General features: G+C 54.0%; 196 protein-coding genes, 2 tRNA genes and 4 pseudogenes (2 of these 202 only partly in view). 129 read left to right on the top strand and 73 right to left on the bottom strand.

What is annotated here, in order from left to right:
- Positions 1-100 carry the end of an NADPH:quinone reductase gene (locus IPM50_04705; GenBank protein ID QQS33883.1) on the top strand. 860 nt of this gene lie to the left of the window's left edge, so 100 of the gene's 960 nt are visible here — the last part of the coding sequence; the start codon falls outside the window, past its left edge; it ends in the stop codon at positions 98-100.
- Positions 101-124: 24 nt separating this feature from the next.
- Here the strand turns inward: IPM50_04705 and IPM50_04700 are convergent, their stop codons facing one another.
- The 8 genes from IPM50_04700 to aroA form a co-directional block, all read right to left on the bottom strand.
- The gene (locus tag IPM50_04700; GenBank protein QQS33882.1) at positions 125-1,018 is read right to left on the bottom strand and encodes a TIGR01777 family protein; all 894 of its coding nucleotides are present in this window, start codon (positions 1,016-1,018) and stop codon (positions 125-127) included.
- The gene (locus tag IPM50_04695; protein QQS33881.1) at positions 1,015-1,374 is read right to left on the bottom strand and encodes a cytochrome c; all 360 of its coding nucleotides are present in this window, start codon (positions 1,372-1,374) and stop codon (positions 1,015-1,017) included. Before IPM50_04695 ends, IPM50_04700 begins: the two co-directional genes overlap by 4 nt.
- A gap of 68 nt (positions 1,375-1,442) precedes the next feature.
- A complete protein-coding gene (locus IPM50_04690) occupies positions 1,443-3,050 on the bottom strand; it encodes a long-chain fatty acid--CoA ligase (protein ID QQS33880.1) in 1,608 nt (535 codons plus the stop codon).
- A 128-nt stretch (positions 3,051-3,178) separates the two neighbouring features.
- A complete protein-coding gene (nadB, locus tag IPM50_04685; protein QQS33879.1) occupies positions 3,179-4,783 on the bottom strand; it encodes an L-aspartate oxidase in 1,605 nt (534 codons plus the stop codon).
- Between the two features lie 54 nt (positions 4,784-4,837).
- Positions 4,838-5,212 (bottom strand): LysM peptidoglycan-binding domain-containing protein, encoded by a 375-nt coding sequence (locus tag IPM50_04680; GenBank protein QQS33878.1) that lies wholly within the window; start codon positions 5,210-5,212, stop codon positions 4,838-4,840.
- A gap of 20 nt (positions 5,213-5,232) precedes the next feature.
- Positions 5,233-5,709 (bottom strand): BON domain-containing protein, encoded by a 477-nt coding sequence (locus tag IPM50_04675; GenBank protein QQS33877.1) that lies wholly within the window; start codon positions 5,707-5,709, stop codon positions 5,233-5,235.
- A 188-nt stretch (positions 5,710-5,897) separates the two neighbouring features.
- Positions 5,898-6,413 carry a hypothetical protein gene (locus tag IPM50_04670; GenBank protein QQS33876.1) on the bottom strand — a complete coding sequence of 172 codons (516 nt, stop codon included), beginning with the start codon at positions 6,411-6,413 and terminating at the stop codon, positions 5,898-5,900.
- A 3-nt stretch (positions 6,414-6,416) separates the two neighbouring features.
- Complete coding sequence (aroA, locus tag IPM50_04665; GenBank protein ID QQS33875.1) at positions 6,417-7,676, bottom strand: 3-phosphoshikimate 1-carboxyvinyltransferase; 1,260 nt, start codon at positions 7,674-7,676, stop codon at positions 6,417-6,419.
- 91 nt (positions 7,677-7,767) lie between these two features.
- Between aroA and IPM50_04660 the strand changes: the two genes are divergently transcribed.
- The 5 genes from IPM50_04660 to prmA all read left to right on the top strand — a co-directional run bounded on the left by IPM50_04660 (position 7,768) and on the right by prmA (position 12,346).
- On the top strand, positions 7,768-8,163 hold the full coding sequence (locus IPM50_04660; GenBank protein ID QQS33874.1) for an ATP-binding protein: 396 nt from the start codon (positions 7,768-7,770) through the stop codon (positions 8,161-8,163).
- 87 nt (positions 8,164-8,250) lie between these two features.
- Positions 8,251-8,598: an STAS domain-containing protein gene (locus IPM50_04655; GenBank protein QQS33873.1), complete on the top strand. Its 348-nt coding sequence runs from the start codon at positions 8,251-8,253 to the stop codon at positions 8,596-8,598.
- Between the two features lie 157 nt (positions 8,599-8,755).
- Positions 8,756-10,546: a hypothetical protein gene (locus IPM50_04650; GenBank protein QQS33872.1), complete on the top strand. Its 1,791-nt coding sequence runs from the start codon at positions 8,756-8,758 to the stop codon at positions 10,544-10,546.
- A 43-nt stretch (positions 10,547-10,589) separates the two neighbouring features.
- Complete coding sequence (gene era, locus IPM50_04645) at positions 10,590-11,489, top strand: GTPase Era (protein QQS33871.1); 900 nt, start codon at positions 10,590-10,592, stop codon at positions 11,487-11,489.
- A complete protein-coding gene (prmA, locus tag IPM50_04640) occupies positions 11,486-12,346 on the top strand; it encodes a 50S ribosomal protein L11 methyltransferase (GenBank protein QQS33870.1) in 861 nt (286 codons plus the stop codon). The genes era and prmA overlap by 4 nt, the downstream gene beginning before the upstream one ends.
- Here prmA and IPM50_04635 read toward each other — a convergent pair.
- Together IPM50_04635 and IPM50_04630 are read right to left on the bottom strand one after the other, a co-directional pair.
- Complete coding sequence (locus IPM50_04635) at positions 12,343-14,295, bottom strand: hypothetical protein (protein ID QQS33869.1); 1,953 nt, start codon at positions 14,293-14,295, stop codon at positions 12,343-12,345. The two genes, prmA and IPM50_04635, sit on opposite strands and share 4 nt — an antisense overlap.
- 67 nt (positions 14,296-14,362) lie before the next feature.
- Positions 14,363-14,821, bottom strand: a complete 459-nt coding sequence (locus tag IPM50_04630) for a ribonuclease HI (GenBank protein ID QQS33868.1) — start codon at positions 14,819-14,821, stop codon at positions 14,363-14,365.
- Between the two features lie 94 nt (positions 14,822-14,915).
- Between IPM50_04630 and rmuC the strand changes: the two genes are divergently transcribed.
- From rmuC to IPM50_04600, 6 genes and pseudogenes are all read left to right on the top strand, one after another.
- The gene (gene rmuC, locus IPM50_04625; protein ID QQS33867.1) at positions 14,916-16,481 is read left to right on the top strand and encodes a DNA recombination protein RmuC; all 1,566 of its coding nucleotides are present in this window, start codon (positions 14,916-14,918) and stop codon (positions 16,479-16,481) included.
- Positions 16,482-16,489: 8 nt separating this feature from the next.
- On the top strand, positions 16,490-17,011 hold the full coding sequence (locus IPM50_04620; protein ID QQS33866.1) for a hypothetical protein: 522 nt from the start codon (positions 16,490-16,492) through the stop codon (positions 17,009-17,011).
- A gap of 1 nt (position 17,012) precedes the next feature.
- Positions 17,013-17,768, top strand: a complete 756-nt coding sequence (locus IPM50_04615; protein ID QQS33865.1) for a tryptophan-rich sensory protein — start codon at positions 17,013-17,015, stop codon at positions 17,766-17,768.
- Positions 17,765-19,243 carry a shikimate dehydrogenase gene (gene aroE, locus IPM50_04610; protein ID QQS33864.1) on the top strand — a complete coding sequence of 493 codons (1,479 nt, stop codon included), beginning with the start codon at positions 17,765-17,767 and terminating at the stop codon, positions 19,241-19,243. Before IPM50_04615 ends, aroE begins: the two co-directional genes overlap by 4 nt.
- On the top strand, positions 19,225-19,944 hold the full coding sequence (locus IPM50_04605) for a zf-TFIIB domain-containing protein (protein QQS33863.1): 720 nt from the start codon (positions 19,225-19,227) through the stop codon (positions 19,942-19,944). Before aroE ends, IPM50_04605 begins: the two co-directional genes overlap by 19 nt.
- 10 nt (positions 19,945-19,954) lie before the next feature.
- Positions 19,955-21,080: pseudogene (locus IPM50_04600) on the top strand (ThiF family adenylyltransferase).
- Positions 21,081-21,726: 646 nt separating this feature from the next.
- Here the strand turns inward: IPM50_04600 and IPM50_04595 are convergent.
- The gene (locus tag IPM50_04595) at positions 21,727-22,110 is read right to left on the bottom strand and encodes a hypothetical protein (protein QQS33862.1); all 384 of its coding nucleotides are present in this window, start codon (positions 22,108-22,110) and stop codon (positions 21,727-21,729) included.
- A gap of 219 nt (positions 22,111-22,329) precedes the next feature.
- On the opposite strand from IPM50_04595, the gene IPM50_04590 reads away from it, so the two are divergent.
- Genes IPM50_04590 through IPM50_04570 form a run of 5 tightly spaced genes read left to right on the top strand, consistent with a single transcriptional unit; the run spans position 22,330 to position 30,554 of the window.
- Complete coding sequence (locus IPM50_04590; GenBank protein ID QQS33861.1) at positions 22,330-25,626, top strand: DEAD/DEAH box helicase family protein; 3,297 nt, start codon at positions 22,330-22,332, stop codon at positions 25,624-25,626.
- Complete coding sequence (locus tag IPM50_04585) at positions 25,626-29,390, top strand: putative DNA binding domain-containing protein (protein ID QQS33860.1); 3,765 nt, start codon at positions 25,626-25,628, stop codon at positions 29,388-29,390. The genes IPM50_04590 and IPM50_04585 overlap by 1 nt, the downstream gene beginning before the upstream one ends.
- 24 nt (positions 29,391-29,414) lie before the next feature.
- Complete coding sequence (locus IPM50_04580; protein ID QQS33859.1) at positions 29,415-29,555, top strand: hypothetical protein; 141 nt, start codon at positions 29,415-29,417, stop codon at positions 29,553-29,555.
- Between the two features lie 29 nt (positions 29,556-29,584).
- A complete protein-coding gene (locus IPM50_04575) occupies positions 29,585-30,409 on the top strand; it encodes a hypothetical protein (protein ID QQS33858.1) in 825 nt (274 codons plus the stop codon).
- Between the two features lie 7 nt (positions 30,410-30,416).
- Positions 30,417-30,554 (top strand): hypothetical protein, encoded by a 138-nt coding sequence (locus IPM50_04570; protein ID QQS33857.1) that lies wholly within the window; start codon positions 30,417-30,419, stop codon positions 30,552-30,554.
- Positions 30,555-30,621: 67 nt separating this feature from the next.
- On the opposite strand, the gene IPM50_04565 is transcribed toward IPM50_04570, so the two are convergent.
- Positions 30,622-30,834: a hypothetical protein gene (locus tag IPM50_04565; GenBank protein QQS33856.1), complete on the bottom strand. Its 213-nt coding sequence runs from the start codon at positions 30,832-30,834 to the stop codon at positions 30,622-30,624.
- Positions 30,835-30,852: 18 nt separating this feature from the next.
- Positions 30,853-31,734, bottom strand: a complete 882-nt coding sequence (locus IPM50_04560) for an ATP-dependent Clp protease proteolytic subunit (protein QQS33855.1) — start codon at positions 31,732-31,734, stop codon at positions 30,853-30,855.
- Positions 31,735-31,845: 111 nt separating this feature from the next.
- Here IPM50_04560 and IPM50_04555 point away from each other — a divergent pair, with 111 nt between their 5' ends.
- The 4 genes from IPM50_04555 (at position 31,846) to IPM50_04540 (ending at position 36,658) form a co-directional block, all read left to right on the top strand.
- On the top strand, positions 31,846-32,136 hold the full coding sequence (locus IPM50_04555; GenBank protein ID QQS33854.1) for a hypothetical protein: 291 nt from the start codon (positions 31,846-31,848) through the stop codon (positions 32,134-32,136).
- A gap of 289 nt (positions 32,137-32,425) precedes the next feature.
- The gene (locus tag IPM50_04550; GenBank protein ID QQS33853.1) at positions 32,426-33,043 is read left to right on the top strand and encodes a hypothetical protein; all 618 of its coding nucleotides are present in this window, start codon (positions 32,426-32,428) and stop codon (positions 33,041-33,043) included.
- A gap of 132 nt (positions 33,044-33,175) precedes the next feature.
- Positions 33,176-34,441, top strand: coding sequence for an NAD(P)/FAD-dependent oxidoreductase (locus tag IPM50_04545; protein ID QQS33852.1), 1,266 nt, complete (start codon positions 33,176-33,178; stop codon positions 34,439-34,441).
- 63 nt (positions 34,442-34,504) lie between these two features.
- On the top strand, positions 34,505-36,658 hold the full coding sequence (locus IPM50_04540; protein QQS33851.1) for a hypothetical protein: 2,154 nt from the start codon (positions 34,505-34,507) through the stop codon (positions 36,656-36,658).
- Here the strand turns inward: IPM50_04540 and IPM50_04535 are convergent.
- The 3 genes from IPM50_04535 to IPM50_04525 are packed head-to-tail and all read right to left on the bottom strand — an operon-like array spanning position 36,655 to position 38,961.
- Positions 36,655-37,188, bottom strand: a complete 534-nt coding sequence (locus IPM50_04535) for a zinc-ribbon domain-containing protein (protein QQS33850.1) — start codon at positions 37,186-37,188, stop codon at positions 36,655-36,657. The genes IPM50_04540 and IPM50_04535 overlap by 4 nt on opposite strands.
- A gap of 10 nt (positions 37,189-37,198) precedes the next feature.
- Positions 37,199-38,008 carry a 23S rRNA (guanosine(2251)-2'-O)-methyltransferase RlmB gene (rlmB, locus tag IPM50_04530; GenBank protein QQS33849.1) on the bottom strand — a complete coding sequence of 270 codons (810 nt, stop codon included), beginning with the start codon at positions 38,006-38,008 and terminating at the stop codon, positions 37,199-37,201.
- Complete coding sequence (locus IPM50_04525) at positions 38,005-38,961, bottom strand: hypothetical protein (protein QQS33848.1); 957 nt, start codon at positions 38,959-38,961, stop codon at positions 38,005-38,007. Before IPM50_04525 ends, rlmB begins: the two co-directional genes overlap by 4 nt.
- A 283-nt stretch (positions 38,962-39,244) precedes the next feature.
- On the opposite strand from IPM50_04525, the gene IPM50_04520 reads away from it, so the two are divergent.
- The 3 genes from IPM50_04520 to IPM50_04510 all read left to right on the top strand — a co-directional run bounded on the left by IPM50_04520 (position 39,245) and on the right by IPM50_04510 (position 42,483).
- Complete coding sequence (locus IPM50_04520; protein ID QQS33847.1) at positions 39,245-39,928, top strand: NYN domain-containing protein; 684 nt, start codon at positions 39,245-39,247, stop codon at positions 39,926-39,928.
- A 305-nt stretch (positions 39,929-40,233) separates the two neighbouring features.
- Complete coding sequence (locus tag IPM50_04515) at positions 40,234-41,508, top strand: RDD family protein (GenBank protein ID QQS33846.1); 1,275 nt, start codon at positions 40,234-40,236, stop codon at positions 41,506-41,508.
- Between the two features lie 72 nt (positions 41,509-41,580).
- Positions 41,581-42,483 (top strand): DUF814 domain-containing protein, encoded by a 903-nt coding sequence (locus tag IPM50_04510; GenBank protein ID QQS33845.1) that lies wholly within the window; start codon positions 41,581-41,583, stop codon positions 42,481-42,483.
- Here IPM50_04510 and IPM50_04505 read toward each other — a convergent pair whose 3' ends face one another.
- Positions 42,484-43,080: a TlpA family protein disulfide reductase gene (locus IPM50_04505; protein QQS33844.1), complete on the bottom strand. Its 597-nt coding sequence runs from the start codon at positions 43,078-43,080 to the stop codon at positions 42,484-42,486. It lies immediately after the preceding gene.
- A gap of 192 nt (positions 43,081-43,272) precedes the next feature.
- Between IPM50_04505 and IPM50_04500 the strand changes: the two genes are divergently transcribed.
- The 3 genes from IPM50_04500 to IPM50_04490 all read left to right on the top strand — a co-directional run bounded on the left by IPM50_04500 (position 43,273) and on the right by IPM50_04490 (position 48,750).
- The gene (locus IPM50_04500) at positions 43,273-44,841 is read left to right on the top strand and encodes a YifB family Mg chelatase-like AAA ATPase (protein QQS33843.1); all 1,569 of its coding nucleotides are present in this window, start codon (positions 43,273-43,275) and stop codon (positions 44,839-44,841) included.
- A gap of 251 nt (positions 44,842-45,092) precedes the next feature.
- Positions 45,093-46,748 carry a hypothetical protein gene (locus IPM50_04495; GenBank protein QQS33842.1) on the top strand — a complete coding sequence of 552 codons (1,656 nt, stop codon included), beginning with the start codon at positions 45,093-45,095 and terminating at the stop codon, positions 46,746-46,748.
- 127 nt (positions 46,749-46,875) lie between these two features.
- Positions 46,876-48,750 carry a long-chain fatty acid--CoA ligase gene (locus IPM50_04490; protein QQS33841.1) on the top strand — a complete coding sequence of 625 codons (1,875 nt, stop codon included), beginning with the start codon at positions 46,876-46,878 and terminating at the stop codon, positions 48,748-48,750.
- Here the strand turns inward: IPM50_04490 and IPM50_04485 are convergent.
- Positions 48,747-49,064: a hypothetical protein gene (locus IPM50_04485; GenBank protein QQS33840.1), complete on the bottom strand. Its 318-nt coding sequence runs from the start codon at positions 49,062-49,064 to the stop codon at positions 48,747-48,749. The two genes, IPM50_04490 and IPM50_04485, sit on opposite strands and share 4 nt — an antisense overlap.
- A 506-nt stretch (positions 49,065-49,570) precedes the next feature.
- On the opposite strand from IPM50_04485, the gene IPM50_04480 reads away from it, so the two are divergent.
- The 9 genes from IPM50_04480 to IPM50_04440 all read left to right on the top strand — a co-directional run bounded on the left by IPM50_04480 (position 49,571) and on the right by IPM50_04440 (position 61,943).
- Positions 49,571-50,722, top strand: a complete 1,152-nt coding sequence (locus IPM50_04480; protein QQS33839.1) for a hypothetical protein — start codon at positions 49,571-49,573, stop codon at positions 50,720-50,722.
- 32 nt (positions 50,723-50,754) lie between these two features.
- Positions 50,755-52,323, top strand: coding sequence for a hypothetical protein (locus IPM50_04475; protein QQS33838.1), 1,569 nt, complete (start codon positions 50,755-50,757; stop codon positions 52,321-52,323).
- Positions 52,323-53,483: a glycosyltransferase gene (locus IPM50_04470; protein QQS33837.1), complete on the top strand. Its 1,161-nt coding sequence runs from the start codon at positions 52,323-52,325 to the stop codon at positions 53,481-53,483. The genes IPM50_04475 and IPM50_04470 overlap by 1 nt, the downstream gene beginning before the upstream one ends.
- A complete protein-coding gene (locus IPM50_04465; GenBank protein QQS33836.1) occupies positions 53,480-54,514 on the top strand; it encodes a glycosyltransferase family 2 protein in 1,035 nt (344 codons plus the stop codon). The genes IPM50_04470 and IPM50_04465 overlap by 4 nt, the downstream gene beginning before the upstream one ends.
- A gap of 63 nt (positions 54,515-54,577) precedes the next feature.
- Positions 54,578-56,176 (top strand): oligosaccharide flippase family protein, encoded by a 1,599-nt coding sequence (locus IPM50_04460; GenBank protein QQS33835.1) that lies wholly within the window; start codon positions 54,578-54,580, stop codon positions 56,174-56,176.
- A gap of 14 nt (positions 56,177-56,190) precedes the next feature.
- Positions 56,191-57,390 (top strand): hypothetical protein, encoded by a 1,200-nt coding sequence (locus IPM50_04455; GenBank protein QQS33834.1) that lies wholly within the window; start codon positions 56,191-56,193, stop codon positions 57,388-57,390.
- Positions 57,374-59,749, top strand: a complete 2,376-nt coding sequence (locus IPM50_04450; protein QQS33833.1) for an alginate lyase family protein — start codon at positions 57,374-57,376, stop codon at positions 59,747-59,749. Before IPM50_04455 ends, IPM50_04450 begins: the two co-directional genes overlap by 17 nt.
- 11 nt (positions 59,750-59,760) lie before the next feature.
- A complete protein-coding gene (locus tag IPM50_04445; GenBank protein QQS33832.1) occupies positions 59,761-60,891 on the top strand; it encodes a glycosyltransferase in 1,131 nt (376 codons plus the stop codon).
- The gene (locus tag IPM50_04440) at positions 60,888-61,943 is read left to right on the top strand and encodes a glycosyltransferase family 4 protein (protein ID QQS33831.1); all 1,056 of its coding nucleotides are present in this window, start codon (positions 60,888-60,890) and stop codon (positions 61,941-61,943) included. Before IPM50_04445 ends, IPM50_04440 begins: the two co-directional genes overlap by 4 nt.
- Before the next feature lie 33 nt (positions 61,944-61,976).
- Here the strand turns inward: IPM50_04440 and IPM50_04435 are convergent, their stop codons facing one another.
- A complete protein-coding gene (locus IPM50_04435) occupies positions 61,977-63,653 on the bottom strand; it encodes a hypothetical protein (GenBank protein ID QQS33830.1) in 1,677 nt (558 codons plus the stop codon).
- Positions 63,654-63,765: 112 nt separating this feature from the next.
- Between IPM50_04435 and asnB the strand changes: the two genes are divergently transcribed.
- The 5 genes from asnB to IPM50_04410 all read left to right on the top strand — a co-directional run bounded on the left by asnB (position 63,766) and on the right by IPM50_04410 (position 68,802).
- On the top strand, positions 63,766-65,661 hold the full coding sequence (gene asnB, locus IPM50_04430) for an asparagine synthase (glutamine-hydrolyzing) (GenBank protein ID QQS33829.1): 1,896 nt from the start codon (positions 63,766-63,768) through the stop codon (positions 65,659-65,661).
- Positions 65,658-66,671 (top strand): GNAT family N-acetyltransferase, encoded by a 1,014-nt coding sequence (locus IPM50_04425; GenBank protein ID QQS33828.1) that lies wholly within the window; start codon positions 65,658-65,660, stop codon positions 66,669-66,671. The genes asnB and IPM50_04425 overlap by 4 nt, the downstream gene beginning before the upstream one ends.
- A 25-nt stretch (positions 66,672-66,696) precedes the next feature.
- Complete coding sequence (locus IPM50_04420) at positions 66,697-67,872, top strand: glycosyltransferase (GenBank protein ID QQS34459.1); 1,176 nt, start codon at positions 66,697-66,699, stop codon at positions 67,870-67,872.
- Between the two features lie 65 nt (positions 67,873-67,937).
- The gene (locus IPM50_04415) at positions 67,938-68,612 is read left to right on the top strand and encodes a class I SAM-dependent methyltransferase (GenBank protein ID QQS33827.1); all 675 of its coding nucleotides are present in this window, start codon (positions 67,938-67,940) and stop codon (positions 68,610-68,612) included.
- Between the two features lie 13 nt (positions 68,613-68,625).
- Positions 68,626-68,802: a hypothetical protein gene (locus IPM50_04410; GenBank protein ID QQS33826.1), complete on the top strand. Its 177-nt coding sequence runs from the start codon at positions 68,626-68,628 to the stop codon at positions 68,800-68,802.
- Positions 68,803-68,810: 8 nt separating this feature from the next.
- Here IPM50_04410 and IPM50_04405 read toward each other — a convergent pair whose 3' ends face one another.
- The 6 genes from IPM50_04405 to IPM50_04380 form a co-directional block, all read right to left on the bottom strand.
- The gene (locus IPM50_04405; GenBank protein QQS33825.1) at positions 68,811-69,605 is read right to left on the bottom strand and encodes a hypothetical protein; all 795 of its coding nucleotides are present in this window, start codon (positions 69,603-69,605) and stop codon (positions 68,811-68,813) included.
- Positions 69,606-69,784: 179 nt separating this feature from the next.
- The gene (locus tag IPM50_04400; protein ID QQS33824.1) at positions 69,785-70,117 is read right to left on the bottom strand and encodes a hypothetical protein; all 333 of its coding nucleotides are present in this window, start codon (positions 70,115-70,117) and stop codon (positions 69,785-69,787) included.
- 22 nt (positions 70,118-70,139) lie between these two features.
- A complete protein-coding gene (locus IPM50_04395; protein QQS33823.1) occupies positions 70,140-71,117 on the bottom strand; it encodes a hypothetical protein in 978 nt (325 codons plus the stop codon).
- Between the two features lie 44 nt (positions 71,118-71,161).
- Positions 71,162-71,818 carry a hypothetical protein gene (locus IPM50_04390; GenBank protein ID QQS33822.1) on the bottom strand — a complete coding sequence of 219 codons (657 nt, stop codon included), beginning with the start codon at positions 71,816-71,818 and terminating at the stop codon, positions 71,162-71,164.
- A 491-nt stretch (positions 71,819-72,309) separates the two neighbouring features.
- On the bottom strand, positions 72,310-74,745 hold the full coding sequence (locus IPM50_04385) for a protein kinase (protein QQS33821.1): 2,436 nt from the start codon (positions 74,743-74,745) through the stop codon (positions 72,310-72,312).
- A gap of 68 nt (positions 74,746-74,813) precedes the next feature.
- Positions 74,814-75,053 carry a glutaredoxin family protein gene (locus IPM50_04380; protein ID QQS33820.1) on the bottom strand — a complete coding sequence of 80 codons (240 nt, stop codon included), beginning with the start codon at positions 75,051-75,053 and terminating at the stop codon, positions 74,814-74,816.
- A gap of 77 nt (positions 75,054-75,130) precedes the next feature.
- Between IPM50_04380 and IPM50_04375 the strand changes: the two genes are divergently transcribed.
- A complete protein-coding gene (locus tag IPM50_04375) occupies positions 75,131-75,460 on the top strand; it encodes a (2Fe-2S)-binding protein (GenBank protein QQS33819.1) in 330 nt (109 codons plus the stop codon).
- Here IPM50_04375 and IPM50_04370 read toward each other — a convergent pair.
- Positions 75,441-75,761, bottom strand: coding sequence for a hypothetical protein (locus tag IPM50_04370; GenBank protein QQS33818.1), 321 nt, complete (start codon positions 75,759-75,761; stop codon positions 75,441-75,443). The genes IPM50_04375 and IPM50_04370 overlap by 20 nt on opposite strands.
- A 212-nt stretch (positions 75,762-75,973) precedes the next feature.
- Here IPM50_04370 and IPM50_04365 point away from each other — a divergent pair, with 212 nt between their 5' ends.
- Genes IPM50_04365 through IPM50_04355 form a run of 3 tightly spaced genes read left to right on the top strand, consistent with a single transcriptional unit; the run spans position 75,974 to position 82,109 of the window.
- Positions 75,974-77,209, top strand: a complete 1,236-nt coding sequence (locus IPM50_04365; protein QQS33817.1) for an efflux RND transporter periplasmic adaptor subunit — start codon at positions 75,974-75,976, stop codon at positions 77,207-77,209.
- 11 nt (positions 77,210-77,220) lie between these two features.
- On the top strand, positions 77,221-80,412 hold the full coding sequence (locus tag IPM50_04360; GenBank protein QQS33816.1) for an efflux RND transporter permease subunit: 3,192 nt from the start codon (positions 77,221-77,223) through the stop codon (positions 80,410-80,412).
- Positions 80,340-82,109 (top strand): TolC family protein, encoded by a 1,770-nt coding sequence (locus tag IPM50_04355; GenBank protein ID QQS33815.1) that lies wholly within the window; start codon positions 80,340-80,342, stop codon positions 82,107-82,109. Before IPM50_04360 ends, IPM50_04355 begins: the two co-directional genes overlap by 73 nt.
- Before the next feature lie 13 nt (positions 82,110-82,122).
- On the opposite strand, the gene IPM50_04350 is transcribed toward IPM50_04355, so the two are convergent.
- From IPM50_04350 to IPM50_04320, 7 genes and pseudogenes are all read right to left on the bottom strand, one after another.
- Entirely contained in the window at positions 82,123-82,596 is a 474-nt protein-coding gene (locus tag IPM50_04350) for an SH3 domain-containing protein (protein ID QQS33814.1), read from the bottom strand.
- Positions 82,597-83,004: 408 nt separating this feature from the next.
- A complete protein-coding gene (locus IPM50_04345) occupies positions 83,005-84,603 on the bottom strand; it encodes a hypothetical protein (GenBank protein ID QQS33813.1) in 1,599 nt (532 codons plus the stop codon).
- A 436-nt stretch (positions 84,604-85,039) separates the two neighbouring features.
- On the bottom strand, positions 85,040-85,399 hold the full coding sequence (locus IPM50_04340; protein ID QQS33812.1) for a YtxH domain-containing protein: 360 nt from the start codon (positions 85,397-85,399) through the stop codon (positions 85,040-85,042).
- 406 nt (positions 85,400-85,805) lie between these two features.
- A pseudogene (locus IPM50_04335) lies at positions 85,806-85,955 on the bottom strand (lmo0937 family membrane protein).
- A 229-nt stretch (positions 85,956-86,184) separates the two neighbouring features.
- Complete coding sequence (locus tag IPM50_04330; protein QQS34458.1) at positions 86,185-87,252, bottom strand: type IV pilus twitching motility protein PilT; 1,068 nt, start codon at positions 87,250-87,252, stop codon at positions 86,185-86,187.
- Positions 87,253-88,188: 936 nt separating this feature from the next.
- Positions 88,189-88,953 carry a Crp/Fnr family transcriptional regulator gene (locus IPM50_04325; GenBank protein ID QQS34457.1) on the bottom strand — a complete coding sequence of 255 codons (765 nt, stop codon included), beginning with the start codon at positions 88,951-88,953 and terminating at the stop codon, positions 88,189-88,191.
- Between the two features lie 184 nt (positions 88,954-89,137).
- A complete protein-coding gene (locus IPM50_04320) occupies positions 89,138-89,590 on the bottom strand; it encodes a hypothetical protein (GenBank protein QQS33811.1) in 453 nt (150 codons plus the stop codon).
- A 109-nt stretch (positions 89,591-89,699) separates the two neighbouring features.
- Here IPM50_04320 and IPM50_04315 point away from each other — a divergent pair.
- Positions 89,700-90,802 (top strand): IS3 family transposase gene (locus IPM50_04315; protein QQS33810.1). Its coding sequence is split into 2 segments (ribosomal slippage): positions 89,700-89,961 and positions 89,961-90,802, totalling 1,104 coding nucleotides; the frame shifts between segments, so codons are not numbered across the junction.
- Positions 90,803-91,271: 469 nt separating this feature from the next.
- On the opposite strand, the gene IPM50_04310 is transcribed toward IPM50_04315, so the two are convergent.
- A complete protein-coding gene (locus tag IPM50_04310) occupies positions 91,272-92,864 on the bottom strand; it encodes a methylmalonyl-CoA mutase family protein (protein ID QQS33809.1) in 1,593 nt (530 codons plus the stop codon).
- Positions 92,865-92,958: 94 nt separating this feature from the next.
- Between IPM50_04310 and IPM50_04305 the strand changes: the two genes are divergently transcribed.
- From IPM50_04305 to IPM50_04295, 3 genes are read left to right on the top strand one after another with little or no spacing between them, the layout of a single operon-like run.
- On the top strand, positions 92,959-93,633 hold the full coding sequence (locus IPM50_04305; protein ID QQS33808.1) for a hypothetical protein: 675 nt from the start codon (positions 92,959-92,961) through the stop codon (positions 93,631-93,633).
- A complete protein-coding gene (locus tag IPM50_04300) occupies positions 93,626-94,813 on the top strand; it encodes a class I SAM-dependent RNA methyltransferase (protein QQS33807.1) in 1,188 nt (395 codons plus the stop codon). The genes IPM50_04305 and IPM50_04300 overlap by 8 nt, the downstream gene beginning before the upstream one ends.
- 47 nt (positions 94,814-94,860) lie before the next feature.
- Positions 94,861-95,850: a M48 family metallopeptidase gene (locus IPM50_04295; protein QQS33806.1), complete on the top strand. Its 990-nt coding sequence runs from the start codon at positions 94,861-94,863 to the stop codon at positions 95,848-95,850.
- A gap of 3 nt (positions 95,851-95,853) precedes the next feature.
- Here the strand turns inward: IPM50_04295 and IPM50_04290 are convergent, their stop codons facing one another.
- Positions 95,854-96,462 (bottom strand): hypothetical protein, encoded by a 609-nt coding sequence (locus IPM50_04290; protein ID QQS33805.1) that lies wholly within the window; start codon positions 96,460-96,462, stop codon positions 95,854-95,856.
- A gap of 118 nt (positions 96,463-96,580) precedes the next feature.
- On the opposite strand from IPM50_04290, the gene hflX reads away from it, so the two are divergent.
- Positions 96,581-98,284: a GTPase HflX gene (hflX, locus tag IPM50_04285; protein ID QQS34456.1), complete on the top strand. Its 1,704-nt coding sequence runs from the start codon at positions 96,581-96,583 to the stop codon at positions 98,282-98,284.
- Positions 98,281-100,719 carry an HDIG domain-containing protein gene (locus IPM50_04280; protein ID QQS33804.1) on the top strand — a complete coding sequence of 813 codons (2,439 nt, stop codon included), beginning with the start codon at positions 98,281-98,283 and terminating at the stop codon, positions 100,717-100,719. Before hflX ends, IPM50_04280 begins: the two co-directional genes overlap by 4 nt.
- A 3-nt stretch (positions 100,720-100,722) precedes the next feature.
- Here the strand turns inward: IPM50_04280 and IPM50_04275 are convergent, their stop codons facing one another.
- The 4 genes from IPM50_04275 to IPM50_04260 all read right to left on the bottom strand — a co-directional run bounded on the left by IPM50_04275 (position 100,723) and on the right by IPM50_04260 (position 105,215).
- The gene (locus tag IPM50_04275) at positions 100,723-101,208 is read right to left on the bottom strand and encodes an HIT domain-containing protein (protein ID QQS33803.1); all 486 of its coding nucleotides are present in this window, start codon (positions 101,206-101,208) and stop codon (positions 100,723-100,725) included.
- Between the two features lie 13 nt (positions 101,209-101,221).
- Positions 101,222-101,500 (bottom strand): integration host factor subunit beta, encoded by a 279-nt coding sequence (locus IPM50_04270; GenBank protein QQS33802.1) that lies wholly within the window; start codon positions 101,498-101,500, stop codon positions 101,222-101,224.
- 50 nt (positions 101,501-101,550) lie between these two features.
- The gene (gene rpsA / locus IPM50_04265; GenBank protein ID QQS33801.1) at positions 101,551-103,815 is read right to left on the bottom strand and encodes a 30S ribosomal protein S1; all 2,265 of its coding nucleotides are present in this window, start codon (positions 103,813-103,815) and stop codon (positions 101,551-101,553) included.
- 245 nt (positions 103,816-104,060) lie between these two features.
- Complete coding sequence (locus tag IPM50_04260) at positions 104,061-105,215, bottom strand: type IV pilus twitching motility protein PilT (GenBank protein ID QQS33800.1); 1,155 nt, start codon at positions 105,213-105,215, stop codon at positions 104,061-104,063.
- A gap of 169 nt (positions 105,216-105,384) precedes the next feature.
- Between IPM50_04260 and IPM50_04255 the strand changes: the two genes are divergently transcribed.
- Positions 105,385-106,437, top strand: coding sequence for a gluconolaconase (locus IPM50_04255; protein QQS33799.1), 1,053 nt, complete (start codon positions 105,385-105,387; stop codon positions 106,435-106,437).
- Between the two features lie 51 nt (positions 106,438-106,488).
- On the opposite strand, the gene IPM50_04250 is transcribed toward IPM50_04255, so the two are convergent.
- Complete coding sequence (locus IPM50_04250; protein ID QQS34455.1) at positions 106,489-107,409, bottom strand: DUF2911 domain-containing protein; 921 nt, start codon at positions 107,407-107,409, stop codon at positions 106,489-106,491.
- A 53-nt stretch (positions 107,410-107,462) separates the two neighbouring features.
- Positions 107,463-109,565, bottom strand: a complete 2,103-nt coding sequence (locus IPM50_04245) for an elongation factor G (protein QQS33798.1) — start codon at positions 109,563-109,565, stop codon at positions 107,463-107,465.
- A gap of 246 nt (positions 109,566-109,811) precedes the next feature.
- On the opposite strand from IPM50_04245, the gene IPM50_04240 reads away from it, so the two are divergent.
- The 7 genes from IPM50_04240 (at position 109,812) to IPM50_04210 (ending at position 122,130) form a co-directional block, all read left to right on the top strand.
- A complete protein-coding gene (locus IPM50_04240) occupies positions 109,812-111,644 on the top strand; it encodes a tetratricopeptide repeat protein (protein QQS33797.1) in 1,833 nt (610 codons plus the stop codon).
- A gap of 9 nt (positions 111,645-111,653) precedes the next feature.
- A complete protein-coding gene (locus IPM50_04235; GenBank protein ID QQS34454.1) occupies positions 111,654-112,688 on the top strand; it encodes a UDP-N-acetylmuramate dehydrogenase in 1,035 nt (344 codons plus the stop codon).
- Positions 112,689-112,700: 12 nt separating this feature from the next.
- Entirely contained in the window at positions 112,701-114,494 is a 1,794-nt protein-coding gene (locus IPM50_04230; protein ID QQS33796.1) for a tetratricopeptide repeat protein, read from the top strand.
- Positions 114,495-114,569: 75 nt separating this feature from the next.
- Positions 114,570-117,827 (top strand): carbamoyl-phosphate synthase large subunit, encoded by a 3,258-nt coding sequence (gene carB, locus IPM50_04225; GenBank protein ID QQS33795.1) that lies wholly within the window; start codon positions 114,570-114,572, stop codon positions 117,825-117,827.
- A gap of 83 nt (positions 117,828-117,910) precedes the next feature.
- Positions 117,911-118,765, top strand: a complete 855-nt coding sequence (locus IPM50_04220) for a cyanophycinase (GenBank protein ID QQS33794.1) — start codon at positions 117,911-117,913, stop codon at positions 118,763-118,765.
- A gap of 95 nt (positions 118,766-118,860) precedes the next feature.
- A complete protein-coding gene (gene cphA / locus IPM50_04215; protein QQS33793.1) occupies positions 118,861-121,500 on the top strand; it encodes a cyanophycin synthetase in 2,640 nt (879 codons plus the stop codon).
- Positions 121,501-122,130 (top strand): hypothetical protein, encoded by a 630-nt coding sequence (locus tag IPM50_04210; protein QQS33792.1) that lies wholly within the window; start codon positions 121,501-121,503, stop codon positions 122,128-122,130.
- Here the strand turns inward: IPM50_04210 and IPM50_04205 are convergent.
- Together IPM50_04205 and IPM50_04200 are read right to left on the bottom strand one after the other, a co-directional pair.
- Entirely contained in the window at positions 122,118-123,029 is a 912-nt protein-coding gene (locus tag IPM50_04205; protein ID QQS33791.1) for an isoaspartyl peptidase/L-asparaginase, read from the bottom strand. The genes IPM50_04210 and IPM50_04205 overlap by 13 nt on opposite strands.
- 87 nt (positions 123,030-123,116) lie before the next feature.
- Complete coding sequence (locus tag IPM50_04200; GenBank protein ID QQS33790.1) at positions 123,117-125,483, bottom strand: heavy metal translocating P-type ATPase; 2,367 nt, start codon at positions 125,481-125,483, stop codon at positions 123,117-123,119.
- Between the two features lie 185 nt (positions 125,484-125,668).
- Here IPM50_04200 and IPM50_04195 point away from each other — a divergent pair, with 185 nt between their 5' ends.
- Positions 125,669-126,259 (top strand): CAP domain-containing protein, encoded by a 591-nt coding sequence (locus IPM50_04195; protein QQS33789.1) that lies wholly within the window; start codon positions 125,669-125,671, stop codon positions 126,257-126,259.
- A gap of 374 nt (positions 126,260-126,633) precedes the next feature.
- On the opposite strand, the gene IPM50_04190 is transcribed toward IPM50_04195, so the two are convergent.
- Positions 126,634-128,535: a winged helix-turn-helix domain-containing protein gene (locus IPM50_04190; GenBank protein ID QQS33788.1), complete on the bottom strand. Its 1,902-nt coding sequence runs from the start codon at positions 128,533-128,535 to the stop codon at positions 126,634-126,636.
- Positions 128,536-128,797: 262 nt separating this feature from the next.
- Here IPM50_04190 and IPM50_04185 point away from each other — a divergent pair, with 262 nt between their 5' ends.
- Entirely contained in the window at positions 128,798-130,678 is a 1,881-nt protein-coding gene (locus IPM50_04185; GenBank protein QQS33787.1) for a PD40 domain-containing protein, read from the top strand.
- A 493-nt stretch (positions 130,679-131,171) separates the two neighbouring features.
- On the opposite strand, the gene IPM50_04180 is transcribed toward IPM50_04185, so the two are convergent.
- Complete coding sequence (locus IPM50_04180; protein ID QQS33786.1) at positions 131,172-132,671, bottom strand: transcriptional regulator; 1,500 nt, start codon at positions 132,669-132,671, stop codon at positions 131,172-131,174.
- A 105-nt stretch (positions 132,672-132,776) separates the two neighbouring features.
- Between IPM50_04180 and IPM50_04175 the strand changes: the two genes are divergently transcribed.
- The 15 genes from IPM50_04175 to IPM50_04105 all read left to right on the top strand — a co-directional run bounded on the left by IPM50_04175 (position 132,777) and on the right by IPM50_04105 (position 145,833).
- Entirely contained in the window at positions 132,777-132,968 is a 192-nt protein-coding gene (locus tag IPM50_04175) for a hypothetical protein (GenBank protein ID QQS33785.1), read from the top strand.
- 21 nt (positions 132,969-132,989) lie between these two features.
- Complete coding sequence (locus IPM50_04170) at positions 132,990-135,413, top strand: choice-of-anchor J domain-containing protein (GenBank protein ID QQS33784.1); 2,424 nt, start codon at positions 132,990-132,992, stop codon at positions 135,411-135,413.
- Positions 135,358-137,130 carry a choice-of-anchor J domain-containing protein gene (locus IPM50_04165; protein ID QQS33783.1) on the top strand — a complete coding sequence of 591 codons (1,773 nt, stop codon included), beginning with the start codon at positions 135,358-135,360 and terminating at the stop codon, positions 137,128-137,130. The genes IPM50_04170 and IPM50_04165 overlap by 56 nt, the downstream gene beginning before the upstream one ends.
- Before the next feature lie 79 nt (positions 137,131-137,209).
- Entirely contained in the window at positions 137,210-137,551 is a 342-nt protein-coding gene (locus IPM50_04160; GenBank protein QQS33782.1) for a hypothetical protein, read from the top strand.
- 20 nt (positions 137,552-137,571) lie between these two features.
- Positions 137,572-138,453 carry a 4-(cytidine 5'-diphospho)-2-C-methyl-D-erythritol kinase gene (gene ispE / locus IPM50_04155; GenBank protein ID QQS33781.1) on the top strand — a complete coding sequence of 294 codons (882 nt, stop codon included), beginning with the start codon at positions 137,572-137,574 and terminating at the stop codon, positions 138,451-138,453.
- A gap of 38 nt (positions 138,454-138,491) precedes the next feature.
- Positions 138,492-138,566: transfer RNA gene (locus IPM50_04150), tRNA-Gln, on the top strand.
- Between the two features lie 60 nt (positions 138,567-138,626).
- Positions 138,627-139,583 (top strand): ribose-phosphate pyrophosphokinase, encoded by a 957-nt coding sequence (locus IPM50_04145; GenBank protein ID QQS33780.1) that lies wholly within the window; start codon positions 138,627-138,629, stop codon positions 139,581-139,583.
- A gap of 17 nt (positions 139,584-139,600) precedes the next feature.
- Positions 139,601-140,260, top strand: a complete 660-nt coding sequence (locus IPM50_04140) for a 50S ribosomal protein L25 (GenBank protein QQS33779.1) — start codon at positions 139,601-139,603, stop codon at positions 140,258-140,260.
- Between the two features lie 18 nt (positions 140,261-140,278).
- A complete protein-coding gene (locus IPM50_04135) occupies positions 140,279-140,866 on the top strand; it encodes an aminoacyl-tRNA hydrolase (GenBank protein QQS33778.1) in 588 nt (195 codons plus the stop codon).
- A 60-nt stretch (positions 140,867-140,926) separates the two neighbouring features.
- On the top strand, positions 140,927-141,334 hold the full coding sequence (rpsF, locus tag IPM50_04130; GenBank protein QQS33777.1) for a 30S ribosomal protein S6: 408 nt from the start codon (positions 140,927-140,929) through the stop codon (positions 141,332-141,334).
- Positions 141,335-141,361: 27 nt separating this feature from the next.
- A complete protein-coding gene (locus tag IPM50_04125) occupies positions 141,362-141,643 on the top strand; it encodes a 30S ribosomal protein S18 (GenBank protein QQS33776.1) in 282 nt (93 codons plus the stop codon).
- Positions 141,644-141,699: 56 nt separating this feature from the next.
- Positions 141,700-142,323: a 50S ribosomal protein L9 gene (locus tag IPM50_04120; protein ID QQS33775.1), complete on the top strand. Its 624-nt coding sequence runs from the start codon at positions 141,700-141,702 to the stop codon at positions 142,321-142,323.
- A gap of 205 nt (positions 142,324-142,528) precedes the next feature.
- Complete coding sequence (gene dnaB, locus IPM50_04115) at positions 142,529-143,881, top strand: replicative DNA helicase (protein QQS34453.1); 1,353 nt, start codon at positions 142,529-142,531, stop codon at positions 143,879-143,881.
- A gap of 6 nt (positions 143,882-143,887) precedes the next feature.
- Entirely contained in the window at positions 143,888-144,409 is a 522-nt protein-coding gene (gene bstA / locus IPM50_04110; GenBank protein QQS33774.1) for a bacillithiol transferase BstA, read from the top strand.
- Positions 144,410-144,681: 272 nt separating this feature from the next.
- A complete protein-coding gene (locus tag IPM50_04105) occupies positions 144,682-145,833 on the top strand; it encodes a hypothetical protein (GenBank protein QQS33773.1) in 1,152 nt (383 codons plus the stop codon).
- Positions 145,834-146,054: 221 nt separating this feature from the next.
- Here the strand turns inward: IPM50_04105 and sucC are convergent, their stop codons facing one another.
- The 4 genes from sucC to smpB form a co-directional block, all read right to left on the bottom strand.
- The gene (sucC, locus tag IPM50_04100) at positions 146,055-147,215 is read right to left on the bottom strand and encodes an ADP-forming succinate--CoA ligase subunit beta (protein ID QQS33772.1); all 1,161 of its coding nucleotides are present in this window, start codon (positions 147,213-147,215) and stop codon (positions 146,055-146,057) included.
- A 101-nt stretch (positions 147,216-147,316) separates the two neighbouring features.
- Positions 147,317-147,901 (bottom strand): hypothetical protein, encoded by a 585-nt coding sequence (locus IPM50_04095; GenBank protein QQS33771.1) that lies wholly within the window; start codon positions 147,899-147,901, stop codon positions 147,317-147,319.
- Between the two features lie 17 nt (positions 147,902-147,918).
- Complete coding sequence (locus IPM50_04090; GenBank protein QQS33770.1) at positions 147,919-149,418, bottom strand: leucyl aminopeptidase; 1,500 nt, start codon at positions 149,416-149,418, stop codon at positions 147,919-147,921.
- Between the two features lie 57 nt (positions 149,419-149,475).
- Positions 149,476-149,934, bottom strand: a complete 459-nt coding sequence (smpB, locus tag IPM50_04085; protein ID QQS33769.1) for an SsrA-binding protein SmpB — start codon at positions 149,932-149,934, stop codon at positions 149,476-149,478.
- A 124-nt stretch (positions 149,935-150,058) separates the two neighbouring features.
- Here smpB and IPM50_04080 point away from each other — a divergent pair.
- The 6 genes from IPM50_04080 to IPM50_04055 all read left to right on the top strand — a co-directional run bounded on the left by IPM50_04080 (position 150,059) and on the right by IPM50_04055 (position 154,376).
- Positions 150,059-150,132, top strand: a tRNA-Gln gene (locus IPM50_04080).
- Between the two features lie 92 nt (positions 150,133-150,224).
- Entirely contained in the window at positions 150,225-150,668 is a 444-nt protein-coding gene (locus tag IPM50_04075; protein QQS33768.1) for an acyl-CoA thioesterase, read from the top strand.
- Between the two features lie 155 nt (positions 150,669-150,823).
- Positions 150,824-150,988 (top strand): hypothetical protein, encoded by a 165-nt coding sequence (locus IPM50_04070; GenBank protein QQS33767.1) that lies wholly within the window; start codon positions 150,824-150,826, stop codon positions 150,986-150,988.
- Between the two features lies 1 nt (position 150,989).
- Positions 150,990-151,547: a hydrolase gene (locus IPM50_04065; protein ID QQS33766.1), complete on the top strand. Its 558-nt coding sequence runs from the start codon at positions 150,990-150,992 to the stop codon at positions 151,545-151,547.
- Between the two features lie 3 nt (positions 151,548-151,550).
- On the top strand, positions 151,551-153,947 hold the full coding sequence (locus IPM50_04060) for a UvrD-helicase domain-containing protein (protein QQS33765.1): 2,397 nt from the start codon (positions 151,551-151,553) through the stop codon (positions 153,945-153,947).
- Between the two features lie 27 nt (positions 153,948-153,974).
- Positions 153,975-154,376 carry a hypothetical protein gene (locus tag IPM50_04055; protein QQS33764.1) on the top strand — a complete coding sequence of 134 codons (402 nt, stop codon included), beginning with the start codon at positions 153,975-153,977 and terminating at the stop codon, positions 154,374-154,376.
- 8 nt (positions 154,377-154,384) lie between these two features.
- On the opposite strand, the gene IPM50_04050 is transcribed toward IPM50_04055, so the two are convergent.
- The 9 genes and pseudogenes from IPM50_04050 to IPM50_04010 all read right to left on the bottom strand — a co-directional run bounded on the left by IPM50_04050 (position 154,385) and on the right by IPM50_04010 (position 162,238).
- On the bottom strand, positions 154,385-157,024 hold the full coding sequence (locus IPM50_04050) for a hypothetical protein (protein QQS33763.1): 2,640 nt from the start codon (positions 157,022-157,024) through the stop codon (positions 154,385-154,387).
- Between the two features lie 112 nt (positions 157,025-157,136).
- Positions 157,137-157,697 (bottom strand): ribosome recycling factor, encoded by a 561-nt coding sequence (gene frr / locus IPM50_04045; protein QQS33762.1) that lies wholly within the window; start codon positions 157,695-157,697, stop codon positions 157,137-157,139.
- A 1-nt stretch (position 157,698) separates the two neighbouring features.
- Positions 157,699-158,445 (bottom strand): UMP kinase, encoded by a 747-nt coding sequence (locus tag IPM50_04040; GenBank protein QQS33761.1) that lies wholly within the window; start codon positions 158,443-158,445, stop codon positions 157,699-157,701.
- Positions 158,442-158,820 (bottom strand): annotated as a pseudogene (locus IPM50_04035) (four helix bundle protein). Before IPM50_04035 ends, IPM50_04040 begins: the two are co-directional and overlap by 4 nt.
- A gap of 36 nt (positions 158,821-158,856) precedes the next feature.
- On the bottom strand, positions 158,857-159,519 hold the full coding sequence (gene tsf / locus IPM50_04030) for a translation elongation factor Ts (protein ID QQS33760.1): 663 nt from the start codon (positions 159,517-159,519) through the stop codon (positions 158,857-158,859).
- A 91-nt stretch (positions 159,520-159,610) separates the two neighbouring features.
- Entirely contained in the window at positions 159,611-160,591 is a 981-nt protein-coding gene (gene rpsB, locus IPM50_04025) for a 30S ribosomal protein S2 (protein QQS33759.1), read from the bottom strand.
- A 130-nt stretch (positions 160,592-160,721) separates the two neighbouring features.
- Complete coding sequence (gene rpsI / locus IPM50_04020; protein ID QQS33758.1) at positions 160,722-161,114, bottom strand: 30S ribosomal protein S9; 393 nt, start codon at positions 161,112-161,114, stop codon at positions 160,722-160,724.
- Between the two features lie 66 nt (positions 161,115-161,180).
- Positions 161,181-161,615, bottom strand: a complete 435-nt coding sequence (gene rplM, locus IPM50_04015; protein QQS33757.1) for a 50S ribosomal protein L13 — start codon at positions 161,613-161,615, stop codon at positions 161,181-161,183.
- A 95-nt stretch (positions 161,616-161,710) separates the two neighbouring features.
- Positions 161,711-162,238, bottom strand: a complete 528-nt coding sequence (locus IPM50_04010; protein ID QQS33756.1) for an NUDIX hydrolase — start codon at positions 162,236-162,238, stop codon at positions 161,711-161,713.
- Between the two features lie 87 nt (positions 162,239-162,325).
- Between IPM50_04010 and IPM50_04005 the strand changes: the two genes are divergently transcribed.
- The gene (locus tag IPM50_04005; GenBank protein QQS33755.1) at positions 162,326-163,228 is read left to right on the top strand and encodes a phytoene/squalene synthase family protein; all 903 of its coding nucleotides are present in this window, start codon (positions 162,326-162,328) and stop codon (positions 163,226-163,228) included.
- Between the two features lie 93 nt (positions 163,229-163,321).
- Positions 163,322-164,824: a phytoene desaturase gene (gene crtI, locus IPM50_04000; protein ID QQS33754.1), complete on the top strand. Its 1,503-nt coding sequence runs from the start codon at positions 163,322-163,324 to the stop codon at positions 164,822-164,824.
- A gap of 164 nt (positions 164,825-164,988) precedes the next feature.
- Here crtI and IPM50_03995 read toward each other — a convergent pair whose 3' ends face one another.
- On the bottom strand, positions 164,989-165,831 hold the full coding sequence (locus IPM50_03995) for a prenyltransferase (protein ID QQS33753.1): 843 nt from the start codon (positions 165,829-165,831) through the stop codon (positions 164,989-164,991).
- A gap of 148 nt (positions 165,832-165,979) precedes the next feature.
- Between IPM50_03995 and idi the strand changes: the two genes are divergently transcribed.
- The 16 genes from idi (at position 165,980) to IPM50_03915 (ending at position 184,397) form a co-directional block, all read left to right on the top strand.
- Positions 165,980-167,278: an isopentenyl-diphosphate Delta-isomerase gene (gene idi, locus IPM50_03990; protein ID QQS33752.1), complete on the top strand. Its 1,299-nt coding sequence runs from the start codon at positions 165,980-165,982 to the stop codon at positions 167,276-167,278.
- Entirely contained in the window at positions 167,278-168,567 is a 1,290-nt protein-coding gene (gene coaBC / locus IPM50_03985) for a bifunctional phosphopantothenoylcysteine decarboxylase/phosphopantothenate--cysteine ligase CoaBC (protein QQS33751.1), read from the top strand. Before idi ends, coaBC begins: the two co-directional genes overlap by 1 nt.
- 283 nt (positions 168,568-168,850) lie before the next feature.
- Positions 168,851-169,438: a uracil-DNA glycosylase gene (locus IPM50_03980; GenBank protein QQS34452.1), complete on the top strand. Its 588-nt coding sequence runs from the start codon at positions 168,851-168,853 to the stop codon at positions 169,436-169,438.
- A gap of 4 nt (positions 169,439-169,442) precedes the next feature.
- On the top strand, positions 169,443-170,006 hold the full coding sequence (locus IPM50_03975) for a DUF2059 domain-containing protein (protein ID QQS33750.1): 564 nt from the start codon (positions 169,443-169,445) through the stop codon (positions 170,004-170,006).
- Between the two features lie 26 nt (positions 170,007-170,032).
- Positions 170,033-171,109 carry an isoaspartyl peptidase/L-asparaginase gene (locus IPM50_03970; GenBank protein QQS34451.1) on the top strand — a complete coding sequence of 359 codons (1,077 nt, stop codon included), beginning with the start codon at positions 170,033-170,035 and terminating at the stop codon, positions 171,107-171,109.
- Positions 171,110-172,381, top strand: coding sequence for a competence/damage-inducible protein A (locus IPM50_03965; GenBank protein ID QQS33749.1), 1,272 nt, complete (start codon positions 171,110-171,112; stop codon positions 172,379-172,381).
- 146 nt (positions 172,382-172,527) lie between these two features.
- Positions 172,528-174,972, top strand: a complete 2,445-nt coding sequence (locus IPM50_03960; protein ID QQS33748.1) for a hypothetical protein — start codon at positions 172,528-172,530, stop codon at positions 174,970-174,972.
- Positions 174,973-175,626, top strand: coding sequence for a type II secretion system protein (locus IPM50_03955; GenBank protein ID QQS33747.1), 654 nt, complete (start codon positions 174,973-174,975; stop codon positions 175,624-175,626). It abuts the gene before it with no gap.
- Positions 175,616-176,011, top strand: coding sequence for a general secretion pathway protein GspG (locus IPM50_03950; GenBank protein QQS33746.1), 396 nt, complete (start codon positions 175,616-175,618; stop codon positions 176,009-176,011). Before IPM50_03955 ends, IPM50_03950 begins: the two co-directional genes overlap by 11 nt.
- Position 176,012: 1 nt before the next feature.
- A complete protein-coding gene (locus tag IPM50_03945; protein QQS33745.1) occupies positions 176,013-176,945 on the top strand; it encodes a hypothetical protein in 933 nt (310 codons plus the stop codon).
- A gap of 70 nt (positions 176,946-177,015) precedes the next feature.
- On the top strand, positions 177,016-177,612 hold the full coding sequence (locus IPM50_03940) for a sigma-70 family RNA polymerase sigma factor (GenBank protein ID QQS33744.1): 597 nt from the start codon (positions 177,016-177,018) through the stop codon (positions 177,610-177,612).
- Complete coding sequence (locus IPM50_03935) at positions 177,609-178,181, top strand: zf-HC2 domain-containing protein (protein QQS33743.1); 573 nt, start codon at positions 177,609-177,611, stop codon at positions 178,179-178,181. The genes IPM50_03940 and IPM50_03935 overlap by 4 nt, the downstream gene beginning before the upstream one ends.
- A gap of 7 nt (positions 178,182-178,188) precedes the next feature.
- Complete coding sequence (locus IPM50_03930) at positions 178,189-179,163, top strand: hypothetical protein (GenBank protein QQS33742.1); 975 nt, start codon at positions 178,189-178,191, stop codon at positions 179,161-179,163.
- Positions 179,164-179,295: 132 nt separating this feature from the next.
- Positions 179,296-180,495: a hypothetical protein gene (locus tag IPM50_03925; protein QQS33741.1), complete on the top strand. Its 1,200-nt coding sequence runs from the start codon at positions 179,296-179,298 to the stop codon at positions 180,493-180,495.
- Positions 180,496-180,567: 72 nt separating this feature from the next.
- Positions 180,568-183,579: a TonB-dependent receptor gene (locus IPM50_03920; GenBank protein QQS33740.1), complete on the top strand. Its 3,012-nt coding sequence runs from the start codon at positions 180,568-180,570 to the stop codon at positions 183,577-183,579.
- A gap of 83 nt (positions 183,580-183,662) precedes the next feature.
- Positions 183,663-184,397, top strand: coding sequence for a hypothetical protein (locus IPM50_03915; protein ID QQS33739.1), 735 nt, complete (start codon positions 183,663-183,665; stop codon positions 184,395-184,397).
- A 13-nt stretch (positions 184,398-184,410) separates the two neighbouring features.
- Here IPM50_03915 and IPM50_03910 read toward each other — a convergent pair whose 3' ends face one another.
- The 4 genes from IPM50_03910 to IPM50_03895 form a co-directional block, all read right to left on the bottom strand.
- Complete coding sequence (locus tag IPM50_03910) at positions 184,411-185,367, bottom strand: SDR family oxidoreductase (protein QQS33738.1); 957 nt, start codon at positions 185,365-185,367, stop codon at positions 184,411-184,413.
- Positions 185,368-185,382: 15 nt separating this feature from the next.
- The gene (locus tag IPM50_03905; GenBank protein QQS33737.1) at positions 185,383-186,681 is read right to left on the bottom strand and encodes a UDP-glucose/GDP-mannose dehydrogenase family protein; all 1,299 of its coding nucleotides are present in this window, start codon (positions 186,679-186,681) and stop codon (positions 185,383-185,385) included.
- Between the two features lie 114 nt (positions 186,682-186,795).
- Positions 186,796-187,461 carry a hypothetical protein gene (locus IPM50_03900; protein ID QQS33736.1) on the bottom strand — a complete coding sequence of 222 codons (666 nt, stop codon included), beginning with the start codon at positions 187,459-187,461 and terminating at the stop codon, positions 186,796-186,798.
- Between the two features lie 125 nt (positions 187,462-187,586).
- Complete coding sequence (locus IPM50_03895) at positions 187,587-188,210, bottom strand: hypothetical protein (GenBank protein QQS33735.1); 624 nt, start codon at positions 188,208-188,210, stop codon at positions 187,587-187,589.
- 302 nt (positions 188,211-188,512) lie between these two features.
- Between IPM50_03895 and IPM50_03890 the strand changes: the two genes are divergently transcribed.
- The 8 genes from IPM50_03890 (at position 188,513) to IPM50_03855 (ending at position 197,156) form a co-directional block, all read left to right on the top strand.
- Positions 188,513-189,427 (top strand): ROK family protein, encoded by a 915-nt coding sequence (locus tag IPM50_03890; protein QQS33734.1) that lies wholly within the window; start codon positions 188,513-188,515, stop codon positions 189,425-189,427.
- Positions 189,428-189,572: 145 nt separating this feature from the next.
- Positions 189,573-190,058 (top strand): ribosome maturation factor RimP, encoded by a 486-nt coding sequence (locus IPM50_03885; protein QQS33733.1) that lies wholly within the window; start codon positions 189,573-189,575, stop codon positions 190,056-190,058.
- 24 nt (positions 190,059-190,082) lie between these two features.
- Positions 190,083-191,576, top strand: coding sequence for a transcription termination factor NusA (nusA, locus tag IPM50_03880; protein QQS33732.1), 1,494 nt, complete (start codon positions 190,083-190,085; stop codon positions 191,574-191,576).
- 80 nt (positions 191,577-191,656) lie between these two features.
- Positions 191,657-194,383 carry a translation initiation factor IF-2 gene (gene infB, locus IPM50_03875; GenBank protein QQS33731.1) on the top strand — a complete coding sequence of 909 codons (2,727 nt, stop codon included), beginning with the start codon at positions 191,657-191,659 and terminating at the stop codon, positions 194,381-194,383.
- Between the two features lie 141 nt (positions 194,384-194,524).
- Positions 194,525-194,896 carry a 30S ribosome-binding factor RbfA gene (gene rbfA, locus IPM50_03870; GenBank protein ID QQS33730.1) on the top strand — a complete coding sequence of 124 codons (372 nt, stop codon included), beginning with the start codon at positions 194,525-194,527 and terminating at the stop codon, positions 194,894-194,896.
- 63 nt (positions 194,897-194,959) lie between these two features.
- Entirely contained in the window at positions 194,960-195,913 is a 954-nt protein-coding gene (locus tag IPM50_03865) for a bifunctional oligoribonuclease/PAP phosphatase NrnA (GenBank protein ID QQS33729.1), read from the top strand.
- Positions 195,914-196,017: 104 nt separating this feature from the next.
- Positions 196,018-196,599, top strand: a complete 582-nt coding sequence (gene cobO, locus IPM50_03860; protein ID QQS33728.1) for a cob(I)yrinic acid a,c-diamide adenosyltransferase — start codon at positions 196,018-196,020, stop codon at positions 196,597-196,599.
- Positions 196,599-197,156, top strand: a complete 558-nt coding sequence (locus tag IPM50_03855) for a phosphatidylglycerophosphatase A (GenBank protein QQS33727.1) — start codon at positions 196,599-196,601, stop codon at positions 197,154-197,156. The genes cobO and IPM50_03855 overlap by 1 nt, the downstream gene beginning before the upstream one ends.
- 1 nt (position 197,157) lies before the next feature.
- On the opposite strand, the gene corA is transcribed toward IPM50_03855, so the two are convergent.
- The gene (gene corA / locus IPM50_03850; protein ID QQS33726.1) at positions 197,158-198,213 is read right to left on the bottom strand and encodes a magnesium/cobalt transporter CorA; all 1,056 of its coding nucleotides are present in this window, start codon (positions 198,211-198,213) and stop codon (positions 197,158-197,160) included.
- 76 nt (positions 198,214-198,289) lie between these two features.
- Here corA and IPM50_03845 point away from each other — a divergent pair, with 76 nt between their 5' ends.
- On the top strand, positions 198,290-199,897 hold the full coding sequence (locus tag IPM50_03845) for a phosphoglycerate dehydrogenase (protein ID QQS34450.1): 1,608 nt from the start codon (positions 198,290-198,292) through the stop codon (positions 199,895-199,897).
- Positions 199,898-199,959: 62 nt separating this feature from the next.
- Entirely contained in the window at positions 199,960-201,045 is a 1,086-nt protein-coding gene (locus IPM50_03840) for a hypothetical protein (protein QQS33725.1), read from the top strand.
- Positions 201,046-201,047: 2 nt separating this feature from the next.
- Here IPM50_03840 and IPM50_03835 read toward each other — a convergent pair whose 3' ends face one another.
- A complete protein-coding gene (locus tag IPM50_03835) occupies positions 201,048-203,510 on the bottom strand; it encodes a tetratricopeptide repeat protein (protein ID QQS33724.1) in 2,463 nt (820 codons plus the stop codon).
- A gap of 213 nt (positions 203,511-203,723) precedes the next feature.
- Between IPM50_03835 and IPM50_03830 the strand changes: the two genes are divergently transcribed.
- The 4 genes from IPM50_03830 to IPM50_03815 all read left to right on the top strand — a co-directional run bounded on the left by IPM50_03830 (position 203,724) and on the right by IPM50_03815 (position 207,215).
- Positions 203,724-204,647: an ATP-binding cassette domain-containing protein gene (locus IPM50_03830; GenBank protein ID QQS33723.1), complete on the top strand. Its 924-nt coding sequence runs from the start codon at positions 203,724-203,726 to the stop codon at positions 204,645-204,647.
- Entirely contained in the window at positions 204,640-205,992 is a 1,353-nt protein-coding gene (locus IPM50_03825; GenBank protein QQS33722.1) for an ABC transporter permease, read from the top strand. The genes IPM50_03830 and IPM50_03825 overlap by 8 nt, the downstream gene beginning before the upstream one ends.
- Before the next feature lie 140 nt (positions 205,993-206,132).
- Positions 206,133-206,894, top strand: coding sequence for a DUF1349 domain-containing protein (locus IPM50_03820; GenBank protein ID QQS33721.1), 762 nt, complete (start codon positions 206,133-206,135; stop codon positions 206,892-206,894).
- A gap of 45 nt (positions 206,895-206,939) precedes the next feature.
- Entirely contained in the window at positions 206,940-207,215 is a 276-nt protein-coding gene (locus tag IPM50_03815; GenBank protein ID QQS33720.1) for a GlsB/YeaQ/YmgE family stress response membrane protein, read from the top strand.
- Here IPM50_03815 and IPM50_03810 read toward each other — a convergent pair.
- Positions 207,207-207,623 carry a hypothetical protein gene (locus tag IPM50_03810; protein QQS33719.1) on the bottom strand — a complete coding sequence of 139 codons (417 nt, stop codon included), beginning with the start codon at positions 207,621-207,623 and terminating at the stop codon, positions 207,207-207,209. The genes IPM50_03815 and IPM50_03810 overlap by 9 nt on opposite strands.
- Before the next feature lie 328 nt (positions 207,624-207,951).
- On the opposite strand from IPM50_03810, the gene IPM50_03805 reads away from it, so the two are divergent.
- From IPM50_03805 to IPM50_03790, 4 genes and pseudogenes are all read left to right on the top strand, one after another.
- The gene (locus IPM50_03805) at positions 207,952-208,287 is read left to right on the top strand and encodes an RNA-binding protein (protein ID QQS33718.1); all 336 of its coding nucleotides are present in this window, start codon (positions 207,952-207,954) and stop codon (positions 208,285-208,287) included.
- A gap of 101 nt (positions 208,288-208,388) precedes the next feature.
- Positions 208,389-208,607: a translation initiation factor IF-1 gene (gene infA / locus IPM50_03800; GenBank protein QQS33717.1), complete on the top strand. Its 219-nt coding sequence runs from the start codon at positions 208,389-208,391 to the stop codon at positions 208,605-208,607.
- Positions 208,608-208,872: 265 nt separating this feature from the next.
- Positions 208,873-208,962: pseudogene (locus tag IPM50_03795) on the top strand (prepilin-type N-terminal cleavage/methylation domain-containing protein).
- 552 nt (positions 208,963-209,514) lie between these two features.
- Positions 209,515-209,889: a hypothetical protein gene (locus IPM50_03790; GenBank protein ID QQS33716.1), complete on the top strand. Its 375-nt coding sequence runs from the start codon at positions 209,515-209,517 to the stop codon at positions 209,887-209,889.
- On the opposite strand, the gene IPM50_03785 is transcribed toward IPM50_03790, so the two are convergent.
- A complete protein-coding gene (locus IPM50_03785; GenBank protein QQS33715.1) occupies positions 209,890-210,381 on the bottom strand; it encodes a nuclear transport factor 2 family protein in 492 nt (163 codons plus the stop codon).
- Between the two features lie 142 nt (positions 210,382-210,523).
- On the opposite strand from IPM50_03785, the gene IPM50_03780 reads away from it, so the two are divergent.
- A complete protein-coding gene (locus IPM50_03780; protein ID QQS34449.1) occupies positions 210,524-211,411 on the top strand; it encodes a dienelactone hydrolase family protein in 888 nt (295 codons plus the stop codon).
- Positions 211,412-211,758: 347 nt separating this feature from the next.
- Positions 211,759-212,271 (top strand): prepilin-type N-terminal cleavage/methylation domain-containing protein, encoded by a 513-nt coding sequence (locus IPM50_03775; GenBank protein QQS33714.1) that lies wholly within the window; start codon positions 211,759-211,761, stop codon positions 212,269-212,271.
- A 150-nt stretch (positions 212,272-212,421) separates the two neighbouring features.
- Here IPM50_03775 and groL read toward each other — a convergent pair whose 3' ends face one another.
- Together groL and IPM50_03765 are read right to left on the bottom strand one after the other, a co-directional pair.
- Positions 212,422-214,065: a chaperonin GroEL gene (groL, locus tag IPM50_03770; GenBank protein ID QQS33713.1), complete on the bottom strand. Its 1,644-nt coding sequence runs from the start codon at positions 214,063-214,065 to the stop codon at positions 212,422-212,424.
- Positions 214,066-214,184: 119 nt separating this feature from the next.
- On the bottom strand, positions 214,185-214,499 hold the full coding sequence (locus IPM50_03765) for a co-chaperone GroES (GenBank protein ID QQS33712.1): 315 nt from the start codon (positions 214,497-214,499) through the stop codon (positions 214,185-214,187).
- Between the two features lie 184 nt (positions 214,500-214,683).
- Between IPM50_03765 and IPM50_03760 the strand changes: the two genes are divergently transcribed.
- Together IPM50_03760 and IPM50_03755 are read left to right on the top strand one after the other, a co-directional pair.
- Positions 214,684-215,214 (top strand): GrpB family protein, encoded by a 531-nt coding sequence (locus IPM50_03760; GenBank protein QQS33711.1) that lies wholly within the window; start codon positions 214,684-214,686, stop codon positions 215,212-215,214.
- A gap of 36 nt (positions 215,215-215,250) precedes the next feature.
- Positions 215,251-216,129, top strand: coding sequence for an MOSC domain-containing protein (locus tag IPM50_03755; protein QQS33710.1), 879 nt, complete (start codon positions 215,251-215,253; stop codon positions 216,127-216,129).
- On the opposite strand, the gene IPM50_03750 is transcribed toward IPM50_03755, so the two are convergent.
- A complete protein-coding gene (locus IPM50_03750; protein ID QQS33709.1) occupies positions 216,126-217,025 on the bottom strand; it encodes a phosphoribosylaminoimidazolesuccinocarboxamide synthase in 900 nt (299 codons plus the stop codon). The genes IPM50_03755 and IPM50_03750 overlap by 4 nt on opposite strands.
- Before the next feature lie 184 nt (positions 217,026-217,209).
- On the opposite strand from IPM50_03750, the gene IPM50_03745 reads away from it, so the two are divergent.
- The 6 genes from IPM50_03745 to IPM50_03720 all read left to right on the top strand — a co-directional run bounded on the left by IPM50_03745 (position 217,210) and on the right by IPM50_03720 (position 225,007).
- On the top strand, positions 217,210-218,403 hold the full coding sequence (locus IPM50_03745; protein ID QQS33708.1) for a hypothetical protein: 1,194 nt from the start codon (positions 217,210-217,212) through the stop codon (positions 218,401-218,403).
- A gap of 75 nt (positions 218,404-218,478) precedes the next feature.
- A complete protein-coding gene (locus IPM50_03740) occupies positions 218,479-219,021 on the top strand; it encodes a redoxin domain-containing protein (GenBank protein QQS33707.1) in 543 nt (180 codons plus the stop codon).
- 57 nt (positions 219,022-219,078) lie between these two features.
- Positions 219,079-221,067 (top strand): excinuclease ABC subunit UvrB, encoded by a 1,989-nt coding sequence (gene uvrB, locus IPM50_03735; protein QQS33706.1) that lies wholly within the window; start codon positions 219,079-219,081, stop codon positions 221,065-221,067.
- A 91-nt stretch (positions 221,068-221,158) separates the two neighbouring features.
- Positions 221,159-222,661, top strand: coding sequence for an FAD-binding oxidoreductase (locus IPM50_03730; protein QQS33705.1), 1,503 nt, complete (start codon positions 221,159-221,161; stop codon positions 222,659-222,661).
- The gene (locus IPM50_03725) at positions 222,658-223,347 is read left to right on the top strand and encodes an HAD family phosphatase (GenBank protein QQS33704.1); all 690 of its coding nucleotides are present in this window, start codon (positions 222,658-222,660) and stop codon (positions 223,345-223,347) included. Before IPM50_03730 ends, IPM50_03725 begins: the two co-directional genes overlap by 4 nt.
- 160 nt (positions 223,348-223,507) lie before the next feature.
- Positions 223,508-225,007, top strand: a complete 1,500-nt coding sequence (locus IPM50_03720) for a hypothetical protein (protein QQS33703.1) — start codon at positions 223,508-223,510, stop codon at positions 225,005-225,007.
- On the opposite strand, the gene lysA is transcribed toward IPM50_03720, so the two are convergent.
- The 3 genes from lysA to IPM50_03705 form a co-directional block, all read right to left on the bottom strand.
- Positions 225,004-226,410: a diaminopimelate decarboxylase gene (gene lysA, locus IPM50_03715; protein QQS33702.1), complete on the bottom strand. Its 1,407-nt coding sequence runs from the start codon at positions 226,408-226,410 to the stop codon at positions 225,004-225,006. The genes IPM50_03720 and lysA overlap by 4 nt on opposite strands.
- Complete coding sequence (locus IPM50_03710) at positions 226,407-228,224, bottom strand: glycoside hydrolase family 3 C-terminal domain-containing protein (GenBank protein ID QQS33701.1); 1,818 nt, start codon at positions 228,222-228,224, stop codon at positions 226,407-226,409. The genes lysA and IPM50_03710 overlap by 4 nt, the downstream gene beginning before the upstream one ends.
- Positions 228,225-228,327: 103 nt before the next feature.
- A complete protein-coding gene (locus IPM50_03705; GenBank protein ID QQS33700.1) occupies positions 228,328-229,863 on the bottom strand; it encodes a sodium:solute symporter in 1,536 nt (511 codons plus the stop codon).
- Between the two features lie 35 nt (positions 229,864-229,898).
- On the opposite strand from IPM50_03705, the gene IPM50_03700 reads away from it, so the two are divergent.
- Positions 229,899-230,686: the 5' portion of a LysR family transcriptional regulator gene (locus IPM50_03700; GenBank protein QQS33699.1), read on the top strand. 130 nt of this gene lie beyond the right edge of the window; only the first 788 of its 918 coding nucleotides appear in the window; the start codon lies at positions 229,899-229,901; the stop codon falls past the right edge of the window.

Raw genomic sequence — 230,686 nt, 5'->3', positions numbered from 1 at the left:
ACCGGTCATCACACGTACATTCCCTCTCGCCGACGCGGCCCAAGCCCATCACGACGTCATCGAACAAAAAGGCAACGGCAAGATCGTGTTGGTGCCGTGAAGCGGTGAGTTATCAGATGGGACCCTATTTCACAGCACTCTCTATTGCCGGTTTCAGGTCGGGGTATTTGAATTCGAAACCCGCGTCCAGCAGGCGCTTCGGCAGGACCTTTGTACTGGCGAGTAGCAGCGCATCGCCCATCTCGCCGAACATCATCGACACGGCAAATTCCGGCAGAGGCAAGATCGTCGGGCGATAGAGGACATCTCCCAGCGTTTTCGTGAACTCTTCATTCGTCGCGGGATTCGGACTGACGGCGTTCACGGCACCGCGAATGTTCTCGTTCTCGATGACGAAATTGATGATCGCTACCTGATCGTCAAGAGATATCCAACTCATCCACTGTTTTCCGCTGCCGACCACGCCGCCGACGCCAAATTTGAATGGCGTCAGCATCGTCCCGAGCGCGCCGCCATCCTTTGAGAGCACGATCCCTGTTCTTAGCAGAACGGTGCGGATGCCGGCATCTTCGGCACGGCGGGATTCGGATTCCCACTCTTTGGAAACATCCGGTAGAAATCCTGTTCCGGCGGAACTGGGTTCGGTCATCTCCTCATCACCGCGTTCGCCATAAAAACCGATAGCCGACGATGCGACAAAAACCTTAGGTTTCTCGTTTAGTTTTGAAATGGCATCGACCAGGTTACGTGTGCCTACTACTCGGCTGTCGCGAATTGCCTTTTTCTTTTCGTCGGTCCATCGAAGGCCATTCACGCTTTCGCCTGCCAAATGGACAACTGCATCGATGCCTTCAAGCCGTTCGGGGTCGGAAAAACCTTCCTCGACCGTCCACTTAATGTGCTTGTCATCCTTCGGTTCGCTGCGCGACGCAAGCAGCATTTCCCAGCCTTTTTCTTCAAACGACCTTTGCAGTGCCTTGCCGATCAGGCCCGACGCACCTGTAATGAGAACTTTCATTTCCGCAATTTCTCCTGGACGAACTTGACGAGCATCTTTATCTCACGGTCGCTCAATTGCCCGCGAAACGGCACCATTCCGTTGCCGCCTTCAGAGATGTGCTGATATATCTGTTCGTCGGTCGCGTATTTGTGAGGGCCGACGCGCAGATTCGGGATGACGCGGCCATCGGCGAGGGTTCTGCCTTCGGCTTCAGGGCCGTGACAGATCGCACAATTCTGCCGGAACATTGACGCTTCGTAGTCGCGGCTCTCTTTGATCGAATAGTTGGCCGCACCGCCGGCATTACATGCTGCGAGCACCGCTACAGATAAAAGAAACACCGCCGAAACCTTTGCTAATACCGACAAACGCATAATTCGCTAATTCGATGATATCAGAGGCAGGCGGTGTAATTCATCGGCGGCCGCAAATTCAATTGGTATCAATTGTGCGAATGCGACGCCATCTCTTCGCGTAGAGCGAGTTTCGAGATCTTGCCCGTATTGCCGATAGGCAGGCTGTCGCGAAATTCGACATATCGCGGATATTTATTTGCGGCGAACTGCTCGCGGCACCAGTCGATGAAATCGAAATGATTCAGCGATGCGCCTTCTTTCAGTACAAGGAATGCTTTCACCTCTTCGCCCATCTTTTCATCTGGCACACCGAGCACGGCAACCATAGAAACGGCCGGATGGGTCATGATCACTTCCTCAAGCTCGCGCGGATAAACGTTGTAGCCGCCGCGAAGGATCATATCTTTCTTGCGGTCAACGATCGCGAGATAACCTTCTTCGTCCATGATGCCGATATCGCCTGTATGGAACCAGCCGTTGCGAAATGCTTCGGCAGTCGCGTCGGGGCGTTTGTAGTAGCCCTTCATCACGTTGGTACCGCGAATTACGACCTCGCCTCGTTCGCCTCTCGGAACTTCGTTACCATTTTCGTCAACGCACCTTACATCGACACCGAAGATCGGCTGACCGACCGTTCCCGGTTTTGAAGGCTTCTCAAAATGATTGAACGTGGCAAGCGGTGATGTTTCGCTCAGGCCGTAGCCTTCGAGCACGCGGACGCCGAATTTTTCAGTGAATTCCCGCATAACCTCGACCGGCATCGGAGCTCCGCCGGAGGTGCAGACCTTCATGTTCTCTTTCACGCCGGAAATGTCGTATCCGGTCTCTTCGGCATAACGCAGCAATGCCCAATACATCGTCGGTACGCCGACCCAGAAATTCACCTTTTCAGCGACCATGGTGTCGAGCGTGGTTTTTGCATCGAACCTCGGCAGCAGGACGACGCGGTTGCCGCCGTAGATGTTGGTATTCATCTGAACCGTCTGCCCGGTCGTATGGAAAAGCGGCAGCGTGATCAGAACTGTTTTTTGCTCACCGTCGGTGAAATCCAGCATCGGCAAGTGAATGCTGTATGTCGTCACGACGTTTGACCAGAGATTGAGGTGCGTCAACTCAGCTCCTTTCGGCATTCCGGTCGTGCCCGACGTGTAAAGGATCGCGCACGTGTCGTCAGGCGCGGTCGGGAAGATATCGTATTTGTCTGATTCCGCACCGATGACCTGCGCCAGCGTCCGATGGCCTTCGATCGGCGAGGGCGACGTAAGCTCTTTCGTCATCACGACGAGATGTTCGCAGGAATCGACCTTATCGAATGCCTCTTTCGTCTCGGCACCCATCGGCAGTTCGTCGGTCCCTTCGAATACAAAAACGGCCTTCGCATCCGAATCGCGGAGCTGATATTCGATCTCGCGGGCTTTGAACAACACGCAAAGCGGAACCACCGCGGCACCGGTTTTCATGATGCCGTAATACACGATCGGGAAATACGGCAGGTTGGGGCAGTTCAAGGCGACCTTGTCACCGTGGCCAATGCCCATTTTAGTCAACGCATTGGCGACCTTATTCGTCATCGCCTCAATCTGACCGTAGGTGAAACGCGTATCGCCGAACACTACCGCTTCTTTTTGCGGCGCAAGGCGGGCATGATGCGAGACGATGGAAGCGAGATTAAGCGTAGTTACATTGCTGTTCATAAACGATTCTTCTGCGTTCAGGACACCTCGAAAAGAGAGTTAAACTGGAAACATCAGTATAAACGAAAACGGACGGCGCTGTAAGGGTTATTCGACGGATTGTTATGAAATACGGACGCCGCAAAATGTCAGCGATCTCGACTGAGATCTATACGACGGGCGGATCCGATGTCCGAACCGATCGATTGTATGGAATGAACACGAAATCGATCGTCTGTTTCCGGAAAATCCGTTCTGTAATGACCACCTCGCGATTCTTCACGCCAAAGTGCTCCTCGGGAAACAAGCGCGGCAAGCGTGACGAAATTACGCGATGCACGGTCGATACGTCCGGCTGCGATCTGATCCAATTCGGTGAGGGCCCGCTGTATGGATGCTTTGTCCCGCAATATGCCGACGCGTTCCCACATTATTCGCTTGACGCGCTTTTTTACAGCTATAGATATAGCGGAGCGAGACGGGATCATCGTGCGTTTGGCGGTCGGACGATCAGGGATGCCGACCGCAAGGCCTTTGGAATCTTCCAATGCTGCTGCTCCCGCACGAGCTCCGAAAACGAGCCCTTCGAGCAGCGAATTTGACGCTAGCCGATTGGCTCCGTGAACACCGGTGCACGAGACCTCGCCTGCAGCGTAAAGGCCGGGAAGGGTACTGCGTCCCCAAAGGTCGGTCCGGATACCGCCCATGCAGTAATGCGATGCGGGCGAGACGGGCAGCATGGCCTCTGCCATGTTCAGGCCAAATCTCAGGCAGACCTCGTTAATTTTCGGAAAGCGTTCACGGAGGAATTCTCCGTCGAATGCTGTCATATCCAGATATACGTGACGCGAGCCGGTTCGCCGCATTTCGGCAACGATCGAACGCGAAACGATGTCACGCGGGGCGAGTTCGAGCCTTTCGTCGTATCGCTGCATGAAACGGTCGCCATTTATGTTTCGCAGGACGCCGCCTTCGCCTCGCATAGCCTCCGACAATAAAAAACGCGGCGCATTCGGCAGACTCAGCGCAGTCGGGTGGAATTGAACGAACTCCATATCGGCCATTTCGGCGCCGGCCAGATATGCCATTGCCATACCGTCGCCGGTTGCCACGTCAGGATTGGTGGTGTGCTGATAAAGCTGGCCGGCTCCGCCTGTACACATGATGACGGCCTTGGCGTAAACTTCTTTAGGTGCACGCAGTATCGGATCGAGATAGCGTACACCTACGCAGCGGCCGTCACTGACCAAGAGCCCGTCCGTATTTGCGAAAGCAAGCAGATTGATGCTTTTTTCACGGCCCGCACGCGCGATCAAAGAGCGGACGAATTCGGCTCCGGTAGCGTCGCCGTGAGCGTGAAGGATGCGGTTCCTTGAGTGAGCTGCTTCGCGTGTAAAGATCAGCGAACCGCCGTCACGATCAAATTCCGTTCCCCAATCGATCAGCTCCCGTATATAACGTGTCCCCTCCGATACCAAGATCTCGACGGCTTGTTCATCGCAGAGCCCTGCGCCGGCGACAAGTGTGTCGCCCTCATGCAGATTCGCCGAATCGTCCTCGGACAGGACAACTGCAACGCCGCCCTGGGCATATTCGGTATTCGATTCGCTGGCTTTGTCCTTTGTCAGGACGGTGACATTTGCACCTGTTTGGGCGAGTTCGATAGCTGCACGTAATCCGGCGACGCCGCTGCCAACAACAATGAAATCCGTAACAAGAGACACTAACGAGAATCTACCAAATCGCGCAGACACAAAAAAGCCCGACCGAAAGTTCGGACGGGCTTTCGTATTGACTTAGGTCAAACCTTAGGACGGGATCTTCAGTTCCTGGCCCGGATGAATAAGGTCAGGGTTGCTGAGAATGTCGCGATTTGCGTCGAAGATCTCTTTCCATGTGATGCCATATTTGGCCGCGATCTTGCTCAGATTGTCGCCGGAAACGACAGTATAAGTGTTCGCACCGCCGCCGGCAGCGTCTGCAGCCGAGATGCTCAAAACGAGATCGTTCGACTGAAAGTCCGGGTCGAGCCTTTCATATTCTGCCCATAGCTCAGCCTTTGCCTCAGAACTGGGAGCAGAACCGGTGATGTGAAGCACGCCGTCGACCTCGCTCAATTCATAGGTGGTGCCGTTCGCGTTGGCCAACTCGAGCAGAGAAACGTATTTTTCCTGTAATGACATAATTTTCTACCTCCGTGTCCTTATTTGTTGAGGTTGTTTACCATCTTCTTCGGTTTGGCATCGGCGATGACCTCTTGGACCTTCATCACCTTATCTTTGTCGACCTTCCCTGAGAAAGTGACCTCGCCGTCCTTGACCTCGATCTTCACGCCCTCAATACCGGCCTTCTTTAGGCCTTCATTAATGGTGCCTTCGAGCATCTTGTCGTCTGCGACAGGCGGCGGAGTCGGAAGCGGCTTGAGTGTGACGCTGTTCGTAACGCTCTTAACGCCCTCAACACCCTTGACCGCAGCTTCTGCTTTGCTCTTGACGGTCGCATCCGCGACTTCGCCGGTCAGCGTGGCAACTCCGTCCTTGACCGTAACCGTTACGCCCGTTACTTTTTCAGCGGCAAGCTTATCAGTAGCGGCCTTTGTAACATCTGCATCGCTCTTGCCGCAAGCACTCAAAAAGAGGGCCGCTGCAAGCATCGTGATTGTCAAAACTTTAAGTTTCATAAATTCCTCCGTATCCAGAAAAGACTAATTAAATCTCGGCCGCGAGTTCCGAGATCCGGAAGCCGGGCCTTTTGAATCAGCTCTTGGTTGATCAGAACCTATCTGATCCGGCCGCAAAGGCCGCAGTTAATTCAATACCGATATTTTCTTGTAGTTCGGATGATTTAGCAATCCTGCCTTGATGAAAATTAACCAAAAATTTCGTCCGCTATATTCTTTGCCACATCGAACGAAGTATGTCCCGGCCTAATTACAAAATGCCAATCGGCCAGGCAGTAAACTGACTGTCGTTCGTCAAAGAGCTTTCTTGCATTTTCTTTGTCCCGAGCCAGCGGACGCTCCTTGTGCGAATAGGTTATGTTCAGCCAGCAGTGTTCGAACGTAGCCTCGAGCCAAACCGATGTATAGCCGTGATCTTTGAGCATTTTGCGATTCAATTGTGTCGTCCAGGCGCCGCCGCCGAGTGAAATAATGCGAGGGTTATTTGAGGCAAGAAGCTTGGATAGGCATTCGGTCTCAAGTTTTCGGTAATAGTCGACACCCATGGTGTCGATCAGAGCGACGATCTTTTGCTGCTCCTCCTGCTCAATAAAATGATCGAGGTCAATATGTTTTGTTTTGATGAGACGCGACAAATGACGTGCGACGCTGGATTTTCCAACACCCATAAAGCCCGTAAGAGCTATTTTTGTCCCTTTTCTCATCTCTTATCTTTTGGTTACCGACTCCAGTATATCGAAAAAACCGGGGTACGAGATATCGACACATTCTGCGTTCTGGACTAGGACGCTGTTTTCAGCGAGCAAAGCGGCTACCGCGAAGGCCATCGCAATACGATGGTCACCGAAAGATCTGGCGTATTGACCCCGCAGACGGGTTCGTTCGACGCTGAAGCCGTCCGAATATTCCACCGGTATCGCTTTCAGCCAAGTGAGATTCTCGACGATCGCAGAGATACGGTCACATTCTTTTTTGCGAAGCTCGCCTGCATCGCGCACCTCTATACCGCCCTCGACCTGCGTGCCGGCGACCGCCAATATCGGTATCTCGTCTATTAGTGCTCCGACCTTTGATCCTGAGATGTGGATCTTCCCGCTCAATTTTTCCGGAGCAGTAACGGTGATATTACCTAACGGCTCAGGTCCTTTGGTTGTTAATTTCTCGATGTCTATTTTTACGCCGATCTCTCGCAGAACATTCAGAAATTCAGTTCTTGTCGGATTTATGCCTACGTTCTTTATCCCGAGACGCGATCCAGGCAGACAGCCGGCGGCCGCGATAAAGAATGCTGCCGATGATATGTCGCCGGGAATGTCCACGTTCCTTGCGGTCAGCTTCGATCCGCCCAAGCTATTCAGATCAGCTCCGAACCATTCGAGCATCCGTTCGGTATGGTCACGTGTCGGGATCGGTTCGATGACGCGGGTCGAGCCTTCGGCATTGAGGCCGGCCAGCATGATGCACGATTTCACCTGTGCCGACGCGACGTCGGGTGTATATTCTATGGCTCTCAGCGGGAGTCGGCTGCGCATTTTGAGCGGAGCAGTATTGAATGGCGACAACAGCATTGCCTTCATCCGGGCGAGAGGCGCGATTATCCTGTTCATCGGCCGCTTCTTAAGCGACTCGTCGCCGGTCAATACTGACTCGAAACTCTGGCCCGCAAGTATTCCTGCCAGCAGACGCAGTGTCGTTCCGCTGTTGCCGCAGTCGAGCGGGCCGATCGGCTTTTGAAACCCTTGCTTGCCGACGCCGGTGATAGTTACGGTAGTGCCCGAAACCTCGATCGGAACACCAAGCTCCCAAAGGCATTTCAATGTCGAGGCACAGTCACGGCCCGATGCGTAATTCCGTATCACTGTAGTTCCCTCGGCCATCGCGGCGATCATCGCCGCCCGATGAGATATAGACTTATCGCCGGGAACCGTTATGCTGCCTTCGAGGCGTTTTGCAGGAAGCACTCGCATTGTTTAAATCATAGAATGATTCCGTACCGGTTGTCTTGACAGTCGGCAGATTAAATCGCTAACTTGTTTGCAACGTATTGTGCGACAGCAAATGACCTCATTACCGAGCCGGATCGAGTCGGTGGATACCGCCGCCGAGATCGCCGCTGTTTTTGTCAAGGAATGCGGTCACGGAGATGAGTTTGCGTATGCCATCGATCTGGCGGTCCGCGAATCGATAGCGAACGCCGTCAAGCACGGCAACAAATTTGACGAGAACAAGAACGTCGACCTTACACTCTCGGCATCGGACGGCAATGTTGAAATTCTGGTGAGGGATCACGGGTCCGGTTTTTCACCGGAGGAAATTCCTGACCCGACCGACCCGGAAAATTTGCTCAAGGCCAGCGGCAGGGGCATTCTTTTCATGCGTTCGTTCATGGATATGGTCGAGTGGGAAGATGCCGAAGACGGCGGCGTCATAGTCAGAATGAGAAAAGGAAGTTAAATTTGCGGTCTCAAATGGACTTTGCTGTGAACTATCGTCTAAAATCACGTTTTAGCATTAAATTCGATAAACCTTTAGGAGATAAAAATGTCTGATATCACGATCTCGGAACGCCAGGCGGGCGATGTAACGATCCTCGACCTGTCAGGAAAAGTAACCATTGGCGAGGGCAGTGTGGCACTTCGCAATGCTATTCGAAAACTCTTGGGTGACGGAAAGAACAAGATCGTCCTGAACCTCGGAAATGTCGGCTACATTGATTCGAGCGGCATTGGAGAACTCGTTTCCAGCTTTACGGCGGTCAAGAAGGAGGGCGGCACGCTCAAACTTCTCCACCTGACGCAGAAGATCCAAGATCTGCTTGCGATCACCAAATTGCTCACCGTTTTTGATACGTTCGATGATGAGGCCTCGGCACTCAGCAGCTTTGACTAAAGCTCGAGGTATTTGATTCTCTCTGTTTGGGCGGGTGCTTAGCGATAGGCACCCGCCCTTTCTATCTTTTCAAGAGCTTATCTGCGGGCCGGCAGTTCGGCGTGCATCTTGCAACGAATAGAATTCATCCACTATTCTTGAGATTCTTGTGTGATCTATGCGTAAAGCTTTCTTGCCGGTCCTGTTTTTATTGTCGTCAGTTGCTGCCGTCGCCCAGGCGCCGGGCTCGGGTTTTGACCTTTCAAATTACGGTGTCCGCATACAGCCAGACAAACGCCTAATAGTCGTCCTCGCAACGTTGGAAATGGCATCGGCTCGAACTGCGGACGGCCGGGATCAAAAGCTGATCAATACGCCGCTCACCGAAAAAGGCGAGCGATTTCGTGAGCAGCTCCTAGCCGACAACGCAGGATTGAACGAGGATCTTCGGAGACGTATATCGTTGTTCGTTCAGAATTACAAGAGGCGAAATCCGCAGATGTCTGACGCCGAGATAGTGTCGCCGTTCGTCTCTATGGCGTACGCACTTACTCCGGTGCCGGAACTTGCTGATCCGGTGATAACGAACGACCTGCCGGGCCGGCTGCTCGACGTGCTTGATTTCGCCCCGCTTGTCCGCGAATTCTACCGTCGATCATCGATCAGCTCAAAGCTCGAAGACTACGCCAAAACTTATCTGACCGATACCGATCCGCTTCTTCGTCCTTCATCGCGGGCGATGGTCAGCGAGTTGCTGGAGTATTTGAACACCAGGCCGCAGCTTTCCGTCGTTGAGCGCGTCAATGTTGAAACACAGAAAGCAAAAGGCCGCCCTAACACGACCATCAGAAAGACCGAGTTGAAGTCCTCGGATCGGCGATTCTACATCGTTCCCGAGAAACTTGCCTCAAAAGGGAACATCGTCTTTTTGAATATTCGAGACGATTATTATGTGGTCGTGCCGCCGGACACCGACATGCGTTTTTCGGAGGCACGCCGTGCATTTCTGCAGTTCGTCCTCGACCCGATAGTTTTTACAAATGCAAAGGAAGTGGGGCCGATCCGCGAATGGGCTCGGCCGCTGCTGGAGGACCTTAGGAAAACCGATACCAATATCTCACCGGACATCTTCCTCACTATGACGAGGTCGCTCGTTGCCGCTGTTGACGTCAGAAATGGCGAGTTCGAACATGTCGCGCTTGCAACTGCCCGTTCGAGGGAGAGCATCGCAGAACTCAAGACAGACGAGGAAAAGAGAGCTGTGGTCGCTGAACTCGACCGATTCAAGTCGTCTCTCGCCGATGAATCGGCACTTCGGCTTTGGGAAGACTATCAGCGTGGCGCTGTGCTTTCATTCTTTTTCGCAGAGCAGCTGAAAGGCGTTGAAGAATCGGGTTTTGATATTGCGAATTCGCTCCGCGAGATGATCGCGGCGTTCGATCCTATCAAGGAAACTGGCCGAGTTTTGGCTTCGTCCGAAGCTCGCCAAAGGGCAATTGCCGCCCGTGAATTGCGGCGTGCGACCAATGAACGCGGCACAGTATCGGAAAACCCCGTCACGTCGAAATTGCTTGACATACAGAAGCTCATTGATTCCCGAGACCTTGCAAAAGCGGCGAGCGAGTTGAAGAAACTTTCGACTGATAACCCCAACGATCCGCGTGTCTTTTACAACATCGGCCGTGTCGCGGCATTGGCGGCCGCAACCATCGAGGACCCCGAACAGCAGGAGGCGAAGCTGCTCGAAGCACAAGTTGCATACAGCAATGTAATTCGGACAGCCACAGCGGCGACCGACCGTGCGCTGCTTTCTCTGACATACGTAGCCTTGGGAAGGATCTACGAACATTTCAATGACAACGGCTATGCCATGCGGCTATATGATGAGGCCATAAAATTAGACGACGTGGCAGGCGGTGCGTTCCGCGACGCAATTGCCGCAAAGCAGCGTTTGCTGCGCCAGCAGTAAGGCCGCTTAGTTTTGATCACGATAGTTTGTTACTGTTTAGACGATGTCGAATGATGACTTTCGCAGCGGCTATGTTGCGCTTATCGGGCGGCCGAATGCGGGCAAATCCACACTCCTGAACCGATTGGTCGGCGAAAAGATCGCCGCTGTCTCAAATAAGCCGCAGACAACGAGATATCGAATAAAGGGTGTTGTGAACCGGCCCGGAGGACAGATGGTCTTCATCGATACGCCCGGCATTCACAAGCCGGGGTTTCTTCTGAACAGGCGGATGATGGCCGCCGTTCATGATGCGATACAGACCGTGGACCTCATTGTCCTGATGCGGGATGCCACTGTTTCAACAGGTAACGGCGACCGGTTCGTTTTAGATCTCGTCAAACGATCCGAGCGGCCCGCGATACTGGTATTGAACAAGGTCGATAAACTTCGCGAGAGAGGCCTGCTGCTGCCTCTCATTGATCTTTACCGCAAGGAATACGATTTTAAGGAAGTGATCCCGATCTCGGCCCTTAAAGATCAGGAACTCGACGTTCTTACGGGATCGATCCTCCAAAACCTTCCGGCGGGAGAGCCCATTTTCACAGATGACGAACTCACGGATCAGCCGCTCCGCAATATCGTCGCTGAAATGGTGAGGGAAAAGATATTGCTCACTACAGGTGACGAAATACCTTATGTAACCGCGGTAGCCACAGAGGTTTTCGATGAGACGGAGCCGGGACTCACGCGGATCTATTGCGTTATCTACGTCGAGAGGCCGTCTCAGAAGAAGATAATTATCGGAAAGCAGGGAGCGAGGCTGCGGGACGTCGGCACAAAGGCACGCGAAGATATTGAGAGGCTTTTAGGGACAAAGGTTTATCTGAAGCTTTTCGTTAAGGTCGTCGGCGACTGGCGAAATCAGCCGAGGTCATTGAATGAGGTCGGAGTGGTCGAATGAAAAGCTGGTTTGCCGCAGACGTTCGTGTTTCTGCCGAAAGTGCCGAAGCGGCCGAGTCCGCTCTATCTGAATGCGGGGCATCCGGAACAGAGATCGACCTGCTCGGGCGCGGATCGGCGGATTCCGTGATCGTAACAGGGTATTTTGATGAAGAGCCCGATGCAGATGCGATCCGGGAAGCGGTCGAAAACGAACTCCTGATATACGGAATCTCACGCAATGAGGCTGCAGGTGTCGCGATCCGAGCCGTCGCGGAGCAGGATTGGCTTGCCGAGTGGAAACGGCATTGGCAGCCTGTGGCCGCGGGGCGCTTCATAATTGCTCCAACGTGGTTTGACCAACACGAGGCTGATGCGATCGTCATCCGCATCGATCCGGGCATGGCGTTCGGTACTGGTACGCATGATACGACGAAACTCTGCTTGGAGGCGATCGGTGAACATGTTTCAAATAACACGTCATTTCTCGATGTAGGGACGGGGACGGGAATTCTGTCGATCGCTGCCGCAAAGCTCGGCGCGACGCCGATCCGAGCATGCGACACTGATACGGATTCCGTGGCGATAGCCGTCGAGAACTGTGAGCTGAATGGTGTCGCAGATCAGATAGATATCTCCGAAGGCTCAGTCACACACGATACTCCGGCTGCAGATGTTGTCGCGGCAAACCTTACACTCGATGTGATCCTGCCCATATTGCCCTTGCTGTTGAGTGCTTCAAAAAAGGTGCTGATCTTGTCGGGCATTCTGGCGGAACAGCGATCATCTATTGAAGCGGAGCTGAAAAGGTTTGGCGCAGACGAATTTAGTGTTTACGAGTCGGGAGAATGGATCTCTGTTGTTGTTTCCCGAGCCTAAGGCCTGGTGGGCGTTGCCGGTGGAATATCTCCGTCATCCGTGATCGTGATCAGCGGTACCCGCCGCTGCGGCCGCGTTCTCGTTGAAGGCCGCAAGATCGGAATGTTGCGAGGCAGACTGATGGTTTTCGGCGAAAGAGCGTCGGTTCGCCTTAATATCGTCCCTCCGCGGCCCGCTACCCAGACGTTCTTTCCGCCTCTGTAAACCACCGCCTGAAGGAGTTTGCCGGTTATGTTGGGCTGGATCTGCCACGTTGTTCCGGCATCTTCCGTTATCATGACGGCTCCCTGTTCGCCTACTGCGACGGCGGAACCGCGGCCGAATGCTTGTACGGCGAACAGATTCACCGCGATCGAAGATTCTCTGTCCTGCCAGGTTTCGCCGCCGTCCGAAGTGTAGAGCACTACGCCCGCAGAGCCGACCGCGAAACCATGGCGCTCGTCATAAAAACTGAGAGAGTAGAGATTTTCGCGGATGTTTGTTTTCACGGTTGACCATTTTAAACCTCCGTCGTCAGTTCGAATTATCGTTCCGCCGCCGCCGACGGCCATACCGCGTTTTTCATCAATAAACTGAACCGCTTCAAGCCATTGCCGTGTGCCCGATTCGAATTGCTCCCAATACGCGCCCGCAGATTCAGATCGAATGACCATCCCGCCTTCGCCAACCGCCCAGCCGAGTTTCTCGTTAACAAAAAACACTGCCGAAAGGTCCTCGGTGATGTTTGAAACTCCCTTGCCCCAACTTGCTCCGCCGTTGTTCGTTCGGAGCACGGTGCCGCGGTCACCCACGATCCAACCGCGCTCGCCATTCGCGAAATAGACCGAGTTCAGTCCGCGGTCGGTGTCGGAAAAAACCGGCAGCCAGGCGTTGCCGCCGTCGTTCGTGATCCAAATTCGCCCTCGAGAACCGACCGCGGTTCCGGTCTCATTGTCGGTGAAGAAAAGCTCGTTCACATCTTCGCGGCCTCCTTCACTCAAACGCTGCCAGCCGAAGCCGCCGTCACTGGTGCGAATGATGAGGCCGTTCTCGCCAACTGCCCATCCGGAAATTCTGTCCGCCAAATGGACGGAAATGAGCCGCGGATTCGTGCGAACGCTTATGGGCAACCAACTGCGTCCGGCGTCGCCTGAGATCCAAATGAGGCCGTTCGCGTCGGCGATGACACCGTAGCTTTCATCGGCGAATGAAACCGAGAGCAGATCTGCTTGGCTGAAAATATTGACTCCTGACCATGCGGCGCCCCCGTCCGCACTTCGCCCGACACAGCCCGAGTAGCCGACAACGACAATTTCGCTGTCGCTTAATATGGCCGCGTCCGTGATCAACGAATTACCGCACGGAAATGCGGTTGACCAGGTTTCGCCGCGGTCATGTGTTACGGCGACAAATCCGTTGGTGCCAACAGCGACAGCCGAATCGCCGCGGGCGGCGATGTTGAGGAGATTTTCGCCGGTTTTTGGGCCCGCATCGTTCCAGGTCAAACCGCCGTCGGTCGAGAGAAGCACGCGTCCATAAGTGCCGGCGGCCCAGCCGATCCTCTTGTCAACGCCTGTGAATTCGATACTCGAGAAATGGTCGCGTGCCGGCGTTGGGACACGTTTCCATGCCTTGCCGCCATTCGTCGTATTTAGTATCGTGCCGCGGACGCCGACAGCAAATGCGTTCTTTGCATCTCGAACAAAGACATCTGAAAGTGTCGTGTCAACGGGGGCCGCCCGTCTGGTCCATGTAAAACCGCCGTCCTGTGTGCCTAAAATGGTATTGTCTGAGCCGACCGCAAATCCGTGCAGTTTATCATCCGCAAAATGTATCGAATAAAGCGGATTGCCTTGGGGCAGTGGGTTTTGCCAAGCCCAGCCTGAGCCGCCGCGAGTCTGCCCGGCAGCTGTGACCGTAATGCCGGCGAAAGCGGCTATCAGCAAGAATGTGCGAAATCCAAAGTTCAAGGTCGGTCAGTGGCCGCGATCGACAGCCGGGCGAAATGATAATTAGATGCGGAAATGGCTTTCGCGTTCACAATTCAGTTACGCCGATGTCCGCAGCGGTTTCATCGAAAAGCACTTCGTCTATATGTCCAAGTTTAGCCGTTTTGCGTGCCAACAGGTCGGCTTTCTCCTGCAGTTCGTGGCCGTCATGGCCTTTTGTCCATTCCCAGGTGATCTTGTGCGGAGCCGCTGCCGCGTCAAGACGCCGCCACCAGTCGTGGTTGGTCTTTTTCCTAAAATTACCCGTCATCGTTTCCACGACATACCTTGAATCAGACAGTAGGCGGACCTTTGCCGGGCCTTTCAGCTTTTCAAGCCCGATAGCGGCGGCGGCGATCTCAGCCTGCTGGTTCGTAGCATCGCCGAGATACTCGCCGAACGCTTTCCAATATCCCTTGTAGCCGAGTATTGCCACCGCTGCGGCGCGCGCTTTCCCGCTGCCGTTGCCTAGGCTCGATCCGTCGCATACGATGGTCACGGATTTCATATACTCTCGAAATAGGATAGACACGGCGGCGGGATTAATAAAGCCACGCTGATGATGTAAGCTATGATTTGATCAAAGAAAAGGCGATCTGCTCATGGAGAATCCACTTTACATTGCAATTGCTGCGTTGATCGGCGGCCTCATCGTCGGCGGAGCCGTCGGGTATTTGATCGCTGCACGTCGTGCCGCCGCGGCGATGAGCGATGCAGCGAGATTCGAGGCTGAGGCCGCTGCCGCACGCAGCCGAATTGCGGATACAGAATCGCAGATCAAGCAACTCGCGGAAAGGGACGCACGTCAGCAGGAGAGGCTGATCGAGACCGAGCGGGCCAAAACGAAAGCTGAGACGGAGCTCGCGGAAATGCAGGAGGCGGTCGAAAAGACCGGTTTGCGAACGGCCGAACTGGAAACCGAGATACGCCGTCTGAGCGAACAGGCCGTTCAATTAAAGACCTCTAACGCGGATCTGAACGCAAAATATAATGAGGCGGTAAAAGCCATCGAAGAGCAGAAGAAATTCATCGTCGAGGCGAACGAAAAGCTGCGTGAAGCGTTTGAATCACTGTCTTCCGAGGCACTTCGCAGAAATAATTCGTCGTTTCTCGAAATGGCTAAACAAACGCTCGAAAGCCAGACGAAAGAATCTGCCGCTGAACTTGAAAAGCGAAAACAGGCGATCGAGCACCTCGTCAAACCGCTCGGCGATTCGCTGTCGCAGTTCGACAAAAAGCTCGGCGAGATCGAGCTAAAACGCGAAGGTGCTTACGTTGAGATGCGCACCTTGCTCGATGCCATCAAGAGCACGACGAACGAACTAGGCGAGGGCACAAAACAGCTAGTCGGCGCACTGAAAACATCGCATGTCCGCGGGAAATACGGCGAGATCAGCCTGCGGCGCGTTGTTGAGGTCGCCGGTTTGTCGCCGTACTGCGATTTTCAGGAGCAGACAAGCCTGGCGACCGACGAAGGAAAGCTCCGCCCCGACATGATCATCTCGCTGCCCGGGGGCAGGCGGCTGATATTGGATTCAAAGGTCCCGCTGGCAGCGTATATGCGTGCTTTTGAGACGGAGCATGATGACGAAAGGGTCCGCGAGCTTGGCGAACACGCAAAAGCCGTGCGCAAACACCTCGGCGATCTGAGCAAAAAATCCTATTGGGAGCAACTGCCTGACACGGTCGATTTCGTTGTGATGTATATGCAGATCGAATCGTCATTCGGTGCGGCTCTGATGGCCGATCCAAAACTGATCGAGGACGGCATCAATAACCAAATTGTCCTCGCAACGCCATCGACGCTGATAACAATGCTGCGAACGGTCGGATTCCTGTGGCAGCAGGAGCGCATGGCAGAAAGCATCTATGAAATGCGTGATGCGGGCATCGAACTTTACAAACGCACAACGACGCTTCTTGACCATTTCGCGAGCGTCGGGACGAACCTGGGCCGTGCAGTTAACAGTTACAATCAAGCCGTGGGTTCGCTGGAATCGCGGTTCATCACGCAGCTTGAGACCATCAAGAAGATTAGCGGGACGCTGGCAAAAGAGAACATCCCGACGCTTAAGCCTATCGAAACGGCTATCCGTCCGGTCACGAAATCACTCGGCCCGGGCGACGATGATAGTGTAATAGAACTTCCGATGGCGGAGGCTAACTGAGTTTCGTTATGAAGATCTATTTTTCACTTTTCTTGCTATTTTCAGCTGTGGTTTCTGCTTCGGCTCAATCGAAACAGACGGCAAACACTCTGAAACTCGATGAAGGGTCCGCCGGAGCCGCCGCGACTATCACAGATCTTAAGTGGCTCGCCGGCACCTGGTCCGGCACGGGCTTGGGCGGATCCATCGAAGAGATCTGGAGCGAGCCGCAGAACGGAGTGATGATGGGAATGTTTCGGCTTTTTAGCGAAGGGAAACTCTCATTCTATGAATTCATGGTCCTCGAAGAGCGAAACGGCAGCCTTGTAATGCGGCTGAAACATTTCGCCCCCGATCTCGTCGGCTGGGAAGAAAAAGACAAGACCGTAGATTTTCCTTTCATTAAGAAGGACAGCAAGAGATATTACTTCAACGGGCTTACTTTTGAACCGCGGGGCGATGTGATGGACCTATTTCTTGCAATGAGGTCCGGCGACGGAAGTTTTAGAGAAGCAAAATTTGTGTACAAGCGCATGAGATCGGGAAAATAGTATGCTCGCAGTCAAGATCCAGTCTTACATCGTGGTCATCGCGACGACCGTTGTTCTTTGGGTCAATTATCTCGCGACGACCGGCCGGTTGAATAATATCGATACCGCTGTCATCTCGGATAAATATCCAACGGTTTTGACACCGGCGGGGTATGCCTTTGCGATATGGAGCCTGATCTACGCGGGTTTGATCGCGTTTTCGATATATCAGCTTTTCAAGCTCGACTGTGTTCGCTATCGCCGCGTCAGGCCGCTTTATCTTTTGAGCTGTTTTCTCAATGCCTTGTGGCTGTGGCTCTGGCATCAGGAAATGCTGGTCGCCTGTTTGATCGTGATAGCGGCGCTGTTCCTGACGGCGCTTTCGATCGCGGTGATGTTTCGAAATACCGATTCGCCCGCGGACACGCTGATCGCGCGCGGAACCTTCGGGCTTTACGCAGGCTGGCTCACGGCGGCTACGCTGGTAAATCTATCGATCGTGATCAAAGCGAGCGGTGCCGAGCTGTCATCGCTGACGTGGAACCTTATCGCGGTCGCATGCCTGTTGGCAGCCACCACGATGGCAGTTTTTGTGCGGTTCGCGTTCCGCAATTTTCTGTATCCGCTCGCCATCGCGTGGGCGGCGACGGCCATCGCCGTGAAACAAAGCGGTAACACTGCAGTTGTTGTCGCTGCTGCGCTGTGCGTCATTGTGTCGCTGATCATGTCCATAAGTTTCGTGATGGACAAGAAGGGAATGGCTGTGAGGGGCGCGTGAAGATATGCGTTTCGATCGGCGAAGCGACCGCCGCTGCGGTTCTGCTAAGGCTTGAAGCGTCTTCTGAGGCTGACCTTTTCGAGGTCAGGTTCGATTATCTTCCGCAGAGCGAACGCAACGAATTGGTCCGGCTGTTATCCGAAAACTCAATTCGATCAAAGGTCATCGCAACCCTTCGTCCGAGAGCAGAGGGCGGCCGTGCCGAATTATCTCGCGAAGATCGCATCACGTTTTTTAACAAACTACAAGGTTATTTCGCCTGTGACCTAGAAGAAGATATCGCCCACATATCGCTCGAGGCCAAGAAAAAGATCGTCTCGTTTCACGATCATTCCGGCGTTCCTATTGATATTTCGGCAACATTCGACCGTCTCGCCTCTTTCAGCCCAAATATTATAAAGATCGCCTGCACCGTCGATGACGCCGCGTACACATTGGCGCTGTGGAAATTGTTCGGTCACGCAATAGATAAAGGCATCGGTGTGGTGGCGATCGCAATGGGCGAAGCCGGGAAGTGGACACGCATTCTCGGCCCCGCGTTCGGTGCACCGATTGCCTACGCCGCTTACGATAATGGCACTGCCACTGCTCCAGGACAATTTTCATTTTCTGAGTTAACCGTTAGATATCGAATAAAGGAAATTACGCCAAATACTGCCGTATTCGGCGTCATCGGCGATCCTGTTTCGTCGTCGCTGTCGCCTGCGATGCACAATGCGGCATTTGCGGCGAATGGCGACGACGCCGTCTTTGTGCAGTTTCAGGTTAAGGATATCGAGGCATTCTTTCGTCGGATGGTTCTAACTGATACGCGTGAGGTCGGTCTCAATTTTCGAGGATTTGCCGTCACAATGCCGCATAAACTTGCTGTAATGCCGCTGCTCGACGGCATTGACGCCGCCGCGCGAGCAATCGGTGCTGTGAATACTGTTGAGTTCGCCGATGGTAAACTCATTGGCCGAAACACTGATGCCGCGGGCTTTGTCGCTCCGCTTTTGTCGCGGTACGGCGATATCGCGGGCATGCGTTTTGCCGTGATCGGTGCGGGCGGGGCGGCACGGGCATGCGTTTACGCTCTTCAGCGGTCAGGGGCAGAGACGGTAGTCTTTGCTCGCGATGTCGCTGGGGCAACCGCCGCATTTGAGAGTTTTTCCAACACCATCATGCCGATCGACCGGAACGTCTCCTTAGAGGGATTTGACGTCGTAGTAAATGCAACGCCTGTCGGCATGAACGGTGAGATATTGCTTTCCGCTGATCAGATCTCGGGTGTAAGATGCGTGTATGACCTGATCACAAAAGATACTCCGTTGATCGCTGAGGCACGCGATACGGAAATTGACATCATTGGCGGAAGAGAGATGTTATTGGAGCAGGGAATTCTGCAGTACGAAATGTGGTTGAAAAGGGAAGCACCGCGTGAGGTAATGCGGCTTGCGATAGAAACGGAGGAAAGATGGGAGTCGAAGCCTTAAATTGCCCAAACTGTGGTGCGGGAGTCGATAGCGACGCCTCGCAATGCACATTTTGCAAAACGCGGCTGAAAACGGTCGCATGCCCGAAATGCTTTGGGCTGATGTTTGTCGGAAGTCGATTCTGCGGCCATTGCGGCGCCATCGCGGCTCCGGTCGGCATCTCGCCCGACGGCGACAAGACCGAATGTCCGCGATGCAAGGTGCGCCTCGAAACGCTCTCGATCGGCGATACCAGCTTTCGCGGCTGTACGAAGTGCGATGGCATGTGGATGATGACCGCCGATTTTGAGAACGTCTGCGCCGAACGCGAACGCCAAGCAGCGATCTTTTCATTTCTCGACGCACGCGGCGTCCGCCCGCAGATCATGACAAAGGTAAATTATGTCCCGTGTCCGGACTGCGGCGAGTTGATGAACCGCAAGAATTTTGCGCGTTCGTCGGGCGTTATAGTGGACGTCTGCCGCGATCACGGCGTGTGGTTCGATGCGGACGAGCTGCCCGCGATCATCGAATTCATACGTGCAGGCGGTATGGACCGCGCCCGTGAAAAAGAGAAAATGGCTATCGAGCAGCAGCGTGCAAAACTCCGCGACGAAATGAGCCGGCAGGCCTTGACCGATCGTCGTTTTGGGGCTTCGTCAGGTGTCGATCCTGACGAAGGCCTTAACATCAGGGCTTTTGTACGGTCGCTTTTCGGCTAGAAGCACGATGATGATGGAACGCTACAGCCGACAAATTCTGTTCCCTGAGATCGGCCGCGAAGGCCAGGCGAAGCTCCTCGCGTCGCGAGTGCTGATCGTCGGCTGCGGTGCTCTGGGGGCGTCGCATGCCGAGATGCTGTCGCGTGCGGGCGTTGGGCGGTTGCGTATCGTTGACCGCGATTTTGTAGAATTCACCAACCTCCAACGCCAGACGCTTTTCAGCGAATCCGACGCCGCCGAGCGTTTGCCAAAAGCCGTCGCCGCTCGCAACCGCATCGCCGCGATCAATAGCGAAGTTGAGGTCGAAGCGATCGTAGCGGACGTTAATAATTCGAACGTCGAGACGCTCATCGAGGGCTGCGATGTCGTTATCGACGGCACCGATAATTTTCAGGTGCGTTATCTGGTCAATGATGCTTGCGTCAAACACGGTACACCTTGGATCTACGGAGCGGCCGTCTCGAGCTACGGCACGACGATGACCATTCGCCCGGGCGTCAGCCCTTGTCTGCGATGCATTTTCGAAGAAATGCCCGACGCCGGCTCGTCGCCGACGTGCGACACCGCGGGCGTGATAATGCCGATCATCGCCGGCATATCCGCTGTCCAGGTCGCGGAATGCCTCAAACTCCTCGTCGGCGACACAGCATCTCTCCACGGCTCGCTCGTTCAGATCGACCTCTGGGCAAACGACTGGCGAAAGATAAAACTCCCTTGCAGAAGCCCGCGCGTAAGCAAGGGCGAAACACCCACCGCGATCTACGAAACTGCGTCCGCTAGCAAGGGCGAAACACCCACCAACGAAGCGTTCGGCCCCGATTGTCCGTGTTGCGGCGAACGCCGGTTCGAATTCCTCGACGCCGACGTCCGGGAATTCACCGCCGTGCTCTGCGGACGCGACGCCGTCCAGTTAGCCCCGCCTCGGCCAACAGAGATCGACCTGGCTGCACTCGCCGAACGCCTGTTCGCGATCCCCGATATCGCCGGGCGGCGACATTAAACAAAACGACTACCTGGTTCGTTTCACCGCCGAGGGCCGCGAGGTCACCGTTTTTGCCGACGCCCGCGCCATCATCAAAAACATCGACGACCCCACCGCCGCCAAAACCCTCTACGCCCGCTACATCGGCACGTAAAAAGTCATAAACCCGCCGGAACGCGGGCATCCCTGCCCGCATCTTCGAGCTCCCCGCCTTACCAAGGAGGGGTGGCAGTCCCGACGGTCTTTTTGTCGGGACTGTCGGGGTGGTTCTCTCCCTCGCCCGACCGTGGAACAGCAGCAATAATGATCCACAGGCTTTAGCCCAAAGGTCCCGAGCTCTTGTCACCAACGGTGACGAACATATATAGCCTAGGGTAAGGCCGCAGGCCGCAACCCTAGGGAACACGATCCCACAACAAACCGCTCCCTGAAGGGGAGCCACATCACCCCCGATGTCCTTGCGCTTCAGTCACGTGTTGCCACGCTGCGACGTTTCGATGCCACCGGAGAAACAGATTCAGGCGGCTCCGCCGCTCTATTTGCGGAAAAGTTCTACTTTTCCGGAAAGCAGCCCCGAAGAACGCGGCTCTGCCGACGGCGGCGAAGCCGCAATTGAATTGACAGACGCCACGGTGAAGCAGAGCTTCACCGCAAATAGACAGGCCGAGCCTGAATGTTCTATAGAGTCATCGGCCAGTTTGCGGTCGAGGCTCAAGCCGCCAGCCTCCTGTCAGAACCGCCTGCGTCAGCGGGCCGGGTTCTTTGCAGCACCGCAGTCTGTAGGCATCTTTGAATTGCCACTATCGCGGGACTGCAGGAGGAGCGCCGCGGAAAATCTTGTCCACTATCCGCGATCCGCATTCTCTCCTCAATTCCTCCACTCTTCCAGCTTTCACCAACCACTGACCACCGACAACTGACAACCGACCACTGGCTACATTCAGCAATCGATCCCCTTTATCACGCGAAAACATAGCAAAGTCATGTGAAAACAGAGCAAAGTTTCGTGACAAAAGGCCAAAGTCACGAGAAAACGGAGCATTTTCACTTGAAAACCGGCTAGAACCACGCGAAAACAGAGCAAAGTTAACAGAATCTAAGCCAAAAACAGTTGTTTTTGATACAAAAAAATGGAGATTATTTCCCTCGCTGCCGCACGTGATCACCCTAACCGTTGTATTCATAACGGTTACGCCATCTACGGTTTGATTGCTCACATCCAAACCGGCACTTATGCTATATTTAGGCGAATCCGTTTCGACCAGATTGCCTGACCTATGCCGCGAAACCAATTTTTAACAGACACTTCAGGACAAGGAAAGAGGAAGGCATCACAGATTGTAGGGTCGCTGTCAGATATAGGTTTGGATGTTGGCTGATTGGTTTCTAACCTCCGAGAATTGATGTCTTCCAAATTTTTCACGAATAGCAACGAACGAAGTTTGTTCGATAAATTTACTGGGATCATCCATGGCATGAAAGATCTATACGCCTTTCATGCGGTAGTCGGTTATTTCAGATCTTCAGGGTACTTCGCGCTTCAGCCATATCTGAAAGATCTGAAAAAGATCAAGATTTTGGTCGGCATCAATGTCGATCAGATGTTCGCAGAAACCCAACGCAAGGGTCTTCTGTTCTTTGGCGATGAAGCAAGGGCAAAGCAAGAGTTCTTAAACTGGTTCATTCAGGACATTCGTGAGGCCAAGTATTCAGCGGAAGTCGAAGAAGGTATTTTGCAGTTCGTAACCGACCTTATTGAGGGGCGAATTGAGGTGCGTGCTCACAATTCGAGAGCGATTCACGCAAAATTCTACCTATTCCTACCTGAGCATCACACTGCCAATTCCGACGGTTGGGTGATAATGGGCTCTTCGAACCTCACCGAAGCAGGGTTGGGAATCAAGCAAAGTCCAAATTATGAGCTCAACATTGCCCTAAAGGATTTCGACGACGTCCAGTTTGCAAAAGGTGAGTTTACCAATCTCTGGGCGGAATCGACGCCGATCTTACCCGCAGATATTCAGTCATTCAAAGATAAAACGCACATCGGGCAGGTATTTACGCCCCACGAGATTTATCTCAAATTCCTAACAGAATATTTCGGACGCAACATCGATTACGATCCGGACACGGTTGGCGACCTCCCATCAACTTTCCGCAAACTGAGCTATCAGATCGACGCAGTTAACGAAGGTTTTCAAATGTTGATGCGCGATAACGGCTTCTTCCTTGCGGACGTTGTGGGTCTTGGCAAAACGGTCGTTGCTGCGATGATCGCGAAACGATTCCGTATCGCCAATGGCTCACAGAATACAAAGATCCTTGTCGTTTATCCCCCGGCCCTCGAACGGAATTGGAAAGACACGTTTAGGCAGTTTCGCCTTGATAAGGACACTAAATTTATTACCAACGGAAGTCTCGAAAAAATTCTTGATGGAAATGACCATAACTACTGGCCCAAAGAAGAGTACGACCTGATCCTTGTTGACGAAGCGCATCGCTATCGCAATCACACGTCTCAGATGTTTCAGAATCTTCAGCGGATCTGCAAATCTCCGCGAACCGGCGATGGTTTGATCGCTGATGATAAGAAGAAGGTTATTCTGATCTCGGCAACGCCACTCAACAACCGGCCGCAGGATATTTATTATCAGCTGCAGTTGTTTCAGGACTCACGTCGAAGCACACTGACCGAGACAAATCTCCAGGCATTTTTTGGCCCGATAATCCGCGAGTATAAAGAGATCATCCGAGACCCCCAGCCGGACCTTGGGCGGATTCGCGAGTTATATCAACAGATGCGAGAGAGGATAATTTCGCCGATAACTGTTCGTCGAACCAGGACCGACCTCAGGAACTATCCAAAGTACCTTCAAGACCTTAAAGAGCAAGGCATTGATTTTCCGGAAATATCGCCTCCGCGAGAGATCGAGTACGAACTGAGAGGAAAGATCGGCGAACTCTTTACTCATTCGATGGATGTCTTGACGAATGAAGTGAAGTACTTCCGTTATCAGGCGGTCCTGGCTCTCAAAGAAGAGATCCGTGACGAGCAATATCCACAGGCGCGTATAGTTTCGCTTTCGCTTGCAGGGATACTTCGGAATCTAATGGTCAAGCGTCTTGAAAGCAGTTTTTATGCTTTCAAACGAACATTGAGAAATGTTGCAAAAGCAACCGAGCGAATGATCGCGATGTTTGCGAATGACAAAGTTTTCATCGCTCCCGACTTCGACGTAAACGCCCTGATGGAAAAGGGCTATACGATGGAAGAGGTCGAAAACTACATCCTCGAGCGCACAGTTGATGACCCGGATTCTCGCAACCGTATCTTCCCGGCTTCTGATTTCGAGCCAGAATTCGTGGTTGGATTAAGGAACGATCTCGACCTATTAAATGGCCTCATTAAACAATGGAAAGAGATCGATGAGGATCCAAAACTTGAGACATTTTTCGACGCTCTGGATAGGCAATTCCTAAATACCTCAACTAATGCCTCAGGCAAGCTTGTGATCTTCACCGAAAGCAAGGACACGGCGAATCATCTGCACGAGAGCATTAAGGAACGTTTGGGTATTGATGCATTAAATGTGTCGGCGGAAAATCGGAAGAAGTTGTTTGAAACTATTCGCGATAATTTCGATGCGAATTACACGGGCGAGCAAAAGGACGATCACCAATTACTCATTACTACCGATGTGCTCGCCGAGGGCGTTAATCTGCATCGGGCAAATGTGATAGTAAATTACGACACGCCATGGAACGCAACGCGTTTGATGCAGCGAATTGGCCGGGTCAATCGTATCGGCAGTGTTGGCAAGGTTGTATATAGCTATAACTTTTATCCGTCGCCGCAAGGCGACGAGTACATAAACCTCTATAACAAGGCTTTGGTTAAGTTGCAGAGCTTTCATTCGGCATTTGGCGAAGACGCAAAGATCTATACACACGAGGAATTCGTTGAGCAATTCAAACTCTTTCAGGAGGGGCTCGAAGATGAGGAGGACAAGCGCCTTTTCTATCTGAGATATATTCGCGAATTCAAAGATGCCAATCCAAATAAGTTCAAACGCATTAAGGCCTTTCCGCTCAAGGCGAGGACCGGACGTAGTATTTCGAGATCGAAGAAGCAAGACGTTGAAGATTCGACAGTGATCTTCCTAAAATCGCAGTACAAGACCGAATTTTATACCTCAAGAGGAGATGGAAATGTCGAGGCTCTGACATTCCTCCAGGCCGCAGCTATCTTTGAGGCAAGATCATCGGAACCGGCCTTTCCCCTGCCGCCAAACCACTACGATCATGTGCAGGCGGCATTGAACACATTTGAAAAGGATTTCTTTGGCTCATCAACGGAAGCGGTGACCACAACCGACAAGGCCGATGCCAGATCGAATCAGGCAAAGAAATTTCTACGCGACATCTCGGGCATTACAAAACATGATGAGATCAAGACTGTTTGCGGGAACCTGGGCGAATTGATAGATCGTGGAACATATGCCGCCTTGCCCGGCGAGGTGCGAAAGCTCCGGCAAAAGGTTGAAAAGCGGCAGATCACCTGGCAACAGGCAGAATCGATACTCGTCGAACTTGCGCGAAAGTTTGACGCTCTGGATGAAAGCGACGGCTCGACGAGCATTACCGAGCTTTCCGCTAACATTGAACCTGAGATCGTGCTCTCGGAGACGTTTATCCCATAATGACCAAATACGAACTGAAACAAATTCTTGAGAATCCATTCGAAAATGAAGGATGGACGCGAGTGCTGAGGGACATTTTCGGTGTTCGCAACCTGCTTCAAACTCCTAAGCCGATCACGCTTCCTGCAAATGACCTTGCGAAAAAGGCTGTCGAACTTGGCTCGTTCAACACCGCCGACGGCCGCGTCGTCGGACTCTATCAGATCGACCTCAAAAATAATGTCCGTATTGGGCAGAATCGTGTCGGCGTCAGATCACTTTTGCGGAGCGTCTACAAATACGACGTTGACGCTGCCCTTGTCGTTTTTGTCCAGAATGACAAATGGCGGCTCTCGCTTATATCTGAAATTCGTGTCCGGAATCCTGAAACAGATGAGGTAATCGAACAAAAGACCGAACCAAAACGGTTCACGTATCTGCTCGGTAACGGCGAGACGGTCCGAACTGCTGTTGATAGTCTTGATTTCTATTCCCAATCTGATCTCAAGCTTGATGCGCTCCTTAAAGCATTTTCGGTCGAAAAACTCAATAAGGATTTCTTCACGGATTACGAAGCGGTTTTCCGGCTTATCGAGGAAGAAGTTAAGCAAAGCATTCCTGATACCAAAGCAAACGATAAAGTAGCAGCCGAGAAACGACGGCTCTTCACCCAGCGTCTATTTAATCGCCTCATGTTCATATACTTTCTTCAAAAGAAAGCGTGGCTTGAGTTCGATGGCGATACCGACTATTTGCGCAGACTTTTCAACGAGGCCGAGGCAAATGGCGAAAACTTCTTCGCTGACCGATTATTCTGGGTATTCTTTTCCGGTTTAGGTGAAGCGGAAAGTGCCGATGTTCATGACTCGAATCTATTGAAGGGGCGGCGGGGCAAGGTTCCATATCTCAACGGTGGCCTATTCGAGAAAGACGAGGATGGTTTCGATGAACGCGGCAGCGTTTCACTCGGTAATGAGAATCTTGGCCGCATTCTAACCCTTTTCGAACGCTACAACTTCACGGTTGACGAATCTTCACCAATCGATGTTCAGGTTGCCGTTGACCCCGAAATGCTCGGCAAGGTTTTCGAAGAACTCGTCACCGGTCGAGGCGATAGCGGCAGCTACTATACTCCGCGAGAAATCGTCCAATTTATGTGCCGCGAAGCACTAATCCGATATTTGGAAATCGCTGATATTGGAATGGCAAAACTTCGGGCGTTGGTATACCACTATTCGGACGAGAATCTAACGGTCGCCGAGGCTCGGGCACTGCTTCAAAGGTTGACTGAGATCCGGGTGGTTGACCCAGCTTGTGGTTCAGGAGCGTATCTTCTTGGGATACTTCAGGAATTAACAATTCTAACCGGCATACTCGATACGCGTGCTCAAAATGCAGATAAGGAAATCTTTGATCGAAAGCTCGCCATCATTCAGGCCAATCTTTATGGCGTTGATAAAGACAAGTTTGCTGTTCAAATCGCGAGGCTTAGGCTATGGCTTAGTTTGGCTATTGATTTCACTGGGGACGAACCTCAGCCGCTTCCAAATCTCGACTTCAAGATTGAATGTGGTGACAGCCTAACGGCACCCGACCCGAGCCGAGCAAATCTAGATGGCGTGGCAGAGCAAATCGAGCAATATAGAAGGGCGAAGGCAAAATTCTTTGATGCGTCAATCCGTGCTCCGCATGACAAGGAATATCGCGAAGGTTTGCTGGAAGAGGTTAACCGTCTTCACGATGAGATTTCATTCTGGGTTCACGCTAATCAAAATGCTGGTGTTCCCGAGGATGCATTTGACTGGGCGATTGAATTTGCCGAGGTGTTTAAGCGAAATGAAACCGGGCAAAGGGGCTTCGATGTTGTCCTTGCGAACCCACCATACGGAGCAAAGGTTGCCGATAATGTGCGCGATCTTTACTTTGATCGGGCAAGAGAAGGCTCTCAGTCAAAAGACACATACGGGCTCTTCATGGCCCGAGGGCTTCAACTCCTTAGAAGTGGAGGGATTCTCAGCTACATTGTTTCCGACACATGGCGGACGATTAAATCTCATTTGCCTCTGCGGCGACGGATCCTCGAACAGTCAACCGTTCACCATTTCCTCGATCTGCCGCCGTGGGTCTTTGATGCAACTGTGAATACGTGCATTCTTACTCTCACGAAGCAACCGCCAACCGAAGATAACAACGTACTTGCCGGAGATCTTCGAAATCTTCCTGTTCGAAACTGGCGCATGCTGGAAGATAATCTTCGTGTTGTGTCGGCTCATGGTTTCGATGCTCAGACCCTCGACTATGCTCGCTACACATATCCTCAAAGAGCGATAACGACATACAGTAATCTCTCCTTTTTTATAGCGTCCCCCGAACTTCATCAGTTATTTTGTAACGAGGATTTCACGCAGCTTGCGCGGATGGCGCAGGTCAAGCAAGGATTGATTACCGCCGACAATCAACATTATCTGCGCAAAAGAGAGGGCGTGCGAGGGAGTTACGAAATTCTTGACGAACGGAAACTTCTCCGCGAAACAGAAATTGCAAATCTATCCCAAGACGAGAAACGCAACGGGGTCGATCCAAACGAATATGAGGGCAGACACTTTTTGCCCTATGACAAAGGAGGCGAAAGCAACGCCGGGGATGGTTGGCTTCCAAACTATTATGTCCCGACGGGCTACTTCATTGACTGGTCAAGGTCGTCTGTTCACCGTTTGGAGACCCACACAAGTGACAATCAGGATGGACGGATTGCGGCCCGTTTTCAGAATCGCGACTATTATTTTCGTCAAGGAATAACATTCTCACCAACGGGAGTCTACAGTCCCACGTTTAGATTGGGTTGCAATGCGATCTTTGGAAACAAAGGATCTACGATTTTCAGCAACGAGAAACCTGCGACGTTGCTTCTGGCTATTTTGGCTTCCGTTTTATCGCGGTATCAATTAAAGAACTACTTGTCCCACACAGTCGAAACCGGCGAAGAAGTACTTCTCAACTTAATGCTGCCTGAAATGTCACCGGAAGATGAGAATCAGCTTGAAACACTGGTTCAGTCAATAATTGATAGTCAGAAACTTGACCCGCTGTATTCATATTATCTTCATGAACAAAGGGAAATCGATTCGCTGATATTCGGGCTTTATGAGCTAACTCCAGATCAGGTACGGGAAGTCGAAATGTGGTTTTGTAGACGGTATCCACGACCAGCGGAAGCTCAGGGCCTTACCGCGGAGATCAAGGAAAAGTATGCGGACCATTTGGCTCGTTGCGAACGCATTCTTTCAAAGCCACCCGAATATTGGCTTTCCAATCCGATTCTCACATTAATCGCCGAGGGTGAGAGTTCACAATTAGAGTTCAAGGAAACCTTAGAAGCAAACAATGTCACAGGTGAGAAACATCCGGGCGTCTTGCTCGGCAATCTGAAAACCATAGCGGCATTTCTAAATACCGATGGCGGAACGCTTCTGATCGGCGTCTCCGATTCCGGCGAGATTAAAGGATTAGGACTCGATTTTAGGCTATGCGGCAAGGCTAATGTTGACGGTTTCGAGCTAAAACTACAAGACCTAATAAAAGACCGCCTAAAAGCTCCAGTTGGAAAGATTAAGGTCAGATTCGAAACCCTGCCCGAAGGCGATGTTTGCCGAATAGACGTCGAACCCAATCCCGCGGTTACATTCCTGGACGGAAAAGATGTATATGTGCGAACAGGCAACAGAACGGAGAAACTCGAAGGCCCTCGACTGGCCGAGTGGATACAAACACGAAATGCAAATTGATCTATTTTGCCAGCGAAGACTTCTATGATGATGGACCGCCGCGACCTAGACAACGTAATTTTCGATGCCCTGGGCCTAACTGCGAGCGAACGCGACGCCGTTTACGAAGCCGTCATCGACCTGGTGTCAAAACGCCTCCAACGCGCCCAGACGATCACGGCTTAGAAACAATAGTTCAAAGGGAATCTGGCATCATGTTTTGGGATACAACACACGAAGACCTCGACAAAAAGATCCGGCAACTCGATAGTTGGATAAATTCGACTCGTGGTATTACCGGAACGACAAGGGACGATTGGGAACCGGTCTTCGATTTAATGAAAGAGATACAGGCGGACTTCAACAACAAGGTTAAGTACCCGACAAGGGATGAGCGTGAGACTGCCTGGCAAACATTTTGTGCACTTCGAAGCGAAGCCCACGAAAAGAGCCGAAAACGAAACGCAGAGCGATCTGACTATCGAATGATCGAGATCAACTACGAATTGGGAGAGGCGTACTGGAACGCGTTTGATGACGAGATCGGCGATATGATCACCTTCTACACTGCTCAGACTACGAAAGAGATAATGAAAGGAAAAGGCCGCCATCTTTATCAAGCCGGTCAGTTGTTGTCGAAGTACAAGCATGAGATGACGCGAGAACACAAGGACGAAGTGTTCGAGCGAATAAAAGAAATTCGTGAGCAGCACGACATCTTCTGGGGTCGTTACAGGGAATATCAGGAGGATAGACAGAGAGAGTTTGAACAGAAAAGGGACAATGCTCGCGAACGTATCGAGGCAAACTTAGAAAAGAACCGTGAACAACTTCGAAAGGCAGAAGAAGCCTTAGAACGTCAGAAAGATCACCGTCGAGATCTGGAGGAGCAGATAGCGTCCGCGTGGAGCGACGACTTTCGAGATCGTGCCGAAGGATGGCTTGACGAAGCAAACGAAAAGATCGCGGATATCGAGGAGTCTATCGAAAGGATCGAAGGCTGGATTGAAGAGGGGCGCGACAAGTTGAGAACCTTTTGATATTGGAGTGTACGACCGCCGTGAACTCGACAACATTATTTTCGACGCTCTCGGCCTAACCACCGGCGAACGCGACGCCGTTTACGAAGCCGTCATCGACCTGGTGTCAAAACGCCTCCAACGCGTCCAGACAATAACGAACTAAAAGAAAACGGCAAAAAGAGACCGTCAAGCGGTCTCAATGGTTGCGAGAGGTACTTTGTAAAACGGAACTACACGAAGCTCTTCTTGCTAGAAGCGTGCTGAATATCGTAAAAACGTTTTCCAAGAGTGTCTGCGGGCGGAAGATCATACTTAGCGGTTTTCGCTACACCGAGCCGTTTCATCTCTTCATAGAAACTCTCAAGCTCACGAAATTCCTTTTTCTCACCAAGTTCCTTCCTAAACTTTTCCGATTCTTGATTGAGTTCTTCTACTACTGACATTTGGTTCCTCCGAGGACGTTAAAAAAACAATCTATTATGAAAAAATGCCTGTTGATTTGTCCGCGCGATGTAATCGGTGAGAAGGTCATTGTACTCTCTGATCATATCACGAAGCTCCACGTCATTGGAATAATCCTCAATCTTTAGACGTACCAGAGTCTGCAAAGTTGCCAAACTTATCATCCGGCCATGCGAGTGCCAGGTTTTATTATCACCAAGCAACGAGGCGATCTCTTCAGCTCGCGTCTCTTTCTCTTCCGGAGTTACCGGCTGTCCTTTCTTGTTTTCATTGGTTTCATGTATGTCCCAATCCTTGAACTTGTATTCGACAAGCCATTTTTTGAGCAATGTGATTGTCAAATTTCTGGCTTGCTCGAATTGATTGAGCATTGCGAGGTCTATATTTTGTAGAATCAAAAATTCGGCTTGTGTTAATTCGCCGCTTTTTGCCTTCTCTAGCAACTTCTCAACCTGATCAAGGTAACCCAGGGCAGGCACGAAATGCGTTCCGTTAAAAATCTGAGGATCGATGGGCCCTAGTGACGACGAATAGTCCATGAAGATTTTGTCACCAGACATGCAAAAGATCGTTCCGGCAGACATCGCAACATCGGGAACCACAAAATAGATTTCCGAATAGTGGAACCTAATGATCTCTACCAACTTTTCAACCGTCTCGGCGCTACCACCGGGCGTATTTAAGAAAACGACCAATCGACCGGTTTTACCACCGTTATCGTTGTCCTGTCGCAGCTCTTCAATGAAATTGCGAAAAAACCTCTCCATTCCAGGCTGGATTTGCGCGTAAAAGAAAATCACATCAGCGCTAAAATGTGTCTCCAGAGCGGCAAGGCGCGCGAGTAGCAGTTCTTTGATTGTCGCGTCAAATTTCGGGATCATCTGATATAGTATCGGTAGTTTTTTCCTAGGTTGTTATACAGGATTTCTGGCTATCAGACAAGTTACTGTTAGGCAGCATGTGTCGGTGAGTTTCGGCGGATATTTGGCAAGGTGATGGTCGAGCACGAGCAGGCCGTTGGCCGGGAAGAGAGCGATAAAGGAAAGCCGTGGACCGATGCCGAACTACGCGTGGTCTTGAGCGATGCCCCGACAAAAGAGAACTGCGTAAAACACGCCAAAGCCTTCGGCCGAGGCTACGGAGCCCTCGAACAAATATACCGCTGGGCCGCCACCAGCGATCCAGAAATAAAACGCCTCCGCCCAAATGATAAATTCATCGCCCAAATAAAACGCATCGCTAAAGAACTAGGCTGGCGAGCGTGGTCAGGCCAAGGATCATAGTATTGCGGGAAATCCCGAATCTTTGTTGTATAAACAACAATAGCTGCCAAGCCTCTCAACGATGCTCAAACGGGCGGCCTTTCTTTTTTCTACGCCACAATGAGATACGGCAAGCCGGTTCTCACATTTAACCGGGTCGTCGATACTCAATATAAACTGTTGCACGGATGCAACGGCACTTGACAAATGAAATATTTGTATGCTATGGTCGTTTTCTCGGACACAACAGATGTTGTGACACATGAAATACACACAATAGAGAAAATACACTACACAGGAGACAATACTTATGAACTACAGAAGACTTTCGGATAATGACCTGGCGGATTTTGCGGCAAATGTGCTGGACCTGCTCGGCGGGACAAAGCTTGACGCGATAGACCCGGCCGTGCGGACCAGCCTGGAAACTGCCATCGGGACGCTGCCGGCCGATCTGGATGCGCAGGCACAGGCGGCAATGGCTACAGAGGGCGAACGCAAGGCGGCCGTGAGCATCAAGAACAGCTTTCGGGAACAGATCATCAGCCTGATGTCGCAGGTGCGCAATTCGCTGGTCGCGGGCCTCGCACCCAAGGAGCAGTTCGATTTTTGCGGTTTCGATTTTCGCGAGCCGGCAACAGGAACATACCTGGCTCAGGACCCGACAGATCTGTCCGGTTTTGGCTATTCCAACGGCGTCAATGTGATCAAATTCAAGGGTAACAACAGGACAGGCTCGGTCGTTTACGAGATATGGCGTCGGCATGGCGAAACGGTCGATTGGGGTATCTATGCGAACACCCGAAGGCAGTCGTACACCGACACGAACGTTTCACCGGGTATGTATTGCGAATACCGCGTCCGTGCCGTCGCATCCAATTCGGTTTCGAACTTTTCGAATTCGGCAGTGGTCTATGGAGCGAGCTAAATGATGAGTGAAGAGTGAAGAGTGATGAACTCTGAAACTTGGCCGCGGAGTTGTCTTATGACAAAAGGGCTCCGCGGCCGTTTTTTGTTTGGGTGGTAAACTTTTGGTGGTGGCGGTCGTACGGAGATTTGTATGGGGCAGGAGCCAAGGGTTGTGATCATTGGCGGTGGGTTTGGCGGGCTGTGGGCTGCTAAGGCTTTGGCGAACAAGCCCGTCCGCGTGACGTTGATCGACCGGAAGAATCATCATGTTTTTCAGCCGCTGTTGTATCAGGTGGCGACCGCGGTTCTCAGCCCGGGCGAGATCGCACAGCCGATCCGCCGCATATTGGCAAAGGCGAAAAATATCGAGGTCATATTGGGCGAGGCGGTCGAGATCGACGAGGAACAATGCCACGTCGTTTTGAGCGACGGTTCGCAGATCGCGTACGACAAGCTGATAGTCGCCGCGGGGGCGAGGCATTCGTATTTCGGCAATGATTCTTGGGAACAGCACGCTCCGGGACTCAAAACCATCGAGGACGCGGTCGAGATCCGCCGGCGCGTGCTGCTTGCGTTCGAACTTGCCGAACGAGAGGCCTACATTACAGGTGATCGCAAGCAACTGAATTTCGTCGTCATCGGCGGCGGTGCAACAGGCGTCGAACTGGCGGGGGCGATAGCCGATATCGCTCGAAAGGCTCTGGCGAAGGATTTTAAGCTGATCGACACACGCGAAGCGTCCGTGATGCTGTTCGAAGGTTCGGACCGCATCCTGAGCAGTTTTCACGCCGAACTTTCCGCGAGTGCCAAAAGCCAACTCGAGGACCTCGGCGTGGAGGTTCATCTGAACAGTTTTGTGACGGATGTCGGCGACGGCCGAATCCGTGTCGGGGACCGCGAGATCGAGTACGACGTCGTTCTCTGGGCGACGGGCGTTGCGGCATCGCCGCTCGGCGGAAAACTTGGGGCTGAGACGGATCGTGCCGGCCGCGTTCGGGTCTCACCGGATCTATCAATTCCGAGCCGCGAGAACATCTTCGTTGTCGGCGACATGGCGTATCTCGAACAGGAGAACGGCGAGCCTGTGCCGGGTGTCTCGCCGGCCGCGATGCAGATGGGTACGCTAGCCGCGCAAAACATACTTGCCGATATAGATGGCAAGCCGCGCAGCGATTTCGTTTACGTAAATAAGGGCACGATGGCGACGATCGGCCGCAAAAAAGCGATAGCAGAGATCGGCGGGCTTCGGTTTCGCGGCTTCGTCGCTTGGCTGATGTGGCTTTTTCTGCATGTGGTCTTTCTGATCGGTTTTCGCAATCGACTGGCGGTGTTGGCAGACTGGTTTTGGGCATATCTGACCCGCGAGCGATCGGCGCGGCTGATCACGGGCGACGCAGACGAACTTGCGAACAAGTAATTGCCTGCGTGGTTTCCTCGCGTCATTTGCTATCATCTATCCAACAATTTCTCTACCCATACGATGCTAAGAAGCTTGATCATTTTCACACTGTCATTTTTTGCTGCGACTGCCGCCGCCGTAGCTCAGCCGCAGATCTGGTCGGTCAATTCGCGTGCTGATGTGCTTCGCGGCGATGCACGCGGCGTTTCGATCGACGCCAACGGCACTCTGTCGCCGGCGCCGCGCGTTGCCGAGATATTCAACACCGGACAGGCTTATATTTGGGCAACGGCTGTTGACGCCCAAGGGAACGTTTACCTCGGGACCGGCGGCGAAGGCAAGATATTTCGCGTAGATACGGCGGGGAGCGGCAGCGTTTTTGCCGACCTCGAGGAAATGAATGTATCTGCTCTTGCGATCGGTGCGAAAGGTGATATTTTTGCCGCGACGATGCCCGACGGCAAAGTCTATCGAATTGACCGTAACGGCAAAGCAGATGTCTACTTTGCCCCGAAAGAGAAATATATTTGGGCACTTGCGGCAATGCCGGACGGCGCGCTGGCCGTCGCGACGGGAGACGGCGGCCGTATATATCGCGTGCGTTCGGCCAACGCAGAGCCTGCTGCGTCAATTCTGTTCGATTCGAGCGAGACAAACATCATTTCGCTGGCTGTAGGCCGAGGCGGCGAACTCTATGCGGGGACCGATCCCGGTGCGTTGGTGCTGCGATTTACTGCCGACGGAAAGCCGTTCGGTGTGCTTGATTCGCCGTTGCGGGAGATCAATAAGCTATCCGTCGCGGTGGATGGTGCGGTTTACGTATTGGCATTGGGCGATTCGGCTTCGGCCTCGAGGGCGGCCGATCCCGCTGCCGCCGGAACGCTCGCTGAATCCAAACCCGTAACCGTCGAAAGACCCAATCCTGCGAATCCGGAAACTCCCGCTAAAAGCAGGTACGATCTAAGTGCCGCGAAATCGGCCGTCTATAGGATCAGTGCCGACGGTGTTAGCGACATTCTCTGGTCTTCGGGCACGGTAACCGGTTTCTCACTGCTTGCAGATTCGGCGGGTGTATTCCTCGGCAGCTCAGACAAAGGCAGAATTTACCGTATCGGCAACAATGCGAGCGAAACCCTGCTGCTTCAAACAGACGCAGCCCAGATCTCAAATATCGCAAAAGCGGGAAATGGGTTCATTGCGACATCTAGCAATCAAGGTTCGCTGTTTCGTTTTGGCCCGGAAACCACCGCCGAGGGAACTTACGAATCTGCGGTCCTAGACGCTAAGAACGCCGCGGCGTGGGGTCGCATTTGGTGGCGTTCGCAAGGCAATGTCGCCATCCAAACGCGTTCGGGAAACACGGAGCGTCCCGATGCGACATGGAGCGTTTGGTCCGCCGCTATGAATGACGCCCGCGGCGGTCCGATAACGAGCCCGGCCGCCAGATATTTTCAATGGCGAGCAGTTCTGCGCGGAGCACCTGATTCGACAAAGTTGTTCGAGGTTACGGCCGCGTTTCTTGCCAGGAACATAGCACCGGAGATATTGTCGCTGAACATTCTGTCGGTCAGCGTTGGCCTGGCACCGAATCCGCCGATACAGATCGATCCAAATATCGAGATCGCAGGACTCGATCCAGCACAGTTTGGGGTCCCTGTCACCGCCGTCCCGCCGCGCCGTGTATATCAGCGAGGTGCGATCTCGCTGCAATGGACTGCCGAGGACCGGAATGGCGACAAATTGGTGTATGACGTTCATTTTAGGGAAGTGTCAGAAACCGCATTCAAGCCGCTGCGAGCGGGAATCGAGGAAAATTTCGTAACCGTTGACGGACAGTCGCTTTCCGATGGGAAATATCTTTTCAAGATCGTTGCCCGCGACACGCCTTCAAATCCGGGCCCATATGCCTTGGCGGGCGAACGTTTGACCGAACCGGTCGAGATAGACAATACGCCGCCGGCCGTTACGGCCATCGGAACGCCACAGATCACGGGCGACCGTGTTAGAGCAGTTTTTGACGCGGTCGATGCGTCAGGGTATATAGTGCGTGCCGAATACAGCGTTAACGGCGGCAATTGGCTGCCGGTCTATCCTGAAGACGGGATATCAGACAGTAGCCGTGAGCGATATGCGGTGGAAACAACACTAACGTCGGCAGGGGAATATACGATCAGTTTGCGCGTTTGGGATGCCGCCGGCAACGCGGGGTCGGCGAGGACCTTAGTTCGTCGTTAATCGCGGTCTTTTTTCTTCAGGGGCATTGTCTGCCCTTCCTGTTCTATTTCCAGGTTTCGCGTGGTGCCGTCGGTTACGCTCGGCGGTACCAGATCGCCGGTGCGATAGCGGGGCTCAGCGGCCGTAAAATTTGCCGGCGGGGAATTCAATACATTCACAGAGGCATTCAATAACGGAGCATTTTCCCGTTCTGCCATTCGGCGCTTTTCTTCGGCTTCTTTTGCTTTGAGCCGCACCAACTGCGCAAATCCTGAGCCGAATACTGCAAAAGCCGGTATCAGCAGCCAAAACCACCAATTTCGGCCGGCTCCCGTAACGCCCAAGATCATCGACACCACAAAGAAGGCCATTCCTGTGAACATCGCACTGATGGCGCTGCCGATATTTATAGGCCTGCCGCGGCGATCAGTTTCAGGCGGCGAAGGAAGACTGCCCGTCAGAGCTGCAGAGACCACTCCCAGGTCGCTGCCGCAACTGCGGCAGAATTTTCCGTCGTCAGGATTTCGTGTCCCGCATTTTGGGCAAAACATATTTGTTAGCTCAGAAAGATCTCTGACGCCGCGCCTCAAAAAGAATAACGCCCGCCGCGACAGAAACGTTCAGAGAATCTATTTTTCCATACATCGGTATCTTCACCAAGGCATCGCAGTTTTCTGCGACCAAGCGGTGCAGGCCGGAACCCTCGGCTCCGAGAACAAGTGCGGTCGGCTGCGTCCAATCCCATTCCGTGTAGTTCATCTCCGCCTCGCCGGCGGCTCCGACGACCCAGATGTTCCGGGATTTGAGTTCTTCGATAAATCGGTTCAGGTTCCCAACCTTTGCTACCGGCAGGTGTTCGAGCGCCCCGGCGGAAGATTTCGCGACAGTTCCGGTCAGGCCAACCGCACGGCGTTCGGGAATGAATACGCCGGCCACTCCGGAGCATTCGGCCGTCCGTATGATCGCACCGAGATTTCTCGGGTCCTCAATGCCGTCAAGCAGCAAAAGCAGCTGCGGAAGCTGTGAATTCTCAAGTATGTCACCAGCATCCGAATAGCCCGCTGCGGAAACGAACGCGACGACGCCCTGATGTCGAGATCCGTGCGGAACGGCTGCCGCTAATTCTCGGGCAGGGACCATAGAGAAAGGTATCCTTAGGGACTTGCACGCTTCGATGACTTCCGCGATCCTCGATTCGCGAGAGCCTTCGGCGATCAGCACCCGTTCAATACGCCGTTTTTCTGATCTTAATGCTTCGATGACCGGCGAGACGCCGAAAATGCTGTTGGCAGATACCTCAGGATCCGGCTGTTCGCCAATTCTTGACCGGATCTCGGGTTTCCGATGTTTTCCATGATCTCGGTGTTTCATAGGTCTAATGACTGCAGACGTGAGAATCTCAGGAACTGTGCCGCGTTGCTGGTCGTCAGCGAACTCGAAAATCTGCGTCCGCTGATCATTCCTCCCGATGTGCCTTTTGAGTCTTTGGAACTCGTGACAGGCCAGGTGTGTCCCAACAGCCCGCGTATTTCGCGATATGAGACGTTTGTGCGGGCATTTGTCGACCGGTCGGAGAGAAGATCCAATGTTCGACGCATATTGTCAGCAGCGAGCAGCGACATTTCACCTGCAAGGAACGAAAAATCCATGCCAGCGGGCAGTATGCGAAAACCTTCGCTATGCCCTGATATGTAAATATCCAGAACATCCTCGTCGTTCGTCATAGCCGTTCCGTCTATTGCCTTCCGTTTTCCTCCTTTGACCCGCTTTTCCAGCGAGTCAAGCTGACTAGTGAAGATGGTCCCGGAGACGATGTGCTTTATTCCGCTCCAAGCAACGTCGATCTTCTTGTTCGTGTTGAACGTGACGAACTGAGGGCCGTCAGCCCCGATTTCTATCCTTCGAAGGCGAATGGGTTCAGTTTCGGGCAGCAGCCGGGCCTCATCCAGGGTGATACAGTGTATCCCGGCCGCCGCCAGCCTCTCGGCAACTGCCTCGGCTTCCGTTGCGGTCCTCAATCTTACGATCGGTACCGGAAAGCCGCAACGGCACAGCCGGTGAAGTTCGTCTGCAGAAAGCGGAACGGCCGCGGCCGCCTGCGCGATGCCTGCTTCATTGGTGCAACCTATCACGACTGTCACAAACCCCTTTTCCCAAGCCTCAAATTCCTGAAAATTGATCTTTAACGGTGTCGTTGAACCGGAAGGCCGGTCAAGTTCTTTTCCGCAGTAGATACACGATGCACGGTCGGCCGGCGTTTGCCGGCCGCAAGAGCATTTCATCATCTGCGGCAGATGCTCGATCTCGGGGCTTTGGTCCTGCACAACGCCAATAATATCAAAATTCATGAGGCGCGGGCTTGAAATTCCTTGACCAATCAGAGATTTAGGGGCAAACTCTAAATGGGCTCGTTTCCGATGAAGCGGGACGTTAGGCGGGAATGCGGCGCATGCAAATGCACTGAAAATTTTATAAAAAGTTATTCTCACTCAGCTATTTGGCAGGAATTGCCGGAACTCTCTCGATAACAAGCTTTCGCCGCGTACCTTTAATTACCGACCCGCCGTGAACATGCCTAGTTTACGGGACAGAGAGGTGCGCATTTTGATGCAGTTTGATTCAACCATACCTTCATGGCAATTGGGACACCGCGGTCTGGTAGCCGTCTTCATTGACGGAAACAACCTGTTTCACGCGGCCAGATTTCATAATATCGACATCGACTATAACAAGCTGCTGCGTGTGCTGCTCGGTGACGGGCGTCTGCTGCGGGCATTCTTTTATACCGGTGTTGACGTTGGGGCCGAGCGCCAACAAGGGTTTTTGCTGTGGATGAGGCGAAACGGTTTTAGGGTCATACAAAAGGAGTTGAAGACCTTTTATGACGGAACCCGAAAGGCAAACCTTGATGTTGAGATCGCTGTGGATATGCTAAGCCTCGCCGGAAAGTACGATACCGCTGTGCTCGTTTCTGGTGACGAAGATTTTGTATATGCGCTTAACGCAGTGGCATACAAAGGCTGCCGTGTAGAGGTTGCCGGATTTCGTTCAAATTCAGCTCCAAGACTAATCGACGTAGCGGATTTCTTTATTGATCTCGGCGAAATAGCTCACCTTATTCGAAAGGACGGCGACCATCCGGCCGACTACGAGATGCCTTCGTTCTTGCCTCCGGGCCACGTTGGACAAGAGCAGAGGCCGTCTTCAGGACACGGACACTTTGCAAAGCCGTACAGAGACCCGGACTCTGAAGGCGTACAGGAATTTACGCCGATCCGTGATGATAACTGATCAAAATAGCCGGTCACTGGCATAGGTATCTGCAAAGATCGAATAGATACACGGCGCTTAAGATTCAATTGGCCCTTCAAATAAGCGCTTTTCGACGTAATATTTTGTTAAAACGTCGAAAAGTGCTGTTTTTTCTGCGCTTTACTGTTGACTGCTTAAAGTAAATGTTGATACCATCCCTGTGTTTAAGAATTTTGCGCTTCGTTCGAAACCCTTACTGAAAATCTGAGATCGATATGAATTGTCAGGGATGTCAAAGGCCACTTGCCCCGGCACTTTCCATCTGCCCATCTTGCGGTACGATGATGAACGACACTATTCGTGAGGAACTGCAGTCCAAGATCACGGTCCGCCCAAGAACGGACTCTATCCCAGCAAACACGTTCGAAGAGATACCATTGCCACAGCCGATGCCCGCAACGCCAATGCCGGCAACGCCAATGCCGGCAACGGTAGTAACGGCAACGGGGAACCGAGCGGCAGCCGTTGCTGTTTCTCCTGCGGTTGATCCGCAGACATTGCCGAAACGGCAGATCACCTCGCACCTTGAGCCGGCAAAGACCAGCCCGACGCTGGTTCGTTTTCAAGATCCAAACAAAACCAACATACCGGAATGGCGCGATAAGCTGAGGGAATCTGTGAAGCAGCGGAAGAATGGCGGCGTTCAAGCTGCCGAGGCCGACAACGTCAGGCCGATGCCTGCTTCCGTGACGCAGCAAAAGACTGCTGAACAGAGCCCGCAGCCGAAGATCGATGTGTCTGATGAGCGGCTGGCAAAAGCTCTGGCAAGGATCGAGAACTCGCGCCGTTCTTTCTTAAAGAATGACGGCCGCCAGCCACTCGCTCAGCCGATCTCGAGGCCGACGCCAGTGCCGGTTCGTCCTGAAGTGAAACAGCCGGTCTTCGTCCCTCCGTCGCCCGTTGCGTTGCCGAGAACGGTCTCCGAGGTTGCCCCGATCCGCGAACTGAAACACGATACTAACAAGCTGCCTGAACTTAAGTCCGTCGAAATGGAAGTTAAAATGCCGGAGGTGACGATCACGACCTCACGGATCGAGGTTGACGTTGACCGCAGTGGGCCGTTGGAACAGAACCTCATACATATCCCGGCAGCCCGATCTGAGGCTGAGGAAGCGGACGCGGTGGAATTTGAGGCCCCTGACGAGATAGAAGACCTTGCGCCGTTTTCTATGCGTTTTGCAGCCGGCTTATTCGACATTGTGTTTTCAGCGATAGCAGCTGCATTACTGCTTTCTCCGATAGCGTTCTATGGCTTCGACTGGGTGTCGCCGTTGGGGATAGGCCTCTTCTTTTCTGCCATGGCCTTGGTCCTTTTCACCTACAGTACTTTGACGCTCGGATTTGTAGGAAAGACATTGGGGCTGCGGCTTTTCGCCCTCGAATTGGTTGATGCTGTCGAGAACGAATACCCGACGATGAAGCAGGCGGCGATCAACTCGGCGGTGTATATCGCCTCGATGTTGTGTTTGGGGGCTGGATTCGTGACCATATTTTTCAACGATGAGAATAGAGCTGCACATGATCTGGTATCCGGCACTATCTTAGTAAAAGAGTTCTAAAAACGCCTCTTTCTTGCGTGCCCGGTTCCGCCGAGAGGTGAACCGGGCTTTTTTGTGCGTAAAATAAGCTTGATGACAGAAATCAAAGAAACGCATCATCAAGACGAAAAGGCAGCCGCCTGCCGCGAATTCGCCGCAAAAGCCCGAAAGCGTTTCTTAAGGTTCATTCAGAAAAAGCAGCGTCTTCTAGCAAATCTGGAAAGTGATCTGGAAAGGCACGGCGACCCCGAGACATGGCGGCGATACGGCGACCTGTTGCTTGCAAATCTGCACACGGCGCGCAGTCAGACTGATAGCATTTTGGTCACTGACTACTACGACGCAGCGGCTCCGACGATCGAGATCCCTTCAGAACGGGGCATGGACGCAAAGCAGCTCGCTGAACACTATTACAAGCGGTTTACGCGAGCACGCAATGCCCGTGAGGAGATCGTAAAGCGGCAGGAAATAGTAGCAGGCACTATCAGGGAAGCTGAGGCTCAACTTGTCGCGATAGATACCGCGGAGAACGAGGAAGACGCAGATCTGCTTCGAACTCTGTCTGAGCCGCCGGCAACACATGTGCGGTCAAAGCCGATAAAAGGGAAGGTGGACCCAAAACGATATCGAAAATTTCTGTCGTCTGACGGGTATGAGATATTGGTCGGAAAGACGGCCGCCGACAATGATTATCTTACATTTCGAGTATCGAACTCGCTCGATGTCTGGCTGCATGCAGCGGATCATCCTGGATCACACGTGATCGTAAGGATACCGAAGGGGATCGAGATCCCCGGCAAGACGTTGACTGAAGCAGCTCAGCTTGCGGGTTTCTACAGTTCAGGGAGGAAGCAGCCCAAACTTGAGATACGTTATACGCAGCGGAAATTTGTGAATAAACCAAAGAAAGCGGCTCCGGGGCTGGTCAGCCTATCAAAATTCAAGAGTATTTTGGTGGAGCCGAAAGTGCCATTCGAGCGCCAGGACGGGCCGTGATCATTCTGCCATGACTTTGCCCACGGTCTCATACATCGAATCGTAAACACGCTGTCCGCTGCCGACAAGAACACCGCGAAGCTTGCCGTTTCGATCGACGATGATCGTCTGTGGAACGACCTCTTGCCGTGTCAGACGGTAAAACTCTCGTGTATTCTCGTTTGAGCTGATCGCAAGGGTGTAGTTCAGCCCCATTTTTTCTGCGAATGACTTGATAAGGTCGACCGGCTCCGGCGATCCGGAGCCGTCGCCGATATTAAGGCCGATCACTTCAAAGCCCTGCGGCCCGTATTTGTTCTGCAAAGCGATCAAATGCGGCATTTCCGCTCTACATGGTCCGCACCAAGTGCCCCAGATATTTACCAAAAGAACCTTTCCCTTCTTATCCGACAATTTGAACGGAGTGCCGTCCAGCAACTGATACTGCGTATTTGCAAGGGTTGGCGGCAGTGGCGGGAATGCCGAATCGTCGCCTTTCGCTCCGTTCGTGCCCGCTGTGCCGTTGCCGCTGTCACCGCCCGAGCAGCCAATGAGCAGCGAGATGGAAAAAAATGCGGTGAGGACAAAAAATGATCTGATGCTGGTTCGTCTGGTCATGTTTGGTTGCGGTCATCGATCGCCGGTCTATCCGGTACACCCTCGAAGCCGGGTTCATTAACTAAAACATTAACATCGTAAAATGCAGTTTCAAAGTTATATCGGTGAGCGTAACGCTATGCTGATTTTACCGGACCGTTCATCCTGTATTAAACTTCTGGGGACTTACATTTATCCTAAACCACTTTTTGTATGCTGTTCTCGACACGATCTGCGGCGGTTTTCGGCATTGATGCGTTGATCGTCGATATAGAGGCAAACTTGCGGCCTTCGGCCAGCGAGCAGGATCAATCGCCTAATTTTACTATTGTCGGCCTGCCTGATACTGCGGTTCGCGAGTCCCGTGAACGCATTCGTGCTGCGATATCGAATAGCGGATTCTTTTTTCCCATACAAAAGATAACCGTCAATTTGGCGCCGGCAGATCTACGCAAAGAGGGAGCAAGCTTTGATCTGCCCGTCGCCCTTGGGATTCTGGGTGCGAACGGCGACCTTACCGACGGTGATAATGCCGGTTCAATGCTGAGTGTAGGAGAACTTTCCCTTGACGGCAGGGTTCGGCCGATACGCGGTGCGTTGTCGATAGCTTTGGCCGCACGGGAGAACGGCGTTCGTTTCCTGCTTGTCCCGGAAGATAATGCTCCCGAAGCTTCGGTCGTTCGAGGTATTGCTGTATATCCGATCCGAGATCTTCGTCAGGCGGCCGAACTGATCTGCGACCTTTCTGCTGATCGGCCTACGAATGTAATGCCAATGCTCCCGGACGCCGATCTCCTGACTCGACAACGCGAGGGTTATGTAGCGGACTTCAGCGAGGTCCGCGGACAGCAGACCGCAAAACGCGCGTTGGAAGTGGCAAGCGCCGGCGGGCACAATATTTTGTTCATCGGCCCGCCCGGCTCCGGCAAGACAATGCTTGCAAAACGTCTGCCGTCCATTCTTCCGCCGCTGGAGTTTGAGGAGGCTCTTGAGATCACGAAGATCCATTCCGTTGCAGGCCTGACAGGAAAGGCAGGACTGATAACTGAGCGGCCGTTCAAGGCTCCGCATCATACTGTGTCGCAAGCCGGCCTGATCGGGGGAGGTTCGGTGCCGAAGCCGGGAGAGGTCAGTCTTGCCCATCTCGGCGTCTTGTTCCTTGATGAACTTCCGGAATTTGACCGCTCGGTGCTCGAGGTTCTGCGGCAGCCGATGGAAGACAAAAATGTCACCATATCGCGTGCGGCAACATCATTGACATTTCCTGCCGATTTTACACTCGTCGCCTCAATGAACCCGTGTCCCTGCGGATATTTCGGATCGACGCGGGAATGCAAATGCAGCATGCTGCAGATACAGCGGTATGTCGGAAAGATCTCAGGACCGCTGATGGACCGAATCGACATTCACATCGATGTTCCCGCGGTCAAATTTGCAGAACTGCGCGACAAGGGAACTGAGCCGGGCGAGCCGAGTGCTGAGATACGGAAACGGGTTAGCTCGGCCAGGCAAAGACAGCTCGAACGATTCCGAGGCACCGGTATTTTTTCAAATTCGGCGATGTCGCCGAAACAGATACGCGAGTTCTGTGCCCTCGATAATGACAGCGAGATGCTGCTCGAACGAGCAATGCAGCGTCAGGGACTTTCGGCTCGGGCACATGACCGAATATTGAAAGTGTCCCGTACGATCGCCGACCTTGCAGATTCTGAACGTATCGATGCTTCACACATAAGCGAGGCGATAAACTACCGCTCGCTGGATCGAAACTATTGGATATAGGCGTCGGAAAATTTTCTTGCCGCGGCATTCAAACCCATTTATACTATAAGAACTCATAGTAGCTTCACTTGACAAGAATTCATGCATAGACAGCCGCGATCAAGACAATGAGGCGGCTTTCCCGCGGATCAGTTCAGGTATGGAAATCAGCGCGGCACCGTGCCAAGGAGACGAATATAATGTTGCATGTGTTCAATTGTATTAATCCCTCAAGGCTTATTCGGATCTGCGCAGCTCTATTGCTGTCGGTTTTGTTCGCAAGCTATGCCTCGGAGACCAACGGTCAGTCAACGTGGCGATTGAAGCTCGCAGATGTCGAGGTCGTTCAGCAGCGAGAGCGTTCGGGCGATCGTCCATATTTCGCGGTTATACAATTTCGCTCCCGATTCAATTCTCGCAATTCCACCCGCGTCAACGTTCTCAGCTATGAACCGCACGACTGGGTATCAAAACCAGAACACCGCAGCGGTCTATCAAGTAGCGGGAACCATCTGTTTGAACGTCAAAGGGCAAGTCTGCCGTTCTGGATGGGTGATATCGAATGGCGCGATATGCGGCCTTTGCCGTCACCATTTGTCGGTGCCGAGGTCGACCTTCGACGTGTGACACCGGATGTGCTCCGTATGGAAGTGGTTGGAGCTGTGATCATTGGACTTGATAATAACAATACCCCGCCCCATGTGATCCGTGGGCTATTAGATTCGATCGGACAAGTGCTTGATCAAGCGTTGCGTGAAAAAATCGAACGAAATACCGCGGTAGTGGCGACCGCGGCAAGTTTTCAACGCGATTTCGAAGATCGACTTGAGGAGATAGCAACAGGGCTGATCACCGTACCTCGTGTCATTGATCTTTTGGGCCAAATGACCGTTGGCTCTACCTTTAACCCCGATCAGATAATTGGGGTGCATATTTTCATGATGCCTGTTTTGGACGGTTTCCCGGGAACAGAATCGTCTCGAAACTTGAACCTTCCTACTTTGGTAACAGCAGGGCCAGTTGAGATGCGGACCAAAACTCTTGCGGTTCAGCCCTGGTCGGAAACTCTTTCATTCAAAGGCTCTGGCGGGGAGTACCGGGTGCGTGCTCGATTCGAAGGTGAAGCTTGTCGCACGACCGTACGCGATCTGAACGTCTCGTTCCTTTCTGGTGACGACGGCCTAAGGGACGACTCGCGCATTGAATTAGAACTCAACGTTGCCGGTCGAGGTCCAATGATAGTGCCTTTAGGCCGGGGCGACGGCGACCGCGTCAATCGTATGTTCACTCGCACCGCAAGGCTGCCTGCACCCGTGAATAGAAGCGATATCCGGCAGATAGGCATTAGATTCGCCACGTCCAGTGGGCTAGGCCTATCTCCTGATAATTGGACGTTGAATGCATTGCAGATTGGAGCGGGCGGAGGGACGATAGTGAGTTCGACCGGTCGGCCGTTGATGCGATTTACCGGTCAGCAGGGACGCCTTATGCTCGAGTCCGGCTGCGTTTCGGACTCGACCGGAGGAGCTACTCCCGTAGCCGATCCGTTGGTTCAGAGGCTTGATGTTACGATCCGCACCGGAGATGATGATCTGCGCGGTGGAAATGACAACGCATTCATTTTTGCCATAATGTCTGGCGGCCGGCGTGTCGAGGCCCCGTTCAATCGAGGAGCCCGCCTGGCGGATAGGACGTCGCGAACGGCATCGATCAGCTTACCCGCAGGAACAAGGCTTTCGCAGATCGAGAGGATCGGAGTCAGGGCAACTGTCAGCGGCGGCGTCGGTGGTGACAATTGGAATATCGACTCGGTGAACGTTATCGCGGTAGCCGGCGCGACCCGTCAAACTCTTCTGACAAGATCCGGAAGACCGCTTGTGAGAATAACAGGCGAGAAACGGGAAGAGATTTGGCGCATCGACCGATAAGATAGCATTAGTTTAATTCATCATTTAAATTGAAGGTAGTCCTGCGCCCATTCGCTGTTTTTGTTCGACCCATTGGCTACATGATCTCGTTCGAAGTTCGCAGCTAGAAGGTTTGTCTTTGTTGTAGATGTTGGACACCGGTGTCCTCGTCTGCCAGAATGTATTCAAACAAACGATGATCGCTCAAAACCTTATTGGGTTCGAAAATATACCGCAGACCATACCTCATTACTGCTTTGAATCGTTCCTTCGTAACGACAAGTCGGACGCGCTTGCCTACAAGGTCGGCGATGCGTGGGAACGCCTCAGCGGAAGGGATATCGTCGAGCGCGTCAAACGCATCGCGATGGGGCTTGCGTCGCTAGGCGTAAAGGCCGGCGACCGTGTGGCAATAATATCGGAAAACCGGCCCGAATGGTCTTTCGTTGATCTGGCAATTCTTTCGCTGCGTGCGGTAAATGTGCCTATCTATACCACGCAGGCGGTCGAGCAGATTCGCTACATTCTCGAGAATTCCGGTGCAAAGATGCTCTTTGTATCCGGCCGAAAGATATATAAACACGCCGAGAATGCGATCCATAGTGTCGAACGGCTGGAAAAGGTCGTGTTTTTTGACGCTGATTCAAATGGTCCGGCAGGCCGGTCGCTTCTGCTTTCAGATCTTGAATCAAAGGGTGACGAATACGCAAAGATCGACTCTGACGCGGTGGAGAGATCGTTAGGAGAACTCGAGTCCGGCGATCTCGCCACAATTATTTATACGTCGGGGACAACGGGCGAACCGAAAGGCGTGATGCTAACTCACGGGAATTTCGTCACCAATGTAGTATCCATTTCGAAGAGCCTTCCCATCAGTTCAAAAGACCGCAGCCTAGCGGTCCTGCCTCTTTCACATATATTTGAGCGGGCAGTATTTTACGTTCTTTGTGCAAACGGCGTTTCAATACACTATTGCGCGGCATTCGACCAATTGGCGGGCTACCTGAACGAGGTGAAGCCGACCATCATGACAGCGGTGCCGCGGCTTTTTGAACAGGTCTATCACAAGATCGTGAAGAAAGGCCGTGCTGCGGGCGGATGGAAGACCGGGCTTTTCAACTGGGCGCTCGACGTCGGCCAGCAATACTGGACAGCTAAAGACACGGGACAGCCGGTGTCGCCGGTGCTTGCGGCAAAACAGGCGGTAGCGAACAGGCTTGTTTTCTCGAAATGGCGTGCTGGCGTCGGAGGCGATCTGCGTTTCTTTGTATCAGGCGGAGCTCCGCTTTCCAAAAAGCTCTCGTATGCCTTTTGGGCTGCAGGAATTCCGATCTTGCAGGGTTACGGAATGACCGAGGCCTGCATTGTATGTGCTAATCGTCCCGACGACAACAAGGTCGGCTCGATCGGCACGCCGTTCGAGGGCATCGAGTTGAAGATCGCCGAAAAGGACGGTGAGCTGTTGGTCCGCGGCCCGAACGTAATGCAGGGCTACTACAATAACCCTGAAGCTACAACTGCCGCGATCGATGCCGACGGCTACTATCACACAGGTGATGTCGGTTATGTCGACGAGGACGGACATTTTTATATCACCGATCGGCTCAAAGACCTTTTCAAACTTTCCAATGGAAAGTACGTCGCCCCGCAGCAAGTGGAGAGCTTGCTCAAGCAGAGTCCGCTCGTTTCGCAGGCGATCGTCGTAGGCTCGGGCCGAAAGCAGGTCGGAGCCTTGGTCGTACCGGATTGGGACTCTCTTAAAGAGGAACTAAAGGAAAGCGGCGTAGACGTCTCACGGTCCCGTGAGGAGTTGTGTGCCGATCCGATAGTTGTAAAACGGGTTCAGCAGGATGCCGTCGATCTGACCAGGGAATTGAGTGACTACGAGAGAGTGAAGCGAGTTTATTTATTGGCACGTGAATTTTCCATCGACAAAGGCGAGATGACGCCGACCCTAAAGATCAAACGGAACGTTATAGACGAAAAATACAGCGAAGCGATAGATGATATATGCGGAGCTTAGGCTCCATCATACGCCAAACCGTATTCGTTCATCAGATCGTTAAGTGAAGATGTGCCGCGATCCTTGTTGTTGAGGAGAGCGGCGGCCAGCTCGAAAAGCGGAGCAGGAATTTCGGAAAATTCGCTCGGGGCCTCGATCGGCGGGAAGTGTTCGTAAAATTCGATCTCTGCCGCACAGAAATCACACCAATTGACGTGTCCGATTATCTCGCCTGCACGCGGCATATCCAGGTCGCCAGCCTGAAAGGCGAGCAATTCGTCGGACGACGGACAGTCTTCGTTCTTGCAGAACGAGCTAATGTTGCGAGTAACCATACGGCTTTACCGGCAGATAGACCCGACTTAGGTCGAGGCCTTGGCCTTGTTTGCAATACACCAAAAGTAAATCCGCAATGCCCGTTACCTTCCAAAAGTTGGGAAAATAAAAGTGCCATTATCCGGAACTCTTTTTAAAGATCCTCAGGGCCGAGATCCACAAGTCTCATTAATGCAATAGTTTAGCGGATCTTCGTATGCACAAAACTGAGTGCAAAAACTTGTTGCTCAACAAACAAGAAGTTTGTTACTATTGATATTGCGATGGTTCGATGCATTTCGAACTAATGCGATAACCGGATCGACGACGCTGCTCGGCAGTTGATCGCACCAAAAGACCCTAGAAGAAAAGGAAAATTCATTCCCTCCTTAACAAGGCAGCCCCCATGGATGTCTCGGGGCAAAGTTTGCCCTTCACGCTAACTCAGGTCTTTTCAACACTGCGACATGAACCGTCACGCGGCATCGAACGGCAAGGACAATCTGACCCCCCGGAAAAGCCGATTATGAGTGAACTTAAGACCAAGGAGCGGTTGCCCCGTTCTATCCAAAACAAACAGGTCAAGGTCGGGAAATGGAATGACAGTCTGAAAACGTCTGACGTTAATCAGATCTGGACGGAACTGCATCGGATAGTATCTTCGCATCCTCTTGTCAGAGCTTCTAAGCGCGCCGGATTCCTCGTCGAGGAAGGAAAACATAACGCTTATACAGATCTTACGCAGGAGCTTTTCGTAGCTCTTCTCTCTAAAGATCGATTTCAGCATTATCTGGATACCGGAATGACTGATTCCGAGATCGAGGCCGAGATCAGTCAGATCGAGCTCACGAACATGGTGACTGCGGAGCTGCGTAAACGCTACCCCGAATCGTACCGTTTGGCACGGCGGATATCGACGCTCATACAGTCCAGTTCTGCCTTTCGCCGCTTTGACAATATCGGCAACCCTGAAGCTCACAGGCGGCTAGCGGACCGTCTTTACGGCCTTGCTGAGTGGAAGGACAACAAGACCCGCCGCGACGTTCAGGAAATGGACGAGCGCGTCAAGGTCGTCGCATTCTATGGCCGCGATACTCGGATGGTCGGCTGCACAGGTGATGCGCAGATCGTCATCAGCAACCCGGAGCTTGAGAAGCTGATAATACGTGTTTTCAAGGCGGTAGATTCGCCGGTTGACGTCCGTTCCCTGCGTTCCTTTGTGATGTCACGCTTACCGATAATGGACATTCATCTTGTTCCGGTCGGCAGCGGAACCGACAGCGATGAGGACGACAGGGCTCCATTTGAATTCACCGATCACCGAGATACTCCGGAGGAAGACCTTCTCCGGAATGAGGCCGAGATGGCCGCAGCTGATTCTGTTGACAGCTTTCTTGAAACCCTGAGCCAGTCCGTTCGAGGAAAAACAAAGCAGTACGACCGCATTATAAATGTGCTTTGGCATTGCTACCTGATCACTAACAGCGGCACCCAATTGGAGGTCGCAGAATTGTTGGGCGTATCTGATTCGCTGGTCTCTGACTACAGAAAGCGCATCGAGATCAATCTGCAACAGTTATCATTTTCAGGCGTCAATGAGGCCCGGCATTTTGAAAAGGCCTTGAAGCTAAGGGTCAAAGAATTGATCACGGTCGAACGCGAACAGATAGCCGCATAGTCGTTGCGAGTGTTGGAACGAAATGAGATTTGATGTCGAGGCACGAGCACAAAGGTATCGAAAATCGCGGAAAGGCGTCGCCGCCGCGGCAATACGGCATCGAGCCGGAGGCTCCCGATCGTATAGGTCTTAAGAATTCCGTAACCGCCGACGCGGCAGGGAGTACGGAAACTCATTATTCGGAAACTTTTGCAGAAGCGGAAACATCAACTCTAAGATCACCGCGTCAAAACGAACGAACCTCGGCTAAGAACCCTGCCACGAAAAGAACAAAAAGGACGAATAGAGATAGTAGTGCGAAGCTTGCCGACCGGGACGCCGAACTGCTGACCGGGGACAGATGGCTTGTGCGGCACGGACATACGGCTACATTCATCGGGCTTTATCTGTTCTCGATCATGGTGCTCTTTCGTCCATACGAAATAGTTCCGGGCCTCGGCTTTTTGTCCGCAACGGCGTTCTACTTCGCGATCGCGACGCTTGCGATCTACATTCCCAGCCAACTGGCGATAGAAGGAAATGTGACGATGCTTTCGACCGAGGTCAAAGCCGTATTGGCGATGACGCTGTTGGCTCTCTTCACCATTCCGATCGCTAAGGATCCGGGCCTTGCCTGGGAATCGTTCAACGACACATTCATAAAAGCGGTCGTCATCTTCATTGTTCTGGTAAATGTCGTACGTACGCGTGCCAGATTGATGGCAATGTTGTGGCTGTCTTTCGGCATCGGCATCTACCTCGGATACTCGGCACTTGACCTCTATTCGCGCGGCGTCTTTACGGTCGAAGAATATCGGGTTGCGGTCGACGTCGGCGGGATGTTCGGCAATCCTAACGAGATGGCGATGCATTTTGTAATGATGACGCCGCTCGCGATCGCCTTGGGCATCGCTGCAGGCCGGAGCTTTCGCCGCTGGGTCTTTTTCTCGATGGCTGCTCTTTTTATCGGAGCAAACATGGTTACGTTCTCGCGCGGAGGTTTTCTGGGATTGATCGCCTGCTGCGCGGTCCTGGCGTGGAAGATCGGCCGACGGCATAGGCTGAACGTGACGATCGCATCCGTTATTGTTGGCGGGATAGCGATCATTGCAGCTCCCGGAAATTACGGACTGCGAATGCTTTCGATCTTCATTCCCGGGCTTGACGCCGTAGGTTCCAGTGACCAGCGGCAGGAACTTCTGATCCGTTCGCTCATCGTGACGGCGAGAAATCCATGGGGCATCGGCATCGGGAATTTCCCGATCGTCGGGGTTAGAAATCTGGGTTCGCACAATGCTTTTACCCAAGTTTCTGCCGAACTCGGGATACTTGGGCTGATTGCGTATCTTGTCTTTATGTTGAGCCCGTTTCGCAAGCTGCGGGCTATTGAAAGAACGATGTTCGATGCAGAAACGCAGGGCTGGTACTACTATTTGGCGATCGGGCTTCAGGCCAGTATCGTCGGGTATCTGGTCTCCAGCTTTTTCGCCCACGTGGCCTACAACTGGTTTATTTATTATTTGATCGCCTATGCTGTAGCGTTTCGACGTATTTATGCGATCGAGACGGGCCTTGCTGAACCAGGCCGAGAGCTGACGTCCAAGCCGGAGGTGGCCGCCTGATGATCGATCTCATCGCGCTTTTCGCCTTTTGGGCCTCGGCCGGCATTCTGGTATATGTTTATGCGGGATACCCCTTGCTCGTTTATCTGATGGCACGAACGCGTACTGAACCAGTGCGGCGTTCGGCTGCGGAGCCCACAGTCACAGTACTAATAACTGCGTACAACGAAGAAGCAGCGATAAGTGAAAAGATCGAAAATACCTTCCGGCTAGAGCATCCGCAGGACAAACTAGAAATTCTGGTCGCGTCGGACGGTTCGACCGACAGGACAGACGAAATTGTAGAGTCATTTTCCGACAGACGTGTTCGTCTCCTCAGAGTTGAAGGCAGGAAGGGAAAAACGTTCGTTCAGAATGCAGCGGTCGAGGCTGCATCGAGCGAGATCATACTGTTTTCCGACGCGACAACTAATTACGACCCGTCTGTCCTGAACAAGATCCTGCCGCTTTTTGCCGATGCTTCGGTCGGCTGCGTTGCAGGGCGGCTTATTTACAGGAACGATGACGAGACCGTTGTCGGAGATGGTGCTACAAGCTACTGGGGTTACGAAACTTTCGTTAAAGCGTGCGAGAGCAAAGCCTGCTCGCTTATCGGGGCTTCGGGATGTCTTTATGCGGTCCGCCGATCAGCCTATGTGCCGATGTATCCGGAGGCGTGTTCCGATTTTCTGATCTGCACCGTGTTGTACCGAAACGGGCTTCGCACCGTATTCGCCCCTGACGCGGTCTGTTACGAACACGTCAATCGAGATTCGTCTGCGGAATTGCGAATGCGGATACGTGTGATCGCCCAGACATTCACCGACCTCTGGCGGAACCGGGATATGATGAACCCGTTCAAGAGCGGCTTTTACGCTATTCAGTTGATCTCACACAAACTGCTTCGATATGCCGTGCCGATCTTGCTGGCCGCGATGCTTATCGCAAACGCGGTTTTGATGTCGTCGGGCAGTTTCTACAGCACATTATTTGCCTTGCAGGCGATCTTTTATTTTTTGGCGGTCGTCGGCTGGATCAGCGAGACAGCCGGGCTGCGATCCCGCATTCTATCGATACCGCAGTATTTTCTGCTGGCGAACTTAGCGTCAGTAATAGCATTTTATAAATTCATCCGAGGCGAACGATACGAAAGCTGGGAGCCTATCAGACCTGAGAGATGACGGAGAACAGGCCAAAGGACATTCTCATTAGCAAGCGCGTTGGCCGTAACGTGTTCAGCAGTCGGCCGCGTATCTCGGTCATCATTCCTGCGTACAATGTCGCAGAACACATTTCCGTAACATTGGAATCTGTCATCGCCCAAAAATTTCGCGAATACGAGATCATCCTCATTAACGACGGCTCGCCGGATAGTGAGAGGTTCGAACGTGAGATCAACAGCTATTTGGAAGAGATCGTCTATATAAAGCAGCACAACGCGGGTGCCAGTGAGGCTCGAAACACCGGCATATCGCATGCGCGCGGTGAGATCATTGCATTTCTTGACGGGGATGATCAATGGCTGCCGGACTTCCTTGCTTCTCAATACGTCTTTATGGGGAGACACGAACTCGACATGGTCTATTGTGATGCGTATCTTTTCGGTGACAGTTCGCCATACATCCGTACTTTTATGCAGACGGCTCCGTCATCCGGCGAAGTGACGCCGGCTTCTTTGCTGGATCTGAAATGCAACGTCATCACCTCCGGGACAATGGTCCGCCGCGAGGCCTTGGCGGCTGCCGGTTTGTTTGATACCGCAGACGGCCTTGCACACGATTATCTGCTGTGGCTGCGCATCGCAAAGAACGGAGGGAAAATAGGATTTCAAGAAAAGGTACTTGCCAAGTATCGCGTTCACCTGAACAGCCTTTCCGGCGATTCGGTCAATCGAATGGAACGGTCCATCTTTGCGTTCGAGCGTGCAATATCAACCATCGATCTCACGTGCGACGAAAAAATGATAGCCGAAAGACGAATTGATGATTTCAGAACCGACCTGAAGGTCGAGAGCGGAAAATCGCTCCTGTTGAGCGGCCGAAACCGTGAAGCGGCCGAGGCATTCAGGCAGGCAAATAGGCGGCGTCGATCGCTGAAACTTACTGCGGTCGCGATCATGGCACGGTTTGCTCCCGGGCTTCTGTTAAAGGCTTTTAAGTCTCTGCGCAGCAACGAAATAACTTTTGTCAGGAATATTGAAAGGTCAGCGTGATTCCGCCTTTTCTTTCAGCGGCTGCCGCCTATTCGCGGCGGCTATTTGAGAATTTGCCTTCAGATGTTTAAACAAGAGGAAAAGAAGCGATCTTTAAGGGAACAAAGCGTTTGGCTGTTGGCGGCCAAGCTTGTCGGCTTTTCCCTTAGCTTTGCTCTCCCTCTCATAATCGTACGAAATCTTGCTCTTGAATCGGTCGGCCATTACCGCGAGGCATTTCAGGTCATTACTAATGCAGTAGTGATCCTTCCGCTGGGGTTTTCAATGAGCGCCTACTACTTTCTCGCGCGAGAGAAGGAAAGGCGGCCGGCGGCGATCCTCAATATACTCATCTTCAATTTTGTGGTCGGCGGACTGGCGTGTCTACTATTATTTCTCTATCCGCAGATCATAGGAAATATCTTTCACAGCGAGGAGCTCACACGGCTGGCACCGCTGATCGGCGTCGTCATTTGGATCTGGATATTCTCGACGTTCCTGGAAATGGTCGCAATTGCGAATCAAGAGGCTCGCGTTGCGACTGTTTTCATTATTTCGGCACAGTTCTCAAAAACGCTGCTGATGGGAACGGCTATCATTTGTTTTGCTTCGGTCGAGGCCCTTATCTACGCGGCGATGTTCCAGGGGATCTTGCAGACCATCATTTTGATCTGGTACCTGCGAACGCGTTTTCCGGGGTTCCTCTGTTCGTTCGACCCTGCATTTTTCTGGGAGCAGATGCGTTATGCGATACCGTTCGGGCTGACCGGTATTTTGTGGATGGCTCAGTATGATATCCACAACTATTTTGTTGGTTATCAGTTCACATCTGCTGAATTCGCTATCTACGCATACGGCTGCTTCGAGGTTCCCCTAATAGCGATGTTGTCGGAATCGGTGTCTTCAGTACTCATTCCGAAGATGAACGAACTCCAGCAGAAGGGCGACCGCGATGAAATGATCCGGCTCACTGCACGTGCGATGCAGAAACTGGCGCTTGTTTACTTCCCGATATACGTATTCCTGTTCATCACGGCACGCACCTTCATAACGACACTCTTCACGCAGCAGTTTGAAATGAGTGCGTCTATTTTTGCGATCAACATCACGCTGCTGCCTTTCGCGATACTGATCACGGATCCGGTCGTAAGGTCGTTCAAGGAACTGGGCCGCATTTTCCTCGTAACGCGGATCATTATCCTCACCGCGATGATCTCGGTACTCTATTTTTCAATAGGCAACGTGACGCTTACCGGAGTGATAACGATAGCAGTTGCGGCCGTCCTTATTGAAAAGGTTGTTGCAGAAACGCTTGTGATCAGGAAGCTTGAGCTCGGCGTGAGGCATTTGCATCTGCTCAAACCGGTCATAAAGACCGCGTTCGCGGCACTCGCGGCAGGGATCGTCACTTATTTCGTTTACAATGGTGTTCACAAGTATATTCAGTATGCGGGCGAAAATTTCATTGAGGATACTTTCGATATTCACGCACTCAATATCCTGAATTTCTTCGGCGGCAGCCTAGTGCTGCTCATATGCGGACTTATCTTTGCTCCTGTTTACCTCTTGATCGCAAACAGGCTGGATCTTATTGAAGAAAGCGAAAAAAGCGTGATCAGGCGATTTTGGAATTCCGTGTTTTCACGTGATCGGTCCGCAGGAGTGGTAGAAACACAGGCGTAAAGCCGTAAGCGTAAATGATACAAGAGCCTAACAATCTGACGAAGCTGCGCTGGAGCCTACCCTGGCTTTCCAGGTATCCTGCGTCGCGTCTTAGAGCTCTATGGGAGAAAACGCTTTTTGAAAAGAAGCATGTGATCATCACAATTGCTGATCATTTCGAACCGGGCTGGAGCAAGAACGGCATCCTTGGCCACGCGGATCAGGTCCGTCGTCTGAAAGAATATCACCGAATGGCGCGGTCTATCGGCAACGCCGTGGTCGATGAGGACGGCACAAAATTTCGGCATACCAATTTTTATCCGGCAGAACAGTATGATCCTGAGATCTTGGACATCATGGCCGAAATGCAGTCTGAAGGGCTGGGCGAGGTTGAGGTCCATTTGCATCATGGTGATCCGGGAACGGACAGCGAAGAGTACCTGCGACAGGAGCTTTCGGAGTTTCGAGACACGCTTGCTGACCGGCACAAATGCCTGTCGCGGGATGTTGTGACGGGACAGGTCAGGTATGGTTTTGTCCACGGCAATCTGGCACTCGATAATTCTTGCGATGGACTCCATTGCGGCGTTGACAGCGAGATGGCGATACTGGCGGAGACGGGCTGTTATGCGGATTTCACAATGCCCTCGGCGCCTGATCGAACGCAAGTTCCCGTGCTCAACCAGATCTACGAGTGCGCCTTGCCTTTGGACGTGCCGGCGGCCCACAGCAAGGGGATAAGGATCGGCGTTGGGTCAGAGATCACGAAATTCCCGCTGATCTTCAGCGGTCCGCTGGTTTTCAATTGGCGCCGCCGAGTTAATGGCATGCCGCTGCCACGGATAGAGGACGGAGCTCTCGCGTCAAACCAGGACCTGGATATGGAGAGATTCCGCCGATGGGTCTCGGGCAATGTCACGGTCGCGGGCAAGAGCGACTGGATCTTCGTAAAGCTGTATTGCCACGGGTTTTTCGACCACGATCAACAGGCATGCATCGGCGAGGACGCAAAAAGATTTTTCGGCGACCTGATCGAAACAACCGCTAAGGACGGCCAATTTAAGATACATTTCGCCAGTACACGCGAGGCCTTTAACATCGCGATGGCGGCAGTTGACGGTCTTTCGGGTGACCCGAATCATTTTCGTGATCATCGCCTGAAAGCAATAATGAATGAGCGGTCTGAATCGGAAATCAGAAAGTCCGCAGCAAAAGCAAATGTCGAGACCGTTTGAGAAGATCAAAAAGATCCGAAGCCTTGACGAGGTGATCACTCGCGGAGGACAGGTCATTTCTGCCTATGCGGAGAACCGTTTCGGCGAAAGCGGCTCGATGTCCAACGAGGAATTCATCAAACGTATCGACGCCGGCTATTTTGGCAGGTCTCCGATAATTGCAGAGAGCCTTTGGCAGCGGTTCTTTGAGAACGGTGAAAAGGTCTTTTTCCCCTCCATCGCTGTTCGAGGCAATTCAGTTGCGAATATTTCGTCTATTCTTGACCGCGCGGACGTTCACACGAATATCATCGACAAGGCAGATCGGATCCTCAGCGGACGGTTCGACCTTTTGGGTTATCGGAACGTTTACGTCGGTGCTGACATTGACTGGCATCGCGACCCGATATCACAGAAACGCGCGCCGCTGCAGCATTGGAAAGAGATCGACCGAATTCCCGCCTCTGAGGTCGGCGACCGTAAGGTCATATGGGAGCTGAACCGGCATCAACACTTTTTCATTCTTGGTGCGGCCTATCGTCTTACCGGTGACGAAAGGTACGCGAATTGTTTTGTCGAGCACCTGTCATCGTGGGTGTCGCAGAATCCACCGGGAATGGGGATCAATTGGTCGAGCAGTCTGGAGGTCGCATTTCGCTCGATGTCGTGGATATGGGCGTTTCACCTATTCCGCGATTCCGAGAGTTTTACGCCTAATCATTTTATGGACGCGGCCAACTACCTCTATCGGCACGGCCGCCATATTGAAAAGTATCTTTCCAAATACTTCAGCCCGAATACGCACCTGACAGGTGAAGCTCTTGGACTGTATTACCTCGGCACACAGTTCCCGTATTTCCGAAGGGCAGCGTCGTGGAGGAAGCTCGCGAGTGAGATACTTCTCGCCGAGGCGGAAAAGCAGATCCATTCAGACGGTGTTTATTTCGAACAAAGCACGTGGTATCAGAAATACACCGTTGATATTTACACGCATTTCATCATTCTGCGATCGCTGCAGCCATCGTCAGGCGGGTACGTCTCGGACAGCAACTTGGAGGAACGGCTCGGCAAGGCATTTGACTATCTTTCGACGGTGGCGATGCCAGATGGCACAACGCCCCTGATCGGGGACGATGACGGAGGGCGATTACTTCCGCTGTCGTCTGCCGCACCGAACGATTTTCGGGGAAGCATTGCTGTGGGTTCGGTCTTATTCAGCAGCGGTGAGATGTGGGCGTGTGCGGGGACTGAGATCGAAGACCTGTTCTGGCTCTTAGGCGAGGCCGGTATAAACACTTACCGGTCGCTCGGTGCCTCAGTGCCCGGCATGGCGTCAAGGGATTTTGGTGTCGGCGGCCAATATGTGATGCGTGACGGATCAGGTGCATTGGATAACTATCTTCATATCGATTGCGGCGAGGTCGGGGCATTGTCCGGAGGTCACGGACACGCCGACACACTTTCTATTACCGCGGCGCTGAACGGAAAGTGTATCCTTGTTGATCCCGGGACCTACACATATCACGAATCAAAGGAAATGCGTGATCTGTTCCGTTCGACAGCCGCCCACAATACTTTGACTGTTGACGGCAGATCGTCGTCGGAGCCCGGAAGCACCTTCGGATGGCATTCGAGGGCGAACGCAACCGCTGAAAAATGGATCTCGCAGCCGCGTTTCGATCTATTCGAAGGAAGTCATGACGGATATCGACGTTTAGACGACCCTGTCATGCATCGCCGCAGTGTGCTTTTTCTGAAAGGCGATTACTGGGTCATTCGCGACGAGGCAGACGCCCAGCGAGTGCACGAGTACGATCTGCATTTTCATTTTGACGCGGGCGTAGATGTATCAGTATCGGAGGATGGGAGTTTTGTTGAAGGCGACGGATTCAAACTCCACACCTTTGGCGATGATGGGTTTTGGCAGCAGAGAGAAAGTTGGGTCTCGCGTGTTCACGGAAACAAGAAAAATGCCGCGTACTGCCGATATTCAGCCGCGGGCGTCGGTAAACAGGAATTTTTTACATTCTTGTTCCCTGTGATCGGCGAGGCGCCGAACGTCAGCGAGGTGCCGGTCGATTTTGGGCGTGCATTCGTTGTTAGAACCCCCAATTTCACAGACCTTTTCATCTTCGCAGACAACCAGTCTGAATCCACTGACAATGGTATTTTTGCATCAAATTTCCGCTACTCGTGGGCCCGTTTGTCTGACAACGGACAACTCCCTGACGAGATGCTGTTGATCCGCGGCGATTCGCTGAGCATAGGAGGAATGGAGATCTTCGCCGGGCAGCCGCTGGAATTCGCCCATATTCGACGGCTCGGAAAGGAGCTTTACATCTCAACCAACGAAGGCCTTTGGACGGCCGATATCGGATAGATCTTTCCACCGTGAAACCGCGAGTCTTACAATTCTTCGGAAGCTTTAATCAGGGCGGCTCCGAACGCCAGGCCGCGGCATTGACCGAGATGCTGGTGCGTGAAGGGCGGTTTGATGTTCGTGTGGCTGTGCTGGACGGTACGGGAGTTTTGCGTGAGGGTGTTGGATCGCTCGGGGTCCGCGAGATCGCGGAGTTCCCGTTAGCTTCTTTCTACGATGCGAATTGTGTACGGCAGGTACGCGCGTGTACAGCGTTTCTCAAAGAGAACAATATTTCGATCGTCCACACACATGACTTCTATTCAAATGTATTTGGAATGGCCGCGGCATCTTTCGCTCGGACGCCAATAAGAGTGGCATCGAAACGTGAGACCGGCGGAATGCGGTCGGGAACTCAGAAGTTTGTAGAAGGCATCGCGTTTGGCAGGGCCGATGCGATCGTCGCCAATTCGATGGCCGTCCGAGAACATTTGACGAACGAATACGGCATCTCTGAAGAAAAGATCGAGCTTATCTATAACGGCATTGGCGCCGCACGCTTCGTTGATAGCGGCGATGCTCTCGCGGTTCGTGTTTCAATGGACATTCCTCCCAATTCCAAACTTGTCACGCTGGTCGCAAATTTGCGTCATGAGGTCAAGAATGTGCCGATGCTGTTGCGGGCAGCGGCGGCAGTTCCTCGAGATGATGTGCATTTCGCCGTTGCCGGCGAGGGCGATCTGGAAACTGAATTGCAAAGGCTGGCAAATGATCTCGGCGTCGGCTGGCGGGTTCATTTTTTGGGCAGATGCGACGATGTTCCCAGACTCTTGAGAGCATCAGATGTGTGCGTGCTCACGTCAACAAACGAAGGATTTTCAAATTCTATTCTCGAATATATGGCCGCCGGAAAACCGGTGGTGGCGACCGATGTCGGCGGTGCCCGCGAGGCTGTCATCGACGGTGAAACCGGATTCCTCGTAGCATCCGACGACGACAGAGGATTGGCGGAAAAACTTAACGTCCTGCTCGACGACCAACAGATCGCAAATTCGTTCGGAGAAAGAGGACGGCAAAAGATCGCGAGAGAGTTCTCATTACAGATCCAACTAGATCGGACAATTGCGGTGTATGAGCGGCTGCGTGCCGTAAATGGAAAATGAAACTTCGTGTCGTGCAGCTTGGTCCTGTTCCACCGCCGGAAGGCGGCGTGAGCAGAAACGTGTTTGCGATACGTGAACGGCTGTTGATCGGCGGCGATTACTGTACTGTTATCGCGACGACAAAAGGTAATGCAGGGTCAGATGTTGACGGGATCTCTTTTCCCCGTACTCCAATTCAACTGGTCAAAGTGCTCCGATCCGCCGCAACCGACATCACACATCTGCACCTCGGCGGCGAGATAACTCCGCGTGTGCTCGCTCTCGCGGCCGCGGTTACGATGTTCGGGCGCGGAAAGAAAGTGCTGACCATGCACTCCGGCGGTTTCCCGAGTTCGAAGACCGGACGTGCGGCATCGCCGGCAACTTTAGCCGCAGCCGTCTTCAGGCGGTTCGATCACGTCATTGCGGTCAATGACGAGATCGCGACAGTGTTCCGCCGTTACGGTGTCGATGACTATAGGCTGTCAGTGGTCCCGCCCTATGTGCTGACGCGTCCAAGGGAACAGGTTGAGATGCCGGCCGAGATCTCCGGCTTTACGAAAGGCCACACGCCGCTGTTTGTTGCCGTTGGCGGTCTAGAACCTGAATATCAGCCGTTGCTCCTGATCGATGCGATGCGGTATATCGTAGATGAGCATCAGAATGCGGGGCTTGTCATTGTAGGCGGCGGTTCGCTTCGGGAGCACGCCGAAAATGCGATCCTTGAGGCCGGTCTTGCGGACAGCGTTTTGCTGGCGGACTCGATCGAGCACGATGTTGTATTGAAGCTCATAGAACAAGCTGACGTGATGCTTCGAATTACGCAGTTTGACGGCGATGCGATCTCTGTTCGCGAATCGCTTTTCCTCGGCACACCGGTAATTGCATCAAGAACCGGACTTCGTCCCGAAGGCGTTCACCTCATCGACGATCACGAACCGGAGTCCATCGCCGCCGCTGTCAGTGAGGTCATGTCAGTCCCGCCGAGACATCAAGATGCAGCTCCGCAGGCCGATCAAATCGCCGCTATTATTGGGCTTTACAGAAAGTTGGCAACAACACAAGACAGCTAGAGTTCAGTAGATGGTGATAGGTGACAAGCACCTCTATCGTAATCCGGCGAGACTCGATGAGATCAAGTCTGCTCCGGGATTCTTTCCATCGCGGCCTTTTCCGGCAAAACGGCTGTTCGGCGAGAGGCGATAGTCGCCGCTCGCTGCATCAGCAAAACCCAATTCCGAAACTCCTGAAACGAATTCATTCCCGGGCGGAAATGACCTTCCGGACGGGTCGATCCTGTTCAGGTCAATGAAAATGTTATTGAAAAACATCGCCCGTGCAGCATCGGATCGCATGTCGAGGCGTCCATGAATGCCGTAATCTCCGTGACCGACGATGTTATCGTAAAATTCAAAGCCGCGAGGCATCGCACCATGAAACGTTGTAATGTTGCCGTTGTTGAGTACGGTGTTGTTACGAATTACGATTCCCTCGCCGTCATTCACCAGTACAAAATAGCCGCCGCCCTCAATTACGTTCGTGCCAACGTTAAGGAACAGGTTGTTCTCGATGGTCAGGTTTCGCAGCGTCTGGCTCGCGTGCGTGTCGTCGCGCCCGAGTATGTTGATGCCGTCGCCTGTCGTGTCGATGATGTTGTCGCGTACCACGACATTCTCTATGGTTGAAAAGGCAGCTTTTCCATCCTGATTGCGGACCGTGATGCGGAAAGCTGAGCCTTTTAAATTGTCCGTAATCAAATTGGCTTTGAAAACGACATTCTTTGCGTTCTTCAGTTCGAAAGCGGTCTTCATCGTGGAGTCTTTGTTCCACGATCGCGATTTGCTCAGATGGTTGCCGGTGACCTCGATATCCGTCGGGATGAGTTCCGCATTTGCGGGGTCAGCACCGCCGAACATTATATTTTCCGCACCGCCTTCGATGTAATTGTTGTAGATACGTACGTTTCGCGTCCCTGTCCAACCGCAGATGCCCTGTGTTTCTTCGCCCGGATATGCGAAGCCTTCGATGTAGCTGTTCTTGATCGTAATATGCGCACTGTTTAACGCGATACCGCGTCGAACCGTCCCGCGGCCGCCATTGCTGTGAATGTAGGAACGGTCGATCTCGATATCGGTAGGTACATTTTCCGGACGGGTTTCGCCATTTCCGAGGACGACGAGGCCGTAATTATAACGAGAACTTGTTGATGTAAATTCGATGCCGACGATGCGATAACCGCTTGCACCGTTAGAAGCCATTAGTGCGGCGCGGCCAAGCATTCCCGAAACAATGCGTGCCATATGTTGGCGGTCAGCGGGAGTAACGCGTTTGCCTTCGATAAGTTTGTCGGCGGCAGAGGAACGGATCGTGAGCGGCTTTCCTGAATTGCTTTTCGTTAAGTTTATCTGTCCGTTATAGGTCGCTCCTGCTTCAAGTTCGATAATGTCTCCGCCGTTTGCCCGGTCGATCGCTGCTTGAAGATTCCCGCCGGCAGGAACTTTTATAAGCCTGCCTTCCTCGAAACGTTCGGTTATTTCGGGCTGTGCGTAAAACAATCCAAAGCTGTCAGTGTTCCATTCCCAACCGAATCCAATTATAAACATGACCGAGAAAAGCAGCGGCAGAGCGATGCGCAAAATGCCCAGTCGACGGCTTGGCTGCCGTTCCTTTGCCTTCACGCGGATCGCATTTGTTGTCATTACTTCTGTCACAATACAAGCGTCGAGGAAGAAAACGCTGAAAACCTCGTAAAATCCAAATGTCTTGTCGATTTCCGATGCCAATAAGCGATATTTTTCTTCCAATATCAGACGCCGGGCTGTATTCTAATAGAAGCCTCATTGGCTCCCACAAAATTCAGTAAAAGCAGGCCTATTCGTAATTTCTATTCTTGGTATGTGCGGCATAAACGGCATCGCATATTCTCCCGCGTCCCGACGACAGGTTAGCGAGGCAAAGCTGATCGCAATGCGCGAGCGTTTGCATCACCGCGGACCTGACGCGGGAGGTGTATTGACCGCCGGTAATGTCGGTCTCGGCCATCGGCGGCTTTCGATCGTCGATGTAGCCCACGGCCGACAGCCGATGACATACGGCGATCTGACCATCGTTTACAACGGCGAGGTTTACAACCATGCTGACGAACGCGGCGATCTGATCGCCCGCGGCCACGTTTTCTCAAATCGCAGCGACACGGAAACGATCCTGCACCTTTACGCTGAATACGGCCGCGACTGCGTTGAGCATCTTCGCGGAATGTTCGCGTTCGCGATCTGGGACAAACGAAAGCAAGAGCTTTTTCTGGCACGCGACCGATTCGGAGTAAAGCCTCTTTATTACGTCCACGACGATGACGGTTCGCTTTATTTCGCTTCTGAGATCAAATCGCTGCTCGCCGTAGATGCGGTAAAGCCGCAATTGAACTACAACGCACTTCCGGACCAATTTGCGAACCATGGTACATCGGGCGATGAAACGCTTTTTCGCGGCGTAAAGCGCCTACTGCCGGGACACACTTTGCTGTGGAAAGACGGACGGATCGAGATTCGAGAGTATTGGGATCTCAAATTCGAACCCAAGCACGAGCCGATGTCTGACCGTGATGCGGTCGAGATGTGGCGCGAGATGTTTCGGCGTGCGGTCGAGCTTCGTCTGATGGCCGATGTGCCGCTGGGAATGTTCCTTTCCGGCGGGATCGACTCGTCGGCCATCGCTGCGATGATGTCGCAAATGGTTTCGGAGCCAATAAAAACATTCTCCGTCGCGTTCAACGAGCGCGATGCGAACGAACTCGAATATGCGCGGCTTGTCGCGAACAAGTTCAAAACCGATCATCACGAGATCACGATCACGCCGGAGCAATTCTTTACCGAGCTGCCGAAACTCGTTTGGCACGAGGACGAGCCGATCGGTTTTATCGCGAGTGTGCCGCTGTATTTTGTTTCAAAACTCGCACAGGAACATGTAAAGGTCGTTCTAACCGGCGAGGGCAGCGATGAAACGCTTGCCGGGTACGGGCGTTATGCAAAGACGCTGCAATTGCTGAATTACGGACAAAAGTATGAGGCGGTCACGCCATCATTCTTCAGAGATGCGGTTCGCGGCGGCGTGGCGACGCTGCCGGGCGGATTCGGCCGCAAACTCGGCAGAACATTCCTTAGTCGCGAAGCAGATATAGAGAACCTCTTTTTCGACAACTTCGGTGTGTTCCCGCGAAAGATGCAAAGAGATCTGTTCTCCCGCGAGACCCTCCAAAGGATCGGTGACGAAGATCCATACATTCTGCAAAGAAGCTGGATCGAAAAGACCGACGCAGACGATATTCTCGATAAGCTGCTTTATGCCGATACTAAAACCTATCTGCACGAGCTGCTGATGAAACAGGATCAGATGTCGATGGCGGCGTCGATCGAAAGCCGCGTTCCGTTTCTCGACCACAAACTTGTCGAATTTGCCGCGCGTCTGCCGCGAGAGATGAAGCTACGCGGTTCAACGACAAAATGGATACTTCGCGAGGCGATGAAGGGAATTCTGCCGGACGAAATATTGGATCGGCCGAAAATGGGCTTTCCGGTGCCGGTCGGGAATTGGTTCCGCGGTGAATTCAAGAATTTCGTTGATGAATACGTACTCGGTGACCGCGCGATCGCACGCGGCATTTTCAATGGCGAAGCGGTGCGGCGGCTTGTCGCTGAACACAACGCGGGCCAGAATCACGACGAACGCATTTGGGCCCTTGTAAATTTCGAGATCTGGCAGCGGCAGTTCTTTGATGGCGAGGCAACGAAATGAAACACATCATCCTGACAACCTATCCGGAACGCGATGTCGAAACGGGCTGGCTGGCGATGCTTGCTGACGCGGATATGGCAACGCATTATGCCTCGCCGGAGTATTTCAATGACCGATTTGTCGGTGCCGGCGAGCGGTTCGCGGTGCTGGCGGAAGATGAGGGAAAGATCGTCGCGGCGTTGACGGGTGTTGCCCACGGCGGATACGTGTTGTCGGGCTTTGCCGTTCGGCCGCAGGCCGCGTTTCTCAACGGTACTGAATGCGATGCGGCGTTTAAATGCCTCCTCAGCGGTGTTCGCTCGCTAAGGTCGAGCGCCGAGCTTACTGACATACATCTTTGGCAGCCGGTTGGAGGTAACGTGGATTCCTTTGAAGCACAACAGGCGACCGGCGCGGACCGGATCGTAATGCTTGATCTGCGCCGAGGTGCCGATGAGCTTTTCAAGGGCTTTGCGGAACGCCGGCGTTCGCAGATACGAAAGGTAGTAAAACAAGGCCTTGTCACCGTAAAAGACCTTGAAACGGAACAGGAGGTAGAACAACTCTATGCCATCCACTGCGATTGGACGGCGAAAAAAGGCATTGCAGCCGACAACGAAGGAGATTTTCGCACCCTGATCGGAGCGAAATATCGAAAGACGCTGATCGCACTGCATGATGGCGAGGTTATTGCCGGCACATACTTTCGATATTTCCCAAAGGGCGTGGTCGAGTATGCCGCGAACAATTCGCGACAGGAGTTTCAGCGTTTGCACCCAAATGAACTGCTTGCCTGGCGCGGCATCGAATGGGCATGCGAACGCGGTTTTCGATGGTTCAGCATGGGGGCATCGCCTCCATTCCTCTCAAGATTCGGCGGTGAGATTTGGAGCACTTGGAGGTATCGAAAGGACAATACATTTCTGCGGCTGCATGCGAACCGCGAGCGGCTGAGCCGCATAGCCCTGCAGACCTACAATTCGATGCCGGAATCGCTGAAACGCAAGATCCGTTCAGCAAGAACTGCATAAGATGGCACCTGACACCGCAAAAAAGATGGTTAAGACAGGATCGGAAGCTCTTCGCGGCCGCGACATTCTGTGCTTTTCGCACGACTGGACGGGCGATCCGCTTTCAAAAACGCATCTGATGCGCGTGCTTGCAAAGGACAATCGTATCCTTTGGGTTAACGCAATTGCGAACCGAATGCCGACAGCTTCCTCGAAAGACGTTTCACGCATCTTTAAAAAGCTGAAAGGCTTTACCGAGCCGATACGTGAGGTCGAGCCGAACATATTCGTGCTGAATCCTTTTGCGATCCCCGCATACGGTAGCCGTTTGATCGTTGAATGGAATCGGCGGACCTTGATACGTCAGATCAAGAACGCAATGGCAAAGCTGCGAATGAATGACGTCGTCAACATGGTTTTCAATCCCGCTGCCGGGATGATCGCGAGGCATATCGGAGAAAAGGAGCTGATCTATTATTGCGTTGACGAATACACTGCGTTCACGGGCAGCGAAGCACTGAAAGATATCGAGGAAAAACTGTTTCGCGATGCTGATCTGGTCGTGGTTTCGGCGGAGAAGCTTTACAAGGACAAGAAAAAATTCAACCCGAACACGCATATCATTCGGCACGGAACAGATTGGCGGCATTTCAGGGCCGCGGTCGATGCAGCGATTGAAATACCGGCTGACGTTGCTCATCTGGCCCGGCCGATCATCGGTTTTCACGGGCTGCTGGCGGATTGGGTCGATTACGAGCTGATAAAGAGAACCGCGGAGCATTTTTCGGAAGGCTCGGTCGTGCTGGTTGGTAAGATCGCCGTCGATGCTGAGGAAAAGGTGAAAATACTTGACGGCGTGCCGAATGTCGCCTTCCTCGGCCGCAAGCCCTACGCAGAACTGCCGGCGTATTGCCGTTCGTTCGATGTGGCGATAAATCCGTTCGTAATAAACGATCTGACGCTTGCTGCAAATCCTCTAAAGGTGCGCGAATACCTCGCCGCAGGCTTGCCTGTGGTTTCCACCGATATTCCTGAGGTGCGCGTGCTTGCGGATTGTCTCGTCGGTGAATCTCACGAGGATTTCATCGCAAAGCTCGAAACCGCATTGTGTTCGCCCAAACCGCGTGCCGAGGTGAGCGACGCGATCCGCCATGAAAGCTGGGAGGCAAAAGTTGAAGAGCTTCGACGCCTTATTGAGACATCAGTGATAAGTGCCGAGTGATGAGTGCCGAGTGATGAGTGGCCTGTCATTTGTTACCGAACGAGAATGAAGATATGAACGCTGCGATGACAGAGAATTTAGAGATCGCCGAGCAGCACGGCCGCGAAGTGGCGGCCGGTGAACGCTTTGAATTCGGCAAGAACTGGGCTGCATTCCTGAGCGTGCTTGACGATGAGCGAATACAGACCGCAGTTGAATCGCTAAAGGAAATGCTTGAATGCGATAGCCTTGCGGGCAGATCGTTTCTCGACATCGGTTCGGGGAGCGGGCTGTTCTCGCTCGCGGCGAGGAAATTGGGTGCGCGAGTGCATTCGCTGGATTTTGATACGAATTCCGTTGCGTGTACGAAGGAATTGCGGCGGCGATATTTCGACGGGGACGGCGATTGGACGATCGAGCAGGCGTCTGCTCTTGACGCCGAGCATTTGAAACGGTTAGGCAGCTTTGATGTCGTCTATTCCTGGGGCGTTTTGCATCACACGGGTGAGATGTGGCGAGCGCTGGAAAATGCGTCGATCCCGACGCGGCCCGGCGGAAAATTATTTATCGCGATCTATAACGACACAGGTTCGCAAGCCGCTCGTTGGCATTGGATCAAGAAAACATACTGCCGGGCTGCCGAGCGTGCTCAAAACACCTTTTGCCGCGGCGGTGATACTGCCGGACGAACTAAAGCGGCTAACATCCTCGCTGCTGCGGCTCAAACCGCAGGAGTATTTATATTCATGGACGCGATATAAAAACGGCCGGGGAATGAACCGCTGGCACGACATCATAGATTGGGTCGGCGGATATCCGTATGAGGCCGCGACCGTCGATGAGATCTTCGAATTCTACAAAACGCGCGGTTTTACGCTCGTAAAGATAAAAGCCGGCGGCGTTGGTTTAGGCTGCAACGAATTTGTTTTCGAACGCAACGCCGCTCAGTAGCAACGCGATCAATTGGGCCCGCCTGTGACGGTGAATTTCAGATCATCTTTCAATTGGGCGATCTTTATGTCATTAGCATTGAATGCGTCGATCTTCATACGCCATTCGCCGTTGGTGAAAGCCTTATCCGGCTTGAAGGACGTATCTTCCACCTTGTGATTGATGTACGGCGACCGTGCTTTTACTTCTTTGGCAAAAAAGCTGACCTTGTAGTATGCCGCGTCGGGATAGGGTTCCCATTTCGCCTCAAAGGCGGCGGAATCGACCTTGGCGTTGGCCTTTGGGCTCTGTGTTTTTATGTCCGACTTGAAAAGATTTGTCGCGGGAGCGAAGAACGTTTTGTCGGGCTCCATTTTGTATTTCGCGGCCGAAATTATCGAGCCTTTTGTCGCGAAAACATAGGCGGGAGTGTTAAATACTCTTACGACAAGCCCTTCGTAATCGCCCGGTTCGACGTCCTTGATCAGATATTCGCCCGCGTCGTCGGTTTTGGTCGTGTATTGCTTTTCGCGGCAGCCGAGTATCGAGCTGAACTTTTGACACAGCTTCACTTCAACGCCCGCCGCCGGTTTTTCGTTGAAAAGCACCGTGCCCTGCACGTTCGACTTGCCCGCGGACGGTTTCTCCTTTTCTGTGCCCGTTTCCGACGCAACATAACCGTCTTTCTCCACGGTCGTGGGCGGTACGGTGCGGTTGGCGTTCGCCCTATCCAGAGCCTTGTTCGCCATCTCAGTGAAATTGAAACGGCTGCACCCCAATACGAAAAACAAGATCACGGCGATCAACGCCAAATTCGTCCTCATAACTCGAAATGCCTCCTATTTATCTGAACCCCGCGGGAATGTCCTCATAATATATCCAAATGAATGCGACGCAAAATGTTGCGAAACGCCCCGCAGCAGAGATCATCCGCCGCGAGGCATAAACATCGCGGGACACTCTATGGAGTCTCGAATGCGGCCTCGGATGTGCAACTCTTCGGCTAAATGAACTTGCTTGCGACCGAAAGCAGATTCTCGAGATAGGCTGTAACGTCTGCGAGGCGTTGAATAGTATCTGCGTAATTGTTAAGCGTCTGCGTCGTATCGGCTAATCTTCTATTGATACTTTTTAGTTCGGTCAGTGCCGCATTGATATCCGCGTCATATTCATCTCTCCATGATGCCGACACGAGATTCACAAAATGGCCCCTAAGGATCTTTCCTCTGAAAAGAAAATTTTGTCGCTGGGTTGGTGTGAAATCCGCGTTGTTACGAGCATTAAGAAAGCAGAGGTCAATACACCTTGCCAGGTCGCGAGGGTCAAGATAGATCATTTTTATCTCCTTTTACTTATTCTTATTTCTTGTTTCTTATGGTCTGAACCGCATTGCGGAGCCGCTCAACATCTTCGACAAATTCTGACAGTTCACCGCGAAGAGATGCGAGGTCCTGAGGGGTTCTGTTGTACTTTGCGACCTTTACGAGTTCTTCATGAACGCTTTTTATTCGTTTCGGGATAGTAGAGGGTTTGTAATGAGCCGCAGTGTCATAAGCCTCCTTGTATTGTCGGATGGACGCCAGAGCTTTGGACCTTTGATCAGCAGACATATCCTTCTTGCGGAGGTTATAGTAAACGATCGCGGTTGTATATCTGTCATTGGCGGCTAAGTCAGTCAAAGGATCGACGTATGAATCAAGGTCGCGGGCAATTTGGTCAAGTATCACATTAATTGGCCGAGATGCCTCAATTATGGATGAACGCAACGTGTTCCAACGCTTTCTTTCGAGCGACCATTTTCCGACAACACCGATAATTGTTGCGATCGGGGTAACAAAGCGTGAGGCGGTGGGGTCTTTTTTCTCGTCTTTACCCAGATTTTCAAAAGTGTTCTTGAGTGAACGCAAATTGTTGGCAAATGTCTGAGTATTATCATCGAATCGCTTCGGTGCGTCGGATCCGGCTAATTCAGCAAGGTTATTACTATAATTTGAGAGCTCTCTCAGCAATCGTATTCGAGTATCGATAGATCTCTGTGGAAAAGGCGGTTCCTTTAACGGCGAGGCCATCGTCACCTTTTGGGTGACCTTTCCAGCCTCGTCGCGAAGCTCATAGACAATGTAATCTCCCACTTCAAAACTCGGATCGATCTGAAGCAATTCGAAATAAAGGTCATATTCCTGGGCATTAAGTCCATTGTAGTACTCTGCGATCGTCTTCGATCCGTCTTTTACGGCCGCATCGAATGTATTGATATCTTCTTTTAGTTGTGTGCGGTTGCAGCCGGTAAATATCAAACACGCTGCAATTAGGAGCAGTGCTGTTCTGGTTTTCATTTTACGTTTCCTCCCGATAAACATTACTAACTAAAGCCTCCAATCTACGGTCCCGGGGGTGGGGTTGATTTTTTGGGATCTTTTTCTACGGTCTTTGCGCTGATCCACGCGGCGAGTTTACCGACGTTGCCGGCGTAAATATTACGAACCGGGGCGTCGAGGACGCGTATGAGCTGCATTCCTTCGGCGACGCGGGCAGAAACGTCGGCGGTCGCTGCGACGCGCTCGGCGGTGGCGGTGGCGCCTATGTCCATTGAGGCTTCAAAGGCGTCCGCGGCGTTCTTAAGATCGTTGCGGAATGTAGCGGGCAATCCGTAGTCCTCAAAATCGCCCTCGTATGCGGCTGAATCTTCAAAAAAGGCACGTGCACGGGCCAGGAGCTGTGCATCGGGCAAATTTCGCCGGTATTGGAAAAGATCCGAAATGCCGTCGAATTGGTACTCCATCGCGCGTGCGGTGCGGGCGATGGCGGCCATGTCTTCGCGGAGATTTTCGCGTGCCGTTGCCTTTTGCTCGAAAGCCTGGCTGAATTCGCCGAATTCGGACTCCTTTGTACCTGCAATTGTCTCGATTTCCGTGGATTTCGCCGCAATTTCGGCAAATTTACCTGCGATGAACCCGCCGAAATCCGCCGCGTTGTCCACGCCGAACTGCGCGACGCGCGCAACAGCCTCATAACGCCGTCTGTCTCTGTCGTTCATGAAATAACCTCCGTTGGGATAGGGAAAAGGCCATTTCCAAGCGAGCTTGGATACTACTGAAAAAAGATGCGTTTATCATACACCGTTTTCGGCCGTTTGCAAGCGTTTTTCTCGATCGCGGGTCATTTTTGCGAAAGGTTGCCGCAAATTGCGGCCGATATTATCGATCACGCGGCGGTTTGAACACGAGATGCGGTGAATTTTGTGTGAAAAACGCGAAAAATACTCGATACGCGGCCTCGCGGACGGCGTTGCGGCGAGAAAAATGCGTCGCGGGGCGTTGTGAACGCGGCGTGCAGAGGTTTTTTCGCGACGTGCAGCCGGAAAAACGACGCTGCAGTGCTGTGAGTCGACCTTACAGTGAAAATTTTCGCGCTTGCAGCGGTGTGAACGCGACGTGCAGTGTTGTGAACGGAATTTCCGCGAGTTTTTCGCGTCAGGCAGCGTTGTGAATGAAATTTCCGCGAATTTTGCGGCATTTGCGGCGGTTTTTAGTCGGCTAGGCCTTCGTCGATCTTCGCAAGCAGAGCGCTCCAGCGTTCGTCGGTTCGCAGGGACGCCAAGTTTTGGTCGTTTTCGAAGTGCGGTTTGTTGTGATTGCCAAGTTTTACGGCTTTATTCAGCCATTTGAAGGCATTATCGGGCTCGCCGAGCAGCGCATACGTCGCGCCGACCCAATAAGCCATGTCGTGGTCGGCTCGGGAGATCGCGAGGGCGTCCTCGGTCAGTTGCTCCATAGCTTCGTCGGCGTGGCCGCTGCCGGCGAGATATATCGCAAAAAGCGGACGAATGCCGTCCATGCGGGGGTTTTCGCGGAGAACTTTACGCATCAGTTCGAGCGCTTTTTCGTTCTCGCCGCGGTAATAATAAAGCCCGGACTGGAAAATTTGCAGCATCGGATGCTCTTTTTCGGCCTTGAATCCTTTGTCCAGCTCCTCCTGTGCGCGGTCGAAATCGCGCCGGTAAATAAAGATCCGGGCACGGTTATAAGCCGCCACGGCACGCGCCGCGGGATCAAGGCGGGCGAGTTTTTCAAACGCTTTGAGCGATTCTTCGTATTTACCGTCGAGCCGATTGATCACGCCGGTGACGAAATACAACGCGGCGTCGTTGGGGAACTGTTTCTGCAGCAATTCGATCTCTGCCCGGGCCTTTTTCTTTTCGCCGCGTGCCATATAGATCATGACCATCAAAACACGCGCCTCGACGACGTTTGGATCATAAAAGAAGGCCTTTGAGAACGCCGCCTCAGCGTAGGTGTAGTCTTCGGGCTCGCCGAGGCCTTTGAAGACGCGATTTGCGTAACACGCACCGAGACCGCTGTATGCGAGAGCGAAATGCGGGTCGAGTTCGATGGCTTTTTTGAAATTTGCGATGGCAAGATCGCAATCTTCGGGGTCGATACTGCGAAAAATGAAGCGTCCGAAATGATCGCGGGCACGCAGATACTCTTCCCACGCCGCGGCGTTGTCCGTTGCACGTTTGCCAAGCTTCTCCGCGTCTATGTCGGAGAGCTCCAGGCGTAAGCCTTCGAGAATATGCTGCGCGATCTCGTCCTGGATCGCGAGGATGTCGTTGCCGGCGGCGTCGATGCGTTCGCTCCATAAAATATCGCCGGTCGCCACGTCGAGAAGCTGCGCCGTAACGCGGAGGCGTTCGCCCGAACGTATGAAACCCGCGGACAATACGGCGTGAACGCGAAGCTCGCGGCCCGCCTGACGCGGGTCGATGTCTGAACCCTGATACTTTGCAATGACCGAGGAAGGCCGCACGATGATCGAACGGATCTGCGCCAGTTCCGTGATCACCGAGTCCGCGAGCGAGAATTCATAAAACGCTGACGCAGGATCCTTTCCGACGTTCTTGAACGGAAGTATTGCCACGCTCTTCTTCTCAGTGCCGGTCGCGGTCATCGACAGATCCGGCGAGAACGACGGCGAACTGGTGAAGGCCGGCGAAGCCCCTAGCGATGACGCCTCAGGTACGGATTTGCCGGTGAACCAGTTGAGGACGCGTTTCATTTTGCTGCCGTCGGCATGTGACGGACTATATGTGGTCGGCTGCATAGCTCCTCCGGCTACCTGCTGCAGAACGCCGCGCAATTCGTCGCGCATCTGCGCGATCTTCTGGTAACGGTCTTTGGGGTTCTTTGCCAGAGCCTTGTCTATAATTTGCTGAAGCTGCGGCGGCAGAGGCCCCTTACGCATCTCTGCCAACGGTTTCGGAGTGCCGTAAAGCACCTGATGCCTCACGTCAACCACATTTTTGCCCTGAAAAGCCCAAATGCCGGTTAGCATTTCGTAAAGCAATATGCCGGTCGAGAAAATATCGCTGCGCTCGTCGGCTCGTTCGCCGCGGGCTTGTTCCGGAGCGGCGTAGGTCGCAGTTCCATAGGGAATGCCGAGTTCGGTTATCTCTGATCGATCAACGCCTTCGGGGATATCGGAATGTTCGTCTTCAAGTAATTTCGCGAGCCCAAAATCAAGGATCTTCGCCTGGCCGGAATCCGTAACCATCACATTCCCGGCCTTGATGTCGCGATGAATGATGTTCTTGGAGTGAGCGTAAGCGAGGGCGTCGGCAACCTGTATCGTGATGGATAACGCACTTTTCAGCTCAAGCGGGCGGCCTGACACAAGCTGGCGGACGTTCTTTCCATCGATATACTGCATCGCGATGTAATATACGCCGTTGTCCTCATTGAAATCGTAAATGGTGCAAATATTGGGATGATCAAGCTGAGAGCAGAGTTGGGCCTCACGTTCGAATCGTTTGAAGTTCGCCGTCTTTTGCGTGAGTTCAGGCGGGAGCACCTTTATCACTGCCGTGCGGTTGAGTTTTGTATCGAGTGCCTTATAGACGGTTCCCTGTCCGCCGGAACCGATCTTCTCGAGCAACTTATATTGATTGATCAGAGAACCGATCATATTGAACGCGGAGGGGCTGTTCTCCCATTAGAGATGCTCCTACGCAAAAAAGTTCCTTACAAAATCATTCACGAGGGAATTATCACGCATCCCCGCGGCGGACTTCCCCAGCCCGACTGAATAACAGAGCCGTCCTCAACGATAACCGGAACAACGGTATCACCGTTCGTAAGCTCAAGCATCCTGCGTTGATGTTCGGGATCGTTCTGGGCGTCGTATTCAGTGAATTCGATGTTGCTGGCATTATAATGATCTCGGGCCTGATCGCAGTAAGGACAGCCCGGCTTGCTGTATATCACTAACGCCATTGTTCAAAATTACACCTTTTCGTTAAGATAATCTAGCTTGCTCCGCACAACACGGACGTTACTTATCTCTTAACTTTATGTCGCTGCCGGAAATGTTCCAACCTTATGAGAGGCTCGTTGAGATCGAACTGCTCGGCCGTAAAGTTCAGGTGCCTGAAAATAATTCGCTGCTGCGGTGTTTTCAGTTTCTGGATACCGAGAGCATCTCGTACGGAGATTTCTGTTGGAACGGCGACTGTCTTAACTGTCAGGTCTGGCTCGTTAATGGAGATAAGGAAAAAGGCGTGATCGCCTGCAGGACGACGGTGCAGGAAGGGATGCAGATAGTCCGCCTTGCGCCCGATATCGACCTCGATATCAGCATCTCTGACGAGGGCTCGAACTCTATCAGTACTTCGGAACGTTAGGATCGACGTCGTTCGACCAGGCAGTAATGCCGCCGGCCATGTTTACCAGTTTCCCGGTAAAACCTGCCTGCTGCAGGGCCTCGATAGCTCTTGCACTGCGACCGCCCATCTTGCAGTGAACGACGGTCTCGCGGTTCGGGTCGATCTCTGACATTCGCTGCAGGACCTCTCCGAGCGGTATGAGTCTGGCGCCCGGGATCTTTGCGAATTCGTATTCGTCAGGCTGCCGTACATCAATTAACTGTATGTCATCGCCTGCATCGAGGCGTTGCTTCAATTCGATAGCTGTGATCTGCTCCATAAAAGACCATTCAATTTTGAAGATTTCTTAACTAGAAACTGTCATGCACGTAAAAGTGCGTAAATAAAGATTGACAATTCTTTACATATCTTAGGTTAAATAGTGCGAATACGTAAGTTAGAATTGGTTTTATCTTGATCATGATCAAACAAAGATCAAAGCTACTCTCCTTTGCTGTTTGCGTGTCCATCGCGAGCTCGGCCTGTGGTTTTATGGGCACCAGCAATTCGTCAGCACCGCCCGCAAATCGAGCCGAAGAGGAAACCGCCGGCGATACCGTAACCATCACCGTTGGAAAGAGCGAATCTCGTGATGTCGCATCTGTCATCCAGTCAAACGGAAGTCTGACGGCCGATGAATCCTCGAATGTCGCACCAAAGACCGCGGGTAAGCTCGCCAATGTAACTGTAAATGTTGGGCAGTTCATTTCTGGCGGCACCGTAATGGCCCGTATCGACGATCGCGATGCGAAGCTGCAGCTTGCGTCGGCAAACGCCTCAGTTAAGCGAGCTCAGGCAGCCGTCCGGCAGGCAGAAGCCCGCCTGGGTTTGTCTCCCGGCGGTTCGTTCAATGCGTCAACGATACCTGAGGTGAGGGTAGCGAACGCTAATTACGAGCAAACGGTTGCCGAATTGCGCCAGGCCGAGGCCAATGAAAAGCGCTATCGAGATCTGGTCGAAACGGGTGACGTTTCGATGGTGGTCTATGAGCAGTGGAGACTACAGCGGGACACAGCGAGGGCACGCGAGCGGGCCGCGAAACAACAGCTTGACGCGGCGGTCAACCTAGCACGGCAGAACAATCAAGCAATTGCTTCCGCCCTTGCCGACGTTGAGGCAGCTCGTACTCAGGTTGCCAACGCCGAGCAGGCAATTGCAGACACAGTCATAAGGGCCCCATTCTCAGGCTTTATCAGCAGTCGTCCCGTAGCTATAGGCGAGTTCGTTTCGACCGCGACGGTTATCGCCACTATATTAAGAACCAATCCGATAAAGGCCCAGCTTCAGATCGCCGAGGCAGACGTACCGTATGTCGTTCCGGGCCGCAGTGTCTCTTTGCAGGTCGATGCGTATAAGGACCGGCGTTTTGCCGGCACCGTGATCGCGGTCAATCCCGCGGTCGATCCTGTATCACGCTCAGCAATCGTCGAAGCGACGATCGAAAATGGCGACAATGCTCTACGGCAGGGAATGTTCGCGACCGCTCGCATCACGCGCGAGGGCGGCAGCAAGGGGATTTTCATTCCGAGGTCGGCGGTTTATAACCATCAGAGCACGCAATCGTATCGTGTTTTTGTCATTCAGGAAGGCTTGGCAAAGCTGCGAGTCGTTCAGCTCGGGCCTGAAGAAGGCGAATGGATCCAAATTCTCTCAGGCGTCGAAGCTGATGAGGTAGTAGCAACAAGCAATCTCGACAATCTTTACGAGGGAGCCAAGGTAAATTTTTAACAGAGCTATAAATGCAATGGTTAGCTGAAATATGTGTTCATCGGCCCGTCTTTGCAACGGTGATCGTGCTGTTTTTGACGGTCGTGGGAGGATTTAGCTTCTTCACTCTCGGGGTTGACCGCTTCCCCAAGATCGATCTGCCGACGATATCGGTCCGAACGTCAAATCCGGGCGCGGCTCCCGCAGAAATTGAGACCGAGATAACCGACATTATCGAGGGTGCATTGAATACGGTACCCGGCGTTGAGGAAATGCGTTCTTCATCGTCTCGCGGGAGTTCGAATGTAACGCTCACCTTCAACCTAGAAAAGAATCCTGACGTTGCATTTCAAGAGGTCCAGCAAAAGCTCAGCAGTGTTTCTAACTGGCTGCCTGACACCGCAGACCCGCCCGTTGCGCAAAAAGCAGATCCGGATTCACAGCCGATCCTTTTGTACACGGTCAGCGCTCCCAGAGATGTTATCGAACTGACCGAGCAGGTCGAGGAGCTCATACAGAAGCGTATCGAGAACGCTGACGGGGTCGGTGAGGTCTTCATGTGGGGAGCCCGAACCCCACAGATCCGCGTAAATGTTAATCCGGACCGTCTGCGTGCCTATAACCTTGCGGTAACTGAGGTCTCCGCCGCTATCCGCTCGCAGAATCAAGAAATGCCCGGCGGTAATATCATCGAAGGCAGGCGGACACTCGGCGTCCGCACGATGAGCAAACTGACCGAGGTTGAGCAGTTCAATGAGATCGTCATAGCTACCCGAAACGGGTTTCCGATCAAGATCAAGGACATCGGCAGCGTAGAAAAGACCGGCGGCGAGCCGTCCTCCGCGGCATCGCTCGACGGAACACCGTCAGTTTCGGTCGGGGTCCGCAAACAGGCCGGAGCCAACACCATCGCGGTGATCAATAATGTTAAGTCCCGCATGGCGACCATCATTCCGAACCTTCCATCGGACTTTAAGGTAGCTGTAATTCGCGATCAGTCGGAATTCATCCAGAATTCACTGACAGCGATCGAAGAGCACCTTGTGCTCGGCGGGCTATTTGCAGCTATCATCGTTTTCTTTTTCCTCTGGAATTTCCGCTCTACCATCATCGCCGCACTTGCCATTCCGATCTCTATCATCGCGTCATTTGCTGCGATCGCCGCGATGGGTTATTCGCTCAACCAGATGACGATGTTGGCTCTTACGCTGATGGTCGGCATTGTGATCGACGACGCAATCGTCGTCCTCGAGAACATTTATCGATTTGTAGAAGAAAAGGGAATGGACCCGTTCCAAGCCGCTATAGAAGGTACGCGTGAGATCGGCCTGGCGGTGCTGGCGACGACGCTTTCGCTTTTGGCGGTTTTCATCCCGGTCGGATTCATGACAGGGATTGTTGGGCGGTTCATGTCCTCGTTCGGACTGACATCGGCCGCTGCTATCGCAGTTTCTCTTATCGTTTCATTTACTCTTACTCCGATGCTTGCCGCACGCTGGATCAAGCGCAAGCAAGCGGCTAAGCCTGCCGCACGCTCGGCAGACGGTGAGCCTGAGGTGCAAACAACTGAGGCGGCTCATGGCGATTCAAAGAGCGGTTGGTTCTGGCAGAAGATCGACGGCGGCTACACTTGGCTGCTCGTCAAAGCGATGCGTTTCCGGTGGGCGGTCGTGCTTATATGTATCTCGACGGTTGCCTCGACGGTTCCTCTGTATCGTTTTGTCGGTATGGCGTTTCTTCCCGATGAGGACGAATCGCTGTTTCAGGTAAATCTTCGCGGGCCGCAGGGCACATCGTTGTCGGCAACACAGTCTATGCTGGACCGGATCGCCCGAGATATTCGGGCTGAGGTTCCGGGAGTGAAAAATACGTTGGTTCTTGCCGGATTCGGGCGCGGGTCTGGATCGAACAACGGATTCATCAATGTGGCACTACTGCCGGTCAAAGAAAGGGAATTCTCGCAGGCAGATCTAATTAACAAGACGCGACAGATCGCCCGAAAATACTCGTCAAAGGATTATCAGGTCAGCGTTTCGGCATCCTCCTCGATAGCGGGCAGTATAGGCTTGGGACGCGGCGGATCCAGCGTCGGCATGTACATTGCCGGGCCTGACATGGTCAAGCTGACCGAATACGCGAATGCGATCGTTGAGAAGATGAAGCAGGTGCCGATCTATCGTGATCCGGACACATCTATCGAAGTTGGCAGCCCTGAGGTGCGCGTCGTGATCGACCGTGAAAGGGCAGCCGACCTCGGGGTTCGTGCCGGTGATGTCGCACAGGCCTTGAACATATTGTCGGCCGGCCAGATCGTTTCCGCTTACAGTGAAAACTCGAAACAGTATGACGTCATTGTTCGAGCAGAGGAGGCTTATCGCCGCGACCGAAGCAATTTCCGGTTCTTTACGGTCGGTTCTTCAAACGGCGGCACTGTCGACCTCGAAAGAGTGATCAAGATAGACGAGGGGCTTGCACCGTCGACCATCAATCGGTTGAATCGGCAGCGGCAGGTGACGGTATCCGCAGGACTCCCGCCAAACGCTTCTGAGTCGGACGCGATCGCAATGATGACCCGATTTGCCAAGGAACTTAATATGCCGGCGGAGTACGTGACCGGCGTTACGGGGCAATCGAAAGAGCTGCAAAAAGCCTATGAAGCGTTCTTGTACGCGTTCCTGCTCTCGTTCGTTTTCATGTATCTTGTGCTTGCAGCACAATTCGAGTCGTTCATCCATCCTGTGACAATTTTGCTGACGCTGCCGCTTTCGGTACCGTTCGCTTTGCTCTCAACTGCGATCGCCGGCCAAACGCTGAATATTTTCTCGGCTCTGGGCATCCTGCTCTTGTTTGGAATTGTGAAAAAGAATGCCATCTTGCAGATCGATCATACTAATACTCTGCGAGCGCGCGGATTGAACCGCTATGACGCCATTATTCAGGCGAATCGCGACCGATTGCGCCCAATTTTGATGACCACATTGGCACTTGTTGCGGGTATGATCCCACTAACACTTGGCACCGGGGCGGGAGCGGCGACGAACCGCTCTATCGGCATTCTTGTAGTGGGTGGCCAGTCGATGTGTCTGCTTCTGACCCTGCTTGCCGTTCCCGTTTTCTATTCATTATTCGACGATGCGGCAGAATCGACCGTATGGAAGAAGTTGACCGGGCCGTTCCGGAAACTCACTTCGTTATTCCGTCGCCAACAAGCTACCGCAGAATGAGTCTCCTCAAAAAATTGTCGGCCTTCTGTAGTCGATCCTGCAACGCGGCAATATTGGCGGCGGGTTTTTTCTGGCTGTTCGCTGCGGGTGCTGCTGCTCAAAGCGTGACGCCTGAGCCGACCCCGACGCCCGACCCGATGCCGATCGCTCCGGTTCCCAATATTCAGCTCCGCCCGATGCCGTCGCAGGACCGCATCGGCATAGAGAATGGTAGCGGCATTACGCTTACGCTCGAACGTGCCATCGAAATGGCCCTCGAGAACAACAATGATATCGAGATAGCCAGAAAAACCGGCCGCATCGGGAATTTTCAGATCGAGGTTGCGAAGGGCGCTTATGATCCCGTCGCTGCTGCAGAGTCTTATTATGAGCGGCTCAATATCCCGACAGCGTCATTGATCGGCGGCGCCGTGAACGGGTCGGTCACTCAAACACGGCTTTTCGGATCGGCCGGCATTATTGGTCTTTCCCCTTGGCAGGGTGGAGATTATTCATTGCTTTATAATTCGTCCCGTACGACAACTAGCAATACAAATGCATTTCTCAACCCGCAATTTCCAGCCTCACTGACATTCAGCTACAACCAACCTCTGTTTCGCGGTCGTCGAATCGACGGAACCCGCCGACAGATCGAGGTCGCACGCAAGAATCTTGAGATCTCGGAAATACAGCTGCGTCTTCAGACGACCGCCGTCGTGACAGCGGTCGAAGCGGCATATTGGGACCTTACCTTTGCTTTGAGAAATCTGCAGGTGCAGACAGATACGCTGCGTCAGGCTAGGGAACAATTCGAGAGCAATCGACGTCAGGTGGAACGCGGCGTGCTGGCACCGGTCGAACTTGTCGCTTCAAATGCGCAGGTTGCGGGATTTGAGCAGGCAGTTTTTTCGGCTCAGGAAAATATCACAAGGGCAGAGAATGTGCTTAAAACGCTGTTGTTGCCTGACCGTACGTCACCCGAATGGCGGCAGACGCTCACACCGGTGACCCCGGTCGATCGCAGCGTTCCTTCGGTCGCGTTGGAGATCGCCTTGAGCGATGCATTTCGCAACCGTCCGGAACTCGAACAGTTCGAAAAGGCGTCCGATCTAAACAAGATCGATGAACGCTTTTTTCGCGATCAGGCAAAACCACAGATCGACCTAAACGGCTCTTACACGGCCCAAGGGCTTTCGGGCACAGAAACACCTGCTGCCATAAACCCTGCGACGGGCCTTAGCCGTGTTCCGCCAAATCTCGTTGGCGGATATTTTACGTCGCTGGGCAATCTGCTTGCACAGGACTATCCGTCATACCGCGTCGGCGTTACTATTTCGATCCCGTTCAGGAACCGTACGGCAAAGGCAAACCTTGGCCGTACGCTTGTCGAGGGCGAACGCCTCGCTGAACAGCGTGCCGCCGCAGAACAGCAGATCGAGGCCGAGGTGCGAAACGCTCTGCAGGCACTGCGATCGGCATCTGCACGACTCGATTCGGCGATCATTGCGCGCCAGGCAGCAGAGGAACTTTACGCCAGCGAAGAGCGTCAATTCCGAGCCGGAACAACCACCTTTTACCTTGTTCTGCAACGTCAATCGGACCTAGCCTCCGCCCGCGGCCGGGAACTCCAGTCCCGCACTGACCTCAATAAGGCCATCGCCGAATTCAACCGAGCCACCGGCCGAACGCTATCCGTCAATAATATTTCGCTCAGATAGCCGCGCCTTTTGATCAATACACAAGCCAGCCATCGAATGCCCATCCAGTTGTGCCGTCATATCGTACTCGGCACCAACGGCCTGACCTTCCGCCGATCCTGATAGAGCGATCCTGACAGCTAATAACTCGAACCTCAGCGCCGTGCGGGATCTGTAGTATCCGGTAGCCGACATCTGCGCTCGGATCGCTGCGGAGCGCCAAGAAGCCATCGCCAGGAGAATTGACCCATGCCGTCGTAGCGGTTCGGATCACGGGCGGGGGCGTAGCTTTTGCCTGTTTTTGCTGGTCGTCGATCTTCTTCTCAAGTTCGGCCAACTTCTCCAGCAATTTTTCATTTGCTTCGTCAGGCGTCTGCGCGGGTGTTGCGGCGGGCGGCGGCGACTGTTGTGTTTGCTGTGTAGTGGTTATAGGAAGTTGGCTGCAGCCTAAGCCGACCACGAGCAGTATTGCTATCACAATTGTCAGATTTAAGAGATCCTTCGTCATAAGAGCCTCCCAAAGCGGCCCCCAAAATAGATCCGATATCTGTCGCGGTTCGGACGAACGGGCAGCAGCTTTACTCTGTTTGGTTCGCAAGCCCTGTGCCAACTCAGCTAACTGAAGCAGGTTCTTCGCGTTAGATCGGAACTAGTAGCCGCAGACCGCATCCACTGGCGATATAGGCATGCGTTTTGGGAATTCGAGGCGTTTGACACGACCTTTGATCGCCGCCGCCGTTCGCGAAATTTCCCGCGATGACTGTGAGATTCTCCGCCTTCGATCTCGACACAACGCGTTTTCCTACTCGCTAAATGGCCAGTTTGGCTTGGGCTATAAGGTAATGGGATGAAAACAACAAAGGCCGGACGCATCCGAGGTGGATACGTCCGGCCAAATGTGGTGGCGATAATGAAGCTAGCGAGAACTGACGTTCGCAGGAGCACCCGCAGTTATGAAGAACTGCGTGCCCTGTCTGAGCTCCAGATTGTCGCGGCCCTGCAAGATGACCGTTCCCGCACCGGCACCGGCACCGACGCCTGCACCGACCGCGGCACCACTACCACCACCGGCAATGGCTCCGATGATGGCCCCGATAACGGCTCCTACACCGGCTCGTGCCACTGTTTGGGTGGTCTGGCTTCGATCACGGACCGAACCTTCATTATCAACGTTAATGGAGTTACCATTGACGTCACGAACCTGATCGACAATGCCCGCAAATGCGAAGCTTCGCCCGTCAGTCAATCTGATGGTCTCGAATACCAGAGCCATGGTCGCTCTGCCTGAAACCCCACCTGAACGCTGTCCGTTAACAACGCCCTCGATAACGGCGCCGCTGTATTGTAAGGGAGAGGTAATAGTCATTGAAAAACGGTCGCCATCGCGTGCCGAGCGTGTGGATATTTCGTTGTTCAATGTTGCCGTGATGGCCGTGTTATTGGCTACAACGTACTGATCCGACGCGGAACCGCTGTAATTGGGCGGATATGCTGATCCCCATTGCGGACTTTGGCTTGTTTTGTCGTAAACACTAGCTACGGTAACCGACTGATTGTTATTTTCGAGATAGATCCGACGCGTGACGCGGAGCTGTGTATTGTTGACCGGCGTGAATGTCAGATGAAAATCGTTCATTCGGTCGCCTTCATAATCGATCGCAAGTTGTCCGTTCCTTTCCGTCACGGTCGTCGTTACGGAACGTCCGTTGGGCGACGTCTCAGTTCGTCTTACACCATCCGCGGTCAACTCAACAGACTGCATATTGGCGGTCGCCATTCTTACCTGCTGACCGCGTTTTTCAAACGTTAGGGTCTCAGGTGATGCAAGGCGGCGTTCCAGATTGGCACGCATACGGTCGGCCTGGTTCGCGGGGTATCGTGCGCTGATGATCGCACGATCGACGACCGTTCTCACATTCTCGCTCTGTCCGATATTCAGACGATATGTTCCCGATAACTGCGAATCAAAATTGCCGTAATTCACGTTCGGGTAGGTACTGCCCGGATATGGGTTATACGTATTGTTCCAGTCGATTGCAGTCCGGTAATAGTTGGACAGCATGTCCAGGTCATTGCGAACGAGAGTCCACCGGCTGATAACGGTATTATTGGGTCGGTTCGTAGTTACGAACCTGTTGATACCCACTGCCGGTCGAAGTACTTCGCCGATGCCGACCGAATTGCGATCATTGAAATTGATCCTGAGGTCGGCCAATGCTCTGGAATAGTCATTGATGTCCTGTTCAACATTGCTTGATGCGGACATCTGACGATTGCGAATATTACGGTTCCAGTTGTTGTAGCTCTGGATGAACGAGTTGGTCCGCGATTGCAGGCGGTTCAACAGGGTGCGCATCTGTGCGTCTGTAACCGTATAACCGACCTGACCGACCCGCATATTTACGTTGTCGTCCCAAGTCGATGTCACGCTATAGTATTGAGCCAGCGTGTACAGATCCTGCCGGATCTGGGTCCAATGATTCTGGGCCGGCTGTGACACTCGGTTGTTGCGCATAAAGCTATTGATCCGCACAGCACGGTTCAATACGTCTTTTACATCACCTGCTGACGATCGATTCGACGAGAAATTGCCCTCAGCCGATTCGTCGAAGCTTCAAAATCGCTGACCATTTGATTGATCGAATCTTCGCACCTAGTGCCATCGAAGATGCTTCGATCCAATGACCGGTCGATCTCACGCTTGAACGTGTTCGTTTTGCTTTCTATCTGATTCAGTAGATTGCGAACCTGACGATCTGTCACGTTATAGGCACGCTGCTGGCCCTAGGCCTGCATCGCGGTGCCGAGAGTGATCATTGCTGTGATCACCATAAAATATACTATTTTGCTTATATGATTACTCATGATAGTTCCTTCCTCTTTAGGCTTGCTCGAATATAATGTGGGAGCCGGTTCACCTCCCGGTCTAGCGGCTCCGCAGTTGCAGTTGCTTAGACGATATTCGAGCCTTTTCTTCCACTTGCCGCCTGTGCCGCCTGATTCAGAGTCGCGGCAGATTCTTTCTGCACTCGTTCGATACCGTCGGTCACCGATCCTTTCGCTTCGGAGACGACATCTTCGGAGACTTCGGCGGCGTGTCCGAGCTTGTTCGATGCCAGATCGTAGACGTTTTCGACTTTTTCTTTAGCCGTGTGAAGAAAATCGGCTGATCGCTGCTTCAGATCCTGTGTCATCTCAAGTGTTGAGTTATAGGCCTTTCGGGTCACATTGGCGATATCGCGACGCAGCTCGATGCCCCTTTTCGGTGCAAATAGTAATGCAAGAGCAGCTCCGATGCCGCCGCCGATCATAAGGTATGCAATGCCCGTTTGCCACGGTATGTTTGCAATTTTTGTTTACGTTCATTTTATTGATCCTCCAAAGATTCAAGGTTTATAAATTCCGTTCCTAGTAATTCCATTGGACCGTCGATATAAAGGACCACGTCAAACAGTTGACGGTCTTGGAATCTACTATTGATTATGAGATAGATCGGTTATCGGGTCTGTGCGGCAGCATACACACTACGTTCTGCGTGTTGAGGACATGCTAAATCGACGACAAGGCAAATCGGCGAACGAGGCCACGGGTTTTGTGCGGCTGCAGATGGTGATGAAAGAGTCGGGGAACCGCGACCATCATCCCACCCTGAACACAAAAAAAGGGAACGTCACCCAAGAGTGACGATCCGTGATGGTAGAGCAATATATCGAGCTTTCAGACCCGACGTCCCCTCACCAACTGAAGAACCACTACGACGAGAGCAACGACCAAAAGAATATGGATGAGGTTGCCGACAGCCGCTCCTCCAAAGCCGAATCCTAAAGCCCATAAAACTTAAAGTATGATGATTATTGTCCAAAGCATAAAATTTCTCCTTCTGTGTCTAAATTTGTAAAAACTGACCGCGAATTGTTTGGTTCCCGATATATTCGAATCGCAGACGTTTCATGCGCTAGTTCAATTGAAGCAAGTCGCCGGATCTCTGTCTGTTTGATAGCGCACGGAATACCCCGAACCCTCGCGGCAATATCACCAAAAAAAATGACGGCGGAACTTTAAAGATTCGCCGTCAGCCATTTGAATGGATCGAGTCTTATATCTTGAATCCGCCGCGAGTTAGCATTGTCTCAAAGCCGGCTTTATCGACGGCTTTGATGTAAGCGTCTCGGGGTTCTACCGTGCCCGCCTGGACGTGTTCGAAAAGAGCATCGTTGAGCATGACCATTCCGTGATTCTTGCCTGTCTGCATCGCAGATGGTATTTGGAACGTCTTCCCCTCACGTATCAAATTGCTGATAGCGGGCGTCACGATGAGAACTTCGAGTGCCGCAACGCGTCCACCGCCTTTTTTGGGCAGCAGCGTCTGTGCGATCACGCCTTTCAGTGATTCAGACAACATTACGCGTATCTGCTGCTGACGGTCGGTGGGGAACTGATCGATGATGCGGTCAACCGTCGATGCCGCGGTCGTCGTATGCAGCGTACCGAAAACGAGGTGACCTGTCTCGGCAGTTTCTATCGCAATTGAGATCGTCTCAAGGTCTCGCATCTCACCAACCAGCAGAATGTCCGGGTCTTCGCGGAGTGCAGCCCGCAACGCGTCTTTGAACGAATCAGTGTGGTTGTGGACCTCGCGCTGATTGACGAGACATTTTTGATTATCGTGGACGAACTCGATCGGATCTTCGATCGTGATGATATGGTCCTCTCGATTCATATTGATCGAATCGATCATTGCGCAAAGCGTGGTCGATTTGCCCGAACCTGTCGGTCCGGTAACGACCACTAGGCCTTTCGAGAGCGAGCAAAGGTCCATGATCGCTTTAGAAAGACCGAGTTGCTCGGCGGTCAGGATCTTTGTCGGGATAATGCGGAAAACTCCGCCCATGCCCTTGCGGTCGCGAAATACATTGCAGCGAAAACGTGCGAGGCCGGGAATTTCGTAGGCGAAATCCGTATCGTTGCGGACGGCAAATTCTTCCTGATTTTTCGCCGGCATGATCGACGTCAGCAGGCTCTTCATTGCGTCATCGGTCAATGCTGGCTGTCCATCTTCAAGCGGTTTCATCTTTCCATCCTTCCGAACCATCGGAGGCATTGAAACAGAAAGATGCAGGTCGGAAGCTCCTAGGGCTTCCATCTTTGTGAAGAGCTCATCCATCTGGGACGCTTTTCGCCCGGCTGCAACCGTCGCCGGTTCAGAGGATTCCTGCCGGGTCAGTCGCTCTGCGAAGACCGGCGGCGCATATTCTTCCGCGTAAATGTCGCTACGTTTCCCCGGCGGTTCGTAATCGGAGGTGTCAGAAAATACGGTTTGAAACTCGGGGTCATTTGCAGAGACGATGTCAACCTTGTCGTCAGCTGCCGGGAATGTGTATTCACTCGCGGTCAGGGCTTCCTCGGCAAGAAGGTCGTCCAACGTTTGGATCGCGGGCTGGTCTACATTGCCGTCCTCATGATCAGCAGAAATGCTCTCCAGTTCATAAGATATCTGTTCGAAGGATGGAGGAGGCTCAGGCAATGGCACATATTCCTCGGCCTTCTCACGGATATCATAAATGTCGGCGATGAACTCCTCACCCGCGGAAAATGTCTCAACGGCGGGCGCAGTCTCAGGCTGCGACGTGTACGCGGGCGGCTCGGCGGGCAGGCCCTCAAACGATCCCGAAGCCGGCTCGATGCCTTCGGCGTCGCCCATCAGCGGCCTGATCGTAACAACAAACCCGGCAGGCGATTTTTGGATCGAAAAATTGAAATTCCCCAGATTATGCGGCAGCACAAACTCTACTTCGTCCGTACTGGGCAATGTAGTGACGATCTCCGTTGGGATCAGCGGAAAGACCATGGTGCTGATCTGTGTTCCGAGCAACGGCGACGTAGAAACGTCTGTCGATTGATCATTCGCTACAAGGCACGGTGCCTTGTTTGGTTCCAAGCGGAGTTCGTCGCTGCACGACGACAAGAGCCGCTGGAGATAATCATTTAGCTTTTCCATACTATTTTTACGGGAGAAAATGGAGGGCGACGGAATGATGCCCTTCGATCGGTAGGTTGTGCTGATCGGATCGGAGTGATCCAACGAAAATAATAACACAGTTCAACTGCGTTTGTCAGCAAGCTTTTTTGAACTAATAGCGCGAAGATTCTTGCGGACATATTGCCCTAGCAGGCGGTCGTATTCATCCGAAACGACCTTGTAACATTCACAGCAAACTTTCTCAAGGCCTTCGCGGTCGAGGATGTGGACCGCGCCGCGTGCGTATTCGATCAGGCCGAGTTTTTGAAGATTTCCCGCAGCGATACTAACGCCCTCGTGACGAACACCGAGCATATTCGCTATCAGCTCGTGCGTCATCACAAGCGTGTCGGCCGGTAATTGATCGTGATTGATCAGAAGCCATCTGCAGAGCTGTTGTTCGACGGTATGAAGCCGATTACAAACCGCGGTCTGTGATATCTGAGTGAGCAAGGCCTGGGTGTACCGAAGCAATACGTCCTGAAAAACACCGCCGAGTTTGAATTCAGTCCTCAAGGCGTCCGCCGTCATCCGTACGGCCTTGCCTGCACTCTGAACGACCGCACGGTTAGACGTCGTGTCGCCACCCATGAACAGGGCAACGCCAACCAGGCCGTTGTTGCCGGTGATGCCGATTTCTGCCGTGCCGCCGTTTTCCATTATGTAGAGAAGCGATATGATCGCTGTCGTCGGAAAGTAGATGTGCGTCATCCGGTCGCCGGATTCGTAAAGAGCCTCGCCAAGCTCGAGCGAAACTGTTTCCAAATTGGAATTTATCCGATCGAAATCTTCATCGGGAAGGGCTGAGAGTAGATGATTTTGGAGCGAATCCTTGGGATCCGCAATAGCGTATTGAGCCACACACGACCTCCTGTGAAGCAGACCCCCCTATTATTGAAGGCAACGTCAATAAAATAATATGAACGTCTGTTTGACGCAAATGGCAATAAATGGGTTTTTGAGTTCGATCCTGGGGAAAAAAGGGACTAGCTGTTTAGCCCGTCCCAAGTCTTGCGGTCTTGTTGCTAGTTTAGCGACTGCTACGCATACTCGCGGGAGCCGTCGAAGTGATCGAGAAAACAGTTCCCGAGTCGAGATCCAAATTGTCACGGCCTGTGATGAGTAACGTTCCGGCACCCGTACCTGCTCCAACGCCAGCCCCGATCGCGGCACCCTGCCCGCCACCGGCGATAGCGCCAATTATCGCTCCAAGAACCGCGCCTATCCCGGCACGAGTGGCTGTTTGTGCCGGCTGACTGCTGTCACGAACGGCTCCCTCGTTATTCACCGAAATACTGTCGCCGTTCCTTGCCGTCACCGAATCAATGATCCCGGCAAAACGATATGTATTGCCGTTAATTCTGATCGTGTCAAAATTAAGCGATATGTTCGCCCGTCCTGAGACCCGGCCCGAACTATCCGCACCGGTCACAGTTCCCTCAAGTATTGCACCTCTATACTGTTCGGGTGACCTCACTTCCATGGTAAACCGGTCGCCCGGCTTACAACTTCTGGTGTAAACCTCCCATAAAATAGTATCAGACAGAAATATAGTTTCCGGTCAGAATAGGAAGTAGGAGGAGGACTGGGAAATGACGAGATCGAAGTTCAGTGAGACGCAGGTAATAGGGATCCTGAAGCAGGTAGAAGGTGGACGGACGGTGGCGGAGGTATGCCGGGAAGCGGGGATATCGACGGCGACGTATTTCAAGTGGAAGTCGAAGTTCGGAGGGATGGAGGCATCTGACATCCGGCGGATGCGGGAGCTTGAGGAAGAGAACCGGCAATTAAAGCGGATGTATGCGGAGCTTGCACTTGATTGCCGAGTGTTAAAGGACGTGATCGAAAAAAAGCCCTGGGAGCGGTAGAGAAACGGATCGTGGTGACGCACATCAGGGCGAAGCACCTGATAAGCGAGAGGCGGGCATGTTCGTTGATGAAACTGTCGAGGACCGTGTTTCACTATCGCAAGGTACGGGCAAATAAGGATACGGAGATCGAAGAGGCTCTGGCGAGACTTGCGGGATTGCATCCTGAGATGGGATTCGGGAAGTTCTTCGCGATGCTGCGGCGAGAGGGGAAAGGTTGGAATCACAAGCGTGTATACCGTGTTTATTGCGAAATGAAGCTGAATAAGCGTCGAAAGCACAAACGGAGATTGCCGGCCCGGAATCCCGACCCGCTAAGCGTACCGCAGGCCGCGAACCATTGCTGGTCGGCCGATTTCATGAGCGACGCACTGTGGGACGGACGACGGTTCCGGACCTTTAACGTAGTGGACGACTTTAACCGTGAGGCTCTGGCGATCGAGGTGGACACGAGCCTGCCTTCGCAGAGGGTGACAAGAGTGCTGGATCAGATATCTGAGTGGCGAGGGCTTCCCGTCAGACTGAGATTCGACAACGGGCCGGAGTTCACGGCCGTGGCAGTGGCCGATTGGGCCGAAAAGAACGGAGTCGAGCTTGAGTTCACGCAGCCCGGCAAGCCGATGCAGAACGGCTTTATCGAACGCTTTAACCGCACGTACCGCGAGGCCGTGCTTGATATGTACATCTTTGAGAGTTTATCGGACGTGAGATCGCAAACGGAAAAATGGTTGGAAATCTACAACCACCACCGCCCGCACGATTCGCTGGGAGGCATGCCTCCCAGCGAATATCTCACAAAACATAACACCGGAAATGTTTATTCCTAACTGGTACTAATTACGGGAGGTTTACAGTCTGAATAAAGTTCTCCTATGTGCGAAAGCGCACAGAACTAACTATTTGTTGTGCGTTAATTTGGTTTCAGGTCACAAGCGACGTTCGAAATTGGGAAGCGAACATTGAGTATCCGCCAGGGACTTGATCAGCAGGAATATCCAAATACATCCTGATCCCGGATGACCAATTCGATCGGAGTTACTGTTAATGAAAAAGGTGAGTTGCAGAAGTATGGTTCGGACAAGGGGGCAGCTTTACCGGTCAATTGACCGATTAACAATTACTTTGATCTTCGAGGGTGGCGTTAACAACAGGGGCGCCACCCTCTATTTTAATTTCAAGTCTTCGAATCCGGTAGATGCCGGGAGGTGAAGCTCAATGTATCTGCCCACCACACGACAGCGAGCGTTATTCTGGGTTCTTAGACTCCTGCGAGTCGGGTGATCATGACCGTCTTGATCAGATGGTCACCGACTCGCGGTACTCTCCCCAAACCTCTCTTAATTTGTCACTTATTTCACCGACAGTTACATCATTCTCAACAGCCTCAAGTATGAGCGGGACGAGATTGCCGTCCTCGCCTGCCGCGGCTTTGATAGCGGCTAGACATCGATTGGCGGATGCGGCATCGCGCTTTGCACGGACAGCACGCACACGTTCGATCTGATCGCGTTCGATGCGCTCGTCTATGCGAAGGATAGGAATAGGTTCTTCAGCTGAGCGAAACGCGTTCACGCCAACTACAACAGCCTCGCCTTTTTCGACCGCACGCTGGTATTCGTAGGCGGCGTCCTGGATCTCGCTTTGAACATAGCCGGCCTCGATCGCGCGCAGCATTCCGCCCATGGCGTCGATCTTTTCAATGTATTCGGCGGCGAGCTTTTCCAGTTGTGTCGTCAGTTCCTCGATCGCATAACTCCCTGCGAGCGGATCGACGGTATCAGCAACACCTGATTCATTGGCGATTACTTGCTGTGTGCGAAGAGCGATCGTGGCGGCGTGTTCTGTGGGAAGGCCGAGTGCTTCGTCCAGCGAATTCGTATGAAGCGACTGTGTCCCGCCGAGGACAGCCGCGAGTGCCTGTATCGTTGTGCGGACGACGTTGACCTCGGGCTGTTGGGCTGTGAGCGTGGAGCCGGCCGTCTGCGTGTGAAAACGCAGCATCATGGACCGCGGATCCTTGGCACCGAAACGCTCCTTCATTATCCGTGCCCAAAGGCGCCGGGCGGCGCGGAATTTTGCTATCTCTTCAAGCAGCTCGTTGTGAGCATTGAAAAAGAATGAAAGCCTCGGGGCGAATTTATCGACATCGAGTCCGACGTCAATTGCCGACTGTACATAGCAGATAGCGTCCGCGAGCGTAAACGCGATCTCCTGGGCGGCGGTCGAGCCGGCCTCGCGAATGTGATAGCCGGAAATGGAAATGGTGTTCCAATTCGGGACTTCAGCAGAACAGAACTTGAAGGTGTCGGTGATCAGGCGCAGGCTTGGTTGCGGCGGATAAATGTAGGTCCCGCGAGCAATATATTCTTTGAGAATGTCGTTCTGGATCGTGCCGCCCAGTTTTTCAAACGACACGCCTTGCTTTTTCGCGACGGCAAGATAAAGACATAACAGCGTTGACGCGGTGGCGTTGATCGTCATCGACGTCGTAACCTGATCGAGCGGGATGCCGTCGAAAAGCGTGAGCATATCGTCCAGACTGTCGATAGCGACGCCGACCTTGCCGACCTCGCCGGCGGCAAGCGGGTCGTCGCTGTCCAGTCCGATCTGTGTGGGCAGATCAAAAGCTACGCTCAGTCCTGTCGTACCTTGAGACAGCAGATACCGGTAACGGGCGTTCGATTCTTCGGCCGTGGCGAAGCCCGCATACTGCCGCATCGTCCAAAAACGGCCGCGGTACATATTTGGCCTGACGCCGCGTGTAAATGGATACTGGCCCGGCGCCCCAAGGTCGTTTGCGTAGTCAATCGGAGCCGTATTCGAAGGGTTAAGGTCTGTGGGCAATTCTATACCCGATGATGTGGTAAATCGATCTTTTCGCTCCGCCATAGACGGCTTTAGATTATCATAAAGCGTTTCCTCATATCGTCTGCTGATACGGTGCTGATTACGGCTTCGCGGTCTGCTAAACTATCGTTTTCGCGTGAATTATTACAACTACTTCACAGAGATAGAGGATACGTTCATACGGCGGCGCGGTAAGCATCTGTTTTTGAGCCCGCTGGACTGGACGCTTATCGAGGCTTGGAAAGATCGCGGAATACCCCTGCACATCGTAATTCGGTCGATCGAATCGGTGTTCGACGTTTTTGACCGACAGCCTCCCGGTACCAGGACAATAAAAAGTCTCTTCTATTGCCGCGAAGAGGTAGAGGCTCAGTATGCGGAATGGCTTCGTGCACACGCCGGTCAGGACGCCGGTGACGCAGAGGTTGCGGCCAATGGGCTGACTCCCGAAGCGATCCGCGAGCATATTTGCCGATCGGTAAAAACGCTGAGTTCGCTGACGTCGCCAAACCTGGGCGACGGCACCGAGCGGGCAGTCGCCAGGTTGGGGGCATTGCTCGCGGAAATGACAGATGATCAAGCTGCTACCGACGCTACGCTGGCCGATATCGAGCGAATGCTGGAGCGGTCGATACTCGATAATTGGGATAAGAACGAACTCAAGATCATCGAAAAAGAGACCGCATCGCAACTGCGGGAATACAAGGCATCAATGACGCCGGAAGATTATAAGAAAACGTACGACCTGATGCTTATTAAACGGCTTCGAGACGATGCCGGTATTCCCCGTATGGGGCTTTTTTATGTCTGATGCTTTAAAAAAAAATCCCGAAATCGGCGGCTTGGTCGACCGGGTCACGCTAAGTATCGACCGCATCGTCCCTGGCGGGCTTGGCATCGGATTCGCGGATGGAATGACGTTCTTTGTTCCTTTGACCGCTCCGGGTGATGTCATCGTAGCGGAAGTGACCCGGCGAAAAGGCAAGATCGCGTGGTGCGAGATCGAAGAACTGATCGAGAGCGGCCCCCAACGCATTGAACCGCCGTGTCCGCATTACGGTCTCTGCGGCGGGTGTAATTTTCAGCACCTAACTTATTCTGAGCAGATAGCTGCCAAAAGGGAGATCGTCCGAGACTGTCTGCGGCGGATCGGTGGCATTGAGATGCCGGACCTTGCCATAGTTTTCGAGAGCCCAAAGCAGTTCGGTTATCGTACCCGTGTCCGCTGGCACACCGATGGTGACCGAGATGCCGTAGGCTTCAAGCGCCGCCGATCTGACGATGTGATCATTGTCGACAATTGCCCGATACTGTCGGACGGACTGAATTTAGTATTGGCTAAGAGTGATGTTCTTGGAAATGACCTGCCTGATGAATTGGAAGCCTCTGCTGATGACCAAGGCAAAGTTGTGTTTTCGCCCAATATTCAGGGTTCGGATTCGGAACTGAGCCGAATCGTCGCGGGATTGGAGTATCGTTATTCAGCGGAGTGTTTTTTTCAAGCAAATTCCGCGATGCTTGAGCCGCTCGTAACAGCGGCTGTCGAGGGGCTTGCCGGTGAACGGGCGCTCGATCTTTATTGCGGCGTGGGACTATTTTCATTGCCGCTTGCTCAAAAGTTCGATAGCGTCGATGCGGTCGAGGGCAGCTCTCCCTCAGCAGAATATGCGATCGCGAATTCTAAGCGTGCGGGTTTGACCAATGTGAATGTGCAGACGTCGGATGTTGAACTTTTCTGTACTGATGGCGTTCTAGGTAAGTACGATGCCGTCGTTCTCGATCCGCCCCGCAGCGGGCCGCCGCAGGCCTTGATCGCGAATCTGGCAACATCGGGTGTACGAACTGTCTCGTATGTATCTTGTGAGCCGTCTATCCTTGCTCGAGACCTAAAAACTCTTCTGGCGGCAGGCTACAAGATAACCGGATTCACAATGCTGGATCTGTTTCCGCAGACACACCATGTCGAAACAGTGGTCAGGCTTGTTCAATGAACATCAAAGAAATTGTTTTAACGCTTTCGATTAACTAAACTCAAAATATGCCAAAGAAGAAGGACGACGAAACTGACAATTCTGCAGAGATCGCCAAAGGACATTTTGTGAAATGCCGCTACTGCGGACAAAAAAATGCAGTGAAGGCTGACTATGAGCCCCGCGATGCGAACTGCGGCAAGTGCAAACTGCCCCTATCGAACGAGCCGCATAAGAAGTTCGGAGCCCTCAACAAGCACGACTATGTTCATCCCGAAGACAGTCAAGCACTTAAAACGCTCAAGGCGATACCGGGCGTAGATTCCGCGCTTAAGAAGTTACTCGCCTGGACAGGAGAATCTGCGATCCGCGTTTCGTTCATGGCAAGTGCTGTAAAAGTAACTCCAAAACAATGCCCGGACCTTCACGCCAAACTCGTAGTGGCATGCAACACGCTTGGCGTCGAAGTGCCGGACCTTTACGTGCAGCAGAATCCGTTGGTGAACGCCTTCACCGGCGGTGTCGAAAAACCAATAATCGTGATCCATTCCGCACTGGTCGAGAGGCTGAATGACGAGGAAACACTCGCTGTCATAGCTCACGAGGTGGGACACATACACGCCGAGCACGTGTTGTATCTCACAGCCGCAAGGCTGATCGAGGCATTGGCCAATATCTCGGTCGCCAGGCTCGTTCCCGGCTCCGAGATCATCAAATTCATTGTGTCTGCCGGAATATCAGGAGCCCTGCTTGCTTGGGCACGCCGTGCTGAATTGAGCTGCGACCGGGCGGCATTGCTCGTTACGCAGGATGCCGACGTTATCGCCCGCACGATGATGAAGCTCGCTGGCGGCACGTTCGCATCAAAGATCGATTATGGCCTGTTCCTTGAGCAGGCGCGCGACTTTGAAGAGAACTACGATAAGAACAAGCTCGACAAGTTCTGGGCGGACATGATCAACGCAGGCATGACACACCCGTTCCCGATCTGGCGGGTTTCTGAGATCTTGAAATGGGTCGAGAGCGGGCAATATGCCGGTCTGATGGAACGAAAATAGACTCTACGAGAAAGGTTTCAGCAATCCTCGATAAATGCCCCGGATCTCGATAAGGTTGGATGGGAAGCGGCGTGTGTTGTCGGGATCGCCATCCGAAGCACGCAATTCTACCTCGCCGCCTACGCGAAAATATCTGCGCAGAACCGGCGATTGGCCGATTGGGGCCGCGACAATGATGTCGCCGTCCTTCGCAGAGCGCCTGAGTTCTATCAGGACCACATCATCTTCAGAAATTCCGTCCGTCTCCATTGCGCTGTCAGGCATGCGGAATGCACGTATCCTCTCCGGCGCTTGATATCCGATCATGAACGAAGGGATCAAGAGATCGTCTCTGTCATGATCAAGCCCAACATCAAGCCAGAGTATCGAAACCAGATCTCGTGAGGCCAATGCAGCGGCGTCAGTAAGGTGCAGCGAGAAATTTCCGTCAGCACCATTCCGCTCCAGTAGCCCTTGTTGCTCCAACTCGGCGACGATCCGTGCGATCCCAGATCTCGCCCTCAGTCCGAGTTCATCCGCGATCTCCTGATAAGAGGGGCGATACCCGTTCTCTTCAACACCGCGAACAATGACACGAAGCACCTCACTTTGACGTTTTGTGCGGGCCGGCATAAGTGAATTCTAATACCAAGCCGATCGTCCCGCGAAATCGGCTGACCGGCTGCGAAGGGATAGCTCTTATCCCGACTTGCACCGATTTGCTATAATATGGACTTGGAGGCTGATAAATATCGGCGTAATCACAGGTTTCACCAAAGGGCTGAAACACAGTCAACTTAAACGGATCGAAAAGCTCGCAACCCGACGGGTGGCGGCCGATTCGATCATCACACCGGAGCTTGCTCGGCAAATGAGCGAGATCTCGCACGAGATCGGCCGCCAAGTCGGCGTTCTGATAGACCGAAAGGGCAAGGTAGAGCATGTGATGGTCGGGACGGCCAAGCAGATCGAGATCCCGGATATTGGGCGAGCTCGTGCATCTGAGGACAGGTTTCGCGGCATACGGTGCGTCCATACCCATTTGATGGGCGAAAGCCTCACGCAAGATGACTTTACAGATCTTGCTTTGCTGAGGCTCGATCTTATCTCCGCGATCGAAGTTGACCGCAGGACAGGGCAGCCGGGCCTGGTTCATTCCGCACATCTTGTTCCGTCAAATTCAGAGAGTTTAGGAAAGAACGGTCATTCGTTGCCGTATCAAAACCTTGAGCCGCAATTGCCGTCGCATTTGAGCGTTAATTTCACTGAGCTGATCAATTCGCTCGAGGACGAGATGGCTCGGGTACGGTTGACTGCCCGAGACAGGCATACAGGCAGGGATCGTGCGATCTTGGTAGGTGTAACTACCACTGATATTGAAGAAGCCGAGGAGTCAATGGCCGAGCTGAAAGAGCTCGCATTGTCGGCAGACGTTGTTGTATTAGATACGGTCATTCAACGCCGCTCTCAGATCGATCCGCGAACCGTACTCGGAAAGGGTAAGCTGGATGAGCTTTTGGTTCGATCGATGAGGCTCGGTGCGGATATGCTTGTCTTCGATTCCGAACTGTCACCCGCTCAGGTGCGCTCGCTTTCTGAGGCCACGGAACTGAAGGTCATCGACCGTCCGCAGCTGATCCTCGACATCTTTGCCCAGCGTGCACAGAGCCGGGAAGGCAAGCTGCAGGTCGAGCTTGCCCAATTGAAATATCTGCTCCCGCGGCTGGTTGTAGGGCAAAACTCCGCTTTTTCTCGTCTTGCAGGCGGCATCGGCGGTCGAGGTCCCGGCGAGACGAAGCTGGAAACGGACCGCAGACGCGTACGCACTCGAATATCTCAGCTCGAACGTCAGGTTGACGATCTTGGCCGTCAGCGGCAGGAACGCAGACGCACTCGTCTTGAGACAAATTTGCCGATCGTTTCGCTGGTTGGTTACACGAACGCGGGTAAATCGACGCTTCTTAATGCGCTCACCCAATCTGAGGTTTTTGCCGAAAAGAAGATGTTCGCGACACTCGACCCGACAACACGTCGATTGCGGCTGCCGTATGAGCAAGAGGTCGTCATCAACGACACCGTTGGTTTCATACGGGATCTTCCGGAAGCGCTGGTATCAGCATTTCGTGCTACGCTTGAGGAGATCGCCGATAGCTCTCTGCTTGTTCATGTGGTGGACGTTTCAAACCCGCGGATGATGCAGCAGATCGGTTCTGTCAATAATATCCTTGCTGATCTCAAATTCAATGAGATCAAACAGTTGATAGTGTTGAATAAAGCCGACCTGATCGCATCTGACAACGTGGAAATGATCCGCGACAAACTCGCCAGAGAATTTGGCAATGTGATAGCTGTTTCTTCGCTTGATCGTAAGACCCTTCGGCCGCTCGTTGCGAAAATGTCCGAAATCATCGGTATAGAGCAGGACGAGACCCGCGGGGCCGCCGCATATGTATGACGAAGCAGATACGAGAATTAACATCGCCGCTAACGCGGTGGCGAAAATGGCTTGTCGGCCAGCTGACCAAGCCGATCGCATCTCTTTCGCCTGATCAACGGTTTTGGGCGGGCTTCGCATTTCTCTGCACAGCTACAACGCTTCTAATACAGAATCCGCTTTGGAGTGCGGCCGGTTCTTTTGCTTATCAGGAGGGCGACATTGCCCGCGAAACGGTCATTGCGCCTGCAGACATAACGTTCCAGGATCCCGACGGCCTTGAACGGGCCAGAGCTGCCGCTAAAGCAACTGTCAAACCGATATTCAGGTTTGAATCCAACAGGCAAGAGCAGGCCGTTCAGGGTTTTCAATCAGCATGGGAACGCCTGAGGCGGACAACTCCGGAAGATCCGGCGAGAATGGCGAACTCGAACGTGAAAGCTGATCTCGATTGGACAGGCGGCGGCGGAACGGACGTTGCGAAGGTGCTTTCGGGGCGGCAATTCAGCCGTAACGAGCTCGACGCGGTGCGGTCGGCACTCCGCGAGGCGGCTGAAGGCTATATTTACGATGACGTCGAGCGCCAGTACTTTCAGAACGAGGTTTTCGTTTTCGATCGCTCGCGTCCGAATGTCCAGACCACGGCATCAATGCCTGCAAGCAGTTGGCTGGCACTTTCTGCTGCCCGCGAGAAATACAAAGAACGCATCAATGCGATCAAAAGCCTATCGCAGAAAGAAGCAAACGCTTTTTACTCAGCCGGTGAGATCTTTGTCGAGCCAAGCGTTTCTTTTGACAGCGTGGCGACAGAGGCCGCCCGCGAAACAGCGGCTGCCTCAGCGGAACAGCAGTCAGTCGTACTTCGCCGCGGGCAGAAGGTCGTAGACGCGGGCGAAATGGTGACCGCGGAAACACTATCCCGTATCGCGGCTGTCCGCAATTACACATCGGGAACCCGTCAGGCGAATCGATTTATCGGCCTGCTGCTGCTGATAACCGCTTTGTTTTGGGTCGCATGGAAGTTCGTGCAGCATCGAGGCGTCGTCCCGCGATTGGCTTTGTCGGCGGAGAGAACATTCGCTCTGATCGGCTTTGTCGTCGTGGTGCAGACGGCCGTAATGGCGGTTCTTTTTCGCCTAGCGGAATTTACTGCACTGCAAAATGTCCGGCCGCCGATGAACGATGCTTCCATTTGGGCGTTCGCGATCCCTTTTGCGACCGGTAGTCTGTTGATGACGCTGCTTGCCGACCGCCCTACCGCTTTATTTACCGGTATTCTAAACGCATTGATCGCCGGATTCTTGGCTCCCCGAGGTCTTGAATTTGCAGTTTTCGCCGCGCTTGTTTCGTCCGTAGCCGTATACGGCATCGGCCGTTATCGCAGCCGACAGACCGTAACCGTTGCCGGCGGGATGATCGGCGGAGCAGGTGCCCTTATCGCCATTGCGATGATCGCGTTCACGCAGCAGCCGTTCATCTTGAATACGGTTTTGCTTGCGATCGCCTGCGGACTTGCTGGCGGGGTCATGACGGCTGCGGTCACTGCCGTTCTGCTGCCGTTCTGCGAGACGATCTTCGGCATACTGACGGACGTAAAGCTGCTCGAGCTTTCAAATGCCGATCTCCCGATCTTAGGTCAGCTTGCTCTTCGTTCGCCGGGAACTAATCAGCATTCTCACGCTGTTGGCCAACTGGCCGAAGACGCATGCCGTGTGGTAGGCGGAAACGGCCTGCTCGCAAGAATAGGCGCCCTTTATCACGATATTGGTAAAACGGCAGCTCCTGAACATTTCGTCGAAAATCAGCTTGGCAAGAATCCGCACGACCGCCTAAAGCCGACACAAAGCGCCAAGATCATAATCAGCCACGTCAATTACGGGACGAAACTCGCTAAGGAGATGGGATTGCCGCAGCGGATAATTGACTTCATCCCGCAGCATCACGGGACACGAACTCTTCATTATTTCCTTAAGAAGGCCCAGGCTCAGGCCCTCCCTGACGAAGAGATCTCAGAAAATGATTTTCGTTATCCGGGCCCAAAACCGCAATTCAAAGAAGCGGCGATCATGATGATCGCGGATTCCTGCGAGGCAGGAGCTCGGAGCCTTGCTGAACCGACGCCGGAAAACATAAGGTTCATCGTCACCAAGATCATCGACGCTATCTTGAGCGACGACCAACTGGATGAATGTGACCTCACGCTGCGTGAACTGACGCAGATACGCGAGTCGATGATCAAATCCTTGATCGCAATGCATCATTCGAGGGTGGACTATCCCGGCTACGTTCCGCCGACTACGGGCCAGTTCAAATTCGCGGAATTGATGGATTCTGAGGAGCGAGGATTCAAATACGCTGATCCGAAAGACATACCGGTCTCTCCGGGAGGCGAGATAGAAGATGAGGCCTTCGACCGCACTCAAGAGCCTACAAGGGCTGACGCAAAGACAAACTAGACGTCAGATCTGGTCTTTTAATTTGTTGTAGGAGTCAATTAGGGTTTCCGGAATGGTCCTCGTTTGGCCTATAGCTGTCATGAAATTGACATCACCGACCCACCGAGGCAGCAGGTGCATGTGGTAATGATCCGCTACGCCCGCACCGGCCGCCTTTCCCAGATTCATTCCGATGTTGATGCCGTCCGGAGTATAAACCTGTCTGATCGCTTTCTGGCAGCGGGCGACCATTGTCATCATTTCCGCGGTCGAAGCCTCGCCGGCGTTTTCCGGCAGATCCACATGAGCGAACGGTACGACCATGAGATGCCCCGACGTGTAGGGGTAGATATTCAGGATGACGAAATTGTATTCGCCGCGTGAGAGAATGAAGTTCTCATCGTCGGACAGGCCGTTCGAAAGAACATCACAAAAAACACAGCCCGACGAAGATGTCGGGCTGTCTGATCTGATGTAGTCGTATCGCCAGGGGCTCCAAAGTATGTCCATATGAGGATCGAACTCAGTCGCGGTTAATAAGGTCCTTGAGTTCTTTTCCCGGCTTGAAGTAGGCGACCCGCTTAGCGGGAATATCTACAGCTTCGCCGGTCTTTGGATTGCGGCCCTTTCGCGAATTTCTCTCTCGAACGCGAAAGCTGCCAAATCCTCTGAGTTCTATCTTTTCACCTTTATTCAGCGATTCCGTAATACTGTCGAAAATGATCTCAACGAGCTGTTCAGCATCCTTTTTGGTCATTTCCGCTTCGCGGGCTACTTGTTCAACGAGATCGGCTTTGGTCATAAAATGTACCTAGAACAGAGGGGGAGACGGCCCAATACTGGTGCCGGTCATTACGCGGTTTCTTCTTTCTCCTCCGGCTTCTCAGTTTCTGCCCGCTCCTCCGAAGTTTCAGTCGAAGTTTCCTCCGCTACAACTTCTGATGTCTCCGCCGATCCTTCGGCATTGCCATCAGCGTCGGCCAATACGGCTTCCGTTGCTTCAGCTGTTTCTTCAGAGGCAGCTTCTGCTACCGGCGACTGCTCGGTCGCGGCTTCTTCTGAAGGAACTTTGTCAGCTGTTTCAGAGTCTTCAGTCATAACCGGTTCCTCCGGAGATGCTTCGTCAGCAGCGGGCTCGGCTTCAACGGGGGAATCGTCCGCAGCCACCTCGGCGGCCTTCTCTTTCTTTTTCGATGCCTTTGCGGGCTTTTCCTCAACCGGAGCTTCTTCCTCAGCGTTACCGAATTTCAACTTCGCAAGTTCTCCGAGCGAAGCCATTCCGCCCTTCGCTTCAGACGTATAGATCCGAGTATCGACGATCGGCTCATCTTCCTTGCCGACTGCTCGATGCGAAAGGCCGATCTTTTGGTCGGCGGGCTCGATGCGGAGGATCTTGAATTCCATCTCGTCCCCGATCTTTGCGACCGACTCGGCTTTTTCGATACGTTCGTCAGACAGTTCCGAAATGTGGCAAAGCCCTTCCAGTCCCTCGCCCAATTCGACGAAAACACCGAAATTCGTGAAACGGGAAACCTTGCCTTTCACAACATCGCCCGGGCGATGGGTGGCTATAAAGCCTTCCCACGCAGACGGGGTCAGATCTTTCATCGACAGAGAGAGCCGCTGTCCGCGTTTGTCGATGCTGGTAACGATAGCCTCTACTTCCTGATCTTTCTTGAGCAGGTCTTTCGGATGTTTGATCTTTTTCGACCATGTCAGATCGGAAATGTGCACGAGGCCGTCGATCCCTTCTTCGAGCTCAATAAAAGCGCCGAAGTCGGTAATATTGCGAACCTTCCCGCTGACACGAGCACCGATAGGAAATCGCTCGTCAACACGGTCCCACGGGTTTTCCTGGAACTGCTTCATTCCCAGGCTAATGCGGCGTTCTACGGTATCTACGCCCAAGACCTGAACGTCGACCGGCTGGCCTTTCTGGAACATCTTCTTCGGGCTTTGTGCTCTTCGCGACCACGAAACCTCAGAGACGTGCACCAAGCCTTCGACGCCGGGCTCGAGTTCAACGAATACACCGTATTCGGTCACCGACGAAACGGTACCCTGTACCTTTGAATCGACCGGATAAACCTCGATCACCGTGGACCAAGGATCGGGCTGGAGCTGTTTGTAGCCGAGAGAGATCTTGTCTTTTTCACGATCAAGTTTGAGGATCTTTACCTGAATATGATCGCCGGGCTTGAACATCTCACCGGGATGATTAAGGCGGCCCCAAGACATATCAGTGACGTGTAGCAGGCCGTCGATACCGCCGATATCGACAAATGCGCCGTAATCGGTCAGATTCTTGATCGTTCCCTCAACTACGAATCCTACGTCGATGTTTGAGAGTGTTTCCTCTTTTTGAGCGTTCACGACCTCGTCTGTGAGGATCTTGCGCGAAAGGACAATATTGTTTCGCCGACGGCTGAACTTTATGATCTTCGCTTCGATGTCTTGCCCGATATATGAATCGAGTGAGCTCGCCGGACGCGAATCGATCTGCGAACCGGGCAGAAAAGCTTCGACACCATTCAGATCTACCTTCAGTCCGCCGCGGGTCTTGTCGACGATCTTGCCGACGATCGGGCGCTCTTCACGATACGCGGTCTCGATCTCGTCCCAGACCTTGCGTCCAAGAGCGTCCTGGCGGGAAAGCTGAGGTGCTCCGTCGCCGGAGTGGATGCTCTTGATGACGACATCGACCTTGTCGCCGACCTGTACGTTCACAGTGCCGTCGAAGCCTGTGAACTCTTCCAACGGTACAAATCCTTCGGATTTGTAGCCAAAATCTACCAAAACTCCCCGGTCCGAAACTCCGACCACTGTTCCATTGACCATTTCGCCCGAATAGAAGAGTTTCTGTTCAGATTCGAATTGTTCGAGAATTGCGCCGAAATCCACGTCGCCGGATGATGCCGGGTCTTCAGTAGCACTTATCGCTGGCGAAGCGGCCGCAACAGCTTCCTCGGTCACTGTCGGTGCTGGATCCGTACTAACTTCGCTAGCTTTCGGTTCGGTGTTTAATGCCTGCGGCGTTTCGCCGTTCGTGGGGTTTGTCTCCGCCGGGGTTGCGGCCGTCGCCGTTTCCTCTGCGTCCTTAGTTGCCTCGTTTGTCATTTACGCGTTCAATAACTTCCTTTTTAACTTGTCGTCCTATTTTCTCTACCTTTCCCGCCTTCTGCCGCCATACGAACTTTATCTTCATCAATCGAAAAACTGTCCAGATAAAATGACAGCCTAAAACCGTCAATCATCAGGCTACCTTCGACGAGGATAGGTAAAGCTAAAATCTACACGCGGGCTTGGGCTTGTGTCAAGGCGAAAACCTGAAAATCCTTGAAAAACAAACGTTTGTCGGCTTTTTAGTTTCGCGTAATGACCTCGGTGATCGACGCGACTCCGCTTGATCTTTCCATCTCTTCCTTCGCAGATGCGGTCGTGTTGCTGATCCCGGCAAGCCGCAGACGAAATTCGTCCTGGTTCGTCGTGCCGCGAAGCGCCTCGTCAAGTGTGATAAGGCCGGACTGATAGAGATAAAACAGCGACTGGTCAAAGGTCTGCATTCCGTATTGCGATGTTCCCGCCGCGATCGCATCTCGAATGGATGCGGTCTTGTCTTCGTGGAGAATATAATCGCGTATCAACGGCGTGGATACTAGTACCTCTACCGCAGGAATTCGGCTGTTTCCTTTTGCCGATTTCATCAACCGCTGCGAAACCACAGCACGCAGCAAGCCGGCTAGCTGTATTCGGATAGATTTCTGCTGATAGGGCGGGAATGCTGAAATGATTCGAGTTAGCGTTTCCGGTGCATCAAGGGTGTGAAGCGTTGACAAAACCAAATGTCCGGTCTCTGCGGCGACCAGAGCGGTTTCGATAGTTTCCAGGTCACGCATTTCGCCTACCAGAATGACATCAGGGTCTTGCCGCAGCGACCCACGAAGGGCCTCAGCAAATGACCTGGTATCTACATCAACCTCACGTTGCGTCACAAACGACTGTTTGTCCTTGTGCAGGAATTCGATCGGATCCTCGATCGTGACTATATGGCAATTCCTCGACTGATTTATATGATCGACGAGAGCTGCCAGCGTTGTAGATTTTCCCGAACCGGTGGTACCTGTGACCAGGATCAATCCCCGGCGTTCATCAGCGATCTTTGACAAGATCGGCGGCAGGCCAAGCTCCGAAAATCCTCTGATGGAATCAGAAATGACGCGGGCTACAATGCCTATGGAATTGCGTTGCTGAAAAATGTTGACTCTAAATCGTCCCAAACCCGCGATGCCGTAACCGATATCGACCTCAAAAGCTTCTTTGAAATGCTGCTTCTGACGATTGGACATCATCGAGAATGCCATTTCGAGCGTTTCGTCCTGTGTAAGCGGGCTCACGCCCGACAGCGGCTTCAGTTCGCCGGTTACGCGAATGACAGGGTATGAACCGGCGCGCAGATGCAGATCTGATGCGCCGAAGCTCATCGCCATTCTTAGCAGGTCATCTATCCGTGTTGACATACGTGAGAAAGCCTTACTGGAGCCGGAAACCGCTTGTAGGATCGCGGCGGCTGAAGTATTAATAAGTTTAACGGGGAACAACACTTGCGGTCAATCAATTTTTTCACCCCGATACGGGGGGTCGACCGATATGGACACACCACCCGCATCACCGTAGAATCAAACTTTAATGCAGAGCAATATCTCTGAAATAAAGAACGTCAGTCCAAAACTCGCTGTTCCCGGCGGCGAGTTGGTGATCGAAGTATCTGCTTCTGATTCCGGAGGCAGCCCTCGAATTTTGATTGAGGCGAACGGACACGCTTGCTTTGTTAGGTCAGCGTCTTCGAGCCGAATTGTTGCCGATCTGCCGACCAGCGAAGCATTTATTGACTCGGTTTCCGCTGATGGCATATGTCGGCTCCAGCTTGTTTCGGCAGGGCCCGACAGCCCGTCTTTTGATATCTGGTGCGGCAAACGCATCGCAGGCGGAATGCATATCGTGGCAAATCCTGCTGTAGACCCAGCCGATGATTCTTTGATAGTCACCAACTCGGGACGCCGGGGCGAGCAATTGCCGGCAACGCTTTTCCGTGTCGAGCAGGATGGGAAAATTGAAGAGTTTCCCGAAAGCATTTTAAATCCGACTGGCCTTGCGTTCAGTCCTAAAGGAGAGCTTTTCGTTTCCAACAGGGCGATGGGAGAGGTTCTGGCCGTGGGCCGCGAAGGCCTATCGACGGTGTTTTCTGCGAATCTCGGCATCGCTACCGGCATTGCTTTCGACGACCGCGGCACGCTTTATGTCGGCGACCGTTCGGGGCGGATCTATCGTGTTTGGGAATATGGGGACAATGAGGTCTTTGCCGAGCTCGAGCCGTCGGTCGCCGCGTTTCACCTTGCCTTCGGCACTGACAAGAATCTCTATATAACATCGCCGGGGCTTTCCAGTCATGATTCGGTCTATGTCATTGAGCCGGACGGCGAGGTTTCCAAATTCTTTACAGGTTTCGGCCGCCCGCAGGGACTTGCTTTCGACACGAAGGGCAATCTTTATGTTGCAGCATGCCATCGCGGGCAGCGGGGTATTTATCGGATCGACGCCGCATACCGCAATGCCGAGCTTTTTGTCAGCGGGCCGGAAATTGTGGGGCTTTGCTTTAACCGCAAGGGTGAATTGTTTGTTGCGACAGCGGACTCGGTTTATTCGCTGCCGCTCGGCATCGCAGGGATATTGTTGAAATAAAATTGGCCGCGGTTGAAAGACCGCGGCCGTCAATCAGATATCGGAACCGGACTATTTTCCTGCCTTAAGATCCGCAATTCGCTTCTCAAGCGCTTCGAGATCCGCGGCCCGAACTTTGTCGGCCTTGCCTTTTGCTAGTGCTGCTTCGAAGGCAGAGATGGCCTCGGCACGTTTGTCTAGTCCAAGAAGAATGTTTCCTTTCCGAGAGAGGTTCTGAAATGTTGCCGCTTTCGCGATGGATTCTTCGTTCAACGCGTAAGCCTTATCGAACCACGCCTTCGCTTGATCTGCCTGTTTGTTGTTCCTAGCGTATCCCGCGGCGGTCATCCACGGTCCTGCATCGCTGGCTCCGGCGGTCTCGGCATAGGTTTTAAGACGTTTGATCGTAGAACCAACTACATCTTTGACCTTGACCGAGAAAGGAACCTTGACCTTTTCCCAACGAAGATAAGCATTCGCCGCGTCGTCCGCCGTAACATCAAGTCCGAATGTAAGCCATTCCTTGCTGTCATTCACCATTTGGGGCTTAGCCTTTACGCGAAGGGCATCTTTCGTTTTGTCGTAGCTGAAACTACCCCACTGTCCTTCGTCTTTGTTAAAGATCAGCGTCCACTCTTCTTTGCCGGGAATTGCGTGAAAGCTGTAGCGGCCCGCAGGAAGCAGCTCGCCATTGATCAGCACGTCGTCATCTGAGGTAAAGAGGGTTGCCTCATTGGCTCCGGCACGCCAAATGTGGCCGTAAGGGACCAGCGGTGCTCCCGGCGGACGCACCCGTCCGTCATCGAGCGTCTGCTCGCCCTCAATCTTCTCGGGCCACTCGCCCCAGACAGTGCGTCCCTTAACGCCCGGACGGCCATACGAGATCGTGACCTCGGTCGTCCCGATGACCTGCATAACACTCGCTTTTGAACTCGCACGCGGCAACGGCGGACGCGTTTGCGACACCGCCACCGCCGCCGTCGAGACCAACATCGCCAAAATCGATAAATAAAAGATCGCTGTTTTTCTCATAAGTCTAAATTTCTTTATTCGTCGTCTTCGTGAGCTCGGACGCGCCCTGCGGCGACCGCCTCGTCAATTACCTTTTGTGCCAAGTTCCCAGGCAGCGGGTCATAATGCGAGAACTGCATGTGGTACGAGCCGCGTGCCTGAGTTACAGAATTGAGTTTCGACTGGTAATCGAGCATTTCCGAAAGCGGCACTTTCGCTTTAATAACCTGCTGTTTTCCGCGCATTTCCATTCCCGCAACACGGCCTCGGCGGGAGTTCAGGTCACCCATGATGTCGCCCGACACTTCCTGCGGGGTGAAAACCTCGACATCCATTATGGGCTCCAGCAGCGTCGGTTTTGCCTTTTCCATTGCGGCACGGAAAGCCTTTCGTCCGGCTGCCCTGAATGAATGCTCATCAGAATCGACCGTATGGTAGCTGCCGTCGATCAGCGTCACGCGAAAATCGACCAACGGATAGCCGGCAACAGCCCCGTTCGCTGCCGCCTCGATGATGCCCTTTTCGACTGCCGGCCGGAAATTCTGAGGTATCGCACCTCCAAAGATCTTGTCGACCCATTCAAATCCGGCACCGCGCTCCATCGGTTCAAATATGCACTTGCAGTCGCCGAACTGGCCGCGGCCTCCGGACTGTTTCTTGTGACGGCCCTGAACCTCGGCCGTCGCGGTAATGGTTTCCTTGTAGGGCACCTTCGGCGGATGCAGTGCGACTTCGACGTGATATCGGTCGGCAAGTTTCTTGACGACGGTTTCAATATGAAGCTGGCCCGAACCTGAAAGAATGAACTCTTTGGTCTGGGCGTCGCGGTCGAAATGAAGCGAAGGGTCTTCTTCGAGTATCTTGTGAAGGGCGACAGAGATCTTGTCTTCGTCGGCGCGTGATTTCGGCTCGATCGCAAATGCGATGGCCGCTTCGGGATATTCGACCGGCGGATAGACTATCGGATTCGCCTTGTCACAGAGCGTGTCGCCGGTCTGTGTGTCCTTCAGCTTAACCACCGCAATGATGTCGCCGGTGTTGGCTTCTTGCACTTTGTCGAGTGTCTTTCCGGAGATCAAATGAAGCGCACCGAGACGCTCTGCGGTGTCCCGAGAGCTGTTCAATATCGTCGCGTCCGCGGAGACCTTGCCCGAAATGACCTTCATTACGCTTATGCGGCCTGCGAACGGATCGGCGATGGTCCTGAAGACATAGGCCGAGAACGGCTCGTCGTTACTATATTTCCGGGTGACGCGGTCGCCCGACATATCGTTGTCCTTGAAGCCGTATTCTGCTTCGTGCGTCGCCGGATTGGGCCCAAATTCGACTATGTGATCAAGCAAGATCTGCAGTCCCACCAAATTTGTGGAGGAGACTGCGTATACAGGACAAAGTTTACTGCTGGCGATCGCTCTTGCGAGGTTCGGATATATCTCGTCCTCGTCGAGAGTGCCGTTCTCAAAATACTTTTCCATCAGAGCATCGTCTGATTCGGCAACTATCTCGACCAGCCTTTCACGGGTCCGCTCAAAAATGTCCCGCCCTTCTTCAGGGATCGGTATCTCCTTGGCTTTTCCTTTGTCATCAAACTCATAGGCCTTTTGGTGAACGACATCGACGACGCCCTTGAAATTTGCCTCGGATCCGATCGGGAGTGTGAACGGAACGATCGAACGGGCAAAACTCGATGTCGCGGTCTCAAGAGCGTGGCCAAAATCAGAATGCTCTTTGTCCAGCTTGTTGATGACCATAAAACGCGGCAGAAGAAACTCGTTCGCATACTGCCATGTCTTTTCGGTCTGCACCTCGATCCCGTGTACGCCGTCCACAACGACCAATGCGCAATCGGCAATTCGAAGCGCAGGCCTGGCGTGCGCGACGAACGCGGCATATCCGGGCGTGTCAATGAAATTTATCTTTTTGTCTGCGTATTCGAGGTGGGCAAAATTGTTGTTAAGAGAGACCTTTCTTTCTATCGCATCGTCTTCGTAATCGGTGATCGTTGTTCCTTCATCGACCTTTCCCCAACGACCGCCGCCTGCAACAAAGATCATCGAACTGACGAGCTGGGTTTTACCTGCGTCGCCGTGACCAATGACAGCCAGATTCCTGATATCCTCAGTAGCAAATGCTTTCATTTTCGGCAATTTCTCCTTCTTATCAAAATAAGATCTTCTGCGTCAGGCCTTGGCGCACGAGGGCAACTTCGTACCGTCGTTCTACGTAAAGCACTAGGCGCAGGTTCATAAACTATTGGTAACTTTTAAATCTATATTACGAATGTTGAAAGGGCAAGAATGCGGAAAACGGAAATATATGTTTCCCGCATCACAAAGCTGGACTATACTTAAAACGCGCGATCTCGCTTTTACTGCCTTTGATCGATGAGATATCTCAACTCTTGCTCTAAATTCAGTTTAACGGCCGTTCTGGCGGCTTCTGTACTTCTCCAGCCGGTCGCCTCCAATGGCCAGGACCTTGTACCTACGAGCAGCCTGACCGGCGGATCAAGCGTATTTGTCTTTCGAAGCTCATCACGGGTTGCAAAACGTCCTGCTGCGTCCGTTGCACGGCCGTCGAGAACTAAGAACCAACAGATGGAAACCGCCGCCAAGATCAGACGGCAGTATGAGACCATTGCCCGCGTAAACCCGACCCGAGCCAAATCAGATGTGATCGACCCGAACCGGCTGCCAAAGAATTACCGGACGCTTCCTGCTGTCCAAGCGTCGAAACTGTTTGCGGGGGTTGGCGAGTATTACGTCAATAACGGTGATTACGACAAGGCTCTGGAGTTTTTCCGCGATTCGGTCAGCCTTGACGAATCCAATGACGCCGCAAAAGGCGGCTACAGCGAAGCACTTGCCATCAAGGGAAACGACCTGCTGCTAAAAGATCAGGCTCAGCAGGCGAAAGCGATGTTTCTGGAGGCGTTAAAATTCGATCCGAAGAATTCGGCGGCCTATTTCGGCCTAGGCGAGGTTTACGTTGAACTGGACATGCTCGACGAAGCGATCGCGAATTACGAACGATCGCTCGAGAGTAACAAGGACCTAACGGAGATATTCGTCCCGCTGGGCATTCTGTATTATCAGACCGGCGACATCGCCAAAGCCGATGAACTCTTGACGAAGGCACTCACTTTCTCGCCAAATTCATCTGAAACGCAATTCTTCCTCGGCTTGATCCGACGGTCGCAGAACCGAAATGAGGAAGCACTTGCAGCATTCCGAAAGGCCCGCGAGTTAGACACGACTCGACCCGAGACGCCGTTCTTTACGGGCGAACTCCTCGTGTCGATGAAACGCACCGCTGAGTCCATTTCCGAATATCAGGCGGCCGTCGCTCTCAGGCCGAATTACTATGACGCCTGGGTCGGTTTGGCAGAAGCACACGTTGAACTCGGCAATTTCCGTGAAGCCGTGGAGGCTTATATAGCGGCTGCGAAATTGAAGAATGATAGTTGGGAGGTTTTCGCTGGACTTGCGGATTCGTATCGTCAGACGAATGACTTTATCAATGCTGAGGTCAACTATCGGTTGGCCGCGACGTTCTACATGCAGCAGCCGGAGTTCGTGAAAGACATTGCGGCCGACCTTTACAGCAAGCTGGGCTATGTGATCGGTGCTCAATGTGACGAGGCGATGAGGAAGTTCCAGCCGTGTAAATGGGGAGCGGCCGTACGTGCCATGGAACAGGCGGTCGATCTTGCAAACAACCCGGTCGATGTCGCGAATCTCGGATGGGCATATTACAACGCCGCGCGTATGGACCTGAATCAGCGTAACCCGACCGCTGCGGCTCCAAATCTTGAAAAGGCCAAAGCTGCATTGGAGCGTGCGTTGGCCGGAGCTCCGCAAATATCCGACGCGATACTCCAGAATTTGGGGGCAGTTCAGATCGACATGAACGATTTTCGCGGTGCGATCGACTCTCTAAAGCCGGTCGTACAGCGGAAACCCGATTGGATCTTTTCCAGATACGCACTCGGGACAGCATATTTCAAGGTCAACAATTTTGACGAAGCGGCAAAAATGTTCCGCAGTGTTCTGGACCTCGATCCGAAGAATATTCCGGCACTTTCGAGCCTCGGCTATTCTGAGATCAAACGAAAGAACGGCAAAGAGGTTCGAAAGGTCCTCGAAATTTTGCGGCCGCTTTCTCCGGCCGATGCCATAAGGGTTGAGCAGGAAGCCAAACTTGCGAAGGTCATTTGACCTGACGATCTGACAGTGCAAAAGGACGTACCCCTCGCCCAGTATACGACCATAGGAATTGGCGGACCTGCCCGTTTCTTTGTCGAAGCGCGGAGTGAGGATGAGATCGTTGGAGCATTGCGGTGGGCCGACGACGCGGGCGTGCCCGTCTTCATTCTCGGGGGCGGAAGCAACATTCTCTTCGGCGACGATGGGTTTGACGGTCTTGTCGTCAAAATATCGACTTCCGGTGTCGAGTTTGAAGAGATTCGCAACGGTGCTGTTATGGTTGCGTCGGCGGCCGGCGAAGAATGGGATGGACTCGTTTCAATGTGTTCTGAGCGAGGCCTTGCAGGTATTGAATGCTTGAGCGGCATTCCGGGGACGGTTGGCGGAACTCCGATCCAGAACGTAGGGGCTTATGGGCAAGAGGTTTCGCAGACGATCGTTTCCGTGCGATGCCTTGACCGAGAAACACAGCGGATCGTTGATATAGAGAATGCCGATTGCGGATTTTCGTATCGTCAAAGCATTTTCAACACGACCGCTCGCAGGAGGTACGTGGTGCTTTCTGTGCAGTTTCATCTGAGGTCGGGCGAACCCGACCTGCCCGCATATCCGGAACTGAGGCGTGAGATGGAGGCGGGCGTCAATGAGATGTCGCCGCTCACGATTCGCGAGGCCGTCATGCGGCTCCGACGTCAAAAATCTATGGTGGTCGATCCGGCAGATCCGAATTCGAGGAGTCTTGGTTCCTTTTTTAAGAATCCTGTAGTGACTCTCGAAGCTCACAGGAGGCTTTGTGATCGATTTGGTGACGTACCTTCGTTTGCGGCCGAAGGCGGTGTAAAGGTCCCTGCTGCGTGGCTTATCGAGAAGAGCGGTTTTACAAAGGGTCACGTTGAAGGGAACACGGGCATTTCGACTAAACACTCTCTTGCACTTATCAACCGCGGGGGAGCCACGGCTGCTGAGTTGATAGCTTTCCGTGATAAGGTCGCCGGAGCCGTCGAACATCGATTCGGTATACGGCTCGTCATGGAACCCGAAGCGGTCGGGGCATGATCGAATGAAGTTATGAAAGTTGCAGCATCACGTTTCCTTTCGCTTTTCGTAATCGCGGCAATGATGAACTTCATTTGGCCGGGCATAAGTCAAGATCTGGTACAAACGGAAAGCCTGACGTCCGGATCGAGCGTGTTCGTCTTTCGCCAGTCGAGGCTTCAGCGGTCGGCAGCTCTCGCCGGCGGCCGTGTGGCTCTGCGAAGCGATGAGAACGCCCGCGGGGCCCGCGGAGCGACGACAATTGCCCGTAATAGTCAGAAGAAGCGTGTCACGGCAATAAAAGAACCTGACCGCACAGCGGTCGCGGCGTCAAACAGGAACGCGGTTCGCTCGCAGACACTTACGCGTACGGCGGACGATCTTCTGGCAAAGGACAACATTGACGGGGCGATCGCAAACTACAGGTCAGCACTTGCCGCGAATCCACAGAACAAGCGTGCTCAGACAGGGCTTTCAAGCGCGATGACCGCGAAGGCTATCACCATCGCGGGAGAAGATAATGACCGCGACGCTGTTCCGCTTCTCGAAGAAGCGATCAAGTATGACGGCTCTAATGATGCGGCCTATGCCAAGCTCGGTGCTGTTTTCGAAGCGAACGGTGAGCCGTTGAAGGCCGCCGAAAAATACGAAAAAGCCGCTGCCCTGAATGCCGAACACGCCATACTCTACGGGCGGATCGGGCTTATTAGGTTGAACGCCGGTGAAGTAGCGTTGGCCGAGACTGCTCTTCAAAGGTCCGATGCGGCAAATGTCGACTCTGCCGATTCGCGTTTCCTGCGGGGGCTGATCCATTTCAAGCAGAACCGCGACGCTGAGGCTCTCGCAGCATTTGAACGAGCAGCAGAATTTGAAGAGCGTTTCGCCGAGGCAAATTTTTATCGCGGTCAGGTCCTTGACCGCATGGGCCGGAACGATCAGGCCGTCGCCGCGTATCGGACGACCCTCAAGAATGACCCTGCATTCACGCCTGCAGCGATCGAGATGGGAAATGTCTTTCTGGAGAAAGGTGAAAACGAGAACGCAGTCGCTGCTCTCGATGATGCTGCCAAACGTGAGCCTCAGAACGCAGAGATACAGTTCCAATTAGGTAATGCTCTTCGGCTTTTGGAGCGCTTTGCAGAGGCCGGGAATGCATACCAACGAGCTTCTGTCACCATTAGAACCGTCGATCTTTATTCGAATTGGGGCTATTCGCTTGGACGTGCGGGTGATTGGGCGAATGCCGCGGAAAAATTGAAGGTCGCAGCTGAAATAAACCCCGCAGGCATTGAGTATTCGAACGTTGGCTGGGCTTACTACAATGCCGGCTATGCCATTATCGAAGCTGCCGACAAAGATCCCGCAAATCAGCTTTTGGCACAAGCTCGTACCTATCTCGTCCGAGCCGTCGAACTGGACCGCACTCTCGCTGCGGCATTTCTCAACCTAGGTTCGACTCACAACGCTCTCGGCGAATTTGACGACGCGATACGGATCTTGCAGACAGCTCTTTCGCTGCGTCGAGATTGGCTGATCGCGATGAATCAGCTTGGTCTCGGTTATCGCGGCCTGCGTGATTTCAAGAATGCTATCGCCACGCTTAAGCGCGCTGTAGAGATCGATCCGCGTTATGCACTTGGCCTCTATAACCTCGGCGAATCCTATTTCGCAAGCGGCAACAAGAGTGAGGCTCAAAAGATACAGGCCCAGCTGCGCCGCATAGATCCATCGCTGGCAACTCGTCTCGAGAGTGTGATCGCAGGCAGGATGATTGATGCCGGACGCCAGCAGATCGAGCGTCGAATTCGTATTCCGAGACCTTTTTAATGATCGATCCGGCTTTTTCTTCTCAAGCGGCCTCATGGATGCGGCCGCTTTTTTGTATAATCTGTCGGTTAGAACATGCCCAGAAGAAATGATATCCGTAAGATCCTGATCATCGGTTCCGGCCCTATTGTGATCGGGCAGGCGTGCGAATTTGATTATTCGGGCACCCAAGCCTGCCGCGCTCTGAAACAGGAGGGATTCGATGTCGTTTTGATGAACTCCAATCCCGCGACGATCATGACCGACCCCGAGATCGCCGATCGCACCTATGTCGAGCCTCTCACACTTGAGACCGCCAGGGCGGTGATCGAAAAAGAACGGCCTGATGCCTTGCTGCCGACCGTGGGCGGGCAGACCGGTTTGAATCTTTCCGTTGAGCTGTTCGAAAGCGGTGTTTTGGATGAATTCGGTGTAAAGCTGATCGGTGCAAACATCGACGCCATCAAGGTCGGCGAGGATCGCGAGCTTTTCAAGAAAGCGATGGACGAAGTGGGCATTCCGTCTCCAAAGGGCGGGTTTGCACACACGTGGGAAGAGGCTCAAGGGATCGTTGAACAAACGGGTTACCCGGCGATCATTCGCCCGGCTTTTACTTTGGGCGGAACCGGCGGCGGAACTGCTTACAACCCCGAAGAATTCGGAGAGATCGCAAAGAACGGCCTGGCTGCGTCGCCTGTTTCACAGATACTGGTCGAAGAATCCATACTCGGTTGGAAAGAATTTGAGCTTGAGGTCATGCGAGACCTTAACGACAACGTCGTCATCATCTGCTCCATTGAGAATTTCGACCCGATGGGCGTGCATACCGGCGATTCGATAACGGTCGCTCCGGCACAGACCCTGACCGACGTCGAATATCAGCAACTTCGAGATATGTCGATCACGTGCATCCGCAAGGTTGGCGTAGAGACAGGCGGCTCGAACATTCAGTTTGCCGTGAATCCCGAGAACGGCGATGTTCGCATCATCGAGATGAATCCGCGGGTGTCACGGTCTTCCGCACTTGCTTCAAAAGCGACAGGATTTCCTATTGCAAAGATCGCCGCCAAACTCGCGGTCGGCTATACGCTGGACGAAATTCCGAACGATATCACGAAAAAAACTCCCGCGTCGTTCGAGCCGACAATAGATTACATCGTCACTAAGATCCCAAAATGGGCTTTTGAAAAATTTCCGGGTGCCGAGGACGTTCTCGATACGCAGATGAGATCGGTCGGCGAGGTGATGGCGATCGGCCGCACGTTCAAAGAATCGCTGTTCAAAGGCCTTCGGTCACTCGAAGCTGTAAAGCCATTACGTCTGGTAGATGTGCCTGATGAAGAGCTTCAGCGAAAACTCGCGCGTCCGAATTCACAGCGTTTCTCATACATCACCTACGCTCTCCAGAACGGTTACACGATCGATGAAGTCCATCGGTTGACCAAGATCGACCGCTGGTTCCTCGATCAGCTAGCGCAGGTAATGGAGTTTCAGGCGTCGCTGTTAGAGCCGGCTGCGTCGGCAGACGGCAGAGCCCTTCAGGCTTTTACAGACAGCGAGCTGCGTGTAGCTAAAGAGTTCGGCCTGTCGGATCGCCGTCTTTCATTTCTGACCGGTGCTTCAGAAACCGAGGTTCGAGAACACCGCAGATCGAAAGGCATCGCTCCCGTTTACAAACGTGTCGATACGTGCGGTGCAGAGTTCGAGTCTTTCACGCCGTATATGTACTCGACCTATGAGGAAGAATGCGAGGCCGAGCCGACCGAACGCCGGAAGATCATGATCCTTGGCAGCGGGCCGAACCGCATCGGACAGGGAATTGAGTTCGACTATTGCTGTTGCCATGCGTCGTTCGCTCTTCGCGACGCGGATTTTGAGACGATCATGGTCAACTGCAATCCGGAAACCGTCTCAACTGATTACGACACGTCCGACAGGCTGTATTTTGAGCCGCTGACCTTTGAGGACGTGATGAACATAGTCGATATCGAGCGTCCCGTAGGCGTCATCGTGCAGTTCGGCGGCCAGACACCGCTAAATCTCGCAGACAAACTGCATGCTGCTGGCGTTCCGATCATCGGGACGTCCCCCGATTCTATTGATCTGGCCGAAGACCGCAAGAGGTTTTCTTCACTGCTGAATGAACTGAACATTCCTCAGCCGCCGAACGGCACGGCGACCTCACCTGAGGAAGCGAAAGCAATCGCTGCCGAGATCGGCTATCCCGTTGTTGTCAGGCCGAGTTTCGTGCTCGGCGGGCGGGCGATGGCGATCGTATATGATGAGCAATCGCTCGACGAATACATGCGCACGGCGGTCGATGCGTCTCCTGAAAAGCCGATATTGATCGACAAGTTTCTCGAACGGGCTGCCGAGATCGACGTCGACGCTCTGGCGGATGAAACGGCTGTGGTCATCGCAGGGATACAGGAGCACATCGAAGAAGCCGGCATTCACTCCGGCGATTCTTCGAGCGTTCTTCCGCCGCAGCGAATCGCGGTAGAGCACCTCGAAACCATCCGGCACTACACTCAAATGCTTGCAAAAGGCCTTAAAGTAAATGGTCTGATGAATATCCAGTACGCCGTTCAGAACGACCGCGTCTATGTCCTTGAGGTCAATCCGCGGGCTTCGCGGACCGTTCCATTTGTAGCAAAAGCGACCGGAGTGCCTATTGCCAAGATCGCCTCGATCGTAATGGCGGGCGACAAGAATTTAGCAGACTTCAGTTTACCTGAGGTTCTAAATGTCCCGCAGGTGTTCGTAAAGTCTCCCGTATTTCCGTTCAAGAAATTCGCCGGGGTCGATCCGATCCTTGGTCCGGAAATGCACTCGACCGGTGAGGTAATGGGTGTCGGGGCAACATTTCGCGAGGCTTACGGCAAAGCAATGGAAGGAGCCGGACTGAAACTTCCGCTTGCGGGCAAAGCTTTTATTTCGGTGACGAACAGTGACAAAGGGACTGCCGTCGTTCTGGCACGGCGGCTCAAAAAGCTTGGTTTTGACTTGGTAGCGACGCATGGCACAGCAATTCGACTTCGCGAGGTCGGTTTAGAATGCGAAAACGTTTTCAAGGTAAATGAAGGCCGGCCAAATATTGCCGATCTGATCCGGCAAGGCGACATCGCACTAATTATCAATACGCCGCTCGGAAAAGCCTCGCGTTATGACGAAAAGGCGATCCGTAAGGCTGCCCTGCAGTACAATGTTCCGTGCGTCACGACCATGACAGGTGCTGAAGCCCTTGTTGAAGCCATTGGAATGAAGATCGAATCGCCGGGTGTTACTGTTCGCAGCCTGCAGGAGATCCATAATACAGATGAACATCTGGAGCATCAGGAACACCGAGCATAATGCGTCCTATACGTTGGAATGCACTCTGTTCCGGGTGGCTTACTTTTCGCTAATTTTTCGTTTACAATACGTTGACCAATTTTATGAGTGAATCGCACGATCGCGAGATCATTGGCGGACATCTGCTGGTGATAGGCGGGGCAGAAGACAGATACAACGAGCGGCGCATACTTAAGAAGTTTCTTGAGCTTGCCGGCGGCGAGGCGGCTGAGATCCTTATCGTCCCTGTGGCGTCGGATTTTCCGGAGTTTGCTGCAGATGTTTACACGCAAGCCTTTCGCAATCTGGGCGTGAGCAATCCACGCGTACTTCGTGCCACATCGCGCCAGGATGTAGCTCAAGCGGATGCAGAAAAGCTGTTGGACGGCGTCACAGGTATCTTTATGACCGGCGGCGATCAGATGCGGCTTGTTTCGGTGCTGGGTGGAACGAAGGTGGCCGAAAAGATGAGAAAGATGGTTCGCGACACTGACGTGGTGATGGCAGGGACAAGCGCCGGGGCCGCTGCGATGAGCACGTCGATGATCGTACGCGGCGAGGCAACCTCGCATCCGCATAAGAATGCGGTCAAGCTGTCTCCGGGCCTCGGGTTTCTGAAAAATATCATCATAGATCAGCATTTCACCGAGCGTGGCCGCATAAGCCGCCTGATAACGGCCGTTTCGTATAATCCTTACAATTTGGGCATCGGAATAGACGAGAACACAGCAATAATCCTGAATGGCAAGGGAGTACTTGAAGTATTTGGCCAGGGGTCCACGACGATAGTAGATGGCTCAGAGATCACTTTCAATGAGATCGCGGAAGTGCATGATAACGAAGCATTTAGTGTTTGCGGCGTGCAGTTTCATGTATTGCGTGACGGGCTGGTTTACAATTATCTCGAACGCCACCCGATCCAACCTCCTGTGGAGTTTTTGCTCCCTGATCTTGGGTGAGGTTGCCTCCGTTGATCAGGAACGAGCTAATACAGCGGGATTTAGCGCATCGATCCTATCTGTGCTTATTTGTACCGATTCCCGGCTAAAGCATTATGGAAATACTCGAAATTCGCACACTACGCGGGCCTAACTATTGGAGCGGCTATTGGAAAAAGCTGATCATAATGCGGCTTGATATCGGCGCGTTCGAGCGAAAGCCGACGAACAAGATCAAGTACTTTTACGAGCGTATGGTGGATGCAATGCCGTCGCTATCGACCCATGGCTGCAGTTACGGAGAAGAGGGCGGTTTTCTAAGGCGGGTCCGGGAAGGTACGTGGGCCGGCCACGCGATCGAGCATTTCGCCCTTGAATTGCAGACGCTTGCAGGTATGGACACCGGCTACGGCCGTACACGCGAAACAGGTGAAAAAGGCGTCTATAACGTAGTCTTCAGTTACGTGGAGGAAGAGGTAGGCCGATTTGCCGGCCGGGCTGCTGTCAGGCTTTGGCTGGACCTCGCTGAGAAGCGCCCGATCGATGAGATAAAGACGGAACTGGCGGCTGACATCCGCCGAATGCGTGAGATCAGAGAAGATGTGCGATTTGGGCCGTCGACCGGATCGCTCGTTGAGGAAGCCGAGAGCCGGGGAATTCCGTATATTCGCCTGAACGATCAATCACTTGTGCAGCTTGGTTACGGCGTTAATCAGAAGCGCATTCAGGCGACGACGACCGTTAATACGAACATGATCTCTGTCGATATCGCCGGAGATAAAAGCGCAACTAAGAAACTGCTCGGCGATATGGGCGTGCCGGTGCCCAAAGGATATCGTATCCGTGAGATCGACGACCTAGAAGACACTTTAGAAAGAGTTAGCTATCCTGCTGTAATTAAACCACTTGACGGTAATCACGGCAAAGGTGCGACCGTCGGCATACGCAATCTCGATGAGGCGAAGATCGCGTGGGAAAAAGCAAAGGAATATTCTCGTTGGGTGATCGTCGAGCAGCAGCTGACGGGCTCGGATTTCAGAGCATTGGTCGTCAACAACCGCCTTATCGCTGTCGCTGAACGTGTTCCCGCACACGTGGTTGGCGATGGAAAACACACTATCCAAGAGCTTATCGATATTATCAATTTGGATCCTCGGCGCGGTTATGGTCACGAAAATGTTCTAACTCAGATCGACGTGGATAATCAGACCCAACGATGTATCGCGAAGGCAGGATACACCCTCGATACTAAGCTCAAAAAAGGCGAGGTTCTTCACCTGAAGACAACCGCCAATATTTCAACAGGCGGCACCGCGATCGACTGTACGGATGAAGTGCATCCGGAAAACTTGTTTTTGTTCGAGCGCATTGCGAAGATAATAGGTCTAGATGTTGCAGGTATTGACGTTATCGCTCCGAATGTGAGTGAGCCGCTCGCTCAGAACGGCGGTGGCATCATCGAGGTTAACGCAGCTCCCGGATTCCGAATGCATCTTGCTCCGAGTGAAGGCATTGGCAGAAATGTCGCAGAACATGTCATTGATATGCTATTTCCGCCGGGCACTCCGTCGAGAATTCCTATATTTGCCATTACCGGAACTAACGGGAAGACAACGACCTCGCGTCTAATTGCACACATCTTGAAAAACAGCGGCCGAACGGTAGGCTTTACCACAACCGACGGCACATACATCGGCAACCAGCAGATCACGGCGGGCGACAATACAGGCCCCGTATCCGCACAGCTTGTGCTGAAAGACCCGACCGTCGATGTTGCCGTGCTCGAAACAGCACGCGGCGGCATCATTCGCTCGGGATTGGGATTCGATCATTGTGACGTAGGGGTTGTGCTGAATGTGGCCGCCGATCATCTTGGGCTTAAAGACGTTAACACGTTGGAAGACCTCGCGCGTGTGAAATCCGTCATTCCGCGTGCTGTTTCAAGGAAAGGGTTTGCCGTTTTGAACGCACAAGATCCGCTAGTTTACGCGATGAAAGAGCTCTGCGACGGAACGGTCGTTTGTTTTTCAATGGACGAGAACGACCCGAACATCAAAAAGCGAGCTGAACGTGGGCGCGTTTCTTGTGTGTATGAGAATGGCTACGTAACAATACTGAAAGGCAAGTGGAAGGTCCGCGTTGAAAAGGTGACAAATATTCCGTTGACCTATGGCGGACGTGCCGAGTTCATGATCCAGAACGTTCTCGCGGCGACACTTGCATGTTTTGTCCACGGTGTTTCATTGGAGGACCTCCGCGTTGGGCTGACGACATTCAATGCCGGTACCGCACAGACACCGGGACGTCTCAATTTCGTCGAGGTTGGCGATGTAACTGTACTAATGGACTATGCCCATAACCCGGCCGGGCTTAGAGGTTTAGCCTCGTTCATCGGAAAGCTCCCACATAAATATCGCACATGTGTCATTAACGGAACCGGTGACCGCCGCGACGAGGATATAGTCGAATTCGGACAGGTCGCGGGTCAGACCTTTGACCGCATCGTAATACGCCGCGGCCACTATCTGCGTGGACGGGACGAGCAGCAGACATACGAGCTGCTGAATAAGGGGATCGCAAAGTCAAAGAAGGATCCGGCTGTCAGGATAATTCCGGAAAGCCGCGACGCCATCCATCACGCGATAAAATATGGACGGAAAGGCGAACTTGTAGTGACGTTGGCAGATCGGGTGCCGGACGACATCGCATTCGTTCAGGAATACCGCGACATGCTCAATGAAGGGAAGACGAAATAAATGATCACTCCTTATCCGGATGCATCCATCAATAAGATCTATGATCTCCTCTTTTGCGACGATCTGGAGCTTTTTCGCCCCGCGGACGGCGACATTTCCGCCTCGCCGTGGAAGGAACTTTTTGACAGACGGGCAAACGCAGACGAAATACGGACCATCGTCTATGCTGATTGGTCAGAGGCTCGGACGCGTGCCTTAGCGGCACTGAGGCTGCGGGAGATCGGGCAGCCGATAACGGACAAACTGCTTTTTGGTACAGTTATCGAGGTTGGGATGGAAACTGGTCTTGATGCGTTAGCTGCATACGCCGACGGTACCATCAGATATATAAATCATTCGGGCTCTCTGTTCGTGTGGGATTCTCGTACCGAGTATTCTGATGCCTTGGTGGGAGAATTGCTTGATGCTTCGATAAGCGTGGTTTCACAGATCGGCCCTTGGGATGGCCAACGACTTGATCCGCCTGCCAATGGCAATGCACGACTCACCTTTCTCGTTTCCGATGGCCTATATTTTGGTGAAGGGCCGTTCGAAGCCTTGACGCAGGATCCGATGGGCGGCCGCGTCATCGCAGCGGGTTTTCAGATTATGACCTTTCTATTGCAACACTATTCCGGTCAGTCTGAATAGATAGCAGTTACGGGTCTGTCGCCATCAATATACCCGCGATACATGCCATCGGAATTGAAGGGCAGCGTTATATTGCCCTCGTTGTCCACCGCGATCAGACCGCCCTCGCCATTGATCTCGGATTGTCGCTCGATCGTCTCGCGAGCAGCGTCCTCTAACGAAAGTCTCTTGTATTTCATGCGTGCCGCCACGTCAAATGCGGACACTCCCAACATAAAATACTCTCCGTGGCCTGTGCATGAGACTGCACATGTGTCGTCGGCAAATGTTCCCGCACCGATCAGCGGGGTATCGCCCACACGGCCGAACTTCTTGTTGGTCATTCCGCCCGTCGATGTCGCCGCCGCAAGGTTGCCGTTTGCGTCACAGGCGACCGCGCCGACCGTTCCGATCGGTTTGGAATGATCTAGCTGCACACGGCCGGCGGCGAGTGCTTCCTGATACTGTAGCCATCGGTGTTCGGTAAAAAAGTATTCATCTGGAGCGGTCTCGATACCGACAGATGCGGCAAAATCTGCCGCTCCGTCGCCCGAAAGCAGGATATGCTCTGTGCGTTCCATCACTAATCGAGCGAGTTTGATGGGGTTTCTGATGTTCCTGACCGCCGCAACGGCTCCGGCCTTCAGGCTTCGGCCATCCATGATCGAAGCGTCCATTTCCTGACGGCCACCGTGAGTAAAAACCGATCCCCGGCCCGCGTTGAACAAGGGAAAGTCCTCGAGTGACACCACGGCAGCTTCAACGGCATCGAGCGACGATCCACCTTTCTCCAGGATCTCCCAACTTGCCCGCAGAGCGTTTTCCAGGCCGCCGCGGTATTCCGCTTCGAGATCAGGCGTCATCTGCGAACGAAGTATCGTTCCCGCCCCGCCATGTATCGCCAACGCCGTTCTTGTCATACAGTAAAACTTACCACAGAGTACACAGAGGGCACAGAGTTTTCAGGATCAAGATCGTCGTCTCTGTGCACTCTGTGATCTCAGTGGCTAAATTTTTTGGTTCCTTAGCCGGAGGGCATTAGCGATGACCGAGACCGAGCTGAACGTCATCGCGGCACTTGCTATCATCGGCGACAGCAGCAAGCCAAACACCGGGAACAGAACACCGGCGGCTATCGGTACGCCAATGATGTTGTAAGCGAAGGCGAAGAACAGATTTTGGCGGATGTTCTTCATCGTGTTTCGGCTTAGGTTTCGTGCTTTCAGGATACCGTCGAGATCGGGTTTTAATAAGGTGATGTCTGCCGATTCGATCGCCACATCGGTGCCGCTCGCGAAGGCAATACCTACGTCAGCCTGTGCCAAGGCCGGTGCGTCGTTAACGCCATCGCCGGCCATCGCCACGCGCGTGCCTTGTTGCTGCAGCTCTTTCACCTTCGCGGCCTTTTCCTGCGGCATCACCTCGGCAACGACGTGGTCGATACCAAGCTCTTTCGCTACAGCATCAGCCGTCGCCTGATTGTCACCGCTCATCATTACGACCTCAATGCCTTGTTTATGAAGCGCGTCGATCGCGGTTTTCGCGGATGGTTTGATGGCGTCAGAAACGCCGATCAATCCTGCAAATTTGCCGTCAATTGATGCGTAGAGAATTGATTGCCCGGCGACTTCGATGAATCCAATCGGGTCTTGCAGATTATAGTGAACATGTTGTTCCATCTGATCTCGTGAAGATCGCGGCAGGAACGAACGTTTGCCGATCATGACGTGCTTGCCTTCAACGATGCCTTCGACACCGCTCCCGGTCGTTGACTTAAAGTCAGTGACCTCGACAATCTCAATTCCAAGCTGTTCAGCTTTCGCAACAACTGCTGAAGCAAGCGGGTGCTCGCTCAGCTTTTCGACACTGGCAGCGAATTTCATCAGAGATGATTCGTTGTACGGATGTTCAAAAATGATCGAGCCTACCATAGGTCTTCCTTCCGTCAGAGTTCCGGTCTTATCGACGACGATCGTATCGACGCCTTCGAGCAGTTCGAGGGCTTCGGCTTTTTTTATCAGGACGCCGTTCTTTGCACCGACTCCGGTTCCGACCATTATCGACATCGGGGTTGCCAGTCCAAGGGCACACGGACAGGCGATTATCAGCACCGAAACTGCCGCGACGATCGCATAGGTCAGACTGCCGAACACGAGCCAGACGCCGAACGCGACGATCGCAACCACAATTACGGCAGGTACAAAATATGCCGAGACCGCATCCGCAAGACGCTGGATCGGAGCACGCGAACGCTGTGCTTCGCCGACCATTTTTACGATCTGTGCGAGCAGGGTCTCTTTGCCGACCCTTTCCGCACGCATTAGAAAACTGCGGTTGCCGTTGAGCGTGCCGCCGATCACTTTGTCTCCCGCCGTCTTGCTCACGGGCATTGATTCGCCCGTGACCATCGATTCGTCGATAGAGGTCTCGCCGTCTATGATCTCGCCATCGGTCGGCACCTTTTCGTTCGCCTTTACACGAAGCGTCTGGCCCTGCACCACGTGACGGAGGTCGACGACTTCTTCCGAACCGTCATCGAATACGACGGTCGCGGTTTCGGGTGCAAGCCGCAGCAGTTCTTTGATCGCTGACGAGGTCTGCGAACGTGCCCGCAGTTCAAGTACCTGGCCGAGCAACACAAGCGTGACGATCAAGGCGGCCGCCTCGAAATACGCGGGGACGATGCCCGAGTGCAGATCGTGCATCGCTGCCGGAAGGAGACCCGGTGCGAACAGAGCGGCGAAGCTGTATAACAGTGCGGCTCCTGTGCCTATCGCGATCAGCGTGAACATATTCGGGCTGACGTTCTTTACGGATGCCCAGCCCCTTTCGAAGAAAGGCCAGCCGCCCCACAGGACGACGGGTGTTGCCAAAAAGAACTGTATCCAGATCGAAACACGCGGCGGCACGACCGAGTGAAATGCAGGAAACATCTCGGCCATCGCCAATACGAATACCGGCATTGTCAACACGGCCGAGATCGCGAAACGCCGCTTCATATCGGCGTATTCGGGGTCGGGCCGGTCATCCAGGCTGATCTCCTTTGGCTCGAGCGCCATCCCGCAGATCGGGCAAGAACCCGGGCCGATCTGCACGATCTCCGGATGCATCGGGCAGGTGTACTCGACGTCAGAACCGCCTGCGTCAGCGGGCGGCATTGCGTCGCCTGATCGTGACGGGTCAAGATATTTTTGCGGCTCTGCGGCGAACTTCGTTTTGCATTCGGGCATGCAGAAATAATAGGTCTGTCCGCCGTATTCGAATTCAGCGGCGGCGGTTTCGGGCAGGACCCACATTTTGCAGACAGGGTCTTGATGCGGTTGCGGCGGTTCGTCGTCGGTTTTGTTGCGGCCGATGGAAATGGGCGTCGCCATACGGAAATCTTACAGCAATAGCGGATTTTTCAGGAACGCCGCCTGTTTTCGATATTTCATTTAGACGGTAGAACCAGATTTGTTTTACCACCTTATCCGAAAGGGCAATCTCGACCGCGGTCGGGAGCGCAAAGCCTGGAATGCCGCAAAACAGGGCAACGTCCGGCTGCCGAAGTGAGGTCCAGATGCTCAAAAAACTCTTTCCCCTTCTTCTTGTAACATTAGCGCTCACACCCGCGGTATTTTCACAGAACACCGGTTTTCAGGCTCCCGTGGCTGTAAAGCTGGGCGAAGCTGAGGACATCGAGGAGATATTTCGCCCGAGGCGAGTGCCTGAAAAGGAATCTGACGTTGCGGCGGCCGTTGTCGTTAACACGAGATCTGTCGAGCGTATCGCGTTCGAGATGATCAACAGTACCCGCGTAGAAATGGGGCTTTCGCCGTTGACGTGGAACGAGGACATTGCTTCTGTGGCTCGCGAGCATTCCCAGAATATGGCGGAATTTCGGTTCTTCAGCCATCGAGGCCTGGACAACAAGATGGTCAGCGATCGTGCCGACGCGAAAGGCGTTCGTAAGTGGCGTGCGATCGGCGAGAACATCGCTTACAACCGCGGCTACCAAGATCCTGTCGCAAAGGCCGTGCAGCTTTGGCTCAACTCATCGTCGCACAAGAGCAACATGCTCGACCCGAACTGGCGTGAATCCGCCGTCGGCGTCGCGATAGCGTCAGACGGATCGTACTATTTCACACAGGTCTTCTTGGTCAAACGCTAAGTTTTTCGGAATCGCTTCTAAAAGGCCCGAAGAAGATTCAAAAAGGGCATAAATTTAACACAAAAACTGTAAAAATAGGCCGCGGCAATACGCGGCTACACACGGCGGTGGGCAAAAAATGCCCGTCGCCGATTGCCGTTTGCACGTCAGGATCACGTAACAAGGTCAGATAATAGACGGGCCGCTGTGCAGACAGGGCGACCGCACGTTTTCAAGGCGTGATCTACTCACGCTGCGCGGCCGGGCATTGTTTCCTTTTGCCGCCGTCTGCCGCCGCGTGCCGCTGCGGAAGCCCTCGCGGGAGTCGGCAACATGCAGACCACGAGATCGATCCGCCATTCCCGGTCAGTTGTGCTCAGCTTCGATTGTGAAGACTATTCGATCTTGGGTTCGAGCCCGACGCGGCGGAGTAGGTCGGAGAACCGCGGATCAACACGGAGATCGTCGAGTTCGGGCGTGACCTTGAGCCAGACCATGCCGGTGTAGCGTATCTCGAATGCCCGCTCGAGGAATTCGAAAGCCTTTTCCTTCTCACCCATTTTCGCATATGCGACGGCCGTTAAATAGGGCTCGTTTTGGTCGTCGATGCGTGTGCCTTCCCAAAAACCGCGTATGCCTGACGGCAGCGAGGCACGCATTTTTGCGAGTCGCTCTTTATGGCCCTGATACCATTCGGCCGTCACGCCACCGGCGCTGTTTATCATGTCGAACCGCGTTTCCATAGCATCGACAGCCTCGGCGTACATGCCTTTTTCGGGATAAACATATGAAAGGAAGAGATATGTCCGGGCGTAATTCGGATGCAGGTTCTTCTCTTTATTCAGCAATTCGATCGCCCGATCGTAATCTCTCTTGTAATAGAAGGTAAGTGCATAGTCGGTCCGTATCGGCGAGGAAAGCGGGTCAAGCTCCATCGCCCGCTCGTACATCGCGAGGCTTTCGTCGAATCGGCCGTGCATCGCGAGAAGTTCTGCATACCAATGGTGCGTGATGGCGTCGTTGGGGTTGAGTGCGCGTGCCCGCCGATAATCGGCCTCGGCACCGGCCAAGTCCCAATTGATAAAACACTTATTTACAGCCCGTGCCGAGTATGCCTCGCCCAATGTATCGTCGATCTCGAGTGCTTTCTCTGCGGTTGCGATGGCGAGTTTCGCACGTTCCTCATTCGAGATGCCGCGTTCACTCAACTCCGCGAGCGAATATGCATTTGCCAGCGCGATGTACGCTTTTGCAAACGTAGGATCCTTATCGATCGCTGCACGGAAGAGCTCGATCGAACGGACGATGTCCGAATCTATCCGCTTGTTCCACAAATGAAGCCCGCGGATATACAGGTCAAAAGCCTCAGGGTCTGAGGTCGTGCGTACAGCCCGCCTGGCACGCTCCTCCTCAGATGCGGCCGGCAACACAACACCGGTCAGCGAGTCGGCAAGTTCCTTCTGAAGCGAAAGAAGGTCATTAGTGGAACCCGGAAACTCTCGGTTCCAAATAACGAAGCTGCCCGCGACATCTGTCAACTCCGCAAAGACCGTCATTTGGTCACCGCTCTTATCGACGCGTCCGGTGAGGACGGCGGCAACGCCCAACTCTCGGCCGACCGCGATCGGGTCCGACGTCTTACCTTTGTATTCGTATGCGGCCCGCTGGTCGGTCACCCGCAGGCCCGGAAAAACACGTAATCGATTTGCGAGGGTCTCGGACAGTCCGTCCGCAATATATTCTGCTTCGGGGTCGGAGATCTCGAACGGAAGGACCGCGACCGATCCGATCGTCCGCGGAGCGGCGCCGAGTATCCCGAATGTGCGGAAACTATAAGCCGCAGCCCCTGCCAGCAGCAAAAACAATGCAAAGACGAGGCCGAGGCGAAACGGATTCGTTTTTCGCTCCGAGGTTTGGACCGCGACGGACTTGGCAACCGCCGGTTTAGTTTCATACTCGATATCGGTGACGAACCGGTAGCCCTTGCGCGGGACGTTCTCGATAAAGCGGGCGTGGCGGGCATCGTCGCCGAGGGCCTTTCGAAGGCCGGTGATCGCGACGGTGAGGTTGTTCTCTTCGACATGGCTGCCGGCCCAGACCTGCTCAAAAAATTCGTCCTTACTGACGATCTCGCCGCGGCGTTCGACGAGCAGGGCTAGGACCTGGAACATCCTATGGTTGATATTCAGCGGCTCGCCGCCGCGCCGCAGACTCTCTTCGGCAAGATCAAGCTCGAATTCGCCAAATCGGATCACCCGGCCGTTCAGGCCGCCAGGTTCTCTCGATCGTCCGTTCATTTCCACCGTTTTACCCGCCGGATGAGCAAATTTAGCACGAAATTAGCAGAAGTTTAATTACTTTCCTAACGCCGCGGCAATAAAATCAGGGCCGGTAAGACATACCGCCTTATAAAGATCGTCGATTAGTCAATGGCTCCGCAGGCAAAGGCCTGTCTTCACTGGCTCCGAAGCATGGTCTGTATATCGGGCGGCGGGCAGCGTCTGCCGGACGCGCAGAATCGTGAAATACGCTATAGGCGACGAATCAGGGAGAGATATTATGAGTCGGCAAGCAATCAACAGATCGGTCGTTCAGATCAAGAAAGAGTGGTATTTGGCAGCGGCGGTCATGTCCATCGGAATCATGGCCGCCCTTGTTTCCTTTGGGCAGACGGTCGGGATCGGGGTTTACAAGAATGCCGAGACTCGGTCAGTTTCACCGGTCGCGAACGGGGACGGCAGCGGGCCGTTGAAGGCGGATTATCAGTTCTTAGGGAATCTGAACAGTTCGGTCGGGACGGCGCCGCCGTTGACGGAGCTGATCGGGGCAGGAGCGAATTCGTTCGTGAGTGATTCGGTCGATGGTTTCGCGCGGCAGACATTTCGGTTCGCTACTAACGGCGGTGTTGCGATCAACAGCATCGGTGCGATCGTGCCCGAGAACGCGTTCTCGATAGCGATACTCTTCAAGCTGGACGATATTTCGCAACGACGCCGGCTTTTCGACCTTTCGGGCGGTACTGCGGCTGATTGGCTCTACCTTCTGGACGGACGGCTTGAGCCTGAGAACACGTCCAACACTCCGATGCTCAACAACGCCTATACGCAGATCGTCGTCGTACGGACGGGCACCGGACAGGTAAATTATTACCGCGACGGCATTTTGCGGTTTTCGGACACGGATGGCGGCGGGCCGATACCGTTCGGTATCAGGTTCTTTCAGGACGTTATCAATAATCCGCTGCAATCCTCGGCGGGCAACGTCGCGCGTGTCAGGCTGTGGGACACACCTCTCACGCAGAACGAGGTCTATGCACTCGACCGCGTTCCCGAAACGCCGACCGGAGCGTTGCCGGTATTGTTCTTTTCCACGCGAAACGGCACATTCGAACATTACAGAATGAACCCGGACGGTTCGTCACAGGTTCGGTTGACCAATAATGCCTTCACCGAGTTTGCCGGGAAGTTCTCGCCGAACGGCCAGAAGGTCGTCTATATGCGGCGTGAGACCGGTACCGACCCGTATCAGATCTGGATCATGAACGCCGACGGCACGAACCAAACACGGCTAACGAACACGGCAACGAACGACATCAGCGCAGGATGGCGGCCCGACGGGCAAAAGATCATATTCTCGCGGTGCAACCAGCCTGGCTGCGACCTTTACACGATGAACCCTGATGGCACTAACCAACAGCCGATAACGGCGGCCAACACCGCGGGCGACGAGGATCAGGCTCAGTTCACACCCGACGGCACCAAACTCGTTTTTATTTGCAGCGACAGCAGCTTAGGCAACTATCAGATCTGTGTGACAAATGCTGACGGTACCAACAGACAACTGATCACAAACACCGTCTCACCGATAGTCAGCCAGATCATCAATATCTCGCCTGACGGCCAGAAGCTCGCTTTTGTCCGAAATTCGACGACGGTGAATGGGCTCCCGGGTTGGGACATCTACACGATGAACATCGACGGTACGAACGTAGTGAACCTGACCAACAACGCGACCCAGGACACGACGCCGATCTGGTCGCCGGACGGAACGCAGATAATGTTCGCCGCGTATCGTGCGGGCGGACAATCGGATATCTGGATAATGAACGCAGACGGCTCGAATCCGATACGGCTGATGCGCAACTCGGCCGACGACCGCCTGAGCGACTGGTTCAGACCGCCGGCATCGGGCGTCGAGGTGTCAGGGCGTGTATTCACGTCAGACGGACGCGGACTGCGCAACGCCACCGTCAAGATCGCGGGCCCGGGCGGCTTCTTGCTATCCGCCGTCACATCGAGCTTCGGGTATTACCGTTTTGACGGTATCCCGGTCGGCCCGTCCTACACCATAACGGTCAACTCCCGATCTTATCGTTTCAACCCGCGCCAAGTGACCGTGACGGGGGCGTTGACCGACGTTGATTTCGTCGGGCTGGAGTGATCGACGGGACGCAGGCTGCCAGCCTGCAATGTATAGCAAGAGCAGGCAGGCTGCCTGCGGTCCGAAAGAATTGCCCCGCTCTTTGAAGCGGGGTATTTTGTTGAAGAACGAAGTTGCAGAAGCCCGCGCGTAAGCAAGGGCGATAGCGAACGACCAAAGCATACAAAATGATCACAGGCATCTTCCGACGAAGCTCCTCCCGTATGACGACGCTCCGGATATCGCCCTTGCTGACGCGCGGGCTTGGGCAACTTCGGTACTCGGGATTTGTTTTCGCCACCGCCGGTTAGGCAAGTCTAACCGCAGTGCGATAGCAGCAAGCCGCAAGAGTCAGGTTGGCAGCCTGCGGTCCGACGAAGAGCGAGCAGGGGTGCCCGCGTTCCCGGCTGCGGTTCAGCGAGAGAACCACTTCGTCGATCCCGATGTTCAACGGGATCGCCACCCCTCCTTGGTAAGGAGGGGAGCTAAGAGGTGTCCGCATTCCGAATTGGGTTTAGTTTGTGGGCATGTCGATGAGTTTTGCGGTGAGGTCGTTGTAGCGTGGGTCTTTAGACAAAGCCTCCGCGGCGGGGTCGATGGCGAAGAAAATGAAATCGAGGTCTCGGGTTTCAAAGGCTCGGCTGAATGCGGCTAGTGCTGATTCGTTGTCGCCAAGCCTGGCGTAATACTGGCCTAAACGGTAGGCGTTTGCAGGCGTTCGTCTTAGAATTTCGGTTCTTCTTTCCCAGAATGATCGGACACCTGCGGAAGCGTACGCCAGACGCAGATCTTCGCTGTCAGCCAGAACGTCCTGCGGGATGAGGCCTAGTTTTTCCATAATGAAATATCGGTCTATTGCCTCTTCATGCAGCCCCAAGGTCGTGTAGATCTCGTAGAGATATTGATGGGCGTTGCCAAACTGCGGATCCAGTTCCAGCGTACGTCGGCATTGTTCGATAGCGAGATCATACCGTCGCGAAAAATAGAGCATCTGACACATATCAGCATTTATCGCTGTTGATGTGGGATCTAGTTCGAGAGCCAGCCGCAGTTCTGCCAATGCGAGCCCGGTCCTTGCGCGTGCCGCCAGGCTCATCGCGTACCATTGATGTGCGGTCGCATAGCCAGGGTCGATGGCTACGGCTCTTTTGAAATAAGATTCTGCTTCCTTTGGTTTCCACTGCCAGAATGTACGTATAAAGCCGATCGTCGCGTGCGGTTCAGCAAGGGTTGGATCCAGCCGGGCCGCGGTTTCAGCCACAGATTCGGCTTTTACCCAATCAAAAAAATCGAACGCATACGCATCCGCGAGTGCGGCATGGGCCCGTGCGAATTGCGGGTCTTTTTCGATGGCCTGTTCGAGCTTGATCGTCGCGTTGTGCAGGTCCGCCGTGGCACGCGTTTTCCAAAGCTGTCTGCCTTCGACGAAAAGCTCATATGCTTCTGCATTTTCGGTTCCGTGCTCTTTGATGTTGGGCACGAACGCTGCCGCCGAACTGCCGGGCGACAACTGCCGCCAGCCCATGATCGTCGCGAACGCAGCGACGCCGATGATGACGGTCGCAACGGCAAGTGTGCTAAATGATAATGCGAGCCTCGACGTTTTTGCGGTTTCTGTAACTTCGTTGATGGCAATTCGATATTGCGTGCGCTCTTCAGCGATCAAAGCACTTTCTGCGACAAATACCTCGCGGACCTCGCCGTCAAAACGATAACCTCGTTTTGGCACTGTCGTGATCAGTTTGGAATCGCGATGGCTTTCTTCCAACAGTTTTCTGAGCGTGGAAATGTGCCGATACAGGTTGCCTTCATAGACAAACGTATCCTGCCAGACGCTATCCATCAGGTCCTCTTTTGTGACAGTGCGGCCGCGATTCTCAATAAGGACCATTAGCAGGTCAAAGTCCTTTGGAGCGACCGCGACCTGTTCGGATTCCCGGAACAACAGGCGTTCCCCAACATCGATGCGAAACTCATCGAATTCAAAAAAAAGTCTGTTTTCAGCACCTTCCACAGCCAGATAGCCGATTTCGGAAAAATTTCCGTTTTTTGTAAGGATTTTCAGGCCCTAAATGTCTAACTTGGGATCGTCCGAATATATTAGACCCATTTATTAGATTTGGCAAAGCAAAACTCAACGCAGAAATCGCGCCTTTTCGAGATCAGTTTTGAAAAGGTCGAAACCGTGACGGTCAGTCGCCGCCGCGAGGCGTTGGTCGTATCGAAAAGAGACGACAAGGATCCGGCCGATCCGTTAGAAAAGACTGCCGACAAATCTGCGCCGGACATGTTTTTGGAAGAGATGGCCTGATGTTTGGCAAAGGAGGAACTGATGAGATCATTGAGGAATACCCTATGTGCCGCAATAGCGGTTTTGATATTTGCTGCTGCGGTTAGCGCAGCGACGTTTAACGTAAATACGACCGCCGATACGCAGGATGCAAATCCAGGCAACGGCATATGCGCTGACGCCTCGGGAAACTGTTCCCTGCGCGCCGCTATTACTGAGGCAAATGCCCTCGCGGGCCCCGACACGATCATTGTCCCCGCGGGCGTTTACACGCAGACGCTCGTTTCTGCCAACGAAAACAACAATGCAGGCGGCGACTGGGATATCAATTCAGAGATTACGATAATGGGCGCGGGAATGGGCATAACTATAATTCAAGCGAATGCGGCGCCGGGCGTCGCGACCGAGAGGGTCTTTCACATTCGTTTCATCACGGCCGGAATGACCGTAAGCCTCGAAAATATGACCATCCGCCACGGCAGAAATGCCGGGAACGTCTTCGGTGCGGGTATTCGCGTAGATAGCGGAGCAGGTACCGCAAACTTCACCGGGATCGAGGTCACTCAAAACCTGAACGCTTCAAGCGGCGGAGGCATCGCGGTTTCGGCGGCTGCCAATTCCACGGTAAATATCACTAGCAGCACGATCTCGAACAACCGTGCGGGATCGTCCACCGCGGGCACAAGTGCGTCCGGCGGCGGCCTTTTCTTTAATAATGCAGGGACTTATACGATTACTAATTCGACGATCTCCGGAAACTCAGCGGATTCCGGCGTGGCGAGTTCCTTCGGCGGCGGCATCGCAATTCCTGTCAATACCACAACGAACGTTTCCGGCTCGACGATAACGAATAACACATCGAATTCGACGTTCGCTCAAGGCGTCGGCGGCGGTATTTACTGTGTGACCGCTCTTACCGTCAATAGCTCGTCTGTAACATTCAATACGGCATCCAGCACCGTTGCTGAAGCATTCGGCGGCGGGATCACGATACTCGGAAATACTACGACCTTTAATGACAGCTTTATCGACAACAATACCGCTAACAGCACATCAGCGACCTTTGCGGATGCCGGCGAAATGATCTGGAGTTCGGAATTGGGTGCGACGGGAAACGGGCCCGGTACCGGAGGGGGGTTTTATAATCAGAACGGAACACTTAATTTGAACAGTTCAAGCCTAAGTGACAACAAATCGAGTCGAGCAGGCGGCGCCGGCGTAAATGTCGGCAGTACGGGCAATGCGACGACGCGGTCTCGCAAGACGACGATAAAACGAAACAGGACCAAAAGAGAAGGTGCGGCGATCGTCAATGTTAACCTCGGCGGGAATGTGACCAGATTGGATATTGAAGAAGACGCACTTGCGGACAGCGATTGTGACCCTGTATTTTTCTCTCCATTAATGCCCGAAGGACCGCTTCCCTGCGAAGGCGGTGGAATTAGAAACGTTTCGGCGGGAGCCGGGACGGCCGAGGTGATCATCGTCAATTCGACGATCTCCGGCAACAATGCGACGACGGGCGGCGGCATCAGCCAATTGCGCACTGCCGGAACTGCAAAATCCACTATTATCAACGCCACCATCTTCAACAATCAAGCAACGCAAACAGGCGGCGGTATCAGCAACACCGGAGGCGGGACGGTGGAACTTACCAATTCGGTGGTCTCAAACAATGCCGAAACCAATCCAAATCTTAACGGACCTGTGATCTCTTTCGGCTATAACCTATTGGGATCGACAGACGGCAACCCTGCCCAGCCGACCGATATCATTGGCCAGGACCCAATGCTGGGCCCCAAACTGAATAACGGCGGCAGCACATTCTCGCATCTCCCCGAACCCGGCAGCCCGGTGATCAACGCAATTCCTGCAGCGGCAAACGGCTGCGGAACTACGGTGACTACGGATCAACGTGGTTTGCCGCGTCCGGTCGGCAGCGGCTGCGACATTGGCTCTGTCGAGGTGCAGGAATCTGCAAGCCCGACGCCGACACCGTCCCCAACACCGACACCGTCACCGTCAGAAAGCCCAACGCCGACACCGACGCCGTCACCGTCACCAACACCGTCACCGAGCCCGTCACCTGGGCCGTCGCCGTCCTGCACGCCTTTCACTCAGGGATTCGAGGATGTTGGAACACTTCCGGGTGGTGGTTGGTCACTGCAGAACCTGTCAGAACCGGGTCCAGGGACGACTGGTTGGTTCCAGGGCAATCCAACGGTGTTCCCGTCGCATACAGGAGACCCAAATTCATATATCGGAGCGAATTTCAACAACGGAACGGGCGTCGCAACGCTTAGCAACTGGCTACTTACACCAGTGGTCACGCTTGAGAACGGCGTGCAGATGTCCTTCTGGACGCGTACAACAACCAACAATCCTTTCCCCCGATCGCCTGCAGGTGCGTATGAGCACGGCGGGCACAAGCACGAACGTTGGCTCAACCGCCACATCGGTTGGTGATTTCACCAACCTGCTTCTTGATATCAACCCGACGTATCAAACCGGCGGTGTATATCCTGAAGTCTGGACGCAGTTTACGGTAACTGTAACGGGACTTGGCGGGCCGACGACCGGACGGTTTGGATTCAGGTATTTCGTAGAGGACGGCGGACCAACCGGCAACAACTCGAACTATATCGGCATAGATACGGTCGAGATCAGCTGCCCGACAGGCCCGACGCCTTCGCCGACGCCTAGCCCGTCACCTGTCGAATCGCCGACGCCAACACCGACGCCAACACCGACGCCGACGCCAACACCGTCGCCAACACCGACACCGACGCCGACACCGACACCGACGCCAACACCGACGCCAACACCGTCGCCAACACCGTCGCCAACACCGACGCCAACACCGACGCCGACACCGACACCGACGCCAACACCGACGCCGACGCCAACACCGTCGCCGACGCCAACACCGACGCCAACACCGACGCCAACGCCGACACCAACTCCTTCGCCGTCGCCGAGCCCGTCGCCAACGCCGACGAACTTCGTGTTCTTCAGCTCGCCGACGTATATGGATGACGAGCCGAATACGGCAGTGATCACATTAAACCGATCAGGTGACACGTCGGGAGCGGCAAGTGTTGATTTCAGCACGTTGCCGGGAACGGCATTTGGCGGAGCGGCTTGTGGGCTGCTGGTGGATTACATCACAGTAACGAACCAGACGGTCAACTTTGCCGCCGGCCAGACGACTGCGATCGTAAACGTACAGATCTGCGGAGACATCTCTGCAGAAGGCCCTGAGACAGTCATCCTGCAGCTTTCGAATCCTGTGGGAACAGGCATCGGGCCTGCAGGCGGTGCTCCGCCGCTCGGTCCGGGCACGGATGCCGTTCTGACCATCAATGACACTGCCAACCAGTTCAGGAACACGCAGTGCATCGATATCTTCGAGAACAGCATCGGTCTGCCATATCCGTCGCAGATATTCGTCAACGGCGCTACGACGAACCTGTTCCGCGTACGTGTGACGCTGTTCGACTACTGGTCGAATTCACCGGACAACGTTGACATCCTGCTTGTAGGCCCGAACGGAGCGAAATACATCCTGATGGCAGACGCAGGCGGCGTGGTCCCGATCAATCCGAACGACGCGAGGACGCTGACCTTTACTGACTCCGCTCCGCAGGTCGTGGCGAACAGCACTGCACCTGCAACCGGCGTCTATCAGCCGACGAACTGGGAGACCCCTGTAACGACATTCCCGGTACCTGCACCTGCAGGACCGTATGTCGAGCCGGGATCGACCGTCGCACGGCCGGTCAGCCAGACGATGTTCGGCAACTTCGGCGGCATCAACGCCAACGGAACATGGAGCCTGTATGTGAGAGACGACGGCGGCTTCCCGAGGCCCGACACGCAGAACGGCGGTATCTGCGGCTGGGGACTCGAACTGCTGCCGGTCACGGCTGCGGGAGTCGAGGTATCGGGACGCGTATTCACGTCGACCGGTGCTCCGCTCCGCAACGCAGAGGTCACGATGACGGACGCTAACGGTGTGGTACGCCGTGCGGTAACTTCGAGCTTCGGTTACTACCGATTCGACGAAGTGCCGGTTGGCGAGTCGTTCGTGATGAGCGTAAATTCACGCAACTACCGCTTCGTTCCGCGTGTTATCGTCGTAATGGATACGTTGACGGATGTCGATTTTATAGGGTTGGAATAGCGGTTTTTGGGCCTTGGGTTTTAGGTTTTTGGGTTTGGGCTGTGCCCCGAATGCATGGCGGTCGGGTTGTACCCGACCGTTGGGTGCACTCAATAGACTTCGGCTCGCAGGCGCAGCCTGCGAGCGGGTTTTTCTTTTTTGCCGCGGCCGGTTAGGCAAGCCTAACCGCAGTGCCATAGCGGCAAGCCGCGACTGGCAGGCTGCGGTCCGACGAAGCTGCGGTTCGCTACCGCCCTTGCTGACGCGCGGGCCTCTGCAACCTCTGCAGGTTGGCAGCCTGCGGTCCGACGAAGAGCGAGCAGGGGTGCCCGCGTTCCCGCTGTCAAATACAGTGCAGGCTGGCAGCCTGCAGTCCGGCATGATGCAGGCGGGCAAGCTGCAGTCCGACGCACTGGCCATATTGAAAGAAGCGGCAGCTTAGCCTATTCTTTTCAAACGGAAATGAAATTTGAGCTGCCGTCCTTTGCGAAGATCAACCGAATGCTGCGCGTCATAAGCAAGCGGGCGGACGGCTATCATGAGCTTTTTACGGTGTTTCAAACTGTATCGCTTCACGACACCATCCATTTTGAAGAGAGTTCAAAGCTGACGCTGACCTGCGACGACCCTTCGATCCCGATAGACGCGCACAATCTGGTAATGAAGGCGGCTATATTGCTGAGTTCCCAGTTCGCGGTCGGTGCCGGAGCTTCGATACATCTGACCAAGCGGATACCTTCGCCCGGCGGGCTCGGAGGCGGTTCGTCCAATGCGGCGGTCGCTTTGATAGGGTTGTCGCGTCTGTGGGACCTGGACCAGTCGATCGATCTGTTCTCGATCGCTGAGGAGCTGGGCTCGGACGTTCCTTTCTTTCTTTTTGGCGGGACGGCGGTCGGAACGGGCCGCGGCGAAATAATTGAGCCGGTTGCTGATATCGACTGCGGCAATTTGCTGATCGTGACGCCCGATATCGAGGTCCCGACCGCCGATGTTTTCGGCGGTTTAACTGCTCCGACCTTGACAAATAGGGCTGTGGAAAATATCCTTTCTGTTTGCCGTCGAGAAATGAGATCCGCTGATCCAGCCTCGCCGGCATTGATAAATGACTTGGAAACGGGCGTTTTTGCAGCCTATCCCGAGATCCGGCGAGTAAAAGAAACCTTGTTGGAACTCGGTGCCGTAAATGCGGCGATGAGCGGCAGCGGAGCAAGCGTTTTCGGTATTTTTGACAAACAAGAGACACGGCAAGCTGCTATGAAAGCCCTCGATCGCGAATCGACCTGGCGAAAGTTTGCCGTATCAGCCATCTCGTGTTCTGAGTATCGCGAGGCGCTTCAAATGTAGGCGTTAGGTTGTTTCCGTAAGTTTCTTTGTATCAGCATTGGGGCGTCGCCAAGTGGTAAGGCACCGGGTTTTGGTCCCGGCATTCGTAGGTTCGAATCCTTCCGCCCCAGCCAGTGCAAATTACGAAAGGGCGATCTATGGTTAGGTCGCCCGTTCTTTTATTTGGTGGCAAAATGAGCGTGACAGGAAAAATCAAGATCTTTTCGGGCAATGCGCACCCCGCGCTTGCCGAGGAGATCTGCGGCCATCTGGGCGTCGAACTCGGAAAGGCGAGCACGGAACGTTTTTCGGACGGAGAGTTCAATTTCCAGATAGGCGAGAACGTTCGCGGTTCAGACGTATTTATAGTTCAGCCGACCTGTCCGCCGACCGACCGCAACCTGATGGAGCTGCTCATAATGATAGATACATTTGTGAGGGCTTCGGCGGAGAGAGTCACGGCGGTCATTCCCTATTTCGGTTATGCCCGGTCGGACAAAAAAGACCGTCCGCGGGTTCCGATCGCCGCGAAGCTGGTCGCGAATCTCATCACGACCGCCGGTGCACAACGGATCTTGACGATAGACCTGCATGCGGCGCAGATACAAGGGTTTTTCGATATTCCGGTCGACCATTTGTACGCAGCACCGATAGTCGTGGACTATTTTCGGGAGAACCCGATCGAGAATCTCATTGTTGTCGCTCCGGATACAGGCGGTGCTGAACGTGCAAGGGCCTATGCAAAACGGCTCGACGCAGGGCTCGCTCTGTGCGACAAACGGCGCGAGCGCGCGAACGAGGCCGATGTGATGAACATCGTCGGCGACGTCAGCGGCAAGAACTGCCTGATCATCGACGATATGTGCGATACGGGCGGGACGATATGCAAGGTCGCTGAGGCACTGCACAACGCAGGTGCGAATGATATATTCGCGTGCTTTACGCACGGCGTGCTGTCGGGCAAGGCTGTTGACAATATCCGCAATTCTCACCTTAAAAAGGTGATCGTTACTAACACTATTCCCATTCATGAGAACGGGATGCCGCTCGTCGAAGGCGGAAAAATTGAGGTTTTGAGTGTCGCCGGGCTGCTGGCAGCGGCGATCAGGTCTATACATGACGAAACGAGCGTTTCTAAGTTGTTCATTTAACGCTCGGAGGAATTTTTATGGCAGAAAAGTTTGTAATCAAGGCAGAAAAACGCGATTCGCGTGGAAAGAACGAAGCTCGCCGCATGCGTGCGGCAGGCAAGATCCCGGCGATCGTTTACGGCGGCAAAGGCGGCAGCGTCTCCATCTCCGCGGAGTTGGCTGATCTGGCGGCTGTTTTGAGGTCTGATTCGGGTGCTAATACGGTATTCTCGCTTGAGATCGCAGGCGAAGAGACAACGGACGTCATCTTTCAGGACCGTCAGATACATGCACTGAAAGGGCGACTGATGCACGCCGATCTCCGACGCCTCGTCAAGGGCGAAAAGATCGAAATGACCGTGCCTATTCACCTCGAAGGCGAGCCCGTCGGCGTGAAAATGGATGGCGGTTTGCTCGAGCAGCAGCTCCGCGAGGTCAAAATATTGTGCGAGCCCGCAAAGGCTCCCGATGCGATCATCATTGACGTCTCGGAACTCGCCGTCGGCGATTCGCTGCACGTTTCTGACCTTAAGGTCGACGACGGCATCGAGATACACGCTCCGGGCGACACGCTCGTAGCGGCGGTCACGATGGTCAAAGAACCCGAGCTCGAACCGCAGGTCGAAGAGGGAGCACAGCCTGAGGTTGCCGGGGAAGAGCCGGCTCCTGCAGGTGAGGAAACGGAGGGCGGCGAATAGTTCGCCGCTGACGTCCGCGTGCATTGGCTTGTAGTCGGCTTGGGAAATCCGGGCGACCGGTATTCCCGGACGAGGCACAATCTCGGTTTCATGGTCATCGACCTGCTTGCCGAGAGAATGAATGTGCCGGTCAAGCGATCTGAATGCAGATCGCTGTCAGGCCGCGGCAGGATCGGCGAATCGGTCGTCGAGCTTGCAAAGCCGCAGACCTTTATGAATCTCAGCGGTGAGGCGGTCAAATGCCTCGTAGCCGGTGAGAACAGGTCGGTTGACAACTTGATCGTGATATCCGATGACCTCGCCATTCCGTACGGGACACTGAGGCTTCGCGGCAAGGGCTCGCACGGCGGGCAGAACGGCCTTAGGTCGATAATTGACAACCTCGGAACGCAGGAGTTCAAACGGCTCCGCATCGGCATCGGGCCGGATCATCCGGTCGCCGACGCGTCGCGGTTCGTGCTTGAGAAATTTTCAAGCCGGGAAGAAAAACTGCTTGGTGAACTGCTCGAAAGTGCCGCCGACGCGGTCGAGGACGTGATATTGAAAGGTTTGGATGCGGCGATGGCGAAATGGAACACATCGCCCGCGTCAACAGAGAGTGAATAGAGTTCCTTACTTCGCACGATAGAGGCGAAGTTGTTCATCCAGAAGGAGATAGTGAAATAAATGGCAACCAGAACATACGAAGTAATGTACATCGTCGATCCGGAAACGCCTGCCGAAAAGATAGGCAAGCTGAATGATGCGGTCGGCAAATTAATCAAGAAAGAGGGCGGAGAGGTCGTCAACATGGAAGACATGGGTATCCGAAATCTTGCTTATCCGATCCAGAAGAAAACCGAAGGCCACTACGTGCTGTTCGAGATCACGGGTTCGGGGCAGGAGATCGCTGAGCTCGAACGTCGAATGCGCGTCAACGACATGATCATGCGGTACATCACCGTCCGCGTTGACGAAGAGCGAAAGACCGCTGACAAACGCCGTACAAAGCGCGAGACACGTTCGGCAAAACGAGCGTCGTTCCGTCCTACCGCTGAAGAAAATGCGGCACCGGAGGCTACAGCGGAAGCCTAACGGCCGATCGCGTATAGGAGAAAGATAATGGCAGAAAAAGAATTGGATATATTGAACGACAAAGACCTTGGCTTGGACGAAGAGGTCATCGGCGATCGCCCTAGGCGATATCAACGCCGCCGTCCGCGGCTTGCCGTGCCGGATTACATTGATTGGAAGGATGTTGACCTGCTGAAGCAGTTCATTCCTGAACGCGGAAAGATCATGCCGCGCCGCATATCGGGCATAACGGCCCGCGATCAGCGTCGTCTGGCAAAGGCCATCAAGCGTGCGCGTTCGATGGCGCTGCTGCCGTTCGTAGCAGACTAATTTTCGCCGCATCGTGCGGCTTTCGTCCGGCCTCAGCGCCGGAAAATGAGGATATCATGGCAACTACAACGATACTTTTGAGAGAAGATCTGGACCACGTCGGCGGACGCGGCGAGATCGTTAAGGTCAAGGCGGGCTATGCACGCAATTATCTGCTGCCGAAAGGGCTGGCGACGCTTGCGACCAAAGGAAACGTAAAGCAGATCGAACAGGAGCGTGCGGCCCTGCTCAAGAAAGCGGCGGTCGAAAAAGCTACTGCCGACGCTCAGCGCGAGCAGATGGAAAACATCACGCTTACCTTCGAGCGCAAAGCGGGCGAACACGGCACTCTGTTCGGCTCGGTCACCTCGATGGACATTGCTGACGCTCTTAAGGCCAAAGGCTACGAGATCGACCGTAAGCGTGTTAACCTTCGCGACGCGATCAAGGAAACGGGCGAATATACCGTCACGGTCAAACTGCACCGCGAAGTTTCGCTGACCATTCCTGTAACTGTTACCGGCGAAGGCGGCGAAATGCCCGAAAAGGAAGAGAAAAAGGCCAGGAAAGCTGAAAAGGAAGCTAAAGCCGAGGCCGTTGATGCGGCAGCTCCGGCTGCTGAGGAAACGCCCGCTGAAGAGGCACCCGCGACCGAAGAAGCGGCTGCTGACGCTCCTGCAGAAGAGGAAGCCGAGGGCTAATTCTCCGTTTTTTCGCGCCAAATATAGGCAAAGAAAAGCCTTACGGACAATCCGAGAACCGGCTTTGAAATACCGCTCAGCACGCGCGTAATATAAGAGACTGCAAGTTCACATTTGCGGTCTTTTTTACTCTCTAAAACGGCGATCTCCCGACCCGTTTCGGCGCCTTGCCCCGCCATTTTGGGCTAGCACTTCTATGGCCAGAATGCTCAACAGCAACCTCAACGATCAGTACCTGGAAAGGCCTTTGCCGTCGAGCGAGGACAGCGAACGCGTCATTTTGGGGGCGATCCTGCTCGACAACGCTCTACTTTCGCAGGCGCTGGAAAAGCTGCAGGCGGATGATTTCTATCAGCCGCTGAATCGACAGGTCTTTTCGGCGATGATCTCGCTTTTCGAGCATGGGCGTGCCATCGACCCGATCCTGATCGGCGAAGAACTCCGCAAAGAGGGAATGCTCGATACCATCGGCGGCATATCGGCAATATCAAATCTGACGCTCGGCGTGCCGCACGCGACTAATATCGACGAATATGTCCGTGTGGTCCGGGAAAAATCGGTCCTTCGCAGCCTGATCCGTGCCTGCAACAGCATCACCAGCGAAGCATTAGAGCAGGATCACGAAACGGACATCATATTGGACCGTGCCGAGCAGGCGATCTTCAACATTGCCGAGGGCCGCACGAATCAAAGCTTTGTTGATATAGAAACGACCATCAAAAAGGTCTTTGAGAATATCAAGGAACGCTCCGCAGGCGATCCGAACGCCCTCACAGGCCTTTCGACGGGCTTTCGTGACCTTGACGACATGACATCGGGGCTGCAGAGGAGCGATCTGATAATCGTTGCGGGCCGCCCGTCGATGGGAAAAACGGCCTTTTGTTTGAACGTCGCACAAAATGCGGCGCTGCGAACGGGTGCGGTCGTTGCTATTTTCTCGCTTGAAATGTCCCGCGAATCGCTCGTCACACGTATGCTTGCAAGCGAGGCTCGCATAAACGCACAGCGTTTTCGCACCGGAAGGCTGATGACGGCTGAAATAGAACGGCTCGGTATCGCGGTCGGCAGCCTTTCGCGGGCTAATATTCATATCGACGATTCGCCGGGAATTTCCGTTTTGGAAATGCGGGCGAAATGCCGACGCCTTGCGGCCGAGCAAAAGGCGCTAGATCTGGTTGTAGTGGACTATCTGCAGTTGATGGGATCGAACAGGCGGGTCGAATCGCGGCAGCAGGAAGTTTCGCAGATCTCGCGTGAATTAAAGGCACTCGCTAAAGAATTGGACGTTCCGGTCGTTGCGTTGTCGCAGTTGTCACGTGCCCCCGAAGCCCGCAATCCGCCGCGTCCGGTCATGTCGGACCTTCGCGACTCAGGCAGTATCGAGCAGGACGCCGACATCGTCGCGTTCATCTATCGCGATGATTATTACAACCATTCCGAAGAGAATCAGGGCCAGGCGGAGTTGATCATCGCCAAACAACGCAACGGCCCGACGGGCGACATCAAGATGGCATTCCTAAAGGATTTCACCAGGTTCGAGGACTTATACAGAGGCTAGTGCGAAATGGACGATCTGCGTTTTCCTATCGGCGAATTTGAACATGGTTTCGATCACTCCGTCGAAGCCCGCAACGGCCGTATCGCGGTCATAGACCGGTTGCCGGCAAGACTGTCTGAGGCTGTTTCAGGACTGGAAGACGCTCAGCTCGATACGCCCTATCGAGACGGCGGCTGGACGGTACGCCAGACGGTTCACCACATTGCCGACAGCCACGCGAACGCCTACAGCCGCTTCAAATTGGCCTTGACGGAAGATTCACCGACCATAAAGCCGTATCACGAAGATCTTTGGGCCGAACTCGCGGACAGCAGGCTGCCCGTTGATGTCTCGCTGAAAATGATCGAGGGAATTCACGCTCGCTGGGCGGCATTGCTCCGCTCAATGACGGACGCCGACTTTCACCGCGAATTCCTTCATCCCGAGACCGGCGTCTGGAAACTCGAGGCGGCTCTCGCTCTCTACGCGTGGCATTCGCAGCATCACACTGCACACATCACTGCACTTCGAGAGAGAATGGGCTGGTGATCTTTCGGGCTAGAGCCCGAATTCCTTACCGAAACAAAAACCCCGCTTCAAGAGCGGGGCAATGCTGTCGGGCCGCAGGCTGCCGGCCTGTGTTTCATTCCGCAAAAAAAGCCCGCTATCGGGCTACTTCATTCTATTACATCCGCCGCCACACCGTAAACGCGGATCGATCTTCCATGTTACAGCCGTTCCGAAAACTATTGCATTTCTCGATAATTCGCGATAGAATCCGCAACTGGACCCCTCAATCCTAATTTGAAAGGAGGCGAATGATGAAACGATTCGTGCTCAAGCTGACCTTTGGGGCCTTGTTCTTCATTCTTTTTTGCTTGCCGCTCGCGTTGCAGGCGCAGACTCGCTTTTTAGTAGTGGACGTGGGTTCCGCTGTATCGGGTAGCACTTCGTCGAGCGGTGTGGCGATCAATTCGTTGGGAAATGTTGTGCTTTCGTACGACATCTCTCACCAATCCGGCCTGCCCGCGGTGTGGCAGAACGGCGTGGTCACCAATCTGCCGGTTGACGGCAACCGTTACGCGACGGGCATCGACCGTTTTGGAAATGTCGTTGGAACGTTCACCGGCCAGAGTTGGGGTTGGGTCTTTCGCGGCGGAAACTATTTCATCGTACCCGATCAATCCTGGTTTTCACCAAACTTTTTCTACGCCACCTCGCGCGTTCAAGGAATGAACGACGACGGTAGATTTACCGGCACAATCAGCGGGCTCGCACCGCCTGGGTCGTATCCGGCATTTACCCCAGCGACCGAGGCGTACTCGGCGTTTCAACTGCCGACCGGCGAGATTCAGTTGCAGCGGTTCGGTAGTTATAACGGCCAGTCCACGAGCGGCTGGGGCATAAATGAACTCGGCGATGTCGTCGGAGCAGCCGGTCCTGCGACCCAGTCAACTCCGCTGCTTTTCCGCAACGGACAGATCGAAGAGCTGCCACGAAACGGCGGTCCATTGAATCGCGGCGAGGGCATTAACAATGCGGGCTACGCCGTCGGGTTTGTCTCGTCGCCGGGTCAGACCGTTGGGTTTTACGCCGGCAGCGGTGCCGTCTGGGACGTTCGCGTGCCGGGTTCGCCGCAGTTGACGCTGGTCGGACAGCTTCAGGGCTCGAATCAAAGTTGGCTCTACGACATCAACGACGCGGGCGTCGCCATCGGCAAAGCGTCGCTGTTCAACGCATCGGTCAGCCTCTGGTCGAAACCGGTCATCTGGACAGCCGCCGCCGGGATCCAAGACCTCAACGCATTGCTCGATCCGGCAAGTGCAGGTTGGGAGATCACCGACGTCCGGGCCATCAACGCAACCGGCCAGATCGTCGGCAGCGCAAGGTTCAACGGTTCACTCCGCCGAGCCGTCCGCCTCGACCCGCAACAAGCCCCTATGATCCGAACGAAACAGCCCTCGAGCCGCTAAGGCCATCCCCATACTGATCTCACCGAACCGCAGGCAATTCAGCGCGCGGTCAGGTCGCATTGAATTGCCACGCTCTTTAGAGCGTGGATCGCGGTTGTTAAAGAAATTGCGGCTTTAGCCGAATGTTGGGCTAAAGCCCGTGGATCATTGTTGCCGGAGTTCCACTAGCTGAAGCTAGTGGCAATTCAACGATGCGGGCAGGGTCGCCCGCGTTCCGGCGGTTACGCAGCGGCGGCGACTACTTTTTGGGCGGCGTCGTTCATTCCGGTTGCGGGGATGATGCCGATGCCGGAGTTTGCTAGTATTTCGCGGCCTGCTTCGACGTTTGTGCCTTCGAGGCGGGCGACGATCGGGATCGAGACGCCGAGGTTCTTGGCTGCGGCGACGACGCCTGAGGCGACCATGTCGCAGCGGACGATGCCACCGAAGATGTTGATCAGCACGGCTTTGACGTTGGTGTCGGCGAGCAGGATCTTGAACGCCTGTTCGACGCGTTCCTGCGAGGCACCGCCGCCGACATCGAGGAAGTTCGCCGGTTCGCCGCCCGCGAGTTTGATGATGTCCATCGTTGCCATCGCGAGTCCGGCACCATTGACCATGCAGCCGATGTTGCCGTCGAGCTTGATGTAATTGAGGTCGTATTTTGAAGCCTCGATCTCGAGCGGTTCTTCCTCGGCCAGGTCGCGGAGTTCGGCGAAATCTTTGTGGCGAAACATCGCGTTGTCATCAAACGTGACCTTAGCGTCGAGAGCGATCAGGCGGTTGTCTTTGGTGAGCAGGAACGGATTGATCTCGACCAAGGATGCGTCAATTTTCTCGTATGAGTCGTAGAGCGAGAGCATGAACTTCGACGCCTGGCCGATCAGTTCAGCCGGAATGCCGAGGCCGAATGCGAGCTTGCGAGCCTGAAAGCCACGCAGGCCGACTGACGGGTCGATCGTCTCTTTCAAGATAAGCTCAGGAGTTTCCTCAGCGACCTTTTCAATGTCCATGCCGCCAGCGGACGACGCCATAAAGACGTTGCGGCCCGTGACGCGGTCGAGCGTGATACCGAGGTAGAATTCACGATCGATCGGCAGGCCTTCTTCGATAAGGAGCGTTTTGACCTCTTGGCCTTCGGGGCCGGTCTGATGCGTGACGAGCTGCATTCCGAGTATCTCGGATGCAAGCTGTTTTGCCTCAGCAGGCGATTTAGCGAGCTTGACGCCGCCGCCTTTACCGCGGCCGCCGGCGTGGATCTGAGCTTTGACTACACAGACGTCGGTGCCTAATTCGATCGCTGCAGCCTCAGCCTGTTCAGGCGTGGTTGCAACAATGCCGCGTGGAACGGGAACGCCATATTCTTTCAAGATGGCTTTACCTTGATATTCGTGGATCTTCATAAGGTCAGAACCGCCAGCCCAGGCGGGCGGTATGTTGAAAAAGACGTTAAATGGCGGTCACGACAGAACCGCCCGCTTTCGCAGGCGGTTCTATCAGATCGCTATGGGATATTAATGACCAGCTTCAGCAGTTTCCATTCGCCGTCGCGCATCACGTATTCGTAATCGTAACGCACCTTGTACGGTTTGGTCGGGAACTCGCCCTCGGCCATCAGGATGCTCAGGCCTTTCTCCTTGCGGATCGAAGGTTCGGTCGTGAATTTCGCATCTGTCTTCGCGACCTTTTTGAGGATCGGGACGACGACCGACTTCTTGTCGGTGTAGGACTTGAATGCTGTCCTCATCTCATCGACAGTGTACGAACTCTGGAAATCCTGCGACGCACTGTCATGCAATTCGGAGAAATCACCGCTGTTGACGGCATCGGCGAAGTCCGAGATCGTGTCTTTCACAAGGCCCTCAACGACGTCGTTTGACGGCACACTGTCATCGGCCGATTCGGACTTTTTCGCGTCTGACGGCGTGTCGGCCGATCTTGAAGTATTCGATTCGCTCGCGAGATTGCCAAGGTCAAAATTCTTGCCGCACGTACAGCCCAACGCGATCAGTGCGACGATGGCGATAGCGAAAACTCCGCTCGCCTTTGCGTCCTTGCCAAAAAATAAACTAGTTAGAAGGGGGAACATAGTTTTTACCTCGTGTTTTATTGCGATCTTTCGACTAGCTCGAGCAGCGAGCGTATGGCAACGCCGGTCGGGCCCTTTGCCTGATGTGCCCTGACGCCGTCGTTCCATGCAGTGCCGGCAATGTCGAGGTGGGCCCACTTGGCCTTGTCGATGAACTCCTGAATAAAAACAGCACCCATAATGGTGCCGGCCTTGCCGGCAGGGCCGATATTCTTGATATCAGCGATGTCGGACTTGATGTCCTTGCTGTACTCGGGGCCGACGGGAAGCTGCCAAAAGCCTTCGCCCGTTTGCTTTCCGCAGGCAATGATCTCGTCCATCAGGCCCTGATCGTTGCCCATTACGCCCGTGTTGTATCCGCCGAGAGCGATGATGACCGCACCCGTGAGCGTTGCCATATCGACGATACGCGTGGCGCCCTGTTTTTCAGCGTAGGCGACCGCATCCGCAAGTACGAGACGGCCTTCAGCATCCGTGTTCAGTATCTCAATGGTTTTGCCGTTCATAGCGGTAACAACGTCAGCCGGACGCGAAGCTCCGCCGTCGGGCATGTTCTCGACCGCTCCGATAACGCCTATGACCGGCACTGACGGCTTGAGCAGTCCGATCGCCCGCATGGTACCCATTACGGTGGCGCCGCCGGACATGTCGTATTTCATCGCTTCCATGCCCGGTCCGGGCTTGAGCGAAATACCGCCGGTATCGAACGTGACCGCCTTTCCTACGAGTGCGAGCATCTCGTTGTTCTTTGCCGTGCTCTTGGCGGGCGTGTAGCGCAGGACGATCATCTTTGCGGGCTGCGTAGTGCCTTTTGTAACGCTTAGGATCGAGCCCATGCCCATTTTTTCCATCTGAGCTTCTGTCAGAACCTCGCACTTCAGGCCTGCCTCTTTGGCCATCGCCTGAGCCCGTTTCGCCATTTCGGTCGGGTGAAGGATATTGGGCGGTTCATTGGCCAGATCGCGGGTGAAGTTCATCGAATCGCCGATGATGCGGCCGCGGTTGATGCCGTTCTTCAGATCAGCAGGTTTTGCTCCGGAGATATAGATAACGCCGGCAGTTACCTGGTTCGTCGAGCGGTCTTTGGTCTTATATTTGTCGAGCTCGAACTGGCTCGTGATCATGCCCTGAGCAGCGTACTGAGCAACGGCAACTGCATCACCGCTGATCCTGGCGTCGAGAGCAAAGCTCTTGATGCCGCGTTTACGCAGAAACCGCGTCGCGGTACCTGAGAGTGTGGCTACGGCAGGCACCTTATAGTCCTTTTTTTCGCCAACGCCGACCAGCAGCAGTCGGCTCGCCTTCCCACCACTTTTGGGCGTAAATCGGATCAGAGCAGTGTCGCCCGATTCGCCTTTGAAATCTTCGTTCGCGAAAAGGTCGGCGATCAGCCCGCCCGTCAATTTGTCCAATGCCTTCAGATCGGCTGACGAAGCCTTTTCATCCTTGTAAACAGCCGCAACCAGTGCTTCCGCATTTGCTTCGGAAAACCCGCTCGAGATACCCGTAATTTTCATCAACACCTCGTAAAAATAATGATTTTAGTTAAACGTAAACGACCCTTTATCTTAAACTCAACGAAGCCTTTGTTTCAACTCGGCCTGCGTCTCTTTCGCGATGGTGCGTTTCATTTCAGTTTCGCGTTTGTCGTAAAGCTTCTTGCCCTTTGCCACGCCGATCTCAAATTTGATCCGGCCGTTCTTCCAATAGATACGTGTCACTACGAGCGTCATGCCTTTCTGCATTGTTTCTTTCTGCAGTTTTTCGATCTCGCGGCGGTGCAGCAGCAGTTTCCTCGGACGCAGAGGATCATGATTGTTGATATTTCCGTGGGAATACTGTGAAACGTTCGCACCGAGCAGCCAGACCTCGCCGTCCTTGATCGCAACGTAAGACTCCTTTAGCTGTATTCGGCCCGCCATTATGCTCTTTACCTCACTGCCGACCAACGCTGCACCGGCCTCGAATTTGTCGAGGATGTGGTACTCGTGAAAGGCGAGCCTATTGGTAACGATGTCTTTTTCTGCAGACATAGAGTGCGCGCAGGGAAATGCCTAGCTTGAATAGATTCTAGCATTTACGCGGCGGGAATCACCTGTCGGGCGGACTGCGTATGTTGACAACCCAAGCGGCGGAAACGTAAATTATTAATAGCGCTGGGAGATCGTCTAATGGTAGGACTGCAGTCTCTGGATCTGCCTATCGGGGTTCGAATCCCTGTCTCCCAGCCAATTTTTTCGTTCAGAGTGTTGCCTTTAGGCGGTTCACGGCTGAAGCCGTAACTCTGAACATTCACGCCTAAAGGCGTAACTCTAAACTGCCTATGGACGGCTGGCACGAGACCGAAATACGCGTCCGGTACGCCGAAACCGACCAAATGGGCATAGTCCATCATTCCAACTACGTAATTTGGTTTGAAGCCGCCCGCAGCGACCTCTGTAGGGCGCGCGGTTTTTCTTACAAAGAAATGGAAACGGACGGCGATTCGCTGATGGTCGTCGCCGAGACGTATTGCCGCTTCAAATCGCCGGCTTATTATGAGGACGTACTGACCATACGGACACGGGTCGCTGAAGTGAGAAGCCGCAGCCTGCGTTTCTTTTATGAGGTTTACAGGTCTGCCGACGACACGCTGGTCGCCGAAGGCGAGACCATGCACGTCGTGACCGACCGAAACAAGAAAGTGAAATCGCTGCCCGAATTTTATCGTGACCGCCTGCTGCTCAGCGAAGAGAGGTCATTCCCGCCGGATAAAGCGCCAAGCTAGGAACAGTGGCCGGTGGTCAGTGGTCGGGCCCGAAATTTCAAATTCGAAATTCCAAATCCAATACCGAAAACCGAAAAGGCAAAAACAGAAACCCGAGATCTTGCTTCAAGACAGGTTCATTTGAGAGTTAGGGCGTCAGCCTTTAGACTAGAGCCATGCCCGGTGCCGGACTTGCCGAAATTTATTTTATTGTCGCGATGATGATCCTGATCTTGGTCATATGCGCGGTTTCGGTCTATTTCTTCTTCAAAACCTATAAGAAAGAAATGCGGGAAAAGGCAGAACGCGAACAGAAAAAGGCTGAGGAGACGAAAGCCTGAAATGCCTCATTCCGATCTGTTAGACCCGAAAAAAGCGGCTCTTGCCGTCATTGATATTCAAGAAAGTTTTCGCAACGCGATCCCTGATTTCGACACCATTGCCGTCCGTGCGTCGGTCGCGGTGCAGGGCTTTCAGATACTTGGACTGCCGGTTCTCGTGACCGAACAATACCCGAAAGGCCTCGGGCATACGGCTGAGGAAATTCGTCGTGTGCTGCCGGAAAATTTCGAGGTTTATGAGAAAACGGCGTTCAGTTCGTGCGGTGCTTCGCAATTCGTCGAAAAACTGCGTGAGCTCGGCGTAGAACAGGTCGCCGTATGCGGCATCGAAACGCACGTCTGCGTGAATCAGACCGTCCACGACCTGCTCGATCACGGCTTTCAGGTACATATTTTGAGCGACTGCGTGTCGTCGCGGTTCGAGTATAACCGCCTTATCGGCCTTGAGAAGATGCGGCGAAGCGGCGCCGTGCCGTCGTCGATCGAGATGGCTTTTTTTGAACTGATGCGCGATGCCCGTCACGAGCAATTCAAGGCGATACAGGCCCTGATCAAGTAGTAAATGGATCTGCTTTCTTCACTTAATCCGCCTCAGAAAGAGGCCGTAACAACGACCGAAGGGCCGCTGCTTGTTCTTGCGGGAGCGGGCTCGGGCAAGACGCGCGTTATAACGGTCCGCATCGCGTATCTTATTGCAGAAAAAGGGGTTGCACCGCACAATATCCTCGCCGTTACATTCACTAACAAGGCGGCGGGCGAGATGCGAGAGCGTGTCGAAAAGCTCCTGCAGGGCCAGCGTTTGCGATCCGCACCGCTGATCGCGACGTTTCACAGCCTTTGCGTCCGGCTGCTGCGGCAGGACATCGAATCGCTCGACGAAGACTATACAAAGTCGTTCACGATCTACGACACCGACGATTCGCTGAAGGTCGTAAGGGCGTGCGTCAAGGACCTCGGTTTTGACGAAAAACAGCTCAATCCTCGCAACGTCCGCAACGCCATCAGCTCGGCAAAGAACCGCGGCCACGACCCGCAGACCTATCTGGCCCGTATCGACACTTACGATTCGAAACGGCAGCAGATCGCGGCCGTTTATGAGCTTTACGAGAAGCGTCTGAAACTTGGGAACGCACTCGATTTCGACGACCTTCTGATCGTCGCGGTGCGGCTGCTGAAACGCTGCAGCGACGTCCGCGAAAAGTATAACGACCGCTTCAAATACATCCTCGTCGATGAGTATCAGGATACGAACGCATTGCAGTTCGCGCTGATAGACCTGCTCACGGAAAAGCAGAAGAACGTATGCGTGGTCGGCGATGACGCACAGAGCATATACGGTTTTCGGCAGGCGGATATTCGGAACATTCTCGAATTCGAGAAGCATTTCAAGGACGCGAAAACCATTCTGCTTGAACAGAATTACCGGTCGACGCAAACGATCCTCGACGCGGCGGACGCGATCATCAGCAACAACGTAAACCAGAAGAAAAAGAAGCTCTGGACGGCGAACGACGGCGGCGAGAGGCTGTTCTATTATCAGGCGTATGACGGCGACGGGGAAGCGAGATTTGTCGCATCGCAGATCGATAAGATGATGGCACGCGACGACAAACTGAAGTTTGCCGTGCTGTATCGAACGAACGCTCAGTCGCGGCTTTTTGAGGAAGCCCTGCGTCGGCAGCGTATCGATTACAACATCGTAGGCGGCTTTTCTTTCTACGAGCGCGTCGAGGTAAAGGACATCATCGCGTATCTTAAAGCCGCGATGAATCCTTTCGACAACATAGCGATACTTCGCATCATCAACACGCCGCCCCGCGGCATCGGCAAGACGAGCCTCGAAGAACTGCAGAGATACGCAGCATGGAGCGGCGGTTCGCTGTGGACGACTTTGATCGCGGTGACGGACCGCGAGGTTCCTGCACAGACGAACCTAACAACACGAGCACGCGAGGCGTTGCGCGGCTTCAAGGAAACGATGGACCGCCTGATCGCCAAAGTGAACGAACCTCGTTCGTCCGAACGGCATGTTACCGAGATCGTGATCGCCGCGATCGAGGAAACGGGGTACGGCAATGCCCTGAGAGCCGAGGATACTGAAGAATCCATCGCGAGGCTCGAGAACCTGGAAGAACTCGCTAACGCCGCCGCCGACTACGACAAACAGGACGAGAATGGCCTACGAGATTTTATTGATCACGCGGCACTTGCTTCGGATACGGACAAATACGACCGCGACGCGAAAGTAACGCTGATGACCGTTCACGCCGCGAAAGGCCTCGAATTTCCGGTTGTCTTTCTCGCGGGCCTTGAGGACGGCATTTTTCCGCATTCGCGTTCGATACACGATCAAAAAGAGCTTGAGGAAGAACGCCGGCTTGCCTACGTGGCCATCACGCGTGCGGAAAAGATGCTTTTCCTGACGCATGCGATGCGGCGGCGGACCTATGGCGACGAATTTGCTGCGGAGCCTTCGCAGTTCCTCAACGAATTGCCGTTGGAACTGATCGAGGATCTCTCTGACAGCGCGTCGTGGCTGTCGTACGCTCGCAGCGGGACCACAGCAGCGGCGAAAGCCGCAGTATCGGCACTTCGCGGTGAAGCAGAACCCCCGAAACCGCGAAATGTCTATACCGGAAAGACTTATAACAGTGCCGATGCCGTAGCCGAATTTTTCAAGATGCGGCAGAGCGGAGCGGCATCGCCGGAACCGCCTAAGCCATCTACTCCGGCATCCACGCCGATGGACAGGCTTCGTGCCGCAGCGTCACCGGAGCCGAAACCGCGTTCGAACGGCATCGAGCCCGGAAAATACGTCGTTCACGCGAAATACGGCCGCGGGCTCGTGTTGCGGCGTGAGGGAAGCGGCGATACGGCAAAATTGACGGTCAGTTTTCCGGGATTCGGGCAGAAGAAGCTGGTCGAGAAATTTGCGAATCTGCAATTGGACAGAACCTGACCGCACAATGGTTCGTTTAGAAAAATAATGAAAAATAACTACACAGCGATCTTAGCATTGTCATTTGTGGCTTTCGCCGCCTTGGGCTGCAGTTGGATGAATCCGTTCTCGGGCGGTTCGAACGGTTCGGGCGGCGGTGCCTCGTCCGGCAACAAGACCGTCACGGACAAGGCGGTCGATACAGTAACCGGCGAGTCGAAGATCGGCATTCCCGAATGCGACGAAGTCCTCGACATGATCACTGCCGAGGCGAATAACCCCGATGACAATTTCGTCGCAAAAGCGGCGAAAAATCTCGTCTTTAACCGAATAAAAGACGGCATTCGCGACGCGGTCAAGCAAAACACGAAGAGCAAGGAAGAGATGGCAAAGCTCTGCCGCGATTTCAAGCAGGAACTGCTAAAGACCAAGAGTGAGCAGGCGAAATAACGCCTGCCTTACTGTCTATCGGTTTCTTCTTTTATTATCTTGGCGGCCCATTCTGTATTGGGATAGCTGCGTTTCAATATCGCGATCATCTGATTCCGCAGTTCGTAGTTTCCGCCGCAGCCCCACTTGTTCCAATCGTTGGACTGGATCATCAAATACAGAGCCTCAGGTAGCTGTTTGTCGGCCGGTGAACGCCGCTGCCATGCGATGACCCGCTGAGCGAGGAACTTCGGTGCATCGCCGATATCTTTCAAGCGCTTGCGTTCGTTCTTTGCCGCCGTGGTTTGCGCCGGCTTCAAAAAGCCAGGCGGCTTTGGCGGCGCAAATTCGCTGTTCTCGTCACTTTCCTCACCCTCATACGGCTCGCACCACCAGTCGTTAGCGTCCCACGCTCCGGATTCATTATCGAGCCTGCCGATGCCGGATTCGATGAAAGGCGTCAAGATCGGGTTCTTGATGACGAAATAGAGCAGGGCGTTCTCGCGTGCCGCAGGTGACTGTATGGCGGCGATCTCGTCGAGCGCAGCTTTCATATCGGGACGATATCGTACCAGCTCCGGCTGTGCCCGCCGCATCGAGGCGGCGTCATTCAGCAGCCAGGCACGCGTCCACGACGCGATCGCGAAGCGTTCACGAACCGGTGACGGCAAATACTGCGAACCTATCGCTTCCAGCATCAACGCGGTCGGGAAATGGTGATTCAGGGATTCGATGGTCGCATCGTCCAAGAGTTGACGGTTCTCGAACAAACGATACTTGCCGTACTGCCGTTCGATGTTTGCTTCGTATTCCTCTCGGCCTTCTTTGTCGTATTCCGGATCGAAAAAGGACTTTTGTTCTGCGATGATGTCCTCGATGGTCCCGGTCGTGCCGCTGAAATCAAAATTGAACGCAGTTCGGACCGAATAACGAAGAAAATCGTCCATCGTATCGGTCGTTCTCAGTTTGAGTTCGAGGAACGAGTTCCTCGCCGAAGCATTCAACAGGTCGCCGGACGCCAGCATGCCGTCGATCAGTCGTTTTGCGTCCGCTTCGCGGCCGAGGTCAAGATAAAGCCTTGCCGCATGATAGGCAATGGTCGTGTAGGCCGCGGAAGTGCGGTTCGCGTTTTCTGCCGCTTCAAGCACCCGCTTGAGATCCGGCGAAGTCCGTTCGGCTTTGGAAATGGCGGACGCCAGCCAGTGCTCGCCGCCCGTTTCGCGAAAACGTGCCACCGCATATTGGTAGGATTCGGGGCTTTTCATCTGATAGTTCAGGATCCAATCCGTCATTTCGCTGCGGCGAAGAATCTCCGGCACGAGACCTGGCGTCAAGGCCTCGTCGCCCCAATAGCGGCCTTCGTAGCCGCCGCTGTTCGTATCACGGATGCGGCCGGAATAACCTTCCTTTCGGCCCTCGATCACGCGTTTGCGCATATCTTCTGTCAGTGGTTCGCCGGCTACACGCTCGGCCTCGGCAAGTGCCTCGGCGTCGGAAGCATCGGCACGGACGAAGATCGTCCAGCTCTTAGTGAAATCCTCATTGCTGAAGAATATCTGTATCTCACCCTCTTTCGGTGTCGGAGTCGTTTCAGGTGTAGAGGCGGGCGACGGCTCTGGCTTTTCGCCGCTTTCTTTTTTCTTGCGGGCTTCTTCGGCCTCCAGCGACTCGCTCGTGAACCGGTCCACAAGCCAGATATAATCGATCACATCCTGACGGAAGCTGTCGCCGCCGCCCGCCCCCGCGAGCCTGCTTGCCAGTTCTTGTACGCGTTCTTTCGGCTGTGTTCGGTAACGTATGAGCGAGATGAGTTTCTCGGCCGGGAAACCGAACTTTCCGCCGCGTGAAGCTATACTCTGCAGATGCGTTTCGGCCTCTTCATAAAGCCGCTCCGTGGCATCTCTTGACCGTGAAAGGCTGGCCTGCCGGATCAGAGTGCGGCCCACCAGGTAATCCGCGGTCTCGGCCCACGGCGACGCCGTATCCTCAGCAATTGCCGCAAAACGGCTCCGTGCGGATCGAAAATCCATCGAATAAAAATCTGCCGCGGCCAATTGATACGCACGGTCTTTCTGCAGCCACTCAGGCGCACCTGCGGGAGCTTCTTCAGGCGGAGTTTTGCCCTCGGAACAATTCAGAAACACGGCGTCTTGGGCACGTATCCAGTTCTGTACGTTCGGGTCGCTGCTGCCGTTGGACGAAACGCGGGAATTTAGTGTCTCAAGAGCTGTTTCGAACGCATTCTTCGTGCAATTAGGAAAGAATTCGTAGCCGCCCCAACGCCGCTCCGCATAGATCTCCGGAACTGGCTGTTCTTTAGGAACCACCTCCGCACGCCTCGCGATCCACGCTCGGACAGCGTCGTCAATGCTCAGATCGGCAAAATCTCGATTCTCAAACTCTGCCCTCCAAACGTCCACCAACGCGGTCTGCTCTGCCCCGTTCAGCCCGCCGCCGTTGATATGCCTGTAGGCCGCGAAAAGGACGGAACGCCTGAAACTCGGCTTGATAATGCCCAGCTGTCCGGAGGCGTAATTAGAAAAAGGGCGTTCCGGCGATTTGTTCGTATCGAATATCGGCGACACATATCCCGGACCGCACGGAAGTGCGTTAGAAAGAAGCCCGAGTACCAAAAACGCCGAGATGAGAAGGGTCCTTGTTCGATTCATATAGGTTGGAGGTGAGCAGTACCGACAACAAATATACCGCACTCGGCCTCAAGAGCAAAAAAATCCCGGAAAGCTCAGTACTTTCCGGGACAAATTCCTGATTCAGCGAAGATCAGACGCTCATGACCTCGGATTCCTTGTTCTTCGCAAGTTCATCGATCTTTGAGACGAATGTGTTGGTAAGTTTCTGAACATCATCAAGCCCGCCACGCTCTTCGTCCTCGGAAATTGCCTTGTCCTTGAGCAGCTTTTTCAGCAGGTCGTTGGATTGGTGGCGAATGTTTCGAAGGGCGATACGATGCTCTTCGGCAAATTCGTGGATCTGCTTTGCAAGCTGCTTGCGGCGCTCCTCGTTCAGCGGCGGAACGGGCAAGCGAATAAGCTTGCCGTCATTTGACGGGTTGAGGCCGAGATTTGCGCCAATGATCGCTTTTTCGACGGCGCCGAGCTGGGAAATGTCCCACGGCTGCACCGTCATCAGCTGCGGCTCCGGTACGGCGACCGACGCCATCTGATTCAACGGCGTGGGCGTGCCGTAATAATCGACCACGACCGAATCCAGAAGGCCGACCGTCGCGCGTCCGGTGCGGACGTTGGCGAGCTTCCGCTTAAAATCCTCAATGACCGATTCCATTTTCGGCCCTGTTTCTTTAACTACATCTTCTGCGCTCATATCAATTAGTGACGAGAGTACCGATGCTCGTGTCTCCGCTCAAAGCCTTTATTATATTGCCGTTCTCGAGCATGTTAAAGACCATGATCGGAAGGTCGTTGTCGCGGCAAAGCGAGATGGCTGAAGCGTCCATCACATTCAGCCGCTTTTCGAGCACTTCCTGAAACGTGATCTTGTCAAATTTGGTCGCCGTCGGGTCTTTCTTCGGATCGGCGGAAAATATGCCGTCGACCTTAGTTGCCTTAAGAATGACATCGGCTCGGATCTCAAGTGCCCGAAGCGATGCCGCAGAATCGGTAGTGAAATACGGATTTCCCGTCCCGGCGGCAAATATCACGACCCGCTTCTTTTCCAAATGGCGTATCGCCCGACGCCTGATGAACGGTTCGGCAAGCTGCGGAATGTCGATGGCCGACATAACGCGGGTATAGACATCCGCTTTTTCCAAAGCGTCCTGCAGAACGACGGCGTTCATGACCGTGGCAAGCATGCCGATATAATCGGCTGCCGCACGGTCCATGTTGCCCGCAGATTCCGAAACGCCGCGAAAGATATTGCCGCCACCGACGACGATCGCGATCTCACAGCCGAATTCGTGAACTGTCTTTAACTCCTCCGCAACCGATGCCGCAACAGCGACATCAATGCCGTAGTTTTGCGAGCCCATCAGAGCCTCGCCGGATAGCTTGAGAAGAATCCGGCGAAAAACCGGAGTGGTCGGTGGTCGGTGGTCGGTGGTCAGCGTCATCTGTCCGATCTAGTTTTTCTTCCAAGCGAATTTGATATTCCGTTTATGAGTCTATCAACTTCGGCGGCCTTATCCATAACGCGATCTTGTTTCTCGCGGGTCGAGTAGTTTCGCATTTCTGCTACAAGCGTCTGTGTCTCAGTTTCCATCAGCGAACCGTACGAAATGGATAGGTGGTTAATGAACACGCGTGTTGAATTCCGGCCCTGCCCTTCCGCAATATTCGAGGCGACCGAAACTGCCGCCCTTCTGATCTGAATCGTGAGGCCAAAACGTTCTTCCGAAGGGAAATCTTCCGTTAGGTCATAAACCGATCCGACCAATTCCATTGTCCTTTTGCCAGGCGATCAATTGGCGATAGTTTTGAACAGACATCTCCTCTGACCACCGGTCACCGACCACTGACCACTGCTACCCGACCATCGAAGCGACCTCTGCCGCGAAATCGTCCTGCTTTTTCTCGATGCCTTCGCCCATTTTGTAGCGGGTAAAGCGTCGGATCGTGATGTTTTCCTTGATCGAAGCGACCTTTTCGGTGACGAGTTCGCCGACGGTTTTTGCCGGGTCTTTCACGAAAGGCTGATCGACAAGAACATTTTCTTCATAGTACTTGTTCAGACGCCCGTCGATGATCTTTGCGAGTACGTCTTCGGGCTTGTTCGCGTTTTTCGGATCGTTCTTGAGCTGCTCCATCAGGATCTCCCGCTCTTTGTCCAGGATGTCCGAAGGGACTTCCGAACGATTCGTGTAAAGAGGGCTCGCCGCTGCAATGTGCATGGCAACGTCCTTTACCAACTGTTGAAATTCTTCGCCGCGAGCGACAAAGTCGCTCTCGCAGTTGATCTCGACCAGAACGCCGACCTTTCCGCCCATGTGAATGTACGAACCGACTGCGCCTTCTGCCGTTACACGGCCGGCCTTTTTATCCGCCGTAGCGATACCTTTTTTACGCAGGATCTCGACGGCTGCCGCCTCGTCGCCGTTTGCCTCGACGAGAGCATTCTTGCAATCGATCATTCCTGCACCTGTCTTTTCACGCAAAGACTTAACTGCACTTGCTGTAATTTCCGCCATAATATTTCTCCGGTAATAAAATCTATTTATGAAAAAAGCGTAGCTCGTCTCCCGCGGGGAAATGAGCTACGCCATACTCTTGATGTTCAGGCTAGCTCGCCTTTGCTTCGCTCGATTCCTCTGTGTCCGCAACAGGCTCTGCCGCAGGTTCTTCGACCGTTTCGCCGGCGGGAGCATCTTCTGCTGCAACTTCGGAAGCAGTTTCCTCCACCGACTCTTCCAATTCCGGCTCTTCGTCAGGAATATCTTCGGATTCGATCTCGGCGACCTCATCCTCAGAAAGGAATTCTTTCGGAATAGCTGTCAGCGAACCGATCTCAGCCGTATCCGCACTTTCGTCTTCGGTCTCTGCGGTTTCAGCCACAGCAACGCCGCCTTCCGTTCCGATCTGCTTGCCTTCAAGGATCGCATCCGCGATGCGCGAAGCGAACAGTCGGATCGCACGTAATGCGTCGTCGTTGCCCGGGATGACATGGTCGATACCTTCCGGCGAGCAATTTGTGTCAACGACGGCCACGATCGGGATATTTAGCTTGTTAGCCTCTTTGACCGCAATGTCTTCTTTACGAACGTCGATGATAAAGAGCATGTCCGGATGGCCGTTCATGTCCTTGATACCCGCAAGGTTCTTCATCAGCTTTTCGTGTTCGCGGTCGAGCTGCAGACGCTCTTTTTTCGTGAGCATCTCGGCACGGCCGTCCTCACGCATCGCTTCTATCTCTTTCAGGCGATTGATGGATTTCTTGACCGTTTCGTAGTTCGTCAGCAGGCCGCCGAGCCAGCGGTTGTTGACATAAAACTGTCCGCAGCGTTCCGCCTCTTCTTTGATGGCGTCCTGAGCCTGACGCTTTGTCCCGACGAAAAGCACTTTCTGATTCGGCTTTTGCGAGAACGATTCCGTGACGAAATTCAGCGAATCGCGGAAAAGCTTCTGCGTTTTCTGAAGGTCAATAATATAAATGCCGTTGCGTTCGCCAAAGATGTATTCCTTCATCTTCGGGTTCCAACGGCGTACCTGGTGTCCAAAATGAACTCCCGCTTCGAGGAGTTCTTTCATCGTTACTGTTGCCAAAACTTTATCTCCTTGGTTTATGTACTCGGCGAAAAGGTGAACGTGTCAACCAAGCATTTCGCCAATGGTTTTTGTTTAGAGTTACGCGTTTACGCGTAATCACGCCTAAAGGCGTAACTCTGAACACTAATTAGCGTTTCGAGAACTGGAAGCGCTTACGGGCACCTTTCTGTCCGTATTTCTTGCGTTCCTTCTTTCTCGGGTCGCGTGTGATGAGGCCCGCTTTCTTCAACTCAGGACGCAGGTCCGAATTGAATTCGAGCAACGCACGCGTGATGCCGTGACGAACCGCACCCGCCTGTCCGGCAGAGCCGCCGCCGTCAACATTCACGAGAATGTCGAACTTTTCCGTCGTTTCCGTAAGAGCGAGCGGCTGACGAATGATCATCTGCAACGCCTCATTAGGAAAATACGAGTTGAAATCACGCTTGTTCACCGTGATCGAGCCGCTGCCCGGACGAAGGTAAACCCTCGCTGTCGAGGTCTTTCTGCGGCCTGTTCCGTAATACTGAATGTCTGCCATATCTTACAGTTGGCAGCGGCAGCGGCAGCGGCAGTTTTCAACTGCGGACTGCGGCTGCTACTGCAGCTAAACTTCGATCGCCTCCGGTTTCTGGGCGGTGTGCCTGTGTTCGGCATCCGCGTAAACCTTCAATTTCTTTGCCATCGCCTTGCCGAGCTTAGTTTTCGGCAACATGCCTTTGATCGCAAGTTCGATGATCCGCTCAGGTTTCTGCTCGAGCATTTCCTTGACGGACTTTTCTTTCAAGCCGCCCGGATACAATGTGTGGTGGCGGTAAAGCTTTTGATCAGTTTTCGAACCGGTGAAAACGGCGTGACGTGCATTTATGACGACACAATGATCGCCCATGTCCATGAACGGTGTCCACGCAGGGTTGTTCTTGCCCGACAAAATGCGTGCGACCTCGGTCGCCAAACGGCCTACCGTTTTGCCTTTCGCGTCAACGACAAACCACTTTCTATCTTCTGCCAATCCCTTTCCGCTTGGAAAATAAGTACTCATATCTGCACACACTGTTGCCTTTCTCCGCAAAAATGCGAACTGACAGGATATCGAAACGAAAATAAATCGTCAAGCCGCGAAAACGAGGAAGTTTATCATCGCTGAGCGACGGTTCTTGCGGCAAAGAGCAGGCCGAGCATCGTTTTGGCGTCGTGGATCTCTCCGCGGTTAACCAATTCAATGGCGTCGGCGAGCGGAATTCGTTCGACCTCGATGATCTCGTCGATCTCCAACCGCTGCTCGGTCTGCGTGAGGCCGGCGGCGAAAAAGACGAACATCTTTTCATCGAGAAAGCCCGGCGAGACGTAGAATTCCGCGATCTTCTCAAGCTTTTCTGCTGTATATCCGATCTCTTCTTCCAGTTCTCGGGCGGCACCTTCGATGGGCGCCTCGCCTTCGTCGAGCGAGCCCGCGGGTAATTCCAGCAGCGTCTCTTTCGCCGCATGCCTGTATTGTCTGACCATCGCGACGGTGCCGTCGTCAAAAAGCGGTACGATCACGGCGCTGCCGCGGTGGGAAATTATCTCGCGGTCGTATTTCGCGTCGCCTTCGCGGATGGTGTCGATGCGGACATCAAAAATGCGGCCGTCATAGATCTTTTTTGTTGCGATTGTCTCGGGCATAAGGCAAGATGATAGCCATAGCAGTAACAGAATCCAAAACAGGTCGGCGTGCGAAACCCTGTATAACGCACTTGGTGCAAAAGAAGCATGTTGCTCGATGACAAGAACCTTACGGCTGCGAAAGCCGACGAATTCCTCGCCGAGGGCTATCTCGAATGCAAGGCCATAACGGAGCATTACGGGACGAGCTACTACTTCGCGACGCAGTTCTTCCCGCGGGAACTGCGGAATTCGATCTACGCCGTCTATGCCTTTGCACGCATTCCCGACGAGATCGTTGACGACCCGAACAAAGGTGATAAAGAAGAGACGCTGGCAAAGCTGAACGAATGGCGGGAACGCTGGCTCGCCGCGATGGCTGACGGCGGCAGCGACGACGCCGTTTTGCACGCCATAGTCGATACGTTCCGGCGTCACAACATCACCGTCGAGGACGGCGAGGCTTTCCTGAAGTCGATGTTTATGGATGAGGAGGTTTTCGCCTATGACAACTACGAGCACCTCGAGGAATACATGTACGGCTCGGCAGGCGTGATCGGCATTATGGTAACGAAGATCGTCGGCTACAGCTCGGACGAAGCCTTTCCCTATGCGATCAAGCTCGGCTACGCGTTCCAACTTACGAACTTCCTCCGCGACATCAAACAGGACTATGACGAGCTCGGCCGCATCTACATGCCGCGTGATGAAATGCGGCGGTTCGGGCTGACCGAACGCGACATCGCGACGCAGAATTTCGATGAGCGGTTCGTCGAATTCATGAATTTTCAGATCGAGCGAAACCGTCAGATATATCGCGAAGCTCTGCCGGGCATACCGATGCTGCATTGGCGGGGACGAATGGCAGTGCGCATCGCGTATGTTCTTTACAAGGCTATCCTGAACGAGATCGAGCGTGTGAACTACAATATCTATCGCGGCCGCGTCAGGACGAACTTCCGTCGAAAGCTGTGGCTATCGGCAAAAGCCCTCATCGGCGTTTATGAATAAGAACTTGCCGCTTGAAACTTGTCGGTATTCACTGAATGAAATTGTTTTCTGCAGTGAATGGTGACAAGTTTTTAGTGGATAGTCGCAACTGGAATGAACAAACGTGTATTGATAATCGGCGGCGGCATCGGCGGTCTTGGTACCGCCGGACTTTTTGCTCGCAAAGGCTACGACGTCACTCTCGTTGAAAAGAATGCTAACCTCGGCGGGCGAGCGAATATTTTCCAAAGCAACGGTTTCAAATTCGACATGGGGCCATCGTGGTACTTGGCACCTGACATTTTCGAGCATTTCTTTCGGCTGATGGGCGAACGCGTCAAAGACCACCTAGACCTAGTGAAGCTCTCTCCGTCTTACCGCATCTTTTTCAGGCGCGATGCCGAGCGGCTAGACATACACAGCGACATCGAACGCGATGCGGCGGCTTTCGATGCGATCGAGCCGGGAGCCGGCGACAACCTCCGCAAATATCTCGCACAGAGCGAATATCAATACGGCGTGGCGACAGAACATTTTATGTTCAAGAACTACGACCGCATCTGGGATTTCCTGAACAAACGCGTCGCGACCGAAGGGCAGAAGCTGTCCGTTTTTTCGAAGATGCACAATTTCGTCTCGCGATTCTTCAAGACGAAAAAGCTGCAGCAGGTGATGGAATACACGATGGTGTTCCTGGGCACATCGCCGTATGAGGCACCGGCGCTGTACAACCTGATGTCGCACATGGATTTTAATCAGGGCGTTTTTTATCCGCAGGGCGGTTTTTACGAGCTGATAAAAGCACTCGCCAACGTCGCGGAAAAGAACGGAGCGAAACTGAGGACGTCGTCCCCCGTGAAACGCATCGTCGTCAAGAACGGCAAGGCAGCGGGCGTCGAGTTGGAAGGCGGCGAGGTCATCGAAGCCGACATCGTCATTTCGAACGCCGATATGGAGCATACGGAAGCGCGGCTGCTCGAAAGCGGAAATCGCACGTTCAAAGAGAGTTATTGGAAAAAACGCGTGATGGCGCCGTCGGCCTTCATAATGTATCTCGGCGTCAGCGAAAAGATGCCGTCGCTGATACACCACAACCTGTTGTTCAGCGAGGATTGGCGGCGGAATTTCGCTGAGATCTACGACGATCCGCGTTTGCCTGATGAGCCTTCGCTGTATGTATGCGCGCCGAGCGTGACCGATCCTTCGGTCGCACCGGAAGGCAAGGAGAATTTATTTGTCCTTGTGCCGATCGCAAGCGGTCTGGAGATTCGCGAGGACGAAAAAGAACGTTACGCCGACAGGGTTTTGGCTCTGATGGAAGAGGAAATGGGCCTCGAAGGCCTGCGGCAGAAGATCGAATACAAACGCATTTACACGGTCGAAAATTTCGCGGCAGATTACAACGCGTTTCGCGGTTCGGCATTGGGACTTGCCCACACGCTAATGCAGACGGCGATATTCCGGCCGAAGAATTTTTCTAAAAAAGTTAAAGGCCTCTACTACGTCGGGGCCGGCACAAATCCCGGCATCGGCACGCAGATATGCCTGATCTCAGCCGAATTGGCTTACAAGCGCGTTCATAACATCAAATCACCCGGCCCACTGGAAGAGTTATAGCCACAGAGAAAACAAAAGTGAAAAAGTGAAAAGGTGAAAATAGAAAAGATATCTTGGTGTCCCCCAAAAATGTGCTTGTAGGTTGACGGGTTTCGGATTGTCCTCGACGGTGACATTTTCACTTTTTCACCTTGGTTCCTTCGTGCCTTCAGTGTTCTCTGTGGCTAGAATTTTCCTAGAGCGACGGACCAGAAGAGCACGAATCCGGCGGCGACGTTGATCAGCGGGAAAGCTTTGTAGAGTTTGAAGATGCGGCCGTGTTTCGCTGAGTAGAACGACGCGATCATCAGCAGCACATAGGCGAGCCCTAAAGTGACGCTCGAAAAGCCGAGATACGGAGCCGACAGAATTGCGGAAGCGGCGTAAAGAATAAGGCAGACGGCGATAGTGCCGTATTCGCCGCAGACAGTCGCAATGGTCGAGATGCCGGCTTCTTTGTCTGCCTCGACATCGGGAATTGCGGAGTACGCATGCATCGCGGCGGTCCAGCAAAGTGCGGCGATCACGATGGCAGCGGGTGGGAATTCGCCCGAGAGCAGCGAATATGCGAAGAAGCCCGGCATCGCGTAGAGAATGTTGAAGGCGGAATCGAGGAACGGCGTTGTTTTGGCTCGTATCGGCGGCGCGGAATAGAACACCGAAAAGAACAAGAACCCGATGACCGCTGCCGAAGCCGCGAAATTGGCGAAAAAAAAGATCGCCGCGAACGGAAGATTCGTTATCGCGATTGCCAGCCACAATGCACCGCGTGAATCCGGTTTTACCAGCGTTTCGTAATCGTCCTTTTTGGCGTTGATGCGGTCGGTCTCATAATCGAAAATGTCGTTGACGCCGTAGATGAGCAGATTTGCCGGAAACGTGAAATAAAGTCCGATCAGCAGATATGCTGGGTGCAGAAGTTCATTGAGATCAACCGCACCTGCAACAAGCCCGACCAGATACGGCCCAAGCACGTAGAACCAAAATCGCGGGCGGCTGACCTTTAGCAAGAATCGCAGATCGGGCATTGACTGATTGTAGCTGTGGCGAAAGATTTCCCGCAAAGACGCCAAGGGCATATGCAAAGAACGCAAAGAAGAGCTCCGATCTCCTTGGCGGTTGCCCTTGCAGCTTTGCGGCATTGCGGGAGGTCTCCGGCTTAGAGAACGAAATCAAGTGATCCCATCAAACAAAATCAATACCTACATAACCATTGCCGTCGCGATATTCCTTGCAACGGGTGCGTTCTTTATGGTCAATGTCGAGCTACCGGCATGGTCGCATTGGCTGTCTGGGCTGAACGTTGTGCTGTTCGCTCTGCCCGCGATGTGGGCGACGCGTTGGTGGCTCGGCTGGCGTGATGCCGCGATCCTTTGGGTAATGCTCGGTCTTTATGCACTCGCGATCGAGACGCTTGCGATATTTACAGGGTTTCCGTACGGGCATTTCGGTTATTCTGAACTGTTGGGCGCTAAGCTTTTCGGCGTTACTCCGTGGACGGTCTTTCTGGCGTGGTCGCCGCTGATGGTCGGAGCATGGGCGATGGCGGCGACGCTATTCTCGAATGCTTTCTTCCGCGGCGGAGCGGCCGCTGTCATCGCGATGTTCTTTGACCTTGTGCTCGATCCGGGAGCGGTTCGGCTCGGTTTTTGGCAATACGAAGGCGGCGGCGTTTTCTACGGCGTGCCGGTGTCGAATTTTCTCGGCTGGCTGGTCAGCGGGGCGATCGGTGCGTTGCTCATCGAGGCGTTTGTCGGGATCAGAAAGCCGCTGCTGCCGGTGCCTGTTCAATTGGCATCGAGCGCGTTCCTGATGATCGTGTTTTGGACGGCGATCTCTGTTTTTGGCGGCATGCTGTGGGCGGCTGTGATCGGTTTTGCAGTCATTGTCGCGATGGTTCGTTGGTGGCGGCGGTCTCATTATCGATTCGACGAACGCATCGTTTATGTCGACGACGACGGCACGCCGATCGGCACCGAAGAAAAGCTTGCGGCACATCACGCCGACACGCGTTTGCATTCGGCATTTTCGATATTTATTTTCAACGGCCGCGGCGAAACGCTACTGCAGCAGCGGGCTTTGCACAAAAAGACCTGGCCGGGCGTGTGGTCAAATTCGGCTTGCGGCCACGTCAAACTGCACGAAACCGTCGATGCTGCGGCTCGGCGTCGTCTCAAATACGAACTCGGCTTGACCGGCGTCGAACTCAAAATGACGCTCCCCGATTTCCGCTACCGAGCCGAAAAGGACGGCATTGTCGAAAACGAGATCTGCCCCGTTTTCGTCGGCTTTAGCGACAACGAGCCGCAGCCGAATCCCGACGAGGTCGCCGCGATTCGCTGGATCAAATGGGAAGATTTTGTTCGCGAAGTCGCTGATCCGGCGAACGGCTATTCGCCGTGGGCGGCCCTCGAGGTCAAACAGCTCATTTCGGAGCGACGATTTCTCGATTTGTATAGTAGAATCGTGTCCTGATGGCGAAATTCCGCATAGGTTTGGGCGTTTCGGGCGGTATCGCGGCTTATAAGGCGGTCGAGGTTTTGCGGCTGTTGCAGAAGGCTGGGTGCGACGTGTCGGTGGCGATGACGCGGCATGCGACGGAGTTTGTTCAGCCGCTGACGTTTCGCGCTCTGACCGAGCGGCACGTGATCGTGGACGACTATGATCCGGAGAATCCTGACCCGATCGCGCATATAAACTTTTCGCAGAACATCGACCTGCTGCTGATCGTGCCCGCGACGGCGAATATCATTGCGAAATTTGCCAACGGCGTGGCGGACGATTTTCTTTCTTCGACATATCTGGCGACCACGGCTCCGGTGATGATCGCTCCGGCGATGAACACGACAATGTGGGAACAACCCGCGACGCAGCGAAACGTCGAGCAGCTACGAGCCGACGGCGTGCATTTCGTCGAACCCGTCGCCGGCGAACTCGCGTGCAAGACTGTCGGTACGGGGAAGTTGGAGGATGTGGAGAATATAGTCGCGCAAGCTTTGGGGTTGTTGTCAGAACCGCCTGCGTCAGCGGGCGGGACGGCCGTTGGGGATATCGGCGTAGAATCTTTGACAAACTCATTGCCGCCCGCTCACGCAGGCGGTTCCGACCTCGTCGGAGAGAATATCTTGATCACCGTCGGCGGGACGCGGGAGGCCATCGATCCGGTGCGGTTCATTTCTAATCATTCGTCGGGGAAAATGGGATTCGCTGTGGCTGAAGCGGCGGCGGCGAGAAGTGCTGAGGTGACGGTGGTTGCCGGTGAGACTAAGGTCGCTCCGCCGGCGAATATTCGGGTAATACGAGCCGTTTCGGCGAAAGAAATGCACGATGCGGTGATCAACGAACTGCAAAATGCAACGGTTTTCGTCGGTGCGGCGGCAGTCGCTGATTACGCTCCGGTGAACGCCGCGGACGCCAAGATCAAGAAGGACGGCCGCGACACGATGACGCTTGAGCTCGCGAAAACGCCCGATATTTTGGCGGATGTGTCTAAGAATCGTCACGACGGGCTCATCGTCGTTGGTTTCGCTGCCGAGACTGACAACGTTGTCGAATACGCGCGTTCGAAAATGGCGAAAAAAGGCCTCGACATCGTCGTCGCAAACGACATCACAAAAGAAGGTGCGGGATTTAATACCGATACGAATATCGCGACCATTCTGACAAAAGACAGCGAGGCTGACGAGTTGCCGCTGATGTCAAAACGCGACCTTGCTGACAGATTGCTCGACCGCGTCGTGAAGCTCAGAAACGATGGCAAATGACGCCGTAAAACAAGTTATCCGCGACATTCGAGAACGGCTGGCGTTCCTCGGCGAGCTCGGCGTTGAAGGCATAGAGGCGGACATCGCAGATGTGCCGAAAGTTGAAAGGCGGGCAGAATCTCGGACTGCAAAAATTGAGACGGTTCCGATCGCGGAAATTCGCGTCCCAGAAAAGACGAAAGAGTACGATGCCGAGGCCGCAAAACGCCGCATTGCATCGCTGCCGTCGCTGTCGGGCAGGAAGCCGGTCGTTCCTGTGGAACGAAAACCTGAGATATCAAGCATGACAGCAAGTGAACTCCCGCCGCCGGCCGAGACCATTGAGCAGATACGTGCTGAGATCGGGCCGGATTGCACACGCTGCAAACTTGCGACGCTCGGCCGAAAACAGGTCGTCAACAGCACGGGCAATTTCAACGCAAGGCTGATGTTCGCGGGCGAAGCTCCCGGAGCGGACGAGGATGTTCAGGGAGCGCCGTTCGTCGGCAGGGCAGGGCAGCTGCTCACCAAGATAATTGAGAGCATTGGCCTAAGTCGCGACGAAGTTTTCATCGGCAACATCAACCGCTGCCGACCGCCCCAAAACCGTGCACCCGAGCCGGACGAAACGGTAGCGTGCAAGCCATTTTTGCTCAGAGAGATAGCGGTCGTTCGCCCCGAGGTCATAGTCGTTCTCGGTGCGACGGCGGCGCAGAATCTGCTTGAAACAAAGGTCCCTATCGGCAAGCTCCGAGGGCAATTTCACGACTATATGGGCGTCAAGGTGATGCCGACATTTCATCCGGCATACCTGCTTCGCGACCCGAATAAGAAACGCGAAGTGTGGGAAGATATGAAGATGGTTCGCGACTACCTTTCGTCTCGAGGATAGAACTATGTTGTCACGGTACATTTTTGCGGCATTTGTAATCTGCTTTGGTTTTTCAAGCTTCGTTGCACAAGACAGAGCTGAGCCGACAAAAAAGGGGCTTATAGAACGTTTTGCCACTCTGACCAAAACAAATCGGCTCGACGTCAAGATCCAACTTTCACTTGATGACGTCAATGATCAGATGAAGGCGTTGATTGATGATGAAAAAGACCTTCACGAAGAGCAAAAGTCGGCCCTACAAGTCGAAAGAAAAGCTATATTTGACAAACTCTCGGCGCGCACGGAAAAGGAACTGAACGAGAGTAAAGTTCTCTCTAAGCTGGGATACGATACTGTGATAAGTGTGTTCGATAAAGTGTTTTCCGAAGCAGAACTTATCGAACTAATTCGATTCTATGAATCGGCGTTGGGGCAAAAGGCTGTTGCGTTCCTAGCCCGTGTTACAGATGAGATAAGTTCTAGATTTCGAGTACAGCTTGAGGCAAGGATAGGCGAGGTGTCAAAACCACAAATTGATTCGGCCATGGACGAACTCCGCAAGCGTATCGACGAGGTAAAGAAGAAATGAAACCAAATACCATTATGTCGCCCTTTATGAGCGTGAAAATCATTCTAACGCTGGCATTGAGCGGCTGTCTTGTGTTTTTTCCGCATGCAAGTTTTTCGCAGAAAGCCGCGATGCCGGAATTGAAGCAGAATCAATCGCCGCAGAACCCGCGAATCGGATTCATGATCCACGGCGGAGCCGGCGTGATACGCAAGGGCTCGCTGACGCCGGAACGCGAGCGCGAATACAAGGCAAAGCTCGAAGAGGCAGTGATGGCTGGCTACAAGGCTCTTCAGGCAGGTCGTTCGGGCCTCGATGCGGTCGAGCTTGCGATACGCATTCTTGAGGATTCGCCTCTGTTCAATGCGGGCAAGGGTGCGGTTTTTACGAACGACGGCAAGAACGAACTCGACGCCTCGATCATGGACGGCAAGACGATGAATGCCGGTGCGGTCGCCGGCTTGCGAAAAGTGAAAAATCCAATCACGCTCGCTCGTGCCGTGATGGAAAAAAGCCCGCATGTGATGATGATCGGCGAAGGCGCCGAGAAATTTGCGGCGGAGCAAAAGCTGGAGCTCGTTGACGAGAAATATTTCTGGACCGAGGCCCGCTGGAATTCGCTGCAGCGTGTGCTAATAGAAGAAAGAGAAAAGGCTGAGAAAAAGCCGGAAACCGTGTCCGAATCAGCACGTTCGCTGCCGGAGAATCGTTTCGGAACGGTCGGCGCGGTTGCTCTTGATAAGGACGGCAATCTTACTGCGGGAACCTCAACGGGCGGCATGACGAACAAACGCTGGGGACGCGTCGGCGATGTCCCGATCATCGGTGCCGGGACGTATGCTAACAACAATTCCTGTGCGGTTTCGGCGACGGGATGGGGCGAGTTCTTTATTCGGCTGACCGTTGCACGCGATATCTGCGCCTTGGTCGAATATCGCGCTTTGCCGGTGCAGAATGCCGCGGATCTTGTCATAAAGAAACGCTTGCAGGAGATGGGCGGCGACGGCGGCGTGATCGTGATGGACAAGCTCGGAAATATGGGCATCTCGTTCAACAGCGAAGGAATGTACCGCGCCTTTATCGATAAGGACGGCAAACCCGTTGTCGAGATCTACGCTGATTAAATGCTTTCTGCAGAAATAATCGCCATCGGCAGCGAGCTGTTGACGCCTGAAAAAAGCGACACGAACAGCGTTTGGCTGACCGAACGGCTGAACGAGATCGGCATCGACGTTAAGCTGAAGACCATCGTCGGCGATGATGCTGCGCGTCTGGAAAAGTGCATCAGCGACGCGGCTTCGCGTTCCGATATCGTGCTGATGACCGGCGGCCTCGGGCCGACGACCGACGATATTACCCGCGAATGTGCGGCGAAGGCTCTCGCCCGCGAACTGGAATACCACGACGAGATCGAACAGCATTTGCGTGACCGCTTTCGTTCGTGGGGACGCGAGATGCCTGAGATCAATAAGCGGCAGGCGTTCGTCGTCGAAGGCGCGGAGATCTTGCCAAATCCGAACGGTTCCGCCTGCGGAATGCTGATCGTTGAGAACGGGAAATACCTCGCAATTCTGCCGGGACCGCCGAAAGAGAATCAGCCGATGTTCTTAAACCACGTCCTGCCGCATCTCGATAAGCTGACCGGCGATGTTTACGTGCGGCGGCGTGTTGTCAAGGTGTCGGGCAAAGGAGAATCGGCCGTTGACGAGGTCGCTGCTCCGATATACTCAAAGTTTTCCGACATAACGACGTCCATTCTGTTCAATAAAAGCGAGGTCGAGATACACCTTGCTGCTCGAGCGGATTCTCCCGAAAAAGCCGAAAATATTGCGGCGCAAGCTGCCGGGGAGATCGCGACGGCACTCGGTTCAGCGGTCTTTTCGACGAACGGCGAATCAATGGAAGCGGTCGTCGGCAGAATGCTCGCGGAACGCGGAGAGACAATTTCAACTGCGGAAAGCTGTACCGGAGGGCTGATAGCGGAACGTCTGACCGATATTCCGGGCTCGTCGGCGTATTTCATGGCGGGCGTTGTTACATACTCGAACGACGCGAAAATACGCGATCTGGGCGTTCCGGCTGAGATCATCGAAAAACACGGCGCCGTCAGTGCCGAATGCGCGGAAGCGATGGCCGTAGGAATGCTTGAACGTGCAAAGACCACCTATGCCGTCTCTGTTACGGGCATTGCCGGGCCCGATGGCGGCAGCGAGGAGAAGCCCGTCGGTACAGTATTCATAGGCATTGCGGACGCTCACGGCGTCAGATCCAAACGGCTCCAGATCCCGGGCGACCGCTTTTTGATCAGATGGCGTGCGTCGCAGGCCGGACTCGATATTCTTCGACGCCGCATCATTCACCGCGATGCGTCAGGCGAAACTGCATCTAAGGGTTGATTTTTTAACGCTTTACGCCGAAAATCATCGTTTAGGCGTCCCAAATTTTCCGCTGCAAAAAAAGCAACCTTGCTGGAATAAAAGCGTGAAAATTGTTGTTGCAGACGTCGTTTCGTCCTACGCTCTGACCCGGACCACAAAACGTTATGAAGAAATTCAGGTATTTTCGTTCAATTGTCGGCCTCCTGCTGGTTCTTTCGCTCGTTTCGCCGATGTTTGCTGCCTCGGCCGTTTCGAATGACCACAAGAAGCACTTTAAGCAGGGGATCAAGTATTCGGATGCCGAACAGTGGGACAAAGCGGCAGAAGAGTTCTCTCTTGCGGTCGCCGCCAGCCCGAAGAATCCGGAATATCGCCTGCACCTGATGCGGTCGCTTTTCAATGCTTCGCAGATGTTCATGAAGCGCGGGACGATCGCGGCAAACGAGAAAGATTATGAAGCCGGTTACACGGCATTTCGCAGAGCGTATGCATTCGACCCGACTAACGAACTCGCAAGATCCGAGATGGAGCGTATGGTGCGGCTCATCAAGGAGCGGAACGGCGATGTGAATATCGACGGCTCGTCGGACGGAGTTAAACTCGTTCAAACGGGATTCAACAGCCAAACGCAAATACCGACCGGCTTGCCGCAGAGGCTCGAAAAACTGCGTGACGTGCCGTTCCCGGGCGGCGTCGATCTGCAGTTCATCATCAAGGAGCTCGCACGCGAACTCGACCTGAACGTGCTTTTCGATATTGAGACGTTCCGTACGGCGGGCCGCAAAACCGCGATCGACCTGAAGAACGTAACGGCCGCAAAGGCACTTGACTACATCTTCCTGCAGGAAGGGCTGTTCTTTCAACGCGTAGGCCCGCGGACGATACTTGTAGCGAACCAGACCCAGCGGACGAAATTTCAACAGCTTGTTCTGCGTACTTTCTACCTTGCAAACGCAAGCCCGAAAGACGTTGCAAAGGTCGTTCAGACCGCCATTCCGCCTCAGCCCGGCCGCAGCCAGACGATCGTGCTGCAGGATGACGCGACAAACAGCGTCACTATCCGCGATACGGAAGAGAACGTCCGCCTCATCGGCCGACTTATTCAGTCGCTTGATAAGGACCGTGCTGAGGTCGTGATGGACGTCGCGATATACGAGGTCAACAAGACCGATCTGCTGCAATTAGGGAATCAGGTTGGCACGCAGCAGCAGCTGACGAATTTGGGCGGCTCGGGCCAGGGTGCTGTCGGGCTCGGCGGTACGATATTGAATACCATAACAGGCGGAGCTGCTGCGACGACGCTGCCGACCGCGATCGCGACCGGCATTCTGCTGCCGTCGGCAAGTTTGCAGGCTTTTCAAAGCCGCAACAATACAAAGCTGATCGCATCGACGCAGATCCATGCTTTCAACAACGAAGATTCATCGGCACGCATCGGTCAGCGTGTTCCCGTACAGAGCGCTCAGTTCGTCACGGGTACAGGCACGACCAATATCGGCGGCGTCGTATCGAATGTCATCAACTACGAACAGGTCGGTCTGACGCTGAAATTCAAGCCGCTTGTTTTCCCGAACCAGGACGTTCAGGTGGCGATGGAGATCGAATCGAAAGATGTGGCAGGTGCTTCTACGCTGACGCCTACGTTTACTGAGCGTTCGATCAAAGGAACGGCGAGAGTGCAGAACAATAAAACGCTGCTGCTCGCCAGCGTCGCACAGGGTGTCGAAACGCGCGGACGCCAGGGCCTTCCGGTCCTTGGCCTGATACCCATTTTGGGCAGGCTTTTCACCGCTCCTACAAAAGACAACCGCCAGGTCGATATCGTGATCGCGATCACTCCGCGAGTGATCCGCGCACCGGCCATTTTGCCGGATGATGAGGTCGAACGCCCGACCGGAAGTATCGCAGTGCCGACCAACAATTCGCTCGAAGCTATGCTGGTTCAGGAAGAGCGTGACGAGATGCTCGCCGCCGCACGAAATTTGCCGGTGAATCCTGTCGTCCAGCTTCCCGATGCGCCTGTTGACGCTCCCGCCTTCGTAAGGCAGGATGCCAAATCAGCGGCGTCATCCGCCGCGGCGGTCCCGGAAACCAATGCCACTGCGGCAGCGATCCCGGCATCGACGGCCATAGTTCCGATCGACTCATCGGCAAGGACGCTGGATCTGAAGCAGACCTCGGAATCGATGCCCGACAGCGTTGAACCAACCTCGGCATTTGCCGGCGATATCAAAATGAAGGACGTTCCGGTCGCGATGACGCGAGGGCAAAAGGCGACAATTGCGGTCAGTTTCAGCGGCAGCGGTGATATCGGCTCGGCAGTGATCGGGCTGAAGTTCGACGCAAAGAAGATCGCAGTACGTTCTGTCAGCTACGGTGATGCGTTCGGGTCGCTGAACGCCCGTTCATCGGCGATCCCGTTCCTAAATCAGAACGGCAAGATGTATGTCACGCTGACATCAGGCAGCGGCATAGCGGCCGACGGTGATGTTGCATATATCGAGATCGAAGCGTTGACTGACGGTGCCGTCGAATTGGAGTTTGACCGTGACATTGTCAATTTCCTGACGCCGGACGGAAAGAATTTCAAGCTCAGGTATTTGGATTAAGTGAGACTTCGGGCATTCAGAAAATTAGGCCTGCGGCAGCACGGCGGTTACAGCCTGCTGGAGCTGGTCATCACGCTCGGTGTGCTCGCCGTACTCGTGATGGGAACCATTCCGATGGCAGAGAATTCCGTGCGCCGCCAAAAAGAGGTCCGGCTGCGTGAGGCTCTGCGCATGATGCGTGCTGCTATCGACGAATTTAAACGCGACACCTTGGGGGCATGCGGCCCCGGCTCCGTTCAAAACGTCCCCGGAGCACCGCCGAATCCGAATACCTCAGTGCCGGCAGATCCTCGCAGCCGAGTTGTCATTGACGACTGCAAGATCTTTGAGACGGACAATCTGGACAAATACCCGCCGTCGCTCGATATCCTTGTTTCAGGCGTGAAGGTTCGTCCGCGCGGTTTGAATCTGCGCGGCGGCAGCGGGCTGCGCGACGGCAGCCCGCAGGCGACCGAGATAAATATCAACGAAGAGGTTACCAAGGTCTATCTTCGCGAGATACCGATCGATCCATTTACCGGCGAACGCGATTGGAAGCTCCGTTCGTCATATCAGAACAGCGATTCGGACAATTGGGATGAGGTCAACGTTTTCGATGTGCGTTCTGCGTCGGATCAGACAGCCCTGAACGGAGAGAAATACAGTGATTGGTAAATTCACACGTCAGGGCGGCTGGTCGCTGCTGGAATTGATGATAGCGATGTTTATCATCATCATCCTTATCTCGGTCGCTGTGCCGACGTATGAGCGCAGCGTTCGCTACGCAAAGGAGACCGTTCTGAAGGAGAACCTTTGGCAAATGCGAAAGGCCATCGACCAATATACTGCGGACAAGGGCAAGTTGCCCGGTTCGGTCGATGATCTGGTTTCGTCCAGATATTTGCGGGAAAAGCCGATGGACCCTATCCTCGAACGCACTGAATGGAACGAGGTGATGGGCGAGGATCCCAACAACAGCGAAGGGCAAACAGGGCTGACGGACGTAAAGAGCCTTGCCGACGGAGTGGACAGTTCAGGCGTTTCCTACAGTGATTATTAGTATGTTCGATGCATTGACCAGGCCAAATTATCCCAATGCCGCACTCGGTATCTCAGATACCGCGATTGCCGCTGTTTCGGTTCGACGTGCGGGCCGCGGACAGGTTTCTCTGGAACGCGTCGGCATACTCCCCATGCCGGCCGGTGTCATCGCGCCGAGCTTCTCGGATGTGAACATTGTCGATGGACGGGCTTTTTCTTCGATGCTGCGAGAGGTTTCAGAAGCCGCCGGACTGCTCAGCCAAAAACGATGGTCCGTCACCTTGCCTTCAAGCGCTGCCCGTACGGCCATCGTCTCGCTTGACGCTGAGCCTTCGTCGCGTCAGGAAACCGAAGAGATACTCGATTGGAAAGCGGAGCAGACCTTCGGAGTTCCCGCGACGGACCTGCGCGTTTCGCGGCAGAAAATAGCATCGGACACTTCGGGCAAGATCCGTTATTTCATGTCTGCGGTCACGTTGGCGGTCATAGACGAATACGAATCGCATTTCGAATCGCTCGGATGGAAGGCAGGGCTCATTTTGCCGCGTTCGCTCGGCGAGGCCAACTGGCTGCTCCGCAACCGCACAGCGACGGATTCTCTGCTTATCAGTGCGTCAGACGATGGTTTTACCGCACTTTTGATGCGGGGCAGCGAGCCGATGCTGGTTCGCTCGGTCACCTGCCGGCCCGACGAGATGGACGACGAGGTTTACAGGCTGTTGATGTTTTACGGCGACCGGGTGGGAAGCTCGCCGGATGCAGGAATGCTCGAGCGTGTCCTGGTCGTCGGCGATACGGAATTACGGGATCGTTTACCCTCCATCGCAAATGACGCTTTGGGTGCACCACTCCGCGTCGTCGGCCCGACAGAGGCCGGCATGGATTTTCTTCCGGACGGCGTGGCGTTCGACAGCGTCGCCGCTCCGGCCGGGCTTGCTGCCCTTGCCGCCTGAAACAAGAGCTCCCCTTGCAAATTGAAACCATTTTGCCCAGACTTGCGTAGTAACCGATAACGCAGTTTCGATGGAAGCCTCCGCATACCTCACCGCAAGAGACCTGACCGACGCCGAGCTTGTTGTTCGCACGGTGTCTGGTTCGCACGACGGATTTGAGGAGCTCGTCCGGCGCTATCAGAGGCCGATCGTCAGCTATGTTTACCGGATGCTGGGAGACCATGACGCCTCGCTCGATGTATCGCAGGAAGTATTCATCAAGGTTTACAATTCGATCGACAGATACAGCAGCGAGTACAAGTTCTCCACCTGGCTGTACCGCATTGCGCATAATGCTGCCATTGATCACCTTCGCCGGAATTCTGTTCACACGCACAGCCTCGAGATCGAAGGACAGGACGGCGCGTACGAGATACAGATAGAATGCGGCGCTCGAAACCCCGAACAGGAACAGGAACGCAACGAACGCATCTCGGAAATTGAAGAGGTCATTTCGGGCCTGCCGCCCGCATATCGCGAGTTGCTGCTGCTGCGGCATGCTCGTGAGCTTTCCTACGAAGAAATGGTCGAAGTGACGGGGCTGCCTCTCGGGACTGTCAAGAACCGTCTGTTTCGAGCACGCGAGATGATGCGAGATGTCTTGCTTAAAAGGGGGATCATTCGATGAGAGAGATGTCCCGTGTGCACCTTGGCACGAAGGCCGAGTGTCCGTCACCTATCATAGCCGGCTACCTCGATGGAGAACTCGAACCGTCAGAAGAGCTTTCTTTTGAACTGCACCTTGCCGATTGCAAGGTATGCTCGTCCGCTTTGCTAGAACAAAGACAGATACTCTGCCTGCTGAACAGCAGCTTTTCGGGGTCCGCAGATATCGAACCGCCGGCCGATTTTGCCAAGAAGGTCACCGCAACCGCCGAAAGCAATGTCAACGGCCTGCGTAGGCCCGAGGAGAGATTAAATGCATATTTCGTCATTGCGGCGATGGCGATATTTTGTCTATTTGCATTTTTCTCGTATGCAGATATTTTGACCCCGGCACAAAAGATCGGTGAGGTTGTTGCAGGCGTTGCGACGGTCTCGTTTCATATGTTTACTTCGTTTTATGCCGGTATCGTCGTCATCACACGCTCGGCGTCCTCGCAAGTATCTAATCAGGCCGTCCTGGCGCTGCTCATCACTGCAGCGGTAGTGGTTCTATTTCCCGCCGTTCGGCGCTCGCGTTTTCTTAAAGGATAGTCCAAAGATGACCATCGCGGGCCGCTGCATTACAAGATCGAAGCAAGGCCGCTCCATTCGGGCGGCCGCTTTTGTTTTCACATGGATGCTCCTGATGTTCGCAGCCGCTGAAACTGCATTCGGCGTAAATGCGGTCTCCACTTCCGAAGACGACACAACAGTGATCGTTAACGACGCTCCGGATCAGGAGGTCTATGTCTTTGGCCGCAACGTCGTTGTGAAGAAGCAGGCAAAGGGAGTTCTTGCCATCGGCGGCGATGTGATCGTAGAGGGCCGCGTTACGGGAGATGTCGCGACGATCGGCGGCAACGTAATACAGGAAAACGATGCATACATCGGCGGCGACGTGATAGTTTTCGGCGGATCGTACAAGTCCGCGGCGGAGAAGCCGCTCCGCGAAGAAGGAAAGGAAACCATCATGTTCGCGGTATTTGAGAACGAACTGCGTAGCATCGGCCAGGAACCGTCGCAGATGCTTTCGCCGGACATAACGCCGTCATTTTTTGCCCAGCGTTTCGTCCTGGCGCTTTTTTGGTTCCTTCTTTCCATGGTCGTCGCGACCGTAGCTCCGGGAGCGGTCAGCCGGGCTGCCGTGCGCGTTCGCCTTTCATGGCCGAAAACGCTTGGCGTCGGTACGCTCTTCTTTGCGGCTATCGTTGCGATGATCGTCGGTGCCGCATTAACGCTCCCTGAATACCTAGGCCTGACGATATTTCTGATGGGCCTGGTGGTCGTGGTGCTTGCCTATGTTTTCGGCCGTGTCGCACTTCACGTCGCGCTCGGCAAGATCCTCACCAAACGGGTCAATAACGGTAACAACCGCTCTGAAACTCTTTCCATCCTAATAGGTGTCGTCCTGCTGACGGTGCTGCTGTCTCTGCCTTATTTGTGGGTCCTCGTCCTCTTCGGTGTCCTTTCCATTGGCCTGGGCCTGCTTTTGACCGCCCGAACCTCGCCGGAAGCCCAAAATAACGCGGGCTGAATGCTTGCAGACTTTTACATTTCTTTACAAAAAGGCCCGAACTTCGCTGATAAAATCAACGTCTTAGAGTGCGTAGAAGCATTTCTAAACTGATTTGAAACTAAATTTTATATCAGGCCGAAGACTAAGCCTATGTTGTACAACTTCTTAATATCGATCATTTTTATAGCCGTTTCGGGGATCTTTTCATTCATTTATTCTCAGGATCCGGGGCAGCAGCCTCTGAAGCCGACAGTTCTTACCGGTGAGATAGTATCGATCGGTGAAAAGAAGCTGACGATATCGACGGCCAATGGCAATGTTGAGATCGCCATTACCGAAACTACTTCAATAAAAAGGGTCTCGCCCGAGAAACCGAGCCTGAGCACTGCAACGCCGGCTGATTTCGGAGATCTCGGCACAGGCGATCGGATCACTGTCTCGGGAATTTTGGCCACTGACGGCAAGTCCATGCCCGCGAGGTCTCTCTTTTTGATGACAAAGGCCGACATTTCGCAAAAGCAGGCAAAAGAGGCAGAAGAGTGGCGGCGACGCGGGATAACCGGAAAGGTCAAGTCAGTGAATCAGCAGACGGGCCGGTTGGTCGTAGAGGTTCGCGGCATGATCGGCGCGACGGACGTAACGCTTACTCCGAAGGCCGACGCCAAGTTCCTGCGTTACGCTCCCGATTCGATCCGTTATGACGAGGCTCTCGCGAGTTCGCTGGCGGAAGTGAAAGAAGGCGATATGCTTCGTGCCCTCGGCGACCGGAGCACCGACGGATCCAGTTTCGCGGCGGAACAGGTCGTGACCGGAGCGTTCCAAACCATCGCGGGTACGGTCGTTTCGTTCAACGCGGAAACGAACGAGATCGTCATAAAGAATGTACAGACAAATAAAGATGTGACAGTGACGCTTGGCAGTTCGTCTGTACTCAAGCGGTTCCCATCGGAAATGGCTGAGCGAATGGCAGGTGCCCAAATGATGGCAGGCGGTGCTCGTCCGGCCGGCGGCCCGCCCGCAGGCGGAGCGGCACCTGTTCGTCTCGCGGGCCAAGGTGCTCCCGGCCAGGGCGGAATGGCCGGCGGAATGCGAGGCGGCAACGGCGGCGTTGACGATCTTTTCGAACGATTCCCTGTGGTCGCTGCGGCAGATCTTAAGCCCGGTGAGATGATCGCGGTCTCGTGTACGCGAAACGGCTCAGCAGAACGCGTTCGTGCGATCAAGCTCCTCGCCGGCGTTGAGCCTTTCATTCGTGCCGCACAAGCAGCCGGCGGCGGCCGCGGCATGGGCAGGCCGGGCGTCGACAGCGGTTTTACAATTCCCGGCCTCGACGGGCTTGGCTTTAATTAAGTTTTATTTAGATTATCAGGCCGCGGCCGATGCCGCGGTCCAAAATTTTGTTTTCATAGGACGCGTAATATCATGAGATTCTTAAAACACTTTTCATTACTACTGGGCATCGCGGCTCTTTCGGTGTCGGGCGTTTTCGCCCAATCGACCGGTTCGATCGAGGGCCAGGTTACCGATGCTCTCGGTGCAGTCGTGGTCGGAGCTACGATCACGGTCAGGTCAAAGGACGGAAGGGAACGTCAGGTCATCACGAACGCCCGCGGCGAATATTCACTCTCGGGTCTCGCACCGGGCGTTTATACCGTAAAGGCCATCGCTCCCAAGTTTGCTCTTTATGAGAATGCCGAGGTCGAGATCGCTGCGGGACAGAAGAACGAACTGATCGTGGTTCTGATGGTCGCGGGTCTCGAAGAGACAGTTGATATCTCAAATGATGTCGGCGTTTCGACCGATCCTGACAGTTCTGGCGGAGCGACCGTTATTAAGGGCAAGGACCTCGAAGCTCTTCCAGACGATCCCGATGAACTCGAAGCTGCATTGCAGGCACTTGCGGGACCTTCGGCAGGCCCTGCCGGCGGACAGATCTTCATCGACGGCTTTACGGGCGGCAGGATACCGCCGAGAGACGCAATTCGTGAGATTCGCATCAATCAAAATCCATTTTCAGCGGAATTCGACCGGCTTGGCTTCGGACGCCTCGAGATATTAACGCGTCCCGGCTCCGACAGGTGGCGCGGCAGTGCTTCTTTCAATTTCAACGACGCACGCCTGAATTCGCGCAACCCGTTCGCGATCAATAGGGCACCCAGCCAGACGAAGACCTTCGGCGGCAACCTATCAGGCCCCGTGCAAAAAGGCCGTTCTTCGTTCTTTTTGGACGTAAATCAGCGAATGGTCGACAACAACACCATTATCAACGCTCTTATTCTCGACCCTTCGCTCAACATCGTTAGCTTTAATGAGGACGTGCAGGTGCCGACGAGGCGTTTCAACATCGGACCGAGGTTCGATTATCAGATCAATGACCGCAACACGCTGGTCGTACGATACAATTTCGGGCGTTCGACGTCAGAAAATCAGGGTATCGGCGACACCTCGCTTCCGTCACGTGCCTCTGCATCGAGCAGCCGCGAACATGAGTTCCGTATCACGGAAACGATGATCATCAATCCGAAAACGGTTAACGAGACGAGGTTCGAGTTCAGCGACAACCGCCGCGAGCAGACCGGTGACAATTCGATCCCGACCATCAGCGTTCCTGCGGCATTCACGGGCGGCGGTGCGCAGGTTGGGCAGAGTTTCAACCGAAGCCGCGTTTTCGAGGTCAATAATTTCACCACGACTTCGTTCGGAAAGAACAATCAGCACTCTGTGAAATTCGGCGGCCGCATCCGTAACGTGAACATCAGCGACCGTTCGGAAAACAACTACGGCGGAACCTTTGTGTTTCCGGGCTTCTTCGGTGCCGACGCCTGCGACATCAATACGGACGGCGTTGTTTCTCCGCTCGAGCAGTATCGCTGCAAGGTCAGCGGTGCAGTAGGTGCTCAGTACAATCCGACTCAGTTCTCGATCACGACAGGGAATCCGTTCGCGTCCGTCACGAGAACCGACTACGGACTGTTCATCACCGATGACTGGCGAATCAGCCCGGCGCTGATGCTCAGCTTCGGAATGCGTTATGAGAACCAGACCAATATCTCGAGCAATACGAATTTCGCACCGCGTTTCGGTTTTGCATGGTCGCCGGGTGCCGGCGGTGCTCGAGCCCCGAAAACGGTCATCCGAGGCGGTGCAGGCTTCTTTTACGAACGGTTCAGCGAGAATTTGACGCTGCAGGCGATCAGGTTTGACGGACAGAGCCAGCTTAATTTGCTGGTAAGTGCCAACGATTCCGATCCGGTCCGTCGTGCGGCCGCACTGGCCCTTCTCGCACAGCCAGTTTTCACGCTCAGCGGTGTGACGAACGTTCCGACGGCTGCTCAGATCCTGGCGGTACTGCCGCAGTCGAACACCACTCGACGCGTGGCAGACGATCTGTCCTCGCCCTATACGATGCAGGCCGCTATCGGCGTTGAGAGGCAATTGCCCTACAATACGGTGCTTTCGTCGTTCTTCATTACGTCGAAAACGAACAATGTACTTCGTTCGCGAAACATCAACGCTCCTATTTGTCCGCTCCAGATCAACTGTCTGAACGCTCCGCGTCCCGACCCAACAGGAGGCAACATCTATCAGTACGAATCGACCGGAGAATCGAAGCAGAACCAACTGATCCTTAACTTCCGAACGAATATCAGTAACAAATATTCGCTGTTCGGTAATTACCGTCTCGGCTTTGCAGAGGGCGATTCTGATGGTGCCTTTAGTTTCCCTGCTTATTCTTATGATCTGACTGGCGAATACGGACGTTCATCGTTCGACATCAGGCACAATTTTACCCTCGGCGGCAACCTGAGTCTGCCGTGGGGCTTTAATTTGAACCCGTTCATCATCGCAAGCTCGGGAAGGCCGTTCAACATAACGCGCGGGGTTGACCTTAACGGCGACGGCCTCTTCACTGAGCGTCCGACGTATGGGGAACTCGCGAATCGGTGCAGCGAACTCTTGATCAACAAGTCGTTCTGCGACATCGGTTCGAACAACCCGAACGACATCATCCCGCGTAATTTCGGCCAAGGTCCGGCTTTCTTCAACATGAATATGCGCGTCAGCCGCACTTTCGGCTTTGGAACTTCTGCGGCTGAACGAGTTGCGTCAACCGGCGGTCAAACAGGCGGTCCGGGCGGCGGCGGCATTCCGGGAATGGGACGCGGCGGCATGGGCGGAGGCCGCATGGGCGGAGGCGGCGGTGGTTTCTTCGGCGGCGGCGGCGACTCTCGCAAGCCCTACAACCTGAACGTCAGCGTCAACTTCTCCAACATCCTCAATAGGGTTAACCTGGGAACGCCGGTCGGCAGCCTCAGTTCCAGCCGTTTCGGCCAGTCAACGTCAACTGCCGGCGGTTTTGGCGGCTTCGGCGGTTTCGGCGGAGGCGGTGCCGCAAATCGCCGTATCGAACTGCAAATGCGCTTCAGCTGGTAAACCAAACGGAAGCTGATGCATCCAATAATGAGGCAAGGGCGAAATCGTTCTTGCCTCATATTTTTTGTTAAAATTTAAAGGCTATGCTTAAGATAGTTATCACGTCTCTGATCACATTTACGTTTTTTGCAAGCGGGCTGTATGCACAGGCATCAGGTAAGCCGAGCGGCAGATCTGCCGCTCCTTCAACGGCCGGTACACCTGCGGCACTGGCAAAGAACGCGGTTGACGCTCACGGCGGCAGCAAACTCGCCGAAATGCGTTCATTGGTCGTAAAGGGCAGCGTCAATTTGAGCGTGTTCGGCCAAAGCACTCCGGCTGCGTTTTCGATGGCGATCAGCGGCGAGAAATACTCGTTCGAGATAAACAACCCCTTTCAACCTCTGAAGCAGGTCCATGACGGCACAAATACATTTTCGTCAATTCAGGGTTTTTCACTGCCGCCGATCACCAGTCTCGGGTTTCCGCTTTTGCCGCGTGCCGGAGTTGACGGCTACGTTGTGTCTGAACTGCCGGAAGACAAGAGGAAAAGAAAGGGCTTCCGCATTACGACACCGGAAGGGTTTTTTACGGATTTCTTTATCAACGACAAGACGGGCCGAATTCGCAGCTATGAATCCAGCTATGATGTGATGGGCCGGATCGTAACCACGTCTGTGGAAATAGACGATTTTCAGACCGTGGACGGCGTTATTGTTCCGAGCAGATACTCGCAGCGGTTCGATCTGGGCAACATGACGGCTTACGCCGCTTTTAGGGCCCGTGAGATCCTTATAAACTCAGCGATCGAGGATTCTGTATTCGCGGTGGAAAAATGATCTGTGAGGGCGTTCAGGCCGCAAAGCGGCTCGAACGCCACCATTCCAAGGTGCTTCTGAGGCCTTCCTCAAGGCCGACAAGTTTCTTATAGCCTAAACATTCGACCGCACGCCCGTTGTCAGCCTGCGAATGTTTGACGTCGCCCTTTCGAGGGGGATGAAAATCAGGCTCTACGCCCTCCAGGCTCATTATTACCTTCAAAACGTCCAACAATTCCAGCAGCGTCACTCTCTCGCCGTTGGCGGCGTTCATTACCTCGCCGATGCCTGACGCGGCCTCCGCCGCTTTGATGTTGGCATCGACAACATTATCGATATAAGTAAAATCTCTCGACTGCAGCCCATCGCCGAAAATGACGGGCCTTTGACCCTTTGCGAGCGAGTCAATGAAACGTGAAATTACCCCTGAGTACATCGACGAAGGGTTCTGACGCGGCCCGAACACATTGAAATACCGCAGGGATATGGTCTCCAGGCCGTAAACATTGTGAAAGGCCCGGCAATAGGATTCGCCGGTCAACTTGGCGACGGCGTAGGGCGACAAAGGGTCAGGACGCATCGTCTCGACCTTTGGAAGTGTCGGCTGATCGCCGTAAGCGGAACTGGACGCCGCATAAATGAAACGGCGAACTCCTGCATCACGTGCCCGAACGAGGAGTGAAAATGTGCCGTCGACGCATACTCTATGCGTTTCAGCCGGATTTTCCACTGAGCGAGGAACGCTGGGCAGAGCCGCCTGATGATACACGGTGTCGACGCCTTCGATGACACTCCTGACAAGTTCATCATCGTTGATGTCGCCCTCGACGAAATCAAAAGAACCCGAGATCTCCTCCAGATTCTCTCGAAACCCCGTCGAAAGGTCGTCAATGATCGTCACGCGGGCGCCGCGTCGGATCAGTTCATCTGCGAGATTTGAGCCGATAAAACCTGCTCCGCCTGTGACCAATACTTTTGGAGTTTCTGACATCGCAATAGTCGAATGTTATCTGCCGACGCCGACGTATTCAAAACCGAGAGCCCTCATATCCGCAGGTTCATAAATATTCCGCAGATCGGCGATCTTAGGCTCTTTGAGGAGCGACCGCACCTTTTCCATATCGAGGGCACGAAATTGATTCCACTCGGTGATGATCACCAGAGCGTCCGCACCTTCGATAGCGTCGTATTCATCCGAGGCATATTCAAGGCCTTCGATATAATGCCGCGCTTCCTCCATAGCTACGGGATCGTAGGCTTTGATCGAGGCTCCTTCTGCTCGAAGGCCGTTCAGGATCTCGATCGCAGGCGACTCACGCATATCGTCCGTTTCCGGCTTAAATGACAGGCCGAGAACCGCTATACGCTTTCCGGCAAGGTCGCCAACGAGCTCCTTGATCTTCGGGATCATTGCTTGGCGCTGCCGTTCGTTCGCCTCGATCACCGCGTCCACGATAAGCGTCTCTACGCCGAATTGGTCTGCAACGGTCGTCAAAGCACGCGTGTCCTTAGGAAAACAAGAGCCGCCGTAGCCTGGGCCGGGATGCAGGAATTTTCGACCGATGCGGTTGTCCATTCCCATGCCGCGTGCGACATCGTGAACGTCGCAGCCTATTGCATCGCAAAGATTGGCGACCTCGTTTATAAAGGTGATCTTCGTAGCCAGAAAGGCGTTTGCGGCATATTTGATCAGCTCAGCGGCCTCGAGAGACGTTATGACTATCGGCGTCTCTATCAGATAGAGCGGCCGGTAAAGCTCTTTCATCACGTCGATCGCCCGGGACTCGTTACTGCCGATAACGACGCGGTCAGGCCGCATAAAATCTTCAATGGCGGCGCCTTCGCGAAGAAACTCCGGATTTGAAGCGACGCCGAATTCTGTTTGCTCGGCCAAATTCTCAGTGACGAAATCCCGAAGCCATTTACCGGTGCCTACGGGCACCGTCGATTTCGTGACGAGTACCTTGTAGCCGTTCATCGCCTTTGCAACGTCCAACGCTGCTTGGCGATAAAAGCTCATATCAGGTGATCCGTCAGGCAACGGCGGCGTGCCGACCGCGAGAAACACAACTTCGGCCCCTTTTACTGCGGAGGCGAGATCGGTGGTGAAATGGAGTCTGCCGGCAGAGGAATTCTTTTCAACGATCTTGTCGAGCCCGGGCTCGTAAATAGGGATCACCCCATTTTTCAGCTTTTCTACTTTATAAACGTCTACATCAACACATGTGACATCGACCCCAAACTCAGCAAAACACGCACCCGTGACCAATCCAACGTAGCCGGTTCCAATAACTGCAATATGCATAAGAAAAAATCAATTGAGAAAACAAACGATAATGATAGCAATTGAGATGTGTGAATAAAAATATAGCGGGTCACGTTCTAAGAACATGACCCGCTGAGACCAACTGATAGTAAATTAACGAACGGGACTTACGACCGTACCGCCGCCGCCGAAGTTGACATCATCCTTGCGGGTAGCGAGGAAGATACCGGCACCTGCGGCACCGGCAGCAAGAAGAATGAGCCACGGCCATCCGCCGATAGCCGTTGCCGGCTGCGTTCCGCGGAAGCAAGGCTGGCAGCCTGCCTGATCCATTTTGCCGGCGATAGCACTTGAGCCTGCGGCGACCTGCTTGTCGGCAGTGCCTTCACGCATGGTCACCACACCTGCGTGGGTGTCAACGTGAGTGTGAGCACACTCTACTTCAACAGTGAAGTTGTCCGACTGGCTTGCGTCAGCAATGACGGTAGCATGCTTGGTCGTTACAGTTGTCGCGACGCCTGCGGAGTTCTGAACGCGGGTCTTACCGTCTGACAGCATCGCGACGATGCTGTTGTCGGAGAAGCGAAGCGTCATGCTCGTGTTTGCAGAGAGTTCGAGTTTGCCTGCCTTTCCGAGGCTGACAACGGCGGACGAACCATCGCCCGTCGAAATGACGGAGCTTGAAAGGATCGTCGAATTCGACACTGCCGGTTGTCCGTTAACCGTTACCTGACCGGTAACAGTGATCTCACCTGCAATGTCGCCGGGAATGGCGTATGCCACCATTGAATATACACACCAGACTGCTACTGCAGTCATCAAAGTTACCGATTTGCGAATAATATTTTTGCCGAGCATTGTGAAATGTTCTCCTCCTGCGTCAATTCTACCAGTTGTTTAAACAGTCGAGAGATATGATACCTCACGATGAAATAAAAATCCAATCAACGAACGGGACTTACGGACCTGTTGTCGTCGTCCGAGAGAGCCACCGCCAAAATGACAGCCGCACCGACACCGGCTGCTATCAAAACCCAACCCCACATCGGGAGGCCTTCATAGCAATCCAGCTTGCCGTCGTTGTTGGTGTCAACACACTTACCGTCTTTATCACGCTGGTCGCGGCCGGCCGCTTTACCGGCCGTTGCAGTGACCGTGTCACCGCTGTTGATCGAGATCGGGTCGCCCTCAGCGTTCTTTAATGAGATGTTTCCATTGCCCGCGACCAATTTTGCAGAACCCGAAACGACCTGGCCTGCGGCAGTATCAGTCCCGTCGGCAACCGTGAAAGCCGAATTTGCTCCCAACTCGAATCTGCCTTTGCCTTCAATATTGATGACGGCTCCGGAGTCCTCGCCGGTCGTGATCGTGCTGTTCGAAAATACGGTTCGGCCTGTTTCCGCAGGCTCACCGTTAACAAAAACCTTTGCATTGCCGCGGACGGTCAGATCACCGACCGGTTTCGCCGGGCCCGCAAGTGCGACCATTGACGATACTGTCAGCATGACGGCAACGGTGCAAACCGACATACCTGTCCGAATGGACTTTATTACTGAGAATGAATTCATCTCGAGAAACTCCTGATAAGCGGTCTTAAGACCAAACCTATGAACCTTTTACACGAAACATACCCATATGTCAATGTTTCACGGCAAGCACTTTAACCGTCTCGCCAAGGCGAAAACGCCGACATCGGATGTTTCAAAATAAGTACGGCTTAACTTATAGCACACAATACCTGCACGGCAAAGCCAAATTCAACATTTTGAGTCCTTTAGCAGGATTTTTTATTTTCTGTGATATAGATAAAGTTCGACTGCCGGTGAAGGCTTTTTTCAGAGCATGCCGATAAAGTGACGGTAATGGCGATATGAGTATTTTTGCGATCGATCTGGGCGGGACCAATATCCGGGCGGCGGCTGTTGAACGCACCGGAATGATCTTGGCCGATGACCAAGCCAAGACCCCAAAGGACCTTATTCCAAACGGTTTGGTCGCCCTGATCTCTAAGCTGCACCGCGGGCTCGCCAAAAAAGCAGGCGGCAATAAGAAGTTCGCGGCTGCAGCGATCGCAGTACCTGCACCGGCGTCCGAAAATGGCGACGGAATACTGTCGAAGGTGCCCAACATACCTTCTCTCGAGGGTATGCAGCTCTTGCGGCCTGTCAGCGAAGCTCTCGGTCTGCCTGTCGTAATAGAGAACGACGCCACGGCGGCGGCGATCGGAGAGAATTGGGTCGGAGCGTCGAGGAAAGTAAATACATCTATATTGCTGACTCTCGGAACGGGCATAGGCGGCGGCCTCATTATAAATGGAGAGGCTTTCCGCGGTCCTGACGGCAGTGCGGGTGAGATAGGGCATTTCTGCGTGGAGCCCGACGGGTATGCCTGCGGCTGCGGGAGCCGCGGGTGCCTCGAACAGTACGGCTCTGCCCAAGCCGTGATGAGAATGGCAAATGAACTCGGCATGAATGCCGGGAGTTCTGAGGCGGTTTATCGCCTTGCGGTCAGCGGCGACCGAGACGCCCGAAGGATATTTTCTGAAATGGGAAAATATCTGGGCATTGTCTCAGCTGGGCTCATCAATACCCTGGATCCGGATATGGTTGTCTTTGGCGGCAAAGTTGCAGGAGCGTTCGGACTTTTCTCGCCCAGGCTGCGTTCCGAGATCCGATCGAGGGCGTTTCCGGCACCTGCGGTGCGGTGCAGAATAGTGAAAGGTAAACTTGGCGATCACGCGGGCCTCATAGGAGCCGCAAGGTCCGCAATACTCAGGTTCGGGTGAACTCGCGAAACCGTCCCTTAAACTCCTATAGTCTTCAAAGGTCTTGCACAATCTTATCTAATTGGTTAATATAACGGTTTGCTTCGATACGCTGGGCTGATGTGTCAAGTGGGTGTTCGCCCACTTTTTGTTTTTGAAGGCGGTGATGGATAGGACCGGAATTGAAAAAAGGATCGAAGAGATCTCCCGCAGCGAGGCGGAAACGCGGTCGTTCGAGCTGGTGAAGGTCGAGCTGGGCGGCACTAAGCGGGACCAAGTGGTCCGTATCTATATTGATAAGGAAGGCGGCATCACTTTGGAGGACTGCTCTCTGTTCTCACACGCCGTCGAGGAAGTTTTCGATGCGGAAGACCTGATCCCGACGCGTTACGTTTTGGAGGTATCGTCGCCGGGCATCGAGCGGGAACTGTTCTCGCCGGACGACTTCCGCAGGTTTGAAGGAAAGCTGGCAAAGGTGAAATACCGCAGCGAAGGTGAACAAAAGACAATTTCGGGCAGAATCGCAGGAGTGGACGGTTCGCTGATCAAGCTGGAAGAAAAAAGGTCGGGCGTAACGGTGATAGACCACGCGGACATCTTGAAAGCGAATTTGAAGATCGACCTCAGTGAGGAATTTGGCGCACGAAGGTAGTGAAATGAAGGTGAGAATTAGAGTATGAGCTCTTTGATCGGACAAAGTATAGAGTCGTTGTGCAACGAACACGGGCTGGATCGCGAGTTGGTAATCGAAGCGATGCGCGAGGCAGTTCGTGCGGCCGCCCGCCGTCAGTTTCGCGATGAGGCCGGCGAGAACGTGCAGGTCGATTGGAACGTTGAAGAAGGCATTATCGAAATATCGGTCCCGAAAACTGTGGTCGAAGAGGTAGAAGACCCGAAGAGCGAGATCTCATTGGAAGAGGCCGTTGAGGCTACCGGAGACGACGAGATTGAGATCGGCGACGCCCTTCTCATCCCGCTGGCTCAGGAAGAAATGGGCCGCATTGCCGCCCAGACCGCGAAACAGATACTTGTGCAAAAGGTCCGTGAGGCCGTCCGCAAGAAGGTCTATGAAGAGTACATTGACCGCAAGGGCGAGCTGGTCAACGGCACGGTAAAACGATTCGAGCGTGGCGACATGGTCATCGACCTCGGCAATAATCTCGAGGCTGTTGTGCCCCGAAATGAACAGAGCCGCGGCGAAATGTGGAATCCTGGCGAGCGAATCCGAGTCGTCATCATAGACGTGCTCGACGAGCAGCAGAAAGGCCAGCAGATCCGCTGCTCACGAGCTTCGGCAGAGCTGCTGAAGCGGCTTTTCGAAATGGAAGTGCCGGAGATATACGATGAGACCGTCGTTATCAAATCGGCCGTCCGTGAGCCGGGCGACAGAGCAAAGATCGCCGTCGCCTCCAATGAAAAGGACGTCGACCCGGTCGGAGCGTGCGTCGGTATGAAAGGTTCGCGTGTTCAGGCGATCATTAAAGAACTTCGCGGGGAAAAGATCGACATTATCGAATGGTCGGACGAGCCGTCGATGTTCGCGGCAAACGCACTTTCGCCGGCACGTGTCTCGCAGGTTCGGATCACCGACATCGAGAATCGTGTCATGGAAGTGATCGTGGGCGAAGATCAGCTTAGCCTGGCGATCGGCAAGAAGGGCCAAAACGTACGACTTGCAACGCGTTTGGTCGGTTGGGATATCAAGATCGTCAGCGAAGAGCTGCTCAAGCGTGAGATCACGCTTCAGATGGGCAAGATGATGGCTTCCGGCGAGGCTGTGCCGATCACGGCACTTGAAGGCGTTACCGCAAATCAGGCGGAACTCCTCGCCGCACGCGGAATCGAGGATATCGAAGCCCTCGCTGAGGCTAAGATCGACGACATCTCCGATATTCTTGACGTGAGTTTGGACGAGGCAGAAAGCATCAGCGCCGCCGCCAAGGTGATCGTTGAGGCGAAAAATGCTGAAGCCGACGGCGAAGCTGCTCCGGAAGAAGCAGCGTCAGCTGAAGATGCAGATGCCTCAGAAGTGGTTGCGGAGGCAGCTCCCGAAAAAGAGCCGGCTGAAGATGCCGCTGTCGAAGAGCCTGTTGTCGAAGAGTCCTCAGACGAAGGAACTACGGCCGAGGCGGACACCGAGCCCGCAGGCTCAGAAGCCGAAGAGGCATAGAGGCCTGGCCTCATTTTTTTAGAGTGCAGATAATTGCGGGCGTGGTCTGACGCCCGGGCGATTTGATTGTTGATCGATTTATGGCGACTGGAAAAAGCATAAGAATCTATGACCTGGCACGCGAGGTAAAGCAGGACGCCAAGCGTATCGTGGAAGATCTGCGCCGCGAGGGAGCGGACGTCAGCGTGCCGTCAAATTCGGTCAGCCATGCTCTAGCGGAAAAGATCCGAGGCAAGTACCTGACTAAACAAGATGCTCCTGTAAAGCGGGCCATCAAGGTCATTAAGGCTGCCAAAAAGCCGAAACCGGCCGAAGACACCACTCCCGAGGAGCCGGTTGTCGAAGCGGTTGCCGAAGAGGCTCCGGCAGCCAAACCCGCTGAGGCTCCCGAGCCGGCACGGAAAGCGAGCCCCGCCAAGGTCAAGACACTTTCTAAGAAAGAGCCAGTCGAAGCGCCTCAAGTCGTCGAAGAAGCGGTTTCCGAAACGAAAGAAGAAAAACCGAAGGTCAAGAAGCTTCAAGCCAAACCTGCGGATGAGGCCGTGGAAGAAGCCGCTCCCGCGACCGAAGCAGCAGAAGCCGTCGAACCGGCTGAAGAGGCTCCCGCCGCTGATTCGGGACCTGCTCCTGCGGCTCCGACGAAGTCGGGAGTAACATTCAAGACGCTCACATTGTCCAAGGAAGCCCGCGAAAAGGGAATACTTCCCGGACAGCAGGTCGTGGTCAAGACAGGCGAGCAGCGCACCGGAACTCTGACGGTCGAGGCTAGAAAAGCGGAGGCTGAACGCCGGGCCGGCGGCCGCGGCGGCACTCAGGGCGAAAAGGCACAGCCAAAGCTCGAATACAAGCCCGGACATGACCAGAGAAGAAGGCTTCCGGGACGCCGAGGAAAGGCAAGGCCCGGCGATGACAGGACCGGAAGGTTCGCTGAGGGCGATATCGAAGCGCCGCAGAAGCGTTCGATCGAGGAAAGGGTCCTCGATCAGATCGGTGCGGTCGACCCCGGCAGCCTCAAACAGATCAGGCTAACGGAAGGTGCAACGGTGCGTGAATTCGCCGAAGGCATCGGAGTTACGCCGCGCGACATAGTGCAGCTCCTGATGAAGCAGGGCGTCCTAGCCTCTCTAAATCAAACCATCGCAGAAAAGACCGCGATAGATTTCGGACTCAAGTTCGGTTTTGACATTACATTTGTTCCGTTCGAGGAACTCGTTTCCGAAGAGGAATTTGAAGAGCTCATAGCGGCGGACGCCGACGACATCGAGCTGCCGCGGGCACCGGTCATTACGGTCATGGGACACGTTGACCATGGAAAAACCTCGCTTCTTGACTCGATCCGTCAGGCGAATGTCGCCGAGGGCGAGGCAGGCGGCATAACGCAGCACATCGGTGCTTACAGCGTTAAGGTCCCGAATCCCGACAACCCGAACGAAGAACGCCGCGTTGTTTTCCTCGATACGCCGGGCCACGAAGCATTTACGATGATGCGTGCCCGCGGTGCGAAGGCGACGGACATTGTGATCCTGGTCGTCGCGGCGGACGACGGCGTCATGCCGCAGACGATCGAGGCAGTAGAGCACTCAAAAGCTGCCGGCGTTCCGATCATTGTCGCCATAAATAAGATAGACAAGCCGGACGCAAATCCGGACAAGGTCAAGCAGGGCCTGGCGGGACTTGGCCTGCAGCCCACAGACTGGGGCGGCGAAACCGACATGGTTCCCGTTTCGGCAAAGAACAAGCAAGGGCTCGATACTCTTCTTGAGACAGTTCTTCTTCAGGCAGACCTTCTCGAATTGCGTGCAAGCCCAACGCGTCGTGCTACGGGTGTTGTTCTCGAAGCGAAACTGGACAAAGGCCGCGGAGCCGTTGCGACCGTGCTTGTACAGCAGGGAACGCTGAAGATCGGCGATCCGTTCATCGTCGGGCAGTATTCAGGAAAGGTCAGGGCGATGATCTCCGACCGCGGCGAGAGCGTGGCCGAGGCACAGCCGGCAACGCCGGTCGAAGTACTCGGGCTGCAGGGCGTTCCGCAGGCGGGCGATAATTTGCAGGTCGTCTCTGACGTTGACCGTGCACAGCAGATCGCTCAGCAGAGGCAGATGCACGCACGGCAGGCCGCATTGCTCAAGACCACGAAACGCGGTATCGAATCGCTCGGCCAGGCCGAGATCAAGGAACTCCTCGTCGTGCTCAAGGCGGACGTGCAGGGTTCGGTCGAAGTGTTGCGTGCCACGCTCGAAAAACTATCAACCGACAAGGTCAAGGTTCGCGTCATCCGTGCCGGTGTCGGTGCGATCGCGGAATCCGATGTTCTGCTGGCGTCTGCAACGCAGGCGGGCGACGCATCTACAGCGGTCGTGATCATCGGCTTCAATGTAAGGCCCGAATCGCGGGCAGCGGATATCGCCAAACAGGAAGAGGTCGATATTCGTCTGCACTCGGTCATCTATAAGGTCGAAGAAGAGATCAAGGCCGCGATGATCGGGATGCTCGACGCGATCGAAAAAGAGGTCATCCTCGGCAAAGCGGTCGTTCAGGAGACGTTCAAGGTCTCGCGTATCGGTACCATTGCGGGCTGCCGCGTCACTGACGGCGTCATTCGCCGTCAGGCAAAAGCACGGCTCATTCGCGACGGTGTCGTCATTTGGGAAGGCGACATTGCGACGCTCAAGCGTTTCAAGGACGATACGAACGAGGTCGCCAAGGGCTACGAATGCGGTATCAGTCTGGTCAATTTCAACGACATCAAACTCGAAGACGAGATCGAAGCATTTGTCATTGAAAAGATCGCTGCAACCGAGCTTTAGGTCGGAACCACCTGCGGTAGCGGGTGGTTGACCTTAAAGACCAGTGTTGTTTTTAGGATAGATTGCACCACCCGGTTCTGGCACAAACGATGTGCCAGTGTTGTCGGAACCGACAACCGCCGCAGGTGGTTCTGACAAGATATGCGTCGCCCCGAACGTCTTGCCGAAAGCCTGAAAGAGGAGATAGCCGAGGTCGTCGGTTTTGAACTCGATGATCCGAGGCTTGAAACGGTAACAGTAACGGATGTTGAGGTCTCAAAAGACCTTCGTGACGCAAAGGTTTATGTTTACGTTCGCGGCGACGAGGCCGAGATCGAAACAGCATTGAAAACATTAAGGAACGCGGCGACATTCGTCCGCCAGCAGGTCGCAATGGACCTTGACCTGCGGCACGCCCCGCATCTTCATTTCGTCCGTGATACCGCGGAAGAAAATGCGGGCCGAGTCGGCGAATTGCTCGAGGTTATCGAGATACCCGACGAAGAAGAGATCGCCGAGGTTGAAGAACGGTAGTTTAGGGCTCGCAGACAGCACTTATCTATTTTTTTTCGATCTTCCCGTTTCACTGAATTTATCGTGTTAAGTCAGGTAGTAGAATTAATTGAAAAGAAGAACGATTTCGCGATCACGACGCACATCAAACCCGATGGCGACGGCGTCGGTTCGTCGCTTGGGCTTTGCTGGCTGCTTCGGTCGCTCGGCAAGAACGCCGAGGTGATCGTTCGAGGCGACGTCCCTCCGTCTTATGCCAGCCTGCCCGGTGCCGAAGAGATCCGCGATGTGAGTGAGCTCAACGGCAATTACGATGCGGTTTTCGTGATCGAATGCTCCGACATCGACCGTCCGGGCATTGCGGGCCTGGAAAAAGTATTTACCGTCAACATCGATCACCACGCGACGAGCGAGCATTTCGGCTCGATAAACTGGATAGATTCGACAGCATCGGCTGTCGGAGAGATGATCTACAATCTCTGCAAGGCCGTGGGCGGCCGTATTACGAAAGAGATCGCAGAATGCGTCTATATGGCGTTGGTTACCGATACCGGCTCTTTCCACTTCCCGAATACGTCCGACCGCACGCTAAAGGTCGCTTCTGAACTCATCAAAGCCGGTGCAAAACCGTCGAAGATCGGCGAGGCTGTTTATTACAACTATCCTTGGTCGCGTATCGAGCTGATGCGGCAGGTGCTTTCGACGGTTCGCCGCGATGAGAGCGGCAGGATAGCGATGATGCGGCAGACGCTCGAGATGCGTGAGAGTGCCGAGGCGATCGACGGCGACAATAACGGTTTTGTGAACATTCCGCTCGCTGCAAAAGAAATAAAGGCTGCCGTTTATATGCGCGAGGTCGGCCCGAACAAGTATCGTGCGAGTCTTCGTTCAAAAGGCGATATCAACGTTGCTCGCGTTGCCGAGAAATTCGGCGGCGGCGGACATAAGAATGCCGCGGGGCTCGGCGTTGAAGGCGACTGGGACGAACTCGAGCGTGAGATAGTCGAGGCACTATCGAAAGAGATCGACCGCATTTAATCGGATCTACCTGGGTTACGGGTTGGTTCAAGTTTGCGGCGTGACAACTTCAGAAACATAATTACTTTACGTTCAACCGCCCGCTGCAGCAGGCGGTTCTGACAATGGCAGAAAAACGCTACAAATGGCGGCGTGACGACTATCGCGAAAAGACCCGCGGGCTGCTCATGCTGAACACGGGCGACGGCAAAGGCAAGACGACCGCGGCGATCGGTGTCCTGGTCCGGGCTGCGGGACGCGGTATGAACTGTGCGATGGTGCAGTTCATGAAGTCAAAGAACGACCGTTACGGCGAACACGATTCGCTCGAAAAGCTTGGCGTCGAGGTGCTCACGATGGGCGACGGCTTCACCTGGGACACAAATGACAAAACTCAGGATATTAGAACGTCAGAAGAAACGTGGGCGAAATGCGTCGAAATGATGAACAGCGGTGATTATCATCTGCTCGTGTTCGACGAATTGCTCTATGTTTTAAGTTACGGCTTTTTGGACATCGATGCCGTGATCACAGAGATAAGATGTGTGCGCGAGAAATATCCTTACCTTCACCTGATATTGACCGGCCGAAACGTGGACAACGCCCTCACAAAGATCATAGACGAGGCAGACCTTGTCACTGAGATGACCGAGATCAAACACCCCTTTCACGCCGGCATCTACGCACAGCAGGGAATTGAGTTCTAATGAAGCAGGCAGTCGAAAAACGCAAAGCTGAAGGTTATTTTGACCACCTTTCGCTTGCGCTGACGACGTGGGGCGTTGGCTGTATTCCGGGAGCGCCGGGAACTTACGGTTCGCTCGTCGGCGTCGGAATATTTCTCGTCGTGCGTGATTTGATACTCGTTCTGGGCCTCATTGATATCAAGGCCCTCCCCGAGATCGTCAGCCCTTGGGCGACGGTCATGGTCTGTTTAGGAATGCTCGTGCTGACGCTTGCGGGAGTGTGGGCGGCAGGACGTTCGACTGAGCTATTGGGCAATTCCGATCCTTCGCAAGCTGTCGTTGACGAGGTGATCGGGCAGCTTATCGTATTTTTATTTGTGCCGTTTATGATCGGCTGGCAGTTCATTCTGGCCGGATTCATGCTTTTCCGCCTTTTTGATATCTGGAAGCCGTATCCGATCCGTCAGCTTGAAGTGCTGCCCGGCGGGCTCGGCATCTGCGCCGATGACATGTTGGCAGGCGTTTATGCCGGCATTTGCCTTGCAGTGATCTACCCAGTTTCCTTAAGTTTCTTTTAGATCACTCCCTATCCTCGTTCGGAGAGAAAGTGCTGTGTATGGACGGCAACACGGGATCATCCTTCTGGAAAATCCATCCGCGCCGCCAAAAATACAGCATCAGCAGCAACGCGATCAGCAGCATCACACCGAGCGTAGCGAAGTAGCCTAGCTCAGTTTTCAACTCCGGCATATTCTCGAAGTTCATCCCGTAAATTCCGGCTATCAGTGACAGCGGCAATATCACCGCCGAAATCACCGCAAGCGTTTTCATCACCTCGTTCGTGCGGTTCGCGACGACGGCAAAATGAATGTCAAAAAGGCCGCTGACCAGATCGCGATAGCCTTCTGAGAGGTCCGTTATCCTAAGCAGGTGATCGTGTACGTCTCGATAATACGGCAATGTTTCCGGCGGTATCTGCGGAAACTCTGCATGTGACATTCTATATAAAACTTGAAGCTGCCGTGACGAAATGCGTTTCAGCCTGGCGACCGCACGCCGCACGTCCATTATCTCACCGAGAACCTCCGTGTTGTTCTGCCGCATTGCGGTAACGCGTTCCTCGATGTCGTTGATGGCTCTGTCGAAATCGTCGACGAGCGGCATATAGTGATCGACAAGGTTGTCCAAGATCTGGTGCAAGAGGTATGCGGCTCCGCGCTGCATTACAAAAGGACTGCTTCTTATCTGCTTCTTTACGTCCTTGATGCTGCGAAAACGTTCGCGGTGGAACGTGACGACGTAATTTGAGCCGAGATAACCGTCGAGTTCTTTTGTTACGAAATTGGTCGGCTGCGTTTCTTCGGGTTTTACGCCGTGGACGATGAAGAAAAAATGATCCGGAAAACCTTCGACCTTCGGCTGATTTCGGGTCTCAATACAATCTTCGATAGTCAGATAGTGAAACCCGAAAACGTTTGCTAGAAGTTCTTGGGCCTGTTCGCGGCTTTCCTCGGTCTCTCCGCGAAGGTCAACCCAGACGACGTTGTTCTCATCGCGGAGCAGATCGGGCAATTCCTCACGCGAAAAACCTTCTTCTATCGCGTCAGCGCCTCTTCTGTAAAGAAAGATCTCCATTCCGGTGTAGCGGCAGACGTCCTTGCAAAGAATTCGGGGCAACGTCAGAATAGTTTGTAACACTGACCGCCGACAACTGTCCAATATGCCAAAAGTATTCATCGCAGATGACGTAAACGAAGACAAGCTCGCGCCGCTCGTTGACGCAGGTATCGACGTCGCTAAAGAGACGGGACTCGCTCCGGGCGAGCTGGTAAAAAGGCTTGCCGATGCCGACGGCGTCATCGTCCGGAGTGCCACGAAATTAACCGCTGAGATAATGGACGCCGCCCCAAATCTGCGTGTGATCGGGCGAGCGGGCGTTGGTGTGGACAATATCGACGTCGCGGCGGCGACGGCACGCGGCATCGTTGTGATGAACGCGCCCGACGGCAACACCATCACGACCGCCGAACATGCTTTCGCTTTGATAGTGGCGATGTGCCGTAACGTGCCCCAAGCACATGCAAAGCTGCAGGCCGGCACATGGGACAAGAAAAGTTTCGTAGGTGTAGAACTGCACGGCAAAACGCTCGGTGTCATCGGCCTCGGCCGCATCGGCAAGCACGTTTCGCGGATCGCACGCGGTTTCGGCATGAACGTTGTTGCCTACGACCCTTTCTGTTCATCGGAAGCTGCGGCAGAGCTTGGAATTTCAATGGCGTCGCTTGATGATGTTTTTGCCAAGGCCGACATCTTGACCATCCACACGCCGGTTACTGACGAGACACGCGGCATCATCGGCCGCGACGCGCTCGCAAAGATGAAACGCGGAGTTCGCATCGTAAACGCAGCCCGTGGTGGGCTCGTCGATGAAGCGGCACTTATCGAAGCTCTCGATGAAGGCAAAGTAGCCGGTGCCGCGCTTGATGTTTTTGAGACCGAGCCGCTGCCGGCTGACTCGCCTTTGCTAGGAAGATCGAATGTCATAACTACGCCGCATCTCGGTGCATCTACGGCCGAAGCGCAGCAAGGCGTCGCATTGACCGTCGCCGAACAAATGCGCGACCTGCTGATCGACGGTGTGCTCCGCGGAGCCGTGAACGCTCCCGCGATCGAGCCGGCAGAGGCAGAAGCTCTGCGGCCGTTCATGGAACTCGGCGAGCGTCTGGGCCGCTTTCAGGCGCAGATAACGGCCAATTCTTCGATCGCGGAAATTCGCCTTGAATACGCCGGCGAACTCGTTGACAAGACAACGGCACCGATAACGAGGGCGTTTCTGGCGGGACTGCTCCGCGACGTGTCGGCACGTGTAAATGCTGTAAATGCGTCACTTATCGCCGAAGAACGCGGCATTGAGGTAATTGTCCAAACCTCAAGTACTACAAAACCGGGCTCACCCGACATCCGCACGGTCGTCAGAACGAACGATGGCGAACAGGCCGTCGCAGGGCTCGTTTTTGCGGGCGGCGAGAGCCGCATTACAGAGATTGGCAGTTTTTCGATCGAGGTCGGCCCGGCCGAGGGCGGCGGAACACAGCATCTTCTCGTAACAAAAAATCATGACGTTCCCGGCGTGATCGGCCAGATCGGTACTTCGCTCGGCCAGGCCGAGGTAAATATCAGCCACTTTTATCTCGGCAGAAAGGAACGCGGTGGGGAAGCTCTCGCCGTTATCGAGGTCGATTCGCCCGTCTCGGACGAAGCCCTCTCGGCGCTCAGTTCGATACCCGCGGTGATCCTGGTCCGCCAGGTCAGGCTTTGAAAGGTCCGTGCTATACTATTAATCCAGACGATCTTACCCCTCGAAAATGTCAGTCGAACTGTATGACGAAATATTTCGCCGCGGCAGCGTTCATTCTTTTTTCCCTTGTTTTTGCCGAAAGGTCGGCCGTTGCACAGTCGGAGCGTGCGATCGCTGAACGATTCGCACCTGTCTTCTACCAAGCTCTCGGCAGCAGTCCGCGCAGCGACTATATAACCAATTTTGATTTCGACGGCGACTGGCGCGGTGATAACAACTGGGCGAATACCGACGATCCGAACTTCAAGCTGCGTGCTTATATCTACTATTCTGTTTCGGAAACAACGACCCATTATTTTGTCCACTATGCAGTTTTTCACCCGCGCGACTACAAAGGCGGCGCAAGACGCGGAACGGCCGTAAGCGGGCTGTTGGGTCGCGCGGCGAACGTGGTCGGCAGACGCGATCCGACCGGATTGTTGGACATGGCGACGCTTGCACATGAGAACGACCTGGAAGGGGTACTTGTGGTGGCCGAAAAGGGAAGCGGACTGTCGTCGTCGCAGCCAATTCTACTCGAAACGCTAAAGCACAATACGTTCGTCTCCTATACGCTCGGTGGGAAAAAGATCGAGGGTCTTCCAACCGCTTCGCTTGATGGGAACAGTGCCGTCATTTACGTTGAACCGTTGGGCCACGGTATCGACGCCTTTTTGGGAACTCCGGACCAGATCGACGGAAAAGATTTTGTTATCTACAGGTTCACAGGCCGTGCAGAAGACCCCGAAGATGTCAAAGAAGGCCCTGTCGGCTATGAACTGATAAGGATCGCTGATACTCTTTGGCCGCGGGCGAACCCGCGTCATCGCAACAGCAAGCTAATGTACGGCGAGTTTTTCGATTATGGCGAGGTGGTGATAACGATGTCGGCTGTCGGAGGCCGAAATATCGACCGCCGTGTTCGGCTGGGAAGGCGCGGTTCTGCATTTCTCGGTCGCGTAGGCGGTGCAGACAAGGCTCGTCCGCCGTGGGGCTGGTTTGACCGCCGCCGCCGCGGCGACGATCTGGGAACGTGGTTCTTTGACCCCGCAAAGATCATCAAACGAAACTTTGCGCTGGATGACAGCTTTTCGACCGCTTACGTCAACATCCCGTTCTGGGCGCAGTGATTTCAGATGTCGAGCGTAAAACTGCGAGGCACGAATTCCATTACACGCAATTCTCCTTGTGTCTTGTCCTTTTTGTTCGGCGCATCTTTGAAAACAATGACCATCGGAATATCTAATGCCTTCATCCCGCATCCGAACTGCACGTTTTCGACCTCGGGCGTGTACGCTCTGAGTTGCGGTGAGTTGTCCTTGACGGAGAGTTTCATTATCCCATCCTTATTTTTTACATAGATAAAGAATGCTTTAGATGTGCATTCGCTTTTTTCGAGCGTGCCGAAACTGCGTTTTTCGCCTGCCTCGGGTTTTGTAAGGCTCTCGCGAATATTATCGAGGATCATTTTTCGCCGCACTGCCTCGCTGTCCTGCGGCTCAGCACTGCCTAATGACGAGATCACCCTTGGCGGAGGAGGCGGGCCTGTAACTATCACTGTGGGTTCTTCTTCCTCTTCGTAGTCATCAACAACAGCGGACTGCTCATCGACAAACCTAAAATTCGCGGGGACGAAATCGATCGCGATCAGCTCGCCTTTTGGACGACCGGCCGCGGCGAGCGTCGGTTTGTAGGTAATCACCTTTTTCACACTGCCAATTGAAGCACCGCAGCCCATTTGGATGCCGTTCGAGGATTCCGTGAACGCGGTCATTATAAGTTCGTCAAAACCCTTGCTCGTAAGCTGAATATTGCCCTCGTCGGTTTGAATTGTGTAGGTCACGTTCATGCCTTTGCACTCGACCTTTTGGATACTGCCGATCATGCGTATCTCACCTTCACCTGGCGGACGCAGTGCGCGGTTCATCTCACGCATCACGGCATCTTCCGCCTTCTTTTCCAGATCCGGAGCAGCGGTGCGCCTTCCCAGTCTCGGCGCGCCGCTGTCGACAGCACTTCCGGTGCCCGAACCGCTTTTTGTGATCGTTTCGATCTGCCGGCGAACTTCTGCGTTGTAGGCCTCGGCCTCTTTGACGCGCTTCAGAAAGCCCACAAGCGATTCCGCCCTTGCCCGCACCTCGTCATCTTCCGCCGTGTCCGCGAGTTTTCGAGCCGTTGCCTCGGCTTGGTCAAACTTCTTCATCTCCATCTGAAGTTCGGCTATACGCATCTTGTACCGGTCGTTACCGGGCTGAAGTATCGATGCCTGCTGCATGAACTTTAGCGCGTCGTCCAGGTTTTGCTTGTTAACCTGGCTGATAAAGCCGAAAAGGTCGTGGCTCTCGGTAAAATCGGGCTTTTCTGAGATCGCTTTTCGCAATAGCCCCGCCATCCGGTCAAATTTGTCCGCCGGGAAAGAGCTCACCATTCCGAATTCGTCGCGGCCTTCGCGGCTGATCAGATAGGCATAACGATATAACGCCAAATGGTTCGTAGGATTCAGTTCAACGGCTCTGTCCAGATTGCGTTTGGCGTCTTCGTATTTTCGCTGCCGCATCTTGACCATTCCGAGCGACGAGAACGCATTGCTGTGCGAATTATCCAGCGAAACCGCCTTTGCCAGAAACGGTTCGGCGGCGTCAAAACGCTGATTTCTGTAAAGCAGATCGCCGAGGAAATAGTTGCTGTCGGCCTCGGTGATCTGGGAGACACGCAGTTCTGTATCGACGGCGTGCTTTTCGCGGAGTTTCAGTTCGTGGTAGTTAAAACTTCGTTTGCCGATATATTTTTGAAGCTCTTTCTCCATCTCCGCGTAGGTCATTCCAAAGGCTTGACCGAATACCTCTTCCTGCGGCTTACCGTCCATGGTCAGCCCGACGAATTTGCTGAGGCCTTCCAATTTTCCGCTCTGGATCATGTAATGGACGGTCGCCCAAGACTGTGCATAAAAAATGCTCTGCGAATGGCCTCCGCCGATGTTCCTGTATGAAAGACGGAAAAAGTCCTTCAGAGGGATTAGCCGTGCCTGCTGCAGCAGCCGCAGATGTATCGCCTGCGGCAGGCCGAGCTTGATTATCTGATCGTCCTTGATCTCGAACGTCTGGTAATATTCCGCGATCCCTTCATTGAACCAGCGAGGGACATTCCCCGATCCGTATTGGGCGTTGATAATGAAGTGCACGTATTCGTGAAAGATGGTGCCGTACATGTCGGCCTCGGTACCGGAAGCCGACAGCGTGATGTAATTCACTTCGTCCGTTGCGAGAAAATAGCCGGCTATGCTGTCGTTAGGCTTGCCGGCACCGTCAACCGGTTTGAACGGCCGAAAATCCGAATCGCTCTTGAAAACGATCACATTCGTCGGTACGGGCGACGTCAGTGTGGCCGATGGGAATGCCAGGCGAAACCCTTCGCGGAACTGCTCCAGCTTTGTGGCGACCTTGCGAATATCCTTTTCGCTCGCGTTGCCGATAAGCATGAAATTCTTGGAATTGACCTGAAGCCATGTGCCCTTTTGCGATGGAAAAGCATCTGCAGAGAGCAACAACGCCAAAAAAATGGCGGCTGTGTAGAGATATTTTGCTGCTATTCTCATTACTTGCCTCTTTTAAGGAACCAGGGTTAAAGCATTACTCAAATGCACCGCTTTTATAATGGGGGATCGAGCAGAATTTTAGCACAAATGGCTTGATCTGCGCGAAAATTGTGACCTTTCAGTGATCTTTACAGGCGAAATATCGATCCTTAAGTTTTTGTTAAAAGGTGCGATACTGTGGTCCATTTGCCCTGTGCTATCGTATTGACAGATATGGAAGGAAACGGCGTTTCGTTAGAGGTATCGGGCGTTACAAAAAGGTTTGACGAGTTTACGGCGGTCGAAGATCTGAGCTTCGAGGTGCGCGCCGGACGCGTGTTCGGTTTTCTCGGGCCGAACGGTGCGGGCAAAACGACGACCATTCGTATGATCGTCGGCATTACCGCACCGGACGAAGGTTCGATCGAGCTTTTCGGTGAGCCGATATCGCCCGCGGTACAGGACAAGATCGGATATCTGCCCGAAGAACGCGGCCTTTACAAGAAAATGAAGGTTGTCGATCAGCTCCGCTATTTCGCGGCACTGAAAGGCGTGTCTCGAGCTGAGGCCGACCGGCGGATCGACCGCTGGCTCGACCGAATGAGGTTGTCGGAATGGAAGGACAAAAAGACGTCCGACCTTTCGAAAGGCATGCAGCAAAAGATCCAGTTCATCTCCACCGTGCTGCACGATCCCGATCTTCTTATTCTTGACGAGCCTTTTTCGGGACTTGATCCCGTAAATGTCGAATTCATGATAGAAGTGCTTGATGAATTCAAACAGGCAAACAAGACGGTCATTTTTTCGACCCATCTGATGGAAACGGCAGAAAGGCTGTGCCACGACATAATCCTGATCAATAAGTCGCGAAAAGTGCTCGGCGGCAGCCTGCGTGAAGTAAAAGAAAGCTACGGCCACGACCGTGTCGCACTTCGCATCGTGGGCGGCAGGGAAGTTTTGAACGACACTTCGCTTGTTGCACACATGACTGAACACGCAGACCAGATCGACGTTGAACTAGCCGAAGGCGCCGACGCGCAGCAACTTCTGACAAAACTCGTCTCGGCCGGTGCAGCTGTCTCGAAATTTGAAAAGGTCGAACCAAGTCTGAACGATATATTTATCGAACAAGTAGGCGGAGGTGTCGCAAATGCGTAAGTTTACCGCGGTTCTTTGTCACGAGTATAAAAAGATCGTTCTGAAATGGACGTTTCTGCTTGGAACGCTGCTGTTTCCGCTGATGGGGCTGGCGTTTGCGATCGTGCCGGCATTCATTTTTTCGATAAAAGGTGAGGCGACGCGGCTCGTCGTCGTTGATCCGACTGACAAGATATTGCCGCGTCTGAAAGGCAACATGTCAGCCGAACGCATGGCGGAAAGGCAGAAACAGGCCCTGGACGAGACGATACGCGGCGTTCCTTCGGGGCAGGGCGAACAGATGTCGCGAACAGCCCGTCAGATGGGCTCGTCGTTCTCGTTTGTGGATATGGAGTTTGGCGATAAGCCGTTGGATGACATCCGTGCCGAGTTGAATGCGAAAGCCGCCGCAGGCGACATCGACGCGTATCTGATCATACCCGGCGATATTGGCTCGCGTGATGTGAAATACGAATTTCGTACGCGAAAGGCCGGTGATTTCATAGGCAATGAGGTGTTGAAGGACGCTCTCAATGAAGCCGTACGAGCACAGCGGATGGCCGACGCGAATATTGACGCCGCGGCCGTTCGCGACATCAGCCGAAACGTCACCATTGAGACAAAAGCCCTCAGCGACAAGGGCGAGGAAAAGGACAGCGATATGCTTTTCATCGCGTCGCTGGTGATCGGCATGATGATCTACATCTCGCTGGCGATCTACGGCCAGGTCATCATGGGCACCGTCGTTGAGGAAAAGGAGACTCGCATCGCTGAGATATTGTTCTCATCTGCGAGGCCTTTCGAGCTGATGCTCGGAAAGCTGGTCGGCGTCGGGCTCGCCGGTCTGACGCAGTTAGGGATCTGGGTCGGGTCGCTGCTTGCTCTCTCGATATTCCTGTCGCGTCAGGCGGACCTTGCACCGTTCCTGCAGTCTGTCCCCGACATCACACCGATGATGGTGGTTTATTTCCTTGTATATTTTCTGATCGGCTATTTCACGTTCGCAGCGATCTTTGCACTGATCGGTTCGGCGGTGACGACGGTTCAAGAAGGCAGCCAGTTCGCGTTTCCGCCGATGATATTGATGCTGACCGGATTATATTTCGGCTTCGCGGTCATCCGCGATCCGAATTCGACGATGTCGTTCTGGGTCTCAACGTCGCCATTCTTCGCTCCGCTGACAATGCCCGTACGCATACTCGCCGAGATGCCGCCGTTCTGGCAGATAGCTCTATCGGTAGGCGTCAATATTCTCGCGATCGCAATTCTAGTCTGGATCGCGTCGCGTGTATATCGCGTGGGTATGTTGATGTACGGAAAACGCGCAACAGTGCCGGAGATATGGAAGTGGATCAGGAAAGTATGAGACGGGAGACAAGGAGACAAGGAGATGGGGAGACAGGGAGAATTGGGTTTCGGTTTTTCTCTCACTCCACGGGCTTGGCGGGCTTTGCGTTGAATTTGTGTCGTGAATCCGTCGATGCTTGAGCCTAATAGATCTGTCTGATGATAGCTAAGCTCGTTGTGTGGAAAATTCTGGTGGCATTGGTGCTCTTGTCGGCATGTTCGCGGCCGGTGCCTCTGAAGAATTCTGCTGCGTCGCCCACGCCCGAGATGTCGCCAACGCCGGCTGTCAGCGAGCCGGAAAAGATCACGCAGGACACTAACGTCAGCTTTTCAACATATTCCAACGATTGGCCCGTCGGCTGGCGTTGGGTCGACCCCGACGAGGCTCACAATCCAACGCCGCATGACGTGAAAAAAGGCGTTCTTCGCGTCCGCATTCCATCGGGCAAGGAACTCCGCGGGAAATATTCGAACGCACCTCGATACATAAAGGCGATCGCGGGCGATTTCGAGATCGAGACCCGTGTCCGCTTTCGCCCGACCGAGAATTATCAGGGTGCGGGCCTGATCATATATGTAAATGATCAGAATTATATACGTCTTGAGCGAGGCTATGGCGGTGTCGGCGGCGGCGTCGGTGCTATCAGATTCGACGTGCGACGCAACGGCGAATTCTCGCCCATCGCACAGCCCGGCGAAATAGAGACCGACGCCAACATCGTTGACCTTAAACTCGTGCGAAGCGGCAACCTGATGCTTGCGTATTGGCGTCTGGACGAAGAGAATCCGTGGCGAGAGGCAGGTGAGTACGAAGCCGCATTTCCGGAAACCGTCCTCGCCGGCCTCATCGCCGCGAACACCGCACGCGAAACGACGGCCGAATTCCTTTACATCAAACTATCGCCGTCGATATCGAACTGAATATCGTGTTAGACTTAAGGAAATATCTGACGGAGGACTCGAATTATGATCTCGCAATTGATCGGTGGATTGATAGTCGGAATAATCGCCCGCTTTATCATGCCCGGAAAAGAGGCTTTGCCAAGCGGCATTGTTGGGATACTGTTGACGGCTTTACTTGGCGTCGCGGGTGCATTCGTCGGCGGTTTTATCGCGTCGTCGCTTTGGCGTGCGGGCGATGATACCTATGTCGCGGGCTGGGTGATGTCCATTCTTGGGGCGATCATTTTGCTCGGCCTGCTTCGTCTGGTCATGGGCAGCGGCGACAAAAAGTCAGGCTGAGCCCTCAGGAAGCTCCATTTTTACAAGCCCGTCAAAGGCGACGTGATATGCGACGCCTTTGACGGGCACTGCCATTTCTTCTTCAGTTTTTCCTTCCGAATTAGCAATACTTACGCTAGCGAAATAGCAGCTTCCGCCGCGACTGTTCGCGTAGGCAACCAACTTTCGAAATGTGTCCTCTCCCTCAATGCGGCCGCGGTTCGGGTACATATCTGTTCGGACCACGAAAAAGCCGAGTTCACCGTCTTTCATTGCTGTGATCTGAGGGAATTCGAGCGGATCGGCATAAACGTCCGCGGATTCGATCGACCAGCCGGCCTCGACGAGCTGGTTGTGGACGATCTCCACGCCAAAAGCGTGAATGTCTTCGGCGGTCATCAATTCGCGGCTACCGTTGCTGTCTGTCATAAGCAAGTAAATTATCAGATGTTAGCAGACGGTATTCAACCGCCCGGCCGCGAGTCGCAGGAAATTCAATTATTTCAGCATTTCGGGTTTGCATACTGTGCTGTTAACCGTCATTCTTTATTTAGTTCCTCCTCTCGCGTCTAAGGTGGCGCGCTAAAAAGAACGATTTTTGGATCAGTTTGAGAGCAGGTCGGTTATTAGGCAGCAGAAGTTTGGCTCTCAGATTTTTTGAGCATCCGAGATCGTTCCTTCGTCAGTTTCATTTTCTACGAAGCATTTCGATCGACACTTCGCATAGGATCCCGGAAAACGGGAAAGGAAAACAATTATGTCAACGAAACTTTACGTAGGAAATCTTTCATTTAACACCACGGCGCACGACCTCGAAACGATGTTCGGCGAATCGGGTACGGTTCAGTCGGCCAATCTCATCGAGGACCGCGACACCGGCCGTTCACGCGGATTCGGTTTTGTGGAAATGTCGTCGGCAGACGAAGCGAACTCAGCTATCGAGAGCTTCAACGGCAAAGAGGTGGACGGACGCACGCTGACCGTTAATATCGCCAAACCCCGCGAAGATCGCGGCGGCGGCGGATTCGGCGGCGGCGGCGGCCGCGGCGGCAATCGCGGCGGTGGCGGCGGCGGCTACAGGTCACGCTACTAAGGTTTGGATTCCGCTTGCCGGAAGTCGTATAATGCCTCCGTTCGTTAATTCGTGCGGAGGCATACGTCTTCCCGGGTTCGGAGCGCTGTTTTTGAGTTTTTATGAAAGAAGAAATGATAGAAATGTCGGGCGTTGTAATCGACAAACAGCCCAACGCTTTCTTTAAGGTGAAACTGAACGATTCAGATCATATCGTGCTTGCGACCATATCGGGCCGCATGCGCCGAAACCGTATTCGCATCCTTATGGGCGACCGCGTGGATATCGAACTCTCGCCGTATGATCTGACCAAAGGCCGTATAACCTACCGCCACAAGTAGATTGCCAGTGAAATTTTTACGGATCCGTTCGATCTAATTCGAGCGGGTCTTTTCTCATTTTTGCTTCACTGGCGTTTTGAATGACGTCGTTTGTCACTATGCTCACATATCTTGTCACCTACATCCGGTCCGTCGGCCCCCGAAATCACCAGAATCCCTGCAAAACTCGCGTCTAATGCTTTGGCACGACAATTGACTTGGAAATTGATTGGCGGCGGATCGAAATATTGCCGTACCTACAATTTAGGGGTAACAAACTAAAATTATGACAAAAAGTAGCCAGAAGGGATTCTCCCTTATCGAACTTCTCATCGTCGTCGTGATCATAGGCATCATCGCCGCTATAGCGATACCGAACCTCCTCGCATCGCGTCGATCGGCGAATGAAGCGAGTGCCATATCATCAATGCGAGCGTATCACGGAGCGCAGGCGACGTATGCCTCGACGTACGGAAACGGCAACTTTGCCGGTGTACCGTTCGTCACGAATGCATTCACCACATTGGGCCAGGTCAGCATTATTGACAGCACACTGGGCTCGGGTCTTAAAAGCGGCTACGCGTTCGCCGGCCATTCTGTGCCCGCAACGTCAACGACACCCGCGTGTCACTTGGCTCAAGCTTACCCAGCAGTCAGTAGCGGTGTGACACAGACTGGTAGCCGCATTTTTGTCATCGCAACTGAAGGTGTAATGAATGCCGGAACCTTTACAGGGGCAGCAGGTTGGGGCCCCGGAATATGCGATATAGCGGCAGACCTTTCGCCGATGGACAACTAGCTGATTGACACGAGCAACGAATATTGTCGTATTGAATGCCCCGCCATTTATTAAGCGGGGCTTTTTCTTTTCTGCGTTGATTGGCGTAAATTGACAGCGCGGTCGTATGATAGAGATCAGGGTACTTCTATGAAAAGAGCATTTTTCTTTACAATTTTGTCGGTCGGTCTGGTCTTTGCGATCTCAGGAAGCTTGGCAGCGAATAGTGATACAGTCGCTGGCGAATGGGATGTTGTTTACAACACGCCCGGCGGGCCGCGGCCTTTCAAACTGGTGTTAAGCGTTGATGGCGAGAAACTGACCGGCACCGCAAAACGCCCCAACGGCGACGTGCCCGTTGAAGGCACCATCAAAGGCGATGTCATCACATTTGCCTACACCATAAACTACGGCGGAAATGCTTTGACCCTTTCCTTTAGCGGCAAGGTCACCGGCGACAAAATGGCCGGATCTGTCATCATAGGCAGCACGCAGGAAGACTGGTCCGCGACTCGGGCGAAATAGCTATTTCACAAGCGTCTGCTGTTCGCTCTTGAGCAGCCAGCGGTCGTCGCTCCGCACAAACGTATCGGTGGTCTGCGCCTTTGCGGTCCTGCCGTTCTTGCCCGTCACTTTCAGCGTATACGATAGAACGGCGGTTGTTTCGTCCAGGCTGACGAGCTTTTCGTCGAAGATCTCAAACGATTTTATCGCACGCTCCTCTTTCACCTCAGACAGCACTTTGTTCTTGCCCTGAACCTTGCCGTCGATATCCGTGAGCTGAAAATCGTCGGTGGTGATCTTTGCCAAAAAGGTCACATCGCCGTCCTTTGCCGCACCGGCGATCTCGCGTGCAAGGTTCGTTAGTTCGGTCTTTACTTCGTTGCGGTCAGGTGCCTTCTTTTCAGGCTTGCTCTCCGCGGGTTTGTTACTCGTCGCAGGCCCTTCAGGCTGATCGCCAAGGCCGCAGAAAGCCCACATCAAAGTAATGATCGCAAAAGGGAAAAGGAGTTTCATAGAATTTGTATCCCTGCACCGAGAATGTGCAGATTTTAATCGAAGAGATCGAGACAAGCAACTGATTCGCGGCGGCGCAGAGTTTTCAGAATTTTGATTAAGCGTGCTGATTCGGCTATCCTCGCTTTATATGGAAAAACCTATCGAACGAAAGACCGCAGAAGAATATCCGCAGGAACTGCTCGACCTGTTTCATGAATGGCAGCACGGTAATATCGACCGCCGGGATTTCTTTGCGGGGCTTGGTAAATTTGCGATCGGCGGCGTGACAGTTGCGGCATTGGTTCAGAGCTTAACGCCGAATTACGCGTGGGCGCAGACCGTCGATCCGAAAGATAAGGACATTCGCGTCGGGTATGAAAGCGTTGATTCGCCTGCGGGCAACGGCTCGATCCGAGGCTATCTCGCTCGTCCCGCAAAAGGCAGCAAGTTCCCGGCTGTTCTCGTCATTCACGAGAACCGCGGCCTTAACCCGTATATCGAGGATGTGGCACGGCGTTTCGCAAAGGCCGGCTTTCTGGCATTCGCACCGGACGGCCTGACGTCGGTCGGCGGCTATCCTGGCAACGAGCAGGACGCCGCTGCAAAGTTTCGCACGGTTGACGGCAAGAAGATGACCGAAGATTTTGTCGCTGCGGCGATGTGGCTGAAAAAGCGCAAGGACAGCAAAGGAAAGCTCGGGGCTGTCGGGTTTTGTTTCGGCGGCGGCATGGTGAATCAGCTTGCGGTGCGTCTGGGCAAGGACCTGAACGCCGGCGTCGCATTCTACGGCAGCCAGGCAGGCGTCGCCGACGTCGCGAAGATCGCGGCACCGCTGCAGTTTCACTACGCCGGCAACGACCAACGCATCAACGCCGGCATCGAGGCCTATGAAAAAGCCCTGACGGAAAATAAGAAGACCTACGAGTCGTATATGTACGCCGAAAAGCAGCACGGCTTTCACAACGACACCACGCCTCGTTATGACGAAGCCTCAGCGAAACTCGCATGGGCCAGAACGCTGGAGTTTTTCAAAAAGTATTTGAAATAGCTTCATTCCCCGGAACCGCAGGCTTCCAGACTATGTTTGAGTTGCCCCGCTCTTAGCAGCGGGGCTTTTGCTTGGCCTCGCGTTCTAGTCACGAATTGAGCCCAAGCACTGCCGTTTATTGTCTTTCGCGCGAAATCTATTGACAGATATAGTCATTTTGACAGAATCGGCTTGGGTCTGCCGCGGCTCTTTGGAGAGGTGACCGCACCAATAACTGATTTATTGCCAACATTTACTCAATTGGATCATCCTCACGTCAACTTGTGGCACGTGATTTGTTTAAGGGATGGCGAGTTTGGGCGAGAAACGCCCGGACATAAAAATTCCGCAGGAGACCCCTTCAGTCCATGAAAAACAACAAAGGCTTTTCGCTAATCGAACTTCTCATCGTCGTCGTCATAATCGGTATCATCGCCGCGATCGCGATCCCCAATCTCCTTGCTGCTCGCCGCAGCTCGAATGAGGGCTCCGCGATCTCGTCGGTTCGCACGATCCACAGCGCACAGCAAACTTATGCTTCCACCTATGGCGGCGGCAACTATGCCGGTGACATGTCCGGCGGCAACGGCGTGGTTACGCTCGCGACACTGGGCTTGGTCGATTCAACGATCGGGTCAACCAACAAATCCGGATATTATGTAGCGACCCACGCAACTGCTCGTACGACCACGCAGCCGGCGACGATGATCGTCGGTGCCCATCCTCTAACGGCCACCGGCGTGACCGCAACAGGGGCTCGTCACTTTTTAGCAGCGACCGACGGTGTAATTTATGCCAGTGTCTATGTCGGGTCTACCATGTCTTGGGACAACAGCGGCGGCCCGATCGTCGTCACCGGCGGTGCTCCGCTGAACAACTAAGAGACATTCTTTCTTCTCAAACATACTCGGCGGGGAATTCGCGTTCCCCGCTTTTTTGTGTTTTGGCTGAACAAAAAGGCCTCGCTTTTTAAAGCGAAGCCTTTTAAGAGTTTAGTCAAAGCAGGCCGGCAGCCTGCGGTCCGGCGGGAATTACATTCCCATGCCCATGCCGCCGCCCATGCCGCCCATGCCGGCCATTGGGTCGCCGCCCTTGTCGTCTTGGATGTCGGCGATCATAGCTTCGGTGGTGAGCATGAGGCCCGCTATCGACGAAGCGTTCTGCAGAGCCGTGCGGGTGACCTTTGCCGGGTCGATGACGCCCGCTGCGATCAGGTCCTCGTACTTCTCGGTAGCTGCGTTAAAGCCAAAGGCCCCTTCGCCCGCTGCGACCTTCTCGACAACTACTGCGCCTTCCATACCGGCGTTGCCGGCGATCTGGCGAAGCGGCTCTTCGAGAGCACGGCGGACGATGTTCACGCCGATCTGCTCGTCGGTGTCCTCGGCGTTTGCCGTGAAACCATCGAGCACTTTGGCAGCACGTACCAGAGCGACTCCGCCGCCCGCGACGATGCCTTCTTCGACGGCAGCACGCGTGGCGTGCATCGCATCTTCAACGCGTGCTTTCTTTTCCTTCATCTCGGTCTCGGTTGCGGCACCGACCTTGATCACAGCAACACCGCCGACGAGCTTCGCCAGACGTTCCTGCAGTTTTTCGCGGTCATAGTCCGACGAGGTTTCCTCGATCTGATTGCGGATCTGCTTGACGCGTCCGTCAATGGCATCGGCTGCACCGGCACCTTCGACGATGGTCGTGTTCTCTTTGTCGATGACGACCTTTTTCGCACGGCCGAGATCTTCGATGGTGATGGATTCGAGCTTGATGCCGAGATCCTCAGAGATGACCTTGCCGCCCGTCAGAACAGCGATGTCCTCGAGCATTGCCTTGCGGCGGTCGCCAAAGCCCGGAGCCTTGACGGCTGCGACGTTGAGTGTGCCGCGAAGCTTGTTGACGACGAGCGTCGCCAGAGCTTCGCCTTCCACGTCCTCTGCGATGATCAGCATCGGACGGCCCATCTTGGCGACCTGCTCCAGGATAGGCAGCAGATCACGCATGTTCGAGATCTTTTTCTCGTTGATCAGGATGAACGGCTCGTCGAGCGTCGCTTCCATACGGTCAGCGTCCGTAACGAAATACGGCGAGAGATAGCCGCGGTCGAACTGCATACCTTCGACGACCTCGAGCAGCGTTTCCATGGTCTTGGATTCCTCGACCGTGATGACGCCGTCCTTTCCGACCTTGTCCATCGCCTCTGCGATGATCGTGCCGATGGTCTTGTCGCCGTTGGCTGAAACCGTTCCGACCTGTGCAATAGCGTCGCCCGAAACCGGCTGTGCGAGCTTGTGAACTTCCTCAACGACAGCTCCGACGGCCTTTTCGATGCCGCGCTTGAGAGCCATCGGGTTTGCACCTGCGGCTACCGTGCGGACGCCTTCTTTGAAGATCGCCTGAGCGAGAACCGTCGCGGTCGTCGTGCCGTCACCGGCGACGTCCGAGGTCTTCGAAGCGACTTCGCGCACCATCTGTGCGCCCATATTTTCGAGCGTGTCTTTCAGCTCGATCTCTTTCGCCACCGTCACACCGTCTTTGGTGATGGTCGGCGAACCGAACTTCTTGTCGATAACGACGTTGCGGCCTTTCGGGCCGAGCGTAACCTTTACCGCATCCGCGAGCTGGTTTACACCACGCAGGATCGCGGCACGTGAATCTTCACCGTGAATAACTTGTTTTGCCATTGTAATTAGTCTCCTGAGTCTAGAAAGTCTTGGAAGTCTAGGAAGTCGGGGCGTTCGGGAAACGGTTGAAAGTCAAAGACTTTCTAAACTTCCGAGACTGCCTCGACTGGTCAGACTTGCTACGCTGCTGCTCCTGCGCGGCTGATGATGCCGAGGATCTCGTCCTCGCGCATGATGATGTACTCTTCGCCGTCGAGTTTGATCTCGCTGCCCGAGTACTTGCCGAAAAGAACACGGTCGCCCGCCTTAACGTCAAGCGTCTGACGAGTGCCGTCCTCTTTATATTTGCCTGCACCGGCTGCGATGACCTCGCCTTCTTGCGGCTTTTCCTTTGCAGCGTCCGGGATGTAGAGCCCGCCTGCGGTCTGATTGACATTGTCCTCGATACGCTTGATGATCACGCGATCGTGAAGCGGTGTTACTGTTGTCGCCATAGTTTGTTACTCCTTTCTAAATGTTCTTATAAGTAATAAGATAACGAACTGGCCCGAATATTCTCAGTCGATTTAGCACTCCGGGTCAATGAGTGCTAATTTACAAAACGCGGCTAGAATTGTCAAGGGTTTTGTGCGTATTCATAAAATATGAGTGCAGCACTATCAACTTGGTTTGTGGTATATGCACGGAATGCGTCGAGATGAATTGCGGGTTGTGCCGCATGATCCGGAGTGGGCAAAAGATTTCGGGGCTGAGAGCGAACGCATCTTGAATTGTATCGGCGGTGAGAATGTCCGGATCGAGCATATAGGCAGCACCGCAATTGAGACGGTTCATGCGAAGCCGATCTTAGATATCGCGATCCTTTGCGACGAAGATGGATTTGCTCGGTTGATCGATCATTTGAGCGAACTTGGTTACGAATATCGAGGACAGTACGAGGACGAGACCGATCATTATTATGCCGTTCACGACGACGGAGAGATCCGTTTTTGCCAAATGCATATTTACACGAATGCGACGCCGGATTGGGAGACGAAACTGCTTTTCCGCGACGTTCTCCGCCGCGAACCGGACCTGGCGGAGGAATACAGCGATTACAAGATCGCGTTGGCAGAATCGGTGGGTGATAGGAAACGGTACGCTAAGATTAAGGACGATTGGGTCAACAGCTTTATGCCGAAGATACTGAATTCGGCTGCGGGAAAATAGGCTCACCGGACGAATCACGCATTCGATAACGTGTCCATGAAGATCTCGGAGATAAATATTTACCCGATCAAATCGCTGAAAGGGATCACGTTGGAAAGTTCGACCGTCGAAAGACGCGGGCTTGAGTTTGACCGGCGTTGGATGATCGTCGATGCCGCTGGCAAGTTTCTTACGCAGCGTCAGGAACCAAAGATGGCGACGATCACCGTGGAGGTGACGAATGTCGGGTTACAAGTGACAAGTGAAAACGGGAGTTCGATGAACGTCTCGAAGCCGGGCGATGACGATTCGCGCATTTTGACAAAGGTTTGGGGCAGCGAGAGCGAGGCGTTTGAGTGCGACGTTGAGGCGAACGAGTGGTTTTCGGACGTACTCAGTAGGGAAGTGCGACTGCTCTATATGCCCGACGACGCCGGGAGGCCGATAAATGAGCGGTTCAACCGCGGCGGCGAGTTGGTGAGTTTTGCGGACGGCTATCCGTTGTTGATCACCGCGGAGCCCTCATTGGCTATGCTGAACCAAAAGATCGCCGAAACGACGAATGCAGGCAGGCTGCCTGCGCCACAAATGCTGCCGATGCGGCGTTTTCGGCCTAATCTCGTGGTTTCGGGCAGCGATGCATTCGCAGAAGACGATTGGAAACGAATTCGAGTTGGAAATGCTGTATTACGCGTGACGAAACCCTGTGCCCGCTGCGTTATGACGACGGTCGATCCCGAATGCGGCAAATTCGACGCTAAGGAGCCATTGAAAACACTTGCGTCGTTCCGTATGGCACGAGACGTGATGCCGGAGCGGCTAGACACCCTCGGCCTCGAGCCGACCGCGGTGTTTTTTGGAATGAACCTTGTACCCGAAACGACAGGCGTTGAGATACGCGTCGGTGACGAGGTCGAGATACTTGAAAGCTTCTAAAACCGCAGATCTCTTCCCGTCAGCAGCCGATACGCGTCGAGATAACGCATTGCTGTCGCGTTCACGATCTCCCGAGGCAATGGCGGTGCGGGCGGCGTCTTGTCCCAATCGAGAGTTTCCAGATATTCGCGAACGAACTGCTTATCAAAAGACGGCTGGGGTTTGCCGGGTTCATATTTGTCCGCCGGCCAGAATCGTGAGGAATCCGGCGTCAGGGCCTCGTCGATCAGTATGATCTCGCCGTTCGGTAGCCGGCCGAATTCGAATTTTGTATCAGCGATGATGATGCCCCTTTCGGCGGCATATTCGCTTGCTTTTCTGTAGATCGCGAGCGTTGTCAAACGCAGAAACTCCGCGGTTTCTTTGCCGACAATTTCTTCGAATTTCGCGTAGTCTATGTTTTCATCGTGGCCTGAAGATGCCTTGGTCGCGGGGGTAAAGATCGGCTCGGGCAGATTGTCGCATTGCCGCAAACCGGCCGGAAGTTCGATGCCGCAAACCATGCCGGTCTGCTGATATTCCTTCCAGCCTGAGCCTTCCAAATAGCCGCGAACGACGCATTCGACCGGTAATACTTCCGTTTTCCTGACAATCGTCGCCCGGCCGCGAAGAGCCTCTTTCGCCTTATCCAAAATAGGCATTTCGTCCGTATCCGTAGAAATTACGTGATTCGGCACCACATCTTCCAACAGATGGAACCAGAATTTGGAAAGCTGCGTCAGGATCACGCCTTTTGCGGGAATCGGTGTCGGCAAAATGCAGTCAAACGCGGATAGCCTGTCGGTAGCAATGAGAACCAACCGATCATCATCGACGCCGTAGATATTGCGAACTTTTCCTTTATAAAGGAGTTCAAGGCCAAGATCAATTTCCTCAAATACGGATCCGGAAGCCATAAATATATTCTGGAATAGATAATACGTTAAAACTCTAATAACATTGCCAAAATTTGTGGTGACAAATTTGAGGCTTTAGTGCATAATAGAAAGCGGTGTCGATCAGGCATTTTGCCGTCGATGCCTCCGCACTATCCGAACTCACTCGTTCGACTCAATTTTACCCGCAATTTCACAACATTTCATGCATAGGAAGTATCATCTTGCCGGTTTCTTTTCCGCATTCTTTGCGGCACTCACCATTCTTGCCGCCGATCTCAACGCTCAGAGCACGACGGCCGCTGAAAAACAGGCCATTAATTCTGCCGGCGATCCGCTATGGATGTCAGTCGCTCTCATCATTGCAGTGGCCCTTCTTGGGGCGGGCGTTTTCTGGTGGAGAAGCCGTTCAAAGAAATACGAGCCCAATCTGACTTTTGAAAATAGCCAGCAAAATGCTGCGGCATTGTCATACAGCGGCGAAGAGAGTGTTGACGCTGACGCTGAATTTGAATGGCTGCGTCAGGCCAAACGGCCAAAGGCCGCCGCGAAAAAAGCGGCGATCGCTGCTCAAAACGCAAAACGCGAAGAAGAGGCCAAGCTCGATACGAAGATCTTTCAGGAAAAGATGCGGCGGCTGCAGTATTCGCAGCTGCCGATCAATTCTTTCAGCCAGCTCGCTCCTGCTAAACGCTATGAGCCGCTTCCGGATTCTGACGATCCCGCATTGTTGAACGCAATCGACCAGGCAAATGATGAGTTCGAAGAAGACGAAGCTGTAAGGGAGCTCGCCGTGAGGGTGCTGGCGGCATTCAGGACAAAGAACTCAGTCAACGCTCTCTCGCAGATCGCTCTTTACGACCTTTCGTCAAATCTCCGATCCAAGGCAGTAAACACACTGACCCAATTCGATCACGAGTCAGTGTTCGAGACGATCTTGCTTGCATGCGCCGATCCGACTCGTGAGGTTCGAGCAGCATCGGCACGCGGGCTTTTTCGGCTAAGTTTCGATCGAGCTCACGCCTGGAAACGCATCATCGCCGCAGATGACGAATTTCGCATGATCCAAGCAGCACGTGCCGCCATCGAGGCGGATATTGTTTCAAAATCCTTTGATCGCCTGATCCACGAGGATGTAAAGATCGCTTATGAGGCATTTGCACTTGTGTCGCTGCTGATCAGGTCCGGCGAGACAGAAGGGCTATTTGAAGCTCTGGCAAGTCATCGGGACGAGCGAGTTCGTTTTGCTTTGCTCCATGTGCTGCGTGTACAAAAGGATCCGAGGACCCTCGACGAACTCCGGCGTTTGGGCAGCATGCACAATAACTCAAAGGACCTCGCAGAAAGGCTCAGAGATACGATCAAGAGTATCGAAAAAGCCGTCGCGGTCGAGCAATAGCAGCAAAGAACTGAAGATCACCCTCCATCTATCAACGCGGCGAGAAACTCGCCCGTGCCGGGTATTTTAGAACGAATGGAGAATACAAAAGATCTACCGCAAATTGGCACCAAGGCTCCGGATTTTTCGCTTCCCGCTGATAACGGTATTGAATGGCGGCTAGCCGACCACCGCGACACGGTGGTCGTTCTGCTTTTCTATCCCGGCAACGAGACGCTCGTTTGCACACGGCAGTTGTGTTCGGTCCGCGACAATTGGCAGCGATATCTCAGAACGAATGCGACCATCGTCGGTATCTCACCCGGAACTCCCGAGGAGCATCACGAATTTGCTCTGAAACGCCATCTCCCGATCCCATTGCTTGCCGATCCCGGCCGAAGGATCACGCGAGCATTCGCGAAACATTGGCTCTATCCGATCAGCATCACCCGCGGTATCGTCGTCATCGACGCGAAAGGCATAATTCGCAACCGCGACATCATGCTGCGTGCGTTTCGCCCGTCAGACGACCATCTTATCCGCGATATCTACGCCGCACGCGGCGATGAGATGACGGAAAAATATGAGCGCCTGAAACTCCGCAGCCGCATTTTTCTGCGTTCGCGAGAACGGGCATGACACTCGCCGGCGTCAGCGAATTTCCAATTTCAGACGGCATTATTGTATGCTTAAGGTGTGCAATTTCGTCTCATAAGTGAAAATAAGCCGACCGGCGATCAGCCCGAAGCCATACGCCAGATCGTCGAAGGGCTCGACCGCGGAGAACGCGATCAGGTGCTGCTCGGCATCACGGGTTCGGGCAAGACTTTCACTATTGCAAATGTAATTGAGGCGGTTCAAAAGCCGACGCTTGTATTGGCGCACAATAAGACACTTGCCGCACAGCTTTATCAGGAGTTCAAGGGCTTTTTCCCTGAAAACTCGGTCGAATATTTCGTCTCGTATTACGACTACTATCAGCCGGAAGCATACGTTCCGGCGTCGGATCTATACATAGAAAAAGAGGCGACGATAAACGATGAGATCGACCGTCTGCGGCTGTCGGCGACGCGTGCTTTGTTCGAACGGCGTGACGTAATAGTCGTCGCGTCGGTCTCGTGCATATACGGCCTCGGCGATCCTGATGCGTATTTCGGGATGCTGCTATTCATCGAGCCCGGAATGCAGCTCAAACGCGAGGACTTTCTAAAGAAGCTCGTCGAACTGCAGTATGAACGCGTCAACGTCGATTTCGACCGCGGGACGTTCCGCGTCCGCGGCGACGTTGTCGAGGTGTATCCGAGTTATCAGGATCAGGCGTACAGGATTGAATTCTGGGGCGACGAAATTGACTCCATCTCGACCATCGATCCGCTGCTGGGAGAGGTGCTTTTCAAACATACTTCCAGGCTGCCCATCTATCCGAAAACGCACTACGTGATGTCGAAAGACACGATAAAACGTGCGGTTCAGACCATTCGTACCGAACTCGACGAGTATGAGGAAAAGCTTGTTGCAGAGGGCAAGATCGTCGAGGCTCAGCGGCTGCATCAGCGGACGATGTACGATCTGGAGATGATCAAGGAGATGGGATTTTGTCGCGGTATCGAGAACTATTCGCGGCACCTGACCGGCAAAAAGCCCGGCGAACCGCCGCCGACGCTGCTCGACTATCTGCCGTCAGATTCGCTGATGGTCATCGACGAATCGCACCAGACGATCCCGCAGCTCGGTGCTATGTATAAGGGCGATCAGTCGCGGAAAGGAACACTCGTCGAATACGGATTTCGTCTGCCAAGTGCAAAAGACAATCGTCCGCTTAATTTCGAGGAATTTGAGCAGCGTCGCGGCCAGACGATATACGTTTCGGCGACGCCGGGCAATTTCGAACTCGAACGTTCGCAGGGCGAGGTCATCGAACAGATAATTCGTCCGACCGGACTTCTCGATCCGATCGTCGAGGTTCGGCCTGTGAAAGGCCAGATCGATGACCTGCTGGAAGAATGCCGGGTCCGAGCCGAACGCAACGAACGCGTGCTTGTGACGACGTTGACGAAACGCATGGCGGAAAGCCTGAGCGAATATTTCGCTGAGGTCGGCGTCCGCGTGACGTATCTGCACAGCGATATCGAGACGCTCGACCGAATCAAGATACTTCGCGATCTGCGAAAGGGCGAATTCGACGTCCTTGTCGGCATCAACCTGCTTCGCGAAGGGCTCGATCTGCCTGAGGTTTCGCTCGTCGCGATCCTAGATGCCGACAAGGAAGGCTTTTTGCGATCGGAGCGTTCGCTGATCCAAACGATCGGTCGAGCGGCTCGCAACTCGGGCGGCATGGCGATACTTTACGCCGACAAGATCACCGATTCGATGAAGCGTGCCATTGACGAGACCGCACGCCGACGCGAGATCCAGGAAGAATACAACCAACTCCACGGCATCACCCCGACAACCATCGTCAAACCTATCGAAGCCACGCTTGTGACGGCGTACGAGGCAGATTATTTCAAGGTGCCGCTCGATCTGGACGCTGTCGAGGACTATTCGCCGAAACAGCTCAAACAAACCATCGAACAGCTTGAGGCCGACATGCGGGCCGCCGCACGCGAGATGAAATTCGAACGAGCCGCCGAGCTTCGCGACAAGCTGAAATACCTCCGCGACCGCGAGCTTGAATATCGATGACGACAGTTTCAACGCATGGACTCTGAGACGCAAAGCCGCCAATTTGCTTTGCGTCTTCGCGACTTCGCGTCTTTGCGTTAAAATTGCGTTAGTGCAGGTAAAGACCCAAACAGAAGAACTGCAGAATTATCTCTCCGACGCCAGCAACATGCCCGGCGGGCATGGAGAAAGGCTTTTTGTGCCGGAAACGGAGGACGATATCGCGGCGATATTGCGCGACGCGAATGAAGCGGGCGTTGCCGTTACGATCGCAGGTGCCAGAACCGGAAACGTCGGCGGTGCGGTGCCGCTCGGCGGCTGGGTGGTATCGCTGGAAAGGCTGAACAAGGTCAAGAGCATCGACAAAGAGGCGATGACCGCGGTCGTTGAGCCCGGGGTCATACTTGCCGACATTCAAAAGGCGGTCGAGGCCGAAGGGCTGTATTATCCGCCCGATCCGACCGAATGGAGCTGCCAGATCGGCGGCAACGTGGCGACGAATGCGTCCGGTGCACGCAGTTTCAAATACGGTGCGACGCGGAATTTTGTTAAAGCGTTGAGTGTGGTCCTCGCCGACGGCGAGATGCTGAAGCTCCGCCGCGATGAGATCTTCTCGAATGCCGATGGCACCGTCGAAATTCCGACCGTTTCAGACAAAAAGATCACGGCAAGGATCCCGACCTACAAACGGCCGAACGTGCGAAAGAACGTTTCAGGTTATTACAACGAACAGCCGCTCGATGCCATTGATGTTTTTATCGGCAGCGAAGGCACGCTCGGCGTGATCACAGAGATCGAGCTGCGGCTGGTGCCGAAGCCGGAAGGTTTGTTCGCGGGGATCGTGTTCTTTGCGGATCACGGCGACCTGCTGGCGTTTGTTGACGAGGCCCGGCAAAGCTCATTTCAGGCCCGGCTTCAACCACCCGCTACCGCAGGTGGTTCTGACGTGAATGCCACGCTGCTTGAATATTTCGACGATCGCTCGCTTGAGTTCATTCGCGAAAAGTTTCCGGAAACACCGGACAACGTTGCGGGAGCGATATTTTTCGAGCAGGAAACGACCTCTGAGACGGAAGACGCGTTGTTTGAGGCGTGGAATGCTCTGCTTGAAAAACACAACGCCGACGTTGACCGCTCGTGGTTCACGACAACGGATCAGGATCGCGAAAAGATGCGTGAATTTCGACATGCCTTGCCGGTCGCGGTGAATGAGCGGCTTGTTCGCACCGGACAGAAAAAGGTCAGTTCCGACATGGCAGTGCCGGACGAGAGTTTTGCGGGCTTCCTGAAATTTCAAAAAGAAATGATGGCCGACAGCGGCATCGACCACATCATTTTCGGACACATCGGCGACTGCCATCTGCATGCGAATCTGCTGCCCAAAACTGACGAAGAAGCCCTGCGGGCTCGCCATATTTACGGCCGTTTTATCGCTCAGGCGATCATGATCGGCGGTTGCGTTTCGGCCGAGCACGGCATCGGCAAGATGAAATCGAAATATCTTTACGTAATGATGGGCGAACGGTATTTGAACGAGATGGCAGAGCTGAAACGGGCATTCGACCCGAAAGGAATACTAGGTCGCGGGAATATGTTTGACGAAAAATTTATATGATCAAAGCAGTCTTAATGGATTGGAACGGTGTCGTTATCGACGACGAGCAGGTGCAGTGCGACGCGTATCGCGAAGTAATGAAACCGCACGGCGTAGAGCTAACCAACGAGATGTATTACGAGCGGATGGGAATGAACGACCGCGTTTTCGTGGCGTCGGTCTTTGAGGCAGCGGGCAAAAATGCCGACGAAGCTACGATCGACGAAGTTGTCGCGGGCAAGACCGAGAAATGGCGAGAGAGCGTTCAAAAGAGCATTCCGCTTTTCGACGGCGTCGAGAACTTCATTGCTAAGACGGCGAACGAAATGGAGCTCGGCATCGTCAGCATGGCAAAACGCGAAGAGATCGACCTGATCCTAGATCTGGCCGGCCTGAGAGAGTATTTCTCCGTTATTCTAAGTGCCGAAGATATTAGCACTTACAAGCCCGATCCTGCGTGTTATCGCGAGGGATTTCGGCAAATTGACCTCGCACGCGTCGCGAAAGGCCATCTTCCGATGGTGCATGCTGATTGCCTCGTGATCGAGGATTCGCCCGCCGGCGTCAAAGCGGGAAAGGCCGCGGACCTGCCTGTTTTGGCGGTCGCAAATACTGTCTCTGCCGATGAACTGCGTGCTGCCGGAGCAGATTCTGTTGCGACGAATTTGAACGACTGGTTCCCGGATTCGCTGCGGCGAGTCTTTTAGGAAAATTCACCAAAGAGAACAAAGAGAGCAGGGAGCGGGGTCGGTGGTCAGTTGTCGGTAGCCGGTCGCCGGAATCAACGAGACGAAAGACAAAAACCAAAAACCAAGATCCAATTAACCTTTTCTCAGTGTTCTCAGTGCGCTCTGTGGTTAAGAAACTATGCGTGATCATTTCATTACTCTCGAAGCGGCGGAGTCCGACATTCTCGATTGTGCCGCGTACATCGCGGAACGTCAGCCGAGTGCCGAAGGGCACGCAGATGCAATTCGCCTGATAGTCCCGAGGTACCTTGAGCGCGGGAATGTTGATCTCGCGGCGGAGTTGGCGAATGTTGTCAACGATCCGCATTCGCGCGATAAACTGCTGACTCAGATTGCCGAACGTTGTGCTCGTGACGGCGATGATGACTATGCGTTGCAGCTTGCCGATGCGATCGAGGAGGACGGGCTTCGCGATCAGGCGTATGAGAATCTGGCACTGATAAAGGCCGAAAACGGCGATTTTGCAAAGGCGGAAGAGATCGCCGGATCGATGCTGCATCCTGATTATGTGTTCGCGGGTATAGCGTTTCATAGGGCGGCAGCCGGCGATATGGACGGTTCTGACGAGGCCCTGGCGAAGATCGAATTTCCTGCTGCTGAGGCATCCGGACTGCTGCAGATCGCAGGCATGACCATTGAAAAAGGCGACAAAGCCGCAGCGGTTGAATTCATAGATGACGCTCTCGCCGCCGCCGAAGAGATCGAGCACAGCGAAGAACGTATTCGCATGATCGCTGAGGCCGGGCACCTCTATCGCGAAGCAGGTGCTGTGGAACGCTCGGTCGAGGCGTATCTGCTTGCACGTGGAGATGCTGAGGTTTTGACAAACATTCATCGCGATTATTTCATCGTCGTTTGCTCACTCGGCCTGCTCGAATGCGGCGACGAGGATGCTGCGGACGAGACGCTTGACCTGCTGGTTGACAAGACTCAGATCGCTTCCGCGTTGGTCGGTTTCGGGCGTTATTACTGGAAGAACGAGCAAAAGGATGAGGCGATCGAGGCTCTGGACGAGGCTGCCGAGGTCCTGCGATCGCAAAAAGACAACGAGACCCGCGATACGCGTGCACGCAATGCGGTCATCACCTCATTGGCCGCCCAGTTCGCCGGATTCGGCAAAGCCGGAAGCGGCATCGAGATGGCGTTAGAGAATTCCGACCCATCAGAACGTGCGTCCGCGTTGCAGCAGATAGCACAGGTTTGTGCATTGCGCGGTGACGACGAATTCGCCCGTGAGGCCGTTTCGCACACTGAAGAAGAAGGCGATCAGGCATTCGCACTGCTCGCGATGGCCGACGCAAAAGAGAAGATCGACGCAAAAGTCGAGGCGGCATCGCTTGTTGACGAAGCTATCGAACTTGGCCGAAGTGCCCCGCAGGCACTTGTGCGGCCGAACGTTTTTATCGAGGCCGCGTCGCGTTACCGGTCGCTGGGAAATGATGAAAAAGCTCGTCAGGCATTCGCAGATGCTTTTCCCGCGATCGAAGAAATTCGCAGTTCATCGGCACGCTCGGCGGCGCTCGCCGAACTTTCCGCTTTGCAGTCAGCTGCAGGATTTGAGCTCTCTGCAGACGAGAAAGAACGCCTCGGCAGGCTCGCTTTTACAAGCAAGAGCTAGACGTCGTTCGCGACGAGGTCCTCAAAAGAATCGCGTCGGCGAATGAGTTCGACGCTGCCGTCCGCTCGCGTCAGCAGTACCGCAGGCAGAAAGCGAGCGTTGTACTGCATGCCTTGCGCCAGCGAATATGCACCGCAATTCAGGAATGCCAGCACCTCGCCGGGCTGAACATTCTCCGGCAGCAAGCGATGATCGGGCAGTCGCCCGTGGCCTTCGATATCAAAATAAACGTCGCCGCCATCGCAGAGCGGACCCGCGGCCTTGTACGGAGTGTCGTGCGGCTCGCCGGCACGTTCGGCCGAGATGAGTTGGTAATACCACTTGTAAGTTTCCATCGACAGCAGGATGTGGAAACCCGCGTCCGTTAGCAGCCAGTGGTCAGTGGCCGGTGCTGTGTTTTCTGTCGGACGCTGTTTTGCGTTACGGACCGTCGTCAGGCAGATCGCGGCGTCGCCGATGATCGAGCGGCCGGGTTCGAGCAGCAGCGTGATGCCCTCGAGCAGATCGACGGCGTTCTCTTTTTCGGCGGTTTCGCGGACTGCGTTCCAAGCGGCGGCAATGGCGTCGGACGGTTCAAGGTTGGCTGAAAAAAGCTCACGTTGCTCTGCGGGGAAATCGTTCGCCTGTGCATCGTCGCGAAGGTAATTGACCGGAAAACCGCCGCCGAGGTTTATGTGCTGCAGTCTGACGCCGCACTCGCGATATATCCGCAGCATCGCCGCAAATACCTCCTCAAAAGCCTGTACATAAACGACCTCCGAAGGATTCTGTGAGCCGATATGCAGGTGAATTCCGGCTAGGTTCAGGTATTCGGAATCGCGATACTTCGCAAACGCTTCGAACGCCTCCGCCGGCATCATGCCGAATTTTGACGTCAGAAGCGCTGTCTGCAATCCGGAATGCGTCGCCGATTCGATCTCAGGAACAAGGCGGAGGCTGACATTCGCTCGCTTATCGAGCCGGCATGCCGTTTCTTCGATCAACTCAAGCTCGTGGATAGAATCGACCTGAATCGCGTATATGTCGTTCTCTATCGCCAGCTCAAGCTCCCAGACCTCTTTGCTCGATCCGTTGAAATTGATGCGGTCTCCGGTGAAGCCTGCTTTTAGCGCCTTCCAAAGCTCGCCGCCGGAATTCACTTCTAGGTCGCAATTTGCATCGCGAACCGCACGCAGCACGCCCATTGTGGACATCGCTTTTGCGGCGTAGAAAAGTTTCAGCGGACAACCGATCTTATCGCCGACACGCCGCAGCCGGGCGATGTTGTGACGGATACGCGGTTCGCTGTAAATAAAAAGCGGCGTGCTGTATTCGTGTGCGAGGTGGACGGCGTCGTGGCCGTCGATATGAAGGCGGCTTTTAGCCGCGGTCAAATAGGTATCAATTTCCCAAGCCTTGTTCATTCTACTTTCTTCAATTGAATTCCTGTGCCGCGTGGGTGCAGGTTCGGCAGCGTGATCGGAAGCCTGCCGCGAATGTCCTGCGTCCCCAGGATCGACCGTGCCACCGCCATTTGAAGGCTCGGCATATCGCCGTAGGCTACCAAATATGCCTGCATATCGGGAAATGCCGTCAGCAGATAGGGGTTCCCAAAACTGATGCCGACGACCTTTTTATCAGCTCGCAACGCCTCGCGGAGCAGTTCCGCTCCGTTCTCCGGAATGCCGACGCTCGACCGCAGACCCGAACGCACGCGGCCGTAGAGCCCGAAAATGACGATGTCTGCGTCCGCGATCGCGGTGCGTGCCTCATGCGAAGCAATTGCTAGTGAGTTTTCCTGCAGATAGGCCTGTGCAAATCTAAGTCCGCGTGACCTCAGCTCTGCAGCAAAAGGCTGCATCGTTGCCGGCCCGTCAAAGCCGTTCGAGATGCCGAGGACGGCGATCTTTTTGTTTCTGTCGAGTGGCAAAATGTTGTCGCCGTTGCGGACGAGCGTTATGGCTTTCCCCGCGATCTCGTCGGCGAGTGCCTCGGTTTCGATGCCCGATACGGCCTTGTCGATGTGGTCGAGCGGAGTTTGACGGTTGGTAAAAAGCCCGAACTCATATTTCCAAGCAAGCTGGCGTTTGACGGCATCGTTGAGCCGCGGCAACGGAATTCTGCCGCTTGCGACGGCGTGTTTTATGCCGCAGATCATCGCGTCAATATTCTCCGGTTTTTCGAGAATGTCGGTCCCGGCGAGGACGGCACGGACGCCCGCTTCTTCCTGTGTGAAATAGAGAGTGAGCCCGCTCATCGACATCGCGTCTGACACGATCAGGCCGTCGAAACCCATTTCCTTTCGCAGTATCTCTGTCTGCACTTTGTAGGAAAGCGTCGCAGGGACCGTCGCGTTCTCGCTAACTATCTCGGAGCCCGGCTCGGCATCGCCGCCCTTGTAATATGCGAGCGGCCTAATGACCTCGCCGTCGATCTGCGGGAGTGCGATGTGTGCGATCATCACCGAGCCGATGCCTGCTTCGACGGCACGGCGGAAAGGGAAAAGCTCGACGGCATCGAGACGTTCACGCGGCAGATCGATCACCGGCAGACCGCGGTGAGAATCGACGTGCGTATCGCCGTGGCCCGGGAAATGTTTTGCGGTCGCGAGTACGCGTTCGCTTTGCAGTCCCTCGGCGAAAGCGACCCCGAACCTTGCAACGTCCTTCGGATCTTCGCCGAAACTTCGGACGTTAATCACTGGATTTTCGGCGTTGTTGTTAACGTCCAGCACCGGAGCGAAAACGTGGCGTATTCCCAAAGCTTTCGCTTCGCGGGCCGTAACGACGCCCATTCTGCGTGCGAGCTCGGGCTCGCCGGTCGCAGTAACAGCCATCGCCCAGGGGAGATTCACCGCGTCCATGAACCGCATTCCTATGCCGGTTTCGGCATCAAGCGAGATCAGTAGCGGATGTTTTGCCAGCGACTGCATGCGGTTTGCGAGGTGAGCCATCTCGTAAACCGGAGACACAAAAAAGATGATGCCGCCAACCTTGTTTTCGATGACATGGCGGCGGAGTTCGCGAAAATAGGTGCTGTCCTGATTGGCGAAACGCGCCTGAGTGCCGATGTGGATAAGCTGGCCGATCTTCTCGTCCGTGGTCATGGCGCGGAGCGTTCGTTCCGCACGCTGCAGTGACAGTTTCGACGGCCTCAGCGGCGCGGCGGCGATCGAATTAACGAAAACCGCCATCGCAGCGATCAGGAAAATCAGACATTTAACTCTTGTCGATCTCATTTATACGAAGTGCATTGCTTTACGTCTCTGCGTCTCTGCGTCTTTGCGGTTAAAAGAAAATGGTCTGAACGCAGAGACCGCGGAGATCGCAGAGAAACGGAACTTAACTTCTTTCCAACGCTTTCCCGCCTCCAAACACAACACTTACGAGAAATCCGACGGAAAAACATATCGCGGTTCCGATGGGAACGTACCACGTCCACGTGATCGGCGTTAGGTTCCAGATAGCTATCATCGACGCCATCGAAGTAAACATTCCCGCAACGACACCCTGCTGATTCGCCTTTTCTGTCAGCACGCCCAGCAGGAATGCACCAAGCATCGGCCCGTAAATGAGCGATGCGATCGCGAGGCCGACCGTCAGTACCGAACCGACATCACGCGACAAAAATGCAATGCCGATCAATACAACGCCCCAAACTGCGGTCAGCCGACGAGAGAATTTCAGAAGTTCAGCGTCGTCGGCGTCAGGGTTGAAAATGGGCTTGTAAAAATCGAGCACGCTGCTCGACGCGAGTGCATTCAGCGAACTGCTCAGCGTGGACATTGCCGCCGCGGTCAACGCCGCGATCATCAGCCCGGCGATGCCGACCGGCATATGTTCTACGATGAAACGCGGGAAGACCTCGTCGTTCTTCGCGAGTTCGGTTGCCATCGGGAAGTGCTTGTAGAAAACGAAGAGCATCACGCCGACGAATAGCAGCAACGCGAATTGAAACAGGATCACAAAGCCGCTCGTGACGATCGCTTTCTTTGCATCGCCTTCATTTCGGCAGGCGAGAAGCCGCTGGACGATGATCTGATCCGTTCCGTGCGAGGCGGTAGTCAACGCGATGCCGCCGATCAGCCCGGCCCAAAATGTGAACGGCACTGTCGCATCAAACGCGAACGAAATGAACTCGAATTTACCCGCATCGGCCGCGACCGAACTTATCTCCGCCCAACCGCCGGGAATCGCGTTCCATATAACGACAGCGGCGATCACCGCACCCGAAACGTATATCACCAGCTGAACGAGGTCCGTCCACAGCACCGCGATCAGCCCGCCCTGATATGTGTATATGAGCGTCAGAATGCCGACAGCAAGTATCGATATGGCCGTCAAATAGCGAAGTTCAGGCAGCGTTACCGCGAGGACGGCGCTTATGACAATGGACGCCGCAAACGTACGCACGCCGTCACCGACCGCACGCACAACGAGGAAAAGCGACGCGGCGAAATTCTTAGCTGCGGTGCCGAAACGTTCTTCGAGCAGCTTATACGCGGTCTGAAGTTCGCCCTTGAAATACGCCGGAACGAACAGCAGACTGACGATGAAACGCCCGATCACGTAGCCCGCGACGATCTGCAGGAACATGAAATTGCCGCCTTGTTCAGGTCTCGCAAAACTGCCGTATGCGATCGCGGGAATTCCGATCAGCGTAAGCGTGCTGGTTTCGGTCGCGACGATCGACGCACAGATAACCAGCCAGTGTGTATTCCGCTTTCCGATGAAATAATCCGAGGCGGTCGTCTGTGCCCGACGGAACGCCACGCCGAGAGCCGTAACGCCGACGAGGTAGCCGATTATTATTGCGAGGTCGATGAAGCGCATCTGCGGCTGTTTGTTCTGTGCAGAATCTGCTGTATATTCAATCACACCCGTTCATTCGACGCGAAACCGCACGCAACGATATGGAGATAAAGCAGTTAAAAGCGTTTCTCGCAATTGCGGAAACACGCACTTTCACCGCCGGTGCCAAAAAGCTTAGCTTGACCCAGGCCGCTATCTCGATGCAGATACGCCAGCTAGAGGAACAGGTCGGCGCGCAGCTGTTTACGCGCACGCCGCGTCGCGTGATCTTGACGGAAGCGGGCGAAATGCTGTTGCCGCGTGCGCGTGCGATATTGCGCGAACACGACGCCGCGATCGCCGAGATAAAGGAACTAAAAGGCGCGGAACGCGGACGATTGCGTATCGGTTCGGCGTCGGGCGAATTCGCGGCGGTGCAGCTTCCGTCGATACTGCACGGCCTCATCACGGCGTTTCCGCATGCCGAAATTTCCGTCGCCGCCGCCACCAGCCACGCCCTTATCGACCGCATCACGCACGGCGAACTCGATATCGCATTCATATCGCTGCCGGTCGACAATCCGCTGGTCGAAACGCAGGTCGTGCTTGCGGACAAGCTGGCGGCGATAGTTCATCCGTATCATCCTTTTGCAAAACTTCGATCGATAACCGCCGAAAAGCTCGCCGCCGAACCACTGATCCTCGGCGAAAAAGGCGGAAACACACGGCGTATGATCGACGCATTCTTCCAAATGAAAGGCGTCAAACCCAATGTGGCGATGGAGCTTTCGCGTCAGGAGGCCGTCACGCAGATGGTCGAAAAAGGCCTCGGCGTCGGCATCGCAGGTGCGAAATCGGCCGCAGGCGAGGTTCGCAGCGGACGGCTCGCAACCTGTGCCATTGAGGACGC

This window comes from Acidobacteriota bacterium (assembly GCA_016700075.1).
GTDB lineage: Bacteria > Acidobacteriota > Blastocatellia > Pyrinomonadales > Pyrinomonadaceae > OLB17.
This window is presented reverse-complemented; position numbering and strand designations above follow the sequence as displayed.

Coding starts and splice junctions, on each gene's coding strand:
- IPM50_04700 (QQS33882.1), bottom strand. CDS start 1,018: ATGAAAGTTCTCATTACAGGTGCGTCGGGCCTGATCGGCAAGGCACTG.
- IPM50_04695 (QQS33881.1), bottom strand. CDS start 1,374: ATGCGTTTGTCGGTATTAGCAAAGGTTTCGGCGGTGTTTCTTTTATCT.
- IPM50_04690 (QQS33880.1), bottom strand. CDS start 3,050: ATGAACAGCAATGTAACTACGCTTAATCTCGCTTCCATCGTCTCGCAT.
- IPM50_04680 (QQS33878.1), bottom strand. CDS start 5,212: ATGTCATTACAGGAAAAATACGTTTCTCTGCTCGAGTTGGCCAACGCG.
- IPM50_04675 (QQS33877.1), bottom strand. CDS start 5,709: ATGAAACTTAAAGTTTTGACAATCACGATGCTTGCAGCGGCCCTCTTT.
- IPM50_04670 (QQS33876.1), bottom strand. CDS start 6,413: ATGAGAAAAGGGACAAAAATAGCTCTTACGGGCTTTATGGGTGTTGGA.
- aroA (QQS33875.1), bottom strand. CDS start 7,676: ATGCGAGTGCTTCCTGCAAAACGCCTCGAAGGCAGCATAACGGTTCCC.
- IPM50_04660 (QQS33874.1), top strand. CDS start 7,768: ATGACCTCATTACCGAGCCGGATCGAGTCGGTGGATACCGCCGCCGAG.
- IPM50_04655 (QQS33873.1), top strand. CDS start 8,251: ATGTCTGATATCACGATCTCGGAACGCCAGGCGGGCGATGTAACGATC.
- IPM50_04650 (QQS33872.1), top strand. CDS start 8,756: ATGCGTAAAGCTTTCTTGCCGGTCCTGTTTTTATTGTCGTCAGTTGCT.
- era (QQS33871.1), top strand. CDS start 10,590: ATGTCGAATGATGACTTTCGCAGCGGCTATGTTGCGCTTATCGGGCGG.
- prmA (QQS33870.1), top strand. CDS start 11,486: ATGAAAAGCTGGTTTGCCGCAGACGTTCGTGTTTCTGCCGAAAGTGCC.
- IPM50_04630 (QQS33868.1), bottom strand. CDS start 14,821: ATGAAATCCGTGACCATCGTATGCGACGGATCGAGCCTAGGCAACGGC.
- rmuC (QQS33867.1), top strand. CDS start 14,916: ATGGAGAATCCACTTTACATTGCAATTGCTGCGTTGATCGGCGGCCTC.
- IPM50_04620 (QQS33866.1), top strand. CDS start 16,490: ATGAAGATCTATTTTTCACTTTTCTTGCTATTTTCAGCTGTGGTTTCT.
- IPM50_04615 (QQS33865.1), top strand. CDS start 17,013: ATGCTCGCAGTCAAGATCCAGTCTTACATCGTGGTCATCGCGACGACC.
- IPM50_04605 (QQS33863.1), top strand. CDS start 19,225: ATGGGAGTCGAAGCCTTAAATTGCCCAAACTGTGGTGCGGGAGTCGAT.
- IPM50_04595 (QQS33862.1), bottom strand. CDS start 22,110: ATGAATACAACGGTTAGGGTGATCACGTGCGGCAGCGAGGGAAATAAT.
- IPM50_04590 (QQS33861.1), top strand. CDS start 22,330: ATGTCTTCCAAATTTTTCACGAATAGCAACGAACGAAGTTTGTTCGAT.
- IPM50_04585 (QQS33860.1), top strand. CDS start 25,626: ATGACCAAATACGAACTGAAACAAATTCTTGAGAATCCATTCGAAAAT.
- IPM50_04580 (QQS33859.1), top strand. CDS start 29,415: ATGATGATGGACCGCCGCGACCTAGACAACGTAATTTTCGATGCCCTG.
- IPM50_04575 (QQS33858.1), top strand. CDS start 29,585: ATGTTTTGGGATACAACACACGAAGACCTCGACAAAAAGATCCGGCAA.
- IPM50_04565 (QQS33856.1), bottom strand. CDS start 30,834: ATGTCAGTAGTAGAAGAACTCAATCAAGAATCGGAAAAGTTTAGGAAG.
- IPM50_04560 (QQS33855.1), bottom strand. CDS start 31,734: ATGATCCCGAAATTTGACGCGACAATCAAAGAACTGCTACTCGCGCGC.
- IPM50_04550 (QQS33853.1), top strand. CDS start 32,426: ATGAACTACAGAAGACTTTCGGATAATGACCTGGCGGATTTTGCGGCA.
- IPM50_04545 (QQS33852.1), top strand. CDS start 33,176: ATGGGGCAGGAGCCAAGGGTTGTGATCATTGGCGGTGGGTTTGGCGGG.
- IPM50_04540 (QQS33851.1), top strand. CDS start 34,505: ATGCTAAGAAGCTTGATCATTTTCACACTGTCATTTTTTGCTGCGACT.
- IPM50_04535 (QQS33850.1), bottom strand. CDS start 37,188: ATGTTTTGCCCAAAATGCGGGACACGAAATCCTGACGACGGAAAATTC.
- rlmB (QQS33849.1), bottom strand. CDS start 38,008: ATGAAACACCGAGATCATGGAAAACATCGGAAACCCGAGATCCGGTCA.
- IPM50_04520 (QQS33847.1), top strand. CDS start 39,245: ATGCAGTTTGATTCAACCATACCTTCATGGCAATTGGGACACCGCGGT.
- IPM50_04515 (QQS33846.1), top strand. CDS start 40,234: ATGAACGACACTATTCGTGAGGAACTGCAGTCCAAGATCACGGTCCGC.
- IPM50_04510 (QQS33845.1), top strand. CDS start 41,581: ATGACAGAAATCAAAGAAACGCATCATCAAGACGAAAAGGCAGCCGCC.
- IPM50_04505 (QQS33844.1), bottom strand. CDS start 43,080: ATGACCAGACGAACCAGCATCAGATCATTTTTTGTCCTCACCGCATTT.
- IPM50_04500 (QQS33843.1), top strand. CDS start 43,273: ATGCTGTTCTCGACACGATCTGCGGCGGTTTTCGGCATTGATGCGTTG.
- IPM50_04490 (QQS33841.1), top strand. CDS start 46,876: ATGTTGGACACCGGTGTCCTCGTCTGCCAGAATGTATTCAAACAAACG.
- IPM50_04485 (QQS33840.1), bottom strand. CDS start 49,064: ATGGTTACTCGCAACATTAGCTCGTTCTGCAAGAACGAAGACTGTCCG.
- IPM50_04480 (QQS33839.1), top strand. CDS start 49,571: ATGAGTGAACTTAAGACCAAGGAGCGGTTGCCCCGTTCTATCCAAAAC.
- IPM50_04475 (QQS33838.1), top strand. CDS start 50,755: ATGTCGAGGCACGAGCACAAAGGTATCGAAAATCGCGGAAAGGCGTCG.
- IPM50_04470 (QQS33837.1), top strand. CDS start 52,323: ATGATCGATCTCATCGCGCTTTTCGCCTTTTGGGCCTCGGCCGGCATT.
- IPM50_04465 (QQS33836.1), top strand. CDS start 53,480: ATGACGGAGAACAGGCCAAAGGACATTCTCATTAGCAAGCGCGTTGGC.
- IPM50_04460 (QQS33835.1), top strand. CDS start 54,578: ATGTTTAAACAAGAGGAAAAGAAGCGATCTTTAAGGGAACAAAGCGTT.
- IPM50_04455 (QQS33834.1), top strand. CDS start 56,191: ATGATACAAGAGCCTAACAATCTGACGAAGCTGCGCTGGAGCCTACCC.
- IPM50_04450 (QQS33833.1), top strand. CDS start 57,374: ATGTCGAGACCGTTTGAGAAGATCAAAAAGATCCGAAGCCTTGACGAG.
- IPM50_04440 (QQS33831.1), top strand. CDS start 60,888: ATGAAACTTCGTGTCGTGCAGCTTGGTCCTGTTCCACCGCCGGAAGGC.
- asnB (QQS33829.1), top strand. CDS start 63,766: ATGTGCGGCATAAACGGCATCGCATATTCTCCCGCGTCCCGACGACAG.
- IPM50_04425 (QQS33828.1), top strand. CDS start 65,658: ATGAAACACATCATCCTGACAACCTATCCGGAACGCGATGTCGAAACG.
- IPM50_04420 (QQS34459.1), top strand. CDS start 66,697: ATGGTTAAGACAGGATCGGAAGCTCTTCGCGGCCGCGACATTCTGTGC.
- IPM50_04415 (QQS33827.1), top strand. CDS start 67,938: ATGACAGAGAATTTAGAGATCGCCGAGCAGCACGGCCGCGAAGTGGCG.
- IPM50_04410 (QQS33826.1), top strand. CDS start 68,626: ATGAACCGCTGGCACGACATCATAGATTGGGTCGGCGGATATCCGTAT.
- IPM50_04405 (QQS33825.1), bottom strand. CDS start 69,605: ATGAGGACGAATTTGGCGTTGATCGCCGTGATCTTGTTTTTCGTATTG.
- IPM50_04400 (QQS33824.1), bottom strand. CDS start 70,117: ATGATCTATCTTGACCCTCGCGACCTGGCAAGGTGTATTGACCTCTGC.
- IPM50_04395 (QQS33823.1), bottom strand. CDS start 71,117: ATGAAAACCAGAACAGCACTGCTCCTAATTGCAGCGTGTTTGATATTT.
- IPM50_04390 (QQS33822.1), bottom strand. CDS start 71,818: ATGAACGACAGAGACAGACGGCGTTATGAGGCTGTTGCGCGCGTCGCG.
- IPM50_04385 (QQS33821.1), bottom strand. CDS start 74,745: ATGATCGGTTCTCTGATCAATCAATATAAGTTGCTCGAGAAGATCGGT.
- IPM50_04380 (QQS33820.1), bottom strand. CDS start 75,053: ATGGCGTTAGTGATATACAGCAAGCCGGGCTGTCCTTACTGCGATCAG.
- IPM50_04375 (QQS33819.1), top strand. CDS start 75,131: ATGTCGCTGCCGGAAATGTTCCAACCTTATGAGAGGCTCGTTGAGATC.
- IPM50_04370 (QQS33818.1), bottom strand. CDS start 75,761: ATGGAGCAGATCACAGCTATCGAATTGAAGCAACGCCTCGATGCAGGC.
- IPM50_04365 (QQS33817.1), top strand. CDS start 75,974: ATGGGCACCAGCAATTCGTCAGCACCGCCCGCAAATCGAGCCGAAGAG.
- IPM50_04360 (QQS33816.1), top strand. CDS start 77,221: ATGCAATGGTTAGCTGAAATATGTGTTCATCGGCCCGTCTTTGCAACG.
- IPM50_04355 (QQS33815.1), top strand. CDS start 80,340: ATGGAAGAAGTTGACCGGGCCGTTCCGGAAACTCACTTCGTTATTCCG.
- IPM50_04350 (QQS33814.1), bottom strand. CDS start 82,596: ATGACGAAGGATCTCTTAAATCTGACAATTGTGATAGCAATACTGCTC.
- IPM50_04345 (QQS33813.1), bottom strand. CDS start 84,603: ATGCGCAACAACCGAGTGTCACAGCCGGCCCAGAATCATTGGACCCAG.
- IPM50_04340 (QQS33812.1), bottom strand. CDS start 85,399: ATGATCGGCGGCGGCATCGGAGCTGCTCTTGCATTACTATTTGCACCG.
- IPM50_04330 (QQS34458.1), bottom strand. CDS start 87,252: ATGGATGAGCTCTTCACAAAGATGGAAGCCCTAGGAGCTTCCGACCTG.
- IPM50_04320 (QQS33811.1), bottom strand. CDS start 89,590: ATGGAAGTGAGGTCACCCGAACAGTATAGAGGTGCAATACTTGAGGGA.
- IPM50_04310 (QQS33809.1), bottom strand. CDS start 92,864: ATGGCGGAGCGAAAAGATCGATTTACCACATCATCGGGTATAGAATTG.
- IPM50_04300 (QQS33807.1), top strand. CDS start 93,626: ATGTCTGATGCTTTAAAAAAAAATCCCGAAATCGGCGGCTTGGTCGAC.
- IPM50_04295 (QQS33806.1), top strand. CDS start 94,861: ATGCCAAAGAAGAAGGACGACGAAACTGACAATTCTGCAGAGATCGCC.
- IPM50_04290 (QQS33805.1), bottom strand. CDS start 96,462: ATGCCGGCCCGCACAAAACGTCAAAGTGAGGTGCTTCGTGTCATTGTT.
- IPM50_04280 (QQS33804.1), top strand. CDS start 98,281: ATGACGAAGCAGATACGAGAATTAACATCGCCGCTAACGCGGTGGCGA.
- IPM50_04275 (QQS33803.1), bottom strand. CDS start 101,208: ATGGACATACTTTGGAGCCCCTGGCGATACGACTACATCAGATCAGAC.
- IPM50_04270 (QQS33802.1), bottom strand. CDS start 101,500: ATGACCAAAGCCGATCTCGTTGAACAAGTAGCCCGCGAAGCGGAAATG.
- rpsA (QQS33801.1), bottom strand. CDS start 103,815: ATGACAAACGAGGCAACTAAGGACGCAGAGGAAACGGCGACGGCCGCA.
- IPM50_04260 (QQS33800.1), bottom strand. CDS start 105,215: ATGTCAACACGGATAGATGACCTGCTAAGAATGGCGATGAGCTTCGGC.
- IPM50_04255 (QQS33799.1), top strand. CDS start 105,385: ATGCAGAGCAATATCTCTGAAATAAAGAACGTCAGTCCAAAACTCGCT.
- IPM50_04250 (QQS34455.1), bottom strand. CDS start 107,409: ATGTTGGTCTCGACGGCGGCGGTGGCGGTGTCGCAAACGCGTCCGCCG.
- IPM50_04245 (QQS33798.1), bottom strand. CDS start 109,565: ATGAAAGCATTTGCTACTGAGGATATCAGGAATCTGGCTGTCATTGGT.
- IPM50_04240 (QQS33797.1), top strand. CDS start 109,812: ATGAGATATCTCAACTCTTGCTCTAAATTCAGTTTAACGGCCGTTCTG.
- IPM50_04230 (QQS33796.1), top strand. CDS start 112,701: ATGAAAGTTGCAGCATCACGTTTCCTTTCGCTTTTCGTAATCGCGGCA.
- carB (QQS33795.1), top strand. CDS start 114,570: ATGCCCAGAAGAAATGATATCCGTAAGATCCTGATCATCGGTTCCGGC.
- IPM50_04220 (QQS33794.1), top strand. CDS start 117,911: ATGAGTGAATCGCACGATCGCGAGATCATTGGCGGACATCTGCTGGTG.
- cphA (QQS33793.1), top strand. CDS start 118,861: ATGGAAATACTCGAAATTCGCACACTACGCGGGCCTAACTATTGGAGC.
- IPM50_04210 (QQS33792.1), top strand. CDS start 121,501: ATGATCACTCCTTATCCGGATGCATCCATCAATAAGATCTATGATCTC.
- IPM50_04205 (QQS33791.1), bottom strand. CDS start 123,029: ATGACAAGAACGGCGTTGGCGATACATGGCGGGGCGGGAACGATACTT.
- IPM50_04200 (QQS33790.1), bottom strand. CDS start 125,483: ATGGCGACGCCCATTTCCATCGGCCGCAACAAAACCGACGACGAACCG.
- IPM50_04195 (QQS33789.1), top strand. CDS start 125,669: ATGCTCAAAAAACTCTTTCCCCTTCTTCTTGTAACATTAGCGCTCACA.
- IPM50_04190 (QQS33788.1), bottom strand. CDS start 128,535: ATGAACGGACGATCGAGAGAACCTGGCGGCCTGAACGGCCGGGTGATC.
- IPM50_04185 (QQS33787.1), top strand. CDS start 128,798: ATGAGTCGGCAAGCAATCAACAGATCGGTCGTTCAGATCAAGAAAGAG.
- IPM50_04170 (QQS33784.1), top strand. CDS start 132,990: ATGAGATCATTGAGGAATACCCTATGTGCCGCAATAGCGGTTTTGATA.
- IPM50_04165 (QQS33783.1), top strand. CDS start 135,358: ATGAGCACGGCGGGCACAAGCACGAACGTTGGCTCAACCGCCACATCG.
- ispE (QQS33781.1), top strand. CDS start 137,572: ATGAAATTTGAGCTGCCGTCCTTTGCGAAGATCAACCGAATGCTGCGC.
- IPM50_04145 (QQS33780.1), top strand. CDS start 138,627: ATGAGCGTGACAGGAAAAATCAAGATCTTTTCGGGCAATGCGCACCCC.
- IPM50_04140 (QQS33779.1), top strand. CDS start 139,601: ATGGCAGAAAAGTTTGTAATCAAGGCAGAAAAACGCGATTCGCGTGGA.
- rpsF (QQS33777.1), top strand. CDS start 140,927: ATGGCAACCAGAACATACGAAGTAATGTACATCGTCGATCCGGAAACG.
- IPM50_04125 (QQS33776.1), top strand. CDS start 141,362: ATGGCAGAAAAAGAATTGGATATATTGAACGACAAAGACCTTGGCTTG.
- IPM50_04120 (QQS33775.1), top strand. CDS start 141,700: ATGGCAACTACAACGATACTTTTGAGAGAAGATCTGGACCACGTCGGC.
- dnaB (QQS34453.1), top strand. CDS start 142,529: ATGCTCAACAGCAACCTCAACGATCAGTACCTGGAAAGGCCTTTGCCG.
- bstA (QQS33774.1), top strand. CDS start 143,888: ATGGACGATCTGCGTTTTCCTATCGGCGAATTTGAACATGGTTTCGAT.
- IPM50_04105 (QQS33773.1), top strand. CDS start 144,682: ATGAAACGATTCGTGCTCAAGCTGACCTTTGGGGCCTTGTTCTTCATT.
- sucC (QQS33772.1), bottom strand. CDS start 147,215: ATGAAGATCCACGAATATCAAGGTAAAGCCATCTTGAAAGAATATGGC.
- IPM50_04095 (QQS33771.1), bottom strand. CDS start 147,901: ATGTTCCCCCTTCTAACTAGTTTATTTTTTGGCAAGGACGCAAAGGCG.
- IPM50_04090 (QQS33770.1), bottom strand. CDS start 149,418: ATGAAAATTACGGGTATCTCGAGCGGGTTTTCCGAAGCAAATGCGGAA.
- smpB (QQS33769.1), bottom strand. CDS start 149,934: ATGTCTGCAGAAAAAGACATCGTTACCAATAGGCTCGCCTTTCACGAG.
- IPM50_04075 (QQS33768.1), top strand. CDS start 150,225: ATGGACGGCTGGCACGAGACCGAAATACGCGTCCGGTACGCCGAAACC.
- IPM50_04070 (QQS33767.1), top strand. CDS start 150,824: ATGCCCGGTGCCGGACTTGCCGAAATTTATTTTATTGTCGCGATGATG.
- IPM50_04065 (QQS33766.1), top strand. CDS start 150,990: ATGCCTCATTCCGATCTGTTAGACCCGAAAAAAGCGGCTCTTGCCGTC.
- IPM50_04060 (QQS33765.1), top strand. CDS start 151,551: ATGGATCTGCTTTCTTCACTTAATCCGCCTCAGAAAGAGGCCGTAACA.
- IPM50_04055 (QQS33764.1), top strand. CDS start 153,975: ATGAAAAATAACTACACAGCGATCTTAGCATTGTCATTTGTGGCTTTC.
- IPM50_04050 (QQS33763.1), bottom strand. CDS start 157,024: ATGAATCGAACAAGGACCCTTCTCATCTCGGCGTTTTTGGTACTCGGG.
- frr (QQS33762.1), bottom strand. CDS start 157,697: ATGAGCGCAGAAGATGTAGTTAAAGAAACAGGGCCGAAAATGGAATCG.
- IPM50_04040 (QQS33761.1), bottom strand. CDS start 158,445: ATGACGCTGACCACCGACCACCGACCACCGACCACTCCGGTTTTTCGC.
- tsf (QQS33760.1), bottom strand. CDS start 159,519: ATGGCGGAAATTACAGCAAGTGCAGTTAAGTCTTTGCGTGAAAAGACA.
- rpsI (QQS33758.1), bottom strand. CDS start 161,114: ATGGCAGACATTCAGTATTACGGAACAGGCCGCAGAAAGACCTCGACA.
- rplM (QQS33757.1), bottom strand. CDS start 161,615: ATGAGTACTTATTTTCCAAGCGGAAAGGGATTGGCAGAAGATAGAAAG.
- IPM50_04010 (QQS33756.1), bottom strand. CDS start 162,238: ATGCCCGAGACAATCGCAACAAAAAAGATCTATGACGGCCGCATTTTT.
- IPM50_04005 (QQS33755.1), top strand. CDS start 162,326: ATGTTGCTCGATGACAAGAACCTTACGGCTGCGAAAGCCGACGAATTC.
- crtI (QQS33754.1), top strand. CDS start 163,322: ATGAACAAACGTGTATTGATAATCGGCGGCGGCATCGGCGGTCTTGGT.
- IPM50_03995 (QQS33753.1), bottom strand. CDS start 165,831: ATGCCCGATCTGCGATTCTTGCTAAAGGTCAGCCGCCCGCGATTTTGG.
- coaBC (QQS33751.1), top strand. CDS start 167,278: ATGGCGAAATTCCGCATAGGTTTGGGCGTTTCGGGCGGTATCGCGGCT.
- IPM50_03980 (QQS34452.1), top strand. CDS start 168,851: ATGACAGCAAGTGAACTCCCGCCGCCGGCCGAGACCATTGAGCAGATA.
- IPM50_03975 (QQS33750.1), top strand. CDS start 169,443: ATGTTGTCACGGTACATTTTTGCGGCATTTGTAATCTGCTTTGGTTTT.
- IPM50_03970 (QQS34451.1), top strand. CDS start 170,033: ATGAGCGTGAAAATCATTCTAACGCTGGCATTGAGCGGCTGTCTTGTG.
- IPM50_03965 (QQS33749.1), top strand. CDS start 171,110: ATGCTTTCTGCAGAAATAATCGCCATCGGCAGCGAGCTGTTGACGCCT.
- IPM50_03960 (QQS33748.1), top strand. CDS start 172,528: ATGAAGAAATTCAGGTATTTTCGTTCAATTGTCGGCCTCCTGCTGGTT.
- IPM50_03945 (QQS33745.1), top strand. CDS start 176,013: ATGTTCGATGCATTGACCAGGCCAAATTATCCCAATGCCGCACTCGGT.
- IPM50_03940 (QQS33744.1), top strand. CDS start 177,016: ATGGAAGCCTCCGCATACCTCACCGCAAGAGACCTGACCGACGCCGAG.
- IPM50_03935 (QQS33743.1), top strand. CDS start 177,609: ATGAGAGAGATGTCCCGTGTGCACCTTGGCACGAAGGCCGAGTGTCCG.
- IPM50_03930 (QQS33742.1), top strand. CDS start 178,189: ATGACCATCGCGGGCCGCTGCATTACAAGATCGAAGCAAGGCCGCTCC.
- IPM50_03925 (QQS33741.1), top strand. CDS start 179,296: ATGTTGTACAACTTCTTAATATCGATCATTTTTATAGCCGTTTCGGGG.
- IPM50_03920 (QQS33740.1), top strand. CDS start 180,568: ATGAGATTCTTAAAACACTTTTCATTACTACTGGGCATCGCGGCTCTT.
- IPM50_03915 (QQS33739.1), top strand. CDS start 183,663: ATGCTTAAGATAGTTATCACGTCTCTGATCACATTTACGTTTTTTGCA.
- IPM50_03910 (QQS33738.1), bottom strand. CDS start 185,367: ATGTCAGAAACTCCAAAAGTATTGGTCACAGGCGGAGCAGGTTTTATC.
- IPM50_03905 (QQS33737.1), bottom strand. CDS start 186,681: ATGCATATTGCAGTTATTGGAACCGGCTACGTTGGATTGGTCACGGGT.
- IPM50_03900 (QQS33736.1), bottom strand. CDS start 187,461: ATGACTGCAGTAGCAGTCTGGTGTGTATATTCAATGGTGGCATACGCC.
- IPM50_03895 (QQS33735.1), bottom strand. CDS start 188,210: ATGAATTCATTCTCAGTAATAAAGTCCATTCGGACAGGTATGTCGGTT.
- IPM50_03890 (QQS33734.1), top strand. CDS start 188,513: ATGAGTATTTTTGCGATCGATCTGGGCGGGACCAATATCCGGGCGGCG.
- IPM50_03885 (QQS33733.1), top strand. CDS start 189,573: ATGGATAGGACCGGAATTGAAAAAAGGATCGAAGAGATCTCCCGCAGC.
- nusA (QQS33732.1), top strand. CDS start 190,083: ATGAGCTCTTTGATCGGACAAAGTATAGAGTCGTTGTGCAACGAACAC.
- infB (QQS33731.1), top strand. CDS start 191,657: ATGGCGACTGGAAAAAGCATAAGAATCTATGACCTGGCACGCGAGGTA.
- rbfA (QQS33730.1), top strand. CDS start 194,525: ATGCGTCGCCCCGAACGTCTTGCCGAAAGCCTGAAAGAGGAGATAGCC.
- cobO (QQS33728.1), top strand. CDS start 196,018: ATGGCAGAAAAACGCTACAAATGGCGGCGTGACGACTATCGCGAAAAG.
- IPM50_03855 (QQS33727.1), top strand. CDS start 196,599: ATGAAGCAGGCAGTCGAAAAACGCAAAGCTGAAGGTTATTTTGACCAC.
- corA (QQS33726.1), bottom strand. CDS start 198,213: ATGGAGATCTTTCTTTACAGAAGAGGCGCTGACGCGATAGAAGAAGGT.
- IPM50_03840 (QQS33725.1), top strand. CDS start 199,960: ATGACGAAATATTTCGCCGCGGCAGCGTTCATTCTTTTTTCCCTTGTT.
- IPM50_03835 (QQS33724.1), bottom strand. CDS start 203,510: ATGAGAATAGCAGCAAAATATCTCTACACAGCCGCCATTTTTTTGGCG.
- IPM50_03830 (QQS33723.1), top strand. CDS start 203,724: ATGGAAGGAAACGGCGTTTCGTTAGAGGTATCGGGCGTTACAAAAAGG.
- IPM50_03825 (QQS33722.1), top strand. CDS start 204,640: ATGCGTAAGTTTACCGCGGTTCTTTGTCACGAGTATAAAAAGATCGTT.
- IPM50_03820 (QQS33721.1), top strand. CDS start 206,133: ATGATAGCTAAGCTCGTTGTGTGGAAAATTCTGGTGGCATTGGTGCTC.
- IPM50_03815 (QQS33720.1), top strand. CDS start 206,940: ATGATCTCGCAATTGATCGGTGGATTGATAGTCGGAATAATCGCCCGC.
- IPM50_03810 (QQS33719.1), bottom strand. CDS start 207,623: ATGACAGACAGCAACGGTAGCCGCGAATTGATGACCGCCGAAGACATT.
- IPM50_03805 (QQS33718.1), top strand. CDS start 207,952: ATGTCAACGAAACTTTACGTAGGAAATCTTTCATTTAACACCACGGCG.
- infA (QQS33717.1), top strand. CDS start 208,389: ATGAAAGAAGAAATGATAGAAATGTCGGGCGTTGTAATCGACAAACAG.
- IPM50_03790 (QQS33716.1), top strand. CDS start 209,515: ATGAAAAGAGCATTTTTCTTTACAATTTTGTCGGTCGGTCTGGTCTTT.
- IPM50_03785 (QQS33715.1), bottom strand. CDS start 210,381: ATGAAACTCCTTTTCCCTTTTGCGATCATTACTTTGATGTGGGCTTTC.
- IPM50_03775 (QQS33714.1), top strand. CDS start 211,759: ATGAAAAACAACAAAGGCTTTTCGCTAATCGAACTTCTCATCGTCGTC.
- groL (QQS33713.1), bottom strand. CDS start 214,065: ATGGCAAAACAAGTTATTCACGGTGAAGATTCACGTGCCGCGATCCTG.
- IPM50_03765 (QQS33712.1), bottom strand. CDS start 214,499: ATGGCGACAACAGTAACACCGCTTCACGATCGCGTGATCATCAAGCGT.
- IPM50_03760 (QQS33711.1), top strand. CDS start 214,684: ATGCACGGAATGCGTCGAGATGAATTGCGGGTTGTGCCGCATGATCCG.
- IPM50_03755 (QQS33710.1), top strand. CDS start 215,251: ATGAAGATCTCGGAGATAAATATTTACCCGATCAAATCGCTGAAAGGG.
- IPM50_03750 (QQS33709.1), bottom strand. CDS start 217,025: ATGGCTTCCGGATCCGTATTTGAGGAAATTGATCTTGGCCTTGAACTC.
- IPM50_03745 (QQS33708.1), top strand. CDS start 217,210: ATGCATAGGAAGTATCATCTTGCCGGTTTCTTTTCCGCATTCTTTGCG.
- IPM50_03740 (QQS33707.1), top strand. CDS start 218,479: ATGGAGAATACAAAAGATCTACCGCAAATTGGCACCAAGGCTCCGGAT.
- IPM50_03725 (QQS33704.1), top strand. CDS start 222,658: ATGATCAAAGCAGTCTTAATGGATTGGAACGGTGTCGTTATCGACGAC.
- IPM50_03720 (QQS33703.1), top strand. CDS start 223,508: ATGCGTGATCATTTCATTACTCTCGAAGCGGCGGAGTCCGACATTCTC.
- lysA (QQS33702.1), bottom strand. CDS start 226,410: ATGAACAAGGCTTGGGAAATTGATACCTATTTGACCGCGGCTAAAAGC.
- IPM50_03710 (QQS33701.1), bottom strand. CDS start 228,224: ATGAGATCGACAAGAGTTAAATGTCTGATTTTCCTGATCGCTGCGATG.